Source organism: Streptomyces sp. PH9007, assembly GCF_059813725.1.
On record NZ_CM187440.1, the window covers coordinates 5,339,234 to 5,569,919 of the forward strand.

General features: G+C 72.8%; 186 protein-coding genes, 2 pseudogenes and 1 CRISPR repeat array (2 of these 189 cut by a window edge). Of the genes and pseudogenes, 97 read left to right on the forward strand and 91 right to left on the reverse strand.

Annotated features, from left to right (window positions below; genetic code table 11):
- Positions 1-795 carry the 3' portion of a hypothetical protein gene (locus ACTFAP_RS24620; RefSeq protein WP_500467412.1) on the forward strand. The gene continues 372 nt to the left of window position 1, outside the view, so 795 of the gene's 1,167 nt are visible here — the last part of the coding sequence; its start codon lies beyond the left edge, outside the window; its stop codon occupies positions 793-795.
- On the opposite strand, the gene ACTFAP_RS24625 is transcribed toward ACTFAP_RS24620, so the two are convergent.
- The 6 genes from ACTFAP_RS24625 to ACTFAP_RS24650 form a co-directional block, all read right to left on the reverse strand.
- Positions 786-2,003 (reverse strand): hypothetical protein, encoded by a 1,218-nt coding sequence (locus ACTFAP_RS24625; RefSeq protein WP_495682366.1) that lies wholly within the window; start codon positions 2,001-2,003, stop codon positions 786-788. The genes ACTFAP_RS24620 and ACTFAP_RS24625 overlap by 10 nt on opposite strands.
- A gap of 37 nt (positions 2,004-2,040) precedes the next feature.
- Positions 2,041-3,327, reverse strand: a complete 1,287-nt coding sequence (locus ACTFAP_RS24630) for a hypothetical protein (RefSeq protein WP_495682367.1) — start codon at positions 3,325-3,327, stop codon at positions 2,041-2,043.
- Positions 3,328-3,485: 158 nt separating this feature from the next.
- Entirely contained in the window at positions 3,486-5,282 is a 1,797-nt protein-coding gene (locus ACTFAP_RS24635; protein WP_495682368.1) for a gamma-glutamyltransferase, read from the reverse strand.
- Between the two features lie 56 nt (positions 5,283-5,338).
- On the reverse strand, positions 5,339-6,361 hold the full coding sequence (locus tag ACTFAP_RS24640) for a TIGR03842 family LLM class F420-dependent oxidoreductase (protein ID WP_500467414.1): 1,023 nt from the start codon (positions 6,359-6,361) through the stop codon (positions 5,339-5,341).
- Complete coding sequence (hydA, locus tag ACTFAP_RS24645) at positions 6,362-7,765, reverse strand: dihydropyrimidinase (RefSeq protein WP_495682370.1); 1,404 nt, start codon at positions 7,763-7,765, stop codon at positions 6,362-6,364.
- 218 nt (positions 7,766-7,983) lie between these two features.
- On the reverse strand, positions 7,984-8,958 hold the full coding sequence (locus ACTFAP_RS24650; RefSeq protein ID WP_495682371.1) for a glycoside hydrolase family 6 protein: 975 nt from the start codon (positions 8,956-8,958) through the stop codon (positions 7,984-7,986).
- 312 nt (positions 8,959-9,270) lie between these two features.
- On the opposite strand from ACTFAP_RS24650, the gene ACTFAP_RS24655 reads away from it, so the two are divergent.
- From ACTFAP_RS24655 to ACTFAP_RS24685, 7 genes are all read left to right on the forward strand, one after another.
- Entirely contained in the window at positions 9,271-10,281 is a 1,011-nt protein-coding gene (locus ACTFAP_RS24655) for a substrate-binding domain-containing protein (protein ID WP_495682372.1), read from the forward strand.
- A 350-nt stretch (positions 10,282-10,631) separates the two neighbouring features.
- On the forward strand, positions 10,632-11,939 hold the full coding sequence (locus tag ACTFAP_RS24660) for an aminotransferase-like domain-containing protein (RefSeq protein ID WP_500467415.1): 1,308 nt from the start codon (positions 10,632-10,634) through the stop codon (positions 11,937-11,939).
- A gap of 221 nt (positions 11,940-12,160) precedes the next feature.
- Positions 12,161-12,454 carry a Dabb family protein gene (locus ACTFAP_RS24665; RefSeq protein WP_495682374.1) on the forward strand — a complete coding sequence of 98 codons (294 nt, stop codon included), beginning with the start codon at positions 12,161-12,163 and terminating at the stop codon, positions 12,452-12,454.
- 3 nt (positions 12,455-12,457) lie between these two features.
- Positions 12,458-13,033: a type 2 periplasmic-binding domain-containing protein gene (locus tag ACTFAP_RS24670; RefSeq protein ID WP_500467417.1), complete on the forward strand. Its 576-nt coding sequence runs from the start codon at positions 12,458-12,460 to the stop codon at positions 13,031-13,033.
- Positions 13,034-13,266: 233 nt separating this feature from the next.
- Positions 13,267-13,479, forward strand: a complete 213-nt coding sequence (locus ACTFAP_RS24675) for a hypothetical protein (protein WP_500467418.1) — start codon at positions 13,267-13,269, stop codon at positions 13,477-13,479.
- Positions 13,476-15,731 carry a heavy metal translocating P-type ATPase gene (locus ACTFAP_RS24680; protein WP_500467419.1) on the forward strand — a complete coding sequence of 752 codons (2,256 nt, stop codon included), beginning with the start codon at positions 13,476-13,478 and terminating at the stop codon, positions 15,729-15,731. Before ACTFAP_RS24675 ends, ACTFAP_RS24680 begins: the two co-directional genes overlap by 4 nt.
- The gene (locus ACTFAP_RS24685; protein WP_500467420.1) at positions 15,728-16,264 is read left to right on the forward strand and encodes a copper chaperone PCu(A)C; all 537 of its coding nucleotides are present in this window, start codon (positions 15,728-15,730) and stop codon (positions 16,262-16,264) included. Before ACTFAP_RS24680 ends, ACTFAP_RS24685 begins: the two co-directional genes overlap by 4 nt.
- A gap of 67 nt (positions 16,265-16,331) precedes the next feature.
- Here ACTFAP_RS24685 and ACTFAP_RS24690 read toward each other — a convergent pair whose 3' ends face one another.
- From ACTFAP_RS24690 to ACTFAP_RS24715, 6 genes are all read right to left on the reverse strand, one after another.
- Entirely contained in the window at positions 16,332-16,988 is a 657-nt protein-coding gene (locus ACTFAP_RS24690) for a sigma-70 family RNA polymerase sigma factor (protein WP_500467421.1), read from the reverse strand.
- A 122-nt stretch (positions 16,989-17,110) separates the two neighbouring features.
- Entirely contained in the window at positions 17,111-17,854 is a 744-nt protein-coding gene (locus ACTFAP_RS24695) for a PE-PGRS family protein (protein ID WP_500467422.1), read from the reverse strand.
- Positions 17,855-18,118: 264 nt separating this feature from the next.
- The gene (locus ACTFAP_RS24700; RefSeq protein ID WP_500467423.1) at positions 18,119-19,804 is read right to left on the reverse strand and encodes a DUF885 domain-containing protein; all 1,686 of its coding nucleotides are present in this window, start codon (positions 19,802-19,804) and stop codon (positions 18,119-18,121) included.
- 185 nt (positions 19,805-19,989) lie between these two features.
- Positions 19,990-20,760, reverse strand: a complete 771-nt coding sequence (locus ACTFAP_RS24705; RefSeq protein WP_495682381.1) for an ATP-binding cassette domain-containing protein — start codon at positions 20,758-20,760, stop codon at positions 19,990-19,992.
- Positions 20,757-21,812 carry an iron chelate uptake ABC transporter family permease subunit gene (locus ACTFAP_RS24710; protein ID WP_495682382.1) on the reverse strand — a complete coding sequence of 352 codons (1,056 nt, stop codon included), beginning with the start codon at positions 21,810-21,812 and terminating at the stop codon, positions 20,757-20,759. Before ACTFAP_RS24710 ends, ACTFAP_RS24705 begins: the two co-directional genes overlap by 4 nt.
- Positions 21,790-22,866: an ABC transporter substrate-binding protein gene (locus tag ACTFAP_RS24715; protein ID WP_495682383.1), complete on the reverse strand. Its 1,077-nt coding sequence runs from the start codon at positions 22,864-22,866 to the stop codon at positions 21,790-21,792. The genes ACTFAP_RS24710 and ACTFAP_RS24715 overlap by 23 nt, the downstream gene beginning before the upstream one ends.
- Positions 22,867-23,016: 150 nt before the next feature.
- On the opposite strand from ACTFAP_RS24715, the gene ACTFAP_RS24720 reads away from it, so the two are divergent.
- The 20 genes from ACTFAP_RS24720 (at position 23,017) to ACTFAP_RS24815 (ending at position 62,351) form a co-directional block, all read left to right on the forward strand.
- The gene (locus tag ACTFAP_RS24720) at positions 23,017-24,222 is read left to right on the forward strand and encodes an NAD(P)/FAD-dependent oxidoreductase (RefSeq protein WP_500469559.1); all 1,206 of its coding nucleotides are present in this window, start codon (positions 23,017-23,019) and stop codon (positions 24,220-24,222) included.
- The gene (locus tag ACTFAP_RS24725; protein WP_390121819.1) at positions 24,219-24,476 is read left to right on the forward strand and encodes a (2Fe-2S)-binding protein; all 258 of its coding nucleotides are present in this window, start codon (positions 24,219-24,221) and stop codon (positions 24,474-24,476) included. Before ACTFAP_RS24720 ends, ACTFAP_RS24725 begins: the two co-directional genes overlap by 4 nt.
- Positions 24,469-25,887 carry an FAD/NAD(P)-dependent oxidoreductase gene (locus ACTFAP_RS24730; RefSeq protein ID WP_500467424.1) on the forward strand — a complete coding sequence of 473 codons (1,419 nt, stop codon included), beginning with the start codon at positions 24,469-24,471 and terminating at the stop codon, positions 25,885-25,887. Before ACTFAP_RS24725 ends, ACTFAP_RS24730 begins: the two co-directional genes overlap by 8 nt.
- Complete coding sequence (locus ACTFAP_RS24735; protein ID WP_500467425.1) at positions 25,884-26,813, forward strand: dihydrodipicolinate synthase family protein; 930 nt, start codon at positions 25,884-25,886, stop codon at positions 26,811-26,813. The genes ACTFAP_RS24730 and ACTFAP_RS24735 overlap by 4 nt, the downstream gene beginning before the upstream one ends.
- A gap of 1 nt (position 26,814) precedes the next feature.
- Positions 26,815-27,816, forward strand: a complete 1,002-nt coding sequence (locus ACTFAP_RS24740; RefSeq protein ID WP_500467427.1) for a proline racemase family protein — start codon at positions 26,815-26,817, stop codon at positions 27,814-27,816.
- Positions 27,817-28,053: 237 nt separating this feature from the next.
- A complete protein-coding gene (locus tag ACTFAP_RS24745) occupies positions 28,054-28,722 on the forward strand; it encodes a GntR family transcriptional regulator (RefSeq protein WP_390121823.1) in 669 nt (222 codons plus the stop codon).
- Between the two features lie 356 nt (positions 28,723-29,078).
- Positions 29,079-30,740: an ABC transporter substrate-binding protein gene (locus tag ACTFAP_RS24750; protein WP_500467429.1), complete on the forward strand. Its 1,662-nt coding sequence runs from the start codon at positions 29,079-29,081 to the stop codon at positions 30,738-30,740.
- 1 nt (position 30,741) lies between these two features.
- Positions 30,742-31,698 carry an ABC transporter permease gene (locus tag ACTFAP_RS24755; RefSeq protein WP_500467430.1) on the forward strand — a complete coding sequence of 319 codons (957 nt, stop codon included), beginning with the start codon at positions 30,742-30,744 and terminating at the stop codon, positions 31,696-31,698.
- Entirely contained in the window at positions 31,695-32,693 is a 999-nt protein-coding gene (locus ACTFAP_RS24760; protein ID WP_500467431.1) for an ABC transporter permease, read from the forward strand. The genes ACTFAP_RS24755 and ACTFAP_RS24760 overlap by 4 nt, the downstream gene beginning before the upstream one ends.
- On the forward strand, positions 32,690-33,505 hold the full coding sequence (locus tag ACTFAP_RS24765) for an ABC transporter ATP-binding protein (RefSeq protein WP_500467432.1): 816 nt from the start codon (positions 32,690-32,692) through the stop codon (positions 33,503-33,505). The genes ACTFAP_RS24760 and ACTFAP_RS24765 overlap by 4 nt, the downstream gene beginning before the upstream one ends.
- Positions 33,502-34,344, forward strand: coding sequence for an ATP-binding cassette domain-containing protein (locus ACTFAP_RS24770; RefSeq protein ID WP_390121830.1), 843 nt, complete (start codon positions 33,502-33,504; stop codon positions 34,342-34,344). The genes ACTFAP_RS24765 and ACTFAP_RS24770 overlap by 4 nt, the downstream gene beginning before the upstream one ends.
- Positions 34,341-35,633: an alpha/beta fold hydrolase gene (locus tag ACTFAP_RS24775; protein ID WP_500467433.1), complete on the forward strand. Its 1,293-nt coding sequence runs from the start codon at positions 34,341-34,343 to the stop codon at positions 35,631-35,633. The genes ACTFAP_RS24770 and ACTFAP_RS24775 overlap by 4 nt, the downstream gene beginning before the upstream one ends.
- The gene (locus ACTFAP_RS24780) at positions 35,630-36,991 is read left to right on the forward strand and encodes an aminopeptidase P family protein (protein WP_500467434.1); all 1,362 of its coding nucleotides are present in this window, start codon (positions 35,630-35,632) and stop codon (positions 36,989-36,991) included. The genes ACTFAP_RS24775 and ACTFAP_RS24780 overlap by 4 nt, the downstream gene beginning before the upstream one ends.
- Complete coding sequence (locus ACTFAP_RS24785; RefSeq protein ID WP_500467435.1) at positions 36,988-39,642, forward strand: beta-L-arabinofuranosidase domain-containing protein; 2,655 nt, start codon at positions 36,988-36,990, stop codon at positions 39,640-39,642. The genes ACTFAP_RS24780 and ACTFAP_RS24785 overlap by 4 nt, the downstream gene beginning before the upstream one ends.
- A 228-nt stretch (positions 39,643-39,870) precedes the next feature.
- Positions 39,871-40,989 (forward strand): aminotransferase class V-fold PLP-dependent enzyme, encoded by a 1,119-nt coding sequence (locus ACTFAP_RS24790; RefSeq protein ID WP_400008408.1) that lies wholly within the window; start codon positions 39,871-39,873, stop codon positions 40,987-40,989.
- Between the two features lie 587 nt (positions 40,990-41,576).
- On the forward strand, positions 41,577-42,278 hold the full coding sequence (locus ACTFAP_RS24795) for a thioesterase II family protein (protein ID WP_500467436.1): 702 nt from the start codon (positions 41,577-41,579) through the stop codon (positions 42,276-42,278).
- A 26-nt stretch (positions 42,279-42,304) separates the two neighbouring features.
- Positions 42,305-52,552, forward strand: a complete 10,248-nt coding sequence (locus ACTFAP_RS24800) for an amino acid adenylation domain-containing protein (RefSeq protein WP_500467437.1) — start codon at positions 42,305-42,307, stop codon at positions 52,550-52,552.
- Positions 52,553-52,576: 24 nt separating this feature from the next.
- The gene (locus ACTFAP_RS24805; RefSeq protein WP_500467438.1) at positions 52,577-60,547 is read left to right on the forward strand and encodes an amino acid adenylation domain-containing protein; all 7,971 of its coding nucleotides are present in this window, start codon (positions 52,577-52,579) and stop codon (positions 60,545-60,547) included.
- Positions 60,548-60,669: 122 nt separating this feature from the next.
- A complete protein-coding gene (locus ACTFAP_RS24810; RefSeq protein WP_495682398.1) occupies positions 60,670-61,545 on the forward strand; it encodes an ATP-binding cassette domain-containing protein in 876 nt (291 codons plus the stop codon).
- Positions 61,545-62,351 carry a hypothetical protein gene (locus ACTFAP_RS24815; protein ID WP_500467439.1) on the forward strand — a complete coding sequence of 269 codons (807 nt, stop codon included), beginning with the start codon at positions 61,545-61,547 and terminating at the stop codon, positions 62,349-62,351. Before ACTFAP_RS24810 ends, ACTFAP_RS24815 begins: the two co-directional genes overlap by 1 nt.
- A gap of 101 nt (positions 62,352-62,452) precedes the next feature.
- On the opposite strand, the gene ACTFAP_RS24820 is transcribed toward ACTFAP_RS24815, so the two are convergent.
- Entirely contained in the window at positions 62,453-63,358 is a 906-nt protein-coding gene (locus ACTFAP_RS24820; RefSeq protein WP_495682400.1) for a zinc-binding dehydrogenase, read from the reverse strand.
- Between the two features lie 370 nt (positions 63,359-63,728).
- Here ACTFAP_RS24820 and ACTFAP_RS24825 point away from each other — a divergent pair, with 370 nt between their 5' ends.
- Positions 63,729-64,103 (forward strand): hypothetical protein, encoded by a 375-nt coding sequence (locus tag ACTFAP_RS24825; protein WP_495682401.1) that lies wholly within the window; start codon positions 63,729-63,731, stop codon positions 64,101-64,103.
- 271 nt (positions 64,104-64,374) lie between these two features.
- On the forward strand, positions 64,375-64,758 hold the full coding sequence (locus ACTFAP_RS24830; RefSeq protein WP_390121843.1) for a hypothetical protein: 384 nt from the start codon (positions 64,375-64,377) through the stop codon (positions 64,756-64,758).
- Positions 64,759-64,830: 72 nt separating this feature from the next.
- On the opposite strand, the gene ACTFAP_RS24835 is transcribed toward ACTFAP_RS24830, so the two are convergent.
- The 3 genes from ACTFAP_RS24835 to ACTFAP_RS24845 form a co-directional block, all read right to left on the reverse strand.
- Positions 64,831-65,940: a Gfo/Idh/MocA family protein gene (locus tag ACTFAP_RS24835; RefSeq protein ID WP_500467441.1), complete on the reverse strand. Its 1,110-nt coding sequence runs from the start codon at positions 65,938-65,940 to the stop codon at positions 64,831-64,833.
- Complete coding sequence (locus ACTFAP_RS24840) at positions 65,925-66,584, reverse strand: ThuA domain-containing protein (RefSeq protein ID WP_500467442.1); 660 nt, start codon at positions 66,582-66,584, stop codon at positions 65,925-65,927. The genes ACTFAP_RS24835 and ACTFAP_RS24840 overlap by 16 nt, the downstream gene beginning before the upstream one ends.
- Before the next feature lie 324 nt (positions 66,585-66,908).
- Complete coding sequence (locus tag ACTFAP_RS24845; protein WP_495682404.1) at positions 66,909-68,399, reverse strand: carboxylesterase family protein; 1,491 nt, start codon at positions 68,397-68,399, stop codon at positions 66,909-66,911.
- A gap of 98 nt (positions 68,400-68,497) precedes the next feature.
- On the opposite strand from ACTFAP_RS24845, the gene ACTFAP_RS24850 reads away from it, so the two are divergent.
- Together ACTFAP_RS24850 and ACTFAP_RS24855 are read left to right on the forward strand one after the other, a co-directional pair.
- Positions 68,498-69,097 carry a TetR/AcrR family transcriptional regulator gene (locus ACTFAP_RS24850; RefSeq protein WP_500467444.1) on the forward strand — a complete coding sequence of 200 codons (600 nt, stop codon included), beginning with the start codon at positions 68,498-68,500 and terminating at the stop codon, positions 69,095-69,097.
- A gap of 79 nt (positions 69,098-69,176) precedes the next feature.
- On the forward strand, positions 69,177-69,362 hold the full coding sequence (locus tag ACTFAP_RS24855) for a non-reducing end alpha-L-arabinofuranosidase family hydrolase (RefSeq protein WP_500469561.1): 186 nt from the start codon (positions 69,177-69,179) through the stop codon (positions 69,360-69,362).
- 13 nt (positions 69,363-69,375) lie between these two features.
- On the opposite strand, the gene ACTFAP_RS24860 is transcribed toward ACTFAP_RS24855, so the two are convergent.
- The 14 genes from ACTFAP_RS24860 to ACTFAP_RS24925 all read right to left on the reverse strand — a co-directional run bounded on the left by ACTFAP_RS24860 (position 69,376) and on the right by ACTFAP_RS24925 (position 82,306).
- Positions 69,376-70,497, reverse strand: coding sequence for a discoidin domain-containing protein (locus tag ACTFAP_RS24860; protein ID WP_500467445.1), 1,122 nt, complete (start codon positions 70,495-70,497; stop codon positions 69,376-69,378).
- A gap of 118 nt (positions 70,498-70,615) precedes the next feature.
- Positions 70,616-70,774: a hypothetical protein gene (locus ACTFAP_RS24865; RefSeq protein ID WP_500467447.1), complete on the reverse strand. Its 159-nt coding sequence runs from the start codon at positions 70,772-70,774 to the stop codon at positions 70,616-70,618.
- A 715-nt stretch (positions 70,775-71,489) separates the two neighbouring features.
- Positions 71,490-72,062: a phage tail protein gene (locus ACTFAP_RS24870; RefSeq protein ID WP_500467448.1), complete on the reverse strand. Its 573-nt coding sequence runs from the start codon at positions 72,060-72,062 to the stop codon at positions 71,490-71,492.
- Position 72,063: 1 nt separating this feature from the next.
- Positions 72,064-74,058 (reverse strand): putative baseplate assembly protein, encoded by a 1,995-nt coding sequence (locus tag ACTFAP_RS24875; protein ID WP_500467449.1) that lies wholly within the window; start codon positions 74,056-74,058, stop codon positions 72,064-72,066.
- On the reverse strand, positions 74,055-74,462 hold the full coding sequence (locus ACTFAP_RS24880) for a GPW/gp25 family protein (RefSeq protein ID WP_400008428.1): 408 nt from the start codon (positions 74,460-74,462) through the stop codon (positions 74,055-74,057). Before ACTFAP_RS24880 ends, ACTFAP_RS24875 begins: the two co-directional genes overlap by 4 nt.
- A 9-nt stretch (positions 74,463-74,471) precedes the next feature.
- Positions 74,472-74,780 carry a PAAR domain-containing protein gene (locus tag ACTFAP_RS24885; protein ID WP_500467450.1) on the reverse strand — a complete coding sequence of 103 codons (309 nt, stop codon included), beginning with the start codon at positions 74,778-74,780 and terminating at the stop codon, positions 74,472-74,474.
- Positions 74,781-74,812: 32 nt separating this feature from the next.
- Positions 74,813-76,723, reverse strand: coding sequence for a VgrG-related protein (locus ACTFAP_RS24890; protein WP_500467451.1), 1,911 nt, complete (start codon positions 76,721-76,723; stop codon positions 74,813-74,815).
- A 9-nt stretch (positions 76,724-76,732) separates the two neighbouring features.
- Positions 76,733-77,494 carry a CIS tube protein gene (locus ACTFAP_RS24895; protein WP_390121855.1) on the reverse strand — a complete coding sequence of 254 codons (762 nt, stop codon included), beginning with the start codon at positions 77,492-77,494 and terminating at the stop codon, positions 76,733-76,735.
- Positions 77,495-77,502: 8 nt separating this feature from the next.
- Positions 77,503-77,937, reverse strand: a complete 435-nt coding sequence (locus ACTFAP_RS24900) for a phage tail protein (protein ID WP_200363306.1) — start codon at positions 77,935-77,937, stop codon at positions 77,503-77,505.
- An 85-nt stretch (positions 77,938-78,022) separates the two neighbouring features.
- Positions 78,023-79,321, reverse strand: coding sequence for a hypothetical protein (locus ACTFAP_RS24905; RefSeq protein WP_500467452.1), 1,299 nt, complete (start codon positions 79,319-79,321; stop codon positions 78,023-78,025).
- Positions 79,322-79,732: 411 nt separating this feature from the next.
- Entirely contained in the window at positions 79,733-79,876 is a 144-nt protein-coding gene (locus ACTFAP_RS24910; protein WP_200363303.1) for a DUF6760 family protein, read from the reverse strand.
- Positions 79,873-80,337, reverse strand: a complete 465-nt coding sequence (locus ACTFAP_RS24915) for a hypothetical protein (RefSeq protein WP_500467453.1) — start codon at positions 80,335-80,337, stop codon at positions 79,873-79,875. The genes ACTFAP_RS24910 and ACTFAP_RS24915 overlap by 4 nt, the downstream gene beginning before the upstream one ends.
- Positions 80,337-80,780, reverse strand: coding sequence for a phage tail protein (locus tag ACTFAP_RS24920; RefSeq protein WP_200363300.1), 444 nt, complete (start codon positions 80,778-80,780; stop codon positions 80,337-80,339). Before ACTFAP_RS24920 ends, ACTFAP_RS24915 begins: the two co-directional genes overlap by 1 nt.
- Positions 80,781-80,800: 20 nt before the next feature.
- Positions 80,801-82,306 carry a phage tail sheath family protein gene (locus ACTFAP_RS24925; RefSeq protein WP_500467454.1) on the reverse strand — a complete coding sequence of 502 codons (1,506 nt, stop codon included), beginning with the start codon at positions 82,304-82,306 and terminating at the stop codon, positions 80,801-80,803.
- A 168-nt stretch (positions 82,307-82,474) separates the two neighbouring features.
- On the opposite strand from ACTFAP_RS24925, the gene ACTFAP_RS24930 reads away from it, so the two are divergent.
- Both ACTFAP_RS24930 and ACTFAP_RS24935 read left to right on the forward strand, forming a co-directional pair.
- Positions 82,475-86,332: a phage tail protein gene (locus ACTFAP_RS24930; protein WP_500467455.1), complete on the forward strand. Its 3,858-nt coding sequence runs from the start codon at positions 82,475-82,477 to the stop codon at positions 86,330-86,332.
- Positions 86,333-86,382: 50 nt separating this feature from the next.
- A complete protein-coding gene (locus tag ACTFAP_RS24935; RefSeq protein ID WP_500467456.1) occupies positions 86,383-86,949 on the forward strand; it encodes a hypothetical protein in 567 nt (188 codons plus the stop codon).
- A gap of 131 nt (positions 86,950-87,080) precedes the next feature.
- Here the strand turns inward: ACTFAP_RS24935 and ACTFAP_RS24940 are convergent, their stop codons facing one another.
- The 4 genes from ACTFAP_RS24940 to ACTFAP_RS24955 all read right to left on the reverse strand — a co-directional run bounded on the left by ACTFAP_RS24940 (position 87,081) and on the right by ACTFAP_RS24955 (position 92,592).
- The gene (locus ACTFAP_RS24940) at positions 87,081-89,123 is read right to left on the reverse strand and encodes an ATP-binding protein (RefSeq protein ID WP_500467457.1); all 2,043 of its coding nucleotides are present in this window, start codon (positions 89,121-89,123) and stop codon (positions 87,081-87,083) included.
- A complete protein-coding gene (locus tag ACTFAP_RS24945; RefSeq protein ID WP_400008438.1) occupies positions 89,120-89,716 on the reverse strand; it encodes a Pvc16 family protein in 597 nt (198 codons plus the stop codon). Before ACTFAP_RS24945 ends, ACTFAP_RS24940 begins: the two co-directional genes overlap by 4 nt.
- Before the next feature lie 22 nt (positions 89,717-89,738).
- Positions 89,739-91,790 (reverse strand): HYR domain-containing protein, encoded by a 2,052-nt coding sequence (locus ACTFAP_RS24950; RefSeq protein ID WP_500467458.1) that lies wholly within the window; start codon positions 91,788-91,790, stop codon positions 89,739-89,741.
- A 190-nt stretch (positions 91,791-91,980) separates the two neighbouring features.
- Complete coding sequence (locus ACTFAP_RS24955) at positions 91,981-92,592, reverse strand: response regulator transcription factor (protein WP_390122367.1); 612 nt, start codon at positions 92,590-92,592, stop codon at positions 91,981-91,983.
- A 245-nt stretch (positions 92,593-92,837) separates the two neighbouring features.
- On the opposite strand from ACTFAP_RS24955, the gene ACTFAP_RS24960 reads away from it, so the two are divergent.
- Positions 92,838-94,241 (forward strand): COG1470 family protein, encoded by a 1,404-nt coding sequence (locus ACTFAP_RS24960; protein ID WP_500467459.1) that lies wholly within the window; start codon positions 92,838-92,840, stop codon positions 94,239-94,241.
- A gap of 179 nt (positions 94,242-94,420) precedes the next feature.
- On the opposite strand, the gene ACTFAP_RS24965 is transcribed toward ACTFAP_RS24960, so the two are convergent.
- The 4 genes from ACTFAP_RS24965 to ACTFAP_RS24980 all read right to left on the reverse strand — a co-directional run bounded on the left by ACTFAP_RS24965 (position 94,421) and on the right by ACTFAP_RS24980 (position 98,617).
- Positions 94,421-95,227 carry an eCIS core domain-containing protein gene (locus ACTFAP_RS24965; protein WP_390122114.1) on the reverse strand — a complete coding sequence of 269 codons (807 nt, stop codon included), beginning with the start codon at positions 95,225-95,227 and terminating at the stop codon, positions 94,421-94,423.
- 158 nt (positions 95,228-95,385) lie between these two features.
- The gene (locus tag ACTFAP_RS24970) at positions 95,386-96,408 is read right to left on the reverse strand and encodes an enoyl-CoA hydratase/isomerase family protein (protein WP_500467460.1); all 1,023 of its coding nucleotides are present in this window, start codon (positions 96,406-96,408) and stop codon (positions 95,386-95,388) included.
- A gap of 35 nt (positions 96,409-96,443) precedes the next feature.
- Positions 96,444-97,772 carry an aspartate aminotransferase family protein gene (locus tag ACTFAP_RS24975; RefSeq protein ID WP_500467461.1) on the reverse strand — a complete coding sequence of 443 codons (1,329 nt, stop codon included), beginning with the start codon at positions 97,770-97,772 and terminating at the stop codon, positions 96,444-96,446.
- Positions 97,769-98,617, reverse strand: coding sequence for a nitrilase-related carbon-nitrogen hydrolase (locus ACTFAP_RS24980; RefSeq protein WP_500467462.1), 849 nt, complete (start codon positions 98,615-98,617; stop codon positions 97,769-97,771). Before ACTFAP_RS24980 ends, ACTFAP_RS24975 begins: the two co-directional genes overlap by 4 nt.
- A gap of 206 nt (positions 98,618-98,823) precedes the next feature.
- Between ACTFAP_RS24980 and ACTFAP_RS24985 the strand changes: the two genes are divergently transcribed.
- Both ACTFAP_RS24985 and ACTFAP_RS24990 read left to right on the forward strand, forming a co-directional pair.
- Positions 98,824-99,567 (forward strand): hypothetical protein, encoded by a 744-nt coding sequence (locus ACTFAP_RS24985; protein WP_390122118.1) that lies wholly within the window; start codon positions 98,824-98,826, stop codon positions 99,565-99,567.
- Between the two features lie 52 nt (positions 99,568-99,619).
- Entirely contained in the window at positions 99,620-100,441 is an 822-nt protein-coding gene (locus ACTFAP_RS24990; protein ID WP_390122119.1) for a GntR family transcriptional regulator, read from the forward strand.
- Between the two features lie 80 nt (positions 100,442-100,521).
- Here the strand turns inward: ACTFAP_RS24990 and ACTFAP_RS24995 are convergent, their stop codons facing one another.
- From ACTFAP_RS24995 to ACTFAP_RS25030, 8 genes are all read right to left on the reverse strand, one after another.
- Entirely contained in the window at positions 100,522-100,983 is a 462-nt protein-coding gene (locus tag ACTFAP_RS24995; protein ID WP_500467463.1) for a DUF6278 family protein, read from the reverse strand.
- Between the two features lie 89 nt (positions 100,984-101,072).
- Positions 101,073-101,852, reverse strand: coding sequence for an exodeoxyribonuclease III (locus tag ACTFAP_RS25000; RefSeq protein WP_390122121.1), 780 nt, complete (start codon positions 101,850-101,852; stop codon positions 101,073-101,075).
- A 24-nt stretch (positions 101,853-101,876) separates the two neighbouring features.
- Positions 101,877-102,524 (reverse strand): MBL fold metallo-hydrolase, encoded by a 648-nt coding sequence (locus ACTFAP_RS25005; protein ID WP_500467465.1) that lies wholly within the window; start codon positions 102,522-102,524, stop codon positions 101,877-101,879.
- A gap of 156 nt (positions 102,525-102,680) precedes the next feature.
- On the reverse strand, positions 102,681-103,532 hold the full coding sequence (pssA, locus tag ACTFAP_RS25010) for a CDP-diacylglycerol--serine O-phosphatidyltransferase (protein WP_030730860.1): 852 nt from the start codon (positions 103,530-103,532) through the stop codon (positions 102,681-102,683).
- The gene (locus tag ACTFAP_RS25015; protein WP_030730863.1) at positions 103,519-104,151 is read right to left on the reverse strand and encodes a phosphatidylserine decarboxylase; all 633 of its coding nucleotides are present in this window, start codon (positions 104,149-104,151) and stop codon (positions 103,519-103,521) included. Before ACTFAP_RS25015 ends, pssA begins: the two co-directional genes overlap by 14 nt.
- Positions 104,152-104,524: 373 nt before the next feature.
- Positions 104,525-105,502, reverse strand: coding sequence for an HpcH/HpaI aldolase/citrate lyase family protein (locus ACTFAP_RS25020; RefSeq protein WP_436982227.1), 978 nt, complete (start codon positions 105,500-105,502; stop codon positions 104,525-104,527).
- 58 nt (positions 105,503-105,560) lie between these two features.
- Complete coding sequence (locus tag ACTFAP_RS25025) at positions 105,561-106,349, reverse strand: TetR family transcriptional regulator (RefSeq protein WP_390122124.1); 789 nt, start codon at positions 106,347-106,349, stop codon at positions 105,561-105,563.
- A 57-nt stretch (positions 106,350-106,406) separates the two neighbouring features.
- Positions 106,407-106,931 (reverse strand): GNAT family N-acetyltransferase, encoded by a 525-nt coding sequence (locus ACTFAP_RS25030; protein WP_500467467.1) that lies wholly within the window; start codon positions 106,929-106,931, stop codon positions 106,407-106,409.
- A 363-nt stretch (positions 106,932-107,294) separates the two neighbouring features.
- Here ACTFAP_RS25030 and ACTFAP_RS25035 point away from each other — a divergent pair, with 363 nt between their 5' ends.
- Positions 107,295-107,864, forward strand: a complete 570-nt coding sequence (locus ACTFAP_RS25035) for a GNAT family N-acetyltransferase (protein ID WP_495682425.1) — start codon at positions 107,295-107,297, stop codon at positions 107,862-107,864.
- Positions 107,865-108,098: 234 nt separating this feature from the next.
- On the opposite strand, the gene ACTFAP_RS25040 is transcribed toward ACTFAP_RS25035, so the two are convergent.
- Complete coding sequence (locus ACTFAP_RS25040; RefSeq protein WP_495682427.1) at positions 108,099-108,923, reverse strand: endonuclease/exonuclease/phosphatase family protein; 825 nt, start codon at positions 108,921-108,923, stop codon at positions 108,099-108,101.
- Positions 108,924-108,946: 23 nt separating this feature from the next.
- On the opposite strand from ACTFAP_RS25040, the gene ACTFAP_RS25045 reads away from it, so the two are divergent.
- Positions 108,947-109,657 carry an HAD family hydrolase gene (locus ACTFAP_RS25045; protein WP_500467469.1) on the forward strand — a complete coding sequence of 237 codons (711 nt, stop codon included), beginning with the start codon at positions 108,947-108,949 and terminating at the stop codon, positions 109,655-109,657.
- Positions 109,658-109,661: 4 nt separating this feature from the next.
- Here the strand turns inward: ACTFAP_RS25045 and ACTFAP_RS25050 are convergent, their stop codons facing one another.
- The gene (locus ACTFAP_RS25050; RefSeq protein WP_390122131.1) at positions 109,662-109,859 is read right to left on the reverse strand and encodes a hypothetical protein; all 198 of its coding nucleotides are present in this window, start codon (positions 109,857-109,859) and stop codon (positions 109,662-109,664) included.
- A 73-nt stretch (positions 109,860-109,932) separates the two neighbouring features.
- On the opposite strand from ACTFAP_RS25050, the gene ACTFAP_RS25055 reads away from it, so the two are divergent.
- Entirely contained in the window at positions 109,933-110,886 is a 954-nt protein-coding gene (locus ACTFAP_RS25055; protein ID WP_500467470.1) for a LysR family transcriptional regulator, read from the forward strand.
- Here the strand turns inward: ACTFAP_RS25055 and ACTFAP_RS25060 are convergent.
- Positions 110,870-111,556 carry a type II toxin-antitoxin system RelE/ParE family toxin gene (locus tag ACTFAP_RS25060; protein ID WP_324604816.1) on the reverse strand — a complete coding sequence of 229 codons (687 nt, stop codon included), beginning with the start codon at positions 111,554-111,556 and terminating at the stop codon, positions 110,870-110,872. The genes ACTFAP_RS25055 and ACTFAP_RS25060 overlap by 17 nt on opposite strands.
- Before the next feature lie 76 nt (positions 111,557-111,632).
- Positions 111,633-112,631 carry a GlxA family transcriptional regulator gene (locus ACTFAP_RS25065; protein WP_500467472.1) on the reverse strand — a complete coding sequence of 333 codons (999 nt, stop codon included), beginning with the start codon at positions 112,629-112,631 and terminating at the stop codon, positions 111,633-111,635.
- A gap of 175 nt (positions 112,632-112,806) precedes the next feature.
- Between ACTFAP_RS25065 and ACTFAP_RS25070 the strand changes: the two genes are divergently transcribed.
- Positions 112,807-113,238: a Rid family hydrolase gene (locus ACTFAP_RS25070; RefSeq protein WP_400008453.1), complete on the forward strand. Its 432-nt coding sequence runs from the start codon at positions 112,807-112,809 to the stop codon at positions 113,236-113,238.
- 63 nt (positions 113,239-113,301) lie between these two features.
- On the opposite strand, the gene ACTFAP_RS25075 is transcribed toward ACTFAP_RS25070, so the two are convergent.
- Positions 113,302-115,452 carry an alpha-galactosidase gene (locus ACTFAP_RS25075; protein WP_500469564.1) on the reverse strand — a complete coding sequence of 717 codons (2,151 nt, stop codon included), beginning with the start codon at positions 115,450-115,452 and terminating at the stop codon, positions 113,302-113,304.
- 65 nt (positions 115,453-115,517) lie between these two features.
- Between ACTFAP_RS25075 and ACTFAP_RS25080 the strand changes: the two genes are divergently transcribed.
- Together ACTFAP_RS25080 and ACTFAP_RS25085 are read left to right on the forward strand one after the other, a co-directional pair.
- Complete coding sequence (locus ACTFAP_RS25080) at positions 115,518-116,573, forward strand: substrate-binding domain-containing protein (RefSeq protein ID WP_495682432.1); 1,056 nt, start codon at positions 115,518-115,520, stop codon at positions 116,571-116,573.
- Positions 116,574-116,621: 48 nt separating this feature from the next.
- The gene (locus tag ACTFAP_RS25085; RefSeq protein ID WP_500467474.1) at positions 116,622-119,066 is read left to right on the forward strand and encodes a CBM35 domain-containing protein; all 2,445 of its coding nucleotides are present in this window, start codon (positions 116,622-116,624) and stop codon (positions 119,064-119,066) included.
- A gap of 4 nt (positions 119,067-119,070) precedes the next feature.
- Here the strand turns inward: ACTFAP_RS25085 and ACTFAP_RS25090 are convergent, their stop codons facing one another.
- Positions 119,071-120,120 (reverse strand): Rv2578c family radical SAM protein, encoded by a 1,050-nt coding sequence (locus ACTFAP_RS25090; protein ID WP_500467475.1) that lies wholly within the window; start codon positions 120,118-120,120, stop codon positions 119,071-119,073.
- A 108-nt stretch (positions 120,121-120,228) separates the two neighbouring features.
- Here ACTFAP_RS25090 and ACTFAP_RS25095 point away from each other — a divergent pair, with 108 nt between their 5' ends.
- Positions 120,229-120,684 (forward strand): SRPBCC family protein, encoded by a 456-nt coding sequence (locus ACTFAP_RS25095; protein WP_030730909.1) that lies wholly within the window; start codon positions 120,229-120,231, stop codon positions 120,682-120,684.
- Positions 120,685-120,766: 82 nt separating this feature from the next.
- Here the strand turns inward: ACTFAP_RS25095 and ACTFAP_RS25100 are convergent, their stop codons facing one another.
- Both ACTFAP_RS25100 and ACTFAP_RS25105 read right to left on the reverse strand, forming a co-directional pair.
- A complete protein-coding gene (locus tag ACTFAP_RS25100; RefSeq protein WP_400008459.1) occupies positions 120,767-121,012 on the reverse strand; it encodes a hypothetical protein in 246 nt (81 codons plus the stop codon).
- 79 nt (positions 121,013-121,091) lie between these two features.
- Positions 121,092-121,880, reverse strand: coding sequence for a VOC family protein (locus ACTFAP_RS25105; protein WP_390122143.1), 789 nt, complete (start codon positions 121,878-121,880; stop codon positions 121,092-121,094).
- A 262-nt stretch (positions 121,881-122,142) separates the two neighbouring features.
- On the opposite strand from ACTFAP_RS25105, the gene ACTFAP_RS25110 reads away from it, so the two are divergent.
- The 3 genes from ACTFAP_RS25110 (at position 122,143) to ACTFAP_RS25120 (ending at position 126,936) form a co-directional block, all read left to right on the forward strand.
- Positions 122,143-124,581, forward strand: a complete 2,439-nt coding sequence (locus ACTFAP_RS25110; protein ID WP_500467476.1) for an ATP-binding SpoIIE family protein phosphatase — start codon at positions 122,143-122,145, stop codon at positions 124,579-124,581.
- A 128-nt stretch (positions 124,582-124,709) separates the two neighbouring features.
- Entirely contained in the window at positions 124,710-125,543 is an 834-nt protein-coding gene (locus ACTFAP_RS25115; RefSeq protein WP_500467477.1) for a M55 family metallopeptidase, read from the forward strand.
- The gene (locus tag ACTFAP_RS25120; protein ID WP_500467478.1) at positions 125,536-126,936 is read left to right on the forward strand and encodes a M20/M25/M40 family metallo-hydrolase; all 1,401 of its coding nucleotides are present in this window, start codon (positions 125,536-125,538) and stop codon (positions 126,934-126,936) included. Before ACTFAP_RS25115 ends, ACTFAP_RS25120 begins: the two co-directional genes overlap by 8 nt.
- 77 nt (positions 126,937-127,013) lie before the next feature.
- Here the strand turns inward: ACTFAP_RS25120 and ACTFAP_RS25125 are convergent, their stop codons facing one another.
- Complete coding sequence (locus ACTFAP_RS25125; RefSeq protein ID WP_500467479.1) at positions 127,014-127,763, reverse strand: alpha/beta fold hydrolase; 750 nt, start codon at positions 127,761-127,763, stop codon at positions 127,014-127,016.
- Between the two features lie 96 nt (positions 127,764-127,859).
- Between ACTFAP_RS25125 and ACTFAP_RS25130 the strand changes: the two genes are divergently transcribed.
- From ACTFAP_RS25130 to ACTFAP_RS25140, 3 genes are all read left to right on the forward strand, one after another.
- Positions 127,860-128,408: a TetR family transcriptional regulator gene (locus ACTFAP_RS25130; RefSeq protein WP_495682439.1), complete on the forward strand. Its 549-nt coding sequence runs from the start codon at positions 127,860-127,862 to the stop codon at positions 128,406-128,408.
- A 163-nt stretch (positions 128,409-128,571) separates the two neighbouring features.
- Complete coding sequence (locus tag ACTFAP_RS25135; RefSeq protein ID WP_500467481.1) at positions 128,572-130,578, forward strand: S9 family peptidase; 2,007 nt, start codon at positions 128,572-128,574, stop codon at positions 130,576-130,578.
- On the forward strand, positions 130,575-131,510 hold the full coding sequence (locus ACTFAP_RS25140) for a S66 peptidase family protein (protein WP_500467482.1): 936 nt from the start codon (positions 130,575-130,577) through the stop codon (positions 131,508-131,510). The genes ACTFAP_RS25135 and ACTFAP_RS25140 overlap by 4 nt, the downstream gene beginning before the upstream one ends.
- Here ACTFAP_RS25140 and ACTFAP_RS25145 read toward each other — a convergent pair.
- From ACTFAP_RS25145 to ACTFAP_RS25155, 3 genes are all read right to left on the reverse strand, one after another.
- A complete protein-coding gene (locus ACTFAP_RS25145) occupies positions 131,500-132,066 on the reverse strand; it encodes an SMI1/KNR4 family protein (RefSeq protein ID WP_500467484.1) in 567 nt (188 codons plus the stop codon). The two genes, ACTFAP_RS25140 and ACTFAP_RS25145, sit on opposite strands and share 11 nt — an antisense overlap.
- A gap of 136 nt (positions 132,067-132,202) precedes the next feature.
- Positions 132,203-132,646 (reverse strand): HIT family protein, encoded by a 444-nt coding sequence (locus ACTFAP_RS25150; RefSeq protein ID WP_500467486.1) that lies wholly within the window; start codon positions 132,644-132,646, stop codon positions 132,203-132,205.
- Positions 132,647-132,681: 35 nt separating this feature from the next.
- Positions 132,682-133,101, reverse strand: coding sequence for a pyrophosphohydrolase domain-containing protein (locus ACTFAP_RS25155; RefSeq protein ID WP_495682444.1), 420 nt, complete (start codon positions 133,099-133,101; stop codon positions 132,682-132,684).
- A gap of 149 nt (positions 133,102-133,250) precedes the next feature.
- On the opposite strand from ACTFAP_RS25155, the gene ACTFAP_RS25160 reads away from it, so the two are divergent.
- The 12 genes and pseudogenes from ACTFAP_RS25160 to ACTFAP_RS25215 all read left to right on the forward strand — a co-directional run.
- Positions 133,251-133,787 carry a mycothiol transferase gene (locus ACTFAP_RS25160; protein ID WP_495682445.1) on the forward strand — a complete coding sequence of 179 codons (537 nt, stop codon included), beginning with the start codon at positions 133,251-133,253 and terminating at the stop codon, positions 133,785-133,787.
- A 110-nt stretch (positions 133,788-133,897) separates the two neighbouring features.
- Positions 133,898-134,320, forward strand: coding sequence for a CBS domain-containing protein (locus ACTFAP_RS25165; protein WP_453853304.1), 423 nt, complete (start codon positions 133,898-133,900; stop codon positions 134,318-134,320).
- An 84-nt stretch (positions 134,321-134,404) separates the two neighbouring features.
- Complete coding sequence (locus ACTFAP_RS25170; protein ID WP_030730947.1) at positions 134,405-134,650, forward strand: hypothetical protein; 246 nt, start codon at positions 134,405-134,407, stop codon at positions 134,648-134,650.
- A gap of 96 nt (positions 134,651-134,746) precedes the next feature.
- Positions 134,747-136,813: a DUF5107 domain-containing protein gene (locus tag ACTFAP_RS25175; RefSeq protein WP_500467487.1), complete on the forward strand. Its 2,067-nt coding sequence runs from the start codon at positions 134,747-134,749 to the stop codon at positions 136,811-136,813.
- Positions 136,814-137,079: 266 nt separating this feature from the next.
- Positions 137,080-137,841: a DeoR/GlpR family DNA-binding transcription regulator gene (locus ACTFAP_RS25180; RefSeq protein ID WP_030730950.1), complete on the forward strand. Its 762-nt coding sequence runs from the start codon at positions 137,080-137,082 to the stop codon at positions 137,839-137,841.
- A gap of 83 nt (positions 137,842-137,924) precedes the next feature.
- Complete coding sequence (locus tag ACTFAP_RS25185) at positions 137,925-139,289, forward strand: ABC transporter substrate-binding protein (RefSeq protein ID WP_030730952.1); 1,365 nt, start codon at positions 137,925-137,927, stop codon at positions 139,287-139,289.
- On the forward strand, positions 139,286-140,227 hold the full coding sequence (locus tag ACTFAP_RS25190) for a carbohydrate ABC transporter permease (protein ID WP_030730954.1): 942 nt from the start codon (positions 139,286-139,288) through the stop codon (positions 140,225-140,227). The genes ACTFAP_RS25185 and ACTFAP_RS25190 overlap by 4 nt, the downstream gene beginning before the upstream one ends.
- Positions 140,224-141,135 (forward strand): carbohydrate ABC transporter permease, encoded by a 912-nt coding sequence (locus tag ACTFAP_RS25195; protein WP_390122158.1) that lies wholly within the window; start codon positions 140,224-140,226, stop codon positions 141,133-141,135. The genes ACTFAP_RS25190 and ACTFAP_RS25195 overlap by 4 nt, the downstream gene beginning before the upstream one ends.
- Positions 141,132-142,121: a zinc-dependent alcohol dehydrogenase family protein gene (locus ACTFAP_RS25200; protein ID WP_400008473.1), complete on the forward strand. Its 990-nt coding sequence runs from the start codon at positions 141,132-141,134 to the stop codon at positions 142,119-142,121. The genes ACTFAP_RS25195 and ACTFAP_RS25200 overlap by 4 nt, the downstream gene beginning before the upstream one ends.
- Positions 142,122-142,197: 76 nt before the next feature.
- Positions 142,198-142,716 carry an anthrone oxygenase family protein gene (locus ACTFAP_RS25205; RefSeq protein ID WP_495682447.1) on the forward strand — a complete coding sequence of 173 codons (519 nt, stop codon included), beginning with the start codon at positions 142,198-142,200 and terminating at the stop codon, positions 142,714-142,716.
- A gap of 125 nt (positions 142,717-142,841) precedes the next feature.
- Positions 142,842-143,447: a GNAT family N-acetyltransferase gene (locus ACTFAP_RS25210; protein ID WP_200368465.1), complete on the forward strand. Its 606-nt coding sequence runs from the start codon at positions 142,842-142,844 to the stop codon at positions 143,445-143,447.
- 174 nt (positions 143,448-143,621) lie between these two features.
- Positions 143,622-143,838: pseudogene (locus ACTFAP_RS25215) on the forward strand (SARP family transcriptional regulator); the annotation flags it as partial.
- Positions 143,839-143,929: 91 nt separating this feature from the next.
- On the opposite strand, the gene ACTFAP_RS25220 reads toward ACTFAP_RS25215, so the two are convergent.
- Positions 143,930-144,394: a MarR family winged helix-turn-helix transcriptional regulator gene (locus tag ACTFAP_RS25220; protein WP_500467489.1), complete on the reverse strand. Its 465-nt coding sequence runs from the start codon at positions 144,392-144,394 to the stop codon at positions 143,930-143,932.
- Positions 144,395-144,444: 50 nt separating this feature from the next.
- Here ACTFAP_RS25220 and ACTFAP_RS25225 point away from each other — a divergent pair, with 50 nt between their 5' ends.
- Positions 144,445-144,918 (forward strand): MarR family transcriptional regulator, encoded by a 474-nt coding sequence (locus ACTFAP_RS25225; protein WP_495682449.1) that lies wholly within the window; start codon positions 144,445-144,447, stop codon positions 144,916-144,918.
- Positions 144,919-145,019: 101 nt separating this feature from the next.
- Positions 145,020-146,954 carry an AfsR/SARP family transcriptional regulator gene (locus ACTFAP_RS25230; protein ID WP_500467490.1) on the forward strand — a complete coding sequence of 645 codons (1,935 nt, stop codon included), beginning with the start codon at positions 145,020-145,022 and terminating at the stop codon, positions 146,952-146,954.
- Here ACTFAP_RS25230 and ACTFAP_RS25235 read toward each other — a convergent pair.
- Positions 146,945-147,304: a hypothetical protein gene (locus ACTFAP_RS25235; protein ID WP_495682451.1), complete on the reverse strand. Its 360-nt coding sequence runs from the start codon at positions 147,302-147,304 to the stop codon at positions 146,945-146,947. The genes ACTFAP_RS25230 and ACTFAP_RS25235 overlap by 10 nt on opposite strands.
- Positions 147,305-147,407: 103 nt before the next feature.
- On the reverse strand, positions 147,408-148,220 hold the full coding sequence (locus tag ACTFAP_RS25240) for a methyltransferase domain-containing protein (RefSeq protein WP_500467491.1): 813 nt from the start codon (positions 148,218-148,220) through the stop codon (positions 147,408-147,410).
- A gap of 148 nt (positions 148,221-148,368) precedes the next feature.
- On the opposite strand from ACTFAP_RS25240, the gene ACTFAP_RS25245 reads away from it, so the two are divergent.
- Positions 148,369-149,406 (forward strand): MBL fold metallo-hydrolase, encoded by a 1,038-nt coding sequence (locus ACTFAP_RS25245; protein WP_495682453.1) that lies wholly within the window; start codon positions 148,369-148,371, stop codon positions 149,404-149,406.
- Here ACTFAP_RS25245 and ACTFAP_RS25250 read toward each other — a convergent pair.
- Positions 149,403-150,284, reverse strand: coding sequence for an MmyB family transcriptional regulator (locus ACTFAP_RS25250; protein ID WP_495685014.1), 882 nt, complete (start codon positions 150,282-150,284; stop codon positions 149,403-149,405). The genes ACTFAP_RS25245 and ACTFAP_RS25250 overlap by 4 nt on opposite strands.
- A 107-nt stretch (positions 150,285-150,391) precedes the next feature.
- On the opposite strand from ACTFAP_RS25250, the gene ACTFAP_RS25255 reads away from it, so the two are divergent.
- Positions 150,392-151,351, forward strand: a complete 960-nt coding sequence (locus ACTFAP_RS25255) for an MBL fold metallo-hydrolase (protein ID WP_495682454.1) — start codon at positions 150,392-150,394, stop codon at positions 151,349-151,351.
- A gap of 176 nt (positions 151,352-151,527) precedes the next feature.
- On the opposite strand, the gene ACTFAP_RS25260 is transcribed toward ACTFAP_RS25255, so the two are convergent.
- The 3 genes from ACTFAP_RS25260 to ACTFAP_RS25270 form a co-directional block, all read right to left on the reverse strand.
- The gene (locus ACTFAP_RS25260) at positions 151,528-153,033 is read right to left on the reverse strand and encodes a hypothetical protein (RefSeq protein WP_500467492.1); all 1,506 of its coding nucleotides are present in this window, start codon (positions 153,031-153,033) and stop codon (positions 151,528-151,530) included.
- An 894-nt stretch (positions 153,034-153,927) separates the two neighbouring features.
- Positions 153,928-154,527 carry a VTT domain-containing protein gene (locus ACTFAP_RS25265; RefSeq protein ID WP_495685015.1) on the reverse strand — a complete coding sequence of 200 codons (600 nt, stop codon included), beginning with the start codon at positions 154,525-154,527 and terminating at the stop codon, positions 153,928-153,930.
- A gap of 68 nt (positions 154,528-154,595) precedes the next feature.
- The gene (locus ACTFAP_RS25270; protein ID WP_500467493.1) at positions 154,596-155,393 is read right to left on the reverse strand and encodes an MBL fold metallo-hydrolase; all 798 of its coding nucleotides are present in this window, start codon (positions 155,391-155,393) and stop codon (positions 154,596-154,598) included.
- Positions 155,394-155,637: 244 nt separating this feature from the next.
- Here ACTFAP_RS25270 and ACTFAP_RS25275 point away from each other — a divergent pair, with 244 nt between their 5' ends.
- Together ACTFAP_RS25275 and ACTFAP_RS25280 are read left to right on the forward strand one after the other, a co-directional pair.
- Complete coding sequence (locus ACTFAP_RS25275; protein ID WP_500469567.1) at positions 155,638-157,725, forward strand: alkaline phosphatase family protein; 2,088 nt, start codon at positions 155,638-155,640, stop codon at positions 157,723-157,725.
- Positions 157,726-157,889: 164 nt separating this feature from the next.
- Positions 157,890-158,195 carry a 4a-hydroxytetrahydrobiopterin dehydratase gene (locus ACTFAP_RS25280; protein WP_500467494.1) on the forward strand — a complete coding sequence of 102 codons (306 nt, stop codon included), beginning with the start codon at positions 157,890-157,892 and terminating at the stop codon, positions 158,193-158,195.
- A gap of 20 nt (positions 158,196-158,215) precedes the next feature.
- Here ACTFAP_RS25280 and ACTFAP_RS25285 read toward each other — a convergent pair whose 3' ends face one another.
- Both ACTFAP_RS25285 and ACTFAP_RS25290 read right to left on the reverse strand, forming a co-directional pair.
- On the reverse strand, positions 158,216-158,899 hold the full coding sequence (locus ACTFAP_RS25285; RefSeq protein WP_500467495.1) for a fasciclin domain-containing protein: 684 nt from the start codon (positions 158,897-158,899) through the stop codon (positions 158,216-158,218).
- Between the two features lie 83 nt (positions 158,900-158,982).
- A complete protein-coding gene (locus ACTFAP_RS25290; RefSeq protein WP_500467496.1) occupies positions 158,983-160,593 on the reverse strand; it encodes a molybdopterin-dependent oxidoreductase in 1,611 nt (536 codons plus the stop codon).
- Between the two features lie 188 nt (positions 160,594-160,781).
- Between ACTFAP_RS25290 and ACTFAP_RS25295 the strand changes: the two genes are divergently transcribed.
- From ACTFAP_RS25295 to ACTFAP_RS25315, 5 genes and pseudogenes are all read left to right on the forward strand, one after another.
- Positions 160,782-162,056, forward strand: a complete 1,275-nt coding sequence (locus ACTFAP_RS25295) for an FAD-dependent oxidoreductase (RefSeq protein WP_495682459.1) — start codon at positions 160,782-160,784, stop codon at positions 162,054-162,056.
- Positions 162,050-162,781: pseudogene (locus ACTFAP_RS25300) on the forward strand (DUF1365 domain-containing protein); the annotation flags it as partial. The gene ACTFAP_RS25295 and the pseudogene ACTFAP_RS25300, both read left to right, overlap by 7 nt.
- A gap of 140 nt (positions 162,782-162,921) precedes the next feature.
- Positions 162,922-164,175: a class I SAM-dependent methyltransferase gene (locus ACTFAP_RS25305; protein ID WP_500467497.1), complete on the forward strand. Its 1,254-nt coding sequence runs from the start codon at positions 162,922-162,924 to the stop codon at positions 164,173-164,175.
- Positions 164,172-165,461, forward strand: coding sequence for a class I SAM-dependent methyltransferase (locus ACTFAP_RS25310; RefSeq protein ID WP_500467498.1), 1,290 nt, complete (start codon positions 164,172-164,174; stop codon positions 165,459-165,461). The genes ACTFAP_RS25305 and ACTFAP_RS25310 overlap by 4 nt, the downstream gene beginning before the upstream one ends.
- A complete protein-coding gene (locus tag ACTFAP_RS25315) occupies positions 165,458-166,282 on the forward strand; it encodes a DUF1295 domain-containing protein (RefSeq protein ID WP_495682463.1) in 825 nt (274 codons plus the stop codon). The genes ACTFAP_RS25310 and ACTFAP_RS25315 overlap by 4 nt, the downstream gene beginning before the upstream one ends.
- An 89-nt stretch (positions 166,283-166,371) precedes the next feature.
- Here ACTFAP_RS25315 and ACTFAP_RS25320 read toward each other — a convergent pair whose 3' ends face one another.
- From ACTFAP_RS25320 to ACTFAP_RS25335, 4 genes are all read right to left on the reverse strand, one after another.
- Entirely contained in the window at positions 166,372-167,736 is a 1,365-nt protein-coding gene (locus tag ACTFAP_RS25320) for a cryptochrome/photolyase family protein (protein WP_500467499.1), read from the reverse strand.
- Positions 167,737-167,754: 18 nt separating this feature from the next.
- Positions 167,755-168,498 carry an anti-sigma factor gene (locus ACTFAP_RS25325; protein ID WP_495682465.1) on the reverse strand — a complete coding sequence of 248 codons (744 nt, stop codon included), beginning with the start codon at positions 168,496-168,498 and terminating at the stop codon, positions 167,755-167,757.
- Positions 168,495-169,082: a sigma-70 family RNA polymerase sigma factor gene (locus tag ACTFAP_RS25330; RefSeq protein WP_451747146.1), complete on the reverse strand. Its 588-nt coding sequence runs from the start codon at positions 169,080-169,082 to the stop codon at positions 168,495-168,497. The genes ACTFAP_RS25325 and ACTFAP_RS25330 overlap by 4 nt, the downstream gene beginning before the upstream one ends.
- Positions 169,083-169,183: 101 nt before the next feature.
- Complete coding sequence (locus ACTFAP_RS25335; RefSeq protein ID WP_400008497.1) at positions 169,184-170,017, reverse strand: aldo/keto reductase; 834 nt, start codon at positions 170,015-170,017, stop codon at positions 169,184-169,186.
- Positions 170,018-170,122: 105 nt separating this feature from the next.
- Between ACTFAP_RS25335 and ACTFAP_RS25340 the strand changes: the two genes are divergently transcribed.
- Entirely contained in the window at positions 170,123-171,121 is a 999-nt protein-coding gene (locus tag ACTFAP_RS25340) for a bile acid:sodium symporter family protein (RefSeq protein WP_500467500.1), read from the forward strand.
- On the opposite strand, the gene fdhD is transcribed toward ACTFAP_RS25340, so the two are convergent.
- Positions 171,034-171,918 carry a formate dehydrogenase accessory sulfurtransferase FdhD gene (gene fdhD, locus ACTFAP_RS25345; RefSeq protein WP_500467501.1) on the reverse strand — a complete coding sequence of 295 codons (885 nt, stop codon included), beginning with the start codon at positions 171,916-171,918 and terminating at the stop codon, positions 171,034-171,036. The genes ACTFAP_RS25340 and fdhD overlap by 88 nt on opposite strands.
- 194 nt (positions 171,919-172,112) lie before the next feature.
- On the opposite strand from fdhD, the gene ACTFAP_RS25350 reads away from it, so the two are divergent.
- Positions 172,113-173,951, forward strand: coding sequence for an acyl-CoA dehydrogenase family protein (locus ACTFAP_RS25350; RefSeq protein ID WP_500467502.1), 1,839 nt, complete (start codon positions 172,113-172,115; stop codon positions 173,949-173,951).
- Positions 173,952-174,064: 113 nt separating this feature from the next.
- A complete protein-coding gene (locus ACTFAP_RS25355) occupies positions 174,065-177,136 on the forward strand; it encodes a glycosyl hydrolase 115 family protein (protein ID WP_500467503.1) in 3,072 nt (1,023 codons plus the stop codon).
- Position 177,137: 1 nt separating this feature from the next.
- Here ACTFAP_RS25355 and ACTFAP_RS25360 read toward each other — a convergent pair whose 3' ends face one another.
- A complete protein-coding gene (locus tag ACTFAP_RS25360) occupies positions 177,138-177,557 on the reverse strand; it encodes an ATP-binding protein (protein WP_500467504.1) in 420 nt (139 codons plus the stop codon).
- Between the two features lie 320 nt (positions 177,558-177,877).
- Between ACTFAP_RS25360 and ACTFAP_RS25365 the strand changes: the two genes are divergently transcribed.
- The 3 genes from ACTFAP_RS25365 to ACTFAP_RS25375 all read left to right on the forward strand — a co-directional run bounded on the left by ACTFAP_RS25365 (position 177,878) and on the right by ACTFAP_RS25375 (position 179,405).
- Positions 177,878-178,729, forward strand: coding sequence for a Scr1 family TA system antitoxin-like transcriptional regulator (locus ACTFAP_RS25365; RefSeq protein ID WP_495682471.1), 852 nt, complete (start codon positions 177,878-177,880; stop codon positions 178,727-178,729).
- Positions 178,730-178,739: 10 nt separating this feature from the next.
- Positions 178,740-178,931 (forward strand): hypothetical protein, encoded by a 192-nt coding sequence (locus ACTFAP_RS25370; protein ID WP_495682472.1) that lies wholly within the window; start codon positions 178,740-178,742, stop codon positions 178,929-178,931.
- A gap of 114 nt (positions 178,932-179,045) precedes the next feature.
- Positions 179,046-179,405: a hypothetical protein gene (locus ACTFAP_RS25375; protein WP_500467505.1), complete on the forward strand. Its 360-nt coding sequence runs from the start codon at positions 179,046-179,048 to the stop codon at positions 179,403-179,405.
- Positions 179,406-179,483: 78 nt separating this feature from the next.
- Here the strand turns inward: ACTFAP_RS25375 and ACTFAP_RS25380 are convergent, their stop codons facing one another.
- On the reverse strand, positions 179,484-180,563 hold the full coding sequence (locus ACTFAP_RS25380; RefSeq protein WP_500467507.1) for a MerR family transcriptional regulator: 1,080 nt from the start codon (positions 180,561-180,563) through the stop codon (positions 179,484-179,486).
- Positions 180,564-180,861: 298 nt separating this feature from the next.
- Between ACTFAP_RS25380 and ACTFAP_RS25385 the strand changes: the two genes are divergently transcribed.
- The 5 genes from ACTFAP_RS25385 (at position 180,862) to ACTFAP_RS25405 (ending at position 185,939) form a co-directional block, all read left to right on the forward strand.
- A complete protein-coding gene (locus tag ACTFAP_RS25385; RefSeq protein ID WP_500467508.1) occupies positions 180,862-181,542 on the forward strand; it encodes a hypothetical protein in 681 nt (226 codons plus the stop codon).
- A 382-nt stretch (positions 181,543-181,924) separates the two neighbouring features.
- Positions 181,925-182,443, forward strand: coding sequence for a hypothetical protein (locus tag ACTFAP_RS25390; RefSeq protein ID WP_495682476.1), 519 nt, complete (start codon positions 181,925-181,927; stop codon positions 182,441-182,443).
- Positions 182,444-183,207: 764 nt separating this feature from the next.
- Positions 183,208-183,504 (forward strand): DUF6199 family natural product biosynthesis protein, encoded by a 297-nt coding sequence (locus ACTFAP_RS25395; RefSeq protein ID WP_495682477.1) that lies wholly within the window; start codon positions 183,208-183,210, stop codon positions 183,502-183,504.
- A 146-nt stretch (positions 183,505-183,650) separates the two neighbouring features.
- Positions 183,651-184,727, forward strand: a complete 1,077-nt coding sequence (locus tag ACTFAP_RS25400) for an LLM class flavin-dependent oxidoreductase (protein WP_500467509.1) — start codon at positions 183,651-183,653, stop codon at positions 184,725-184,727.
- A 369-nt stretch (positions 184,728-185,096) separates the two neighbouring features.
- Positions 185,097-185,939, forward strand: a complete 843-nt coding sequence (locus ACTFAP_RS25405) for a glutathione S-transferase C-terminal domain-containing protein (protein ID WP_500467510.1) — start codon at positions 185,097-185,099, stop codon at positions 185,937-185,939.
- On the opposite strand, the gene ACTFAP_RS25410 is transcribed toward ACTFAP_RS25405, so the two are convergent.
- Positions 185,896-187,755 (reverse strand): AMP-dependent synthetase/ligase, encoded by a 1,860-nt coding sequence (locus ACTFAP_RS25410; protein WP_500467511.1) that lies wholly within the window; start codon positions 187,753-187,755, stop codon positions 185,896-185,898. The genes ACTFAP_RS25405 and ACTFAP_RS25410 overlap by 44 nt on opposite strands.
- A 339-nt stretch (positions 187,756-188,094) precedes the next feature.
- Between ACTFAP_RS25410 and ACTFAP_RS25415 the strand changes: the two genes are divergently transcribed.
- Positions 188,095-188,919 carry a DUF3800 domain-containing protein gene (locus ACTFAP_RS25415; protein ID WP_495682482.1) on the forward strand — a complete coding sequence of 275 codons (825 nt, stop codon included), beginning with the start codon at positions 188,095-188,097 and terminating at the stop codon, positions 188,917-188,919.
- Between the two features lie 323 nt (positions 188,920-189,242).
- Here the strand turns inward: ACTFAP_RS25415 and ACTFAP_RS25420 are convergent, their stop codons facing one another.
- The gene (locus ACTFAP_RS25420; protein WP_495682483.1) at positions 189,243-189,398 is read right to left on the reverse strand and encodes a hypothetical protein; all 156 of its coding nucleotides are present in this window, start codon (positions 189,396-189,398) and stop codon (positions 189,243-189,245) included.
- Positions 189,399-189,665: 267 nt separating this feature from the next.
- Here ACTFAP_RS25420 and ACTFAP_RS25425 point away from each other — a divergent pair, with 267 nt between their 5' ends.
- Positions 189,666-189,875 carry a DUF6011 domain-containing protein gene (locus ACTFAP_RS25425; RefSeq protein ID WP_390122202.1) on the forward strand — a complete coding sequence of 70 codons (210 nt, stop codon included), beginning with the start codon at positions 189,666-189,668 and terminating at the stop codon, positions 189,873-189,875.
- Here the strand turns inward: ACTFAP_RS25425 and ACTFAP_RS25430 are convergent.
- Positions 189,851-190,759 carry an AraC family transcriptional regulator gene (locus ACTFAP_RS25430; protein WP_500467512.1) on the reverse strand — a complete coding sequence of 303 codons (909 nt, stop codon included), beginning with the start codon at positions 190,757-190,759 and terminating at the stop codon, positions 189,851-189,853. The two genes, ACTFAP_RS25425 and ACTFAP_RS25430, sit on opposite strands and share 25 nt — an antisense overlap.
- A 208-nt stretch (positions 190,760-190,967) precedes the next feature.
- Positions 190,968-191,606: a CRISPR direct-repeat array (repeat unit 29 nt; unit sequence GTGCTCCCCGCACGCGCGGGGATGGTCCC).
- Positions 191,607-191,660: 54 nt separating this feature from the next.
- Positions 191,661-192,047, reverse strand: coding sequence for a hypothetical protein (locus tag ACTFAP_RS25435; RefSeq protein WP_500467513.1), 387 nt, complete (start codon positions 192,045-192,047; stop codon positions 191,661-191,663).
- A 183-nt stretch (positions 192,048-192,230) separates the two neighbouring features.
- Between ACTFAP_RS25435 and ACTFAP_RS25440 the strand changes: the two genes are divergently transcribed.
- Both ACTFAP_RS25440 and ACTFAP_RS25445 read left to right on the forward strand, forming a co-directional pair.
- Positions 192,231-195,701, forward strand: coding sequence for a DNA polymerase III subunit alpha (locus ACTFAP_RS25440; protein WP_500467514.1), 3,471 nt, complete (start codon positions 192,231-192,233; stop codon positions 195,699-195,701).
- Entirely contained in the window at positions 195,698-197,218 is a 1,521-nt protein-coding gene (locus ACTFAP_RS25445) for a DNA polymerase Y family protein (protein WP_500467515.1), read from the forward strand. The genes ACTFAP_RS25440 and ACTFAP_RS25445 overlap by 4 nt, the downstream gene beginning before the upstream one ends.
- On the opposite strand, the gene ACTFAP_RS25450 is transcribed toward ACTFAP_RS25445, so the two are convergent.
- Positions 197,119-198,396 carry an FAD-binding protein gene (locus ACTFAP_RS25450; RefSeq protein ID WP_500467516.1) on the reverse strand — a complete coding sequence of 426 codons (1,278 nt, stop codon included), beginning with the start codon at positions 198,394-198,396 and terminating at the stop codon, positions 197,119-197,121. The genes ACTFAP_RS25445 and ACTFAP_RS25450 overlap by 100 nt on opposite strands.
- A gap of 114 nt (positions 198,397-198,510) precedes the next feature.
- Here ACTFAP_RS25450 and ACTFAP_RS25455 point away from each other — a divergent pair, with 114 nt between their 5' ends.
- The gene (locus tag ACTFAP_RS25455) at positions 198,511-199,770 is read left to right on the forward strand and encodes a right-handed parallel beta-helix repeat-containing protein (protein WP_500467517.1); all 1,260 of its coding nucleotides are present in this window, start codon (positions 198,511-198,513) and stop codon (positions 199,768-199,770) included.
- Between the two features lie 74 nt (positions 199,771-199,844).
- On the opposite strand, the gene ACTFAP_RS25460 is transcribed toward ACTFAP_RS25455, so the two are convergent.
- A complete protein-coding gene (locus ACTFAP_RS25460) occupies positions 199,845-200,573 on the reverse strand; it encodes an NAD(P)H-dependent oxidoreductase (RefSeq protein WP_495682490.1) in 729 nt (242 codons plus the stop codon).
- Positions 200,574-200,702: 129 nt separating this feature from the next.
- Between ACTFAP_RS25460 and ACTFAP_RS25465 the strand changes: the two genes are divergently transcribed.
- Positions 200,703-201,302, forward strand: a complete 600-nt coding sequence (locus tag ACTFAP_RS25465) for an HhH-GPD-type base excision DNA repair protein (protein ID WP_453853262.1) — start codon at positions 200,703-200,705, stop codon at positions 201,300-201,302.
- Positions 201,303-201,366: 64 nt separating this feature from the next.
- Here ACTFAP_RS25465 and ACTFAP_RS25470 read toward each other — a convergent pair whose 3' ends face one another.
- From ACTFAP_RS25470 to ACTFAP_RS25480, 3 genes are all read right to left on the reverse strand, one after another.
- Positions 201,367-202,656, reverse strand: a complete 1,290-nt coding sequence (locus tag ACTFAP_RS25470) for a GNAT family N-acetyltransferase (protein WP_500467518.1) — start codon at positions 202,654-202,656, stop codon at positions 201,367-201,369.
- Complete coding sequence (gene rsgA / locus ACTFAP_RS25475; protein ID WP_495682492.1) at positions 202,653-203,720, reverse strand: ribosome small subunit-dependent GTPase A; 1,068 nt, start codon at positions 203,718-203,720, stop codon at positions 202,653-202,655. Before rsgA ends, ACTFAP_RS25470 begins: the two co-directional genes overlap by 4 nt.
- A 279-nt stretch (positions 203,721-203,999) precedes the next feature.
- Positions 204,000-204,992, reverse strand: a complete 993-nt coding sequence (locus ACTFAP_RS25480; RefSeq protein WP_500469569.1) for a LacI family DNA-binding transcriptional regulator — start codon at positions 204,990-204,992, stop codon at positions 204,000-204,002.
- Between the two features lie 283 nt (positions 204,993-205,275).
- Between ACTFAP_RS25480 and ACTFAP_RS25485 the strand changes: the two genes are divergently transcribed.
- The 5 genes from ACTFAP_RS25485 (at position 205,276) to ACTFAP_RS25505 (ending at position 212,838) form a co-directional block, all read left to right on the forward strand.
- Entirely contained in the window at positions 205,276-206,217 is a 942-nt protein-coding gene (locus ACTFAP_RS25485; protein WP_030731123.1) for a carbohydrate ABC transporter permease, read from the forward strand.
- Positions 206,218-206,225: 8 nt separating this feature from the next.
- Positions 206,226-207,137, forward strand: a complete 912-nt coding sequence (locus tag ACTFAP_RS25490; RefSeq protein ID WP_030731125.1) for a carbohydrate ABC transporter permease — start codon at positions 206,226-206,228, stop codon at positions 207,135-207,137.
- Between the two features lie 84 nt (positions 207,138-207,221).
- Positions 207,222-208,583 carry an ABC transporter substrate-binding protein gene (locus ACTFAP_RS25495; RefSeq protein WP_400008541.1) on the forward strand — a complete coding sequence of 454 codons (1,362 nt, stop codon included), beginning with the start codon at positions 207,222-207,224 and terminating at the stop codon, positions 208,581-208,583.
- Between the two features lie 125 nt (positions 208,584-208,708).
- On the forward strand, positions 208,709-210,739 hold the full coding sequence (locus ACTFAP_RS25500) for a beta-galactosidase (protein WP_500467519.1): 2,031 nt from the start codon (positions 208,709-208,711) through the stop codon (positions 210,737-210,739).
- Positions 210,740-210,804: 65 nt separating this feature from the next.
- Complete coding sequence (locus ACTFAP_RS25505) at positions 210,805-212,838, forward strand: glycoside hydrolase (RefSeq protein WP_500467520.1); 2,034 nt, start codon at positions 210,805-210,807, stop codon at positions 212,836-212,838.
- A 106-nt stretch (positions 212,839-212,944) separates the two neighbouring features.
- Here ACTFAP_RS25505 and ACTFAP_RS25510 read toward each other — a convergent pair whose 3' ends face one another.
- The gene (locus ACTFAP_RS25510; RefSeq protein ID WP_500467521.1) at positions 212,945-213,589 is read right to left on the reverse strand and encodes a hypothetical protein; all 645 of its coding nucleotides are present in this window, start codon (positions 213,587-213,589) and stop codon (positions 212,945-212,947) included.
- A gap of 284 nt (positions 213,590-213,873) precedes the next feature.
- The gene (locus ACTFAP_RS25515) at positions 213,874-215,271 is read right to left on the reverse strand and encodes a flavin monoamine oxidase family protein (RefSeq protein WP_500467522.1); all 1,398 of its coding nucleotides are present in this window, start codon (positions 215,269-215,271) and stop codon (positions 213,874-213,876) included.
- A 338-nt stretch (positions 215,272-215,609) separates the two neighbouring features.
- Here ACTFAP_RS25515 and ACTFAP_RS25520 point away from each other — a divergent pair, with 338 nt between their 5' ends.
- Positions 215,610-218,045: a glycosyltransferase gene (locus ACTFAP_RS25520; protein WP_500467523.1), complete on the forward strand. Its 2,436-nt coding sequence runs from the start codon at positions 215,610-215,612 to the stop codon at positions 218,043-218,045.
- A 67-nt stretch (positions 218,046-218,112) separates the two neighbouring features.
- Here ACTFAP_RS25520 and ACTFAP_RS25525 read toward each other — a convergent pair whose 3' ends face one another.
- Genes ACTFAP_RS25525 through ACTFAP_RS25550 form a run of 6 tightly spaced genes read right to left on the reverse strand, consistent with a single transcriptional unit; the run spans position 218,113 to position 224,920 of the window.
- Entirely contained in the window at positions 218,113-218,592 is a 480-nt protein-coding gene (locus ACTFAP_RS25525; RefSeq protein WP_262832968.1) for a DUF4430 domain-containing protein, read from the reverse strand.
- Between the two features lie 59 nt (positions 218,593-218,651).
- On the reverse strand, positions 218,652-220,148 hold the full coding sequence (locus ACTFAP_RS25530; RefSeq protein ID WP_500467524.1) for a prenyltransferase/squalene oxidase repeat-containing protein: 1,497 nt from the start codon (positions 220,146-220,148) through the stop codon (positions 218,652-218,654).
- On the reverse strand, positions 220,145-220,996 hold the full coding sequence (locus ACTFAP_RS25535) for an ECF transporter S component (RefSeq protein ID WP_390122223.1): 852 nt from the start codon (positions 220,994-220,996) through the stop codon (positions 220,145-220,147). The genes ACTFAP_RS25530 and ACTFAP_RS25535 overlap by 4 nt, the downstream gene beginning before the upstream one ends.
- Positions 220,993-222,627, reverse strand: a complete 1,635-nt coding sequence (locus tag ACTFAP_RS25540; RefSeq protein WP_500467525.1) for an ABC transporter ATP-binding protein — start codon at positions 222,625-222,627, stop codon at positions 220,993-220,995. The genes ACTFAP_RS25535 and ACTFAP_RS25540 overlap by 4 nt, the downstream gene beginning before the upstream one ends.
- The gene (locus ACTFAP_RS25545) at positions 222,624-223,772 is read right to left on the reverse strand and encodes a CbiQ family ECF transporter T component (protein ID WP_500467526.1); all 1,149 of its coding nucleotides are present in this window, start codon (positions 223,770-223,772) and stop codon (positions 222,624-222,626) included. The genes ACTFAP_RS25540 and ACTFAP_RS25545 overlap by 4 nt, the downstream gene beginning before the upstream one ends.
- Positions 223,769-224,920 (reverse strand): SCO2322-related protein, encoded by a 1,152-nt coding sequence (locus tag ACTFAP_RS25550; RefSeq protein WP_500467527.1) that lies wholly within the window; start codon positions 224,918-224,920, stop codon positions 223,769-223,771. Before ACTFAP_RS25550 ends, ACTFAP_RS25545 begins: the two co-directional genes overlap by 4 nt.
- Positions 224,921-225,363: 443 nt before the next feature.
- On the opposite strand from ACTFAP_RS25550, the gene ACTFAP_RS25555 reads away from it, so the two are divergent.
- On the forward strand, positions 225,364-230,686 hold the start of the coding sequence (locus ACTFAP_RS25555; RefSeq protein ID WP_500467528.1) for an amino acid adenylation domain-containing protein. Its footprint extends 5,780 nt past the window's final position; the window shows 5,323 of its 11,103 coding nt (coding positions 1-5,323); its start codon is at positions 225,364-225,366; its stop codon lies beyond the right edge, outside the window.

Below are 230,686 nucleotides of genomic sequence, written 5' to 3' on the forward strand. Positions count from 1 at the left end.
GACGATGTGGAGTACGCCTTGCGCGAGGCGTTGCAGGATCCGACGCGCGAACGCTGGCTGCCGCTCCCCGACACGCTGCCCGGGGTACTCCTCGAAGGCTGGCGCCTCCGGCCGGCGATCGTCCTGCTGCTGCCCTGCCCGGACCTCGGCACCGATGCCGCCGGACGGTCGCGCAGTGCGCTGGTGAGGACCGAGTACACGGGGAGCGACGGGACCGACCTCCTCGGCACGCGCACCACCGACGACCTGCTCGCCGTCGCGCTCACGGCCACCCGTTCCACGGCGGAGCTGCTGGGCTGCGGAGCATCCCCCCTGCCGGAGCCCACCACCCGGATCGGGTGGAACGAGGGTGGCGTGCCCGTCGCGGCAGCCGCGACACCCTGTGCGGTGATCGTCCCGGAGCTCCCCGCAGCGGCAGCGCCGGAGGGCTGGCGCATCCGTGAGGCTTCGGCGGACGCCGGCCCCGCGAGCTTCTGCGAGGTGAGCGCGCCCGAGGGCGGCAGTCTCCTGGTGAACGGCTGGTTCGGGGGCTGGAGCGAGTCGCTGCGGGTGGCGCTGGGGCAGTGGTCCGGCGTTTACGACCTGCCCCCGGCTCAGCAACGGGAGCTGACGGCCGATGCTCGTCAGGCCACGGCGACCGCCACCTGTGACGGCGAACACGCCCTGTTCCAGGTGCGCGTGCACGACCGGGACGATCTCTTCACCGAGACCGAGATCCGCGAGGTCCTGACGGCCTTCGCCACCGACCAGGCGCAACGGCGCGGCTGCACCGGGGTGGAACTGCCTCAGAAGTAGGCATAGTCGGACCGGGCGTCGTGGACAGCGTTGAAGTATCCCTCTTCCAGCGCGGCGTTGAGGGCGAGGAGATCGGACTCGGAGAGGCCGTGCTCCTCGGCCCAGTGTGCCAGCACGCCGAGCAGATGCTGCCGGCCGTCGAGTATTCCGGTCTCGGCCACAGAGGAGTCGGGGGCTCGCCGGGCCACATCACCCGTGAGGGGCGGCTCCGGTGTGTCGGCCCCGGTCCCGGCCCTGGCCCCGGTCCTGAAGACTCCACGGGAGGAGTCCAGGACGGTCTCGTCAAAGGCGTCCACGTCCTCGATCCTGCCGTCCCGGACATGGAGGGCCCGCAACTGGGCGAGGACCGTCGTGCCGTAGGTGAGTTCGCGGAACCGGTTGTACGAGGTGAGGGCGGGAGCCCGGTCCTCGGGGTCCCGGAGCACGCCGTCCCCGTCCACCGTCAACCGGTCCAGATAATCCGCGTAGTGGGCGCGGAAGGCGTCGTGCAGCGTGGCATAGGCGACGGGATCGACCGTGATCCGGCCCAGGAGACGTTGGAGCGGCCGCCGGCTGTCGTTGTCGTAGTGGAACACCGGGCGCCACTCGCCCGTGTCGGGATGGGTGAGGGCCGGTCCCGCGTCGTCGGGCAGTTCTTGAAGGGCGTAGAAATCTCCCGCCCCGTCGTTCACGTCCCTCACATAGGCGGCCAGCATGGTCGCCAGATAGGGCTCCAGGCCCGGCGGCACCTGAGGCCCGGGGTCTCGCCAGGGGAGCAGGTTCGCGGCCCGTGGCCGCTCGGCGCCCAGCACCATCACCGTCTCGTGGACGACCACGGACATGGGGAGCGTGTGCGGTACGGCGGGCCCGGACCGTTCCGCCGCGGTCTGCCCGGTGGTGGCAGCCAGCAGGATGGAACCCAGCAGGTCGGGTCCCGCCGGCCCTTGGCAGGTGGTCCAGTGCTCCGGTGACAGAAGCTCGGCGACGCGGCTGCCCACGCCGGACGCGTCACCGGATCCGGAAGCGGGGTCGGCACCGGGAACGAGGTAGTCGACGGCGGCCTGTGGATCGTCGGCCAAGGCTTGGATCTCCGTCGGAACGTCCCAGCACTCCTCGCGCCAGGAGACCCACGCCACCGTCCCTGCCAGCGGGAGCAGCAGCGCGAGTGAGACCAGCGGTCCGAGCCATCGATCCAGCACGCGGCGGTTCGCCGCCCCCCAAGCAGCCATGATCACCAGCCTACTGGGGGGTCCGGGAGGGCCCGGGTCAGGCCAGGTTCGCGCGGCGCAGTTCGCTCGTGATCGCGTAGTGGTGGCGGGGGGAGAGTGCCTGAGCCGCCGTCACCAGCAGCGGGACCACCACCTCGGGGGCGGGTACGGTCGCCCCCACCGCCTCCTCCGCCGAGCGGGCCCCCACCAGCGCCGTCAGCAGGGTGACCGCCTCCTCGGAGCGGCCCGCCTGCCACAACTCCGCCGCGATCACCCCGGCCTCGGCCGCCGGGCGGGCCGCGGCCTGGCGCAGCAGTGCGGCGCAGTCGCGTTCGCGGCCAGCGCCGGCCAGCGCCTCCGCCACCGCCGCCAGCGGTCCCGGCGGCAGCGACGCCGCCTCCCACAGCAAGGTGGCCACGTCGGAGGCCAGGCCCATGCGTTCGAGCGCCTCCAGCATGACCGGCAGCCGTGCCGCCGGGCCCCCGACGGCCTCGCTCAGCACGATGTGCGCCGGACCGCTGGCCCTCGCCGCACGCAGCTCCGCCAGCCGGGCGGCCATCGCCAGCGCCGCCTGCCGGTCCTCCTCGGTCAGCCGCTGCCGCCGCTCCTGCCGGGACTCGTGCAGTGCCCCCGCGAACCGCGAGCCGCCCGGCGGCGCCGCCGGTGGCTCCACGGCGTCACCGGCGGCCGGCGGCGCGGGCACCACCACCTCGTCCTCCGCCTCGATCCCGGCGAACCGCGCCCCGCGCGGCGGGCGTTTCCGCGCCTTCACCACGGGTGCGCCGGACGTCCCGGGCTCGGGCGCCGCCGGGCGCGGGGCGGGCAGCGCCGCCAGCCGGGCGAGCAGTTCGGCCTCCCGGGCCCGCGCCCGGTGCTCGTCGTCCCTGGCCCACAGCCGCTGCGCGGCCAGCCGCTCCTCCTCGCCGTTCTGCCCCACCCGGCGGGCCAGGTGCAGGGCGTCGGACAGCTGCGCGGAGCGGCCGGCGGCGGCCCGCCGCGCCGTGTCCGCCGCCGCCAGCGCCTGTTCCAGCGCTGCCCGGCCGCCGGGCAGCGCGTCCAGGGCGCGCGCCGCGCTCTCGTACCGCGCCCGCAGCCGGCCGCCGGTGTGCTCGGCGGCGCCCGTGCCGCTGCGCACCGCCAGATCCTGGAGCAGATCGGCGACCACGTCCCACGGCGGCAGCTCCCGGCCCGCCAGCCAGCCGGCCAACTCCTCGGGACCGCGTCTGGAGAAGGCCGCGTACCATCCGGCTGCCGGGTCGAGCGCGGCGGTGATCCTCCGCAGCTCGCCGGTGAACGCGGCCAGTCCGGCCGCCGCTTCCCGCTGGGCCATGGGCGCATCTGCCATAGCCGCTACTGAATCCAACCGTGTTACGGATCGTGTTACCTGCGCGCTACGGGAGCTTTTCCGATCGCTCTCTGCGGTGCGCGCCGTGCCCGGAACGTCCCGGTCCGCGGGTGGCCCCGGCCGGGCCACCGGCGGCTCCCGGCCGGTGCCCGCCGGCCTCAGCGGCCCACGGCGTACCCCTGCGCACCGCGCGGATTCGCCGCCGCCAGCAGCACCCCGCGCTCCGGGTCGCGGCCCACCGCGCACAGCCGGCCCTCCGTCCAGGGCCCGCCCACCGTCACCTCGTGCCCGCGCCGCCGCAGTTCGGCGATCGTCTCCTCGCCGATCCGCGATTCGACGGTGACGCTGCCCGGCCGGGTGCCGCGTGGGTAGAAGGAGCTGGGGAAGCTGTCCTGATGCCAGTTGGGGGCGTCCATCGCGCCCTGCAGGTCCAGCCCGCCGCGCACCGCCGGGCGCAGCGCCGCCGCCAGGAAGAAGTGCAGCTGCCACTGGTCCTGCTGGTCCCCGCCCGGGGTGCCGAACGCCAGCACCGGCTCCCCGTCGCGCAGCGCCAGCGACGGGCTGAGCGTGGTACGGGGCCGGTGGCCGGGCGTCAGCGAGGCGGGCAGGCCCTCCTCCAGCCACGTCATCTGGAGCCGGGTGCCCAGCGGAAAGCCGAGTTCCCCGATCACCGGGCTCGACTGGAGCCAGCCGCCGCTCGGCGTGGCGCTGATCATGTTGCCCCAGCGGTCCACGACATCGACGTGGCAGGTGTCGCCCCGGGTCTCCCCGCTGCGGTCCACGGTCGGCTCGCCGGAGCCGGCCACCGGCGCGCCGCCGGAGCGCTCCGCGCCGGCCAGCGCCGCCGCCGCGATCCGCGGCCCGCGGCCACCGGGCGACCCCGGCCGCAGCTCGAACGAGGCGCGCTCGCCGATCAGCTCGCGCCGCCGCGCGTTGTACTCCGCGGACAGCAGCGACTCCAGCGGTACGTCACCGCTGTCCCCGTACCACGCCTCGCGGTCGGCCATCGCGAGCTTGCCGCCCTCGATCAGCGTGTGGACGTACTCCGGGGTGCCGTACGCCGCCGCGTCGAGCCCGGGGTCCAGCAGCGCCAACTGCTGGAGCAGCACCGGGCCCTGGGTCCACGGCCCGGCCTTGCACACCGTCCAGCCCTGCCAGTCGTAGCTGACCGGCTCCTCGTACCCGGCCGACCAGCCGGTCAGATCGTCGCCCGTCAGGACGCCGGCGTGCCGTTCTCCGGAGGAGTCCATCGCGGGCCGGGCGGCGTGCGCGGCGATCGCCTCGCCGATGAAGCCCTCGCGCCAGATCCGCCGCGCCGCCTCGATCTCCGCCTCCCGGCCGCGCCCCGGGCCCGCCGCCTCCTTCAGCAGCCGGCGCCAGGTGGCGGCCAGCGCCGGGTTGCGCAGCATGCCGCCCGCCTTCGGCGCGGCGCCGCCGGGCAGGTACACCTGCGCCGAGGACGTCCACTCCTTCTCGAACAGTTCCCGCACCGACTCCACGGTGAGACCGATCCGGTCCACCGCCGGGTGGCCGTCCTCCGCGTAGCCGATGGCGTACTTCAGTACCTGGGCCAGGCTTTTGGTGCCGTGGTCGCGCAGCAGCGTCAGCCAGGCGTCCACCGCGCCGGGCACGACGGCGGCCAGCGGCCCGGTGCCGGGCACCAGGTCCAGGCCGAGCGCGTCCCGGTAGTGGCCGATGGTGGCACCGGCGGGCGCCGGACCCTGCCCGCACAGCACCTGTATCCGGCCACCGGCCGGCGCCAGGATGATGGGGACGTCCCCGGCGGGGCCGTTGAGATGCGGCTCGACGACGTGCAGCACGAAGCCGGCCGCCACGGCGGCGTCGAAGGCGTTGCCGCCGTCTTCCAGGACCGCCATGGCGCACGAGGAGGCCAGCCAGTGGGTGCTGGAGACCATGCCGAAGGTGCCTTGCAGGGTGGGGCGTGTGGTGACCATGCGGCGAAGCGTACGCGCAGCGCCGCGCGGCACCGGCCGGGCCGGCGGAGCGCGGTTCAGACCAGGACGGGGATCACCGCCTGGCCGTAGGCGTCGATGACCTCCTTGCGGGCGTCGTGCATGGCGTACACCGCGAACTGGTCCACGCCCAGATCGCGCAGCCGTCGCAGCTTCGCCACCTGCGCCTCCGGCGGCCCGATCAGGCAGAAGCGGTCCACGATCTCGTCGGGGACGAACGCGGTGTCCGGGTTCCCCGAACGGCCGTGGTGCGCGTAGTCGTAGCCCTGCCGCTCCCTGATGTACGCGGTCAGCTCCCCGGGCACCATCCCGGAGTGCTCCCCGTAGCGCGCCACCAGGTCGGCGACGTGGTTGCCGACCATGCCGCCGAACCACCGGCACTGCTCGCGGGCGTACTCCAGCGCGGCACGGGAGTCGTCGGTGGTGACGTACGCGGGGGCCGCCACACAGATCGTCACCGCGTCCGGATCACGCCTGGCCTCCGCCGCCGCCGACTTCACGGCCTTGATCATCCACTCGGCCAGAAACGGGTCGGCGAGCTGGAGAATGAACCCGTCGGCCCGTTCACCGGCCAGCTTCAGGGCCTTGGGCCCGTAGGCGGCCATCCACACCGGCAGCCGCGCGGCCGGGCCGCCCCGTACCCACGGCAGCCGCAGTGGGACGCCGTCCACCGCCGCCTCCCGGCCCTCGGCGAGATCGCGGATCACCGTCATCGCCTCGCCCAGCCGGGCGAGGGTGTTGGGGCTGCGGCCCGCCACCCGCATCGCCGAGTCGCCGCGCCCGATGCCGCACACGGTGCGCGGCCCGTACATCTCGTTCAGCGTGGCGAAGGTGGAGGCGGTGACCTCCCAGGTACGGGTGCCCGGGTTGGTGACCATCGGGCCGACGATCAGCCGCTCGGTCTCGGCCAGGATCCGGCTGTGGATGACGAACGGCTCCTGCCACAGGACGGCGGAGTCGAAGGTCCAGCCGTAGCGGAAGCCGTGCTGCTCGGCGCGCCGCATCAGGGTGACGGTCTCGGTGGCGGGCGGGTCGGTCTGCAGGACGAGTCCGAAGTCCATTCAGTGCTCCGTGTACTGGCTCAGGCCGCGCGGCTGGAACCGGCCGTGCCCGGCCCGTCCCGTGAAGCGGCGTTGGTCCACGACGACCGATCCCCGGCAGAGCACGGTCTCGGCCCGGCCGGTGACCCGGTGGCCCTCGTACGCGGAGTAGTCGACGTTCATGTGGTGGGTGGCGGCCGACAGCGTCTGGACGGCGGCGGGGTCATAGACGACGAGGTCGGCGTCGGCGCCGGGGGCGAGGGTGCCCTTGCGTCCGTACAGCCCGAACATCCGGGCCGGCGCGGCGCAGGCGAGATCGATCCAGCGGCGCCGGGTGAGGTGCCCGTCGAGGACGGCCTGGTGGAGCAGGTCCATGCGGTTCTCCACGCCGGGCAGGCCGTTGGGGATCTTCGAGAAGTCGCCGCGGCCGAGGTCCTTCTGGCCGCTGAAGCAGAACGGGCAGTGGTCCGTGGACACCACCTGGAGGTCGTCGGTGCGCAGCGCGCGCCACAGCGCCGCCTGGTGCTCGCGGGGGCGCAGCGGGGTGCTGCACACGTACTTGGCGCCCTCGAAGCCGGGTTCGGCGAGCTGATCGGTGCTCAGGAACAGGTACTGCGGGCAGGTCTCGCCGAAGACCGGCAGCCCCAGGTCGCGGGCGCGGGCCAGTTCGGCGACGGCCTCCCGGGCGGAGACGTGCACGACGTACAGCGGGGCGCCGGCGACCCGGGCCAGCGCGATGGCACGGTGGGTGGCCTCGGCCTCCAGCAGGGCCGCGCGCACCTCACCGTGGTGCCGGGGGTCGGTGCGGCCGGCGGCGAGGGCCTGGGCGACGAGGACATCGATGGCGATGCCGTTCTCGGCGTGCGTCATGATCAGCGCGCCGTTGCCGGCGGCCTGCTGCATGGCGCGCAGGATCTGGCCGTCGTCGCTGTAGAAGACCCCCGGGTAGGCCATGAAGAGCTTGAACGAGGTGATGCCCTCGGCGACCAGACGGTCCATCTCCCGGAGGGAGGCGTCGTTCACGTCGGAGAGGATCATGTGGAAGGCGTAGTCGACGGCGCACTGCCCCTCGGCCTTGGCGAACCAGGTGTCCAGCCCCTCGCGCAGCGCCTGCCCCCGCCCCTGGACGGCGAAGTCGACGATGGTGGTGGTTCCGCCCCAGGCGGCGGCGACGGTGCCGGTCGCGAAGGTGTCGGAGGCCGCCGTGCCGCCGAAGGGCAGCTCCATGTGGGTGTGCACGTCGACGCCGCCCGGGATGACGTACTTGCCGGTGGCGTCGATGACGCGCTCGGCGCTCCAGCTCTCGCCCGCCGCGCTGTCCCGGGTGGCGAGGGCGGCGATCTTCTCGTCCTCGATGAGGACGTCGGCCTCGATCTCGTCGGCGGCGGTGACCACCAGCCCGCCGCGGACGATCGTCCGTGCCACGTGCCTCACCTTTCCCTCACCGCTGTCGGCATGGAAGGGGACGACCGTAGACCGATGTCACCGAATGTGGCAACGATGTCACGTTCCATGAGGGGTGGGCGTGTTGCCGCCGATGGCGGCGTTCAGGGAGGGGCCGACGGTGGCCGCAGGCTCCGGGCCCCCACGGCCGGCCCCGGCCCCGGCGGGGCGTGCCGGAGCCGGGTCGCTGACGTGCGGGGTCAGTAGCCGTAGACCATCCGGTAGGCGACCTCCGGCAGGAACTGCCCGGCGGTGGAGCCCGACCCGACGCCGCAGTTGCCGTCGGACTCACCCGGTGTCTTGATCCACAGGAGCATCTCGGCGCCGCCGCCACCCTGCTGAGTGGGCGTGCCGATCCTGCGGCCGGCCGGGTTGCACCACTCGCCGTTGGAGCCGTTGCCGTTGCGGCTGGTGTCCACGACGAACGCCCTGGAGTAGCCGTAGCGCTGGCTCAGGGTCTGGTTGACGCGGCCGGCGTAGGACGCGGCCTCGTCGGTGCGGTAGAAGTTCGAGACGTTGAGGGAGAAGCCCCTCGCCAGGCTCAGCCCGGAGGAGTTGAGCCGCTCGGCCATCGTCGAGGCGTCGATCCAGCCCGGGTTGCCCCCGTCGAGATAGACCCAGGCGTTCGGCGCGGCGGAGCGGAACTGGGAGAGGGCGTTGATGAGCATGTTCTGCCGCTCGACGATCTGGCCCTGGGACATGCAGCTGTAGTCGCCGAGGGCATCGGGCTCCAGCACGACGACGGCCGGACGGTTGCCTATCCCGCCGGCGAAGGCGGAGATCCAGCTCGCGTACGCGGACGGGGACGCGGCGCCGCCACCCGAGTGCCCGCCGCAGGCGTCCCGGCCGTACATGTTGTAGGCGACGAGGATCGGCAGCTTGTCGGCCGACTGGGCCGCCGACGTGTAGGAGTTGACGGCGGAACGGATGTCGCCGCTCCAGGAGCCGAACCAGCGGGCCATGGGGGTGCGCGCGATGGAGTCCCGGATCGCGGAGGCCCGTCCGTCACCGGGGTTGGCGGCTGCCCAGGCGGCGGGGCTGGAGTTGGGGTCGACGTAGAAGCCGCTGGTCATCGCGAGCGGATCGGCCGCCGGTGCCGCCTGCGCGGGCGACGACGTCAGGAAGAGTGGCAGGGCGAAGAGGGCTGCCACGGCCCCGCGGAGAAGCTTGCGCACGGATGTACCTCACTTCGTGGAGGGCGGGAAGCGCCACGCGGCTCTCGTCCTGAGCGCGTGATGGCGCCGGGGCTGCGGCATCCGTACCCGAGCTGGCGCGCCGGGACGTGCCGCTGGTTCTGGGAGCGCTCCCAGTTCGAAGGGCGCCCCGAGGTAGCTCCCTCGGTATGGTGTGTGCGCTGTTGGAGACTGTCAAGGGCTGTCGCGGGGCTACCCTCGGCGGGGCTCCGGTGGGAGACTTGGGGCCGATAACTGGAAGCGCTCCCAGTTTTCCGGGGTGCTTCGCGACGGAGAGGGAAGGTCCCGCGATCCATGACAGCCGCGCCGCGCCGCAGGCCCACCCTCGACGAGGTGGCCGAGCGCGCCGGCGTCTCCCGCTCGGCGGCCTCCCGGGCGCTCAACAACGCGCCCCACGTCAGGCGCGACAAGCGCGAGGCCGTCCAGCGTGCCATCAGGGAACTCGACTACGTACCGGACACCACCGCCCGGGCGCTGGCGACCAGCCGGCGGAACGTGGCGGCTCTCGTGATCTCGGGGGAGACCCCGTCGATCTTCGCGGACCCGTTCTTCGCCCGGGTGATCGTCGGTGCGTCCGCCGCCCTGGAGGAGGCCGGTCTGCATCTGATGCTGTGTCTCGCGGCCGGCGATCGCAGCCGACGGCGCCTGGAGGAACTGCTCCGTGCCCGAGGCGTTGACGGCGTCATGCTGATGGCGGTGCGGGAGAACGACCCCGTGCTGCGCATCGTCGGCGAGACGGAGCTGCCGGTGGTCTTCGGCGGGCGCCCGGTGGGGTTCGAGGCGCCGTGGTACGTGGACGTCGACAACGTCGGTGGTGCGCGCCAGGCCGTGGAACACCTGATCGCCCGCGGTCGGAGGCGGGTGGTCATGATCTGCGGTCCCCTGGACACCCAGGTGAGCCGAGCGCGGTACCGCGGCTACCGGGAGGCCATGATCCTCGCCGGCCTCGACCCTCTCCCGCCGGAGTGCGGCGACTTCACCCGGTCCAGCGGCGCCGTCGCCATGGCCGAACTCCTGAACCGGCACCCGGACCTCGACGGGGTCTTCGCCGCGAACGACAACATGGCGTCCGACGCCCTGCGTTCGCTGCGCGAGACCGGCCGGTCGGTCCCCGGTGACGTCGCCATCGTGGGCTTCGACGACCTGGACATCGCGAAGATCACCGAACCGTCGCTGACGACGGTCCACCAGCCCATCCAGGCTCTGGGGCGCGAGATGGCGGCCCTGCTCGTGCGGCTCGTCGCGGGCGAGGAGCCCAGCTCCCTGATCCTGCCGACCGAACTGGTCACGCGCTCCAGCTCCTGACCGGCACGGGCCGGCCGGAGGGCGGCATCCGTGGAGGGGAGCGGCGACCCCACCGGGCGTCCTCCGCCGATCCGCCGGCTGCTGATGACGGCCGCGTGAGTCCGCTTCTCCCTCGCACGGCCGGTGATCAACGGTCGGGGAACCGTCGCGCCGCCACCCCCCCTGCTTTGGTTGACGAATCAACTGCTCGGCGTAGTATGGATGATGAGTCAACTACTTGAAGCGACGCAGCCGATGCTCAGTGACATGGCCCGGCCTCAGGAGCCGTTGCGCGGAAGCGTACGGCCCTGTCGACGGCGACCCGCCCGAGCACGCTGTGCGCACGCTAGAGGAAAAGGGAACTCACCGACGTGGCCGAATTAGCTCTGACACACCTGCACCCCTCACTGGACGATCCCGTCCTGCTCTCGATGAACCTGCTGAACGACATCGCTTCGGATCACCCGCGGGCGGTGTCCTTCGCCGCCGGCCGGCCGTACGAGAACTTTTTCCGGGTCGAGCAGCTCCACGACTATCTGGGCACCTTCGTCGCACACCTCACCGACGTGGTGGGCCTGACGGCTGAGCAGGCCCGCAGAACCGTCTTCCAGTACGGGCGGACGAAGGGCATCATCCACGACCTGGTCGCCCGCTACCTCGAGATCGACGAGGGCATCGCCGTCGACCCCGACACGATCGTGGTGACCGTCGGCAGCCAGGAGGCACTGTTCCTGACGCTGCGGTCCCTGCGCGCCTCCCCGCAGGACGTCGTCCTCGCCGTCGCGCCCACGTATTTCGGGCTGACCGGCGCCGCGCGCCTGCTGGACATGCCCGTGCTCGACGTCGGGGACGCCGAGGGCGGCCTCGACCTCGGCGACTTGGAGCGCCGGGTGACAGCGGCGCGCGCCCGGGGACACCGACCGCGCGCCCTGTACCTCGTTCCGGACTTCTCCAACCCCACCGGAGTGAGCCTGGACCTGGCCACCCGGGTCGCCCTGCTCGACCTCGCGGCCGACCTCGATCTCCTGATCATCGAGGACAACCCGTACGGCGTCTTCCAGGCCGACCCCGGCAGCAGGCCACCGAATCTCAAGGCGCTCGACACACGCCACCAGGTCGTCCACGTCGGCTCCTTCGCCAAGACCGGACTGCCCGGCGCCCGCGTCGGATTCGTCGTGGCCGACCAGCCCGTCGTCAGGGGCGGCCGACCTGCCGGTACCCTCGCGGACCAGTTGTCGCTGATCAAGAGCAACGTCACGCTGAACACCTCACCCGTCGCCCAGGCCGTCATCGGAGGCAAACTTCTGCGCCACGGATGCAGCATGGTCGCCGCGAACAAGCGCGAGATCGAGGTGTACCGCGCCAACCTGCGGCGCGTGCTGGCCGGCCTCACCGCCCGTTTCGGGGCCAGTGGTCCGGTGACGTGGAACACCCCCTCCGGCGGGTTCTTCGTCGTCCTCACCGTGCCGTTCACCGTGGACGACGACGCGCTGCGCAGATCGGCGCGCGAGCACGGCGTCCTGTGGACGCCCATGCACCACTTCCACCACGGCATGACCTCCTCACGCCAGATCCGGCTGTCCTTCAGTCTGCTCGACGACGCGTCCATCGACGAAGGACTCGACCGGTTGGCCTCCTTCGTGACGGCCGGGTCCCGGGCTGTCGGTTCCGCCGCCTGACAGCCGGCCTCCGCTCCGGCCGGAAAGCCGATCCGGCGACCCGTCGTCCGGGTGGAACACGCGAGCACGCTCGACAGCCGACCCGAGGGAGACGTGGGCCGGTACGGAATCCCCCTCGCCTCCGCGGGGAAAGCACGCCGCCGCGGCGGCGCGTTCTCCCCGGACCGCCCGCGCGCCGTCCCACGGTGACGCGCTGCCCCTGCGCCCCGAGAAGGATGCCGATGATCAGACACATCGTGCTGTTCAAATTCAAGCCGGGCGTCGACTGGCGGGACCCCGCCGCCCTCGCCGCCGAGCGATCCTCGCAGCTCGTCGGCGAACGCGTGCCCGGCCTTCTCCACTGGCAGGTGGGCCGCAACACCGCCGACCGTCCGATCGCCCACGACTTCGCCGCGATCGGCCTGCTGCCCGACCAGGAGACCCTGCGCCGCTATCTGGACCATCCCTTCCACCAGGAATCCGCCGCCCTGTGGAGCGCCATCAGCACCTGGGTCGTCGCCGATATCGAGGAGTGAGACATGACCGTCGAGTTGGGCTGGATCGACGTCCGGCCCGCACCGGCAGGGTCGCCCGCCATCGGAACGCTCGGCCCCGAGGGCACGAGCAGCGAGCAGGCCGCGCGGCTGCTGCGGACCCGCTTGGCCGGCAGACCGCCGATCGTGCTCAGAAGGACCTACGAACAGGCCCTGGCGGACGTGACGGCCGGCACGGTCAGCCATGTGGTCGTCGCCAACGCCTACCGGGACATCCACCCCTTCTACATGGCCGACGACATCGCGCTGGCCAGTGTCTTCGTCATGGACACCCCGCTGTACGGCCTCGCCCGGCGCGCCGAAGGCGCTCCGCTGCCCGACCGCCCGAGCGTGGTGACCCACCCCTCGCCGCGCCCCTTGCTGGACCAACTGCTGCCCGCCGCCTACCAGCTGTCCGAGGTCGCCACTGCGGACTCCACCAGCCAGGCCGCCCAGGCCGTGGCCGAGCACCGCCACGACCTCGCGCTCACCACCGAACCGGCCGCCGCCCGGCACGGACTGCGCTTCATCTCCCGGCTGCGGCCGATCCGCATGGTCTGGTCGGTCTTCGTCCGCACCTGAGCCCGTGGCCCCGGCTCACGCCGGGCGTGATCGGGGGCGTGGCATCCGGAGGGCGGTCACGGGCGGCGTGCCGTCCGGCAGCCGGTGCGGGTGGCGGGGAGAACTGCCGGGAACCGGGCCGGGGCCCGGTCCGACCCACGTAACGCCACGCCGCTGGGGCGCCGGACGGGCTGTCCCGCAGGCCGTCCGGCCCCAGGGCAGGCGACCCCTGACCTCGTTCCGAGAGACCGCTCATGAACCTGCTGACCACCCGCCGCCCGGCCTCCCGCGTCACGGCGCAGCGCGCCCCGGCCGCCGGATTCCTCGTGCTGCTCCTCGCTCTCTTCGCCGGGGCGTACGCCACCGGTACCCAACTGGGCCCCGTCGCTCCGGGGATGCACCCCGGCGCCGGACAGCCCGCCACCGTGGGCGAGGAAAGCGGACACGGTCACGGGGCGGGCCGGTGAGCACCCGGACCACGGTGACGACCGACCTGACCGTGACCGGCATGACCTGCGCCGCCTGTGTGGGCCGGGTCGAGAAACGGCTGGCGGGACTGGACGGCGTGCACGCGACGGTGAACCTGGCTACCGGAATCGCCCGGGTCACGCACCCGGAGGAGATCGTCGCGGACGATCTCGTACGGCAGATCGAGAGCGCCGGATACACGGCGACACCGGTCGACGGGGAACCCGCGCCGTCCGCCACGGCGCCCGACGCGAACGGCGAACTGCGCCGCCTCGCCGTTACCTCGGCGCTGTCCCTCCCGGTGATCGTGCTGTCGATGGTGCCGGCGTGGCAGTTCACCCACTGGCAGTGGCTGTGCTTCGTGCTGGCCGCACCGGTCGTGGTGTGGAGCGCCCACCCGTTCCACGCGGCGACGGTACGGGGGTTGCGGCACTCCTCCGCCTCGATGGACACCCTCGTCTCCCTCGGAGTGACAGCGTCCTTCCTGTGGTCGGCCTACGCGCTCTTCTTCGGCGGGGCCGGAGAGCCTGGCATGCGGATGCCGTTCAGCTTTCTGCCGTCCGCCTCCGACGGTGTCGCCCACATCTACCTGGAGGCGGCGGTCGCGGTGCCGCTGTTCGTGCTGCTGGGGCGCGCCCTTGAAAGCCGGGCGAAGGCCGGGACCGGCGCCGCGCTGCGGGCGCTGGCCGATGTCGCTCCCACCGAGGTGACGATCCGGGCGGCGGACGGCGGCGAGCGGACCGTGGCGCCCGCCCAACTCGCCGTGGACGACGTGTTCGTGGTGCGGCCGGGCGAGCGCGTCGCCGCCGACGGGGTCGTCGTGCACGGCCGGTCGGCGGTGGACGCCTCGTTGATGACCGGCGAGAGCAAACCGGTCGAGGTGGCCCCCGGTTCGGCGGTGCTCGGCGGTTCGGTGAACAGCGGTGGCCTGGTGCGGGTGCGGGCGACCGCTGTCGGCAGCGAGACGCAACTGGCCCGCATCGCGCGTCTGGTCGCCGACGCGCAGGCCGGCAAGGCGCGGGCCCAGCGGGTGGCCGACCGGGTGGCGGGCGGTTTCGTGCCCGCCGTCCTGGCTGTCGCGGTCACCGTGCTCGGCTTCTGGGCCGGTGCCGGAGCCGACCCGCAGGCCGCGCTCACCGCCGCCGTCGCCGTGCTGGTCGTGGCGTGCCCGTGCGCCCTGGGCCTGGCCACCCCCACCGCGTTGCTGGCGGCCACCGGGCGCGGCGCACAGCTGGGCGTGCTGATCTCGGGGCCCCAGTCCCTGGAGGCGCTGCGGCAGGTGGACACCGTCGTCCTCGACAAGACGGGGACGCTGACCACCGGCCGGATGACGGTGGCGCGGTGCGTGGGGCGCGAGGGAGGTACGGCGCCGACGGAGGTGCTGCGGCTGGCCGCCGCCGCGGAAGGACCCTCGGAACATCCGCTCGGCAGGGCCCTGGTCGCCCACGTCACGGACCTGCACGAAACGCTGCCCGAGGCGGAGGAGTTCACCGCCGTTCCGGGCCACGGTGTCGTCGCACGCGTGGCAGGGCGCCGCGTGGAGGTGTGTGCCGCTGCCGCCGTGACCGGTCTGCCGCCGGAACTGGAGAAGGCGGTGTCGCGGGCGGAGGCCGAGGCGTTGACCCCCGTCCTGATCCGGCTGGACGGTGTGCCGGAGGCGGTGGTCGGCATCGGCGATGTCGTCCGCAGCGGGGCCTACCGCGCGGTGGACCGGCTCCGGCGGCTGGGGATCCGTCCGGTCCTGGCGACGGGGGACGTACCGGGGACCGCCAGAGCCGTGGCCGCCGAACTCCGTATCGAGGAGGTGCACGCGCGGTGCACCCCGCAGGACAAGGCGCGTCTGGTGGCCGATCTGCGCCGGCAGGGCCGGCGGGTGGCGGTGGTCGGCGACGGCGTGAACGACACCGTCGCGCTCGCCTCGGCCGATCTGGGGATCGCCATGGGCAGCGGCACGGACGCCGCGATCGGCGCCGCCGACATCACCCTGGTACGCCGCGACCTGGCCGCGCTCGCCGACGCCGCCGCGCTGGCCCGCCGGACCCTGTCCACCATCCGGGCCAACCTCGTCTGGGCGTTCGCCTACAACGCCCTGATGCTGCCGCCGGCCGCCACCGGCTGGCTCAATCCGATGGTCGCCGCGGCGGCGATGTCCGTCAGCTCGCTGCTCGTCGTCCTCAACAGTCTGCGGCTGCGGGCCTGGAGTCCGACTCCGCAGCGCAATCACCGCCCCGCAGCGAGGAGTCTCGGATGAGCGCCGGACACAACGACGGGCCGACGGTGGCCCCGGGCAGGCCGGGCCCCGCGCTTCTCTCCCGCTGGACGGGCCGGTTGCGGCCGGCTCTCGCCCCGCTGGCGGCGGGGTTGCTGACGCTGGTCTGCCTGAGCCTGTGGACCGCGAGCGGCAGGGCGGGGAGCCCGGCCGAGATCGGGGTCGGCGAGGGCCGGATCTTCCTGCCCATCCTCGACACCCAGGACACCACCGGAGCCTTTTTCGACATCGCGAACACGGGCGGTTCCGAGGACCAGCTCCTGGAGGTCCGCACGGAGATCGGACGGGCGATGTTCTCCGACCGGCAACTCACCACGGGCGCCGGCCGGATGATCATGATTCCCCGGATCGCGGTACCCGCCGGCACCACCTTGGAGATGAGCCCGTTCACGCCCAACGTGATGCTGTCCCCGGACCGCCCGCTCGTCGAGGGGGAACAGGTGGAGTTCGTACTGCGTTTCCGCCAGGCCGGTGATGTCCCGGTCTCCGCCGTGGTCGTACGGCCCGGCAGTTGAGGCACGACCCCGGGGCCCGGGCACCCGCGACGGCGGATGCCCGGGCCCGTGGTGACTTTTCGGAGCCTCAGACCTTCTCGGCGGCGCGCAGCGTCCGCGCCAGATCGGCCCGGGCCCGGGAGACCCGGGAACGGACGGTTCCCACCGCGCAACCGCTCAGCGAGGCGCAGTGTTCGTAGGACATGCCCCACACCTGCGTGGCGACGAAGGCCAGCCGCTGTTCCTCGGTGAGCGTGCCGAGCAGACCCCGCAGCGCCACGGCCTCGTCGAGCCCCTGAACGCCGTCGGCCTGACGGCATTCGGCTTCCCGCTCCCAGCCCTCGCCGTCGCTGAGCCGGGGCCGGACCGCGGCGCGGCGGACGCTGTCCACCACGGTGCGGCGGGCGATGGACAACAGCCAGGTGCGGGCCGAGGACCGGCCCTCGAACCGTTTCAGCGCCACGATCGCGCGCAGCATCGTCTCCTGCACCAAGTCCTCCACGCCGTCCGTGTCGGGGCGCAGGAACGCGATGTAGCGGGCCACGTCCGGGGCGAAGGCCGCCACGAACCGGGCGGTGTCCTCCGGATCCCCGGAACGGGCGGCGGTCAGTGCCAGCCGGGTTCTGTGGTCGTCCACCGGGCCGGGGGACGGCGCGGCGCTCGCGTCGGCGGAGCGGTCCGCGTGCAGCCGTGGGCCCCGAAGGGGTGGTCCCGGGTCATGGCTGCTCAGGGCAGGGGTGATCATGAAATGACCTCGTCACAGGTGAGAGAGGAGGACGGCCGGTGGCCGGCTCGTCCCGGTGTTCGCCTGACCGCCGTGCGGCCCGGCCCCGCGACGCGGCAGCGCGTCGCGGTTCCCCGCTGTCGTCAGCCGACAGCCCGGTGACGGGGTGGCCCCCGCGAGATCATCGTGTGCAGCAACAGGCGGGCCCGGAGCACCGGGACCTCCGCCGCGGGCAGGCACGCGGGCCCGGGAAGGCACGGCACGGGCGCCGACCACAGGCGGACCAGCCACAGCGGCGCGACCAGCCACAGGCCGAGCAGCCCCAGCACCGTGCAGGTGGCCCGCTCGCCCCACGCCAGCCACAGCCCCGACAGCACAGCGGCGCCGAGGTGGGCGAGGAGCATGCCGGCGGAGTGGTGCTCCCCGGCGCCGTGGGCGGCGTGCGCGCCCGCCTGCGCCGCGTGGTGACCCAGACCCCCGTGACCGTCCCCCGGCACGGCGAGGCCGGCGGCCGTGATCACCTCGTGCGCCCGGTCGCGGGACAGCGGTGTCCACGGACCGTCACCGCACAGCAGAGCGCGCGCGAGGTCCTGCACGGCGGAGGAGCCGGGCGCCGCCCCCGCCGCCACGGTGGTCTGCTGCCCGGCGGAGAAGGCCAGATGGAGCCCGGTCTGGACCCCGATGGCCGCCAGGGTGACGGTGACCGGCCGGCGGTCGGCGCCGGCGCAGCACCAGGCGCCGAGGGCGACGGCCGAGAAGGCCACGAGAGCGACGGGTGCCGGCACGGGCGCGCCGGACGCCTGGACGTGGCCGAACAGGGCGAGCACCACGCAGACACCGGCGAACACCGCCGCCCTGATGCCGCGCACCGCTCCGTCCAATCGCATGGTGCGCTCATGCTCTCACCGGCCCCGGCGGGCGGGCCCACCGGCCGGGGCGCGCTCCGTACGTGAGCCGTGCCGTGGCCCGGGCCGGGAACCACCCGGCGGGCACCTTCGGAGTGACGCACCCGGGGACCGCACCGGCAAACCAGGCGAGCCACCGGATCCCGGCGAGTTCCTCCGCCCGCCGGCACCGCCCACCCAGCCGGTCACCCCGCCCCAGCGGACCCGCACCGGGTCCCCTTGGGCAGGGGAACAGTCATCGCGTCGTCACAGCGCGGCGAGTTCGTCCGTCAGGTCGTCCAGGCCGAGCGAGCCGAGCGACAGGGCCGCCATGTGCCACGCCTTCAGGTCGAAGGACTCGCCCCGCGCCGCGCGGGCCGCGTCCCGGCCCGCCAGCCAGGCACGCTCGCCGAGCTTGTAGCTGATGGCCTGCCCGGGCTGGCCCAGGTAGCGGGTCAGCTCCGAGCGCGTGTACTCCGGGTCCGTCCCGGTATGGGTCATGAGGAACCCGCCGGCCAGCTCCGGCGTCCACACCTCGCCCGGGTGGTAGCTCTCACCCGCCGGGACCTTCAGCCCCAGATGCATGCCGATGTCGATGATCACCCGCACCGCGCGCAGCATCTGGGCCGACAGATAGCCAAGACGGTGCGCCGGGTCCGCCAGATACCCCAGCTCATCCATCGGCCGCTCGGCGTACAACCCCCAGCCCTCGGTCGCCGCGCTCACCGATCCCACGCTCACCTGGTAGCGCGAGAGCCGTTCCTGCACCAGCACCCACTGCGCCAGCTGGAGATGGTGCCCGGGAACGCCCTCGTGGTACCAGGTGGAGACCAGGTTCCACACCGGGAAACGGGTCGCGCCCAGCGTCGGCAGCCAGGTCTGGCCCGGGCGCGTGAAGTCCAGCGAGGGGCGGCTGTAGTACGGGCCCGCCGCGCTGCCGGGCGGGGCGATCCGGGCCTCCACCCGCTTGACCGGGTCGGCGAGGTCGAAGTGCGTACCGTCCAGATCGCGGATCGCCCGCTCCATCAGCTCCTGGAGCCAGACCCGGATCTCCTCCTCGCCGTCGATCGCCCGGCCCTTCTTCTCCAGGTGGTGCATCGCGGCCAACGTCGACTCGCCCGGCAGGATCTCGGCGGCCACCGCGCGCATCTCGCGCTCCAGCCGGTGGAACTCCTCCCAGCCGTAGGCGTACGCGTCCTCCAGATCCAGGTCCGAACCGGTCCAGAGGCGCGCCGACCGCAGATAGCGCTCACGGCCCACCGCGTCCGGGGTACCGGCGACGGCGGGCAGGTAGTCGTCGCTCAGATAGGCGCGCAGCTCCGCGAGACCGGCGGTCGCCGCGTCGGCCGAGGCGGCCAGCTCCGTACGCTGCGCCTCGGGGCCGCCGGCCACGAAGGTGCGGTACCAGTCGGACTCCAGCCAGGCGTCCAGCTGCTCGACGACGGTCTCCGCCTGGCGCGGGGCGGCGTTGAGACCGCGTGCCGTGCCGGCCCGCAGTGAGTCCGCGTAACCGCGCAGTGCGGCGGGGACGTTACGGAGGCGGCGGCCGACCACCGCCCAGTCCTCGTCGGTGGCGGTGGGCATCAGCTGGAAGACGGCACGCTGCTGCTGCACCGGGCAGAAGATGTTGCTGACCTCCCGCAGATTCTCGCCCGCCTCCTCCAGGGCGAGCGAGGCGCCCAGCCGTTCCCGCAGCAGCCGGGCCGCGCGCCGCTCGTGCACGTCGCCGGGGTCGCCCACCGCGTCCAGCCGGGCCAGGGTGGCGCGTTCGAGGGCGGCGAGGGCGGCGTGGCCGTCCGGCGAGTAGTCGGGAAAACCGTCCGCACCGGGGCTGACACCGAACAGGGTGCCGATCACGGGGTTGAGCTCGGCGAGTTGGTCGACGTAGGTGTCGGCGATCCGGCGCGGCGTGCTGGGGGAGGTGCTGGAGGGGGAGGAGTCACGATGCTGCATCGCGCCATCCTCTGTGACCTGCGGAGCGGAGGGAAGGCATCCCCGTCGATGACGGGGGTCGCCCGCCCGGGCGCGGTCCTTGGCGTCGCACGCCGGTGCCGGCCCGCCCGAGCAGGGCGAGGACGCCGACTGCTGACCGCTGGGCAAGGAGTGGGAGGGCGGCGGGTGTTGGCCCGCCGCCGTCCTCAGGGGGCAGCGGGCGCGGTCACCAGGTGTGGTCTGCCGGTCAGCGGGTGCGGGACGATGGCGCTGCGGACGCCGAACACCTCGGCCACCGTCCGCGCGGTCAGCACCTCCTCGGGCGTACCGGCGGCTCGCAGCCGACCCTCATGCAGGAGGACCAACTGGTCGCAGTACGCCACCGCGTGGCCCAAGTCGTGGATCGCGACCACGACGGTGAGGTCCAGCGCCCGTACGAGTTCCAGCAGTTCCAGCTGGGAGCCGATGTCCAGGTGGTTGGTCGGCTCGTCCAGCAGCAGCACCGGTGTCCGCTGCGTCAGCGCACGGGCGAGCAGGACGCGTTGCCGCTCGCCGCCGGACAGCCCGGCGAACACCCGCCCGGCAGCCCACTCCATGCCGACCCTGGCCAGTGAGGCGCGGACGGTGTCGTGGTCCGAGGCGCTGTCACGTTCCAGGAACCGCTTGTGGGGCAGCCGCCCCATGGCCACGATCTCCTCCACCGAGAAGCTGTTGTCCAGGTCGTGCTCCTGGGTGACCACCGCCGTACGCTGCCCCGCGACCCGGGAGGACAGCTTCCATACCTCGTCGTCGTCAATCAGGACCCGCCCGCCGGTGGGGCGCAGGGCGCGGTAGACGCAGCGCAGCAGCGTGCTCTTGCCCGAGCCGTTGGGCCCGATCAGGCCGGTGACGGTGCCGGGTTCGGCGGTCAGGGACACGTCGCCGAGGAGCGCGCGGTCCTCGATCCGCACGGTCAGGCCGTGGATGTCGACTCTCATCGCAGTACCCGCTTTCGGCTGCGGAGCAGCGCCAGGAAGAAGGGGGCCCCGAGGAGGGCGGTGACGATGCCGATGGGGATCTCGTTCGGCCGGTCCAGGGTGCGGGTGAGCAGGTCCACGAGCACCAGGAAGACGGCTCCGAGCAGCAGCGAGACGGGGATGACCTTGCGGTGGTCGGGGCCGACGAGGAGCCGTACGGCGTGCGGCACGACCAGGCCGACGAAGCCGATCCCGCCGGCGACGCTGACGATGACGGCGGTCAGCAGCGAGGAGGCGATCAGCAGCAGGAAGCGCAACCGGTGCACGCCGACGCCGAGTCCGGCGGCGGTGTCGTCCCCGGTGGCCAGGGCGTTCATGGGGCGCGCCTGGGCCAGCAGGACGACGGTGCACACGGCGGCGGCCACCGCCGGGATGAGGAGGTCCTGCCAGGAGGCGCCCGCCACGGAGCCCAGGAGCCAGAACATCACGGCGCGCAGTTCGGAGGGGTTGGCCTGGAGCTGGAGGTAGCCGGTGACGGCGTTGCCGAGGTAGGCGATCGCCACGCCCGCCAGGATGAGGCTGGAGCCCAGCAGCTGCCCGCTGTGCTGGGCCAGCGCGAACACCACGAGCAGGCTCAGCAGCGAACCCGCGAAGGCGGCCCCCGTCACGCCGAGTCCGGCCATGGCGGTGACGCCCGTGGTCATGGCGAGGACCGCGCCGAGCGAGGCTCCGGCGGACACCCCGAACACGTACGGGTCTGCGAGGGGGTTGCGCACCAGCGCCTGGAGGCACACCCCGGCCAGGCTGAGCCCGGCCCCGGCGAGCGCCGCCAGCAGCACGCGCGGCGTGCGGAAGTCCCAGACGATCTGCTGGGTGAGCGGGTCCAGTTCCCGGCCGCCGCCGGTCAGGTTCGCGATGAGTACGTCGAGGACCTGACCGACCGGGACGTGCACGGTGCCCACCGAGATCGCCACCGCGATGGAGAGCAGCAGCGCACCCGCCAGTGCGGCGACTGCCGGCGGATAGCGGCGGCCCGATATCAGGTGGGGGCTACGGGAGGTCGTGCGCGGCATCGGCGATCCTGGCGACGGCGAGGGCGTTCAGCGGGCCGAGGTAGAAGCTGTCGGAGACGGTCGTGTACGTCCCGGTCCGCGAGGCGTCCCAGGCGGGGAACCCCTCGAACAGGTCCCGGGCGTACGCGTCGCCGTCCTCGTCCGCCTCGAAGAGGCCGATGACCAGGACATCGACGTCGGCGGTGGCCAGCGCCTCGATGTTGATGTCGGCCAGCTCCGGGCCGGTACTGCCCGCGAACACGTTGACCGCCCCGGCGCGTTCGACGATGTCGTCGAAGAGACCGCCGGCGAAGACGGCCGGCAGCCCGTTGTTGTTCATCATCGCCATGCCCGGATAGACGACCAGGACGTTGACCGGCTCCGCTCCCTCCACCGCCTCGGCGATGTCCTTCAGGTCGGCGCGGGCCTGCTCCACATGGTCGGCCGCGCGGTCGGACACGTCGAAGATCTCCCCGAGGGTGTACAGCAGCTCGAAGGAGGACTCCACCGACTGCGTGTCGTAGCGCTGTTGGTCCTCGGGCCGCGCCGAGGGGTCGCCGTAGGCGCAGTTGGCCGGGGTGACGAGGCTGTTGATGCCGGCCGTGGCGAGCTGGTCGCGGGTGGCCGACCCGGTCGCGGCGTCGAAGCCGCCGGCCCAGGTGGAGATGACGAGATCGGGCGCCAGGTCCAGGACTTGCTCGCGGGGCACCTCGAAGTTCTCGTTCAGGCTCAGGTCCCCGGTGGGCAGGGCGTCGATCCGTTCCACCATGTCCGGGTCGTCGGACACCCCGTACGACTGGCTGTTGGCGAGGATCCGGTCCTCGAGACCGAGCGCGATGAAGGACTCGACCTCGGCGACGGAGGTGCCGTTGAGCAGCAGCACGCGGCTCGGCGGCTCCTCGAAGGTGATCTCGCGGCCACAGTTGTCGATCGTCAGGGGGTAGGCCGTGCGGGACGCGGGGCCCTGGGCCGTGGGCGTCGCGGTGGTGTCCGGATCGGTGGTGCCGTTCGAGCACGCTGCGGTCAGCCCCAGCAGGCACAGGGCAGCGGTCGACGGGATGGTGCGGAAGCTCATGGGGGAATCGTCGGGGGCACCGGCGGCGAAGTTCCGATGATGTGCGGGGAACTTGTGGCGGGCTCGCTGCGACAGGCGCGGGTGCGGGACAGCCGGCCCGGGATCGATGGATCAAGGGTCTCCCGCTCCTGAGCAACATGTGACATAGTACTGCGCGTGTCCACTGCTCTGAGAGTCGTCGTCGTGGGCGCCGGCATCGTCGGCGCGGCGGTCGCCCGTGTCCTCGCCCGGGCCGGCTGCGAGGTGACCGTGGTCGACCGTGGCGCCACCGCCGGGGGCACGTCCGCCGGCGGCGAGGGCAATCTGCTCGTGTCCGACAAGGAGCCGGGCCCCGAACTGCGGCTGGCGCAGCGTTCGCTCGCCGCCTGGGCGCGCATCGGGGACGAACTGCGTGAGGAGCTCCCCGCCGGGTTCCCCGGCCTCGAACTGGAGCGTAAGGGCGGCCTGGTGGTCGCCACGACCGAGGCGGGCGCGCGGAACCTGCTGGCCTTCGCCGACACCCAGCGCGCCGCCGGGGTGCGGGCCGAGACCGTGGACGGGGGCCGGGCCCGTGAGCTGGAACCCGACCTGACGCCCCGTCACACCGCCGCCGTGTACTACCCGGAGGACCTTCAGGTGCAGCCGGTGGCCGCCACCGAGGCGCTGCTGGCGGCGGCCCGCCGGCACGGGGCACGTGTACGGCAGGGCGTCGAGGTCACCGGGCCCGTGCTGTCCTCGGGCCGGCTGGCGGGCGTCCGGGCCGGCTCCACCACCCTGCCCGCCGACGCCGTCGTGCTGGCCGCAGGCCCCTGGTCCGGCCTGGTCGCCGAGCGGCTCGGCGTCGTTCTCCCGGTGCGCCCCCGGCGCGGCACGGTGCTGGTCACCTCGCGGATGCCGGCGCGCGTCCGGCACAAGGTGTACGACGCGGACTACGTGGGCGCGGTCGGCTCCGGCTCCGCCGACCTGCAGGTCTCCAGCGTGGTCGAGTCCACCGCCGCCGGGACCATGCTGATCGGTTCCTCCCGCGAGCGCCGCGGCTTCGACGAGCGGATCGAGGCCCGGGTGCTCGCCGCGCTGGCCGCCAAGGCGCTGCTGCTGTTCCCCTTCCTCGCCGACGTGCAGGCGATGCGGGCGTACGGCGGGTTCCGCCCGTTCGTCCCCGACCATCTGCCGGTGATCGGTGCCGACCCGAGGCTGCCGGGGCTGTGGCACGCGACCGGGCACGAGGGGGCCGGGATCGGCCTGAGCCTGGCCACCGCGGACCTGCTGCGCGACCAACTGCTCGGCGGCGCCGCCGATGAACCCGACCCGGCGGCCGCCGAGTTCCGCCTGGACCGTCCCACCCTGCTGCCGCATCTCGAAGGGAGCGCCCCATGACACGGATACGGATCGAGGTCGACGGCGACCCGGTCCCCGGCGTGGCCGGGCAGACCATCGCCGCGGTGCTGCTCGCGGACGGGCGGGCGGCCTGGCGCCGCACCCGCGCCGGCCGCCCCCGCGGGGTCTTCTGCGGGATCGGCGCCTGCTTCGACTGCCTGGTGACGGTCAACGGGCTGCGCGATGTGCGGGCCTGCCAGCGGCGCGCCGTGGACGGCGACAAGGTCGACCTGCAGGAGGACGATCGTGACTGAGGTACTCGTCGTGGGCGGCGGGCCCGCCGGGATGGCCGCGGCGCTGGCCGCCCGCCGCCACGGCGCCCGTGTCGTCCTCCTCGAAGCGGGCGACGACGTCGGCGGCCAGTACTGGCGGCATCTGCCGGACGGGCGTGCCGACGCCGGCGAGCGGCACTGGCACCACGGCTGGGACCGTTTCCTCGCGATGCGCGAGGCGCTGCGGGGCGACGCGGACTGCGAGATCGTCACCGGCGCCCATGTCTGGTCGGTCGACCGGCGCGACGGAGCCCCGCCGCTGGTGCACGTGGTCGTCGGCGAGCCGGACGGGCAGGGGCGCGAACCGCGCACCTACGACCCGGCGGCCCTCGTACTGGCGACCGGGGCGTACGAGCGCACCCTGCCGTTCCCCGGCTGGGACCTGCCGGGCGTCTTCACCGCCGGGGCGGCGCAGGCGCTGGCCAAGGGCGAGCGGGTGGCCGTGGGCCGCCGGGTCCTGGTGGCCGGCGCGGGGCCGTTCCTGCTGCCCGTCGTCTCCAGTCTGCTGCGGATCGGCGCCGAGGTCGCGGGAGTGGTCGAGGCGGCCCGCCCCGCGCAGCTCGCCGCGGGCTGGGCGACCCGGCCGTGGGAGTTGCTCGCCGCCCGGCGCAAGGCCGGTGAGCTGGCCGGCTACGCACGCGAGTTGGCCGCCCGCCGGGTTCCGTACCGGACGGGGGCGGCCGTCGTCGCGGCGCACGGTACCGATCGGGTGGAGGCGGTGACCGTGGCACGCCTGACCCGGGACTGGAGGCCGGTCCCCGGCACCGAACGGCGCATCGAGGTCGACGCCGTCTGCGTGAGCCACGGCTTCCTCCCGCGCACCGAGCTGGCCACCGCGGCCGGCTGCGCGGTGGACGCGGACGGCGCCGTCACCGTTGACGCACGGCAGCTCACCTCCGTACCCCGGGTCCTGACGGCCGGTGAACTGACCGGCATCGGCGGGGTCGACCTGGCCCTGGTCGAGGGCGAGATCGCCGGAGCCGTCGCCGCCGGCGGCACGCCCGCACCGGGCGCGGTCCGCGAGCGGGCGGTCTTCCGTAAGTTCGCCGCGCGGCTCGCCGCCGCGCACGGCATCCGCCCCGGCTGGCAGGCCTGGGTGGACGACGAGACCGTGGTGTGCCGCTGCGAGGACGTCACCGCCGGGGCCCTGCGCCGGACCGCCGAGCTGACCGGATCCCGCGGGCTGCGCTCGCTCAAACTGACCACCCGGGCCGGCCTGGGCCTGTGCCAGGGCCGTACCTGTGGCCGCACGGTCGAGGACCTGCTCACCGGCGCGAACGGGGTGCGGCTGCTCGACCCGGGCCGCACCGCCCACCGGCCGATCGCCATCCCCGTACGCCTGGGTGAACTCTCCGATTCGACCAGGACCTGCAACCGAGAGGACGTCCCATGAGTACCGCACCGACCGATCTGCGCGGCGTGATCGTCGCCACCGCGCTGCCCTTCAAGGAGAACCCCTCGGCCCCCGCCGGCCTCGAAGTCGACTACGACCGGTACGCGGAGCACTGCGACTGGCTCATCGCGTCCGGCTGCCGCGGCGTGGGCCCCAACGGTTCGCTCGGCGAGTACTCCGCGCTGACCGACGCGGAGCGCCGCAAGGTCGTCCAGGTGGCCGTCGAGACGGTCGGCGGGCGCGGCGTCGTGGTCGCCGGGGTGCACGGGCCCGGGTGGCACCAGGCCAAGCACTGGGCCGAACTGGCCGCCGAGGACGGCGCGGACGCCGTGCTCGCGCTGCCGCCCACGATGTACCGGGCCAACCGTGCACAGGTCGTCGAGCACTTCGCGAAGATCGACGAGGTGGGCCTGCCCATCATGATCTACAACAACCCGATCGACACCAAGGTCGATCTCGTCCCCGATCTGGTGGCCGAGATCGCCCGGCTGCCCCACGTCTCCGCCATCAAGGAGTTCAGCGGGGACGTGCGGCGGCTGTTCGAGATCACCGAGCGGTGCGACATCGACGTGGTGGCCGGGGCCGACGACGTGCTCTTCGAGCTGATGGCCGACGGGGCGGTCGGCTGGTTCGCGGGCTTCCCCAACACCTTCCCCGCCGAATCGGTGGAGATCTACGACCACATGGTGGCCGGCCGCTTCGAGGAGGCCCGCGAGCTGTACAAGCAGCTCGTCGCGGTGTTCCGCTGGGACTCGCGCACCGAGTTCGTGCAGGCCATCAAGCTCGGCATGGACATGGTCGGCCGGTACGGCGGCCCGTGCCGTCCCCCGCGCGGCCCGCTGACCGCCGAGCACGACGCCCAGGTGCGCGCCGACATGCGGCGGGCCGTCTCCGCTCTGGAGGCGCGCCGCGCGGTGGCGGCCTGAGATGCGCACGTCACGGTTGTTCTCCGCCGTCGACTCGCACACCGAGGGCATGCCGACGCGGGTGGTGACCGGTGGCATCGGGGTGATCCCCGGCGCCACTATGAACGAGCGGCGGCTGTACTTCGTCGAGCACCTGGACCACGTCCGCAGGCTGCTGGTGAACGAGCCGCGCGGCCACTCCGCGATGAGCGGCGCGATTCTGCAGCCGCCGACCCGCCCCGACGCGGACTTCGGTGTGCTGTACATCGAGGTCTCCGGGTGCCTGCCGATGTGCGGGCACGGCACCATCGGGGTGGCCACGGTGCTGGTGGAGACCGGGATGGTGGAGGTCCTCGAACCGGTGACCACGATCCGGCTGGACACCCCGGCCGGTCTTGTGGTGGCGCGGGTGGCGGTCAGCGACGGGCACGCCGAGAGCGTCACGCTGGAGAACGTGCCCGCCTACTGCGAGCGGCTCGACGCGAGCGTCGAGGTGCCCGGCCTCGGCGAGATCGGGTACAGCCTGGCGTTCGGCGGGAACTTCTACGCGATGGTGGACCTCGACGCGGTGCGGCTGCCGTTCGACCGGGCGCGCAAGGACGAGATCCTGAGCGCCGGGCTTGCCATCATGCGGGCGATCAACGCCTCGGCGCCGCCCGAACACCCGGAGATCGAGGGTGTCGGGCACTGCCACCACGTGGAGTTCATCGCGCCCGGCTCGGACGCCGCGCACTCGCGGCACGCCATGGCCATCCACCCCGGATGGTTCGACCGGTCGCCGTGCGGCACCGGCACGTCCGCCCGGATGGCCGAACTGCACGCCAGGGGCGAGCTGGGGCTGCACCAGGATTTCGTCAACGAGTCGTTCATCGGCAGCCGGTTCACCGGCCGTCTGGTGGGGGAGACCACGGTCGCCGGCCGGCCCGCGGTGCTGCCGACCATCACCGGCCGGGCCTGGGTGACCGGGATCGGCCAGTACATGCTGGATCCGACCGATCCCTACCCGGCCGGTTTCGAGTTCTGAGGGCGATGACGGACGTCGCGCGGCTCTCGGCCGCCGGGTTACGCTGGGCGCAGGTCGTTCCGATCGGCACCGCCACGCACTGTTACGCGTGCCTCCAGCAGCCGGTGACACGGCAGTGGACACCACTGTCGATGTCTCCCGCACGTGCGACGACCGTCGAATGCGATACTTCAGCACCGCATCGGCCGACGAGGACCGGTGGGGTGTGACATTCCAGTCGTGGGAGGGCGGCGCACGGTGAGTTCATTCATCATCGGCCCGGTGTCGGTGGGGGCCAGCCTGCGCGGCACGGTGGAGGACGCGGTGGCCGCGGCCATCGTCTCGGGCGAACTCCCCCCGGGGACCCTGGTCACCGCGCCGACGCTGGCCACCCGGTTCGGCATCTCCGCCACGCCGGTCCGCGAGGCCCTGCTCAATCTGCAGGAGCGCGGCTTCGTCGACGTGGTGCGCAACAAGGGTTTCCGGGTCACCGAGGTCAGCGAGCAGGACCTGTGGGAGATCGTGCGGCTGCGCCAGATGCTGGAGGCGCCGCCGATGCGCGAGATCGCGCGGGTGCTGCAACCGGAGGCCGTCGCCGACCTGCGGGGCCGGGCCCAGACCATCGTCGACGCGGCGGCGGCGGCCGACCTGGCGGCCTACCTCGCCGCCGACATGGCCTTCCACCTGCGGCTGCTCGAACTGCACGGCAACCGCCGGCTGGTCGCCATGGTGAAGGACCTGCGGCAGCAGACGCGCATGGTCGGCCTGGCCGACATGATCGGCACCGCCGAGCTGGCCCGTTCGGCCGCCGAACACCACAGCCTGGTCGACCTGTTGGAGGCGCGTGACGGACGGGGCGCGGAAACGCTGCTCACCGCTCACATCGGTCACGTGCTCGGCTGGTGGAACGGCCGCTCGGAGGACTGACCCACCGCGGTGAACGAGCCCGCCCGGCTGAGCCGGGCGGGCTTCGTGCTGCCCGGGGCCGGAATGTCGGCGCGGTAAATTCTCGCGCAAACTCTTCTCCAGAGAGGTGTCACATACTACTGTCCCTCTCGTGGTCGGGATCGCAGCGATCTTGACCGCTCCGTGGTCCCGGTCGTGGCCGCTCCGCCCGCCGGCCCACCGGACCCGCAGTGCATCTGCTCACCGCTTCCCCTCATCGTCGCTGGCCCGCCGGCCCGTTCCCCCGTCCCCTTCCCGGACGGCGGGGCTGCCCGCACCCGACCGGAAGGTAGGACCCCATGAAGAGAACCTCGTCTTCAGCGGCACTCGCTGGGCTGGTGGCCGGCGCACTCACGCTCACGGCCTGTTCCGGGGGCGGCACCTCGCCCGCCGGCTCCGGTACCGGCACCGGCGACGGGAGCCCGGTCAGGGGCGGGACCGTCCAGGTCCTGCAGTCGACCGACTTCTCCTATCTCGACCCCTCCCGCGGCTGGGACGGCGGCGTCAACGCGCTGTACCGCCTGCTGTACCGCCAGTTGGTCACCAAGGCCCCCAACGACGCCGAGGACCCCAACGCGATGGTCCCCGACCTCGCCGAGAGCCTCGGCGAGGTCTCCGACGACGGCCTCACCTGGACCTACCGGCTCAAGGAGGGCATCGCGTTCGACACCGGCGCCCCGATCACCGCCCAGGACGTCAAGTTCGGCATCAGCCGCAGCTGGGACCCGGAGATAGGCATCGGCTCGCCGTACATGAAGCAGCTCATCGACGCCCCGGACGACTACGAGGGGCCCTACCGGTCAGGCGATCTGCCGACCATCGAGACCCCGGACGACCGCACCATCGTCTTCCATCTCAAGGCCCCCTTCCCCGAGTTCGACGCCGCGCTCTCCCAGCCGAGCGGCACCCCGTTCCCGGTCGGCACCGGCGCGGGCGACGAGTTCATCAACGACGTCGTCTCCTCCGGCCCCTACGACCTGGAGGAGTTCACCCCGGGCAGCCTCATCCAGCTCACCCGCAACCCGCACTGGGACGCCGGGACCGACGCGGTCCGCGAGGCCTACCCCGACGCGTGGCGCTTCAGCATCGGCATCGAGGGCGCCACCATCGACGAGCGGCTCATCGCCGGCCAGGGCGCCGACATCAACGCGATCGCCGGCAGCGTGCAGCCGGCCACCATCGCCCGCCTGCAGACACCGCAGCTCCAGGAGCGGATCCTCAAGGCGCCCTCGACCTGCCTCACCTACATGGGGCTCAACACGACGAAGGCACCGCTGGACGACGTCCGGGTGCGCCAGGCCATCAACTACGCGGTGGACAAGGGCTCGGTGCTCAACGCCACCGGCGGCAGCCAGTTCACGACGATCTCCCACAGCATCCTGCCGCACACGGTCTCCGGGCACACCGACTACAACCCCTACCCCAGCGAGGACGACGCCGGTGACGTCGCCGAGGCCAAGCGGCTGCTCACCGAGGCCGGTCACCCCGACGGGTTCACGATGACCGTGGACGTCCGCGCGCGCGACGTCGAGCAGCGCAAGGGCGAGGCGATCCAGCAGGCGCTCGGGCGGGCCGGCATCACGGTCGAGCTGAACGTGATCGACGCCGCGACCTACTACGAGACGATCGGCACCCCCTCGCAGCAGCACGACGCGGCGATCACCGGCTGGTGCCCGGACTGGGCGTCCAGCGCCTCCACCTTCCTGCCGCCCCTGTTCGACGGCCGGGACATCACTGACAAGGGCAACCAGAACCTCGCCCAGCTCGACGACGACGCCATCAACGCCGAGATCGACCGGATCGGCGCGATGACCGACCTGACCGAGGCCAACGCGGCCTGGGGCGAACTCGACAAGACGATCATGACCCTGGCCCCCATCGTCCCGCTGAACGTCGACAACCGCATCTACCTGCCGGGCACCAACGTGGCCGGCGCCGTCGCGCCCAGCGGCGACCTCGACTACGGGATCATCGGTCTCAAGGACCCGGCGAAGGGCTGACATGACGATCCCGTCAACCGGCCCCCGGCCGACGGCGGTGTCCCCACCGGGCACCGCCGAGGCCGCCCCCGCCCCCCGCCGCGGCGTGACCCGCACCCTGCTGCGCGACCCGGTCGCCGTGGCCTGCCTCGGCTACATCGCCCTGATCGTCCTGATGGCGGTGTGCGCACCGCTCATCGTCCGGATCAGCGGATGGAACCCCTACGAGTTCGACCAGACCGCCATCGACTCCGACCTCGGCGGCATCCCCGCCGGGTCCTGGGGCGGCATCTCCGGATCGCACTGGCTCGGTGTCGAACCCGGCAGCGGCCGGGACGTGTTCGCCCGGATCGTGTACGGCGCCCGCTCCTCCCTGGTCATCGCCCTCGGCGCGACCGTGCTCACCACGACGCTCGGTGTCGTGTTCGGCCTGCTGGCCGGCTACTTCGGCGGCCGGACCGACATGCTGATCTCGCGGGTCATGGAGTTCCTGATGGCGTTCCCCGCGCTCATCTTCATGATCGCCGTGTTGTCCGCACTGCCCGCCGAGGACCGGCAGTACCTGCTGATCGTGGTCATCTCCGTCTTCGGCTGGCCCTATCTGGCCCGGATCGTGCGCGGCCAGACCATGTCGCTCAAGGAACGCGAGTTCGTCGAGGCGGCCCGCGCCTCCGGCGCCTCCCGCACCACCATCGTGTTCACCGAGATCCTGCCCAACCTGCGCTCGACGATCCTGGTCATGGTGACCCTGGCGATCCCCGGGTACATCGGCACCGAGGCCGGCCTGTCCTTCCTCGGCGTCGGGCTGGCACCGCCCACCCCGTCCTGGGGCCAGATGATCGCGAGTTCGGTGAACTGGTACGCGGTGGTCCCCACGTACTTCCTGGTGCCGGGCGCCTTCCTGGCGTTGCTGGTGCTCTCCTTCATGGTCCTCGGCGACCGCGTCAGGACCGCCGTCGAGCCGGGGGGCCGCTCATGACCCGCTACGTCGTGCACCGCCTCCTGTGCATGGTGCTGGTGCTGTTCCTGGTCTGCCTGTTCACCTACATCATCTTCTTCGCCCTCTCGCCCGACCCGGCCGTACAGATCTGCGGCAAGAACTGCACCCCCGAGCGCATCGACCAGATCCGCGAGAACCTCGGCCTGACCGACCCGTTCCTGACCCAGTTCTGGCACTTCCTGCAAGGACTGTTCGTGGGCCGGGAGTACGGCAGCGGACCGGCCACCGTTTTCTGCGAAGCGCCGTGCCTCGGCTACTCGTTCCAGACCTCGCAGTTCGTCACCGACATGATCGTGCAGCGGCTGCCGGTGACCGTCGTGGTCGCTTTCGGCGCGGCCGTGCTCTGGCTGCTCATGGGGGTCATCGGCGGCCTGCTCAGCGCGGTGCGCGAGGGCCGGTTCACCGACCGGTTCATCACCGGGCTCACCCTGGGCGGCATGGCGGTCCCCAACTACGTGCTCGCCCTGGCGATGCAGTACGTGCTGGTGGTGTGGCTCCAGTGGCTGCCGTTCCCGCAGACCGTACGGTTCGCCGACGACCCGGGCCAGTGGTTCCTCAACTTCATCATGCCCTGGACGGTCCTGGCGATCGGCTACGCCTCCTCGTACACCCGCCTCACCCGCGCCAACGTGATCGAGACCCTGGACGAGAACTTCGTCCGCACCGCGCGGGCCAAGGGCCTGCGTCCGAGCCTGGTGTGGCGCCGGCACGCGCTGCGCCCGGCGCTCACCCCGGTCGTCGCGATCGCGGGCATGGACTTCGCCGGCCTGCTCGGCGGCGCGCTGATCACCGAATCGGTCTTCGGGATCAACGGCGTCGGCAAACTCGCGGCGGACTCCATCACCAAGAACGACCAGCCGGTGATCCTGGCGGTGACGCTGCTCGCGGCGTTCTTCGTCGTCGTCGGCAACATGCTGGTGGACCTGGTCTATTCGGCGATCGACCCGCGGGTCAGAGTGGGAGTGGCCGCATGAACGACCTGCTGCGCGTGCGCGGCCTGACCGTCGCCTTCGACGGCGTGCCCGTGGTCGACGCCATCGACTTCGCCGTGCCGCGCGGCGGCGCCCTCGGCATCGTCGGCGAGTCCGGCTCGGGCAAGTCGATGACCAGCCTGGCGATCATGGGGCTGCTGCCCAAGGGCGCCACCCGCGACGGCAGCGTCACCTTCGACGGCGACGAACTCACCGCCCTGACCGAACGCGGGATGCGCTCCGTACGCGGCGACCGGATCGCGATGGTCTTCCAGGACCCGCTCTCCTCGCTCAACCCCTACTACACGGTGGGCGCCCAGATCACCGAGGCCTACCGCGCGCACCGCTCGGGCGTCAGCCGCAAGGCGGCCCGCAGGGCGGCGATCGAGGCGATGGAACGCGTCCACATCCGCGACGCCGCCCGCCGCGTCGACGAGTACCCGCACCAGTTCTCCGGCGGCATGCGCCAGCGCGTCATGATCGCGATGGCGCTCAGCACCGAGCCCGACCTGATCATCGCCGACGAGCCGACCACCGCACTGGATGTCACCGTCCAGGCCCAGATCCTCGGTCTGCTCGCCGAGGTACGCCGCGACACCGGGGCCGCCCTCATCCTCATCACCCACGACCTCGCCGTGGTCAGCGAGGTCGCCGACAGCCTCATCGTCATGCGGCACGGCAAGGTGGCCGAGTCCGGCACCGCCGAGCAGATCTTCTCCGACCCGCGACACCCGTACACCCGGGCGCTGCTCGACGCGGTCCCGCGGATCGACGACGAGATCGGCGCGCTCCAGACCCTGGGAGAGGACACATGAGCCCCGAACCACTGCTGCGGGCCCGGGACCTGGTCAAGGAATTCCCCGTCGCCGGCACGGCCGGGCTGCTGCGCCCCGCGCGCCGGTTCACCGCGGTGGACTCCGTCTCCTTCGACCTGCACGCGGGCCGCACCCTCGCCCTGGTGGGGGAGTCCGGTTCCGGCAAGTCGACCACCGCGCGGCTCGCCGCCCGCCTCATCGACGTCACCTCGGGCACCGTCCACCTCGACGGCCGCGACATCACCGCCCTGCGCGGGCCCGGGCTGCGCGAGGTACGCCGCCAGGTCCAGGTCGTCTTCCAGGACCCGTTCTCCTCGCTCAACCCCCGGCACACCGTCGAACGGATCGTCACCGCGCCCCTGCGCTACCAGAAACGCCCGATCCCCGGCGGCACCCGGACGGTCGCCCGCGCGCTCATGGAACGGGTGGGGCTCGACCCCGACCACATCGACCGCTACCCCGCGCAGTTCTCCGGCGGGCAGGCGCAGCGCATCGGCATCGCCCGCGCGCTCGCCGTGGGCCCGCGCGTGCTGGTCTGCGACGAGGCGGTCTCGGCGCTCGACGTCTCGGTCCAGGCGCAGATCATCAATCTGCTGCGCGAACTCCAGCGCGAGGAGGGCTTCGGGTGCCTGTTCATCGCCCATGACCTCGCCGTGGTGCGGCAGATCGCCACCAGCGTCGCGGTGATGACGGCCGGGCGCGTGGTGGAGGCGGGCGAGCGGGACGCCGTGTTCGAGAATCCGCAGCACGAGTACACCCGCACCCTGCTGGCCGCCGTGCCGCGGATCCGTCCCGAGTGGGAGGCGCGCCGGCGCAGGGCGAAAGGAGCACGCGCATGAACCCGGTCGAGTACCCGCTGCCCGGAGCCTGGGTGCGGGAGTTCACCGTCACCGTGCCACTGGACTGGTGGTCCGCTCCCGGCGGCGAGAGCATCGAGCTGTTCGTCCGGGAGTTCAGCGACCCCGAACGCCGCCACGAGGACCTGCCGCTGCTGACCTACCTCCAGGGCGGCCCGGGCGGCGCCAACCCGCGGCCCGCCCCGGTCGGCGGCTGGCTGGCCGAGGCCCTGCGGCGCTACCGGGTCGTCATGGTCGACCAGCGCGGCACCGGCCGCAGCACCCCGCTCGACGGAATCGCCATCGCGGCCTTCCCCGACGCCCGTGCGGCGGCCGACCACCTGCTGCGCTTCCGCGCCGACTCCCTCGTGCGCGACCTCGAACACGTCAGGACCCACTGCTACGACGGCAGGCGATGGGCCACCCTCGGGCAGAGCTTCGGCGGCTGGATCACCCTCACCTATCTGTCGCACGCCCCCGAGGCGCTGACGGCCTGTTACGTGTGCGGCGGCATCCCCGGCACCCCGCCCGATCCCGAGGAGGTCTACCGGCGCACGTTCGACCGGGTGGCCGGCAAGACCGCCGACTTCTACCGGCGCTACCCCCAGGACGTCGCCGCGGTGGCCGCGATCGCCGACCGGCTCGCCACCGGCGGGGTGACGCTGCCCGACGGCTCGCCGCTGTCGGTGCGCCGGTTCCAGACCCTGGGCGGGGACCTCGGCTTCGGAGCCGGCCACCAGCGCCTGCACTGGCTGGTCGGCGAGGCGATCCGCCCGGACGGCAGGCTCTCCGACGCGTTCCTGGAGACGGCGCTGGTGCGGACGTCGAACGCGGGGAACCCGCTGTTCTGGACGCTTCAGGAGTCGATCTACGGCGACGGCGCCAACGGCCCCTTCCGCTGGGCCGCCCAGCGCGAACGGGAGAGGCGCCCGCGGTTCGCCGAGGACCGCCGGCCGCTGCTGTTCACCTCCGAGATGACGTTCCCGTGGATGTTCGAGGAGATCCGCGCCCTGCGGCCGTTCGCGCCCGCCATGGCCGAACTCGCCGAACAGCGGGTGTGGAGCCCGCTCTACGATCCGGCCCGGCTCGCGGCCAACGATGTCCCGCTGGCCGCCGCCGTGTACGCCGACGACGTGTTCGTCGACGCCGGGCTGCAGCGCGACACCCTGACCCGGGTCGGCAACACGCACACCTGGGTGACCAACGAGTACGAACACGACGGCATCACCGACGGCCGGGTCTTCCGCCGGCTGCGGGAGATGGTCCGCGACCAAGGAGGCGAAAGGCGTTGACCGAGCCGACCAGAGCGCCGTACGCGGGGACCAGGCCGCCGCGGCTGGCCGACCAGAGCCCCGGCTTCCTGGCCCGCATCGGGCAGGGCTGGGCCGAGCGCGACATCCCGGCGCCGGTGACGCGGGCCGCCGCGCGGGCGGCGGCCGATCACCGGGCCCGGCTGAGCGACCGGCTGCCGGACCGTACCGTGGTCCTGGCCGCCGGCCGGGCCCCGCGCCGCAACGGCGACGCGGAGTACGCGTTCCGGGCGGACAGCGACTTCCTGTGGGCCACCTCGTGCCAGGTCGAGGGCGCCGTCCTGGTGATGACGCCCCGTCCGGGCGGTCACGACGCGGTGCTGTACCTGCCCGCCCCGGCCCGGCCCGGCGAACGCGACTTCCACGCCAGCGCGACGCACGGCGAACTGTGGGTCGGCCCCTCGGCGGGCCTCGCGGCGTGGTCGGCGGCGCTGGACCTGCCGGTGCGTCCGATCGGCGACCTCGCCGACCCGCACGACGGCCCGCCCGACGACCTCCGCGCGGTCCTCTCCGACCTGCGCATGATCAAGGACGACTGGGAGATCGGGCAGCTGCGCGAGGCCGTGGACCACACGGTCACCGGATTCGCCGCCGTCGCCGACGAGATCCCGCGCGCCGTCGCCGAAGGACTCGGGGAACGCTGGCTCCAGGGCACCTTCGACCGGCATGCCCGTACCTTCGGCAACGGCCCCGGCTACAGCACCATCGTCGGCTCCGGCGAGCACGCGCCGATCCTGCACTGGGTCCGCTGCGACGGCCCGGTGCTGCCCGGCGAGACGCTGCTGCTGGACATGGGCGTCGAGGCAAACTCGCTGTACACCGCGGACGTGACCCGCACGATCCCGGTCGGCGGCACCTTCACCCCCGCCCAGCGCCAGGTGCACGACCTCGTCGAGGCCGCGCACCGCGCCGGCATGGAGCGGGTACGCCCCGGAGTCACCTACACCGACTTCCACTTCGCCGCCATGGAGGTGCTCGCCCGCGGCCTGCACGACTGGGGGCTGCTGCCGCTCTCCGTCGACGAGGCGCTCGCCCCCGAGGGCCAGCAGCACCGCCGGTACCTCGTCTGCGGGATCGGCCACCACCTCGGCCTGGACGTCCACGACTGCGGCTCGTCCTCGTACGAGCGGTACCAGGGCGCCCCGCTGCGGCCCGGCATGGTGCTCACCGTCGAACCCGGCCTCTACTTCCACGCCCACGACGCGACCCTGCCCCCCGAACTGCGCGGTATCGGCGTACGCCTGGAGGACGACCTGCTGGTCACCGACACGGGACACGAGGTGCTGTCGGGCGCGCTGCCGATCGACGCCACCGGACTCGAGAAATGGGCCGCCCGATGACCCGCGCACACCCCTTCCCGCTGCGCGACGTGGACCTCCTGGAAGGGGTGCACTCCCGGCCCCGGGACCAGATGCTGCACCTGGCACGGGAGTTCCCGGTGGACCGGCTTCTCGCGGTCTTCCGCGCCAACGCCGGACTCGACACCCGCGGCGCCCTGCCGCCCGGCACCTGGGAGGACTTCGGCCACCCCGACGAGCGCGCCTGGTCCGGGGACGACTACCCCGGGCCTGGCGTGGCACCCACCGCGAGCCTGCTGCGCGGACACTACGCGGGGCACTTCCTGTCGATGCTGTCGCTGGCCCACGCCTCGACCGGCGAGGAGGCCCTGCGGAAGAAGACGGACGAGATGGTCGCCGGCCTGGCCGAGGTCCGCGACGCGCTGGCGGCCACCGGGCGCTACAGCCACCCCGGATTCCTGGCGGCGTACGGTGAGTGGCAGTTCGCCCGCCTGGAGGACCTGGCCCCGTACGGCGAGATCTGGGCGCCGTACTACACCTGCCACAAGATCATGGCCGGGCTGCTGGACGCCTACGAGCTGACCGGCTCCGGGCCGGCGCTGGACCTCGTCACCGGCATGGGCCACTGGGTGGCCGGACGCGTGCTGCGGCTGGAGCGCGCGCACCTGCAGCGCATGTGGTCGCTCTACATCGCCGGCGAGTTCGGCGGCATGAACGAGACCATGGCGGCCCTGCACCGGATCACCGGCGACCCCTCGTTCCTGCGCGCCGCCGGGGCCTTCGAACTCGACAGCCTGCTGGACGCCGCCGTCGCGGGCCGTGACGTGCTCGACGGGATGCACGCTAACCAGCACCTCCCCATGCTCGTCGGCCACCTGCACCAGTACGAGGCCACGGGCGAACGCCGCTACCTCGACGCCGTCCTCGCCCTGTGGGACCAGATCGTGCCCGGCCGGACCTTCGCGCACGGCGGCACCGGCGAGGGCGAACTGTGGGGCCCCGCCGACACCGTGGCGGGCTTCGTCAAACGGCGCAATGCCGAGACCTGCGCCACCTACAACCTCCTGAAGATCGCCCGTTCGCTGTTCGGGCACACCCAAGACGCCCGGTACGCCGACTACGCCGAGCGCGCCTCGCTCAACCACATCGTCGGCTCCCGCGCGGACGTCTCCTCGGACACCAGCCCCGAGGTCCTGTACATGTACCCGGTGGACCCGGGCGCGGTCCGCGAGTACGACAACGTCGGCACCTGCTGCGGCGGCACGGGTCTGGAGAGCCACGTCAAGCACCAGGAATCGGTGTGGTTCCACGCGCCCGGGCAGCTGTACGTGACGCAGTACGTGCCCTCCCGGCTGCGCCTCGCCGGCGGGGAGGTGACGCTGCGGACCCGCTGGCCGCGCGACGGGAAGGTGGCGGTCGAGTTCGGCACGGCCTTCTCGGGTGAACTGTGCCTGCGTATACCACCCTGGGCCGCCGGTGCCCGGGTCGACGGCGTGGCCGTGCCGGTGCCGGAGTCCGGATTCGTGACCCTGCGGCGCGACTTCCGCCCGGGCGACGCCGTCGCACTCGAACTGCCGCTGCCACTGCGGCTGGTGCCCACCCCCGACGACCCCACCCTGGTGAGCGTGGAACTCGGCCCCACGGTGCTGCTGGCCCGCGACGACGCCACCACCACGCTGCCGGTCGCGGCGGCCGCCCACCGGCGTCTGGACGGCACCATCGCCGGCCACACCGCCGAGGGCGACCTGGTCTCGGTGTTCGGCCGGACCTTCGAACCCGCCTGGTCCGGCGGCGACCACCGGCACCACATGTATCTGCGGCTGACCGAGCCGGAGATCGCCTTCCTGGGCAGCGCGCCCGGGGTCCCGGACCGCAAGGACGCCGAGGGCTGGTCCTTCCTCACCGGCCTGTGGGCGGACGGCGGTTACGCCGACGCCGACGCGTTCTTCACCGCCGTGCACCGGGGAGTGGTGCGGGCGGCCCGCTCCGGGCTGCTGAGCCGGGAGGAAGCGGTGGCTGTGCTCATGGCGGCGGCCTCCAGCACCCTCGACAACCCCACCGTGCCGCGCCGCGGTGAGCTCGGACCGGACTCGGCGGACGCGCCGCGCGTGACCCGGCCGGCCTCCGCGGCCGGGCAGCCGGTGGAGGACATCGTCCACTGGTCGCTGCCGGCGGACATCGGGCGCGGGGATCCGCTGCCGGTGGTCCGGGTGGAGGTGACCGGCGACCGGGCCCCGTCCGGGTGGTACACCCGCGAGCCGCGCTGCGCCGTCACCTCGGTCGCGTCCGCCACCGTGGAGGTCGCGGTGGGCGAGGGCCCGTGGCAGCCCGCGACGGGCGCGAGCACCCCCGTCCGGGAGGGGCGGCAGGTGATCCGGGCCCGGGCCACCGACTCCGCCGGCCGCACCGTCCACGCCACCCGCGAGGTCGCCGTGGACACCCGGCCCCCGTCGGTACGGGCCGAGGTCCGTCCGCTGGGGCCGAGCAACGTCGAGGTGACCCTCTACGCCGACGACGATGTCTCCGGCGTGGACCGGGTGCGGTGGCGCACCCCGGAGACGTTCTGGGGCGTCTATCAGGAGCCGTTCACCAGGGCGCTGCGCGAGGAGCCGCAGACCCTGGAGTTCACCGCCACCGACCGGGCCGGGAACACCACGGAGGTCCAGCGGGTAGTGCTGCCGCCGCTGCGGTGAGCGTCCGGCCGGTGTTCCGTACCCCCCCCCGCGGGGCACCGGCCGCACCGCGAACCCGCCGGTCACCCGCCGGGTGTTGGCCGGCCCCGGCGGGTGAGGGGGCGGCACGTAGCATCGGCGCGTGCCCGGATATCACCCTGCTGACGATCGCCGGCGGCGGCCGGCCGGACCCGTGTGCACGGGTGCCCCGGCCGCCACCGCGGCACCGATGACGCGGAAGGTACCTTCATGACGGCGGAGTTCGACGCTTATCTCGCCTCCTTCTCCGAGCCGGCCGGCTATCTGAACTTCGGCAGCTACGGGCCGCCCTCGCGCGCCGTCGTGGACACCATGGGCCGGCTCGCGGCGGACGCCGCCGCCGGTGTCCCCTCGGCGGGACTGCACGCGGAGGACGAGAACGCCCTCGCGGCGCTCGCGCGGCTGACCGGCTTCGACCGCGACGGACTGGTGCTGACGCCCAGCACCTCGTTCGGCCTGCTGCAGATCGCCTTCGGCCTGCCGCGCGGCGCGGTGCTGGTCAGCACCGCGGAGTTCCCCTCGAACCTCTACGCGTGGTGGCGGGCCCAGGACGCGGGGCTCACCACCGTGCGCGCCCTGCCCGCCGTGCCCGGCGACGCGTTGGCCCCGGTGACCCCGGACCGGGTGGCGGCCTCGCTCACCCCGGACACCGTCGCGGTGGCGGTCAGCGCGGTCGACTTCCGCACCGGGTTCCGTGCCGATCTGGCCGGCATCCGTGCGGTGATCGGCGACCGGCTCCTCGTGGTGGACGGCATCCAGGGGTTCGGTGTCCTCGACACCGACTGGACCGTGGCCGACGCCCTGGTGGTCGGCGGTCAGAAGTGGCTGCGGGCCGGGTGGGGCACGGGCTTCGTGGCGCTGTCCGCCCGGGGCACGGAGCGTCTGCGGCCCGTTCTCGGTGGCTGGACCGGTGTCGAGAACCCCTCCCGGTACGACGGTGTGCTCCACGCACCGCTTCCCGGCGCCCAGGGTCTGTCGGTCACCAACGGATCGCCGTTCGCCTCCGGGGCGCTCGCGACGGCGCTCGCCCAGCTGGAGTCGGTCGGGGTCGCCGCCGTGCGGCGCCGTATCGAGGACACCGTGACCGTGTTCATCGACCGGCTCCGCGCCGCGGGGGTGCCGGTCCTGTCGCCCGTCGCGCCCCGGGAGCGCGCGGGCCTGGTGGTGGCCGGGATCGCGCACGGCGACGCCCCCGCGGTCGATGAGCGGCTGCGGGCGGCGGGGGTGACGGTGACCGTGCACGGGGCGGACCGCATCCGCTTCAGCGTGCACGCCACCACCACGCCGGCCGCGCTCGACGCGGCACTGGCGGTAATGACGGAACGCTGAACGCCCACCGCGGGCCGGGCCGGCCGGGGCCGGTGCGGAAGGAGTGGGGAACGGCGGGAACCGGTCGCGGGCGATCACGCGTGTGTGAGGGCAGAGATGCCGGGCGGTCAGCCGGCGGGCCCGAGCGGCGTGTTGCCGCGGGACCCGCGCTGCCCGCCGGGCGCCGTGACCGTGCTCCCGCAGCCGGTCGTGGCGCCGGGCATGGCAAGCGACCCCTCGTCCGAATAAGACACTCGTTCGTGCATTGCGACGCGCATTGCTTTTCTTTCGCGCGGCTATTGGTTACTCGCTGGTAAAGAATGCGTCCGGAGTTCTTCCGTGCAGGTGAGCGGCGGTACCGGGGGTGCGGAAAACTGATGCTGGCGCTCCGAAGCGGGGCTCTGTTAGTATCCGTCACGGCGCAAGCGGAACGCGGTGGTTGGAATTGTCGCGGTCCTCTCCATGGGGTTTCCTGTGAGCCGCATCCAGCGGGATGCGGGGCTTCGCAGGACTCTGCGGTGCTGTTTGGTAAATGGGGCGTTCGCGCCCTTCGGGGGTGCAAAGACTGCTGTACGCCGGCGGCGTGCGGCAACGGGGGTCTTTCGTTCATGAACGTGAAATTGCTGTGCCTGCCCCACGCCGGGGGCAGCGCGAGTCGGTACCACCGCTGGCGTGCCCTGCTTCCGGCACACCTCGACGTCGTGCCGCTGGAGCTGAACGGACGCGGTGACCGCGTCTCCGAGCCCCTGTACGCCTCGTTCGCCGAGGCGCTGGACGATCTCACCCACCGCACCCTGCCGTTGCTCGCCACCGGACACCCCTTCGTCCTGTTCGGGCACAGCATGGGCGCCTACCTCGCGCTGGAGCTGGAACGGCGCCTGGAGTCCCTGGGACTGCAGGCCCGGCACCTCTACCTCTCCGGGCGCGGTTCACCGCGGTACCGCGACGTGCTCGGCGCGCCCGTGAGCGCGCTGGACGACGCGCGTCTGCTGTCGGAGCTGGCGGCCTTCGGCGGCCTGCCGGCCCCCCTCGCGGAGCACGACCTCATGTCCACGCTGTTCCTGCCCGTCATCCGCGCCGATTTCCGGCTTCTGGAGGACGGCGCGGCGACGGCCGACGAAACCGTTCCGGTTCGCAGCCCCCTCACCGTTCTCAACGGCGAGGACGACGACACCGCCAACGCGGTGTGTCACGCCGACTGGATCAGGATCTCCTCATCCGTCGTTGACTTCCGCATGTATTCCGGCGGTCATTTCTTCATCGACGAGAATCTCCACGGCATCACTCAACTGATAGCGGCGAGAACGTAAAACAAGTTCGGGGGAACAAAAGAAAGATGGCTGATCACCTCAGCGTCGCCGGGATTTCACATGTCTCGGGCGGCGAGATTCTTCATGCGCCGAATTGGACCCATGTCTTCGCCGCACTGCAGGACGCGGCCCACCGGGCGCCGGACACCACGATTCATTTCTACGACGCCGAGGGCGCGTACCGCAGTACGACCTACGCGGGTCTGCGCGACGAGGCACTGCGGCTGTCCCGGTGGCTGACCGGCGCGGCCGGCCTGCGGCCGGGTGACCATCTGGTCCTCCAGATACCCGACGGCCACGAATACCTGCCCCTGTTCTGGGCGGCGATGCACGCCGGCGTCGTCGCCGTGCCGATGAGCGTCCCCCCGGTCCTGCGGCGCGAGACTCTCGAAGGGGTCTCCCGGGTCCTGGAGACGCTCGGCACCGGCCGCATCCTGGTGGGAACGGCCATCGCCGAGGAGTACCCCCCGGTCCTGGCGCTCCTGGGGCACGACCCCGGGTCGGTGCTGACCTTCCCTCAGACCGCCGAGCTGCCCGCAGCGCCCGACCCGGAGAGCGCGCCCGCCACCGCGTCCGAGGACGCCGCGGTCATCTTCTTCACCTCCGGCAGCACCGGGACACCGAAGGGCGCGGTGCAGACGCACCGCTCGATGCTCGCGCGGGAGGCCGCCGTCCTGCAGGACGACGGCCCGGGAACCGACATCCAGCTCAACTGGATGCCGCTGGAGCACGCCGCGGGCATCCTCATGTCCCATCTGCGGGGCGTGTTCCGGCTGGGCGAACAGGTACAGGTCGCTCCCGGGCACATCCTGGCCGACCCGCTCACGCTGCTCGACCTCGTCGACCGGCACCGCGTCACCTACACCTGGGCGCCGCAGTTCGCCTACTCGCTCCTCAACAATCTGGTGCGGGCCCGCGAACACGCCGACTGGGACCTGTCGTGCCTGCGCCAGGTCATCAACGCCGGTGAGATGGTGAACGCCCGGCTGACCGGCCTGCTGTGCGAGGCGCTGGCCGGCCACGGTCTGCGGCCCGATGTCTTCGTCCCGGTCTGGGGCATGGCCGAGACCTGCTCCGGAGTGCTCTACAACCGGACCTTCCGCCCGCTCGCCGCCGCCGCGCCCGCTGCGGAAGGCGAACACGGCGCACGCCCCGCGCAGTTCGTCTCCCTGGGGCGCCCCATTCCCGGACTTGAGGTTGCCGTCCTCGACGCGGCCGGTGACATCCTCCCCGAGGGCGAGGTGGGCCACCTGGTGGTCAGGGGCGCGTGCGTGACCCCCGCGTACTTCCGCAACCCCGAGGTCAACCAGGAGGCGTTCACCGCCGAGGGGTGGTTCCGCACCGGCGACCTCGCCCGGATCCTGGACGGCGAGGTCACCATGACCGGCCGCGCCAAGCAGATCCTCGTCGTCAACGGCCTCAACGTCGACCTGTCCGAGGTCGAGGCCGCGATCGAGGAACTGCCCGGCGTGGAGACCAGCTTCACCGCCGCCTGGGCGCACACCGACCCCGCCTCGGGCGAGGACCGGGCGATCGTCTTCTTCGTGCCGCGCGACGAGCGCATGGAGGACCTGCCCGTCGAGGAGATCCGCGCCCAGGTGCTGCGCAGGATCGGCGTACGGCTGCACGCGGTCGTCCCCGTACGGCGCCGCGACATCCCCAAGACCAACCTCGGCAAGATCCAGCGCGCCAAGCTCGGCGCGCGGTTCCGGGACGGCGAGTTCGCCGACCGCGCGGTGGGCGAGTCCGGCGGCGGCCGGGCGCGCGCCGGTGAGGCGCTGGCCTCCCTGGTCGGCCCCGGACGCTATCTGACGGCCTCCCCGCAGGAGGCGGAGGCGGCCCGCGCCGTACCCCCGGGACCCGCGCCCGTACCCGTGCTGGGCGGACTTGGCAGCGAGTGGACCCGCGACGAGGCGGTCGAGGCCGCCGTCCGCGGTCTGCCCGGTGTGGTGGACGTACGCGTGTGGACCTCCGAGGTGCTGCTGCCCGGGACACGCGGCGCGCTGGCCGCCGTGGAGACCCGGCTAGACCACCCCGACTACCGCGAGGCGGTCCGCGAACGCCTCGCCCGCCGGCTCAGACGCTCGGGCGTGACCGTCCACGAGATGGCCTTCGGGAGCGGTCTGGCGGACCACCCGGACGGCGATCTGCTCACCGCGCTCACCACACCCGGCGCCCCGGGCCCGCTCGTCGGCGCGGTCCCCGCGCCGATCGGCGCCTACCGCGACATCCTGGTGCCGTCCGGCCCGCCCGAGCAGGCGGCGCCCGACGAGGCGACAACGCTGCTCGTACTGACCGATGACCCCACCGTGGTGGGGCGGTTCGCCGCCGCCCCGGCCCGCCTCGTGGTCTGGGCACACACCCCGGAGGCACCCGGGGCGGACTCCGCCGTCGTGCCGCCCAGCGTCCTGGTGACCGAGGTCGACCCCCGCGACGAGGAGGCGTACCGCTCGCTCGCCTCGACGCTGCGCGCGGCCGGCGCCGACACCGTCGCCGTGGCGCACCTGTGGGCCATGGACACCAGCGGGGACGACGGGCACCGTGACGTGCTCGACGCGCAGGAGCGGGGCGTCTTCAGCCTGCAGAACCTGTGGCGGCTGCTGCCCGAGGCCGGTATCACCCTCACCCGTACCACCGTGGTCACCCGCGCCGCGCTGGGCCCCCTGGATGCCAACCCGGGCTACCGGGCCGCCGCGGTCTCCGCGTTCGTGCGCAGCGCCGTCGCCGAGGGGCACAGCGCCCTGCACCTCGACCTGTCCGGAACGGGCGGCGATGTGGTGGAGATCGTCCGCCGCGAGGAGACCACCGCCGCCGACGGCACGTCGGTGGCGTACGTGGACGGTGTCCGCCACCTCCAGGGTCTGGAGGCGCTGCCACTGCCCGAGGGGCCCTCACCGCTGGCGCTGCGGGACGGCTTCGTCGTGGTGACCGGTGGTCTGGGCGGCATCGGCCGGCTGCTGACCGCGTTCCTGCTGCGGCACTTCAAACGGGACGTCCTGGTGCTGGGGCGGCGCGACCCGGAACGGGCGGAGCGGGAGATCGCCGAACTGCGGGCGCTCGCACGGGAGCACGGCGGAGCGTTCAGCTACCGCCGGTGCGACCTGGGCGACGCGAGCGCGCTGCGGGCGGCGGTCGAGGGACACGCCGCGTCCTCGGGCCTGCCCCTTCAGGGGGTGTTCCACCTCGCGGGCGTGATCCACGAGGCCCTGATCGCCGAGCAGTCGGTCGCCGATCTGCGGGCGGTGTACGCACCGAAGGTGCGCGCCCTGCACCTGCTCGGCGACCTGTTGCTGGAGCGGCACCCGGACGCGTTCCTGGTCGCCTTCGCCAGTGCCCGGAGCCTGGCCCCGGGCACCACCGTCTCCGGCTACGTCTCCGGCTCGGACTTCGCGGCCCACCACGCGGCCTGGCTGCGTTCGCGCGGGCTGGCGGCCACCTCCGTGGCGTGGGGCGTGTGGGACGAGACCGGCATGAGCCGCAACCTGCGCGTCAACCGGTCGCTGAGCCGCCGCGGCATCGCGACGATGGACCCGCTGCGGGCCCTGCTCGCGCTGTCCCGTGCCGTCGGCACCGACGCGTCCGGCGTCCATCTGGGGGTGGACGGGGCCCGGTTGCCGTCCGCGCTGCCGGTGCGGGAGGACCGTCCCGACCTGGACGACGTGTGCGTGGTCACCGACTTCGCCACCTTCGAGGAGGTGTTCGCCCCCCGCGCGGCGGAGATCGCCGACGTGCTGCGGCCGGAGCACGGCGACCGGCCCCCGCGGTACGCGCTCCTCGACGAGGTGCCGCTGGACCGCAACGGCGCCGTCGACCGCTCCGCCGTGCTCAGCCGGCTGGACGTGCTGCGCGGCGAGGTGACCGTCGAGGGGCCGCGCGGCCCCCTGGAGGAGCGCATCCGCGACATCTGCCGCGCGGTTTTCCGGGTGGATACCATCGGCGTGACCGAGAACCTCTTCGATGTCGGCGCCGACTCCATCGCCACCATCCAGCTGTTGGCGCGGCTGCGTGACGAGAACGTCGTCCAGGTCTCCCACCAGGCGTTCTACGCGGAGCCGACGATCCGGCACCTGGCGGAGCAGGCGGCGGCGGCCGGTGCGGAGCACACCGCGCCCGAGCGGGCCGCCGAGCCGGCACCGCCGCACACCGGGGCGGACGGCGACAGCCCGCTGACCCCGCAGCAGCGCCGCCTGTGGTTCCTGTTCGAGGCCGACCCGCAGAGCCCGTACTACAACAACACCGTGTCCATCACGGTGACCGGGGAGGTCGCGGCGCCGCTGCTGAAGGTCGCGGTGATGCAGCTGATCGACCGGCACGAGGCGCTGCGGGTACGGTTCGGCGCCGGCGAGGACGGCGAGATCGTCCAGCGGCTCGTCCCGGTGGAGGAACTGGGCCTGGAACTCACCGAGCACGACCTGCGCGCGGTGCCGCAGGAGGAGCGCGCGGCGCGGGTGGAGCGGATCATCGCGGACTCCGCCGCGATCCCCTTCGACCTGCCTGCCGAGGCGCCGGTGCGGGCCGCCGTCGTCCGGGAGAGCGAGGACCGGGCGACCATCGTCCTGACGATCCATCACATCGTGTCCGACGGCTGGTCGATGGGCGTCATCCTGTCCGACCTGGCCGCGATCCACCGCGACCTGCTGGACCACGGCGTGGTGCGGCTGGACCCGATCCGTGGCCTCTACCCCCGGTACGTGACGGAGGTGACCGCGTACGAGGGGACCCCGGCCCACCGCCGGCAACTCGACTACTGGACGGAGCAGCTCGGGGACGTCACCGTCCCGGCGGAGCTGCCCGGCCGGGTGACCGGCGCCGAGCCGGCCGGCTCGGCGGGCGACCACATCACCACGGTCGTGGACCCCGAGGTCCTGGCGGGCCTGCGCCGGCTGGCGCGCGAACACGGCGTCTCGCTCTATGTGCTGCTGCTGGCCGCCTACGCGGTGCTGCACCAGCGGCTGACCCTGAGCGACCACGTCCGGCTCGGCACGCTCGTCGCCAACCGGGGGCTCGGCGACACCGCCGGAATGGTCGGGTTCCTGGCCAACACGCTGCCGCTGGACGTCCGGGTCGATGACACGGAGCCCTTCTCGGCGCTGCTGGACCAGGTCAAGGCCAAGGTGATCGGCCTCCACGACAACCAGGACGTGCAGTTCGACTCCCTGGTGCAGGTGCTGCAACCGGAGCGGGCGCACAACAAGAACCCGCTCTTCCAGGTGCTGTTCGCGCTGCAGAACGCCCAGATCGAGCAGGTGACCACCCCCGAGGCGTCGTGGCGGCTGCGGATCTGGGAGAGCGAGACCGCCAAGTTCGACCTGTCGGTCCAGACGTTCGAGCGGGAGGGGCGTCTCGACCTGGTCTTCGAGTACCGCCGCGACCTGTTCGCCCGCCGCGACGTCGAGCGCTGGAGCGAGGCCTATCTGACGGTGCTCGGCGACCTCCCCGGTCTGCGGGACCCGCGGGTCGGCGCCATCGAGATCGCCGGCCCCGCCGAGCGGCGGCGCGTCCTGTCGGTCAACGGCCCGCTCGACGGCCCGCTGCCCGCGTCCATTCCGGCCCGGCTGGCCGAGGTGGTACGGGAACGGCCGGACGCGACGGCACTGGTGATGGGCGCGGAGCGGTTCACCTTCGCGGAGCTGTGGGACCGCTCGGGCGCCTGCGCCGAGCGGCTGCGCGCCCGGGGCGTGCGGGCCGGCAGCCGGGTGGCGGTCATGGCCCGCCGCTCGCCGCACGTGATCATCGCCATGGTCGCCGCGCTGCGCCTGGGCGCCGCCTACGTACCGCTGCGGCCCTCGGACCCGCCGGAGCGCCGTGACCTGGTGCTGGCGGACTCCGAGGCGGTGCTCCTGCTCGACGAGATCGAGCACCCGGACACCGCCGTGCCGCAGCTGACGCTGGGCGTCCACGACGTGCCGCCGGGCGACGGCGCCGCCGCGCGGCCCGACCACGCCGGCGACCCGGCCACCACGGCCGCCTACGTCATGTACACCTCCGGCAGCACCGGCCGTCCCAAGGGCGTGGTGGTCTCCGCCGAGAACATCCTGCGCCTGGTGCACGCACCCACCTTCGTCACCCTCGACGCGCGGGACGTGGTCCTCCAGACGGGATCGCTCACCTTCGACGCCTCCACCCTGGAAGTGTGGGGAGCGCTGCTCAACGGGGCGCAACTGCACCTGGTGGACGAGCACGTGCTGCTGGACGCGGCCTCCCTGCGGGCCGCCGTCCAGGACGCGGGCGCCACCGTGATGTGGGCGAGCGCCCCGCTGTTCAACCAGATCGTGGACGCCGACCCGGCCGCCTTCACCGGGCTGCGGCAACTGCTGGTCGGCGGCGACGTGCTGTCACCGCGGCACATCCGCGCCGTCCTGGACGCCGACCCCGGCGTGCGCGTCATCAACGGCTACGGCCCGACCGAGAACACCACCTTCTCCACCACACACCCGATCCCGGCCGACCACCCCGATGACCGGCCCGTCCCCATCGGGCGCCCCATCGGCGGATCCTCGGCGTACGTGCTCAGCGGCGCGGGCCGGCTCCAGCCGGTCGGCGTCCCCGGCGAACTGTACGTGGGCGGCCGGGGGGTGGCGCTGGGCTATCTGAACCGCCCCGACCTCACCGCCGCCGCGTTCTCCCGGGACCCCTTCACCGCGAACGGGCGCATGTACCGCACCGGTGACCTGGTGCGGCTCAACGAGAACCTCGACATCGAGTTCATCGGACGGGTCGACCACCAGGTCAAGATCCGCGGCTTCCGGGTCGAACTGCCGGAGATCGAACGCGTCGCACGCTCCCTGGCGTACGTGCGGGAGATCGTCGTCGAGGCCCGGAAGGGAGCGAGCGGCGGACTGCGGCTGGTCGGGTTCTGGTCCGGCGAGAGCGACCGCGACATCCGCGCCGACCTGGAACGGCTGCTGCCCGACTACATGGTCCCCTCCGTCCTGGTGCCGCTGGAGCGGCTGCCGCTGGACCGCAACGGCAAGGTCGACCGCCGTGCGCTGGCCGGCGTCGAGATCACTCCCGCCCGGCCCGAGAGCGCCACGGGCGACCGTTCCGCCGTGGACGAACTCGGCCCCGAGGCCGCCGAACTGCGCCGGGTGTGGGCCGAACTCCTCGGAACGGAGGCATTCGGCGCCGACGACACCTTCTTCAGCCTCGGCGGGGACTCCATCCAGGTCATCCAGATGACCAACCGGCTGCGCGGCTCCGGCTACCACGTCTCCGCCAAGGACGTCTTCGAGAACCAGACGATCCGCAAGTTGGCCCGCGTCCTGCGCCCGGGCCGGACGGCGGCGGCCGTCGTCGAACGGCAGGACACGGCACAACTGGCGCCGATGCACGCCTGGATCCTCGACGCCCTGGGCGAGGAGGAGTGGCTGGACCACTGGAACCTGCCGCTGGTGCTGGACCTCGACGAGGACCACCCCCCGCAGCGGATCGCCGCGGCCCTGCGCGCGGTGGCCGCCCACCATCCCGCGCTGCGCTCCCGGCTGCGCCGGGTGGACGGCGTCTGGCACTACGAGGAGGACCTGCCCGCCGCCGGGATCCCCGTCCGGGCCTGGGCGGTGACCGATCTCGCGGAGATCACCGCGGAACTGACCGAACTCCAGCGGACGCTGGACCCGGCGCGCGGGCGGATGCTCCAGGCGGCCAAGGTGACCGTGGGGGAGGAGCACAAGCTCGTCCTGGCGGTGCACCACCTGGTCAGTGACGGCGTCTCCCTGCGGATCCTGGCCCGTGACCTGCGCACGGCCCTGCGGGAGGAGACCGGCGCGCTGCCCGCCACCACCGGCACCGCCACCTACTCCTCGTGGATCGCCGCCACCCACCTGCGCGCCGACTCCGCGCCGCGACGGGACCAGGTGGCCTACTGGTCGGATGTCACCGACCGGGTACGCAGCCCGTTCCCGCACGTGGTGCTCACCGAAGAGGCCACCGTGGACCGGGAGTTCCGTCTCCCGGAGCGGGCCACCGAGACCCTCTCGCGCATCGGGCGCGGCTTCCCAGGCGCCGAACTCCAGCACGCGCTGCTGGCGACGCTGGCCTCCGCGTACGGCGAGGCGTTCGGCACGCGGGAATTGCCGGTGCTGCTGGAGGGCCACGGCCGGGCCGATGTCGTGGACGACCTCGACCTGTCCGGCACCGTCGGCTGGTTCACCAGCATCTACCCCACGGTGCTGCCCAGCGACCCCCGGCAGGACCCGATCGCCGCCGTCCTGGCCTGCCGCGCCCATCTGGACGGCATCCCGGCCGGTGGCCGCGACTACGGGGCCCTCGCCTTCCTCACCGGCGCGGTCCGCCACCCCGCCGCCGCGATCCCCGTCGCGTTCAACTACCTGGGCGCCATGCCGGCCGGCATGGTCCTGGCGGACGCCGCCTACGGCCTCTTCCGCGCCCCCGACTCGCGGCGCGAGTGCGCCATCGAGGTCAACATCTTCCGCTACGGCGACGAACTCAAGGTCTCCGTACGGGTGGACCGGCGCTTCGCGGACCGGCCGGAGGTGGCCCGGCTGCTGGCCGGCTACGAGCAGGGCCTGCTCGACCTCGCCCGGCTGCTGGAGGCGGCCCCCACCGGGGCGGACTCCGGGCAGGCCCCCGGGGAGCCGGCCCTCGGCGACGCCGAACGGGAGCTGCTGCGCGAACGGTACGGCGACCGCGCCGAGCACGTGCTGCCGCTGACCACCACCCAGGAAGGGCTGCTCTACCACGAGCTGATGAACCCCGGCGGCAGCGACTACTTCGGACAGATCGTCACCACCCTCAGCGGCGACCTGCGCCGGGAGCGGTTCGAGGCCGCGTGGCGCACGGTCGTCGCCGAGAACGAGATGCTGCGGACCGTCTACAGCTGGGAGAACCTCCCCCACCCCGTCCAGGTCGTCCTGCGCGACCCGCACCTCGAGATCACCCACCGCGACCTGACGGCCCACGGCGGCCCCGACGGGACGCGTGCGGCGCTCGACCGGGCCCTGGCCGAGGACATCGCGCGCGGCTTCGACCTCGCGAACGGACCGCTGCTGCGCATCGCCCTGCTGCGGACCGGCGCCCAGGAGCACGCGTTCGTGCTGAGCTTCCCCCATCTGTCCCTGGACGGCTGGAGCGTCTTCCGGATGCTCAGCCGGGCGATGGAGCTCTACGACGCGGACACCGCCGAGGCCGTCCCCGCCCCGGCACCCGGCTTCCGGGACTTCGTCCGCTGGCAGCACGGCGTGGACCTGAGCGCGGCACGCGCCTACTGGGCGGAGCACCTGAACGGCGCCAAGGCCTCGGCCCTGCCGCCGGAAGCCGCCCCGCAGGGCGGGGGAGAGGACCGCTTCAGCCAGCTGAACCTGGTCCTCGGATCCGAGGAGACCACCGCCGTCCGCGCCTTCGCCGCCGCCTCCAGCTGCACGCTGGGCACGGTGCTCCAGGCCGCGCTGGCGCTGTCCCTGCGCATCGTCTCCGGCGCCGACGAGGTGCTCTTCGGGACCACCGTCTCCGGACGCACCCCCGAGGTGCCGGACGTGGAACGCATCGTGGGCCTGCTGATCAACACCCTGCCGGTCCGGGTGGAGACCACCGGCGACGAGAAGGTCGGCGAACTGCTCCACCGGCTCCAGCGCGACGGCTTCGCCGCGATGGAACACGGTGACCTGGCCACCACCCACATCCTGGAGAGCGCCGGCGTCGGCGCCGGACGCTCCCTGTTCGACGTGCTCTTCATCCTGGAGAACTACCCGCTGGGCCCCGAGCACCTCAGCTCGCGGCGCCTGGGCATCGGGGAGTTCGCCAGCCATGAGCGCACCAACTACCGGCTCACCGTCGTCGCGGTGCCCGGCGACGAACTCACCGTCCGGTTCTCCTCGACGACCGGAGCCGTCGACCCCGAGTGGGTCGCCGTGTTCGCCCGCGTCTTCCGCTCCTGCCTGTCGCAGATCGCGGAGGGACGGGCCACCGTGGCCGACATCGACGGCAGCGACCCCGGCGAGGTGGCCGAACTGCTGCGCCGCTCGGAGAACGCGCCGACGGTGATCGCCGCACACGAGGACCAGCGGGAGTTCTTCGCCCGCTTCACCGGCCCGGTCTACGTGCTGGACCCGCAGGGGCGCCCGTGCCCGGCCGGTGTCCGGGGCGAGATCTACGTCGGAGCCGACTCCCCGGCCGCGCTGCCGGCCGACGGGGAGTGGGCGCAGTGGATGGCCGAGGGCGTCATCGCACCCGGCTTCCCCTCACCGAGCCCGTTCCTCTACCCCACCGGAGACGGTGGCATGTGGGTGGACGGCACCACCATCAAGCTGGACGACTGATCACCAGGAATCGGGGGATTCACCATGACCACGCGTCATGCCAAGAGAGCGTCCGAACTGATCCGCCACCGGGGGCGCCGCTACCCGGTCGCCACCGTGGAGGCCGCCGCCCTGCGGGCCGCGGACGTCGCCGAGTGCGCCGCCGTCCAGTGCCGCACGGCGGACGGCTCCCCGCGGGCCGTCGCCTTCGTCCGCACCTCCTCCGGCCGTGCCGTCACGGCCGATGACCTGCCCGGCGTACCCGTGGACGAGGTCATCACCCTCACGAGTCTGCCGCTGGACCGGCACGGGCGGGTCGACTACGCGCTGCTGCGCGAGGCCGCCGTCCTGGACCGCGAGCCGCTGCGCGAACACGAGGCCGGCTGGCGGGAAACGCACGGGCTGCGGGAGAGCGTCCTGCTCCACCGCGAGGTCTACGACCACGGCTCCCCGGTGACGCCGTCCGCCCCGGCGACCGGCGACGGCACCACGGGCGGTACGGCCCCGCAGCCGAGCCCGCGCCCGGCCGTCCCCGCCTACGTCCAGGGCCCGCCCCTGCTGGAGGTGCCCGGCGACGCCCGGACCCTGCCCGCCACGCTGCACCGCGCGGCGCGCGGCGGCGAGGACACCGGCTGCCACTTCGTGGACGCCGCCGGCGACACCGTCTTCGTCTCCTACGCCCGCCTGCTGGCGCGGGCCGAGCGGGTCGCCGCCCGGCTCCAGTCGGGCGGGGTGGCCGCCGGTGACCTCGTGCTGCTGCTGGCCGGCAGCCAGGAGGAGTTCACCGTCGCCCTGTGGGGGACGCTGCTGTGCGGCGCGACCGCCGTACCGGTGACCCCCTCCGCCGACTACCGGGAGCGGCGCACCGAGGCCGAGGCCCTGCGCCGCATCTGGACCACCGCGCACCGGCCCCGGGTGCTGGCCACCCCGGGCCTGCTCCCGGAGGCGGAGCGGCTGCTGGAGGGCGCGACGCTGCTGTCCCTGGCCGAGGCCGAGGCGTACGACGGGGCGACGCTGCCGGTCGACATCGTGCCGGAGTCCCCCGCGCTGATCCTGTTCACCTCGGGAAGCACCGGCACCCCCAAGGGGGTGGTGCAGTCGCACGCGAACCTCCTGAACAAGCAGCGGGCCGCCGTGCAGCACAGCGGCTACGCGGCCGACGACGTCTTCCTCAACTGGCTCGCGATCGAGCACGTGGTGGGGCTGGTCCACGCCCATCTGCTGCCCGTCTACCTGGGCGCCGCCCAGGTGCACGCCGCGACCGCGTACGTGCTGGGCGAGCCCACCCGGTGGGCCGACCTGGCCAGCGCCCACCGGGCCACGAACACCTGGGGCCCCAACTCCATGCTCGCGCTGCTCGCCGACGCGGTGGCGGACGGCGGCGAGCGGCGGTGGGACCTGTCGGCCGTGCGCCGCTGGATCAACGCCGGCGAGCAGGTGCACTACGGCACCTGCCAGCGGCTGCTGACGCTGCTGGAACCCCACGGTCTGCCGGCGGGCGCCATCAAGCCCGAGTGGGGCATGTCGGAGACCTGCAATATGGTGATCGTCTCCGACACCCTGGAGCGGGGCCGGACCACCGGCGTGCAGGACGTGCGCCGCATCCATCCGGACGGCGCCCTGGACTTCGCCGACCGCCCCGGCGGAACCGCCGGCCGGTTCGTCGAGTGCGGACGCGTGTACCCCGGCGTGGAGGCCCGGGTGGTCGACGAGGAGGGTGCCCTCGTACCGGAGGGCCGCATCGGCACCTTCCAGGTCCGTGGCGCCACCCGGCTGCTGGAGTACTTCAACAACCCGGAGGCCAACGCCCGGTTCTTCCGCGAGGACGGCTGGTTCGACACCGGTGACCTGGCGTTCGTCCGCGACCGGAAGATCACCTTCACCGGACGCGGCGCCGACCGGATCATCGTCAACGGGCTCAACTACCAGAACGTCGACCTGGAGGCGCTGGTCGAAACGGTCCCCGGGGTGGTCCCCACCTTCGCCGCGGCCTGCTCGGTGCGCGACGAGGACGATGTGACCGACCATCTGGCCGTCTTCTACGTCCCCCAGGAGACCGGCCCCGCCGGTGCCGCCGACCAGATCAAGGAGATCCAGTCCGTCCTGCGGCGCGAGTTCGGTCTTTCCGCGCGCTACGTCGTGCCGCTGCGCACCGAGCAGGTGCCCAAGACGAGCATCGGGAAGATCCAGCGCGGCAAGCTCGTCTCCCGGCTCGCGGCCGGCGAGTACGACGAGGAGCTGCGGGCGACCGGCCAGCTGCGCGGTGCCCGGCAGCGCGTGATCCCGCCGTGGTTCTTCACCGAGACCACGCACCCACGCGTCCTGCCGGCCCCCGCGGGCCGGCCGGTGCACCTGACCCTGGCCGGCGGCTCACCGGCCGACCGGGAAGCGGTCGGCCGCGCCCTGGCGCAGACCCTGACCGTGGTCTCGGGGCCGGCCGCCGAACACCCCGCCGAGACCCTCGACGCCGTGGTCGACCTGACGCTGACCCGGGACGGCTGGGACGCCTCGGACGTGCTGCGGCTGATCACCGCCACCGCCACCGCCGAGCGGCCGGCCGGCGAACCGGCGGGCCGGGCACGGAAGATCCTGCTGGTGAGCGTCGGTGACCGGGGCCGCGACGCCGCCGCCCGCGCCCACCTCGGCGCCCTCCAGGGCTATGTGCGCAGCGTGAACGGCGACGCCCACGACCCGGCGGTCATCTGGTGCGATCTCGACACCCTCGACGCTGCGAACGCGGCGGCGCTGGCCGCCGAACTGACCGCCCCCTCGGGCGCGGCGGTGGTCGCCCACCGCGCCGGTGTCCGCTCCGAGCGCGTCCTGGCCCCCGCGCCCGCCGCCGCCCCCGGCACGCCCGGGGCCGCCGCCCCGGTCCTCAAGACCGGCGGCACGTACCTGGTCAGCGGCGGTCTGGGCGGGGTGGGCCGCGAGGTGAGCCGCTTCCTCGCCGACCGCCACCAGGCCCGGCTGATCCTGGTGGGCAGCACCCCGCTGGAGCGTCTCGACACCGAACGCCGCCGGGAGCTGGAGGCGTTGGCGGCCAGGACCGAGGTGCGTTACCTCGCCGTGGACCTGGCCGCGCCCGACGCCGCCGCGCGGCTGCGGGAGGCGGCGGGACCCGGGGCCGTCGACGGGGCGTTCCACCTCGCCGGTCTCGGCACCTTCGGCACACAGGCGCTGGAGGACCTCGACGGGCAGCGGACGGTCGACGCCGAACGCCTGGCCCGGTACACGGCGGTGAAGGTGGGCGGCCTGTTCGCCCTCGCCGAGGTGGCGGGACCGGCCGCCCCGCTGATCGCCTTCAGCTCCGTCAACGCCTACTTCGGCGGCGTCGGGCACGCCGAGTACTCCGCCTCCAACAGCGCGCTCAACGAGGCGGTGCGCGTCCTGCGCGCCCAGGGCCACCGTGCGGCCGTCTCGCTCGGCTGGAGTGCGTGGACGGGCCTGGGCATGTCGCGGGGCAACACCGTGCCGATCGAACGGCGCGGCTTCCTGTCCCTGGACCCGGACCTGGCCCTGGAGTCCCTGCTGCTCGCGCTCGGCCACGACCGCGCGGTCACCTATGTCGGCCTGGACGGCGCCCACACCGACGTCGCCGCGCAGGTACGGCACAAGCCCGGCTGGCGGCTGGTCCCCACGTACTACTACGTGGCCGACGGCGAGATACCCGCCGCCGCGATCGCCGCCCTCGCGGCCGGGGCCGAGAGCGCGCTCGTGCCGCAGATCCCCCGGCGGCGCGACGGGCAGGTGGACACCGTCCGGCTGCTCCAGTCGGCCGGCACCCGCGCCACCGGCGCCCGCCCCGAGACGGAGACCGAACGCCGGCTCGCGGCCGTGTGGGAACGCATCCTGGGCACCGAGGAACTGGCGCGGGACGACGACTTCTTCTCCCTCGGCGGGCACTCGCTGATGGCGGCCCGGCTCGGGAACGACATCCGCGCCGAGTTCGGCGTCACCCTCGCCCTGCACGAGGTGTTCGACGACCCGACCCTGGCGGCCATCGCCCGGGTGATCGACGAGAAGTCGGCGCGCCCCGCACCGGCCCCCGGCTCCGCCACTGCGCCCGGCGCGGAGCCCGAGGACGGACCGTCTGCAGCCCAGCGCCGGATCTTCTTCGCGGAGAACGTCGAACCCGGCCTGGCCCTGTACAACATCGTGGCCGCCTGGGAGCTGACCGGCGGCATCGACGCCGGCCTGCTGGAGAAGGCCCTGACCTTTGTCACCCGCCGGCACGAGGCGCTGCGGACGGTCTTCGACACGGTCGGCGGCACTCCCGTCACCCGCGTCGTGGACCGGCCCGACGTCACGCTGCACCGGGTCCCGCTGGAGGCGCTGGACGAGGAGGAGGCCCGGGCACGGCTGTCGGAGGTCCTCGACGCGGAACTGCGGCACAAGTACGACCTCGCCGCCGCGCCGCTGGCCCGCTGCACCCTCGCCCAACTGCCGGGCGAACGGTCGGTGCTGATCGTCTCGCACCACCATCTGGCCTCCGACGGCTGGTCGCTCGGGGTCTTCATGCGCGACCTCGTCCTGGTCCACAACGCGCTGGCGGCGCAGGACATGCCGGACCTGCCGGCGGTCCCGGCGGACGTCCCGGCTGCGGTGCGCCGCCAGGACGCGGCCGGCGCCGCCTCCGTAAGCGCCGCGAACCACTGGCGCGAGCTGCTGGAACGGGACATCGCCCCGCTGGAACTGCCCCTGGACCGCCCCCGGCCGCAGATGCAGTCCTACGCGGGGGACACCCTCTTCCTGCGGCTCGATCCGCAGGAGGTGCGGCGGATCACCGCCGCGGCGGCCGGCGTCGGCGTCTCCACGGCGGTCTGGCTGGCCACCGCGTTCGGAGTGCTGCTGTCCCGGCTCACCGGACGGCAGGACTTCTTCCTCGGCATGCCCGCGATGCGCCGCGACGACCCCGGACTGGCCGAGGCCGTCGGCATGTTCGTCAACACCCTGCCGTACCCGATGTCGGTGCCCGCCGACCGGACGGTGCAGGAGCAGTGCGCGGCGGTCCGGCAGGGCATGACGGAGCTGCTGCGGCACCAGGACTACCCCTTCGACCACATGGTGGCGAACTTCGCCCCCGAACGGGACACCTCCCGCCCGCCGCTGGCCCAGACCATGTTCAACTACGTGCCCACGGAGGACTTCCCGCAGTTCGCCGGCACCACCCGGTCCCCGCTGGAACTGCGGCACCGCATCGCCCGCTTCGATCTGTCGCTGCACGCCTACGAGCGGGAGGACGGGCTGGTCCTCGCCTTCGAGTACGCCACCGCGCTCTTCCGGGAGGAGACCGTACTCGGCTGGCAGCGGGCGTTCCGCGCCCTGCTGGAGGCCATGGCAGAGGACCCGCGGCGGGCGGTGTCCCGGCTGACCGCCGTCCCCACCGGGGAACGGGAAGCCGCCCTGCGGCTGGGCCGCAACACCCGCGAGACACCCGAACAGGGCTCGGTGGCCGACGCGTTCGCCTCCACGGCGCGCGCCTTCGCCGACCGCACCGCACTGGTCCACGGCGAACAGGCGCTCACCTACCGCGAGCTGGACGCCCACAGCGCCGGCGTCGCGGCGCACCTCGCCGCGCGGGGCGTGGCGGCCGGCGACCGGGTGGCGCTCGACGCGGCCAAGCGGGTCGAGACGGTCGTGGGGATGCTGGGCATCCTGCGCCTGGGCGCCTCCTACGTACCGGTCGACCCCGACCAGCCGGCGTCGGTGACCTCGGCCGTCCTGCGGGCCGGCGGAATCCGCGGCCACCTCACCACCACCGGCTGGGTCGCCGTCGACACGGCGGGGGAGCCCGCAGGAGAGGTGCGGGAGATCCCGTTCCGCTCCACCACGGACACCTGGCCGGACCGCGACATCCCCGGGTCCTGCGAGGCGTACGTGATGTTCACCTCCGGCACCACCGGGGTGCCCAAGGGCGTCGCCATCGCCAACTCCAGCATCGTGGGCCTGGTACGCGATCCGGACTGGATCACCTTCGACGAGGGAACACGGGTCCTGCAGACCGGGTCGCTGTCCTTCGACGCGGCCACCCTGGAGGTGTGGGCGCCGCTGCTCAACGGCGGCACCCTGGTCCTGACGGACAAGGAGAACATCCTCGATGTCACCCGGCTCCGCGCGGAGATCGAGCGCTCGCGTCCCACCCTCATGTGGGTGAGCGCCCCGCTGTTCCACCAGCTGACCGACGCCGACGCCGCGCTGTTCGCCGGGGTGGCGGACCTGCTGGTGGGCGGGGACGTGGTCTCGCCCGAGCACGTCAACCGGGTGCTGGAGCGGTGCCCGGGAACGCGGATCACCAACGGCTACGGGCCCACGGAGAACACCACGTTCACCACCACGCACACCATGACCGCCCCCGTGCACGGCGCCGTGCCGATCGGCCGGCCGATCCGGGGCCGTACCGCCCTCGTCGTCGACGACCACGGCGAGGTGGTGCCGTTCGGCGTCCAGGGCGAACTGTACGTCGGCGGGGAGGGACTGGCCCTGGGCTACGTCGGCAACGCGGCGGAGACCGCCCGGCGGTTCACCGAGATCCCGGCCCTTCCGGGGGAACGCCTGTACCGCACCGGTGACTTCGCGACCCTCGACGCCGACGGCGTGGTCCACTACCGGGGCCGCCGCGACGGGCAGGTCAAGGTCCGCGGCCACCGGGTCGAACTGGACGCGGTGCGGGCCGCGCTGTGCTCCCTGCCGGGGGTCCGCGACGCGTTCGTCCTCAGCGTCGCCGAGGCCGGCGGCGCGCTCACCGCGCACGTCGCCGCCGACGGGACGGACCCCGCCGAACTGCGGACCAGGGTGCGCGGGCTGCTCCCCCCGTACGCGGTGCCCTCCGTGATCCAGGTCTACGACACGCTGCCGCTCAAGAGCAGCGGCAAGGTGGACGTGTCGCTGCTGCGCACCGCCGCCGACACCCCGGCGGACGAGCCGGTGGCTGCCTCCACCGAACCCCTCTCGCCGCGCGCGGAGCGCCTGCTGGCCGCGTACGCGTCGGTGCTGAACCTCCCGAGGGTCGGCCCGGACGACTCCTTCTTCGAACTGGGCGGCGACTCGCTGCTCACCATCAAGCTGGTGGCGCTGCTCCGGGAGGAAGACGTCCTGGTCGATCCCAAGCAGGTGTTCCTCTACCCGGACGTGCGCACCCTCGCCGCGGCCCTGGAGGACCACGAGCAGCAGGTCACCGCCCGTGGCGGCCGGCCGGCCGCCAAGCTGGTGCGGCTGCGGCCCACCCCCGGGGACGGGCCGGACGTCGTCTTCGCCCCGCCGGCCGGCGGAACGGTGCTCGGCTACATCGAACTCGCCCGCCATCTGCGGGGGTTCGGCGCGGTCCACGGCGTGGAGGCACCCGGTCTCGCCGCCGGCGAGTCCCTGGTCCTGCCGAGCTTCGAGGAAGCCGTCGACTTCTGCTTCGAGGCGGCGGAGGATGTGCTCGGTGACGGCGGATACGTCGGGGGGCACTCGCTGGGCGGCCACATCGCCTTCCACCTGGCCGCCACGCTCATCGACAAGGGCGTGAAGCCCAAGGGGCTGATCATCCTCGACACCCCGCCGAACCTGGGGGACATCCCGGTCGCGGACGCCGACCTGACGGAGGAGGAGACCCGCGTCTTCATCCTCGCGATGGGCATCGGCGGCATGCTCGACCAGGACCGCGACCTCCTGCAGAAGCTTCCGTACGAGGAGGCCAAGCGGGTTCTGCTCGACCGGGCACGCAAGGACCCCCGGGTCGCGGCGTTCCTGAGCGCGGAGTACCTGGACCGGTTCCTGCGGCTGCAGATGCACCAGTTGATGTACTCGCGCGACGTGGCCCTGCCGGACCGCAAGCTGGACATCCCGGTCTTCGTCTTCCGCACCGGACAGCACGCGAGCGACGTCGCGGGGCTGTTCTCCGACTGGACCCGGTACACCACCCAGGAGGTCACCTTCGTCGACATCCCCGGCGACCACGCCTCGATGCTGCGCTCGCCGCACGTCACCGAGGTCGCCGCTCTCCTCGACGAACACTGCGGCGCCCCACGGTGACGCGCCGGGCCGGCGAGCCGCACACCGCGCTCGCCGGCCCGGGCCCGGCCCGGCGAGGGCAGCCGTACACCGTCCGGGTGCCCTCGCCGGCAGCCGGACACGACAGCAGGAAAGGAGACACGATGATCAAGGTCGAAGGGCTGACCAAGCGCTTCACACCCTTCCAGGGCGTGTTCGAGGTCAACCTTGAGGTGGGACGGGGGGAGGTGCTGGGATTCATCGGCCCGAACGGAGCCGGCAAGTCCACCACCATCCGCCATCTGATGGGGTACCTCCAACAGGACGCAGGCCGGGCCGAGATCGACGGCCACGACTGCTGGCACGAGCCGGTGGCCGCCAAGGCACGCCTGGGCTACCTCCCGGGTGAGATCGGCTTCCCCCAGGGCGTCTCGGCCCGGACCTTTCTGCGGATGCAGGGGGAGTTGCGGGGGCACACGGACACCCGGCGGCGGGACGAACTCGTCGACCGGCTCCGGCTGCGCCTGGACACACCGATCGGCAAGATGTCCAAGGGCATGAAGCAGAAGCTCGCCATCATCGCGACCTTCATGACCGACCCCGAGGTGGTCATCCTCGACGAACCCGCCAGCGGTCTCGACCCGCTCATGCAGGACGAGCTGATCGCGCTGCTCGTCGAGGCGAAGCGGGCGGGCACCACGATCCTGCTCTCCTCCCACATCTTCGAGGAGGTGGAGGCGGTCGCGGACCGCATCAGCATCATCCGGGACGGGCGCATCGTCTCCACCCAGACGATGGAGTCGGTCCGTACCGCCCTGCGGACCGCCCTGAAGGTGACCTTCACGGAGAACGTGACCGCGGCGTCCTTCGCGGGCTTCGCGGTGGAGCAGGCGGGCCCGCGCACCCTGGTCTTCCAGCCCCGCGGCGACACCGGCGAGATCGTCAGAGCCCTGGCGCCGCACCCCGTTGCCGACGTGGAGACCGAACGCCAGTCCTTCCGCGACTACTTCCGTGAGGCGTACCGAGGAGAGGTGGCGTGATGAACCGGACCGTTCTGAGGTACTCGTTCCTCACCAACGCGCCGCTGCTGGCCGCCGCCGCGGTGGTGATCGGCTCGATGGTGCTGTCGCTGGCGTGGCTCTTCCCGCTGCTGTCCGCCGACGCCACCTACACGGAGATGCTGGACACGATCCCCGAGCAGCTGCGGCAGGCGCTGGGGGTATCGGGGGACCAGACCCAGTATTTCGGATTTCTGACGGCCAACTACTACAACTCGCTCCATCTTTACTTCATGATGGCGCTCGTCCTGCTGCTTGGACACCGGCTGGTGTCCAAGCCGATCGACGACACCTCCTTGAACTATTTCCTCAACGGGGCGCTGCCCAGGGCCTCCTACCTGATCGCGCGTCTGGTGTTCTTCCTGCTCGCCTCGGTGGGGATCGCCGTGGTCTCGCTGGTCTCCATGGTGCTGGGCCAGTTGGTGTTCGACTGGGGGTCCCCCATCGAATGGCGGGGCATGGTCGTGCTCAACGTCAATCTGCTGGTGTTGTTCCTCTTCCTCGGCTCGGTCGTCTTCCTGATCCGGATGCTGACGAACACCGGTGTCGAGGCGCTCGCGGGCTCCACCGGTCTGGTCATATTCCAGTACTTCCTGAGCATGGTGGAGCCGCTGAGCCCGAACCTGTCCTTCCTGCAGTACTTCACCGTCTTCTCCCTGTTCGACGTCGACCGGCACGTCGGCAACACCGGGGTCTTCGTGGCCGTGGTGCTGGGCCTGACCGCCGCCTCCGTGGCGGTCTCGGCCGTCTCGGTCCACCTGTTCCGGCGCAAGGACCTGTTCCTCTGAGTCACCGGCGCCCGCCCGGCGCCGAACCCCACCGGCGGCCCCGGCTCCCCCGAGCCGGGGCCGCCACCGGTGACCGCCCGCGCGGAGGGGAGCGGGCCGCCTCAGACGCGGATCACGATCTTCCCCCGGGTGTGTCCGAGCTCGGCGTACGCGTGTGCTTCCGCGACCTGATCGAGGGAATAGCTCCGTTCGACGCGCGGTGTGTAGCGGCCTTCCCGGCCGAGTTCGCCCGCCTCGGCGAGGAACGAGGAGTTGTTCTCCGCGTTGGCCACACGCACACCCAGACGCTCCGCGTTCGCGTGGTCGGCGACCGTCGACACGCGAGCCGGGTCGCCCACGATCGCGACGAGATCGGCAAGGGACCCGGAGGCCGCGGTATCGAGGGCGACATCGACACCGCCGGGGGCCAAGACGGCGAGGCGTTCGGCGAGGCCGGTGCCGTAGGTGGTCGCGACGGCTCCCAGAGAGGTGAGAAACGCGTGGTTGCGCTCGCCTGCCGTCCCGATCACGGTGGCGCCCCGAGCCACGGCGATCTCGACGGCGGCGCTGCCCACACCTCCGGCAGCGCCCTCGATGAGCAGGGTGCGCCCTCGCAGGGCGCCCAGCGCGTTCAGTCCGCCGATCGCGGTCACGGACGCCAGACCGGCACCGGCGGCCTCCTCGTCGGTCCACGTGGTGGGGGCGTGGGCCCAGGCCGAGAGCACGGCCAGCTCCGCCGTCGCGCCGGTGACGCCGCCCAGCCCGAAGACGCGGTCGCCGACGTTCACCCCTCGCACCCCCGCACCGGTCTCGTCGACCACACCGACGGCGTCCCGCCCGGGAATCGCGGGCAGGTCCACAGGAATCAGCTCGCGCGCCGCGCCGGAACGTACCTTCCAGTCGATCGGGTTGACACTGGCCGCCGTGACGCGGATGCGGATCTCGCCGGGGCCCGGATGGGGGTCCGGCACGTGCTCGACCACGAGGGTCTGCACACCGCCGTACTCGTGATAGCGGACTGCACGCATGACGTCCTGCCTCTCCGCGCGGCCGGGACCGGCCGTTTCGCAAGGTCAAAGGGGGTGAGATGGCCGGTGGGCGCCGACACCGATCACCCTAGAACCTGACGTCGACGTCAGGGGCAAATCCGGCGTGTCCGGGCGGAGGGAGGCCGGCGCGAGGTGGTGGGGTACCGCCGTACCGCTCGCCGGCCGTCGCACCGTACCGAGGGGTCGGGGATCACGGCGGTGACGCCGCAGGGGGACTCCCACACGGTTTGCACACCTCGTGTTCAGGTGGGCTTCAGAACCGGTGCATATCCTGTCCAGGCACATTCCGGAGGACTCGGGAAGTCCTGCTGCCGGCGGCAGCGGAACCGGATCGAAAAGACGGGCAGCCATGAAGGCGAACGCGCGCGGAGCACGCACGCTGTGCGGGGGCGTGGCCGCGCTCTTCATGTTCGCCGTCTTCCTGTTCGGCGGGATGAGCTCGACGCTTCAGCCGGGCGAGTCCGCGACGTCCTTCCCGGCCAGTTCCTCCCCCCGGCACGCCGACCTGGATCTGCTCCAGTCGCAGAGCACCGACAAGGACGGCGCGGCACACCGCAGGTACCGCGAGACGAGCGACGACAACGCCGCTTCGATCGAGGACCAGGGCGCCGCCGAACCCTCCGGCACGTCCCTGCATGCCGCCTTCCCGGCACAGGCCCGGCCGGCGCCTTCTTCGCCGCCCGAGCGGCCGTCCCTCGCCGGGACCCGGGTCATGCGCTGCTGAACCCGCCCGGCCGCAGGAGGGCCCCCGGGGATTCCGGGCGGCTCCGTCCCGCTCTCCCGCCCCGCCCGTCACGTCGTGGACCGTGACGGGGACCGGGTCGCCCCGGGTATCCCGTTCACGAACTCCCGTGTCGTGAACGCCGCTTCCCCGGCCCGCCACACCACTCCGCACCACTCCGCACCACTCCCCACAGCGGCAGCGGCGATCCTTCCGTCATGCTGCCGCCATCGTGATCACACCTGACCGGATCGAGGTATCCATGGTGAAGCGAATGACCCGTCCCGTTGCTCTGACGTTCGCGGCCGGCGCCGCGCTCGTCGCTGCCCTCACCACCACCGGCTGTGCCGCCGTCGACAAGGCCATGGACTGTGTCCGGGCCGCCGACACCATCGCGGGGCAGGTGGACGACCTCCAGCGCAGCGTCGAGCAGGTGTCGGACGATCCCACCCAGCTCGACACCTCGCTCACCGAGATCGACGGGACCCTCACCGACCTCGGCGACAAGACGAGTGACGCCGATGTGTCCCAGGCGGTCGAGAACCTGAAGGAGGCCGTGGGCAACATGCAGACCGCGGTCGCCGAGGGGGACACCTCGCCCGACATGACGCCCCTGCGGGACGCGGTGGGCGAGCTGACCAACGTCTGCACCCCCTGAGCGACCCGGCCGCCGGCGGGTGCGTTCCCCGGGGCGCACCCGCCGGCACGCCGAGAAACAGTGCCGCGCCGCTCAGTTCACCGGCCGGAAGGTGGTCACCGGCCCCGGGACGGCGTCCGGGCGGCCGGTGGCGCGGGTGACGGGCAGGGTCCCGCCGTGCCGCGCGGCGTCCAGAAGCGTGAGCATCACATCCAGTACGTGGGCGGCGAGTTCGGCCGAGGCGAGGTGGGGGCGGCCGGTCCCCAGCGCGTCGGCCAGGTCCGCGAGACCGATTCCGCGCGCCCCGGGCCGGTATCCGGCGGAGTCGGGCAGCGGCTCCCACTCCCCGGTGCCCCGGCTGAGGGAGGTGACCCCGTCGAAGGTGTTCGGATCCGGGACGGACAGCGAGCCCTTCGTCCCGTAGACCTCGACGCGGGGCAGCCGCGCGGCGTGGATGTCGAAGCTCATGACGAGCGTGGTCACGGCGCCGCCCACGTGATGCAGCAGGCCGGTCACATGGGTGTCGACCTCGACGGGGAAGCGGGTTCCGGCGCGCGGGCCGCTGCCGATGAGGCGCTCCGCCCGGGACCGTGACGCGGCGCCGGCGACCCGGGCGACCGGGCCCAGCAGATGAACGAGGGCGGAGAGGTAGTACGGGCCCATGTCCAGCAGCGGGCCGCCCCCGGGCCGGTAGTAGAACTCCGGGTCCGGGTGCCATCTCTCGTGCCCGGCCGTGGTCATGAACGCCGTGGCCGCCACGGGCGTGCCGATCTCCCCGTCGTCCACCGCCCGGCGGGCCGTCTGGATGCCGGTGCCGAGCACCGTGTCCGGTGCGCACCCCACCCGCAGCCCGCGCGAACGGGACTCCGCCAGCAGGATGTCGGCCTCTTCCCGGTCGGCGGCCAGGGGCTTCTCGCTGTAGACGTGCTTGCCGGCCCGCAGCGCGGCCAGGCTCACCGTCGCGTGGACGGCGGGGAGGGTGAGATTGAGGACGGCGTCCACATCGTCACGGTCCAGCAGGGCGTCGGCCGTGTCGGCGACGGCCACCTCTCCGGGGAGTGTGCCGGCCAGCCGCTCGGCCCGTGCCCGGTCGAGATCGGTGACGGCCGTCACGCGCAGGCTGTCCAGGTCCTTCAGGGTCGCGGCGTAGGCGCCGCTGATCGCTCCGGCCCCGATGACGCCGATGTTCAGCGGCTTGCCCACAGCAGGCCCCTCTCGGTGAGGGTGCGGACCTGCGGGACGTCGAAGTCGTCCGGCTTGTGGCCGATGGTGGAGACGAACACCCGGCCCTCGCCCCACGTCCTGGTCCACACGGCGGGGACGACGGCGGCGCGCGGCCGGTTGGCGTCCGCGTCGAAGGTGACGGTGGCCAGCACGTCGTTCAGCGGGTCGGTGGCCACCCAGTACTTCTCGGTGTGGACCTCGAAGGCGTCGAGGCCGGATATCACCGGGTGGTCGGCGCGGCCGGCGACCGGGCTGACGCGGTGGCCGGTGAAGCCGGGCGGGTGCATGAGGAACTGGCCGCCGGTCAGCAGCGCGTACTCCGGGGTGCCCCGGAAGGCGTCGACGATGCCGCCGTGCCAGCCCGCCAGGCCGGTCCCGGCGCGCACGGCGGCGGCCAGGCCCGCGCACTGCTCCTGGCTGATCTCGCCCATGGTCCAGCACTGGACGATCAGGTCGGTGGCGGCCAGCTGTTCGGCGTCCTCGTAGACGTCGAGGGAGTGCGCGGTCCGTACCCGGAAGCCGTGCTGCCGCAGAAACGGGAGGAAGAGGTCCGTGGTCTCCACGGGCCGGTGGCCGTCCCAACCACCGCGCACCACCAGTGCTGTTCGGGTTTCGGAGGTCAAGTCAACGCCTTTCACGAGGGGTTGGTCGGTGTGCCCCGGGTGGAGAAGGGCCGGGCGTGGCGGTGGGGCAGGGCGTGCACGTACGGCGCAGGGTGTTAAACGTTTCATTCCGCCGGAGCGGCGCGGGGAAACGTGCGCCCGGAACGTCCGCGGCACCCCGGACCGCGCCGCGTTCGCGCGCGGCCGGTGATTCTCGGGACCGGTCGGCGGAGGGGGACGCGGACACACGGGGGGCTGGATGTCGCCCGGCTGTACGCCCATGCGTGCTGTCCCCGATGGGCAGGTGAGAGGCGGCGTCGCAGTCGTAGGCGGCGCCCCGGACCCTTACGCGTGATCGAAGGGGGCGGGGGAATGGCCTTCCCAGATCCGGCGGGAGGCCTGTTCGGGGTAGGGCAGAGTCTTCGACTCGGCGTCCAGGACACGGGTGAGGTGCCCGCCGGGCCGGTGGGCGGACCAGCCCGCGTCGCCGGTGGTGACGAAGCGGACCCATGCCTCCTGGAGCTCGCGGGAGAGCGCGACTGCCTCGGGAGGAGGCTCCTCGCCGATGAGCTGGGTGCCGACGGGGCTGTCCAGCGTGCCGAACGCCAGGGGCACGTCGAGGCTGTGGCAGGCGCCCAGGATGCCGCCGAGGGCCGGGGCAGCCCAGCACAGTTCGAACAGGTACGAGGTGCCGCCGGCTGCGGCGTTCGCCTCGGCCAGCTGCTGTGACGGTATGCGGAAGAGGGCGTCGGAGTACACCGTCTCCACCAGCTCCTCCGGGCCTGCCTGCGGGAACGCGGCACGGTAGGCCCGCGCGCCGTCCGGTTGCGGGGCGTGCAGTTCCAGGGCCGCGTGGGCGTCCTCCTCGGTGAAGGTGCCGTACCGTCCGCTCATGACGCTGAAGTACCGGAATTCGTCCCGGGTGTGGCCGACGAGCAGCTCGGTTCCCCTTGCGCGCGCGCCGGTCAGCGCGGGCCAGGGCGTTTCCGGGAGGACCTCGCCGTCGACGACGGGGCACAGCGCGGTGCCGGTCTCCGTGAGGCGTCCCCAGCTCTCCCGGTGCGCGTGGAGGCCGGCGTTGAAGGAGGTGAGCTCGGCGGCCAGGTGCCATGGGTCGGTGTCGCGCAGGGCCTCGGCGGTGGGGGCCGCCGCACCGAGCCGGTCCGCGAACGCGGCGGTGACCTGCCGGGCCAGCGCGGGGGTGCTGTGCAGCCCCGGCACCGAATGGGCGATGGCCCGCCGGAACAGGCCGCGCGCGGACTTCATCGTCAGCAGGGCGGCGACCGAGCCCGCCCCGGCGGACACCCCGCCCACGGTGACCCGGCCGGGGTCGCCTCCGAAGGCGGCGATGTTGCGCTGCACCCACTCCAGCGCCGCGATCTGGTCGAGGAATCCGCGGTTGGGCGGCACGTCGTCGAGGAACGCGAAGCCCTCCGCGCCCACGCGGCAGTTGATGGTCACCACGACGACTCCCGCCTCGGCCAGCGCCGCCGGGTCGAACATCGGGTCGCTCGACGCCGCCGAGAGGTAGCCGCCCACGGGGATCCACACCAGCACCGGCAGTCCCGCCGCGCCGGGATCCGGAGTGCCGACGTTGAGCGTCAGCCAGTCGGTGCCCTGCGGGGGCACGTCGATCGGCAGGGACAGCGGCACCACGGGGCCGAACTCGACCGCCTGCCTCGTCCCCTCCCAGCGGTGCGGCGGCGCGGGCGCGGCGAAGCGGAGCGCTCCGACCGGGGGCTGGGCGTAGGGGATGCCGCGGAACACCGTGTGCCCCTGCCGCCGGAGCCCCTGCACCACGCCTTCCGTGGTCCGTACCTTTGGCTGTTCGGACATGACGCATTCCTTCCGTCGAGGGGACTCCAGGTTATGGGTCAGGTGTATTATGTCGAGTGTATTGGAATGGTCCCGGGGGCGCGAGGGAGGAGCCGGCGATGCCGAAACAGGTGGATCACCGCGGACGCCGCGAAGCGATCGCCCGCGCACTGTGGCGGGTGGTGGAGCGGCGCGGTGTCACACAGCTGACGATGCGCGTGGTGGCGCAGGAAGCGGGCATGTCACTCGGGCAGCTGCAGCACTACTTCGCCTCCCGGACCGCCATGCTCTCCTTCGCCATGGACTTCGCGTCCGAGCAGACCGCGGTGCGCGTACACCGGGGGATCGAAAAGCTCGGTGACCGTCCGCACCCCCGTGACGTGCTGCGACTGACGCTCGCGGAAATGCTCCCCCTGCATGCCGACGCCCGCGCGACCAGCCGGATGAGCGCCGCCTACGTCCTGGAGGCGCTGCACGACCAGACCGTCCACGAGCAGGCGCGCCGCGGCCTCGTCCAGGGGCGGTCCCTCGTCGAGCAGTTGGTCCGCCAGGCGATCGCCGACGGACACATCGACTCCGGCCGCGACCCGGCGACCGAGACCAACCTGCTCCTCGCCCTCACCGGCTTCACCTCCCTGATCGAACTCGACGTGATCGACCCCCAGGACGCGCTCGCCGCGATCGACGTGCATCTGGACCGGCTGTTCAGCAGTACGTGACCCGCCCCCGGACAGGGGGGCAGGTGGGGACAAGATCATCTCCAGTGCCGGCCTCCCTTACCTGGACGCCAACCCCGACATCGGCAACAGGCACCGGGTCGACTTCCGGGTCATCCGCGACGCCACCATGTGCTACCTGTACTCCTCCGACGACAACGGCCGCCTCTACCGGGCCGGGACCACCATCGGTGAGTTCCCGAAGGGCTTCCGCAGCACGCAACGCGGGCGCACCGCTGTCCGCCGCCCCGCCGTGGCGCGGGGGTGAGAGCGGGCAAGGATCAGCGGCGGCCGAAGAGTTCCACCTCCGCGATGGCGAGCCGGGTGTCATCACGCGCCCCGTGGGCGGATTCCGTGGTCAGGCGGAGGGCGACGACATCCGAGCCGGTCACCTCGAAGCTCTGACCGCCGGGCTCGTCGCGCAGGTCGATCGTCTGCTCGTGGGTCGTACCGTCCGTGCCGGTGAGGGTGACGGTGATGCTCTCGGGTCTGCCCTGGGCGAGGAACTCGTCCTGGTGGGTGGAGGCGCCGGGAGTGATCAGCACATGGGTGAGCCGGACCGGATCCCCGAAATCGACCTCCAGGTACTCCCCTTCGCCCGCACCCGTCGCGGCGGGCGACCAGTGACGGTTGCTGAACCCGTCGAAGGCGTCGGTCGCGGGGTGGGCGGGGGCCTCACTGGAGGCCCGCACGGCGGCGGGGTGCAGGGCTTCCGGCTCCCCGGTACGGTCGCGGGCCGAGTCGAACAGTTCGGCGATCTGGTCGCGCCCGAACCAGGCCAGCAGAGCCAGCAGGACGATCAGGACCGGGATCAGCAGCCGGGGCCGCCGCCTGCGACGTCCGGCGGGGCGGGTACCGGCGTCCATCGGCGCGCGCGGCCCGCGCCGGAAGATCCGCCGCCACCAGGGCAGCGGCGCCGCGACAGCCTCGGGTGGCGCCTCGGTCAGCAGGGCTCCGCACCGCTCGCACAGCCGGCGCCCGGCCTCGTTCCGCGCCGAACAGCTCGGGCAGTCCCGGGGTGGGGCGGCGACCTGCTCGGGGGCCGCCCCGGCCGGATCCTCGGGTTCGGGGGCGTCGGCGCCCCGGTCGGCGGGCCGTTCCTCCCGCTCGCCCGGCCGCCGCGGGGCGGCCTTCGCCGCCTCGCCGTCGTCCGCCCGCGCCCACGACGGCCCCGGCCGCCGCGGCTCGCCCGCGCGGCCGGACGCTGAACTCTCCGGACTCTCCCCCCGCGCCGACCACGGTGGGTGGGCGGGGCGTTGGGGCGAGGACGTGTCGCGGGGGGCGTCCGGGTCCCCGGGCGAGCGTGCCGTTCCGGGGGCGCCGGGCGGCCACGATGCCGCGCCGGCGGCCGGCCCGGGCCGGGCCGGGGGCGGCGGCCACGGTGGTGGGACGGGCCCGCCCACCGGCGGAGGCGGCGCGGCGGGCTGCCCAGCGGGCGGCGGCTGCGCGGCCGTGGGGGCCGGCCCGGTCGGTGAAAGACCGTGCCCTTCGGCTGGGGTTGCCGGTTGTCCGCCTCCGGCGTCACCCGGCACCGCGCCGGGTGCCCCGCTCCACGGCGACGCGGCAGCCGGCCCGGTGGCCGCTGTCGGCGGTGGGCCGTGCTGCCCGGCCGACGCGGGCGGCTCCGGCGGCCCGGTGCCGGTGGCCGCTCCCGGCCCGCCCGGGGGCGGTGGTGACCACGCCGCCGGCCGCGTACCAGCCGGTTGTCCCGGCGTTCCCGCCGGTCCGGGGGGCGGGTCGTGCGCTCCCGGTGCGTGTTGTCCCGCGCCCGGGGCGGGCCCCGGGGCGGGTGCGGACGGTGGACGGGTGGGGGTGGTTGGTCCGAGTGGGGCGTACTGGCCCCCGGGCGGCACCGGTTGCCCTGCACCCGGCGCGGGCCCGGAGCGGGGAGCCGTGGGGGCAGCCTGGCCGGATGGCCCCGACGGCGGGGGCGATGCGTAGGGGGCTCCCGGCGGCGAGGAGGGCGGTTGTCCCGGCCCGGCGGCCCCGCCCGCCCCGTGCCCGGGGGGCGGCGGCCACAGCGGCCCCCCGCCGTCGGCCGGTTGTCCGGGTGTTCCCGCAGGTCCCGGCGGTACGTCGTGCCCTGCCGGCGGTATCGGTCGCCCCGCGCCGGGAGCCGCCCCCGGTGCCGCCCCGGAGGGGGAACGGGCCGGGGCGGTAGCGCCGGGCGGTGCGTACGGACCGCCCGGCGCCGCCGGTTCTCCCGTCCCCCGGGCCGCGCCCGCCCCGGCGCCGTCCGGTTGCGGGTGGCGGCCCGTGGACGCCGCCCGGTCACCGCCCCCGCCGTCCGCCGCCCCCGTCGTGTGCGTGTCGTTCTCCCAGTCCAGGAAGACATGGCACGCGGCGCAGAACCGCGCCCCCTCCGCGTTGCGGTGTCCGCACTCCGGGCAGGTGGTCACGTGCGCCCACCGCCCTCCTGCGCCCGCCCCGCCACGGGCAGGACCTCCAGCCGGAACGGCACATGCGCCGGGACCTCCTGCGCGATCAGCTTCTCCAGCCCCACCCGGTCGAACCCGTCCGGGTCCGGCACCCGCAGCCGCACCGTCACCGTCGCCCGTTCCGCCCCCGGCACCGGGCCGCCCGGGTACGGGGACCAGCCCGCCGACCCGCTCTCCTCGATCTCCGGTTCCGCCCCGGTCTCGATCCGTACCGCCGCCGCGAGCCCCGCCCGCGTACCGCGCCGGCCGTGCCGGGACACGGCGCCCGCCACCACCGCCCGGCGCTGGTTGACGGGGCGTTCCTCGTCCACCTCGACCGCCACCCACCCCGCGAGCCAGCGCAGGAAGTCCTCCGGCGCGGTGCGCGGATGCAGATGGGCGGGCAGGTTGTCGAGCGACAGCAGCACCGGCGCCAGCACCTCGTCCAGGGCACCGGTGAACCGCCGTACGAAGTCCTGGTCCTGGTAGACGGCCGGCAGCAGTTCCACCAGCGGATGCGGCGTCGGCAGCCGCGGGTACGCGCCGCGCATCTCAGCCGCCCTCCCGGACCCGCAGCTGATGCTCGTAGCTGAACACCAGGGCGTGGGCGTCGAGTTCGATCCGTGACACCGGCTCGGCCCGTTCGCCGGTCAGCGGGTCGGCCGGGAAGAGCCGGATGTCCTCCACCAGGTCCACCCCGGCCACCCGTTGCAGCACCGCGAACACCTCGCCGGACTGCACCGGCCGCCCGAACGGCCAGCCCTGCCCCTCCGGGCCGCCGATCAGCGGGTTGAAGTACGTGTACAGCGCGGTCAGCGCCGTCTCCCGCAGCCGCTCCAGCGCCGCGCCCCGTACCGACTGGAGCGAGGCGACGATCGTCAGCCCCTGGTACAGCGGCGGCTGCACCAGCAGCCTGGTGCCCACCGGCCGCCGCTCGTCCAGGTGATCACGGATCGCCGTCAGCGTCTCCTGTCCTGGCGTCAGCTGGTCGAACCCCACCCGCCCCTGTTCGTCGCTGTGCCCGCCCGGCACCACCAGCAGCCGCAGCGCCTCGCTCTCCTGCTCCCCGGCCCGTACGCAGTGCACCCGCGCCGCCTCCGGAGCCACTTCGCGCGCCAGCTGCTCGTAGTCCCGGGGCACCACCGCACGGTGCAGCGTGCGCAGCGTGAGCGGGCCACGCACCCGGGCGTTCTCCACGCTCTCGCCGTCCACCCCGCCGACCGCCGGCGCGCGGTTGGTCACCCGCGCCACGTACGGCAGCGAGCTGCGCAGCACCCGCAGCGCGCCGCGCGCCACATTGCCGCGCCGGCCGCCGCCGGTGCGGTACGCACGCACCCGGATCCCGCCGCCCTTCGGCGGGATCGCGCCGAACAGCCGCAGCCCGCCCGTGGCCTCGCGCACCGCCGGGCCGAAGTCGACACGGCCGGCGTTGCGGTCCAGGGTGACGTGCCGGTCGTACACCGTGGAGTGCGCGAAGCTCTCCACCAGCCGCCACTGGCGCCACTCGGTGCCCTCCGACACCTCCACCACGAACGGTTCCTCGCCGGGCACCACCGGCGGCCTGGCCACCTGGAAGCTCTGCCCGGGCAGCCCGTCCGAGACGCCGAGCAGTTCCTCGCCGACGGTCTCCGCGTGCACGGCCTCCACCCGCCCGCCGATGGTGAACGCCTTGGCGCCGCGCACGGTCGGCGAGGCCCGGTACGCCGGCTGGTTCTCCGCCGCCTCGATCAGCCGGCAACGCAGCCAGCCGCCCTCGTGCCGCGCCACCCGTGAGCGCGCGTGCACGTCCGGCAGGTGCAGGATGATGTCGCCCGCCTTGTTGAACCCTCCCGTCCCGTCCCGTTCCACCTCGCACTCCGCCCACGCCGAGCCGTCCCACGCCTCCCAGCGCAGCGGCGGCCGGCGCGGATCGACGCCGACCCCGTCCACCCGGCAGTCCAGGCGCAGCACCACCACGCCGCCCGGCACCGGCCCCGACAGCCCCAGATACAGGCAGTCGCCGGGCGTCGGCGCCACCCCGGTGGCCCCGCCGCCGCTTCCGCCCGCCGTCACCGAGCCGCTGAAACAGGGCACATCGCGCTCCAGCGCCAGCTCCCCGGTGCGATCGACCGCCTCCCCTCCGGCCTGCCAGGTCACCAGGTGTTCCAGGGTGCACGGTGGCACCGACAATTCCCGGACGGTCGTGAAGACGACCGCCTCCTCGGTCTCCCCACGCACGGTCGCCACCTCCGTGCCCGCCCGGATCCGTACCGGTTCGGGCTGCGGCGCCGACAGCGTGAAGGTCACCGGGACGCGTGCCGCCGTCGGCGGATACAGCCGCACCCCGATCAGGTCGAGGAACGTCAGATAGTTCTTGTCGGGGACGCGGTTGAGCCGGTAGACGAGCTGGTCGACCATCGTCGCGAACGCCTCGATCAGCGTCACCCCCGGATCGGAGACGTTGTGGTCGCTCCACTCCGGGCAGCGCTGCTGCACCAGGCGCTTCGCCTCGTCCACCAGCCCCTGGAACCGCCGGTCGTCGAGGTTCGGGCTCGGCAACGACGTCATGCGCTCTCCTCGTGCTGCGGGATGACATAGAAGGGGAAGACGAGGTTGCGCGGGTCGTTCGCGTCCCGCACCGAGTAGCTGATGTCGATGTACAGCACCCCGTCATTCACCCGGTCGAAGCGCACCGCCACGTCCGTCACCGTGACGCGCGGTTCCCAGCGTTCGAGGGCCAGCCGCACCTCGTACGCCAGTTGCCCGGCCGTGCCCGCGTCCGCCGGGGCGAAGACGTAGTCGTTCAGCGCGCAGCCGAACTCCGGGCGCATCGGCCGTTCGCCGGGCGAGGTGGCCAGGATCAGCCGGATCGACTCCTCGATCTCCTGCGCCCCGCTGACCAGGGCGATGCTGCCGGTGGCATCGGTGCGCGGCGGGAACGCCCAGCCGGAGCCGACGAATTGCTGTCCCATGACGTGCCCTCACCCGCCGATCAGTACGGTCGCGCAGCCGGTGGTGATCGTGGCGCCGCAGCCCGCCCGGTCACCGGTGCGGGCGGCGGGACGGCCGCCGATCAGGACGCTGCGGCTGCCCGGCCCGGTGATCACCGATGCCGGATGCGCGGCGGGGGAGGCGCACTGGTGGGCGGTGCCGACGGTGGCGGCCGGGCGGCCCCCGATGAGGACCGTGCCGTGCCCCGGCGGCCCGACGGCCCCCGGGTGGCTGGTCGGATCGCCGACGCGTGCGGCCTGCGCGGCGTGCGCCGCGCCCCCGCCACCTGCTGCGGACATGATGAACCCTCCCTGGATAACGCCTCGTCGCCCTAGTTGATCCGCACCATCGGGGACTGCACGGTCAGCGACCCGTCGCTGCGTACCTCGGTGCGCTGGGAGCCCTTGACCTCCACCCGCCCGCCCCGTACCTCCACCGCGCCGCCGGCGGCCAGCCGCAGACTGCCCTCGCCGCCGTCCACCTCCACGCCGTCCCGGTGGGCCGTCAGCCGGACACCCGCGCCGCTGAGTTCGAGCACACCGTCGCCGGCGTCGATGCTGGCGCCGCTGCCCGCGGTGACGGTGACCTGCTGCCCGGCCTTGATCTCGACGTTGCCCTCGCTGTCGATGACGATCGTCGTGCCCTTCTTGTCGAGATCGATCAGCAACTTGCCGTCCCCGGTCAGCAGCCGCACGCCCTGCGGGCCGTTCGCCGCGTCCCGCAGCTCCAGCTTGTTGCCGCCCTTCGACCCGAAGGAACGCTTGGTGACCGCGCCGCTCGCCTCGTCGATCGCACCCGAGTCCCCGTCACCGCTCACGCCGCCGGCACCGTCACCCGCGCCGCCCCCCGAGGGACGGTCCTGCCCGTTGTACAGCGCGCCCAGCACGTACGGACGGTCCAGCCGCCCCTGTTCGAACCCCACCAGGACCTCGTCCCCCACCTCCGGGATGAAGCCGTCCCCGCCCCCCGTGCCGCCCGTCTGCGCGGTGCGCGCCCAGTCGCTCGCGTACTCCTGCGACAGCCACGGGAAACACACCTTCACCCGGCCGAGTCCCTCCGGGTCCTTGGTGTCCGTCACCGTCCCGCTGACCAGGCCCCCGGCGCTCCCACCGCCCGGAACGCCGTCCCCTCCCGCCCCACCGCCGGTGAGCCCGAACAGCGACCGCTCCTGCTGCCCCGACACGGTCAGCCACGTCTCGTACCCGCGCAGCGGATCGAAGACATGCCGCGACGTCGTCACCGTGTACCGGCCCTCGAACGGCGCCCCGACCCCCGTCAGCGTCACCGCGCTCCCCGCCCGTACCTCCGGATTCCCGCGGATCACCGCCTCCAGCTCCGCGAACGACCCCGCGATCGTCGCCGCCAGCGCCTTCGCCACCTGATCCACCTGCGCCTGCGTCCCGTACGAGGCCCCCGCCACCACGAACTCCGCCGCCCCGAACGGCTCGCTCACCTGCCCCGCCGTCACCCCCAGGTCCAGCGTCGCCGCCGTGCCCGCCTCCGCCCGCGCCACCAGTGGCTGCTTGGTGCGCACGTCCCAGCCCCGTACCTCCACCGCCGACACCTGCTCGGCGGCCGAGATCCCCGCCCGGCAGCGCAGCAGGTTGTCCCCGGCCTCCAGCACCAGCGGACTCTGCCGCGCCCGCGCCGAGGGGTCCGGCGCCCCGCCGGCCTCCACGGGCCGCAGCACGTGCAGCTTGCCGTCCGCCACGTACACCTGCGCCCCGGCATCGGCGGCCAGCGCGCGCAGGAACTCCCAGTCGGTGCAGTTGGGCTGCGCCACATGCTCCAGCACCGGTCCGGCGACATCGACGGTCCCCGGCGTGAGACCAGCCCGCCGCGCGACCTGCGCGCAGATGTCGGCCAGCGTCATGTTCTGGTAGCTCGCCACCCGCCGCCCGCGCAGCAGCCGGTGCGACTCGTCCAGGCCGCGCACCACCGTGAACGTCCCCGTGTCGTCGATCTCGATCTCCAGCGCGGTGACACTCCCGGTCAGCAGCGGCCGCGCCGCCACCGAGCCGCCGTCCCCGGCCGAAGCCAGCAGCCGTACGGGTGTCCCCACCGTCAGCCCCGTCTGCTCCAGCAGCACCCGCGAGGGGTCACGGAAACGCAGCACGAACAGATCCGGCAGCGTACGGCTGTCGTCCACGTACCCGTCGACCAGCGTGTTGGTGAGCGCCGCCGACAGCGGCGCGCCCCCGAACTCCACCACCAGCGCCTTCGCCACACTCTGACCCGCCATCGGACCTCCTCACCGCCCCGCTTCGTCGCGCGCGGGCAGCAGCAGCTCCCGCCCGAGCGTCAGCCGCAGCGGATCGTCGATGCCATTCGCCTCCGCGATCAGCCGCCAGGCCGCCGGGTCCCCGTACTCCTGCCAGGCCAGCGACTGGAGCGTGTCGCCGGACAGCACCCGGTGCACGCGGCGCGGACGCAGCGAGCCGGAGGTGGGGTTCTGCCCCGGCGTCTCGCCGCTGATCTCCTCGACCGTCACCTGGCAGGTGGCGCGGATCGGCACCCCGGAGGTGGTGAACAGGGTGTACTTCACCTGCACCTGGCCGACGTACCCGGGGAAGCCCGTGAGCCCGCCCCAGTGGAAGACCACCCACGGCGGCGAGGCGCGCTGCGCCTGCCGGGTCTCGCTGGTGGGCACGCAGCACGCGAACAGCTGCTCCACGGCGGTCACCACGCTCGTGTCCTGAGTGGCGCTGGCGTCGAAGAACATCTCGACCGTGAGCTTGCTGGGCTGCGGGCCCTGGTACTCGGGCGGGCCCGCGCTCTTGGCGCCCTTGGCCGGGGTGCGTTTCCAGGCGGCGGCCTTGGTGAGGCTGAGTTCCTTCGGGTTGAACTGGAAATCGATCCGGCCGCACGGCGCGCCCGGGGTGAGGCTGCCGCCGGGCGGCGGGGTGCGCAACTCCAGGTACGCGTGCTCCAGCTTGGGCCGTACGCCGCCGCCGGCCCCGCCGGTGCTCCCGGTCCCGGTGCCTGCCGCACTGAACGCGATGGGTGAACTCATGGCCCCGATCAGTCCCCCAGCACATAGCCGTGATGGGCGATCTCGATCGTCTCGATGGCGACCTTGGGCGACTCGGGGCTGAAGGAGGGGCCGGTCCAGCGCACCGGGACGACCTCCAGCAGGCCCCACTGGGCGACGGTGCGGCCGTCGGGGCTGCGGGCCTCGATGTGCGCGGTCTTACGGGTGAAGCCGGTGGTCATGCTCGCGAACCAGCGGGCGACCTTCTCCGTCTCCCGGGTGAGCGGGCGCGAGAGCTTGACGTTGGAGTACTTGAGACGGGTCGGCAGCTGCCACAGGTGGCCGTTGTTGCCGCCCTCCTCGCGCTGTTCGAGGACGACCTCGCAGCCGAGTCCGTCGCAGGTGTTGAACGAGCCCAGCTCGATCCCGTCGATGGTGACGACGAAACAGACACTGACCGCCGGATCCTCGTCGCTCGCGGCCATGGCGGGACCTCTCTTTCTCACATGTCGCTTCGTCGGTTCGGTCGTTCGGTCGTTCGTTCCTTCGGGGGCTCGGTCTCCCGGTGCGTCAGTGCCGGGTGTTGATGAGACGACCGGAGCGCTCCCGTTCCAGCCGCAGCTCGGCGCGCAGCAGGCGGCTCAGCGGGGCGAACAGGGCACGGACCAGCTCGTCGGTGACCTTGGGCGACGCGTCGTCGCCGGCGCCGTCGCCCGGGGGAGCGGGCGGCCCGGTGCCGGACGCGGTGGTGGTCTCGGGGATGGGATCGGCTACGGGCTCGGGCTGCTCGGCGGTGTCGAAGCTGGGGGTGAACTCCGCCTCGGGCACCGGTGGTTCTGCGGTGTCGGCATCCCGCTGGACGGCCGGTCCCGGCGACGCGGGCGGGGGCGCCGGCACGGCGGAGGCGCCCGGGGACGGACTCGGGGGCGGGGAGGACCGGAACACCACGGAGCCGTCCGCCATTCGCTGCGCGATCCCGGCGGCGACCGCCACGGACCCGGCATCGGCCGGGGCCGGCGGGGGAGGGGCCGGGGCGGAGAAGGACCGCTGGACGGCGGGGGCGGGGTCCGCCCTGCGGGCCGCGCTCTCCACGGTCGGCGTACGCTCCGCGCGCTCTCCTTCCTCCGACCACCGCACGGGTACGGAGGGCGGGGAGGGGGAGGGCTCGGCGGCGGGATGCTCCCAGGATGGCAGCACGGTGACGGAGCGCTGGGCGACCAACGGCAGCACGGCGGGCGTGTGTTCCGGTGTGGCGTCGTCGACGGCCAGCCGTTGCAGGGGAACGGGGGAGAAAGAAGACACACCACCGGCCGAGCCGGAAAGACCGGCGGGCCCGGAAGCACCCCCGGACGCGGTCGAGCCGAACGCGGCGGACGGCCCAGCCGAACGGGAGACACCGAGCGATCCGGACACTCCGGCATCAAGCCCTTCCACCCCACCGGCGCCGCCCTCGCCCGCCTGCGGCGCCTCCGCCCCGCCGCCCTCCCACCCATACCCCTGAACGGAGAGGGAGGGGGCATCCCCGAGCAGCGGAGCGGTGGTCTCCCCAGCCTGTCCGTCAGCGACCACCCCGGCATCGGGCTCGGAGTCGGCGGGGGAATCGACAGCGGCGCCGGGCGCGGCGCTCCGGGCGACCACATCCCGCTGGGCGGTGGGCGGCAGAGCGGTGAGCGGCTCACCCAGCCCGAGCCCGCTCCGCGCGACCGTGGGCGGCAGCCCCGGATCACGGGGCGCCACGGGCGGATCGGGCTGGACCACGGCCAGCCGCCGTACGACCGGCAGCGGCACCTCCACCGCCGACGCCGAGGTGTCGGCGAGCCGCTGCACGGGAACGGGCGGAGCACCGGAACCGGCATCGGCATCCACCACGGACCCGGCCTCATCACCCGGAGCGGGACCGAACCCCGGAGTCGCCGTCGCCCCCGAGCCGTCGTCGCCCCCGCCCGCCTGGACCGGAACGTGCGAAGCCCGGGGAGTGAACGTCTGCACGGACGGAGTGGCGAGAGCGTGCCCCACCCCGCCCGGGGCCGCCTCGTCGACGTGATGCCCCAGCTCCCCGGTCAGTGAGACGTTCTGCCAGGTGCTCAACGAGCCCCGGAACCCAACGGGATCAGTCACCAGCGGCATGCCCGCGCCCGTCATCCGCTGCACGGGCGGCACCTCGCGCCACCCCGGGCCGGAAGCAGCCGCCGGCGACGCCTCACCCGCCTCGGGTGCCCGGCCCTTCTCCCGGCCCCGGCCCCACCCCAGCCACGACAACAGCCCCACGACGACCCCGCCTCACTTCCCGCCCAGCCGGGCGACCTGCGCGACATACCTCAACCGGTCGGCGTGCTCCAGATCGAGGATCTGGTCCAGCGGCCAGTGGAAGTGGTAAGCGAGGTACGCGACCTCCTCGTGGAGACGGTCCGCCGCGTACGTCACGATTCCCCCAGGCGACCACCGCCGCCGCCGGCCAGGTCCACGGCGAAGCTCTCCTGGCAGGACGGGCACGTCACGGACGCCCGGGTGTGCCCCTCGGAGTTGATCCGCCGGTAGAAGTCCTGGAGGAACGCCAGATCCGAGGCGAACAGGTCCTCCACCACCCCCGGATGGATGTCCTCGATGGACCCGAGCCGCGTGATCACCCGGGAGATGAGCACCACCGACAGGTAGGCGGAGTTCTCCCGCACCCGGTCGTCCCGCAGCGGCACCAGCTCGTCGCGGGCCGTCGCCAGCCGCATCACACCGGACCGGTGCACGGTCCCGGACCCGTCCACGTACCCCCGGGGCAGCTCGAACGCGAACTCCGTCCGCAACAGGCCCTCGTCCCGATCCCGCTCCCGTTCCCGCACCGCCGTGGGGGAGGACGCGCCGCCCGACACGGCGGGAATGCCGCGCCGCATCACTCGACGTCCAGGCTCTCGTAGGTGATGGAGAGTTTCTCGGTCAGCACCGAGGTGTCCCCGGCCTTCAGGGCGCTGATCTCCAGCGACTTCGGCCAGGCGTTGACCAGCTTGTACCGCTTGATCGGAATGCCCTCGTAGTCGTACACGATGATCGAGCCGTTGCGCCGGGCGCTGCTCATCTGCCCGAAGCGCGAGTCCTTCACCCACCGTTCGAAACTGTTGTCCTCCGTCAGGCCCCGGGTCACGGTGACCTCCCCGGCCTTGGGGCGGCCGGGCAGCTTCTTGATGGCGTACTTGCCGTCGGCGGTGTTCTGCTTCAGCTCGATGACGTCCTGCTCCATCTTCAGACCACTCACCTCGGTGATCTGCCGGATCAGCACACTGTCGAACTCCAGGCCGAACGAATGCCCCACGGAACTGTCAAGATCGGGCAGCGGCATAACGGTCTCCTCCCCTCACATCACTCGTCCACGGCGCCGGAACCACCCGACAACTGCGCGAGCCGGAACACCACGAACTCGGCGGGTTTCACCGGGGCCACCCCGACCTCACAGATGACCTGACCGGCGTCGATGCTCTCCGGCGGATTGGTCTCGCGGTCACACTTCACATAGAACGCGTCGTCCGGCGTCAGCCCGAACAGGGCACCCTTGCGCCACTCGTTCGTCAAGAACGCCTGGATCGTGCGCCGCACCCGCGCCCACAGCGCGTCGTCGTTCGGCTCGAACACCACCCACTGGGTGCCCGCGAGAATCGACTCCTCCAGGTAGTTGAACAGCCGGCGCACATTCAGATAACGCCAGGCCGGGTCGCTGGAGAGCGTCCGCGCGCCCCACACCCGGATGCCCCGACCGGCGAAGAACCGCACGCAGTTCACGCCGATGGGGTTCAGCAGATCCTGCTCGCCCTTGGTGAGCTGCGTCTGCAGGGCCACGGCGCCCCGGATCACCTCGTTGGCCGGCGCCTTGTGCACCCCGCGCGAGTCGTCGTTGCGGGCCCACACCCCGGCGATGTGCCCGCTCGGCGGCACGAAGACGTTCCGTCCCTGCCCCAGGTCGAGCACCTTGATCCAGGGGTAGTACAGCGCGGCGTACTTGGAGTCGAAGCCGGTGGTCTCCGTCCGCCACGCCTTGACCTGCTGCGGGCTCAGCCCCGGCAGCGCGTCGAGGATCGCGACCCGGTCGCCCATGGCCTCGCAGTGGGCGATGAGGCCCTGCTGAACGGCGACCACCGACTCCACATCCAGTACGCCCCGCTGGTAGGCGCTCATCAGATCTGGAACGGCCACCATGGTGACCTCCTCCACGGCCTCCAGGCCGCCGAAGCCGGTGCGGGTGTCGGGGTCGCCGACATAGGAGTCGGCGGACAGCTCCTGCGGAGGATCCGCCGACGCGACCGGCAGCGTCACGGACTGCGCCTCGGGACGTACGGCCACGGCCCCGCGCTGGGCGATCTCCAGCCGGATCAGCGCGGATCGGGCCTTGACCTGGGTGGCGACGTTGTCCTTGTTCCGCTTCGTGCTGACCCCGGGATAGGTCTCGGCGGCCTCGCCGTCCTTCTTCACCACCAGCGTGAACAGGCCGTCATCGGTGTCCTCGTCCTCGGGATGGACGACCTCGACACCGATCTCCCCGGTCACCCCCGGCAGCACCCGCACGGTGTAGGGGCCGAGTTGGGCCTGCGCCGGCTCCGCGCTCTCACCGCCCTGCCCGATGCGCACCACATACGCCACACCGCCACCGTTGGCGAAGTAGCCGTACACGGAGGACGCGAGATAGGTGCCCTCAACGAAATCACCGAAGACGCTGACGAACTGACTCCAGTTGGAGATCAGCGTGGGCTCGTTGAACGGCCCCTTCTGGGCGAACCCGATAAAGGCGGCGACAGCCGTCCCGACCCCTTCGATCGGCCGGCTCCCTGACTCCACCTCTTCGACGTACACACCCGGGGACAGGTACGACGGCATACCACTCTCCTTGGCCGGGGAAACAGCACCGATTTTTCGCCGTCCGAGGGATCTTGCGGAACGTCCAAAGGGCCGCCCAAGCGCGCACAGGAGGCTGCCCCATGGTGAAAGAAACGCGTCACCGAGCCGGTCTGTCGCTCCCCGCCCCCGAGCGGCACGGTGGAGGACATGGCGCGGACGGAGAGCGGGAAACAGCCCCTCCCGGAACAGCAGCACACCAAAACCCCAGCCGCCACATCCGCACCGCTTCCCGCCGCGGCCCTGCACCAACTGCAACGCAGCGCGGGCAACGCGGCGGTGGCGCGGCTGGTGGCGCAGCGCTACACGCCTCCCGTGAAGCCCCCGCCGGCTCAGGCGCCCGGACTGCGCCGGGTGAACGCGGACATCGGGGCGAAGCGGCAGAAGCTCTCCGCCCATCCCGCCCCCACGGCGGAGTCCCGCGCGGCCCAGGACGCGGCCGTCGCCCCGCCGGACGACAAACAGGCGCAGGCCAAGACCCAGCAGGCCGAGAAGATGAACGCCGCCGAGCCGGGCGACTTCGACAAGGCGGCCTTCATCACGGCGGTGAACCAGGCGGTCGAGGCACAGGCGCCCAAGAACCTCGACGAGGCGGACAACTTCTCCGACTCCGGCAACGCCGACCGGATCAAGGACGAGGTCGACGGCCAGGTCACGGACGGGGCCGAGTCCTCGGCGGAGGACATCGCGACCACGACGGGGGAGACCCCGGACACCTCCACCGCCACGGACAAAGAGGTCACCCCCCTCAGCGCCGACCAGCCACCCGGGAATCCGGGAGCTCCGAACGCCTCGGACGCGGTTCCCGAGCGTCAGCCCGAGGAGGTCACCGACTTCTCGGAGGGGCAACGCGACACCGAGCAGCAGATGGCCGACGCCGACGTCACCGAGGAGCAGCTGGCCAGGGGCAACGAACCGGACTTCGACAACGCCCTGTCGGAGAAGAAGCAGGGCGAGGAAGAGACCGCGGCGGCCCCCGGCCAGGCGAGAGCGGCCGAGAACGCCGAGATCCAGACCGCGAAGTCGGGTGCGGCGGCGGCCGGCGCCCAGGCCATGGCCGGCCTGACCGCCACCCGCCAGGAGACGGGCGCGCAGGTCGACTCGGGCAAGACCGAGACCAAGTCGGCGGACGAGAAGAAACGCGAACAGGTCACGGCCAAGCTCCAGAAGGTCTTCGACGACACGAAGACCGACGTGGAGAAGACGCTGGACGGCCTCGACGGCAAGGTCGACACCCAGTTCACGAACGGCGAGAAGCGCGCCAGGGACGCCTTCACGGCGGATCACGAACGCCGGATGAAGGCGTACAAGGACAAGCGCTACTCAGGTCTGCGGGGCAAGGCCCGCTGGGTGAAGGACAAGTTCGCGGGCCTGCCTGATGAGGCCAACGACCTCTACCAGGAGTCGAGGAAGCTCTACGTCAACCGGATGCAGGGCGTCATCTCCGACATCGCCGACACGATCGGCCGCGAACTGGGCCGCGCCAAGACCCGCATCGAGCGCGGGCGCACGGAGCTTCAGGCGGAGGTGGAGAAGCTCCCGGCGGACCTGCGCCGGTTCGGTGAGGAGGCGGCTGCCGACTTCTCGGGCCAGTTCGACGACCTGGAGACGACGGTCGACGAGAAGTCCGAGCAACTCGTCCAGGACCTGGCCCAGAAGTACACCGAGGCGCTGGATTCGATCGATGAGGAGATCAAGGCGCTCCAGGAGGCGAACAAGGGCCTGTGGGACCGGATCAAGGACGCGGTGGTCGGGGTCATCCAGACCATCATCGAGCTGACCAACGCCCTGATGGGCATCCTGGCCAAGGCGGCCTCCGCCGTCTCCAAGATCATCAAGGACCCCATCGGCTTCCTCGGCAACGTGGTCCGCTTCGTCGGCGACGGCCTGAACCTCTTCACCGCGAACATCGAGCAGCACCTCAAGACCGGCCTGGTCTCCTGGCTGCTCGGTACGGCCGTCAAGACCGGCCTGGAGATCCCGGCGAAGTTCGACGCGAAGGGCATCGTCCAGCTCCTGGCCTCCCTCCTCGGCCTCACCTGGGACACCATCCGCGCCAAGATCGTCCGCAAGGGCGTCCCGGACAAGGCCATGGCGACGGTCGAGAAAACCATCCCGGAAGCCCAGGCCCTGCAACGCGAGGGCCCCGCCGGCCTCACCAAGGACATCACCGGCGAATCGGGCGACCTGAAGAAGACCATCCTGGACGACCTGAAGTCCTACCTGATCCCCACGGTCATCGTGGCCGGCATCGCCTGGATCGTCTCCCTCCTGACGCCCGCCTCGGCCTTCGTGCGAGCGGTCAAGGGAATCATCGACATCGTCACGTTCATCGTGACCCAGGCCGCCCAGATCACGGACTTCATGAACGCGATCCTCGACGCGGTCATCGCGATCGCCGACGGCGCGGCAGCGGGCGTCCCCAAACTCATCGAATCCGCCCTCTCCACGAGCATCCCCGTCCTCCTCGGCTTCCTGGCCGCCCTCCTTGGCATCGGCAGCCTGGCCAACAAGGTCCGCAGCGTCTTCCAAAAGGTCTCCCGCCCGGTCGGCCGCGCGATCGACAAAATCATCGACCGCATCGCCAAAAGGGCAATGAGAATTCGGAGAAAATCCAGAACAAATGCAGCGAGCGAGCATCTTGGTCAAACAGATGAAAATTCAAAAAGAACTGTACTGGAGCGTCGCCTCGATCGAATATCTGGGAAACTTGCACGCGAGATTCATTCAACTGTAAAGAGTGGAGTTGATCTGCACTCATTTGATGGAGGATTGAGGAGATGGATTTCCAGGTACAAGCTCTCCAGCTTGTACCTGGAAAGCGATGGAAGAATCAAAGCGGTAATCAATCCAAGCATATACCTGCCTTCCATAAAGATGGAGAGAATATCTCCACGAGAATTCGGGGCGATGCTGGTGGGGGCACTTGAGCAGGCGGAGAAGCGATATTGGGATTACTTGATAGCTACGTCGCGCGGGAAAGTTATTCGCCAGTCAATTCTCGATTATCGCCATGCCCGTCCGTTATGTTTGGAGCCATTAAGCTCGTTCGAGCGCGCTATGATACTCAGAACAATACCATCTCCATCAAATGTTGCCACTGCTGACAGTCGTCCCTATCTCAAGGATTTCCAAGTTACAGGCGAGCTTACAATAACGGCAATGAACAGCATGTTTGGCGCATGGCAGCCAAGTGAATACTTCTCATCGCCATTGTCTAGAGCTAGCGGGTCAATACAGCCTGTTGATCGCGTGAGGGGTCTACCAGGAAGGCATTCGCCGGCTCCATACGAGACAATGGACAGACGTATCCCGGGAGAGAAGGCACGTGTGGGAACAACTCGTCATGCGCTTGGATTGGTCAAGATACCTAGCGGTAAGCACAAGTATGCCAAGATGGCTGCTGAGTTGAGGGATAGGGCCAGGGATGCGGATGTGGATGAGGCATCTGCTGTGCAGGATGTCGGTGCGCTGGCTGGCCCCGGTGGCCCTGCTGAGAATTCGTCCGCTCCCGAGAATTCTGCGCTTGCCAAATATAGGGAGCTTTCTGGTCCGATCCGTGCGTTGAGTACTGAGTTCGAAACCGCTCGGGCGGGTGGAATGTACGCGGCAATTGCCGTTAGAAGTGACTTATTGGCTGGCGCGAAGGGCTTCAAGATCAGTGACACGATTGATCCTCGTGGCCAGTTGGGTCCGATGACACCTCAACATGTTGCTCGAGTGAGGGAGTCGCCTAAATCAAGAAATGCCGAGGATGAGAAGCTTGCCCGAATAGGTATGATTTTTCGTGCTATTCACCATCAGGCGCAAACGTACATGGAGCAGAATGCTATCGTTGCGCCGATCAACGGACGTGACTATGGGCCGCTCATTCGCGCTGTTCAGCAGCTTGTGGAGGTTGAGACCGAGTCCGCCTCTGCTGTTGGGAGGGCGGAGGTGGCAAAGGCGAGGCTTGTGGAGAGGCTGACGGCGCTTATGGCCGAGCAGGACGGGCATATGTACAGATAGCAACGCTACTCGTCATGTCTCGAGGGGGCACTGTGAGGCTTTTGCCGAAGATGCGAATCGAGCCCGACGAATTTGCGCGATACTGTGAATCCTTTGGCTGGATATTTCATGGTGGCTCAAACGGATCCCAAGATCAGACGATCTTTTATTCGTGGATCACAATGGATGGATCGGTACTCGTATCATATGTCTACGATCCAGTATTGAACCTTCCGTATATTATGGTGGAATCCTCGGGGCTGGCGGATTCTTCGGATTCAATTGAGCAAACTGCGCACTCGCTGAGTGATGCCATTGATATGCTATCGCCTGGGCAGGCGATAGAAATATTCAACGCATCTGCAGGTGATCCAGAGGGGCAGGTAAAGGCGGTTCATTTAATTGCAGCCAGCGCCCCGATGGCATTTCAACAAGATTTTTTTGCGAAGTTTTGCCTGATTCTTTCCCATGAGTGTGAAGATGTTCGCAAGATTTCTCTGATTGCTACTCTGTATATGCCGTGGGCGCAAATTGTTTCGGCGGTTCAGTCCATTTCTAAAAATGATGCCTCTCGCGAGGTTAGAGACCTTGCTATCCAGATACTTGAAGACCATCCAATGGCGGGTCGGGCGGACTGAAGTTATTGGAGTGCTCAAGGGAATGAAATCTAGAAGTGCGCCTAAATTGATAGGGGTAATCGAATCGAATAGATGCTAAAGTCTGCGCTCCTATGGCTGGGGAGCGTGGTAAATTTTGAGCTATTTTTGTTTCAGGATAAGAGTGAGTGATGGATGCCGAACTCTGAGGCCAGGGTCAGGCGGCCCAGTTTCTGGTATTCGCGTTGGGTGGCGCGGATCAGCAGGGGCATCGTTATCTCGGTGCCAGCTGTCGCGGCCAGGTAGGCCGCGGTGATGGCGATCGAGCGGATGTTGCCGCCGGCCAGTTCGAAGGATTCCGCGCAGAAGTCCAGGTCCAGGTCGGGGGAGAGGGGGACCTGGGTGCCCAGGGACTTGGCCCACAGGCGTCTGCGGTCCTCGGCGTCCGGGAGCGGGAAGTCGATGACCAGGTCCAGGCGCCGGGTGAAGGCGTCGTCCAGGTTGGCCCGGAGGTTGGTCGACAGGATGGCCAGGCCGTCGAAGGATTCCATGCGTTGCAGCAGGTAGGCGCTCTCCACGTTCGCGTAGCGGTCGTGGGCGTCCTTGACCTCCGAGCGTTTGCCGAAGATGGCGTCCGCCTCGTCGAAGAGCAGGACGCCGTTGATGCCGGCCGCCTCCGTGAAGATGCGTTCCAGGTTCTTCTCCGTCTCGCCGACGTACTTGTCGATCACCGTGGCGAGATCCACCGTGTAGAGGTCCAGGCCGAGATCGGCCGCGATGACCTCCGCGGACATCGTCTTGCCCGTCCCCGAGTCGCCCGCGAACAGCGCCGACACCCCGCGGCCCCGGCCGCCGCCCGGGCGCATGGACCAGGTGCCCAGGACCTGGTCGCGGTGCCGGGCGCGGGCCGCCAGTTCGTGGAGCTGGGTCAGGGCGTCCGCCGGCAGCACCAGGTCGTCCCAGGTGACGGATGGTTCGATGCGCCGGGCGAGCCGGTCCAGGCCGGCCGCGTTCTGGGCCCGGGCGCCCGCGCTGATGTGATCCGGTCGCAGTACGCCGTCCGTCAGGAGCGCCGACTGTGCCGCGGTGCGGGCCGCCCCCGCCAGTTGGGACGGGGTGAGGAGGAACGGGGACAGCAGGTCCGTCAGGTTCAGGTCCGCCGGGATCGGACCTCCGTGCGCCGCCGTCCAGATGTCGGCGCGCTGGGACGGTTCGACCCGGGGGGCGGCGAGGTGCAGTGGCTGGTCGCTCGACCAGTCCGCGTCCCACGGGATCGATCCCGTCAGGATCAGGGGCGGCTCGCTCTGCGTGAGCAGCCGCAGCGTGGGGACGTGCTGGGGGACCAGGGCTTCCAGGGGTGAGCAGATCAGGCCCGCGTCCGTCAGCCGCGCCTCCCGGATCAGCGTGCGGACGGCCTGGGACGGTGCCGGGTCCTCCGCCAGTCGGTGCAGGTTGACCGTGAGGGTTCGTCTGCCCGTCGCCGTCAGCGCCTGTGCGGCCATGGAGTGGGCGGCTCCGCCCAGGGGCGACTTCAGGTGGACCAGGCGCACGCCCCGGGTCAGGGCCGTCGTCAGCGCGTCCGCCGCGCTGCCGGGAAAGGGCGTGTCCTCCCACGTCAGCAGGTGCGCGATGCGCGGGTCCGGGGTGTCGCTGCCCAGCAGGTGGGACGTCACCCGGTCCGGGACCCGCAGCGCCCGGGTCAGGAACGGGCGGTCCGCGTCCTCCGTCAGTAGCAAGCCGCCGTCGATCAGCGGGGATCCGGAGGCGAAATGGTCACGTGCCGTCGCGTCCGCAGGTGAGGCGCCGCACAGGCCCAGCGCCAGGCCGATCGACGGGCGGCGGCGCGTCACGTCGTCGTTCAGATAGCCGTAGAACGCCTCGAAGCGGTCGTCCAGGTCGGGCAGGAGCGCGATCAGCAGGATGTCCACCTCCCGGTGGGAGAGGCGGAAGGTCCGGCGCAGCGCGTTCAGCCGGGAGGGTTCGGCGGGCTCGTTGTACTCGTCCTTGTACTCGTCCTTGTCCTCGTCGATGTCGCCGAGCGCGGATCCGCCCGCCGGGCGGCCCTCGTCCAGCAGCCACTGGATCCGGTCCTCGCTCAGATACAGGCCCCGGAACGCGTCGTCCGGGTCCGGATCGGTCCGCCTGCGCTCCGCCACCGCCTCCCGGATGCGCTGCTCCACCCGGCGGGCCCGGCCCAGCAGATGAACGGCCGTCATGCCCCGCCGCCGGCTTCCGCCGTGTTCGTCATCCCGACGCTGACCCCGCCGTCCGTGACCGGCGGGCCCGCCGGGTACACCGGGGACTCGGTCACCGGCACGCTGATCACCAGGTCCAGGGACGGCTTCAACTCGCCGCCCAGCGCGCTCCACACATCCGCGAACGACCGGTCCTCCGGCGGCGGCAGCGCGATCGTCATCGGGATCGCGATGCCCAACTCCGCCAGCGCTCCCGTCAGGTGGACAGCCGGCAGCGCGTCCTGGCGCAGCAGCGAGATGAGCAGCGAGGACAGCAGCCGGTGTTCGTCCTCCGGGCGCTTGGTCCAGGCGGTGATCAGGTACGAGAGCTTGAAGTAGCGCGGCGGCCGGCGGCGGGCCACGACGATGCCCGCCTCGTTGTACTCGTTGTGCAGCCCGCGTTCCCGCCGCCGCATGTCCTCGCGGATGTCGTACAGGTACAGGTTCACCGTCGGGGCGTTGACCTTCGCCGCCCACTCCCGGGTCGGCGCCTCGAAGACGATCGCGATCTGCGCGCCCGCGATCACATCCGTCCGCAGCATTCCGCGCAGCGCCTCGTCCACTTCATGGATCATCGTCTGCTCCGCCCGTCCGCCGTCAGCTGCGCCCGATGAAGTCCGGTGGCCGCAGCGTTCGCTGCACCACCAGGAAGTCCTCCTCGAACGGTTCGAACTCCGCCGTCTCCGCCCGCAGGACGCGCGCCCCCAGCTGGTCCTTGCGGAGCACCGGCATCTGCGTTTCGAACGTGCCGTCGGCCGCCGCCCGTACGGGTGCCTGAGCCGCCGTGATGCCGGGCGCCCAGCTCAGGGTCACCCGGGTGCCAGGCGGGAAGTTCTCGCCGCGCACGATCGCCACCGAGCCGGGGGTGCCGACCTCGGGGGTGATGGTCAGTTCCGGCTGGACGATGTCGATCCGCGCGGTCGTCGTGTTGTCGGCGCCCGCCGGGTCGGCGGTCGTCCCGCTGACGGTGGCCCGCAGTTCGCCGCTGAGCGGCAGTCCGTACGTCGCTGTCTGGGTCACTGTCAGGCGTTCGCCCGGCTCCACCGTGCAGGGGGCGGACGCCGTGCAGGCGGACTGGGTCTCCACCGTGCGGTCGGCCGGATCCGGGCGGCGTGGCCAGGCCGTCGCCAGCACCACGCCCTCGGCCGTGTCGGGGCCGGCGTTGGTGAGGGTGAACTCGGTGGTGACGGGCAGACCGGTGTAGCCCGGTACGGGATCCACCGCAGCCGTCACCGCGACATCGGCCGAGGGCGGCGGGGGCGGTGCCGGCGGGTCGGGCAGGACCGGCAGGACCGTGAACGTCGCCGTACCGGTGCCCGTGTTGCCCGCCGAGTCGGTGGCCGTGCACACCACCTCCGTGGTGCCGACCGGGAACACCGCGCCGGACGGCGGCTCGCACTCCACCGGCAGTGCGCCGTCCACGGCGTCCTCCGCTGTGGCGGTGTACTCGATCCGGACCCCGTCCTCCTCGGTGGCCCGCACCGTGCGGTCGTCGATGGTCACGATGGGCGCGCCGAGGTCGTTGACGGTGATCGTGATGGTCTGGCGGTAGTCCGGGTCGGTCTCCTCGTCGTCCTCCGGGGCCGCCGGGGGCGGGGCGTCCGGGTCGAGGAGCTCCGGTGGAATGCCGTTCGGCGCCCGGCCGTCGAGCAGGAACTGGACGACGCAGGTCAGGGTGGTGCCCTGCGGGGCGTCCTCGGCGACGGTGATGGTCTCGGCGAACGCCGCCGATCCGCCGCTCGTCACCGTCCGGGTCTCGGGCGTCAGGACCACGGTCAGCGCCGGGTCGCAGACGAGCGTCTGATGGGTGACGGTGGTGGAGAGGTTGGTGAGCCCCTGCACGATGGCCTCACTCACCCGTTCCGCGTCGATGCCCTCGATGAGTTGCCCGTCCGTCGCCGCCACGAGGGCGTCGGCCTGGCCCGGCGGGTGCGGTGGGTCGGTTCCCCAGTCGGGGTGGGTGCCGTCGCCGTTGAGACCGTCGCCGTCGGGTGTGTCGATGTCCACGGCCACGGTGCGCGCGCCGATGTTCCGCAGAAGGGTGATCACATCGCTGAGGTGGTGGCCCATGCTCGGGTCGTGGCTGGACGCGTCGCCGATCAGGACGATGATGGGGCTCGCGCCGTCCCGGAACTCGGTGGCCCCGTCTGCGCCGGTGCCGATCTGCCACAGGGCGTTGATCCAGTCTTCGGCCGGTCCGCCGCTCCACCCTCCCCGGTCGGCCTCGATGCCGTCGACACCGTCCTGGACGGCCGTCAGGTCGTACGTCAGCGGGGTGTGCACCTCGAAGGTCCGGCTGCCGTCCGTCTCGTCGTTGTCGTCGCCGAAGCTGATGACCGCGAACCGGGAGTCGGGCTGTTCCTGCCGTACCCGGTCGGTGACCACCGTCAGGGTCTCGCGCAGCCGGTCGATGGTCGGCTGCATGCTTCCCGTGCCGTCGACCAGCAGCACCACCTCGGGCCGCGGGGGCACCACCGGGGTACGGATCTCCTTGTCGGCCTCGATCGTCCCGCCGGGGTCGGCCTCGCGCGTCACGCCGCCCGGGGTCGTGCCCGGGCCGGGGTCCACCGCGGCGGCGTACGCCGCGCCGCCCGCCGCCGAACCGGAGATCGATGCCGCCAGCAGCATCAGGACCGTACTCAGCGCCATCCGCCACCGGCCGTCCGCTCCCCCCGGCCGCCCCGCTGCCCGCCGCCCCAGTGCCAGCCCCCGCACGGTCCACCTCACTCGTGATCGCTCGGATCCCCACCGTCTCCCGCGCGCGGGGGCGGCGCAGCGAGAGCGGAGCCAGCCTTTCGGGAAGGGGCTCCTTCCCGAAAGGCCGTTGGCGCCTCCGGTCTCAGATCAGGCCCTGGCGCAGCGCGTACGCCACCGCGTGGGAGCGGTTGCGCAGATTGAGCCGGGTCATGACCGCGTGCAGCACGTTCTTGATCGTCCGTTCGGAATAGGCCAGGCGTACGGCGATGTCGGCCGTGTCGAACCCTTCCGCGACCAGCCGCAGCACCTCGATCTCGCGCGCCGCGAGTCCGGTGAAGTTCAGTCCGCGCGGGGCGAGTACCTGGCCCTGTACGCGGCCCACCTGCGTCAGCAGGCCGCCCAGCAGGTCCGGCGGCACGTACCCCTCGCCCTTGGCCACCGCGCCGATCACCGCGATCAGCCGTTCGGGGGTGGCCTCCGTGCGGCGTACCACCCCCACGAAGCCGCACTCGGCGGCGCTCACCAGTTGCTGTTCGTCGATCTGGGTGACCACCAGCACCCCGCGCGGGGAGCCGGTCCGTTGTGCCTGTCGCAGGATCCGCAGGGCGCCGTCGTCGATGAGGTCCACCACGACGACCACCACCTGCGCCGTGTCGCAGGATCCGTCCCGGTCGACGATGCGTACCTCCGGCCGGGTCCTGAGGTGGCTGGCGATGCCTGCCTGTGAGATCGGATCCTGGGCCCGCAGGTCCACGGTGATGCGGTCCGTGACTGTTTGTTGCACGTCGCGTCGTCCTCCCCCTGTTGAATTAAGTCATGTCATGATCGCGTCATATGCCAATCGGGAGATTGCCCCACCCACCCCCATAAGAGGTGCTTCCGGGCCAGGAGGGGTAATCACCGGCGCAGCCACGATGGCTTGGAGAGAACCACATCTTGCCCAAAAGTGTTCCTGTACGGCCGCTCCCCGCCCGTTCACCGCCCCCTACCGTGCCCGTTATGACCGTGTCAGCGAGCTTGGACGAGTCGCCCCTCTCCGTGTCACCCGGAGACGAGGCCGGCCTCCCCGTACGGGTGCTGAACTCCGGCACCATCGTCGAAGAGGTCCGATTCGAGGTGGTCGGGCCGTGTGCCGCCTGGACCACGGTCGAACCGGAAACCCTCTCCCTGTACCCGGGGTCCACGGGCACCGCCGTGCTCCGCCTGCGCCCGCCCCGCGAATCCGGCGTCACCCCCGGCACCGTCCCGCTCGGCCTGCGGGTCACCCACACCAGCGACGACGGCAAGCCGCAGGTGCCCGAACGCACCGTCACCGTCGAGCCGTACGCCGAGGTCACGGCCGAACTGCTGCCGCGCGGTTCGCAGGGCAGGCTGCGCGGCCGGCACCGGATCGCCGTCGACAACCGGGGCAACACCCCCAGCACCCTCGACCTCACCGCGCAGCAGTCCACCGACCGGGTGCGCCCCGTCTTCGAACCAGCGACCCTGCGGATCCCGCCCGGCCAGGCGCAGTTCGCCACGCTGAAGGTCAAGCCCGCCAAGCGCGTGTGGCGCGGCGCCGCCGTCACCCACCCCTTCCAGGCGGTCGTCAGCACCGCCCCGGCCGCCGCCGGGGAGGCCGCGGCGGCCGGGAGCACGGACCCGCCACCCGCCGGCGCCGAACCCGTCGTCCTGGACGGGGTGTACGAGCAGCAGGCCATCATCCCGCAGTGGCTGCCCCGTGCCCTGATCGCCGCGGTACTCATCGGCGCGCTGCTCACCGGGCTGTGGTTCACCGTGCTGCGGCCCACCGTGCAGTCCGCCGCGCGGGACGCGGTGCCCGACGCCGTCCAGGAAGCCGTGGAGGAGATCGACGCCTCCCGCGACGGCGGACTGACCCAGGGTCAGGACGGCGGTCCCGACGCGGGGGCGGGCGGCGCGGGTGGCGGCGGCGGCGGTGACCCGGCCGGTCAGGGCGCGGGCGGCGCGGACGGCGGCGCCGACGGAGCGGGCGGGGGCGGCGGTTCACCCGCCGCAGGCGAGCCGGGCGGCCCCGGCCTGCCCACCAGCGCCCGCGTGGAGGTACGGGACGGCCCGGGCGGTGGCGCCACCACCCGCAGCGCGTACGAGGTGCCGTCCGGCATGACGTTCCAGCTGACCGACATCGTGGTGCAGAACCCGCAGGGCGACGCCGGTGACCTGACCATCTCCAGCCAGGGCGCGCCGCTGCTCACCCTGGCCCTGGAGAACTTCCGTGACACCGACTACCACTTCGTCACCCCGATTGCGGTGCCGGCGGGCGAGGAGATCACCATCACGCTCAACTGCCGCGAGGTGGGGCGGCCGGTGGCCAGCAGCGCGCCCTCCGAGTGCTCCGAGGCGCTGTTCCTGTCGGGCACGCTCACCGCGCCGCCGGAGGGCTGAGCCGACGGGGGCCGGCCGGGGCGCGCCGGGCGGGAGCGGGACAACCGGGCGCGCCGACCGGGCGCGCCGGGCCGAACGTGCGGGGGCGTACGCGCCGGGCCGAGGTGACCTCAACCGGCCCGGCCGGCCCAACCCCGGCCCACCCGGCCGCCCCGCCCCGCCCCGCCCCGGTCCGGAGGCTACGGGGCGTCCCCGGTCGCCTCCTCCTCTTCCTCCTCCTCGGCGGCCCGCTGGACGAAGGCCCCCTGGACGTCCGCCGGTTCCTCGTCCTCGCCCTCGTCCTCCTCCGTCCGCTGCACGGCCGCGGCCGTCGCCGGAGCCGGCGCGGACACCGGTGCGGCGGCCTCCGCCCCGGCGGGGGAGGAGGGCGCCGGTTCCGCCATCGCCCGCTCGGCGTTGGCGACCGCCTCCCGCTCGTACCGGTCCGAGGGATCGCTCACCCGGATCCCGCCGGGCGCCTCCGTCCCCTCCACCGGACCGCTGCGCTGCTGGATCACATGGGTCAGCTCGTGCGCCAGCATGGTGCGGCCCTCGTCCGAGCCGGGGGCGTAGGCGTCGCGCTGGAACACCACGTCGTTGCCGACCGTGTACGCGTGCGCGCCCACCTCCTTCGCCGAGTCGTGCGCCCGGGAGTCGGTGTGCACCCGGACGTCGGAGAAGTCGGCTCCCAGCCGCGCCTCCATGTCCGAGCGGGTATCCGTGTCCAGCGCCTGGCCACCGCCCGAACCCACCACGTCGTGCACCGAGGACCGGCCGCCGCTCTCCTCCTCGCCCGAGCGGTCCGCCTCCCGTTGCAGCATCGCGCCCACCGCGTGGTTGCCCACGGCGCGCTGCAGGGCGCCCATGCCGCCCGTACCGACCACGTCCGGGCGCCCGGCGGCCGCCGCCCCGTACAGCTTCGGCAGCGCCTCCTGGTGCCACGGCGTCTCCCGCCGGGCCTCCGCCGCCCCGTCGTCGAACTCGTTCCCCTGCTCATGCGCGCGCATTGCCAGCTCCTCGGCCCTCGTCGGCCCCTCGACATCCCCTCCAGCGTCGGCGCACCGGCCGCCGCCGTCCAGGGACACCGCACCCCGGCCGGCGCGGGGCGGGGGCACGGTCCGCTGCACGAACGGGCAAGCCCCACCGCCCGCGCCCGCCCGCCGCGCTACCCGGGAACGCCCGCCGTCCACCCCGTCACATCGACCTCATCCAGCCGCTCCGGCCGCCAGCGCGGACGCTGATCCTTGTCGACCAGCAGCGCCCGTACCCCCTCCGCGAAGTCCGCGCCGCGCGCCACCCGGGACGCGAGCAGCAACTCCCGCTCCAGACACACCGCCAGGTCCTCGCTCGCCGCGCCCCGCTCCAGCAGCTCGCAGGTCAGCCACAGACTGGTGGGGGAGAACCCGGCCAGCTCCCGCCGGACCTCCCGCGCCCACGCACCGGGCTCGGCGGCCAGCCGCTCCAGGATCCGCCGCGGGTCGGCGTCCGCGAAGCACCGCTCGATCAGCTCGCGCTGCTCCGCCCACTGCGTTCCGGCCGGCGGCGCCGGCCGGGAGAACCGCTCCACCGTCGCCACCACCCCCTCGGTAGGCGCGCGCAACGCCTCCTCAAGACCCGGGAGTTCCTCCTGCGGAACGAAGTGCGTGGCCAGGCCGCACTCCAGCGCCCGCGCCGCGTCCAGCCGGGCCCCGGTCAGCCCCAGATACCGGCCCAGCGGCAGCCCCAGCCGGGGCAGGAACCAGCTCGCCCCGACATCGGGGAAGAACCCGATCCTGGTCTCCGGCATCGCGAACACCGCCCGCTCGGTCACCACCCGCACCGAGCCGTGGACCGAGATCCCCAGCCCGCCGCCCATCACCAGGCCGTCGATCAGCGACACGTACGGCTTGGGAAACCGCGCGATGCGGCCGTTGAGCGCGTACTCGGCGGCGTAGAAGGCGTCCGCCGCCTCCGGCGTCCCCGCCAGCACCGCCTCGCGCGCCGCCCGCACATCACCCCCCGCGCAGAACGCCCGGGGCGAGGCGCTGCGCAGCAGCACCCCGCCGACCTCCGGATCGTCCTCCCAGCGCGCCAGCGCCCCCGCCATCGCCGCCACCATCTCCGCCGTCAGCGCGTTCAGCGCGGCCGGCCGGTTCAGCGTCAGCCGCCCCAGGCCGCCGGAGACTTCCTGTTCCACCAACTGATCCATGGGCGCTCACCCTACGGCGGCGCCCCCCCTGCCTCCTACCCGTCCCGCCCGGCCAGTTCCGCGTCCGCCCCGGCCAGGGCGGCCACCAGCAGTTCCGCGCCCTCGCGCGCCTCCTCCCCGGTCAGGCTCAGCGGCGGCGCGATCCGCAGGACGCTCCCGCCGGGCCCGCCGCCCTTGCCGATCAGCAGCCCCGCCGCCCGGGCCCGCTCCAGCACCAGCGCCGCCACCGCCGGATCCGGCTCACCGGTCCCCGGCCGCACCACCTCGACGGCGATCATCAGACCGCGCCCGCGTACCTCCCGTACCAGCGCGAGGTGTTCCGTTCCCGCCACCAGGCGTTCGCGGAGTTCCGCCCCCACCCGGCGGGCGTTCGACTGGAGGTCGTGCTCCAGCAGATACCCCAGGTTCGCCAGCCCGGCCGCCATCGTCACCGGGCTGCCGCCGAACGTCGAGATGGAGTTGGCGTCCAGCGCGTCCATGATCTCCGCGCGCCCCACCACACCCCCGATCGACATCCCGTTGCCGATGCCCTTCGCGAACGTCAGCAGATCGGGCGGCCCGGCCGCCCCGTGCGCCTGCCAGCCCCAGAAGTGGTCACCGGTACGGCCCCACCCCGTCTGCACCTCGTCGCTGATCCACACGATCCCCTCCCGCGCCAGCACCTCACGGAAGGCCGCGAACAGCCCGTCGGGCCCGGAGGTGAAACCGCCCACCCCCTGCACCGGTTCGGCGATCAGCGCCGCCACCCCGGCCGGGCGGGTGTGCGCCAGCATGTCCTCCAGGTCGGCCACCGCCGCCGCGATGAACTCCCCGTCCGGCAACGCGGCGTACGGGCCACGCGTCCGCACACCGCCGTGCACGTACAGGGTCTGCAACGGCGAGAGGGTGGTCGGCGACCAGGCCGCGTTGCCGGTGATCCCCACCGTGGAGAAGGACCGCCCGTGGTAGCTGTTGCGCATCGCCAGCACCTGGTTGGCGCCCCCGCGGTACGCCGAGGCCAGCAGCAGCGCCGTGTCGTTCGCCTCGGTGCCCGAGGTCGTGAAGAACACCCGGGCGTCCTCGATACCCGACAGATCCGCGATCCGCTCCGCCAGTTCGACCATCGGGCGGTTCAGATACAGCGTCGAGGAGTGCACCAGGCGCTGCGCCTGCTCGCTGACCGCCTTCGCCACCTCCGGCAGCGCGTGCGCCGTCATCGTCGTCAGGATGCCGCCGAAGAAGTCCAGGTAGCGGTTGCCGTCCGCGTCCCACACGTGCCGGCCCGCGCCGTGCGTGAGTTCCAGCGGCCGCTCGTAGTAGAGCGTGAGCCACCGCGGCAGGACGGCCAGGTGCCGCTCGTGCAGGGAGCCGGTCCGCGCGCTCATGGCCGCACCAGCCCCTCGTACGCGTCCGGCCGCCGGTCCCGGTAGAACGCCCACTGCCGCCGCACCTCCCCGATCGCCGCGAAGTCCAGATCCCGCACCAGCAGTTCCTCCTCCTTGTCGCTCGCCACCTCGCCCACGAACCGCCCGCGCGGATCCACGAAGTAGCTGGTGCCGTAGAAGTCGTTGTCGCCGTACTCCTCCGTCCCCACCCGGTTGATCGCCGCCACGAAGTAGCCGTTGGCCACGGCCGCCGCCGGCTGCTCCAGCTGCCACAGGTGCGCCGACAGACCGCGCGAGGTGGCCGACGGGTTGTACACCAGCTGGGCCCCGGCCAGCCCCAGCGCCCGCCAGCCCTCGGGGAAGTGCCGGTCGTAGCAGATGGAGACACCGATCCGGCCCGCCGCCGTGTCGAACACCGGCCATCCCAGATTCCCGGGGCGGAAGTAGAACTTCTCCCAGAAGCCGGGCAGCTGCGGGATGTGGTGCTTGCGGTACCTGCCGAGCACCGTGCCGTCGGCGTCGATCACCGCCGCCGTGTTGTAGTAGTGCCCGGCGTCCTCCACCTCGAAGACCGGCGCCACGATCACCAGGCCCGTCTCGCGGGCCAGCGACCGCAGCCGTTCGACGGTCGGCCCGTGCGGCACCGGTTCGGCCCACCGGTAGTGCTCGGCCTCCTGCACCTGACAGAAGTACGGGGCGTTGAACACCTCCTGGAAACCGATCACCCGGGCCCCGGACCGGGCCGCCTGCCTCGCGTACTCCTCATGCTTGGTGATCATCGATTCGGTGTCGCCGGTCCAGGCGGCCTGCACCAACGCGGCGCGCACGACATCAGCATCAGCCATCAGCTGCTCCTGTGGATGGGGCGATGGACACGCGGAGCGGATCCGTTGCGACGTTAGGATCCGTCACGCACCGTGGCAAGGGCATCAGCGTTACGTCGCCGAATCCACCGCGATTGCCACCCCACCGCGATTCCCGCCCCACCGGGAGCGGACCGCATCGCCCAGGGGGTCGAGGACGTCACACCCCGCCGGTAGAGTCCCCGCCCATGACCGAAGACGCCCGTACCCTCGCGATCGCGATCGCCGTGACCGCCCTCGCCGCTCTCGCCCTGGGCTGGTTCGTTCGCAGCCGCCTCAGCACGCTCGCCCACCGCCGCCGCCAGGAGTTCTTCGGCCTGCCGGACAACTCCGAGTGCATGCTGGTGGTCAGCCGCGACACCGGCACGGACGGCGCCGTGGCCCGCAACGACGTCATGGCGCTGCTGGAACTCTCCGCCGTCATACGCAACTGCGGGGCCCGCGCCCAGCTGATATCCGGGGAGACCGCCCGGCAGGGCTTCGGCGAGCGCACCGAGTTCTGCCTCGGCTCGCCGGTGGCCAACCGCCGCTCCGCCGCGCACCTCCACAGCCTGCTGCCGGGGGTCTCCGTCAACACGGACGCCGATCCTGGACCCGACCGGGGGGCGTTCGTCATCGGCAGCGAGCGCTTCCGGCTGGAGAACGGCTCCGTCGAACACGTCCTGCTCGCCCGCCTCACCGCCGGGCAGGAGGGCCGCCCCGTCTTCCTCGCCTGCGGCCAGCGCTCCATCACCCACCAGGCCGCCGCCCGTTACCTCGCCCGCCACAACGCCCGCCTCAGCCGCAAGTACGGCTCGGGCGGCACCTTCGTCCTGCTGCTGAAGGTGGTCAACTCCCAGGCGTACGGTCCCGACGTCGTCGAACTGGTCAAGGACGTCACCCGGGTGGCGACCGTGCCCCAGCCCAAGCTCACCAGGAGTAAGGACCTCTGACCGCGCGTGACATAGTGACGTAGCCTGGACGTCGGCGGAAAGGATGATGAGGATGGGCGACGCCCGGCCGGTATACCAGCGCATCGCGGACGATCTGCGGCAGCAGATCGACGAGGGCACGCTTGCGGTGGGCGCGCGTATCCCCTCCCGCGCCGAGCTCAAACGCACCTACACCGCCAGCGACCAGACGGTGGACCGCGCCGTACGGGTGCTGAAGGCCGCCGGATACGCCACCGGCCAGTTCGGGCGCGGCGTCTTCGTCAGCGACCGCGAGCCGCTCGGCGTCCTGCTCCGCTCCACCGGGGCCGTCGACAGCCCGCTCGCCGCCCGCATCCAGATCCTGTCCGGCGGGCGTGAGCACGCCCACGGTCACGGTCACGGCCCGGGGGAGGGGCACCAGGAGGGCCCGGCCGGCGAACAGCCCGACCTGATCTGGGAGGCCACCTCCACGGCCGTCGCCGCACCGCCCGAGATCGCCGTCCGGCTCGGCGTCGGCGTCGGCGAACCACTGATGTGCACCCAGTACGAGTACCTGGCGGACCGCCGCCCGCTGCAACTCGCCACCAGCTGGGAGCCGCTGGCCCTCACCAAGGGCACCGACGTCCTGCACCCCGAACGCGGCCCCTACGCCCGGCGCGGTGTCCGCGGCCGGTTCGCGGCGATCGGTATCCGGATCGTCCGCGCCACCGAGACCGTCGCCTCCCGGCCCGCCACCGGGGCGGAGGCCGACGCGCTGGGCTGTTCGCCCGGTCAGTGCCTCACCGCCGTGCAGCGCACCCACTACGACGAACACGACCGCGCCGTGGAGACCTCCGACACCGTGCTGCGGGGCGATCGCTGGCGCCTGGAGTACGCCATCGGCTTCGGCGGCTGAGCCTCGGCGGCCAAGTCTCGTCGCGGCTGAGCTTCGGCGGCCGGGAAGCGGCCGAGGGGGCCGCCGGTGCGCGCACCGGCTCAGAACCCGGCGCTCTCCGCGTACACCTGGGACAGCTCGGGCACCCCGGTGTCCGCCCAGTCATGACCGGCCGTCAGCACATCCACCCGCAGCCCCGGGCCCACCGCCACCACGGGCCCGCCGTGCGCCCCCGGCACCCACCGGGCCCCCGGCACCGTCCGCACCAGCACCGTGCCCAGATACAGGCCCGCGTCCGTGCCCAGACCTGCCATCTCCTCCGGGTCGTCCCGCCACCGGGGCAGCAACTGGTCCAGCGCCTCCAGCGATTCGGGCGTGTCCCCGAGCACCACCCCGGCGGCCAGCGCCCTGGCCCGCAGCAGCTCGCACTCCGACAGCAGTTGCGCCACGCCCTCGGTATCGGCCCAGGCGCCCTGCGCGCCGTCCCCCGCCCGCTGACCCGGAGGGGGCCCCAGCCGCGGATCGGCCCGCTTGCGCCAGTTGTCCAGGAAAGGGATGTTCATGCGCTTCAGCGTCCCACCCCGGGCCCGCGGGGGGCCACAGGGCCACACCCGTCATCTTGTTCGTGGCGGAATTTCGTCCCCCGGGTGCCCTACACCTCCAGGTCGACCACGACCGGCGCGTGGTCGGAGGCGCCCTTGCCCTTGCGCTCCTCGCGGTCCACATAGGCGTCCTTGACGCCGCCCGCGAACGCCGCGTTGCCCAGCACCAGATCGATGCGCATGCCCCGGTTCTTCGGGAAGCCCAGCTGCCGGTAGTCCCAGTACGTGAACGGGTGGTCGTACTTCAGCGGGCGCGGCCGCACATCGCTCAGCCCGGCGCCGCGCAGCGAGGCCAGCGCCTCCCGTTCCGCCGCCGTCACATGCGTGGCCCCCTCGAACGCCGAGATGTCCCACACGTCCTCGTCCGCCGGCGCGATGTTGAAGTCGCCGAGCACCGCGAACGGCCGCCCCGCCGCCGCGTCCGCGCGTACCGCCTCGCGCAGCGCCGCCAGCCAGCGCAGCTTGTAGGCGTAGTGCGGGTGTCCGACCTCGCGCCCGTTGGGCACGTACACCGACCACACCCGCACCCCGTCACAGGTGGCGGCGACCGCGCGCGGCTCGTTGAGCCCGTCGTAGTCGGGGCCGCCCGGCAGCCCGGTCACCGGCTCGGAGATCCCGATCCGGGAGACCACCGCGACCCCGTTCCAGCGGCCGTCCGCGTGCACGGCCGCCTCGTACCCCAGCGCCCGCAGCTGCTCGGTGGGGAACGCCTCGGCGGCGCACTTCAGCTCCTGGAGGCACAGCACGTCGGTGCCGCTGCTCTCCAGCCAGGCGAGCAGCCTCGGCAGGCGCGCCGTGATCGAGTTGATGTTCCAGGTGGCGATGCGCATCGGCTCGGGATCTCTCTCAGACTCTTAGACGGTGGTGGAATCGCCGGGGGTCATCCGGGTGTAGGCGGTGCCGCCGATGCCCGGACCCTGCGGCCCCAGATTGCGGCCGTAGACGCCCAGGCCGGTGTCGCTCAGCAGCCCGTCGTGGATCGCCAGCGCCCGCTGCGCGCCGACCTCGCGGGCGTAGTCCACGATCTCCGAGAACTTGTTCCACGGAGCGTGGACGGGCAGCAGCAGCGTGTGCACGGGACGGTCCGGCACGGTCAGCGCGTCGCCGGGGTGGAAGACCTCGCCGTCCACCAGGAAGCCGATGTTGGTGACCCGCGGCATGTCGGGGTGGATCACCGCGTGCAGCTCCCCGTGCACCTCCACCCCGAAGCCGGCCGCGGTGAAGCTGTCGCCGTGCCCCACGGTGCGCACCCGGCCGGGGAAGGCCGCGCTCAGCTGCTCGGCGACGCTGCGCAGCGTCCACACCTCGGCGGCGGGGTTCGCCTCCAGCGCCGTGCGCAGCCGCTCCTCGTCGAAGTGGTCCGGGTGCTCGTGGGTGACCAGGACGGCGTCGGCGCCCAGCGCCGCGTCCTCCTCGCTGAACCGCCCGGGATCGATGACGAGAACCCGTCCGTCGTCCCGGGTGAGCCGTACGCAGGAGTGGCCCTTCTTGGTGAGCTGCATGCCCGCCATTGTGCTACGGCCCACTGACAGCGGCAGCCGCGACGCTCCCCGGGCCCCGCGCCCCCGCGCCGCCCCCGTACCGGAAACGCCGGAGGCCCGGGTGACCGTACGGTCACCCGGGCCCCCGGACCCGCTCTCCGCGCCGCCGGCCGTCCGCTAGGACTGGGCCTCGGCCCGTGCCTCGCGCCGCAGATCGCGGAAGTTGTACACCCGCCGCACCATGGCGAACAGCGGGATCACCGCGCCCAGCACCAGCTGGAGCGAGCAGCCGGTCTGGAGCATCAGCTCACCGCCCGGCGCGTCGAAGGCCCACGCGGTCAGCAGCGCCATGCTCAGCACGATCCAGGCGAGCATCGCCCCCGCCAGCGGCCCGCGCGGCTTGGGGTACTCGACCCGGCTCACCATCAGCCAGGCCACCCCGACGATCGCCAGCAGCGTCGGCCAGAACGGCAGCTCCAGCAGCACGATGGAGACCACCGTCAGCGCCCCGAAGGGGCTGGGCATGCCCTGGAAGACCCCGTCGGGCATGGTCACGCAGGAGAACCGCGCGAGCCGCAGCACCACCGCCAGCAGTACGGTGATCGCCGCCAGCGCCGCGACCGGCTCGTGGGCGTCGCCCACCACCATGCCCCAGACGAGAACGAAGTAGGCGGGGGCGAGACCGAAGCTGATCAGGTCCGACAGATTGTCCAGTTCCGCACCCATCGGCGAGCTGCGCAGCTTGCGCGCCACCAGGCCGTCGAACAGGTCGAAGACCGAGGCCAGCAGCATCAGCAGGACGGCGGTGGCCGCGTTGTTGCGTACCACCCCGACGTCGCCGCTGCCCGTCAGGTGCGGGATCAGGACGCCGGTGGTGGTGAAGTAGACCGCGAGGAACCCACAGATGGCGTTCGACAGGGTCAGGGTGTCCGCTATTGACAGTCGCATCGACAGCGGAAGCTCATCCGCTTCGTCCTCGTCCGCCTCCGGTACCCAAGCGCTCTGCGCGCCGCGGTCAATCACGGTCAAGACGTGTCACCCCCGCTGTGGTCTTCTCGCCGACCTCGACCGCCGGCTCGATGCCCTCGGGAAGATAGACATCCACCCGCGAGCCGAACCGGATCAGCCCGATGCGCTCACCCTGCTCCACCTTGCAGCCCTGCGGCACGTACGGCACGATCCGCCGCGCGACGGCGCCGGCGATCTGCACCATCTCGATGTCGCCCAGCTCGCTGTCGAAGCGCCACACGACGCGCTCGTTGAACTCGCTCTCCTTGTCGAACGCCGGAACGTAACCGCCCGGGACGTGCTCCACGGAGGCCACGGTGCCGGCGACCGGCGCGCGGTTCACGTGGACGTTCAGCGGGCTCATGAAGATCGCGACCCGGGTGCGCCCGTCCTCCCACGGCACGATGCTCTGCACCACGCCGTCCGCCGGACAGATCACCCGGCCCTGACCGATCTCCCGCTCCGGGTCACGGAAGAACCACAGCATGCCCGCCGCCAGCGCGGTGGCCGGGACGGCGGCCGCCGCCCAGCGTCCGGAGTGGCGGGCCTTGGCGAGCGAAACGGCGGCCGTGGCGACCGTCGGCAGCAGCCACGGCGAGGCGCCGCGGGCGAGGCGTACGGAGGAGGAGCGGAGCGGCATGGGAGACCTTCGTAGCGGGGAAAGCCGCGCATCCCGAAGCGGCGCGACTAAGCCGATGCTAGCGGCTTCGGACGGTAACTCGGCAAGCCAGCAGGCCGAGTACGGCCATAAGTCCTGTTCTGGCGTCGATCTGCGTGTCTCAATAATGCCCAGATAGAGGACATTCAGCCCTGGCCACCATACGGGAGAACTCGCCGGAACGGGAGAGGGGAATGTGGATCGCCCGGCGAATTCCGAGATGTACCACGGCACAGCGTGAGTTTCCACACGCGCAACGTGATGCGCGGCCGACGCGGGCCCGGCCCGCCATCATTTGGCAAAACCTCGGCCGGCACCGGCGGGCCGTCGTCACCCGCCGTCGCCGGCCGCGTGCTCAGGGGGAGGGCGGGGTGAAGGCCGAGGTACGGGCCAGCCCGGCGGCCCGGCCCTTGCCCGCGAGGACCAGCGCCATCTTCCGGCTCGCCTCGTCGATCATCTCCTCGCCCAGCATCGCCGCGCCCCGCGCCCCGCCGGCCGCCGAGGTCCAGTAGTCGTACGCGTCCAGAATCAGCTCGGCGTGGTCGTAATCCTCCTGGGAGGGCGAGTAGATCTCGTTCGCCGCCGCGATCTGGTCCGGATGCAGCACCCACTTCCCGTCGAAGCCCAGCGCCGCCGACCGCCCGGCCACCTCACGGAACCCGTCGGGATTGCGGATCTGGAGATAGGGGCCGTCGATCGCCTGGAGTCCGTGCGCGCGGGCCGCCATCAGAATCCGCATCAGGATGTAGTGATAGGCGTCCGCCGGATAGCCGGGCGGCTGTTCGCCGACCACCAGTGACTTCATATTGATGGATGCCATGAAGTCGGCGGGGCCGAACACCAGGCTCTCCAGCCGGGGTGAGGCCGCCGCGATCGTGTCCGCGTTCACCAGCCCGCCGGCGTCCTCGATCTGCGCCTCGATGCCGATCCGCCCCACCTCCAGGCCGGCCGTCCGCTCGACCTGGGTGAGCAGCAGGTCCAGCGCCTTCACCTGGTCGGCGTTCTGCGTCTTCGGCAGCAGCAGCGCGTCCAGCCGGGCGCCCGCCCCCTCGACCACCGTGATCACGTCCCGGTATGTCCACGGCGTGGTCCAGTCGTTCACCCGCACCACGCGCGTTCTGCCGCCCCAGTCGCCCTCGTTGAGCGCCTCGACGACGGCGTCCCGCGCCCGCTCCTTGGCCAGCGGCGCCACCGCGTCCTCCAGGTCGAGGAAGACCGCGTCGGCCGGCAGACCCTGCGCCTTCTCCAGGAAGCGCGGGTTGCTGCCCGGTACGGCCAGCACGGAGCGGCGGGAGCGCGAGGGGCGCTGCCCCGGGGAGCCGGGGACGGTCATACGGGCCTCCAGAGCGGGGGACGGGACGGGGACGTACGGCAGGGTGGAAAGGGAGGGGTCAGCGGCGGCAGTCGCGCAGGGCCTGCTCGATGGTGCGCATGACCTCGTTCAGCGGGGCGTCGGTACGGGCCACCGTGACCAGCACCTCGCCGCCGCCCCCGCCCGCCGGCGTTACCTCGGCCGCCGCCACCGGGGACGCGGGCGCGGCCGTGGCACCGCCGGCGAACACCGGCAGCGCGCCGAAGGTGCTGCGCACGATCGTGAAGGCGTGCTCCAGCTCCGCCTCCACATCGCCCTGCCCGCCCCGGCGCAGCCAGCGCCGCAGCACGTGGTTGTGCGCCGTCACCACGGAGGAGGCGGCCACCTCGGCGAGCAGCGGTTCGTCGCCGTTGTGCGAGTTCTCGTCGAACCGGGCCAGCAGATAGCGGGTGAACAGCCGCTCGTACCGGGCGACCGAGGCGATCTCGCGTTCGCGCAGCGCCGGGACCTCCCGGGTCAGCTTGTAGCGCTCGACCGACAGCGCGGGGGAGGCCGCGTACATCTTCATGACCTCTTTGATGCCCCGGCAGATCGTGTCGATCGGGTTCTCCCGCTCGGGGGCCGCCTCCAGGACCTCCTCGGCGCGCACCAGCGTGTCGTCGTGGTCCGGGAAGATGGCCTCTTCCTTGGAACGGAAGTGCCGGAAGAAGGTTCTGCGGGCCACTCCGGCGGTCGCGGCGATCTCGTCGACGGTGGTGGCCGCGTACCCTTTCGTCGCGAACAGCTCCATGGCGGCGGCGGCCAGCGCCCGGCGCACCTTCAGGCGCTGGGAGATCTGCGGACGGTCGGACTTCACGGGCTGAACCATGCAAGCGAACGTACTCCATCCCCCCGCCCCCCGCTGACCATTGCCGATGCGGTGCCGTCAGCCCCGCCGGTACCGCAGTTCGCCGACGGCGACCCCCTGGATGTCCTCGGACTGTTCGGCGCCGTCGGGGGTGAAACCGGCGCGTTCGTAGAAGCGGAGCGCTCGGGTGTTGCCGCGCACCACCCACAGCCGGACGCGGGGCAGCCCGTCGGCGGACAGCCGGGCCGTGGCGGCCTCCAGCAGGGCCCGGCCGACGCCCGTACCGATGAACTCGGGGTGGACGTACAGGGCGCGTACCTCGCCCCAGCCGGCCTCGTACGGCCGGTAGGGGCCCTGGCAGGCCCAGCCGATGATCCGGCCGGGCTCCCCGGGCTCCCCGGGCCGTGGCGCCACCAGATGGCCGGTGCGCGCCGTGGGCCCGGCGAGGCCCCGCCGCAGCCCCGCCGCGAACGGCAGCGGGTCCAGGGCGTCGAGGTACGGCCGCGGCATGATGCCCCGGTAGGCGTGCCGCCAGCCCAGCACCCGGAGCCGGGCCACCTCGTCGGTGTCGGCCTCGGTCATCTCCCGTATCGGTATGGTCATCTGGCCATTCTTGGGGTGCGGGCGGGGGCGGCGCCGGACATTTTCCGGGTGCGCTCCGGATCGATCGCCCGGGATCCCGTTGCCGTCGAACGCGCCCAGCAGCGGGGTCGGTTCTCCGGTGCCCCGTTCCGTGAGTCAGTCGTGGCAGCCGCGAGCGCACCACGTGGGTGTGGAAGGGCCGGGTCGTCGGCGCTTCAGTGGTGGCCGAGCCTGGGGGCGAAGTGGTTCGTCCGCGCGCCGAACCAACACCGTGCCGCCACATGGCTTGCCGACCGGTCCACGGGGCCGTCAGAATCCGTGCTGTGATCTCTGGACTCCGCAGCCGCCGCCCACACACCGCCACGCCTGCAGAGGACCACAACCTTGAGCTACACCATCCGCGCGTTCACCCCCGCTGACGAGACCGGCTGGCTCCGCTGCCGGGTACTTGCCTTCCTCCAGACCGCGTACTTCGACGACGTCTCACGCTCCAAGCCCGCCACAGCGGCCCCCGGCCTGGACCTGGTGGCTGTCGACGCGGGCGGCCGCGTCGTCGGAATCATGGACACCGGCATCGAGGGCGACGTGGCGACGATCGACACCGTCGCCATTCACCCGGACCACCAGCGCCGCGGCCTGGCCCGCGAACTGCTGGAACGGACCAGCAACCGAGCCCGCAAGCTCGGCGCGGCAACCCTGGACGCCTGGAGCCGGGACGACCCGGACACCTTGAACTGGTATCGAGCGATGGGCTTCACCGAAAGCGATCACTACCTGCACGTCTACGCCAACCACTACCGTGACTCCTCGGAGCCCGGCCGAGCCATCGCCGAGGCGCGGCCCGGTCTGCGACCTCTCATGGTGTTCGCACACGCTCAGCTCGCGGATGAAGAACGGCTCCGAGGAGAGTTCACCCGCGTCCACGTCTGCCGCCGTTTCGCCATGCCGCTCTGATGTGATGCGGCCGGCATCCGCAGTGCGCCCGCCCCACCCTCGGCCCGCACCGCGAGCCCCGGGCACACGCCGCCATGGCGCTCGCCGAACGCGCCCGCGCCGACGGCGCCGTGCGGCCACTCTCGTGGCGGACACCGGTCTTCCTGTCCGCACCCGGCGACCGCTGTTCGCCGAGGGGGTCGGGGTGGCACCCAAGCGGGACGTCACCGCCACCGTGGGCGTCTCCCCGGCCGCCTACGCCTCCAGCTCGGCCACCACCGCGAGATGATCCGAGGGCCACACCCCGTCCACCGGCCCGTCCCCCGCCCGGCGTACCGAGCGCACCCGCCCGGTGCCGTCCGCGGCCGGCAGCCCGGTGTGGATGTAGTCGACGCGGATGTTCAGCCCCAGGCCGCCCGCCAGATAGGGGTTGGCCGTGTCCCAGGTGGCCGACGGCTGGCCCGGCTCGGCGTACCGCCAGGCGTCGAGCAGCATCTGCCCCGGCACGGCGGGGTCCGTCAGCCGCCCGCCGAACAGCCGGATCTCGTCCGAGTCCGGCTCCGCGTTGAAGTCCCCGGTGATGACCGGCGGGAACGCCCCGGCGCCGCGCCGGTCCGCCACCATCCGGGCCAGCGCCCGTACCTGCGCGCACCGCACCCCGGAACCGGCAGGGCCCGAGTGCAGATGGGTGGTGAAGAACGGCACCGGGCCGCCGGGCGCGGCGATCCGCGCGTACAGCACTACCCGCCCCTCGTCGGGGCCGTCCCCGCGCGGCAGTGGCAGCACCGCCGACTCCTCGATCGGCCACCGGCTGAGCACGGCGAGCCCCACCCCCAAGCCGGGCGGCGCGGACGCCGGGATCCGCTCGGCCCAGTGCGGCGGCAGCGCCGCCGGGGCCCAGGCCAGATGCAGGCCCAGCTCGGCCGCGAGCTGTTCCGCGAGATGCCCCTCCGCGGTGCTCCACACCTCCTGGAGCCCGCACACATCGGGTTGTTCGGCGCGCAGTACGGCCGTGATCGCCGCCTGCCGCCGCTCCCAGGGACCGAATCTCCACCACAGATTCCACGTCAGGAAACGCACGAGCCGATGGTACGGTCCCGGGCATGCTGACAGGTGCGGGCATCCGGGCCGTCGTGTGGGACATCGACGACACGATCTTCGACTACACCAGCGCCAACGAGGCGGGCGCGCTCGCCCATTTCGCGGCCGAGGGGCTGCCCGCCACCGCGGCCGAGGTGGCGCGCTGGACGGCGCTGATGCGCGAGCACTACGACCGCTATCTGGCGGGCGAACTAGCCTTCGCCGAGCAGCGCCGGGAGCGGGTGCGCGCGTTCCTGCGCGACCCCGGCCTTCCGGACGGGGCGGCGCAGGAGTGGTTCGACCGGTTCAGCGTCCATATGCGGGCCGCCTGGCGGCTGTACCCCGACGTGCTGCCGGCACTGGAGGCGCTCACCCCGGGCTACCGGCACGGGCTGCTGTCCAACTCCAACCTCGCCCACCAGGACGACAAGCTGCGCCGGCTGGGCGTCAGGGACCGGTTCGAGATGCTGCTGTGTTCGGAGGAGCTGGGCCACGCCAAGCCGGCGCCGGAGGCGTTCGCGGCGGCCTGCGAGGCGCTGGGCCTGCCCGCGGGGGAGGTGGCGTACGTCGGGGACCAGCGGATCACGGACGCGCAGGCCGCGACGGCGGCCGGGATGTGCGGGATCTGGCTGGACCGCGCGGAGTCCGGCACGGCCGCCGAGGTGCCCCCGCACCGGATCACCACCCTGACCGCCCTGCCCGGGCTGCTGGCGAGGCTGACGGCTGACGGCTGACGGCTCAGCGGAGCCGGCCGCCGTCGCGTGCGGTGCCGCCGGCGATGGTGGTGCGGGGGCGGGCGCCGGGGGAGTGCGGGTAGAGCGTCATGCGGGGGCGGCCCTCGGTGTCGCGGGTCCACACGACGGTGCCCTCGCTGGTCAGGTGGCGGGAGATCACGGTCTCTTCGGCCTGCGCCGAGCGGTTCACTGAGGTTGTCATGGCACCAGTGTTGGACCGGCCGACCGTTCGCGTCCATTGAATGTTTCCCCAGGTGTATGTGCACAATCGCTGCATGATTGATCTGCGACGGGTCCAGGTACTCAGGGCGGTCCACCAGCACGGCACGGTCACCGCCGCCGCGGCGGCCCTCCATCTGACCCCCTCGGCCGTCTCGCACCATCTGCGCGAACTCTCCCGCGAGCTGAAGGTCCGGCTCATCGAGCCGCAGGGCCGCCGGATCCGGCTCACCGGGGCGGCGCACGTGGTCATCGAGCACGGCGACGCCATGGTGGCCCGCTGGGAGCGGGCGGAAGCCGCGCTGGAGTCCTACCGCTCGGGGACCTCGGGACTGCTGCGGATGTGCGGCTTCCCCAGCGCCGTCGCCGCGCTCATCGCCCCAGCCGCCGCCCTGCTGCGCGCCTCGAACCCCGAGCTGACGATCGAGATCAATGAGTGCGAGACCCCTACCGGTTTCGATCTGCTGCTGGCCACCGACGCCGACATCGCCGTACTCGCCCCCTCCGAGGACTTCCCGCACCCCGGCGACTCCCGCTTCGACCAGCGCCCCCTGCTGGACGAGCCGCTCGACCTGCTCGTCCCCGCCGGCCACCCGCTGGTGGGGCGCACCCGGGGCGGGGCCCAGGGCGTACGGCTGGAGGACACCGCGCGCGAGGAGTGGATCCTGGCGGCGCCGGGCAGCTGCGACCACCATCAGCGGGTGGTGGTCTTCTGCGCGGTGGCCGGCTTCACCCCCAAGGTCGCGCACTACGTCCGGGACTGGATGGCGATCTCGGCGATGGTCGGCGCCGGTCTCGGCGTCTCCCTGGTGCCCAGGATGGCCCCGACCCCGCCCGAGCACGCGGTGGTCCGGCTGCCCCTGGCCGGCGAACCGGCCCTCACCCGGCGCATCCTCACCTGCGTCCGCGAGGGCAGCCGGGAACACCCGCTGATCCAGCACGGTCTGAAGGCGCTGGCGGAGGCCGCCGCCGCCATCCCGGGCCGGGTGGGCATCACACCGCCCGGGTGATGAACTCCACCGTCGTCATGTCGGAGACGATGCGCAGATCCAGCCGGGCGTCCAGGGCCGTCGTCAAGGTGCGCAGGGAGGACACGGCCGGGGCGATCGCGCCGCCCTCGATGCACTCGATGTCCGCCTCCGACAGACCCGCCCGGACCGCCAGCTCGGCCGGGCTCAGACCCAGCTGCGTACGGCGGTCGTACACGGCCTGCCCCAGCGCGACCGCCGCCCCGGCCTCCACATAGGCGGGATCGGCGCGGTGCTCATCGGGGATGCGCCAGCTCCCGTGGTACCCGCGGCCCCCGCCGGCGTCGGTGCGCGTCCACGCGATGACCGAACGCCGTGAACGCGGATGCTCGGTGCCGCACTCCTTCTGCTTCTGCCGGGCGCGCCGGATCTGGTCCTCCTCGCGCAGCCTGGCCCTGCGGAAGACCGTCAGGAAGACGATGCGGCGGCCCGGGGCGAGCCAGTAGGTCAGCCGCACCGGCTCGTTGCCCAGAACGAACCGCAACTCGCGCAGAGAGCCGCCCAGATGCCGGGTGTACGGGTCCCCCAGCGCGGTCGGGGCGTCGGCGAGACGATCGGCCTGCCGCTCGACCACGCGATGCTGCGAGGGAGGGAGGGCGTGCACCCACTCCAGCACTTCCGGTTCGAGTTCGAAGTCCCAGCGCTTGGCCATACCCCCGAGCCTAGTGATCGCGCGCACGCCGAACATGCCATTCCCGGCGTGGTTCACCTGCACGGGATCCCTCGCGTCAACGGGTTGACCTGCCGGGGGTGTCGGACACCTGCCGGCCGCCGTGTGCCGCGCGGTACGCGCTCGGGGTCATGCCCAGCTCCCGGCGGAAGGCCGTGCGGAAGTTCGCCGCCGAGCCGAACCCCGTCTCCCCGGCGATCCTCTCCACGGTCCAGCCGGAGGTCTCCAGCAGCCGGCGCGCCCGCAGTATCCGCTGCACGGCGACCCAGTGCATCGGCGGCATCCCGGTCTCGCGCGCGAACCGCCGGATGAAGGTCCTGCGGGACAGCAGGCTGCGCTCCGCCAACCCCTGCACGGTGAGCGGCGATCCGAGATGCGCCAGCGCCCACTCCCGGGTCGCCCGCAGATCCTCGCGGGAGGCGGCGGGCCCGTCCACGTACTGCGGCTCCCGCGCCCCACGGGCCGCCGGGAGCACCACCTCCTTCGTCACGCCGTCCGCGACCGCCGCGCCGAAGTCACCGCGTACGACGTGGAGGCAGGCGTCGATGCCCGCGCCCGCGCCGGCCGAGGTGAGGAACGGGCCGTCCTCGACGAACAGCCGGTTCTCGACCACGCCGACCTCCGGGTAATTCTCCCGCAGTTCGGCGGTGTGCCGCCAATGCGTCGTCGCGGACCTTCCGTTCAGCGCTCCGATGTCCGCCAGGGCGAACACTCCGGTGCAGATCGCGAGAACGCGCGCTCCCTTTTCCGTCGCGATGCGCAGTGTTCTCAGACAGGCGGAGGGAAGGGAAAGAAGGGGATCGGCATAGCCCGGCACGACGACGACATCGGCGCTTTCCGCCGCGGAGAGCGGGTGGGCGGGGCCGAGGCCGGTGGCGGTGCCGGCGGGTGGTGTGCCGGGGTCGGTGTCCTCGGTCTCCTTGCCGTCCTCGGCGCACACCAGGACCCGGTAACCCGGGTGCCGGCCGAAGACATGCGTGGCGATGCCGATGTCCAGCGTGTACGCGCGCGGCACCGCGAGGATCGCCACGCTCCGCGCCTCGTCCGTGGTCCCCAACGATCCTCCCTGGTCAGCCCGCCTCCCGGCCCAGCGTACGGGGCAGGGACGACAGCCCCGGAGCGTGGCACGATCCTTGCGCCCCGTGGCACGGCCGCCTCTGGTGGGCGCCGACCCGGCGCTCCTACGGTTTCCGTACAGCCCGACGGAATTCCGTCCGCACGATCGGAGCCCCATGCCCCTCGCACGCCGCACCGAAATCCACCACGTCCCCTGGGAGGAGAGTTACGGATATGTCCAGGCGGTCCGGCACGGTGACACGATTTACCTTTCCGGACAGGTCGCGCACGACGGACCGGAACTCGTCGCCCCCGCCCCGGTCGACGCCACCGGAAAGGTCACCGATGTCACCAACACCGGCGCCCAATTGCGCCAGTGCTACGCCAACGCGGCCCAATTGCTGGAGCGTTTCGGCGCATCGCTGGACGATGTCGTGGACGAGGTCATCTACGCCGTCGACGTGCCCGCCGCCGACGCCGCGGCGGGACCGGTGCGCAAGGAGGCGTACGGCCGCCCCGACCCCCAGGTGGCCAGCACCATGATCGGCACCCCCCGCCTGGCCTTCCCCGAACTGCTGGTCGAGCTGAAACTCACCGCCCGCCTTTGACGGCCAGTTCCCGGGCGAGGGTGGTCTTGCCCGCGCCCGGGAGGCCGTTGACCAGGACCGTGGTCATCGCGCCCGCAGGCGCAGCAGCAGCGCGGCCGGGGGGCGGGGGAGGGTGACGGTCAGTTCGCCCTCCGGTGCCGACCAGGCGACCGTGCCCGCGGTGCCGGCCGGGTACAGGATCTCGGGCTCGACCGGGCGGCCCCGCCACGCGGGGAGCGGCAGGGTCCGCACCGGGCCGCCGCCGCGGCGCCACACCGTCAGGTACGTGGTGCCGTCGGCCGCGCGCAGGCCGAGCGCGGGCCAGGGCTCCTCCCAGTCCGGCAGGCCCAGCGGCCAGAACGGCACCGCCCCGGGCAGGTCGGCGCGCAGCCCCTGGTAGACCCGTACCGCCTCCCGCACCAGGGCGAGTTGACCGGACGTCATGCGGTTCAGGTGGCCGGACAGATGGATCCGGCCCAGCAGCGCCCCGGCCAGCGTGAAGGCGATCTCGTCGTCCGTGAACTCCGGCTGCGGATAGGCCCACACCGCGCCCTGTTCCGGCGGCACGGCCGTGGGGGCGCTCGCCGCGATCGGCGGGTAGCGCAGGAAGTCCTGCTGGTCGCTGGTGGATTGCAGCTGTGTCAGCGCGAGCGAGGAGCCGTCCATCCGCATGCCGCCGGAGGCGCAGTTCTCGATCACCAAACGCGGATGGCGCTCCAGTACGGCGCGCAACCAGTCCTGGTACGCCCGGGCGTGCGCCAGCAGACCGGCCCCCGGGCTGCTGGTGCCGCCGGTGTCGGTGCCGGGCGGGACGGAGATGTTGTAGTCCAGCTTGAGGTACCCCACTCCCCACGCGCCGGCGATCCGGTCCACCGTCGCGTCCAGGTGGCGGCGCGTCGCCGGGTGGCGCAGGTCGAGCTGGAAGCGGCCGTTCTCCCGTACCCGTACGCCGTCCCGCGCGAAGAACGCGGCGTCCGGCAGGGTCGGGGCGATGGGACTGCGCACGCCGATCACCTCGGGTTCCAGCCACAGCCCGGGCACCATGCCGTGGGCGCGGATACGGTCCAGCACCTCGTGGATGCCGCGTTCCCCGGGGAACCGGGCGGCGGCCGGCTGCCAGGCGCCCACCGTGTCCCACCAGCCCCCGGCGTCGCCGTCGTACCAGCCGGCGTCGATGACGAAGTACTCGGCGCCCGCCGTGGCCGCCGCGTCCACGAGCGGCAGCAGCTTCGCGGTCGTCGGATCGCCGTTCAGCGTGTTCATGTAGTCGTTGAAGACGACGGGCAGCGCCGCGTGGTCCGGGTGCGGCCGGCGCAGCACGCGCCGGTACGCGGTCAGTTCGGCCAGCGCGCCCTCGAACCCGGCGCGCGAGAGGGCGAGCGCGGCCGGCACCGTCGTGAACGAGGCTCCGGGGGCGAGCCGTTCACTCCACTGGTGCTCCGTGTCGCTGGGCCCCCACAGGGCCAGATAGCCGGCGGCGCCGCGTTCGCCGCTCTCCCAGGTCCAGCCGGTGGGCGACTCGACCTGCCACAGCCACGCCGCCCCGGCGGCGTCCGGCCCCGCGTCCGGCCTCCCGGTCAGCGCGCCCATTGGCAGATGACCGTCGGTCGGCCAGCTGCCCCGGCTGCTGTACGCGACCCGGCCGCGCGCGTCCTGCCGGTGCAGGGCGTGGTGGAGGTCCGGGACCCGGCGGCGCAGCGGTTCGCTGCGCCAGCGGCACTCGGCCAGCCAGTCGTTCTCCGCCCAGTGCAGGTCCAGGCCGGCCGGGTCCGGCAGCCCGCCCAGGGTGAGGGAGGAGACCGCGTACAGCGTGCGGACCCCGTCCGCCTCATTGGTCACGGTGACCGAGCCGCGCACCACCGCAGTCCCCTCGGGGGACTCCAGCAGCAGCGCGGCGGCCAGCCCGGTGACCTCGTCCACGAGGTCAAGACGCAGCCGGTGCCAGCGCCCCGCGACCTCGGCCCGGTGCGAGCGCAGCCGCAGCCGCCGGCCCACCGCGGTGTCGATGCCGCGCTGTCCCGCCCACTCGGTGCCCGTGCCCGCCGCCAGCAGCTCCACCACCGGCAGCGCGGTGCCGAGCGGGACGGCCGGCACGTCACCCGGCGGCCCCAGCCGTACCGTCCGCAGCACCCCGTCCGGCCCGGCCGCGAACTCCGCCGTCAGCGCCGAGTGGCCCCACACGATGGTGATGTCGTCGGGGCCGGCGGCGCCCTGTTCCTGGCTCGACACAGCGATCCCCCTGGTGAGTTCGCGGCTTCCCGCTCCTTGACGGCCCCCGTGTGACCGGTCACAATCCTGGCATGCCTGTGACCGGTCACACAAGAAGCGGGCGGCGCCCCGCCAGCATCCGCGACGTCGCCGACGCCGCCGGGGTCTCGTACCAGACCGTCTCCCGGGTCATCAACGGACACCCCAGCGTGCGCCCCGCCACCCGCGCACGCGTCGAAGCCGCCGTCGCCGCACTCGGCTTCCGGCGCAGCGCCACCGCGCACGCCCTCGCCAGCGGCCGCACCAGGGCCCTGACCGTCCTCACCTCCGACACCACCCACTACGGCTACGCCGCCGCCCTCCGCGGCATCGAGGAGGCGGCCCGTGCCGCGTCCTTCGCCGTGGGCATCGCCGTTCTGGAATCGGAGGAGGACGAGGTGGTGCGCGACGCCGTGCGACGCGCCACCGACACCGGTGGCGGACTCATCGTCATCGCCTACGACCGCCCCGGCGTCCGCGCCCTGCAACTCCTGCCCGACGACGCCCCGGTGGTGGCCGCCGTGGAGACCCCCGCCACCGCCCCGCCGCCCGGCAGCCCCTGGGTGTGGACCGACGACCGCGCCGCCGCCCACCGCATGACGCGCCACCTGCTCGACCTGGGCCACCGCACCGTCCACCACCTCGCCATCCCCTCCACCACCGGCACCGGCGGCGGTTCCCAGCGCGTCGCCGGCTGGCGCGACGCGCTGCGCGAGGCCGGACGGCCCGTCCCCGAACCACTGACCGCCGGCTGGGAACCCGCCGACGGTTACGCCGCCGGGCAACGCCTGGCCCGCGACCCGGAGGTCACCGCCGTGCTGTGCGGCAACGACGACCTGGCGCTTGGCGTGCTGCGCGCCCTGCACGAGGCCGGAGGCCACGTCCCGCGCGACATCAGCGTGGCCGGCTTCGACGACGGCCCGCACTCCGCGTACCTGACCCCCGCGCTCACCACCGTCCGCCTCGACTTCACCGGCCTGGGCCGCGCCACCTTCGCGCTGCTGCACGGCCTGCTGGAGGAGGGCGAGCCCGTCACCCCGCACCCCGTCGCCCCGCCCGAGCTGATCATCCGCGAGAGCACCGGGCCCGCCCCGCGCCCCTCCCGCTGACGCCCCCGCGCCGCCCGCCCGGTGCCACCGCCCCCAGGAGAGCCCACGATGACGAGGAACCCCGCCGCCCCCGCCCTCACCGTCGACCTCGGCGATGCCGAGGGCCCGCTGCTGTACGGGGCCAACGGCGCGCTGTACGGCCTGAGCGACGACGGCGTCCCCGCCGACGCGGCCCTCGCCCCGCTCAGGATCACCACGCTCACGCAGAAACCGGAGGGCGGGGCCCAACACCCCAATGGCGACGCCCTCACCGTCGCTGACGCTTTCTTCCGCAACGGCGGTGGCGACCTCTACGTGATGATGCAGGACTGCTACGCCCAGTGGCCGTACGAGGACCGCGGCCTGGACGACTACCTCCCCCGGGTCGACGACATCGTCGGGCGGATCGCCGCCCACCCGCGCGCCGACCGCTTCGTCGTCGTCCCCTTCAACGAACCCGACCAGATCTGGTACCGGCTGGACACCGACGACACCGACCGGTACGAGCGCGACCGCGACCGGTTCCTCGCCGACTGGTCCACCGTTCACGCCCGCATCCGTGCCATCAGCCCCACGCTGCGCATCGCCGGGCCCAACGAGGCGCGCTACGACCGCCGCTTCCTGCCCGACTTCTACCGCTACGCCTACGACCATGGCGTGCTTCCCGACATCACCACCTGGCACGAGCTGTCGCCCGCCTCGCTGAGCGACTTCCAGGGCCACCACGACCACTACCGCGCCCTGGAACGGGAGATCGGCTTCGGCCCGCTGCCCGTCAACATCGACGAGTACGGCAACCGCCGCGATCTGTCGGTGCCCGGCCAGCTCGTGCAGTGGGTCGGCATGTTCGAGCGCAACAAGGTCTTCGCCCAGCAGGCGTACTGGGACATCGCCGGGAACCTCGACGGCAATGTCGTGCGCGACAGCGTCCCCAACGGCGGCTGGTGGTTCTTCCGCTGGTACGCGGCGCTGAGCGGCGAGACGGTCCGCGTCACCCCGCCGCGCGCCGACACCGTCGACACCCTGCAGGGGCTCGCCTGCCTCGACACCGCCAGGCGACGGGCCCAGGCCCTGGTGGGCGGCGCCGACGGCCCCGCCGACGTCGTCTTCCGGCGGATCGACCCGACCGTCTTCGGGGACCGCGTCGCGGTCACCGTCGCCGAGGCGCGCTGGTCGGGCTACGAGGGCGCGCACCCCGCGCCCCGGGTGATCCTGCGCACCACGGCGCCGGTCGGCGCGGACGGCACGGTCACGGTGCCGCTGACGACGCTGGAGCGGATGTCGGCGTACCGCGTGGTGCTCACCCCCGCCGGATCCGGCGTCCCGGACGCGGCGCCGGTGCCGTGGCGCGGCGTGTACGAGGCGGAGGACGCCCGCATCACGGGCGGGCGGATCCGCACCCACGGCACCGTCGCGGACGCCAACGGCTACGCCGCCTCGGGCACCCGCGACGTCGGCGCGCTGGACCGCGAGGACAGCCGGGTGGAGTTCACCGTGGAGGTGCCGGAGGCCGGCGCGTACGACCTCACCGTCTTCCACGGCAACCAGGGCGACGCCCCGGCCACCCAGTCGCTGACGGTGGACGGCGGCGCGGCCACCACCGTGACGTACCCGGCCACCCTGAACCCGGCCTGGCGCGGCACCGTGACCGTGCCGGTGACGCTGACCACCGGACGCCACACGCTCGCCCTGGCCAGGGGCACCGGCGAGGCCACCCTGGACAAGATCGAGCTGACCCCGGCCGCTGAGCCGTTCACCGCCTACGAGGCGACGCTCGCCGACACCACCGGCCACCCGGGGTACGACTACGGCGCGACGACGGCCACCGGCACCGGGGCCCTGATCCTGGACGGGGCGGCCGACGGCGCGGTCTTCGACGTGTACGCGCCGCGCGACGGCTACTACCGGCTCACCCCGCGCTGCGCGGGCGGGGGCACGCTGACCCTGGCGGCCCACGGCGAGCGTCTGACCGCCGCGGCCGGTCAGGAGTGCCGGGTGCTGCTGGCGGCCGGCAACAACCGGATCACCGCCACCGCGCAGGGCCGTGCGGCGCTGGTCTCCCTGGAGGTGGCCGGGGCCGGGGACCGCACGGGGCTGGCCACGTACGGGGCGGCCGACGCCCGGCTCAGCGGCGCTGCCGCGCGCGAGCGCAGCCCGCACGCCAGTGAGGGAACGTATCTGCGCGGGCTCGGCGGCGGGGCGGACAACACCGCGTCCTTCACCGTGGCGGTCCGGCACGGCGGCCCGCACCTGCTGATCGTGCACTACGCCCACGACACGCGCGCCGACACCGGCCACGCCTACAACGCGGACATCGCCTCCCGCACCCTGGACATCCACGTGGACGGCGTCACCACCTCGGCGACGTTCCGCAACACCTACGGGCGGCAGAACTTCTGGGGCAAGGCCGTCGCGATCGACCTGGCCCCCGGTACCCACACCCTCACGCTGTCCAGCATCACCGGCCCCGCCCCCGACATCGACCGCCTCGAACTGGCGCCGGTGCGCGGCTGAGCGCTCACAGCAGCGTCAGCTGGGTGGCCACCGGCGCGGCGCCGTCCGCCGCCGCCTCCCCGGGTACGGGATCGGGCTCGGGCGTAATGGCGCGTGCGGCGCCGCGCCGGGCGGGGCCGATGCCGTACTCGGCGGCCAGTTCGTGTACCTGCCGGGTGATCCGCCGCTGGTACCAGGTGGGGGCGTACGCGCCGCCCTCGTAGAGCACCTCGTAGCGCCGTACGAGGCCCGGGTGGTGCCGCGCCAGCCAGCTCATGAACCACTCGCGCGCGCCGGGGCGCAGATGCAGCGCCAACGGGGTCACCGAGGTGGCTCCGGCGGCGGCGATCGCCCGTACGGTGGCGCGCAGCTGCTCGGGGGAGTCGGCCAGGTAGGGGATGACCGGGGCCATCAGCACCGAGCAGCCGATGCCGTGGTCGGCGAGCGCGCGCACCACGTCCAGACGGCGCTGCGGCGCCGGGGTGCCCGGCTCCACGGTGCGCCACAGCTCGGGGTCGGTGAAGCCGACCGAGACCGAGACGCCGACCTCGGTGACGGCGGCGGCCTCCCGCAGCAGGGGGAGATCGCGCAGAATCAGTGTGCCCTTGGTGAGGATCGAGAAGGGGTTGGCGTAGTCGCGCAGCGCCGAGATGATCCCGGGCATCAACCGGTACCGTCCCTCCGCACGCTGATAACAATCGACGTTGGTGCCCATGGCGACGTGTTCGCCCTGCCAGCGCCGTCCGCCCAGTTCCTTGCGCAGCAGCTGCGGGGCGTTCACCTTGACCACGATCTGTGAGTCGAAACCGATGCCGGTGTCCAGGTCGAGGTAGCTGTGGGTCTTGCGGGCGAAGCAGTAGACGCAGGCATGTGAGCAGCCCCGATAGGGGTTCACCGTCCATTCGAACGGCATCCGGGAGGCGCCCGGCACCCGGTTGAGGATCGAACGCGCCCGCACCTCGTGGAAGGTGATCCCCCGGAACTCCGGGGTGTCGAACGTCCTGGTGACGACTTCGGAGCCGAAGAGGGCAGGGCTGGCGGCCCGGCCGTCCTCGCTCAGGTTGTTCCAGCGCATGCAAATAGAACACCGGTTCGATTCTGGTCTGTCAAGCGCGGATTTTGGGGGAGGGCCGCCCAGATGGTTGGCTTGCCGCCAAGTCAGTGGATCGCCAGGAGGATTGCAGTGGCGCAGGTTGAAGTGGTTACTCAGCGTGAGATCAATGCGGAGCCGGACGATGTGCTGGACGCGATCGCGGACTACCGGGAGGTCCACCCCCGTCTGCTTCCCGAGCAGTTCACCGACTACGAGGTCCGGGAGGGGGGCGACGGCGAGGGGACGGTGGTCTTCTTCCGGCTGCACGCCACGGCCAAACGGGTCCGTGAGTGCCTGATGGAGGTCACCGAGCCGGACGACAACACCGTCGTGGAGACCGACCGCAACTCCACCCTGGTCACCACCTTCACCGCCGTTCCCGGTTCGGTGAAGAACACCTCCAGCGTGACGATCCGCAGCACCTGGGACGGGGCGCCCGGCATCGGCGGGATCTTCGAGCGGATCTTCGCGCCGCGTGGCCTGAACGGCTTCTACGAGCAGATCCTGGCCAATCTCGCCAAGGAAGTGGAGACCGGCGGCAAGTAGCCAGTGGTCGCCGCCGCGCGACCGCGCCGCCCGCCGGCCAGGCGGGCGGCGACCGTGTGCGGGCCGCGCGCTGCGCCCGCGCCTACGCGGCGCCCGGGTGCCAGGCCGGCCACTCCTGGGGGCGGTCGGCCCAGTGCACCTGCTCCGGGTCCTCCAGGTCGATGTCCGGGAAGACCTGCCGGATGCGCGGCTCGAACTCCTCCTCGGACAACGGCTCCCAGCCGATCCCGCGCAGCCAGACCAGCCGGTAGCGGTGGTCGTCGCCGAAGGAGCCCACGTACACCGGGTAGTCCGGCTCCGGCGGGCGTGGACGTTTCGCTCTGGTCATCCCACCACCGCCTTTCCGCTGGTCCGTTCCGCCGCCCGTGCGGCCGGGCGTGCGCGTGCCGTACCGATACCGGCCCGGCTCACATCGCGGGCTTCTCGCCCTTCGTGGTCGACATGTCGATCACCGTGAACCGCGCGCCGTTGTCGTCCGCGCACTCGGCCCACCGGCCGAACGGGCTGTCCTGCGGCTCGCTGACGATCTGGCCGCCGAGCTTCTCCGCCGTGGCCGCCGCGTCGTCGCAGTGGTCGACGCCGAAGTACAGCCGCGCGTACGTCTCGCTCCCGGCCGGCGTGCCGCTGGGCATGGGCATCCGCCCCGCCACCGACTCGCCCGCCGCCCGCACGGTCTTGTAGTCGAAGGACGCGGGGTCGCCCACCGCGTGCATCTCCACCGGGAAGACCGCGCTGAAGAACGCGTCGAACGCCGCCGCGTCGCGGGTCACCACCTCGCTCCAGCACACCGAGCCCTCCTGGCCCATCAGGCCGAAGCCCTCGTGGGTGCCGGGCTGCCAGCAGCCGAAGGTGAGCCCGTCCGGGCTCGTGGCGATCAGCATCCGGCCGAACTCGCCGACGCTCATCGGCTCCATCAGCAGCGTGCCGCCGTTCTCCCGGATCCGCCCGGCGGTCGCCTGCACATCGGTGGTGGCGAAGTACAGCGTCCAGGTCGGGGTCAGCTCCTGGCCCGGCATCGGGGGCATGAGTGCGGCCACCGGCTTCCCGTCCAGGGTGGCCATCGTGTATCCGCCGTAATCCGGACCCGCGCTCATGAAGTCCCAGCCGAACATCTCCCGGTAAAAGGTCTTTCCCGCGCCGAGATCGGCCACCACACAATCGGCCCAGATCGGTGCTCCTTCGGGGAATTCCGCCATCGGTATCGCCTCCACAAGGAAGTATGGGCGTGCAAAATCGAGATATTCCTCTTCTTCCACGCTAACCACCGGCAGGGCATCGTGCGCGGTGAATGGCCGCATCGTCGAACGTGCGTGCGCATCCACCCGCCGGGCGCCGAGCGCAGGGGGCGCACACGCCCCGCGTGCGTACGCTCCGGCGCACCACCAGCTTGGCCATTGCCTCCCGCCACAGCCCCGCCCGGGGATACCGTGGAAGCGCTCCCCTCCCCGGGAAGGAGAGATGGTGGCCACAGAGCCGGAAATCCCTCAGCAGCGTGATCCCGCGCCTCCCGACACCCGTACGGTGTCCGGCCGGATCCCGCTCGCCGTGGCCGTCGTCGACCCCTCGGGCCGGATATCCCACTGGAGCAGCGGCGCCGGGAAACTGTTCGGGGTCGGCAGGGACGAGGCCCTGGGCCGGTTCGCCGCCGAGATCGTCCCCGTCACCGGCGTCCTGGACGCCCCCGGCTACCCCACCGCGGGCCGCTTCCGCACCCACGGCCAGGACGGCGGCGGCGAGCGGCGCGGCAGCGGCGACATCCTGTGGTGGACCTACCCCTTACCCGGGCCCGGCGCCGTCCTCGTCCTCGCCACCGACGCCACCCCGCTGCGCGCCGTCGAGGGCACCGCCGACGAGCCGGGCGAGAAGGTCGGCGCCGGATTCGCCCGGCACACCGACTTCGACCGCGCCGAGGACCTCGCCCGCGGCCTGCCGGAGATCATGCCCGGCATGAGCCCGCAGGAGAGCGGCGTCATCGTCGAACGCGTGCTGGAGCTGGGGTACCCCGTCCTGGAGCTGAGCCGGCACGCCCGGGTCCCCGTCACGCCCGACTGGGGCGTCCCGCGCCGCACCACGCGCCGCGCGCGGCTGCTGCGCGCCGTCACCGAGGCGGGCGCGGCACGCGACGAGCGGGCCCTGGCCGCCGCCGAGGCGGATCTCGCCTCCGACCTGGAGTACGCGGCCGTCCGCGAGCGCCTGGAGTTCCTCAACGAGGTCAGCTCCCGCATCGGCTCCTCCCTCGACCTGGGCCGCACCATCGAGGAGGTCGGCCGGGCCGTCGTCCCGCGCTTCACCGATGTCGCCGGCACCTATCTGCGCGAGCAGGTCATCGCGGGCGAGGGCTTTCCCGATGGGCCGCCCGACACCTCCACGATGTGGCACCGGGTCGCCGTCGAGCACACCGACGAGCCGGGCCGCTGGGACGACGTGGTGCCGGTCGGCGAGTCCATGACCTTCCCCGCGCACACCCCGTTCTTCCAGTGCATGACCTCCGGCGAACCCGTCCTGGTGCCGCGCGTCACCGAGGAGATGGGACACGCGATCGCCGCGCAGTTCGAGAAGCGCGACATCCGTCCCCTGATCACCCACCGCTCCATGCTGGTCGTCCCGCTCAAGGCCCGGCAGGTGGTGCTCGGCTTCATGATCCTGCTGCGGCACCGCGAGCGGCCCGAGTTCCACGACATGGACCGGGTCACCGGGGCCGAGCTCGCCGCCCGCGCCGGCCTCGTCCTGGACAACGCCCGCATGTACACGTACCAGGAGAACGTCGCCGACACCCTCCAGGACAGCATGCTGCCGCGCGTCGAACCGCGTACGCCGGGCTGCGACACCGCCACCCGCTACCTCCCCGGCACCCGCCTGGGCCGCGTGGGCGGCGACTGGTTCGACACCATCAGGCTGCCCGGCTGCCGCACCGCCCTGGTCGTCGGCGACGTGATGGGCCACGGCCTGCACTCCGCCGCCATGATGGGCCAGTTGCGCACCGCCGTGCAGACCATGGCGGCGATGGACACCGAGCCGGCGCGGCTGCTGCGCTCCCTGGACGACCTCGCCCACCGCCTGGGCGACCACTATCTGGCCACCTGCCTGTACGCGGTGTACGACCCGGTCCGCGGTGAACTGCGGATCGCCAACGCCGGGCACATCCCGCCGGTGCTGGTGCGCGCCGAGGACGGCCGCAGCGAGCTGCTGGAGCTGCCTTCCGGCGCGCCGATCGGCGTGGGCCGGGTCGCGTTCGCGTCGGTCACGGTGCCGGTGAGCCCGGGCGACCGGCTCGTCATGTGCACGGACGGGCTGATCGAGGTGCGCGGCCAGGACATCGGTGCCGGGCTCGCCGCGCTGTGCGAGTCCGCCGCGCATCCGGCGGCCTCCATGGACGCCGCCTGCGACACCATCATCCGCACCCTGGCCGCCGCCACCACCCCCGAGGACCGCAGGGACGACGTCGCGCTGCTGATGGCCCGGCTCAACGGCGTCGCCGCCGAGGACACCGCGCTGTGGCGGCTGGCCGCCGCGCCCGAGGAGGCCGGACGGGCCCGGCGTCTGGTCCGTGACCAGCTGCGCCGCTGGGGCCTGGCCGCCCTCGTGGACACCTCCGAGCTGCTGGTCAGCGAGGTGGTCACCAACGCCGTACGGCACGCGCGGACCGGGCCCGTGCGGCTGCGTCTGGTGCGCTGCGACGCGCTGCTGTGCGAGGTCGCCGACGACGGGCACGAGCTGCCCGTGCTGCTGAACGCCCGCGAGAGTGACGAGGCGGGACGCGGACTGTCGGTGGTCAGCCGGCTGGCGACCGGCTGGGGAACCAGCCGTACGGACCGGGGCAAGACGGTGTGGTTCGAGCTGCCGTTGCCGGCCGGGGGCCGCGGTGGCGCGCGGGGGAGGGCGGCGGGGGTGGGGTGAAAGGCGCCGGGGGCCCGCGGCTTTCTCTCTCCCCCCGAACCCGCTCCTGCGCCGGTCGGGCGCCATCGCGGGCCCGTCGCGCGAAAGTGCCTTCCCCCGGGCAGGGCGACCGCGTAGCCTGACGCGGCATGAAGATCTTGATCTCCGCCGACATGGAGGGGGCCACCGGCGTCACCTGGCCCGCCGACTGTCTGCCCGGGCGGCCCGAGTGGCAGCGGTTCCGGCCGGTCTTCACCTCCGATGTGAACGCGGCCGTCGCCGGGTTCTTCGACGGCGGCGCCGACGAGGTCATCGTCAACGAGGCGCACATGACCATGCGCAACCTCCTGGTCGAACAGCTCGATGACCGCGCCGTCCTGCTCACCGGCCGCCACAAGGAACTGGGCATGGTCGAGGGCGTCCAGCGCGGCGACATCGACGGCATCGCGTTCGTCGGCTACCACTGCGCCGCCGGCGCCGAGGGCGTACTCGCCCACACCTACCTCGGCAGCTGCATCACCGGCGTCTTCGTCGACGGAGTGCGCGCCAGCGAGGGCCTGCTCAACTCCCTGATCGTCGCCGAGTACGGCACCCCCGTGGTGCTGGTCACCGGCGACGACCTCACCTGTGTCGACGCCCAGGGGTACGCCCCGCGGGCGCCCGCCGTCGCCGTCAAGGACCACGTCTCGCGGTACGCCGCGATCTGCCGCACCCCCGCCCGTACCGCCGCCGACATCCGGACGGCCGCCGCGCGCGGCGCCGTGCTGGCGCACCGGCACGAACCCGCCCCGCCCAGGGACCGGACGATCGAGGTGGAGTTCGACGCCGAACAGCTGGCCGGGGCCGCCACCTTCATCCCCGGCGTGGAGCGGATCGGGCCGCGCCGCGTCGGGTACACCGCCCCGACCATGTACGAGGGCATCCGCTGCTTCAAGGCGCTGACCACGCTGGTATCCAACGCAGTTGAGGAATGGTATGGCTGAGCACCACCCACAGGCACCGCACGCACCGCACGCACCACGCGCCCCCCGTGCCCCGCACGACCCCGGCGCCTCGCACCACATCGACCAGATCGCGCTGGAGGAGGCCGTCACCTTCACCAGCGACCTCATCAGGATCGACACCACCAACCGGGGCCAGGGCGAGGGCCATGAGCGTCCGGCGGCCGAGTACGTCGCCGAGCGGCTGACCGAGGCGGGGCTCGACCCGATACTGCTGGAGAAGGCCCCGGGGCGCACCAATGTGGTGGCCCGCATCGAGGGCACCGACCCGTCCGCCGACGCGGTCCTGGTCCACGGTCACCTGGACGTGGTGCCCGCCGACCCCTCCGAGTGGTCCGTCCACCCCTTCTCCGGGGAGATCAGGGACGGCGTGGTGTGGGGGCGCGGCGCCGTCGACATGAAGGACGCCGACGCCATGGTGCTGGCCACCGTACGGGCCTGGGCCCGCGCGGGCGTCCGTCCGCGCCGCGACGTCGTGCTCGCCTTCACCGCCGACGAGGAGGACTCGGCCGACGTCGGCTCCGGCTTCCTCGCCGACCACCGCCCCGAACTCTTCGACGGCTGCACCATCGGCATCAGTGAGTCCGGCGCGTACACCTTCCACCCGGGCGACGGCCGCCGCATCTACCCGGTCGCGGCCGGCGAGCGCGGCACCGGCTGGCTGCGGCTCACCGCCGCCGGCCGGGCCGGGCACGGCTCGCGCATCAACCACGAGAACGCCGTCTCCCGGCTCACCGCCGCCGTCACCCGCATCGGCGAGCACCGCTGGCCGCTGCGCCTGAGCGCGACCGTGCGCGCCGCGCTCGCCGAACTCGCGGCGCTGTACGGGCTGCCGCTGCCCGACCTCGACGACGACGCCGCCGTCGAACGCCTGGTCGCCGAGCTGGGCCGGGCCGGCACGCTGGTGGCCGGCGCGCTGCGGAACAGCACCAACCCCACCATGCTGGACGCCGGTTACAAGGTGAACGTGATCCCCGGATCGGCCACCGCCCACATCGACGGGCGGCTGCTGCCGGGCACCGAGGAGGAGTTCGGGGCCACCCTCGACAAGCTGACAGGACCCGACGTGGACTGGGACTTCTACCACCACGAGCCGCCCCTGGAAGCCCCGGTGGACACGCCCGCGTTCGCCGTCATGCGTGACGCGCTCCAGCACTTCGACCCCGGCGCGCACGTCATCCCGTACTGCATGTACGGGGGCACCGACGCCAAGCAGTTCGCCCGGCTGGGTATCCAGGGCTACGGCTTCATGCCGCTGCGGCTGCCCGAGGGCTTCGACTACCAGGCGATGTTCCACGGCGTGGACGAGCGGGTCCCCGTGGACGCGCTGCACTTCGGCACCCGCGTTCTGGACCGTACGCTGCTGGCCCTGTAGACGCGGGCGGGCCGGCGCGCGTTCCCGGTCTCCCTCCTCCCGTCGTGCCCGCCCCACGGCGGGGGAGGGGCGGCGGGTCAGCCGCCGAGACCGTCCCAGAACTCCCGCAGCACGCGGGCGCCGCGCCCGGGGTCCTGGAGCATCCAGTAGTGGGTCAGGCCGTCCAGTTCGACCACCCGGGCCCCCAGGGGCCGTGCCACCTCGGCGTCCATGGCCGGCCGGGCCATGGGGTCCCCGGTCGGTACCAGGACCATGCCGGGCGCGGCGGCGGGACGGTCGAAGTCCGTGCCCCAGTCGGCGGCGAAGTTGGGCCACGCCGAGCGGTAGAGGTCCAGGACGGCCGCGCTCATCTCCTCGTCGTGGATCGCGTCGACCTCCTTGCCCAGCTCCGGCGTCATGCCCCGGGGCCGGAGCAGGTCGCCGAAGGTGTGCCCGCTGCCGGAGGCCGACTCCCGCAGTCCGGCCAGTGACTCCTCGCCCTCCGGGCTGCGCTGCCACAGCGTGCCCGCCTCGTGCCACCGGTAGTCGGGGTGCCAGCCGTGCGCGACGTCCGCGACCCAGCTGCGCACCGGCACGTCGTGGGCCGAGACGACCCGCATGGTCAGGTGCGCTCCCCAGTCGTGGCCCACCAGATCGATGGGGCCGCCGATGGCCCGCAGTTCGTCGGCCAGCCAGGACGCGTACGCCTCCTTGCCCCGTGGCCCGGCCGGGCGCGGGCTGCCGAAGCCGGGCAGGCGCAGGGCCGTGCTGGGCCGGTCGAGGTGGTCGCGGAGGGCGTTCCACAGGGCGGGTGTCTCGGGCACTCCGTGCACGAACACAACGGTCATGGCAGCTCCATGAGGTGAAGTGGATAGGCTATCCATTTCACCGTAGCAGCTGAATTGATAACCTATCCACCTGCTGCGGCGAGGGGAGACAGACACATGCGGGCCGACGCGGCGCGGAACAGAGAGCGGATCTTCGACGAGGCGCACCGGGCGATCGCCGCCGGGGAGACCGAGCTGACCCTGAACGAGCTGGCCCGCCGCTCCGGGGTCGGCGTCGGGACGGTCTACCGGCTCTTCCCCACCCAGCGGGCGATGCTCGAAGCCGTCCTGGAGGTCTCCGCCCGCGACCTCATCCGGCTCGCCGAGGAGGCCGGGGCGGAAACCGACCCGCACCGGGCGCTGGAGGAGTTCCTGCGCTCCGCGCTGGCCGCCGCGCTCGCCCGCCCTGGCCTGTTCAACGTCCTGATCACCCTCACCGACGAAACGGACTCGCTGCGCGAGGCCAAGGGCGAACTGGCCGCCAGGGCAACACAGTTGCTCGGACGGATCGACCCGGCCCCGGCGCTGACCGGCGAGAACCTGCTGAAACTGTTCTGCGGGCTGATCCACGCCATCAGCGAGCACCCCGAGGAGCGCCGCCCGGCGGCCACCGACGCCTACCTCCAGCTGCTGCGGGCCGGCCTCGCCGCGGGCCCCCGAGCCTGACCTGCCGGTCCCGGCCCCAACTCGCCTCCACCGCACGCCTGTCGCCCCGCGCCCACCCCGGGCGAAACACACCCGGCCGGCGGCTGGAGCACCGGCCGAGGTCGTGGAACGATCCCCGGGTGAGCTGGTGAAGACCCCACCGACACCGCCCTGGAGGCAGCTGATGGCGCACGACCGTTACGGAACCTGGCCCTCGCCGATCGACGCCGCCCTGGTCGCCGCCCACGACGGCAAGCCCGAGTTCCTGGGCGCGGTCGGCGAGGAACTGTGGTGGACGGCGCCGCGCCCCGCCGAGGGCGGCCGCCGCGCGCTGGTGCGGCTGCGCCCGGACGGGAGCGGCGTCGCCGAAACGGTCCTGCCCGCGCCGTGGAACGTCCGCAACCGCGTCATCGAGTACGGCGGCCACCCCTGGGCGGGCATCGCCCGCCCGGCCGGCGGCCCGCTGGTGGTCTTCACCGACCAGGGCGACCAGCGGATCCACGCCGTCGAACCCGACGCCCCCGGCGGCCCGGCGCCGCGCGCGCTCACCCCGCCCTCCACCGCCGACCGCGAGCTGCGCTGGTGCGACCTGCACCCGCGCCCCGGGCACGGCGAGGTGTGGGCCGTCCTGGAGGAGCACCGGGCGGGCACCGTACGGCGCGTCGCCGTCGCCGTACCGCTGGACGGATCCGCCGCCCAGGACCCGGGCGCGCTGCGCGAACTCACCCCCGCCGCCCACCGGTTCGTCACCACCCCCCGGCCGTCCCCGGACGGGCGCCGCGCCGTGTGGCTCGCCTGGGACCACCCCCGGATGCCCTGGGAGGGCACCGAACTGCTGATCGCCGACCTGGGCGAGGACGGCCGCCTGACCGGGGCGCGCACCCTGGCCGGCGGCCCCGACGAGGCCATCGCCCAGGCCGACTGGGCCCCGGACGGCACCCTGCTGGCCACCACCGACCGCACCGGCTGGTGGAACCCGCACCGCGTCGACCCCGACACCGGCACCGCCGTTCCGCTGTGCGCGCGCGAGGAGGAGTTCGCCGAGGGGCTGTGGCGCATCGGCTGGCGCTGGTTCGCACCGCTGGACGGCGGGCTCATCGCCGTCCTGCACGGGCGCGGCGGTCTGCGCCTGGGCATCCTGGACCCCGCGAGCGGTGAACTCGCCGACGCCCCCGGCAGCCACGGCGAATGGGCACCCGGACTGGCCGTGCAGGGCAGCCGGGTCACCGGCATCGCCGCCGGAGCGCACACCGGCTGGGAGATCGTGCAACTGGACACCGCCACCGGACGCACCAGGGTGCTCGCCGAACGCCACCACGACCCCGTCGACCCCGCCTATTACCCGCACCCGGCCGCCCGTACCTTCACCGGCCCGGACGGGCGGGAGATCCACGCCACCGTCTACCCGCCCACCCATCCGCTGGCCGCCGTCCCGCAGTCGCGGGACGAGCTGCCGCCGTACGTCATCTGGGCACACGGCGGCCCCACCTCCCGCGCCCCCGTCGTCCTCGACCTGGAGATCGCCTACTTCACCTCGCGCGGCATCGGCGTGGCCGAAGTCAACTACGGCGGCTCCACCGGCTTCGGCCGCGCCTACCGCGAACGGCTGCGCGAACAGTGGGGCGTGGTCGACGTCGAGGACTGCGCCGCCGTCGCCCGCGGACTCGCCGCCGAGGGCACCGCCGACCCGCACCGGCTCGCGATCCGGGGCGGCAGCGCCGGCGGCTGGACCGCCGCCGCCTCCCTCACCGACCCCGGCACTGCCGGTCTTTACCGCTGCGGCACCATCAGCTACCCGATCCTCGATCTGGCGAGCTGGACGGGGGCGGGCACCCACGACTTCGAATCCCGCTACCTCGACTCACTGATCGGCCCGTACGACGAGGTCCCCGAGCGCTACCACGAACGCTCGCCGGTGCACCACGCCGAGCGGATCACCGTACCGTTCCTGCTGCTGCAGGGGCTGAACGACGTGATCTGCCCGCCGGAACAGGCCGACCGGCTGCTGGCGGCGCTCGCCGAGCGCCCCGGGCCCGCCGTGCCGCACGCCTACCTCACCTTCGAGGGCGAGGGCCACGGCTTCCGCCGTGCCGACACCATCGTGACCGCCATCGAATCCGAACTGGCCCTGTACCTGGACGCCTTCGGCATCACCCGGCCGGACGCGCCGCTGCTTGAGCTGCGCCGGTGATCCCCGCGCTGCGCCCCGGTGACGTGGTCACGGTGGTGGCCCCGGCGGGCCCGGTGGAACGGGACGTACTCACGGCGGGCACCGAGATCCTGCGCGGCTGGGGACTGACGGTCCGTATCGCCCCCTCCGCCGTGGACGGCGGCCCGGCCCCGCTGCCCCATCTGTCCGCCGCCGACGCCCACCGGGCCCGTGACCTCCAGCGGGCCTGGTGCGACCCGGACAACGCGGCGGTGATCTGCGCCAGGGGCGGCTACGGCACCCAGCGGTTGCTTCCGCTGCTCGACTGGGACGCGCTGGCCGCCGCGGTGCCGAAGATCCTGCTCGGCTACAGCGACATCACCGCACTGCACGAGGCGTTCGCGCGCCGCCTGGGCGTACCCGGCTGGCACGGCCCGATGCCGGGCACCGCGGCCTTCACCCACGACGCGGTGGCCCGGGAACGTCTGCGCCGCGCCCTGTTCACCCCGCACGACCTCGGTCCGATCGGCTCCCCGGCGGCCCGTGCCCTGGCCCCCGGGACGGCGCGCGGGATCACGCTGGGAGGCTGCGCGAGCCTGCTGGCGTCCGGGATCGGCACCCCGTACGTCAGACCCTCGGCGGCCGGCGGCATCCTGCTGCTGGAGGACACCGGCGAGGAGCCCTACCGGCTGGACCGGGCGCTGACCCAACTCCTGAACGCCGGCTGGCTGGACGGGGTGGCCGGCATCGCCCTCGGCTCCTGGCGGGAGTGCGGCCCGTACGAGGAGGTCCGCGCCGTCCTGGCGGACCGCCTCGTGCCACTCGGTGTGCCGATCGTGGAAGAACTGGGCTTCGGACACGGCCCCCATCCCTGGACGGTCCCCCTCGGCGTCCCGGCCACCCTGGACGCCGACCGGGGGACCCTGACCCCGGACCCGCCCGCCGACCCGGTGACGCGGGCGGCTAGTCGATGAGGTCCTGGAGTTCCTCCCGGCCCAGAGTGAGCAGTTCGCTGAAGCTGTCGCAGGGGTCCGAGAGTTCGCCGTACTTCACCGCGAGAAGGTAGGCCCGGTACTCGCCGTTCTCCAGGACATCGCTGGTGTCCAGCAGGAAGACATCCTCACCACGGGCGATGCTGAGGCCGTACCGGAAGACGTCGTCCTCCTCGCCGCCGTCCTCGCTCGCCCAGCCCGTGTGTTCGTCGCGGAACCACGCGAACTCGGCGCACGGACGCAGCGAGTCGACCCATTCCGCCACGCGTCCCCAGCCGTCGCTGGTGAGCAGGAAGGCTCGCAGACTCGGCGGCAGGGCCACCCCGAGGCGCTCCTCCGACGCGGCGATCGCCCGCTCGTCCGCCGGGTCGTGCCCGAGCCAGCGCGCGTCGCACTGCTCCTGCGTCACGTCGCCCAGCTCGTCCTCGTCGAGGCTGCTCAGATACCACTCGCTGTACTCGGCCAGATAGGCCCGCCACTCCTGGGGGGTGCCCGGGCACGGGGCGGGTGGCACGCTGCTCTCGGCGTCGTCCGTCATGGATCTGCTGTCCTTCCCGCGGGCTCGCGAGCCTCGTCGATGACATCAACTGCCGCTACAGGGCGGCCTGTTGGAAGTTCTATCAGCAGTGGTCCCACGACCGGTCCGGCACCCTGGCGGGGCCTCCGCCCCCCGGCTAGGAGTTGAGCGCGGCGCGCAGGCGTTCGGCGTAGGCGTGGCGGCGGGCGGCGGGGAGCCAGTCGGGCTGTGGGGCGGTGGCGTTCAGGTCGTCGCCGGGGTAGCGGGGGAAGAGGTGCTGGTGGAAGTGCCAGACGTGCTGGTCGCCGGCGGGTTCGTTGTGCTGGCGGGTGGAGACCCCGGCGCAGTCGTAGGCGGTGCGCAGGGCGCGGGCCAGCGCGCGGGTGGCGTCGAAGACGGCGTGGCCGTCGGCGGTGGGGAGGTCGTAGATGTTCTCGTGGTGGGCGACGGGGATGATCAGCAGATGGCCCGCGTTCCTCGGCCACCAGCGGGGGCAGATCAGCGCGAAGACCCGCTCGTCGCGGTAGACCACGTCGGCTTCCCGGTCAGGGGTCAGGTGGCAGAACGGGCAGTGGTAGCCGGCGGGTTCGTGGTGGTGCACGGAGTGCCTCCCTGGCCGGGCGCGGAGTGGGACGGTCAGGAGCCGGCCGGCGGCCACGCGACGAGGCCCTCCAGGACCGGCGGTTGGTAGCCGGGACCCTTGAGTACCTTCCCGTCCGCCCGGCGCAGGACACGGCCGTCCGCGTCGAGCTTGCTCATGTTGGACCGGTGGACCTCGGTGAAGACGGCCGGCAGGTCGATGCCCAGCGCGTCCGCGGTGCCGTAGGTGACGTAGAGGACATCGGCCAGTTCCTTGGCCACGGCCCGGTACGCGCCGAGCGGGTCCTCGCCCGTGCGCAGGACCTCCGCGAGGGAGGTGAGGGCCTCGGCGGCCTCGTGCGCTTCCTCGGCCAGCAACGTCCGCCGGTGCTCGGCCGTTTCGGGGCGCCCGCTCACGGCCTGACCGTCGAACGTCTCGCGGAACTCGGCAACGCGTCGCATCGGCTCGTGATCCATGCCCCGACCCTAGGGGGTGTCCGCGCGGGCGGGGGACGGGTGGTCCGTATGCTCGGCGGCGGTGGGGTGTGGACGATCCGTGCGGCTCCGGCCGGTGTGCCGTACCCCCGAGAGGCCCGCTCCGGGGCTTCCGGCGAAGGAGAGAAACGATGAGCGAGAATCCGACGGTGCCGAGCGAGCCCGGGAAGCACATCGCCGACCCGCGTCAGCTGCTGCTCGACTACCTCGACTACTACCGGGAGGTGGTGCTGTCGAAGCTGGCCGGGCTCTCGGAGGAGGAGCTGCGCAGCTCCCGGCTGCCGTCCGGGTGGGCCCCGGTGGAGCTGATCTGGCATCTGGCCCATGTGGAGCGCCGCTGGCTGCGCTGGGGCTTTCTGGGCGAGGAGGTCGACGAGCCGTGGGCCGACTGGTTCCACGGGCCCTCGGGCCGGGAGCGCTGGGCGGTGCCCGACGGGGTGAGCACCGCCGAGGTGCTGGAGACCTTCCACCGGTATGTCGAGGACTCCCGGGCGATCACCGCGGATGTCGCTCTGGAGGCGCGGGCCGAGGGGGGCGGCCGGTTCGGCCAGGTCGGCCAGGCTCCGGCGCTGAGCTGGATCCTCTTCCACCTGCTCCAGGAGTACGCCCGGCACGCCGGTCACCTGGATGTCGTACGCGAGCTGGCGGACGGTGTCATGGGGGAGTAGGTAGCGAACCGGGGCAAGCCGGACTACGGTGGAGGGAACGCCGCGATGGGCTCCCTTTTCGCGCGGCCCGCGTGGCGACATCGCGAACGCGAACGCAAAGGAGTCCCACCATGACCACCGCTGCGGACATCATGAGCCGAGGCGCCCAGTGCGTCCCGATGAACGAGACCCTGGACCGCGCCGCCCAGTTGATGCGTGAACAGAACGTGGGCGCGCTGCCGGTCTGCGACGAGAACGAGCGCATGCAGGGCATCGTCACCGACCGCGACATCGTCGTGAAGTGTGTGGCCGCCGGCCACGACCCCTCCAAGGTCCGGGCCGGGGATCTGTGCGAGGGCACTCCGCGCTGGATATCCGCCGACGCCAGCGCGGAGGACGCGCTCGCCGAGATGGAGACGCACCAGATCCGGCGGCTGCCGGTCGTCGACGGCGACAAGCAGCTGGTCGGCATGATCAGTGAGGCCGACGTGGCCAGGACGCTCACCGACGACCAGGTGGCCACCTTCGTCGAACGTGTCTACGCCACGTCCTGAGCCTCCCCCCCGGCAGACCCCCGGGACGCACCTCGCCGCGCCGCTCGCCGGGCGGGCGGCGGCGGGGGCGGCCATGCTGGGAGCATGGCATCCAACCCCAGACCCCGGAAGGCCAGCGGCAGCACCCCGCTGGGGGACTTCTTCACCCCCGGCCGGATCGTCGCCCTGGTGGTCGCCGTTCTCGTCCTGATCTTCGTCTTCCAGAACACCGGGCGCACCAAAATCCGCGTCCTCATCCCCGAGGTCATCATGCCGCTGTGGCTGGCGCTGCTGGCCACCGCCCTGATCGGCCTGTTCCTCGGCATGTATCTGACACACCGCAGAAGATAAACCCCCAGGGCCCTCTTTCACCCGGGTGGGTGACCGTGTTCCATGGTCATCACAGCGTCGGTCACCCGGCCGGGGGTGAGGGGAGCGAGGGGTTTCATGACAGGAACCGGAAGCACGGCCGGCGCCGCCGCAGGACCCGGGACGACCGTCCGCCGCGGCACGCTCACGCTCCCCGCCGCGCCGCTGGGCCCGCCCAACCCGCTGCCCGCGCTCCTCCCGCTGGACGAGGCCCACCGGCTCGACCCGGCGGAGTTGGCGGTGCTGCCGCCCGACGCCGCCCGGCAGGCCGCGTACGCGCCGCTGACCTCCGTGCTGCCCGCCCCGGTGTACGACGGCTACGGCCGCGCCCGCGCCGCAACCGAGATCCCCACCCTCGTCATCGAGAACGACCGGCTGCGCGCCACCGTGCTGCCCGGCTGGGGCGGGCGCGTCCACTCGCTGTTCCACAAGGCCACCGGGCGCGAACTCCTGTACCGCAACCCGGTGCTGCAACCGGCCAACTTCGCCCTCAATGGCGCCTGGTTCTCCGGCGGCATCGAATGGAACATCGGCGCCACCGGCCACACCGCCCTGTCCTGCGCCCCGCTGCACGCCGCCGCTGTACCCGCCCCCGACGGCGGACAGATGCTGCGGCTGTGGGAGTGGGAACGGCTGCGCGACACCCCCTTCCAGGTCGACCTGTGGCTCCCGCGGGAATCCGACTTCCTCTACGTCGGCGTTCGCATCCGCAACCCCCAGGACAACGCCACACCGGTCTACTGGTGGTCCAACACCGCCGTCCCCGAACACCCCGGCACCCGGGTCCTGGTCCCCGCCGAGGAAGCCTGGCACTTCGGCTACCGGCGCGCGCTGCGCACGGTCCCCGTCCCCGGCGACCCGGGCGGGCCCGACCGCTCCCGCCCCGCCCACGGCGATCACCACCCGGCCGACTACTTCTACGACGTGCCCGCCGCCGCCCGGAAGTGGATCGCCGCCCTGCGGGAGGACGGCCACGGCCTCGTCCAGACCTCCACCGCCGCCCTCCCGGGCCGCAAGCTGTTCGTGTGGGGCACCGGACCCGGCGGACGCCGCTGGCAGCGCTGGCTCACCGAACCCGGCACCCCCGGATACGCCGAGATCCAGGCCGGCCTCGCCCGTACCCAGCTCGAACACCTCCCGCTCCCCGCGGGCGAGGAACTCAGCTGGCTGGAGGCGTACGGCCCGCTGCACGCCGACCCGGCCCGCACCCACGGGCCCGACTGGGCGGACGCCCGCGCCCACACCGAACGGGCCCTGGACGCCGCGCTGCCCGCCGCCGCCCTCGACGCCGCCCACGCCGCCTGGCTCCCGCACGCCGACCTGGCCCCCGCGGACCTGCTGCACACCGGCAGCGGCTGGGGCGCCCTGGAAGTCGCCCGCGGCGGCTACGAACTGCCCGGCACCCCCTTCGGCCCCGACGCGCTCGGCCCCGAGCAGTGCCCCTGGCTGGAACTCCTGGAGAGCGGCCGGCTCCCCGGTCACGCCCTGCCCGCCACCCCGCCCGGACCCACCCTGGTCTCCCGCGCCTGGCGCGAGAAGCTCGAATGCGCCACCCCCGGCGGACCGCTGACCGACTACCACCTGGGCATCGCCCAATGGCACGCCGGCGACCTGGCCCAGGCCGCCCGCAGCTGGGAACGGGCCCTGGCCGAAGGCCCCAGCCCCTGGCCGCTGCGTGCCCTGGCCATTGCCGATGCCCGCTCCGGGCAGCACGACCGCGCCGCCGAACGGGCCCTGACCGCCGCCGAACTCGCCCTGGCCGCGCCCGCCGACAACGCGCCCGCCGGCCCCACCACCGACAACGCCGCCGACAGCCCCGCCGGGCGCGCCGTGACCGCCCTCGTCACCGAAGCGGTCACCGCCCTGCTGACCGCCGGACGCCCGGACGCGGCCCGCGCCCTGCTGGAGCGGCTGCCCGAACCCGTACGCGCCCGCGGCCGGCAGCGGCTGCTGGCCGCCCGCACCGCGCTGGCCCTCGGCGAGCGCGACACCGCCCGCGCCCTCCTCGCCGAGGACTTCGAGATCCCGGATCTGCGCGAGGGCGAGGAGTCCCTGCACACCACCTGGGCCGCCCTCACCGAGGACCCGCTGCCCGTTCACCACGACTTCCGGATGCGCCCCGAAGGGAGCCCGGAACCCGCCTGAACGACCGTACGGGCACGTCCCGCCGAACCGAACGGGCCCGAAACGGGCATCCCCCCGTGCCCGTACGGGCGCCCGTACGGCACATGGAAAGCGCTGTCCGCGAACGGCCCGAAGCGACCACCCACGCGACCGAACGGGCACAATCGGGCAGGAAAACCCGAACAGCTGCTCTGTTCCGCGCCCCATTCCCAACGGTAGAACTCTCCGTGCGGCCCGAACGGGCAGCGACAGCAACGCAGCTGTGCGGGTAAGGAGCGTGGACGTCAATGACCGCTGAGGAACGCCAGCGCGCCATCGTCGGCGCGGCACGGCGGGCCGGCTCCGTCGAAGTGGGCGCCCTCGCCGAGGAACTCGGCGTCGCCAAGGAGACCGTACGCCGCGACCTGCGCGCCCTGGAGGCCCACGGACTGCTGCGCCGCACCCACGGTGGCGCCTACCCGGTCGAGAGCGCGGGCTTCGAGACCACGCTCGCCTTCCGCTCCACCATGCACGTCCCCGAGAAGCGGCGCATCGCCGCCGCCGCCGCCGAACTCACCGGCGAGGCCGAGACGATCTTCATCGACGAGGGCTACACCCCCCAGCTCATCGCCGAATCCCTTCCCAGGGACCGCACCCTGACCATCGTCACCGCCTCCCTGGCGATCGCCGGCACCCTCGCCACCGTGCCCGGCTTCAACGTCCTGCTGCTGGGCGGCAGGGTGCGCGGCGGGACCCTGGCCACCGTCGACCACTGGACCACCCGGATGCTGTCCGGCTTCGTCATCGACCTGGCGTTCATCGGCGCCAACGGCATCTCCCGCGAACACGGCCTCACCACCCCCGATCCGGCCGTCAGCGAAGTCAAGCAGCAGGCCGTACGCGCCTCCCGGCGCCGGGTGTTCGCCGGCGTGCACACCAAGTTCGGTGCCGCCAGCTTCTGCCGCTTCGCCTCCGTCACCGACCTGGATGTGATCGTCACCAGCAACAGCCTCTCCACCGCCGAGGCCCACCGCTACACGCTCCAGGGCCCGCAGGTCATCCGCGTCTGAACCACGAGAACCCCGCTCTCTTCTCCGCACACCCCCGCGGGCGGTGCAACGCCGCACGCCCGGAATCACCAGGAGTACCGACCATGCGCCGCAGTCAGAGCCGACGCGCCATCCGTACCGCCGCCGCCGTCACGGTGGCCGGGGCCCTCCTCGCCTCCTGCGCCGGAGCCGGAGGAGGCTCCGGCTCGGGCGACGGCGACAGCATCAACGTCCTGATGGTCAACAACCCGCAGATGACCCAGCTGCAACGCCTCACCGCGGACCACTTCACCAAGGACACCGGGATCAAGGTGAACTTCACCGTCCTCCCGGAGAACGAGGTCCGCGACAAGATCAGCCAGGACTTCGCCAACCAGGCCGGCCAGTACGACGTCGCCACCATCAGCAACTACGAGACCTCGATCTACGCCCGCAACGGCTGGCTCCACGAGCTGGACCCGTACCTGCGCGACGACGAGGCCTACGACGTCCAGGACATCCTCACCCCCATCCAGCTGTCGCTGACCGGTGAGGACGGCAAGCTCTACGCCCAGCCGTTCTACGGTGAGTCCTCCTTCCTGATGTACCGCACCGACGTCTTCGAGGAGCACGGGCTGACCATGCCCGAGCAGCCCACCTGGACCGAGGTCGCCGAACTCGCCGCCGAGGTGGACGCGGCCGAGTCCGGCATGAAGGGCATCTGCCTGCGCGGCCTGCCCGGTTGGGGCGAGGTCATCGCCCCGCTCACCTCCGTCGTCAACACCTTCGGCGGCACCTGGTTCACCGAGGACTGGGAAGCCCAGCTGGACTCGCCCGAGTTCACCGAGGCCACCCAGTTCTACGTCGACCTGGTGCGCGAGCACGGCCAGTCCGGCGCCGCCCAGGCAGGCTACGCCGAGTGCCTGAACAACATGGTCCAGGGCAACACCGCCATGTGGTACGACGCCACCGCCGGCGCCGGCTCCCTGGAGGCGGACGACTCCCCGGTGGCCGGCAACATCGGCTACGTGCCCGCCCCCGTCGAGCAGACCGACTCCTCCGGCTGGCTCTACACCTGGGCCTGGGGCGTCCAGGCGGCCTCCCAGAAGGCCGACACCGCCTGGGAGTTCATCTCCTGGGCGTCCAGCAAGGAGTACGAGGAGCTGGTCGGTGAGACCCTCGGCTGGTCCAACGTCCCGGCCGGCAAGCGCGCCTCCACCTACGAGAACGCGGACTACCAGGAGCACGCCGCCGCCTTCTACCAGGTGACCCACGACGCCATCGCCGCGGCCGACCCGATCAACCCCGGTGTCCAGCCCCGCCCGGTGCCCGGCATCCAGTTCGTGACCATCCCCGAGTTCGCCGACCTGGGCACCAAGGTTTCCCAGGAGATCAGCTCCGCGATCGCCGGCCGGCAGACCGTTGAGCAGGCCCTCGCCAAGTCCCAGACCCTGGCCGACGCAGTGGCCGAGGAGTACCGCAACCGATGACCACGCCGACCGCTACGGCGGCGACGCCTTCGCCCGGGGCTTCCTCCCGGGCGAAGGCGTGGGCCCTCCGCGCCCCGCTGCTGCCCGCCCTCATCTTCATGATCGTGGTCACCCAGCTGCCCTTCGTGGCGACCCTGGTGATCTCGCTCTTCGACTGGAACGCCCTCTACCCCGACGACCGTTCCTTCAACGGCTTCGGCAACTTCTCCACCGTGCTGTCCGACGACGCGCTGCGGTCCTCGGTCGTCACCACGGCCGTGCTCACCGCGTCTGTCGTGCTCATCAGCCTCGTGCTCGGCCTCGCCATCGCCCTGCTGCTGGACCGCAAGTTCCGCGGCCGGGGCCTGGTGCGCACCATGATGATCACCCCCTTCCTGCTGGTGCCGGTGGCCGCCGCCCTGATGTGGAAGCACGTCCTGTACAACCCGGAGTACGGCCTGCTCAACGGCATGCTGGTGTGGCTCGGCGACCTGCTGGGCTTCACCCCGCCGCAGCCCGACTGGATCTCCGAGATGCCGCTGCCGGCGGTCGCGGTGTCGCTGATCTGGCAGTGGACCCCGTTCATGACGCTGATCCTGCTGGCCGGCCTGCAGAGCCGCCCGCTGGAGCAGTACGAGGCGGCCCGGCTCGACGGCGCGGACAACTGGCAGATCTTCCGCCACCTGACGCTGCCGCACCTGCGGCGCTACCTGGAACTGGGAGCGCTGCTCGGCTCCATCTACATCGTGCAGAACTTCGACGCGGTGTACACCATCACCCGGGGCGGCCTGGACACGGCCAACCTGCCGTTCGCGATCTACCAGGAGTTCTACCAGGCGCAGGAGTACGGGGTGGCCTCGGCGGCCGGTGTGCTGGTGGTCATCGGCTCCCTGATCATCGCCATGTTCGCCCTGCGCGTGGTGTCCTCGCTCTTCCGCGAGGAGGGAAGCCGAGCATGAGCACGACCACAACCCCGACCGCAGCCACTCCGCCGGCCAAGACGCCCCCGCCGGCCCGCAAGCCGGCCACCGGCACCCCGCGCCGCCCCCGGCGGGTGCTGTCGGCGATCCCGGCGTTCCTCGCCTGGTTCGCCGGGCTGGTCTTCTTCCTCCCCGTGGCCTGGATGGTGCTCACCTCCTTCCACGCGGAGTCGGACGCCGCCAGCAACCCGCCGGCCCTGACCGCGCCGCTGACCCTGGACAGCTACCGGGAGTTCTTCAGCTCGGACGGCGCCAGCCCGTGGCCGCCGCTGATCAACTCGCTCACCGCGTCGCTCTCCTCCACGCTGCTGGTGCTGCTGCTGGCGCTGCCCGCCGCGTACGCGCTGTCCATCCGCCCCGTGAAGGGGTGGCGGGACGCGATGTTCTTCTTCCTGTCCACGAAGATGCTGCCGGCCATCGCGGGTCTGCTGCCGCTGTACCTGTTCGCCAAGAACACCGGTCTGCTGGACAACATCTGGCTGCTCGTCCTGCTGTACACCTCGATGAACCTGCCGATCGCGGTGTGGATGCTCCAGTCCTTCCTGGCCGAGGTGCCGCCCTCGCTCATCGAGGCCGCGCAGATCGACGGCGCGAAGCTGCCGGTCATCCTCTTCCGGGTGGTGGGGCCCGTCGTGGCGCCCGGCATCGCCGCCACCTCGCTGATCTGCTTCATCTTCAGCTGGAACGAGATGCTGTTCGCCAAGGTGCTCACCGGTGTCATGGCCGAGACCGCGCCGGTGTTCCTGACCAGCTTCATCACGAGCCAGGGCCTGTTCCTGGCCCAGGTGTCGGCCGCGTCCCTCGCCATCTCCCTGCCGGTGCTCGCCGCCGGCTTCGCCGCCCAGGACAAGCTGGTCCAGGGCCTGTCGCTAGGAGCAGTCAAGTGAAAGCCGCACTCATCGAGTCCGTGGGCAAGGTCTCCCTGACCACCGTTCCCGACCCCACCCCGGGGCCGCGCGATGTGGTGGTGGAGGTCGCGGCCTGCGGGCTGTGCGGCACCGATCTGCACATCCTCCAGGGCGAGTTCGCCCCGACCCTGCCCATCATCCCGGGCCACGAGTTCGCGGGCGAGGTCGTCGGCATCGGCAAGGACGTCACCGAGGTCGCCATCGGCGACCGGGTGGCGGTCGATCCGTCGCTGTACTGCTACGAGTGCCGCTTCTGCCGCAACGGCCACGCCAACATGTGCGAGCGCTGGGGCGCCATCGGCGTGTCCGTGCCGGGCGGGGCCGCCGAGTACGCGGTCGCGCCGGTCGCCAACTGCGTCAAGCTGCCCGAGCACGTCAGCACCCAGGACGCGGCGCTCATCGAGCCGCTGTCCTGCGCGGTGCGCGGCTACGACGTGATGAACTCCGTGCTAGGCGCGCGGGTGCTCATCTACGGCTCGGGCACCATGGGCCTGATGATGCTGGAGCTGGCCAAGCGCACCGGCGCCAGCGGCGTGGACATCGTGGACATCAACCCCGAGCGCCTGGCCACCGCCCGCACCCTGGGCGTCAGCGCGGCGGCCGGCTCGGCGGACGAGCTGGACCGGCCGCAGGGCTGGGAGATCGTCATCGACGCCACCGGCAACGCCGCCGCCATCCAGGACGGTCTGGGCCGGGTCGCGAAGGCCGGCACGTTCCTCCAGTTCGGCGTCGCCGACTACGCGACCACGGCCACCATCGAGCCGTACAAGATCTACAACCAGGAGATCACCATCACCGGCTCCATGGCGGTGCTGCACAGCTACGAGCGGGCCGCCGACCTGTTCGCCGGCGGCATCCTGGACCCGCAGATCTTCATCAGCGACCGCCTCCCGCTGGACCAGTACCCGCAGGCGCTGGACCAGTTCGCGAAGGGCGTCGGCCGCAAGATCGTGGTCACCCCGTAACGCGCTGGACGCTCACGCATGGAGCCGCGCCTCTCGACGATGGAGAGGCGCGGCTCCGCGCGTTTGACTGGCGGGCATGGCAATCCTGGCGGCGGCCCTGCTGGCCGCGACCCTGTTGACGGCTGCCTGCGTGGCGGGCGTGTTCTTCGCGTTCTCGGTGGCGGTGATGCCCGGCCTGAACGCCGTGGACCCCACGCACTCGGTCACGGCGATGCAGAGCGTCAACGAACGCATCCTCAACCCGCTCTTCCTCGGGGCCTTCGTCGGCGTGCCGCTGCTGGCGGTGGGTGGCGGCGTCGTGCTGCTGCTCCTGGGGGAACGCGGCGCCGCGTGCGCGCTGTTCGCGGCGGCGGGGACGTACGTGCTGGGCGCGTTCGCCCCCACCGCGATCGTCAACGTCCCGCTGAACGACGTGCTGGCGGCGGCCGGCGCGCCCGAGTCCGCCGGGCACGCGGCCCGGTTGTGGGCCGATTACGCGCCGCGCTGGACGGCCTGGAACACGGTGCGCGCCTCCTTCGGCGCGCTCACCGTTCTGCTGACGGCGCTCGCCCTGTACCTGTGGGCGCGCGGCCCCGCCGCCGGGCGCGCGGGATGAGCGGCGCGCGCCGGACAGCGCCGCGAGCCCGGCCGGGCCCGGCCCGGACACCCGGACCCGGGCCTGCGGCACGGCCGGCAAAAACGGTTGCCGCCACGACGAGGCATGGTGAGGATGGTCCGGTGATCAGCTCGCCCGACCCCCGCTCCGCCTCCGTACGCCCCCTCACGGACGCCGACGTCCCCACCGCCGTCGACACCCTCGCCCGAGCCTTCGCCGACTACCCGTTCACGCGGCACGTCATCGCCGCGGACGGCCACGAGGACCGGGTCCGGCGCTTCCAGGAGCTGTGTCTGACCCGTATCGGCAGGGAGTACGGCCGCGTGTGGGCCGCCGACGGCGGCCGTGCCGTGGCCGTCTGGGCGGTGCCCGGCCAGGACCCGTCACCCGCCTTCGAGGCACTCGCACCCGTCTTCGCCGAACTCAGCGGCGACCGGGCCGCCGCCTACGCCTCGGCGGAAGAGGCCCTCGCACCCCACCGGCCGCAGGAACCGGGCTGGTTCCTGGAGACGGTGGCCACCGCCCCCGAGGCGCAGGGCCGGGGCCTGGGCAGCGCGGTGCTGCTCCCAGGGCTCCGGGAAGCCGGACAGGCGGGAGTGCCGGTGTTCCTGGAAACATCGAGCGAGCGCAACGTCACCTTCTACGAGCGGCTCGGTTTCCGGGTCACGGCCGACGTCCGCCTGCCCGACGACGGACCCCGCACCTGGTGCATGCGCAAGGACCCGCGCTGAGACACGCCGCGGGCCCGGCGGGCCGGCCGAGCCCCTCCATCGCGTCCATCGGGCCAGCAGCTCCCGCAGCCGGGCCGCCACCCCGGCCGGCGCCTCCTCGGCCATGAAGTGACCCCAGCCGACCCCTGCGACCCTCCACGGCGCGAACGAGCAGCCGATGAGTACGGTGAACGGGTGCGGGTCGACTTCGAAGTGCTGGGGCCGGTCACGGCGCGGGACGCCGCCGGGCGCCCGATCCCCCTCAAGGGGCCGCGCCACCGCGCCGTCCTCGCCCGGCTGCTCGTCTCCCGCCGCCGCGTTGTCCCCGTCCCCCGGCTGGTCGCCGACCTGCGGGACGAGCCGCCCCGCCGGCGCAGTACCGGCCCTGCGCACCGCTGAGGGCAGCCTGCGTGGCGGGCGTGTTCTTCGCCTTCTCGGTGGCGGTGATGCCCGGCGGAGGGCCGTTGGCAGGCCCGAGCGGCGAGAGGGATGTGCGATGACGGCTACCGTCCGGGCGTTTCGACCGCCAGGGCGTCGAGATGGGTGGCGACCCTCTGGAGCAGTTCCATCAACACCGTGTACTGCTCGGGCGAGAGACTTTCCATCATCCGAACTCTCAGCACCCCGGTCTGCTCGGAGATCCGCTGGTGCGCCCGTCGGCCCTCGCCGGTCAGCGTCACAGCCCCGTTGTCAGCCGTGGACGTCCAGCCACGCTCGGCAAGCCGGTCGACGCACGGGCGCGTGGTCGGCTCGTCGGGAGAAAGGAACACGGCCATCGTGTCGTCGAGTTCGGCGACGGTGATCGGGCCGTACGCGAGGGTGTTCAGTACCTGCCACCCCCGCCGGTTCAGACCGTCCCTGGCGAACAGCCGGCTCATGTGCTCCTCGATCGCCCTGTCGATGTGCTTCAGCCAGTAGCCGAACGGCCGCTGCTCGCGGACGTTGGGCTGCTGGGGCAGGCCGGTCATGACCATCCCCCCTATGCATGTCCTTTGACAACTGTTGTAATCTAGCATGCATGTCGAAGAGGGAACAGGACAAGGCGGTCGCCGCCGTCGAACGGGCCATGGTGGCGATCCGCCGCAGCCAGACCCGCCGGTCACTGGGGCGGCTGGCACCACGCGATGGCGGCAAGCCGATCGACCCCACGCTGTTCAGCGTGCTGGATGTCATCGAGGACCGTGACACACCGTGCTCTGTCACGGACGTCGCCACCGCGCTCGGCGTCGACCAGCCGAGGGCGAGCCGGCTGGTGCTCCGTGCCGCCGGGGAAGGATTGCTGGAGCGCAGGACCGACCCGTCCGATGCCCGGCGCACGCTGATCACCCTGACCGGCTCCGGGCAGGAACAACTCGACCGCACACACCGGTTCCGGCAGGAGGTCTTCGCGCGGGTTATGGCGGACTGGCCCGACACCGACCGGTCCGAGTTCGCCCGGCTCATCACCACATTCGTCACCTCCTTCGCCCAGATGACCCCCGACGCCGACTGAGTCCCCGGCGCGCGGCGGGTGGAGCCGAGCGCGCGGCTCGGAAGGGCCCGTGCCATCACCCTTCGGGGCGCGGACGCGCGGCCGATGAGTACCGTGAGGGGGTGCGGGTGGAGTTCGAGGTACTGGGGCCGGTCACGGCACGGGACGCGGACAGCGGGCGTCCGATCGCCCTCAAGGGGCCACGGCACCGGGCCGTCCTCGCCCGGCTGCTCGTCGCCCGCCGCCGCGTCGTCCCCGTTCCCCGACTGGTCGCGGACCTGTGGGACGAGCCGCCGGCCGGTGCCGTACCGGCCCTGCGCACCTTCGTCGCCGCGCTGCGCCGCGCCCTGGAACCGGACCGGCCGCCCCGCACCCCCGCCCGGCTGCTGATCACCGAGGGCCCCGGGTACGCGCTGCGCGCCGACCCGGAGACGGTGGACGCCGAGCGGTTCTCCTCGGCGGTCGCCGCCGCCACCACCCCCGACGGACTGACCGAGGCCCTGGACCTGTGGCGCGGACCGGCCTACGCGGACGTCGCCGACGCCCCCTGGGCCCGTACCGAACGCTCCCGCCTGGGCGAACTGCGGCTGCAGGCCGTGGAGCGCCGAGCCCGGCTGCTGCTGGACCGGGGCCGTGCGGCCGAGGCCGTCCCCGACCTGGACGCGCACGCCGCCGAGCACCCCTGGCGCGAGGACGGCTGGCGGCTGCTGGCCCTGGCCCTCTACCGCACCGGCCGCCAGGGCGACGCGCTGGCCGTGCTGCGCCGTGCCCGCGCGCTGCTGGTCGAGCAGCTGGGGGTGGACCCCGGGCCCGCGCTGCGCCGCCTGGAGGCGGACATTCTGTCCCAGGCCGGGCACCTGGAGGGCGCGGCGGGCGGGGTGGAGCAGGTGTGGGAACGCACGGCCGCCGCCTACGACCGCGCGGTGGGCGGCGGGTCCCGGGTCCGGCTGGAGTCGACGGTGGGGCTGCTGCGCGAACTGGCGGTCACCGGGGGCGGCGGCCTGGAGGCCGCCCGCGACCAGCGGACGGCCGCCGTCGCGGCGGCGGAGGAACTGGGCGACCCCGAACTGACGGCGCGGGTGATCGGCGCGTACGACGTCCCCGCGATCTGGACCCGCGTCGATGACCCGGAGCACGCCGCGCAGGTGGTGGCCTCCGCCGAGCGCACCCTGGCCGCCCTGCCGCCGGACGCGCACCCGGCGGCGCGCGCCCGGCTGCTGGCCACCGTCGCCGTCGAGTCGCGCGGGACACGGTCGGCGCGGGGCCCGCGGGCCGCGGGCGAAGCGGTGGAACTGGCGCGCGAGCTGGGTGACGCGCCGCTGCTGGCGTTCGCGCTGAACGGCCTGTTCATGCAGAGCTGCCGGGGGTCGGGGCTCGCCGGCCGGCGGGAGGAGATCGGCGCCGAGCTGGTGACGCTCTGCGAACGCCACGCGTTGCCCAGCTACGGGATCCTCGGCCGGCTGATCCGCCTCCAGGCGCGGTGCGCCCGGGGCGATTTCGCCGGGGCGGACGCCCAGGCGGCGGCGGCCGAACGGCTCGCCGAACGCTACGACCGGCCGCTGGTCGGGGTGTTCACGCAGTGGTACGGGGCGCTGAAGCTCGCCGAGACCGGCCCCGTACCCCAGGCGGAGGCGGCGTACCGGGCGGCGGCGGACCGGCTGCCCGACGCCGGAATGCCGGGCCTGGCGGCGGGCCTGCTGCCGCTGGCCCTGCTCGGCCTGCGGCTACGGCACGGCTTGCCCCTGGAGCCCGAGGCGGCGGGCGGCGCGCCGTACCGGGCGGCGGACTGGGGCCCGTACGCGCCGTGGACCCGTCCGCTGCTCCTGCTGGCCCGCGACCGCCGCGCCGAGGCCGCCGCCGCGCTGCGTACCCTCCCACCACCGCCCTACGACCTGCTGTACGAGGCGATGTGGTGCCTGACGGCGAGGGCCGCCGCACTGTTGGGGGACCGGGAGACGCTGCGCCGGGCCCGGGCCGAACTCGCCCCCGCCGCCGGCGAACTGGCCGGCGCGGGCAGCGGTCTGCTGACTCTGGGGCCGGTCGCCGACTACCTCTGAGCGGCCCGGACGTCCAGGGCCTGAACGCCCCCGGGCCGGACGTCCCCGTCCCCGTCCCCGGCCTGCGCCCGCCGGGTGCCCGTGAACGCGACCAGCACCCCGGCCAGCAGCAGCACGCTGCCGGACAGGGTGCCCCACTGGCGGGTGGCGATGTCGTCGACTGCGAGCAGGAAGACCGCCTGCCAGCACAGCGCGAGGGCGAGGAGCAGCTGGCCCCAGCCGTAGCGGCGGGGGCTGCGGACCGCGCGGCGGCTCGTCGGCAGCACCCGGCCCCCGGTGAGCGCGGCCACCCCGGCGGCGGACAGGAGCACGGCCGGCAGCACGAGGAGCGCCCCGATGAACAGCTTCATGACGTCTCCATGTGCGACGGGCGATACGTCCATCAGAGTATCGGCGGTGGACTCCGGTGCTGACCGCCGCCGTGTGCGGTGTCCGCGCGGCCCCTCCGGCCGGTCAGCCCCTGCACAGCGCCTCACTGTTGAGGACCGCGAACCAGCCGTCCGCCGCCCGGCCCCACTCCCGCCAGGACTCGGCGATCCGCTCCAGCTCGGCGCGGGTGGCGTACCCGCCCTCCACCGCGCGGTCGGCGTAGGCGGAGGCGACGGTACGTTCCGCCCACAGGCCGCTCCACCAGGAGCGTTCGTCCTCGGTGGCGAAGGTCCACACCGTGGCGGAGGACCGCACGTCCGTGAAACCGGCCCGGCGCGCCCAGGACAGCAGGCGGCGTCCGGCGTCCGGTTCGCCGCCGTTGGCCCGGGCCACCCTCCGGTACAGCGCCAGCCACTCCTCCAGACCCGGCACCCGCGGATACCAGGTCATGGCGGCGTAGTCGGCGTCCCGCACCGCCACCACCCCGCCCGGGCGGGTCACGCGGCGCATCTCGCGCAGGGCCGTGACCGGGTCGGCGAGGTGTTGCAGCACCTGGTGAGCGTGCACGACATCGAAACCGTCGTCGGGGAACTCCAGGGCCAGCGCGTCGCCGGTGGCGAAGCGGATGTTGGCGGTGCCGCGCTGCTCGGCCGCGGCCCTCGCCCGGTCCAGTACACCGGGTTCCGCGTCCATCGCCACCACCTCGCCGCCGTCCCCGGCGACCCGGTCCGCCAGGTCGGCGGTGATGGTGCCCGGGCCGCAGCCCACATCGAGCAGCCGCTGGCCGGGCCGCAGCTCGGGCAGCAGATAGCCGGCGGAGTTCTCGGCGGTGCGCCAGCGGTGCGAGCGCAGGACGGAGTCGTGGTGGCCATGGGTGTACGTCGCGTCGTTCGCCATGCCGGCCAGTCTGCTCGCTGTCTCGGATACTGGGCCATATCCGTCCGGAATATGGACGCCCTGTCGGTGGGGTCACCGTGACGGCCCACCGGAATTGCCGTCCGGGGCGACCTCGCCCTGTATGGAGACAGCACCCGGGAGGCCCCGTATGACCGAACCGCATGCTCCCGCCCAGCAGGCCCCGCGCCCGCTGGGCGAACGCCGCACCTGGCCGCGCAGCTTCATGGACCGGCTCACCAGCCCCCGCCCCGGGCTCACCGCCCTGCTGCGCGCCGCCCGGCAGAACGGCGGGCTGCGGCCGGGCCAGGACACCCTGCGGCAGACCGCCGAGCTGCCGTTCGCCCCGGCGCCGCTGCCGGAGGCGGAGACAGGGGCGCTCGCCGTCACCTGGGTCGGCCACGCCAGCTGGGTGATCCGTGTCGGCGGCCTCACCGTGCTCACCGACCCCGTGTGGTCCCGCAAGATCCTCGGCACCCCGGCCCGGGTCACCCCGCCCGGGGTGGCCTGGGAGGACCTGCCGCCCGTCGACGCCGTCGTCATCTCCCACAACCACTACGACCACCTCGACGCCCCGACCCTCAAACGGCTGCCGCGCGCCACCCCGCTGTTCGTCCCGGCCGGTCTCGCCCCCTGGTGCCGGCGCCGCGGCTTCATCCGCGTCACCGAGCTGGACTGGTGGGAGGCCGCCGAACTGCCCGCACCGGACGGCCGTACCGCCGCCGTACGGTTCGACTTCGTGCCCGCCCACCACTGGTCGCGGCGCGGCCTGGCCGACACCTGCCGCACGCTGTGGGGCGGCTGGGTGCTCACCGCCCGCTCCGGGCGGCGCGTGTACTTCGCCGGGGACACCGGCTACGGCCACTGGTTCACCGAGATCGGCGCCCGCTACCCGGGGATCGATCTGGCGCTGCTGCCGATCGGGGCGTACGCGCCCCGCCGGCTCCAGCAGCAGGTGCACACCGACCCCGAGGAGGCCGTCGCCGCCTGCCAGGACGTCGGCGCGACCCGGATGGCCCCGATGCACTGGAGCACGTTCCTGCTGTCCACCGAGCCTCCGCTGGAACCCCTGGACCGGGTGCGCGCGGCCTGGGAGACGGCCGGGCGGCCCCGCCAGGATCTGTGGGACCTGCCGATCGGCGCCTCCCGGGTCCTGGAGGACGGCGCCCGCGAGGCGCGCGGCTTCTAGCCACGGGCACCGGTTCCCGGCGGGGCGCAGTGGGGCAGCAGGCGCAGCGCCGCGTGCGAGGGCGAGCCGGGTTCGGTGACCGCCAGTACCAGCGACTGCTCCTCCTCCTGCGGGATCGCCAGGCTCTGCTGGGTGACGGTGAGCGGCCCGATCAGCGGGTGCCGCAACGCGTACCGGGCCGGCTCGCACGGGCCGACGCCGTGGTCGTTCCACATCGCCGAGAACGCGGGGCTCCCGACGGTGAGTTCACCGACGAGAGAGGCGAGCACCGGGTCATCGGGGTGCCGCCCCGCGACCATCCGCAGATTCCGGGCCACGTCCCTGGCCCTGGCGGGCCAGTCCGCGTACAGCGCCCGGGTGTGCGGGTCGGTGAACACCAGCCGGGCGACATTGGGCCGCGCGGCCGGGTCCCGCGGGGCGTCGGGGTCCAGATGGCCGGCGAACAGGGCGTGGCCCGGCCCGTTCCAGGCCAGTACGTCCGCGCGCCGTCCAGTGACCAGCGCCGGGACCTCCTCCAGGGCGGCGAGCAGCGCCAGAGTGGCGGGGCCGGCGTGCTCGGGCGGTGGACGGCGCCCGGCCCGGCCCCCGCCGCCGCGCCGTGCCGCCTCGGCGAGATCGTGCAGATGGCGCCGTTCCGCGGCGCTCAGCCGCAGCGCACCGGCCAGCGCGTCCAGCACCCCGGGGGACGCGCCCACCGACTGGCCCTGCTCAAGACGGGTGTAGTACGAGGCGCTCACCCCGGCCAGCAGGGCGAGTTCCTCGCGGCGCAACCCGGTCACCCGCCGCCGGTCCCCGTAGTCCCGCAGGCCGACATCGGCCGGGCGCAGCCGGGAGCGCCGGATACGGAGGAAGTCACCGAGCCGGCCGTGTCCGCGCACACTCATGCCCCCAGTGTGCCCGGGCGGGTCAGTGGCAGCCTGACCCTGCCGGGGGTAGGCACGGCAGGGAGTGGCCCGCCCCGGCGCGCCCGTTGAGGGTGGTCGGCATGAACTCCCCCGACCCTGACCCCCGCCCCGGTCTCGCCGATCGCCCCGCCCGCGCCCACCGGACGGACCACCTGGAACTGGGGGGCGTCGGCATCACCCGCGTAACGGAGTACGCCGGCCCCCTCGGCATGACGCCCGCCGCCTTCTTCCCCACCGCCCCCGAGGAGACCTGGCGCGCCCACTCCTCCTGGCTCGCCCCCGACTTCCTCGACCCGGACACCGGCTTCATCAACGCGGTCGTCCAGACCTGGGTGGTGCGCAGCGAGGGCAGGACCATCCTCGTCGACACCGGCGCCGGCAACGACAAGGAACGCCCGTACTCCCCGATCTGGGGACACCTGCGCACCGACTTCCTGGACCGCCTGGCGCGGGCCGGCGTCACGCCCGAGGACGTCGACCTGGTCGTCAACACCCATCTGCACATGGACCACGTCGGCTGGAACACCCGCCTGCACGACCGGGAATGGATCCCCACGTTCCCCAACGCCACCTATCTGATCGCCAAGGACGACTTCGACTTCTGGAACCCGGAGAACAACCACCGCCCGGTGCTGGGACGCGGCAACCAGAACGTCTTCGAGGACAGCGTCGCCCCCGTGCACCGCGCCGGACAGGTGAAGCTGTGGGAGGGCAGCCACCGCATCGACAGCCGGCTGCGACTGGACCTCGCGCCGGGACACACACCCGGCTCCAGCGTCCTCACCCTGGAGAGCGGCACGGACCGGGCGGTGTTCGTCGGCGACCTGCTGCACAGCCCCGTACAGATCCTGGAACCCGACCACAACAGCTGCTCCTGCGAGGACCCGGCCGCGTCGCGGGCCACCCGGCGCCGCATCCTGGGCTGGGCGGCCGACCGGCGCGCACTCGTCATCCCCGCGCACCTGGGCGGCCACGGGGCGGCGCACGTCGAACGGAACGGCCCCGGATTCGCCATCCGGCAATGGGCGCCGCTCGTATGACCGTCACCGCACCCTCCACCTCCGTCCCCTCCTCCACCCGAACCCTGCGCACCGACCGGGGAGCGGTCACCGGCATCCGGTACGAGGACGGCACGGCCGTCTTCCACGGCATCCCGCAGGCGGCCGCCCCCGGCCGTCACTGGGCTGACGCCCAACTCGCCGAACCAAGTGAGGTCCTAATCCCTGACCTTGAGGAAGCGCATCCGGGTCGCGCCATTGCTGTCGGTGCCGCCGGCCTCGGCGTTGGAGATGTTGCCGCCGGTGAGGACGAACATCAGGTGCAGGCGAACCGTCCGGGGGCCGGAGGCGACCGTGTACTCGGTCATGATGTGGGTGGTTCCGCCTTGCTGCTCCTGCCTCGCCGCGTTGATCGCCGCGATCTGGGTGAAGCTCGTCAGGAGGGTGTCGGTGGTCTCGTCCCTGAGCCAGCCGATGATGTAGCCGCTGCCGCCGGTGGCGGAACCGAGCGCGTACCGTACATCGCTGTCGATGTGGTACACGCCGGCTTCCGGGAGCACGATGTCGGACTCGGGAATCGGCACGTCGGTACCGGCCCGGGCCAGGAGGTCCGCGTGCTGCCTCTCGGCGTTGAGGAATGCGCTCACCGGCGTGAGGCGGGCGCCGATCTCCCACCTGTCGGGGCAGCCGGGCGTCCCGGTGACGTCGATGTCCACCGACCGTTCGCCGCCGCTGTTGCCGCCGGGAGCGATGCCCGTCAGGTCGGTGCGCGGCACGAGGAGCCCACCGGTCGTGTTCCGTGCGGCATTGCACGGGGACGGGTCCAGAGCAGGCGTGTCGGGCGCGTACAGACATCCGTCGCTGCCCCGGCTGATGGCGTTGCCCCGGTCGGTGGAGAGGCACGGAGGGCGGGCTGGGGTGCATCCGTCCTGGCAGGAGGCGACCGGGATGACCGGTGGGACCGCGGTGTAGGGGGTCGAGCCGTCGAGGGTGTCGGTCGTGCAGGTGACCGTGCCGTCGCAGTCGCGGCAGGTCGTACGGAGGAACGGCCTGCCGCAGCCCGGGGCGGACGCCTGGACGGTGAGGACGAAGCTGTCGACGGTCCACTGCTTCGGTCCGACCCGGCAGGCGTCGTCGTTGCCCGTTTCCAGGTTGAGCTCGATGACGATCTTTCCCGCGAGAACGTCCGCGAGGGACACGGTGGTCGGTGGGATGACACCGTTGTCGTCACCGCCCGCCGGCAGATCGGGTGGGCCCAGGAGATCGGTGCGGATCGGGGTCGTGCCGTTCCACAGGGCGAAGCGGCCGTAGAGCCGGCAGGCCGTGCTCCCGCCGTCGTTGTGGACATGGACCGAGGCGCTGATCGTGACGTCGGTGGGGTTGCCGCGCAGTGACGCGGGGTCGATGTGTACGACGCCGGCGAGCCAGGTGTGCTGGCCGTTGTGCGACCCGTCGTCGGCCGGGAACGTGCCTGTGCCGCTGTCGAGGATGGTCTGGGCGACGGCAGGGTCCAGTGCGGCATGGGTGTTGGCGATGGTGTAGTACGGCGTCGGGTCGGTGCTGCTCGCGGTCGCCGCGACCCGGTACGGCGCGGAGTCGCGCAGTGGGGTCGTCTCGCAGTGCTCGCGTGGCTTGGAGCCGGGGCAGGCAACGGGCGGACAGGCCGGCTTGGAGGGCTGACAGCCGCTGATGGTGAGGGGGGGGCTGCCCGCAGCCGCATCCACTCATGGGTCAACTCCTCTTGTGAAGTGGGGTGGTGGCAGTGGCAGTGGCGGTGTGCGCCGTGGCGCTTCTGCGCGGTGGTGACGCGAGGGAGTGGTGCGTCGGCGCGTCCGCCGAGAAGGAGGAAAGCTGAGCTGGGCGGGCGCGTTGAGGGGTACCGGCGGACTTGAGGCCGGCCGTGCGATCGGAGAGCGGAAGAAGACCGTCTGGCGGGCCGCACGCCGGGCCGTGGCCGACATGACGTCGATCGTCATCCGGCTGCCTGTTCCCGCAGCCGGTCATGTCCGTGGGGGTGGGAAACAGAAGCGGCCGTGTCGGCCCCTTTTCGCGATGCTGCTGCTGGTACTGGACAACCGTGTTGAGCGCTCGGACAGAGGAATGTCTGAAGCGCAGTCACGTGCTCTCGTCGCTGCCATCTCTACTGTACTATCCGGTGATCTGTCAGGCATTAACTCGTTAGAGTGGCTGATTGGCCGTCAAGGTGGCTTGGCGCACCGGACACCGGTTTGCCGACCGCACCCGGGCCGAGCACACCACCGCCCGCGCGCTGCCGACCGTCGGCCCTAGCAGACGTGCGATGCGGGGAAAAGGGAAAGCGGACGGCAGCGACCGTCCGCACCCGGTGCGCAATCCCGTTGATCAGCCGCCGGTGATCCCGCCGCCGTCCACAACGACCGTTGCCGACCGCAGGAGCCGCCGCGACCGTTTCCACTCGGCGTCACAGCTCACAGCGTCACGGCATCGCGCATCACCCGGATCAGATCACCCCGCTCCATGTCCTCCACGGTGACCCGAGACGGAGCGGTCACATGATCGGCCGGACCAGCCCCGGGGGCGCCTCCCGGCGTCGGCCGGGGGAGACGCGGCCCGAGCCGGGAAGATCCGAAAGAGACGGATCAGGGGCGGGGCCCCGTCGCGCGGCGCCACAGGGGTGGGGTGACCGCGAAGAGCAGGGCCAGTACCACCGCCGCCAGCACTCCCTGCCAGGCGTGCGGGAACAGGGCCCCGCCCAGTGTTCCGATCAGCTGGTACGTCGCCGTCCACGCCAGTGCCGCCGGGAGGCAGCCGCGCATGTACGCCGCCAGCGGCATCCGTGCCAGCAGCGCCGCCAGCATCACCGGGATGCGGCCCGCCGGCACCAGCCGGGACACCACCAGCACCACCGTGCCGCGCTCCGCCAGCTGCCGCTGGGCGCGGCGCACCGCGCCCGGCGCCGCCTGTTCCCGCAGGCGCCCCAGCCAGCGTGAGCCGCCCCGGCCCAGCGCGTACAGCAGCACGTCCCCGCTGAACGCCGCCAGGGACGCCGCGGCGAACACCAGCGCGGAGAAGACCACCGGGTCGCTGTGGTGGAACGCCACCGCGGCGGCCGAACTGACCAGCGCGCCCGTCGGCACGACCGGTATGAGCGACCCCACCAGCACCAGCAGGAACAGCGAGGGCAGCCCGATCGCCTGCTCCGTGCCCTCCTGCGCCACCACCCCCGGCGTCGCCGCCAGCGGAACCAGCGGGGACCACGACGTGAGGGAGGACAGCGGCGTCAGCGAGGGCAGCGCGGCGGCGTGGCTCACTCGGCGACCGCCGGCCCGACCGGCCCCGCCGACAGCCGTACCCGCTCCCCGTGCCCCAGCCGGTGCACCCGCACCTCCGGCGCCAGTCGCGCCGCGTGCCGGACGAACTCGTCCCCCGGCGCGTGGAACTCATGCGGCCGCACCGCCGAGAGCCCCAGCGGCCAGAACGTCCCGTAGTGCACCGGCACCGCGTCCCGCGGCCGCAGCCGGGCCAGCGCCAGCGCGGCCCGCTCGGCGTTCAGATGTCCGTGGCCAAGGCCGGGGCCCCAGCCCCCCACCGGCAGCAGCGCGGTGTCCACCGGACCCGTCTCCCGTGCCATCCCGTCGAACAGTCCGGTGTCACCGGCGTAGTACGTACGCGACGCGCCCTCCACCACGTAGCCGAGCGCCGAGACCCGGCGCGGCCCCACCGGCAGCCGCCGCCCGTCGTGCGCCGCCGGCACCGCCCGGATCGTGACCGGGCCGAACGGCAGCGACTCGCCGGGCGTCATCTCGTACACCGGCAGCCGCGCCGCCAGCCGCCGCAGCCCCGGCACCGCCCGCACCGCGCCGCGCGGCAGCACCAGCGGGGTGCCGTACGGCAGCCGCGCCAGCGACCGCAGATGCAGATGATCCGCGTGCAGGTGGGAGATCAGCACCACATCGGCCGCCAGCGCCCCGGCCGCCGGCAGTGCCCCGCGGCGCCGCCACAGATGGGCGCAGCGCCGGGTCACCAGCGGATCGGTCAGCACCGCGACGCCGGAGTCCCGGATGGTGGCGGTGGCGTGGCCCCACCAGATGATGTCCACCGGCACCAGGAACTCCTCTCACCCGTCCGGACGTAGTTCCGTTACCGGAAGCCTACGTGTGTTTGCCCGGTGACGTCCGCCCGGTGCGCCCGCACCGGGCGGGCAGGATGGACGGGACGAAAGCGGCGTGAGCGACATCCGAGCAGGCAGCGACACCAGTGACAGGGAGGGCCGGACGGTGGCAGGGGTGAGAAGCGGGGGTGCGGCGCTGCTGCGCGTGCTCGTGGTGTGGGGCGTCAGCGCCGCCACCATGGTGGTGCTCGCCGTGATCCTGCCCGACTTCCGGCTCCAGTCCCCGGACGGCGACAGCCTCACCCGGGTCGCCGCCACCGCCCTGCTCGGCGCCGGTGCCTTCGGGATCCTGTCCGCCTTGGTGTGGCCCTGGCTGGTGCGCACCCTGCTGCTGGTGCCCGCGCTGGCCCTGGCCTGCCTGGTCTTCCTGCTCAACGGCTCCCTGCTGCTGTTCGCCCTCAGCCTCATCCCGTACGGGCGCGGCGAGGCCAGCCCGCAGACCGCCGTGATCGTGGCCGCCGCCATGTCGCTGACCTCCTCCGCCACCAGCACCTGGCTCGCGGTCCGCGACCAGGGCGCGCAGCGCCGCCGGCTGCACCGGATGGCCCCGTGGGGGCACCCGGCCGGCGGCTGGGGCAGGGGGCGCGACGCCGGCGGCCACGACGCCGAGGGGGTGCCGCGGCCCGCCGGCACCGTCTTCCTCCAGCTCGACGGCATCGGGCACGCGCTGCTGCGCGAGGCGATCGCCGGTGACCGCCCACTCATGCCGTCGGTGGCCGCGCTGTGCGGCACCAGCCACCGGCTCACCCGCTGGCGCACCGACTGGTCCAGCCAGACCGGCGCCTCCCAGCTGGCCATCCTGCACGGCAGCAACGAGGACGTGCCGGCCTTCCGCTGGTACGAGAAGGAGCGCGGCGAGGTCATCGTCAGCAACCGGCCCTCCAGCGCGGCCGAGCTCCAGCGGCGTGCCGCCGCCCGCGCGGGACACCCCGGGCTGCTCGCGGCGGACGGGGCCAGCCGCGGCAATCTGTTCACCGGCGGCGCCGGGCAGGCCGCGCTGGTGGTGTCGATCGCCGTCCGCCGCGGCAAGGGCGAGCGTTCGCGCGCCGGGTACTTCGCGTACTTCTCCGACCCGGCGCACGCCGCCCGCACCGTGCTGTCCTTCGCCGCCGAACTGGTCCGGGAGATCTGCCAGTCGGTACGCGCCCGGCTGCGCGGGGTCACCCCCCGGGTGGGGCGGGGCGGGCTGTACCCGATGATCCGGGCGTTCGCCACCGTCGTCGAGCGGGATGTGGTCACCGCCTCCGTCGTCGGCGACATCCTGACCGGCCGCACCGCCGTCTACGCCGATCTCGTGGCCTACGACGAGGTGGCCCACCACTCCGGGCCGCGCTCGCCCGACGTACGGCAGGTGCTGCGTCGGCTGGACGACTGCGTGGCCACGATCGGGCAGGCCATCGCGTACGCCCCGCGCCCGTACCATCTGGTGCTGCTCTCCGACCACGGGCAGAGTCAGGGCGAGCCGTTCGAGGCCGCGTACGGCCACTCGCTGGAGGAACTGGTACGGATCGGCTGCGGCCGGCCGCTGGCGGGGGAGCCGCGGCGGGCGCGGCACAAGCGACGCGAGCGGCGGGCGGAGAGCGGTGCCGAGGCGCGGGCGGTGGCGCGGTCCGCGCTGCACCGTCCCGAGGAGCCACCAGAGCCCCCGGAGCCGGTTCCCGGTGCGGCGGCCGGTCCCGAGGAGGAGCGGCGGCGGGCGCCGGTGGTGCTGGGTTCCGGCAATCTGGGTCTGGTGTCCTTCCCGGAGATCCCCGGGCGGGCGACGCGGGCCGAGATCGCGTCCCGCTATCCGGCGCTGCTGTCGACCCTGGCCGAGCATCCCGGGATCGGCTTCGTGCTGGTGCGCGACCAGCGGCACGGGGCGGTGGTGCTGGGCGGGGGCGGCGGCGAACACCGGCTGGTCAGCGGGGAGATCATCGGGCCCGACCCGCTGGCACCGTTCGGGGCGGGCGCGGCGGAGGCGGTGCTGCGGACCGACCGGTTCCCGCACGCCGCCGATCTGATGATCAACTCCTCGGTGGACCCGGTCTCCGGCGCCATCCACGCCTTCGAGGACCAGGTCGGGTCGCACGGCGGCCTCGGCGGCGAGCAGAGCCACGCGTTCCTGCTCTCCCCGCACGCCCTGTCCGACCCGCTGCCCGGGGACGGGGAGGGTGCGGCCGGCGGTGAGCTGGTCGGTGCCGAGTCGGTGCACCGGGTGCTGCGCCGCTGGCTGGCGGAGTCGGCGCGGCTGTCCGGGCGGACCGACGCGCCGTCACCCGCGTGACGGGCGGGCGTACGGGACGGGCGCGCGCGGAGCGCCGTGCCCGGCCCCGCCCGCACTCGCCGGCCAACGCGGCCCACACCCGGCCGTTCCCCCAATCGGACCGGGCCGCGCACTAGGCTGGCCATCGCCGTGAACGAACCGCACCGGGTGAAGGGAGCGCGCCGATGGCGCCGCAGCCGCTGACCGAGCTGGAGATCGCCGAGACGCTGAGCGGACTGCCCGGCTGGCGGGTGGAGAACGACCACCTGGTGCGCTCGTACACGCTGCCGGGCCACCCGGCGGCGGTCGCCCTGCTGGTCCACATCTCGGTGGCCCAGGAGGAGCTGAACCACCACGCCGAGCTGACGCTGGTCTACAACCGCCTCGGCGTGGCGCTCAACACGCACAGCGTCGGCGGCAAGGTCACCGAGCTGGACGCGCAACTGGCCCGCCGGATCGAGGAGATCGCGGCGGGCCACGCTGCGGACTGAGGCCCCGTGGGCCCGCTCCGTTACGGCATCAGCACGGTGTCGATCAGGTAGACCGTGGCGTTGGCCGTCTGCACATTGCCGCAGACCACGGCCGCCTCGTCATTGACGGTGAAGGACTCGCCCGAGCCGGTGGTGGTGACCGTGCCGCCCTGGAGCGTCTCGAAGGAGCCGTCCTCCAGCTGCTCGGGCGACAGCCGCTCGCCCACCACGTGGTACGTCAGGATCCCGGTCAGCATGTCCTGGTCGGCCAGCACCGCGTTCAGGTCCTCCTCGGGGATCGCGTCGAAGGCGTCGTTGACCGGCGCGAAGACGGTGATGCCGTCCGCGTCGTTCAGGGTGTCCACCAACCCTGCCGCGTCCACCGCGCTCACCAGGGTGGTCAGCGCCTCGTTGTTGCTGGCCGCCGTGGCCACCGGGTCCAGCGCCATGCCGTCGAAGCTGCCGGGGCCGTCCGCAGGAGTGGCGGCACACGCCGCGCCGAACGTCTGCGCGGCGGCACCGGTCTCCTCCTGCGCCGAGTCGTCGGCGCCGGAACCGGCGTTGTCCTGATCGTCCATGCCGCCACCCGTGGTGCCCTCGGTGCTCTCCGAGGAGCCCTGGTCGCCGGAGTCGCTGTCGTCGGAGGAACAGGCCGCCAGGCTCAGCGGCAGTACGGCGGCGGCGGTGACGGCGATGGCGGCGCGGCGGATTCGGTTGATACGCATGGGAAACGCTCCTTGAGAGATGTCGGGGTGACAGAAGTCCGGGAAAGGGGGCGGGACGGGGTCGTCCGCCCGGGTGCCGCGGGTCAGTTCACGTTGACCACCACCGCGTGCCGTCCGGTCGCGCCGTCGGGAACCGTGCCGACCCGGTCGGCGGTCTGGGTGGATCCGGACCGGTCGGTGGCCCGTACCTCCAGGGAGTGCCGGCCCGGGGTGGCATCCCACCTCCACACCCACTGCCGCCAGGTGTCCACGCTGTCCTCCTGGGCGAGTTCGGCCTCCGCCCAGGAGCCCCCGTCCACCCGCACCTCCACCCGGTCGATGCCGGTGTGCTGGGCCCAGGCGACACCCGCCACCGCGACCTGTCCGGCGGGCAGGGTGTCCAGGCCGCGCGGGGTGTCGATGCGGGACATGGTCTTGATGGGCGCTTCGCGGGCCCAGCCCCGCTGCACCCAGTAGGGGTCGTACTCCTCGAAGGTGGTCAGCTCCAGCTCCGTCAGCCACTTGCAGGCGGAGACGTAGCCGTACAGTCCTGGCACCACCATGCGCACCGGGAAGCCGTTGACGAACGGCAGCGGTTCGCCGTTCATGCCGACGGCCAGCAGCGCGTCCCGGCCGTCCATCACCGCCTCCACCGGGGAGCCCAGCGTCATGCCCTCCACCGACCGGGCGATCAGCTGATTGGCCGGGCCGCCCCGGGACGGCGGACGCACCCCCGCCTCGGCGAGCAACTCGGCCAGCCGTACCCCGATCCAGGAGGCGTTGCCGGTGTACCGGCCGCCCACCGGATTGGAGACGCAGGTGAGCGTGATGCGGCGCTCGACCAGTTCCCGTTCCAACAGATCGGCGAAGCCCAGCTCCAGCGGCCGGGTGACGCCCTTGCCGTGCACCGTCAGCCGCCAGCTCTCCGCGTCCACCCGGGGCACGGTCAGGGCCGTGTCGATCCGGTAGAAGTCGCGGTTGGGGGTGATCAGCGGGCCCAGCCCCGGCACCGGCAGTTCGGCGCCCGCCGGGACGGTGCCCGCCCGGGAGGCGGGAGCGGGCAGGCTCAGCGCCGTACGGGAGGCCGCGGCCCGGGCGCGCCGCGCCGCGTTCAGCCGCCGCCCCAGCAGGCCGGCTCCGGCGGACGCCGCGGCCACCGTGGTCGCCGCCACGACGAACCGCCGTCGTTCGAAGCCGGCCAGCACCCGTACCGGCGCCTCGCCTTCCTGCTCCGCCCGTCCCGGTGGGCCCGGCACCATCCGCAGGCTCGGGCCCACCAGGACGTACAGCACCGAGGCCCCCGCGACGGCCCCCGCCAGCGAGGGGAGCGCGTCGGGCCCGGCGCCCTCGGGCCGGCCGGCCGCCACGACGGCGCCGAACAGCCCGAAGCCCAGCACGGCGAGCGCCCCGGCGCGGCGGAACCGCAGCGCCAGGACGCCCACCGTCATCGCGAACAGCCCGAGCAGGAGAAGGATCCCGAGCTGCAGCACCAGTTTGTCGTGGGTGCCGAAGTTCTCGATTGCCCAGTCCTTGACGGGGGCCGGGGTGCGGTCGATGACCGCCCCGCCCACCGCGTTGACCGGCTGCGCCTCCTCACGGACCGCGGCGGCGGTCAGTTCCGCCACCGCCAGCGACGTGCCGGCGGCCAGCAGCCCGGACAGGGCTCCGGCCCCGGCCGGCGGAAGGATCTCCCGCAGCCGGGCCAGGCCCCTCATCCCGCTCACTGTCCGTTCGTTGCTCACATCCCCCATTCGGTGCGACCGGGCGGACGGATGGGTCGCGAGCGCGAAAAAGAAAAGTCCCACCCCGCAGAGTGAAGACCGGAGACCGCGACCCATCCGCGGGCCGAGCGGCTCCGAATGTCACGCGACAAGTGCGCCGAACGCGGGTCAGGAGGAGCGAGATGACGGGCACGGCACGCCGTACCGCGGTGGTGGGAGCGGGGGTCTCCGGACTCACCGCCGCCCATGTGCTCAGCAAACGGGACGAGGTGACGCTCTTCGAGGCGGACGGCAGGCTCGGCGGCCACGCCCACACCCACGACGTGGCGGGCCCAGGACGCATGCACGCGGTGGACTCCGGATTCATCGTCCACAACGACCGCACCTACCCGCATCTGCTGCGGCTCTTCCGCGAACTGGGCGTGCGCACACAGGAGTCGGAGATGAGCATGTCGGTGCGGTGCGAGGGCTGCGGCCTGGAGTACGCGGGGGCCCGCGGACCGCGCGGCCTGTTCGCCCGGCCCGGTACGGCACTGCGCCCCGCCGCGCTGCGGATGTTCGCCGAGGTGCCGCGCTTCCACCGCCGGGCCCGCGCCGTGCTGCGCTCCACCGCCGGTGACACCGTCACCCTGGGGGAGTTCCTGAGCGCCGGCGGCTTCTCCGGTTACTTCACCGGACACTTCATGACCCCGCTGGTGTCCGCCGTGTGGTCCTGCTCCCCGGAGACCGCGCTGCGCTACCCGGCGCGGTACCTCTTCCAGTTCCTGGACCACCACGGCCTGCTGTCCATCACCGGCTCACCGGTGTGGCGGACCGTCACCGGCGGCTCGCGCAGCTACGTGGAGCGCGCCGCCAAACGGATCAACGCCGTCCGTACCGCCACCCCGGTGCGCACCGTGCGCCGCACCGGCGGGGGCGTGGAGATCACCACCGCCGACGGCGCCGCGCACTCCTTCGACTCCGTCGTCATCGCCACCCACGCCGACCAGGCGCTGCGCCTGCTGGCCGACCCGACCGACGCCGAACGCGAGGTGCTGGGCGCCTTCCCCTACTCCCGCAACGCCACGGTGCTGCACACCGACACCTCGGTCCTGCCGCGCAGCAGGGCGGCGTCGGCCTCCTGGAACTATCTGCTGCCCGGCTGCCGGGCCCGCCCGGAGCGGGTGACGGTCAGCTACGACATGACCCGGTTGCAGCGCCTGCCGCAGCAGCCGGGCGAGGAACGCTACGTCGTCTCGCTGAACGCCGAGGACCGGGTCGACCCCGGCCGGATCCTCGCCGGCATGGTGTACGAACACCCCGTCTACACCCCGGAGTCGGTCTCCGCGCAGCTGCGGCTGCCCGCGCTGAGCGGGCCGGTGACCGCCTACGCCGGCGCTTACCACGGCTGGGGCTTCCACGAGGACGGCTGCCGGTCGGGCGTCATGGCCGCCGCCGCGCAGGGGGTGCCCTGGTGACCGGGGACCCGGCACGTGAGGCGCCGCCGGTACCCGCCCTGTACCGGTGCGAGATCCGCCATGCCCGGCGCTCCCCGCTGCGGCACACCCTGCGGCACCGCACCTATCTGTGGCTGATCGACCCGGCGGCCGTGCCGGTCCCGCCCCGCGGGCTGCGTGCTCTGGCGCGCTTCGACCCGCGGGACCACTTCGACGGGACGGCCCCCAGCATCGCCGCCGGCCTTGAGCGCTTTCTGACGGACCACGGGGAGCCGCTGCCCGGCGGCCCCACCCTGATGCTCGCCCACGCCAGGGTGTTCGGCTACGTGTTCAACCCGCTGACGCTCTACTGGTGCCATCACCGCGACGGCTCCCTGGCCTGCGTGGTCGCCGAGGTCCACAACACCTACGGGAAGCGGCACGCCTACCTGCTGCACCCCGACGGCGCCGGGCGGGCGGTGACGGACAAGAGGCTCGCCGTCTCGCCGTTCTTCACGGTCGCCGGACGGTACCGGATGCGGCTGCCGGTGCCCGGCGCGAGGCTGCGGCTGACCGTCACCCTCGACCAGCCGGGCGAGAAGCCGTTCACCGCCGCCGTCACCGGAGTCCGGCGGCCCGCCGGTGCCCGGGGGCTGCTGCGTGCCGCCGCCCGGCACCCGTGGTCCACGCTCGCCGTCTCGGCCGCCATCCGCGCCCACGGCATCACCCTGTACCTGCGCGGGCTCCGGGTACGCCGGCACGACCCCGTCCCGGAGCGATCGCCCGCGCCCGGCCCGCCGCCCGGCCCGCCGTACGGCCCCGCCCCCGGCGGTACCACGGCCGGGCACCGCGCCGGCCCGCCCCACTCCCACCACCCCGACCCCCGCCGTCCCCAGCGAGGCAGTACATGAACCGGCTCACCCCCTCCGTCGATCCCGCCACCTGGCCGGACGTCGCCGCCGTGCCCGCCGCCTCCCGGCCGCGCGTCGCGGTCACCGCACGACTGGTACGGCGCGCCGTCTCCCGGCTGCCGCTGCGCGTCGTCACCCCGGACGGCCCGCTGCCGGGCCCCGGCGGCCCGCGCATCGAGATCCACGACCCCGCCGCGTTCCACCGGCGCCTGGGCACGGGCGGCACCATCGGCTTCGGCGAGTCCTACCTCGCCGGCGAGTGGGACGCCCCCGACCTCGTCGCCGCGCTCACCGTGGTGGCCGGCCACGCCGGCGCCCTGATCCCGGCGCCGCTCCAGCGGCTGCGCGGCTGGTGGGCCCCGCCGCAACCGGCCTCGCAGCACAACGCCCCCGACGACGCGCGCGAGAACATCCGCCGTCACTACGACCTGTCCAACGACCTCTTCGCCCTCTTCCTCGACCCCACCCTCACCTACTCCTCGGCCGTCTTCCGTACCCTGCCCGCCCGCTGGGACCAGCTGGAGCAGGCCCAGCACCGCAAGATCGACCGGCTGCTGGACCTGGCCGGGGCCGGACCGGGGACCCGGCTGCTGGAGATCGGCACCGGCTGGGGAGAACTGGCCGTGCGCGCCGCCCTGCGCGGCGCGCGCGTCGACACCATCACGCTCTCCGCCGCCCAGCGCGATCTCGCGCTGCGCAAGGTCGCCGAGGCCGGTGTCGCCGACCGGGTGGAGATCCGGCTCCAGGACTACCGCGACCTGTCCACCGATCCCGGCGCGGGCTACGACGCGGTCGTCAGCGTCGAGATGATCGAGGCAGTCGGCGTACGCGGCTGGCCCGGCTACTTCCGGGCCCTGGACCGGGTGCTGGCCCCCGGCGGCCGGATCGCCCTGCAGGCCATCACCATGCCGCACGACCGGATGGTGGCCTCCCACACCACCCACACCTGGATCCAGAAGTACATCTTTCCCGGCGGGCAACTGCCCTCCACCGAGGCCATCACGGACGGCGCCGCCCGGCACGCGGGGCTGACCGTCGCCCGCCGCGAGCGCTACGGCCCGCACTACGCCGAGACCCTGCGGCTGTGGCGTGAACGCTTCGCCGAACAGGCCCCGGCCGTCGAGCGGCTGGGGTTCGACGACACCTTCCGCCGCATGTGGACCTTCTATCTCGCCTACTGCGAGGCCGGGTTCCGCTCCGGCTACCTCGACGTCCAGCAGTTCCAGCTCCTCAAGGGAGGACCCCGATGACCGTTGCGGCCCGCCTCGCCCCGCTGCTGCACCAGCTCTTCGCAGGTCGGCCGCCCGTCCGGCTGCGCGCCTGGGATGGTTCGGAGACCGGCCCCGCGCACGCCCCATTGGTGGTCCTGCGCAATCGCCGGGCGCTGCGCAGACTGCTGTGGCAGCCGGGTGAACTCGGGCTCGCCGACGCCTACATCTGCGGTGACCTGGACGTGGAGGGCGACCTCGGCGTCTCCCTGCGCACCGTGTGGACGGCCGCCCGCGAGGAACGGCTGGCACCACCGCGGCTGACGGTGGCCGACCGGGCGAGGATGGTGAGCACCCTCGCCGCCCTGGGCGCGCTGGGCCCCCGGCCGCCCGCCCCCGCCGGTGGGGCCCGGCTGCGCGGCATCCCGCACAGCCGCTCGCGCGACCGCGAGGCGATCGCCCACCACTACGACCTGTCCAACGACTTCTACGCCCGGCTGCTCGACGCGTCCATGGCCTACTCGTGCGGCTACTGGCGCGGCCACCCCGAGGACCGGGCGTACGGCCTCGCCGACGCCCAGCGCGACAAGCTCGAACTGATCTGCCGCAAGCTGGCGTTGCGCCCCGGGATGCGGCTGCTGGACATCGGCTGCGGCTGGGGCTCCCTGAGCCTGTACGCCGCGCAGGAGTACAAGGCCCAGGTCACCGCCGTCACGCTCTCCGCCGAACAGGCCCGGCACGTACGGGCGGAGGTGGAGCGCCGCGGGCTCACCGAGTGGGTGGACGTCCAGCTGTGCCACTACCGCGACATCCGCGGCGGCTGGTACGAGGCGGTCACCTCGATCGAGATGGGCGAACACGTCGGCGACGCGGAGTACCCGCGGTTCGCCTCCCTGCTGCACGGCATGCTGCGGCCCCACGGGCGGCTGCTGCTCCAGCAGATGTCCCGGGGGTCGCACGTGCCGGCCGGCGGACCGTTCATCGAGACCTACATCGCGCCCGACATGCACATGCGGCCGGTGGGGCAGACCGTGGGGATGCTGGAGTCCGCCGGTCTCGAGGTGCGCTCGGTGGAGGCGCTGCGCGAGCACTACGTACGCACGGTGGCCGCCTGGCTCGGCACCCTGGAGCGCGAGTGGGCCGACTTCGCCGCCCTGGTGGGTGAGCGCACCTGCCGGGTCTGGCGGCTGTATCTCACCGGCGCAGCGCTGGCGTTCGAACAGCGGCGGATGGGTGTGGACCAGATCCTCGCGGTGCGCCCCGGGGACGCCGGCGGCAGCGGCATGGAGCCGACGCCCGCCGACTGGTACCGGGCGGGCGAGCGGTGAGCGGCCTCCCCTGGGCGGACCTTGCCCGCAACGCGGCGCTGTCGGCCGTCGTCCTGCTGCTCCTCATGGCGGCGACCTTCGCGGTGGCCATGGCGAAGGGCGGGCTGCACCGGGTGGTGGACAGCGCCTGGGGCCTGGGTTTCGCCGCGCTGGCCGTGGCGGGCTGGATCGCCTCCACCGGCCAGGGGGAGGACGCCCACCGGCTGCTGGTGGCCGTGCTCACGGCGGTGTGGGGCCTGCGGCTGGCGGCGCACATCGCCCGGCGCGGCCGGGGGCACGGGGAGGACCCGCGCTACGCCCGGATGCTGGACAAGGCGCCCGGCAACCGGCACGTGTACGCGCTGCGCAAGGTGTACCTGCTCCAGGGGGTGCTGATCCTGCTGGTGTCGGCGCCGGTGCAGATCGCGCTGTACGCGGGGGCACCGCCGCTGCCGCTCACCGTGGCGGCCATCGCCGTGTGGGCGCTGGGGATGTTCTTCGAGGCGGTCGGGGACCGGCAGCTGGCGCGGTTCCGGGCCGATCCGGCGAACCGGGGCCGGCTGATGGACCGGGGGCTGTGGAGCTGGACCCGGCACCCCAACTACTTCGGCGACTTCGCCGTGTGGTGGGGGCTGTACCTGCTCGCCTGCTCCAGCTGGACGGCGGCGCTGGTGGCGCTGCCCGCCCCGCTGGTGATGAGCGCGCTGCTGATCTTCGGCAGCGGCAAGGCCCTGCTGGAGCGCCGGATGGCGGACCGCCCCGGCTGGGCCGCGTACGCCGCCCGCACCAGCGGCTTCTTCCCCCGCCCGCCGCGCCGCCCGCGTGAGCCGGCGGACGGGTGACTGGGTGACCGGCTGAGCGGCTGAACCCGGTGGCCCGGTACGGCGAAAGGAGATCCACCTCCTCCCGCCGTACCGGGCCACCGGCGGTGTCACCCCTTGTTCCGCGCCGTCAGGAAACGGTCCCGGGAGACGGCCAGGTCCACCAGCGGCGCGGGATAGCCGCTGTCGCGCAGCTCCGCGGCGTCCAGCTTCCACGGCTCGTGCACCGCGGAGCCGCTCACCCCCGCCAGCTCCGGCACCCAGCGCCGCACATACGCGCCGTCCGGGTCGTAACGCCGGGCCTGCGTCACCGGGTTGAGCACCCGGTTGGGCCGGGTGTCCGTCCCGGTGCCCGCCACCCACTGCCAGTTCAGCTGGTTGTTCGCCATGTCGCCGTCCACCAGCAGCCACAGGAAGTGCCGGGCGCCCTCGCGCCAGTCCGCGTACAGCGTCTTGGTGAGGAAGCTGCCCACCAGCAGCCGCCCCCGGTTGTGCATCCATCCCTCGTGCGCGAGCTGCCGCATCGCGGCGTCCACGATCGGGTAGCCGGTGCGGCCCTCGCGCCAGGCGGTCAGCTCCCGCTCGTCGTGCCGCCACCGGTCGCCCCGGGGCCGGTAGTCGGCCCACGACGCGTCCGGCCGGGCCGCCAGCACCTGGTGGTGGAAGTCCCGCCAGGCCAGCTGCCGTACGAACGCCTCCGCACCCGTCCCGCCGTGCCGCAGCGCCCGGTGGGTCAGTTCGGACGCCGACAGGCAGCCGAAGTGCAGGTACGGCGAGAGCCGCGAGGTGGCGTCGCCCGCCAGGTCGTCGTGCCGCTCCTCGTACGCGTCGACGTCCGAGCGCAGCCAGGCCGTCATCCGCCGGCGGCCCTCCTGTTCACCGCCGCGCGGCACGCCGGGGGAGACCCCGGTGACCCCGCCGCGTTCCGGCGGCCCCTGGCCCTTGGCCGTGTCCGGCACCCGGATCCGGCGCGGCGCGGCGAGCGGGGCGTCCCGTACGCTCTCCCGCCAGCGGCGGTGGTACGGCGTGAACACCGCGAAGTGGTCCCGGCCGGCCGGGGTGACCGCGCCCGGCGGCACCACCGTCACCGCGCCGTCGTGCACCCGCAGCGGGCAGCGCAGTTCCTCCAGCGCGGCCCGCAGCCGCTCCTCGCGGCGCCGCGCGTACGCGCTCACCCCGGCGGACAGGTGCACCTCGCCCGCGCCGGTCTCCCGCACCACCGCGCACACCTCCTCGACCACGTCCCCCTCACGGACCACGAGCCGGCCGCCGCGCTCGCGCAGCCCGGCGTCCAGGTCGGTGAGCGCGTCGGCCAGGAACGCGAGCCGGTTGGGCGTGGCGAAGCCGGCTCCGTCCACGCCCCGGTCACGGACGAACAGCGGCACCACCGCGTCGGCGGCGCGCTGGGCCGCGTGCAGCGCGGGATGGTCGCGCAGTCGCAGATCACTGGTGAACACCACCACGGCGACATTCATCGTCCGGTTCGCTCCTCGCTAGGCGGTCGGAAATTCCATGACGGCCAGCGGATCGGAGGTCGGCTGCGGGGAGCCACCGGCGGGTTCGACCGTGATGCCCATGCCGGTGGCGCCCTCCAGCGCCCCCTCCATCAGCACGGTCTCGTCCGGTGACCCGGGGTCCATCAGCCCGGCGGGCCGCATCGCACCGTGGTCGTCGAACCACAACTGGTACACCATGCCGTCCGGCGGGCTCGGCATTCCCGACGCCACGAACGCGGCGCGGTCGGCCTCCGCGGACACCACGACGGTGCCGGTGCCGCCGCCCGGCAGCTCCCCGGCGGCGATCCGGGCGTCCGGTGCCGAGAGCACCTGGGCGAGCAGGGCCGACTGCTGCTGGGCGTGACGGCTCTGCTCGCGGGCGTCCTGGGCCTGCTGCCACTGCCACACGGTGGTGCCGCCCAGGACGGCGGCGGCCAGCGCGGCGGCGAGCGCGAAGCCGGGCAGCACGCGCCGGGTCCGCCGTCGCAGCGCGCGCAGGGCGCCGGGCGGCGGGTCCTGCCGTACGGTGGCGATCCGCCGCATGACGTTCTCGCGCAGCCGGGGCGGCGGGGGCACGGCCACCGCCCGGGCCAGCCGGGCAGCGGTCTCCGACAGCTCCCTCACCTCCCGGGCGCAGGGTTCGCAGCGGTCCAGATGGCGGGTGAACTCCTCGCGCTCCACGGGGGGCAGCGCGTCCAGCGCGTAGGCCCCGCTGAGGGTGTGCACGTCCTCGACACTCATGCCGTCACTCCCAGGCAGTCGCGCAGCCGGATCAGTCCGTCGCGCAGCCGGGTCTTCACCGTGCCCAGCGGCAGCGACAGCACTTCGGCCACCTCGCGGTAGGTCAGGCCCCGGTAGTAGGCGAGGGTCACCGACTGCCGTTGCCGTTCGGTGAGCCCGCCCATGCAGCGGCGCACCTGTTCGCGCTCCAGGCTGGCCTCGACCTGTTCGGTCACCTCGTCGTAGGCGGGGGTGTGGTCCAGCAGCGCCGCGCGGTGCTCGCGGTCGCTGGCGGCCTGCGCGGAGCGCACCCGGTCCACGGCCCTGCGGTGCGCGAGGGTCATGATCCAGGCCATCGCGGAACCGCGCTCGGGGGCGTAGGACGCGGCCCGGCGCCAGACCTCGACCAGGACCTCCTGGGTCACCTCCTCGGACTGCGCCGGGTCGCGCAGCACGCTGCGCACCAGCCCGTGGACCGGGCCGGCGACCCGGTCGTAGACGGCGCCGAAGGCGTCCTGGTCGCCCGCCGCGACCTGGGTGAGCAGCTCTCCCAGGTCGGGGGCGGGCCCGCCCGGAGCGGACAGGGGGGTGGGCACTGGCTCCATACGTGGTCTCCGGTGACAGACGGACAGAACGGGTGGCACCCGCGCCGCACGCGGGTGCCACCCGTCATTCGGAGCCGGAGGCGGCCCGGATGGGTCCGGGTTTACCGGAAGGCGGCGGTCTCCGGGTCGGCGCCGACCCGGGTGTTGGTGTCCAGCGCCGCGATGGCCGCGATGTCATCGGCGTCCAGCTCGAAGCCGAAGACGTCGATGTTCTCCTTGATCCGCGCCGGGGTCACGGACTTGGGGATGACGACATTGCCGAGCTGGAGGTGCCAGCGCAGCACGACCTGGGCGGGGGTCCTGCCGTGCTTGGCGCCGATCTCGGCCAGCTTGGGGTCGTCCAGCAGCCCCTTGCCCGAGCCCAGCGGGGAGTACGCCTCGGTGGCGATGCCCAGCTCGGCGTGCACGCCGCGCGACTCGGCCTGCGAGAAGTTCGGGTGCAGCTCGATCTGGTTGATCGCCGGCACGATGGTGCCCTCGTCGATGACCCGGCGCAGGTGCGCGGGGCGGAAGTTGGAGACACCGATGGCCTTGGCCTTGCCGTCGGCGTAGATCTGCTCCATGGCCTTCCACGCCTCGACGTACTGGTCGTACATCGGGGTCGGCCAGTGGATCAGGTAGAGGTCGACGTACTCCAGGCCCAGCTTCTCCAGCGAGACGTCGATGGCGCGCAGGGCGTCGTCGTAACCGTGGTCGGAGTTCCACAGCTTGGTGGTGACGAACAGCTCCTCACGCGGCAGCCCCGAGGCGGCCAGCGCCTTGCCGGTGCCGGCCTCGTTGCGGTAGATCGCCGCGGTGTCGATGTGGCGGTAGCCCGCCTCCAGGGCGCTGCTCACGGCGTCGGTCGCCTGGTCGTCGGGGACCTGCCACACGCCGAAGCCCAGCTGGGGGATCTCTTCGCCGTTGTTCAGAGTGACATGGGGGACGCTGCTCACGTACGAATCATTCCTTCTTCTGATCGGGAACCGATCACTTGGTAGTCGTTTGCCTATCGTCCATGATCCGGCCCGGCGGCGCAGCCCCCAGTGGCGGAGGGCACAATGACGCGAGTGCGTGCATTGACCCGGTTCATCGACCCCTTCATCCTGCTGCTGATGGCAACCGTCGGCCTGGCCGCCCTGTTCCCGGTCGGCGGCTCCGCCGCGGAAGCCGTGGACGGGGCGACCAAGATCTTCATCGGGCTGCTGTTCTTCCTCTACGGAGCCCGGCTGTCCACCCAGGAGGCCATGGACGGCGTACGCCACTGGCGACTCCATGCGACCATCCTGGCCTGCACGTTCCTGATCTTCCCGCTGCTCGGTCTCGCCGCCCGCGGCCTCACCCCCTGGCTGATCACCGACGACCTGTACACCGGGCTGCTGTTCCTGTGCCTGGTCCCCTCCACCGTGCAGTCCTCGATCGCCTTCACCTCCATCGCGCGCGGCAACGTGGCCGGAGCCATCGCCGCCGGGTCCTTCTCCTCGATGGCCGGCATCGTCATCACCCCGCTGCTGGCCGCCGCGTTCATCGGCGCCAGCTCGGGCTTCAGCGCCGACGCGCTGCTGTCGATCGGCGCCCAGCTGCTCCTGCCGTTCCTCGCCGGGCAACTGCTGCGCCGCTGGATCGGCGGCTTCATCGCCCGCCACCGGGTACTGGTGAAGATCGTCGACCGCGGCTCGATCCTGGTGGTCGTCTACGCCGCGTTCAGTGAGGGCATGAACGAGGGCATCTGGTCCCAGGCCAGCTGGGGGCGGCTGCTGGCGCTGCTCGCGGTCGAGGGGGTGCTGCTGACGATCATGCTGCTGCTGACCACCCACGGCGCCGGCCGTCTCGGCTTCGGACGGGCCGACCGGATCGCCATCACCTTCGCCGGATCCAAGAAGTCACTGGCGGCCGGCCTGCCGATGGCCGGAGTGATCTTCCCCGAACAGACGGCGCTGGCCGTGCTCCCGCTGATGCTCTTCCACCAGCTTCAGCTACTGGTGTGCGCGTTCCTGGCCCGCCGCTGGTCGGAGGAGGACGAGTCGCCGGGGAGCACCAGCCGTTCACTCCCCGAGTAAACGTTCATCGAGGTGCCGCGCAGAAAGCCGACCAGCGTCAGCCCGGCCTCCTCCGCCAGCTCCACGGCGAGGGCGGACGGCGCGGACACCGCGGCCAGCGCCGGGATGCCGGCCATCACGGCCTTCTGCACCAGCTCGAAGGAGGCCCGCCCCGACACCAGCAGCACGGTGTCCGCCAACGGCAGCCGCCCGGCGGTCAGCGCCCGCCCCACCACCTTGTCGACGGCGTTGTGCCGCCCCACGTCCTCCCGTACGTCCAGCAGCTCACCCGCGCCGTCGAACAGCGCGGCGGCGTGCAGCCCGCCGGTCCGCTCGAAGACCCGCTGGTGCTCGCGCAGCCGCTCGGGCAGCGCCGACAGCAGCGCCGGGGTGAGCACCGGGCCGCCGGCCAGCGGCAGCGGCCAGCGGGCCGTGGTGCGCACCGCGTCCAGCGACGCCTTGCCGCACAGCCCGCAGGAGGAGGTGGTGTACACCTTCCGCTCCAGGGACGCGTCCGGCGGCGCGACACCGTCGGCCAGCCGGACGTCCACGACGTTGTACGTGTTCGAACCGTCCGCGGTGGCCCCGGCGCAGTAGGCGACGCGCGCGACCTCGTCGGCCGCCGCCACCACGCCCTCGCTCACGAGAAAGCCGGTGGCCAGGGCGAAGTCGTCGCCCGGGGTGCGCATGGTGATGGCCAGCGGACGCCCGTTGACCCGGATCTCCAGTGGCTCCTCGCCCACCAGAGTGTCAGGACGCTCACTGACCGCCCCGTCCCGGATCCGCACCACCCGCCGCCGCTCCGTGACCCGTCCCATACGGCCATCATGCCCCATGGGGCCCCACCCCGACGATGCGCCGGCCGCACCCCGCCGCATGCCGCGGTTCCCGCCGCGGCCGCCCCCGGCGGAAGCGCCCGACTCCCCTTCCACCAGGGCGTGTTGGGGGCACAGGGATCACGGCCTTAACCTGACGCAAGCAACCCACTGCTCTGCGTGAAATGGAACTGCCCATGACCGGCGCCACCACGGGCCCGCTCCGCACCGTCGTCCCCGCTCCGTATCGCGCACCCACCGCACCCGGCAGCGCAACCGGGCTGCCCGACCCCCGGGCGCTGACCGCTCTGCTGCTGCGGGACGGCCCGGGGGACCCCCACACGTTCTGGCGCGGCCTGCTGCGCGACGAGCGCCTGCACCACCACCCGGAACTGCGGCGGGAGGAACGCCACCGCGAGACCTACGACCGGCTGCGCCTGGTCAACGAGCGCCACGGGGACGCCCTCGCACTCGCCCGGGACCCCCGCGCGCTGGCCGCCGCCCACGAGTGGCTGGCCGTGGCGGACGGCGCCCTGGCGACCGTGGCCGGCATCCACTACAACCTGTTCCTCGGCAGCCTGCTGGACGATGACCGCTCCGAGCCCCGGGACCTGCGGGACATCACCGCCATGGACCGCGTCGGAACGTTTCTGTGCACCGAGTACGACCACGGGAACGACGCCGCCGCGCTGCGCACCACCGCCCGCCACGACCCGGAGTCGCGCGGCTTCGTGCTGCACACCCCGGACCGGGGCGCGCGCAAGTACATGCCCAACACCGGCCCCGCGGGCGGCCCCAAGAGCGCCGTGGTCGCCGCACGGCTGCTGGCCGCCGGTGAGGACCACGGTGTCTTCCTCTTCCTCACCCCGCTCTCGGACGCCGACGGCCCGCTGCCGGGCATCCGGATCGAGGAACTCCCCGACCGCGTCGGCAGCCCGGTCGACCACTGCGCCACCACCTTCGACGGCGTGCGGCTGCCGTACGCCGCGCTGCTCCAGGGCGCCCACGGCACGCTCACCCCTGAGGGCCGGTTCGACAGCGCCGTACGCAGCCCGCGCCGGCGCTTCCTGTCGGCCATCGGCCGGGTGACCACCGGAAAGCTGTGCATGAGCGCCGCCACCCTCGGCGGCGCGCGGGCGGCGCTCGCCATCGCCATCCGGCACGCCCACCAGCGCCACATCTCCGCGCCGGCCGCCGGCCGCCGGGTTCCCCTGGCGGCGCACCGCAGCCACACCGGGCGGCTGCTGGAGGCGGTGGCGCACGCCTGCGCCATGACGTTCCTGCACCGCCGGACGACCGCCGCCGCGATCGACGCGTCCGCCGCGGAACGGGCCGAGGCGGAGCGGGAGGCGGCCATCGCCAAGGGTTGGATCACCTGGCAGGCACGGCAGATCATCACCGAGGCCCGCGAACGCTGCGGCGCCCGGGGGCTGTTCCCCGTGAACGGACTGGCCGAGCAGGCGGCCAACACCGAGGGGGCGATCACCGCCGAGGGCGACAATCTGGCGATCTGGTGCAAGGCCGGGGCCGAGCTGCTGTTCGCGCCCACCCCCTCCGTCAACCCGGCCGCCCCGCCCGGTACAAGGGACGTGGCGGACCCGGACGTGCTGCGGGCGCTGCTCGCGGCGGCGGAGACGTGCTGGCACGAGCGGGCCCGCGCCGATCTGCGGTCGGGGCCGCGCGGCGATTCACTGGCCCGCTGGAACGGCGCCTCCGGGGCCGTCCTCGAACTCGTCGCGCTGCACGCCGCCGGCCGCGCGGCGGACGCCTTCGCCGCGGCGGAGGCCACCGTCGGACACGGCCCGACCCGGTCCGTACTGAACGATCTGCGCCGCCTGTTCCTGCTGCGGACCCTCGCGGGCCGCACGGGGGAGCTGCTGGCGGACGGCCATCTGACGGCCGACCAGGTACGGCACGTCCCGGCCGCCGTGGAGCGGACGATCGCCCGGCTCACCCCTCATCTGGCGTGTCTGGGAGACGCGTTCGGGCTTCCGGAGGAGTACCTGGCCTCGCTCCCGATGCTGTCGGAGCACTGACCCGCACCGCCGACGTGTCCCCGCCGCCCCCGTCCTCCCGGGGGCGGCGTCGGAAAACTTTCAGGGCTCCCACCCCCTTACCTTCCGGAAGAATCCCGGAAATTATCGCGTACATGACGAGCCGCCGTGCGTTTCTGAGCCTGCTTCCGCTGACCGCAGCGACAGCCGCCGCCGTGCCCGCCGCCACCCCCGCCCACACCAGCGGGCGCCGGAGCGCCACCTTCATCGCCTCGACCTGGCAGCCGGGCTCCCTCACCCTGGCCGCGAGCGGCAAAGCAGCCCCGCTGGTGGTGAGTTCCGCCGACCACCCCGGCGTGCTGCGCGTCACCGGCGACCTGCGGGACGACATCGAACGGGTCACCGGCGCCGTGCCCGCCGTCCACCACCACGACGGCCTCCCCGCCACGGCCGCCCGCGAGATCGTCATCATCGGCACCATCGGCCGCAGCCCCCTCGTCGACCGGCTGATCGCCGGCGGCCGGCTCGACGTGAGCGGCATCGAGGGCCGCTGGGAGACCAGCCTCCAGCAGATCGTCGACAACCCGGCCCCCGGCGTGGACCGCGCCCTGGTCATCGCGGGCAGCGACCAGCGCGGCACCATCTACGGCGTGTACGAGACCTCCCGCCAGCTCGGCGTCTCCCCCTGGTACTGGTGGAACGACGTCCCCGCCCGGCGCCGCGAGCGCGCGTACATTCTCCCCGGCCGGCACACCCAGGGCACCCCGGCCGTGAAGTACCGGGGCTTCTTCATCAACGACGAGAACCCGGCCCTGGGCACCTGGGCACCCCGGCACTTCGGCCCGGGACACGCGCCCGGCCACACGGGCGGCTTCACCAGCGCCTTCTACGCCCGCGTCTTCGAAGTCATGCTGCGCCTGAAGGCCAACTACCTGTGGCCGGCCGTGTGGGGCCGGGCCTTCGCCGAGGACGACCCGGCCAACCACGCCACCGCCAAGGAGTACGGCATCGTCATGGGCACCTCCCACGAGGGACCGATGATGCGCGGCATTGAGGAGTGGAACCGGCACGCCGGCGGCGGCACCGACCCGTACGGCGGCAACGGGGAGTGGAGCTACCGCCTCAACCGCGAAGCGGTCGAACGCTACTGGGCGGACGGCATCCGCCGCATGAAGGAGGAGGACTTCGAGGGCGTGGTCACCCTCGGCATGCGCGGCAACGGCGACGTCAGCCTGCCGGACGGCGACGGCATCGAGCTGATGGAATCCATCCTGGCCGCGCAGCGCGCCATCCTGAAGGACGCCGGCCACCTGGACGTCCCGCAGGTCCAGACCCTGTACAAGGAGGTGCAGCGCTACTGGGACCAGGGCCTGCGCCCGCCGGACGACGTGACCGTCATCTTCTGCGACGACAACTGGGGCAACCTGCGCAAGCTCCCCGACCAGAGCCTCCCCGAACGCTCCGGCGGCTACGGCCTGTACTACCACTTCGACTACGTCGGCGTCGGCCGCAACTACAAGTGGGTCGACACCGTCAACCTCGCCGCCACCTGGGAACAACTGCACCTGGCCCACCAGTACGGCGTCGACCGGCTGTGGGTGGTCAACTGCGGCGACATGAAGGCGGAGGAACTCCCGCTGCAATTCTTCCTGGACTACGCCTGGGACCCCGGCCGCTGGACCCTGGACCGGCTGGGGGAGTGGGAACGCGCCTACGCGGAGACGAACTTCGGCCCGCGCCACGCGACGGAGATCGCCGAGGTCCTGCACACCTACGGGGTCCTCCAGTCCCGCCGCAAGCCGGAACTGCTGAACCGGCGCATCACCGTGGACCCGCACACGGGGGAGGTGCTCCACGACGACGCGGCCACCCCCTTCTCCCTGGAGAACTACCGCGAACTGGAACGCGTCACGGCCGAGTGGGAACACCTGGACGACCGGGCGGAACGCATCGCGCACACCCTCCCGGCCGAACAGCGTGACGCCTACTACCAGCTGGTCCAGTACCAGGTGGAGGCCACGGCGAACCTGTACGCCCTGCGCGCCGCCCAGTTCACCGGCCTGCTCTACGCCCGACAGGGCCGGGCCGCCACCAACGCGCTGGCGGACGCGGCCGAGGCCCGGTTCGCGGACGACCGCGCGATGTCGGACTACTACAACACCACGCTGGCCGACGGGAAGTGGAGCGGATTCCAGACCCAGCCGAAGATCGGCTACGGGGACGTGGAGCGGTACGGCCCCGACGCCGGCTGGCAGCAGCCCCAGACCCCCGACCACCAGGTGCTCCCGGACGCCATCCACCCCGCGCCGCGCCGCATCGACGTGCCGGAACGGGAGGAGCTGGGGGTGGCGGTGGACGGCTCGACCGCGTGGTGGCCGGACGCGACGGAACCGCTGGTCCTCCCGGAGTTCTCCCCGTACCAGACCGCCCCCGAGCAGTACATCGAGATCTTCAACCGGGGGCAGCGGCCCTTCTCCTGCACGGTGACGCCGTCCGAGAAGTGGCTGAAGGTCTCCCACTCCGGCGGACCGGTGGGCGACCAGCTGCGGGTCACGGTGACGGTCGACTGGGCGAAGGCGCCCCGGGGCCGGACGCGGGCCTCGATCACGGTGCGGGGCCCGAACGGCGCGACGGCCCGCGTCCTGGCCCCTGTCCACCGGCCGGAGGTCAACCGCCACGAGCTGAAGGGCTTCATCGAAGCGGGCGGCTACGTGGCCATGGAGGCCGACCACCACACCCGCGCGGTGGGCGCGGGCGGCGTCCGCTGGCACCGCCTGCCGGACGCGGGCCGCACCGGCGCCGCGATGACCCCCTTCCCGGTGACCGCCGCCCGCTTCGCGCCGGGCGCCGGGCCGTGCCTGGAGTACGACCTGACGCTGTTCAGCACGGGGCGGCTGCGGCTGTGGGTGTACGCCTCCCCGAGGAACAACGTCCTGCCGACGGACGGCCTGACGTACGCGGTCTCCTTCGACGACCAGCCGCCGCAGTCGGTGAACATCACGGCTGCCACGGGCGCCGACGACACGGCGATGAACAAGCAGTGGGCGCGCAACACCTCCGACAACATCAACCTGACGGCGACGGACCACACCCTCACGACCGCCGGCCGCCACACGCTGAAGCTGTGGATGGTGGACCCCACGATGGTCGTCCAGAAACTGGTGGCGGACACCGGCGGCCTCCGCCCCAGCTACCTCGGCCCGCCCGAGAGCCTGCGCCTGCGCTGACTCAGGCGGCCCAGCGTCGCGGGACGTCGGTGAGTGTCGCCCAGGTCCGCGTCCCGGCTCCCGACTCCAGCCCCCAGTCCCCGTCATGACGGCGCACGACGGACAGGGCCGCCTGGAGCCCGTCCGGCCGCCTGGTGGGGCAGGAGTGGCAGACGTGCGGGTCGTACACGGCCAGGCTGAGCACCCTGTCCCGGTGCCGCAGGGAAAGGTGCACCTCCTGGCCGTCGCCACTGAACCGGCAGGCATAGGTGACGAGTTCCCGCACCAGCTCCAGCGCGGGATCGGCCAGCGCATAGACCCGGTGCACGTCGAGGATGACCTCGGTGGCCTCATGTGCGATCGTCGGGGCGGCGGCGGAGGCCGGGAAGGTGAACCCGTAGGCCAACTCCCCTTCCCTGGGCTCCACCTGATCGGCCCCCACGACGGGACACCTGACACTCACCGGCACGAGCCCGCCGGGTGGAACGGCGACCAGACCATGGGTCTGAGATTCGGACATGGCAACTCCGCTTGCTGGATGGCTGGTGGAAAGCGTGAGTCACTGCAACACCCGGCGGATCATCGATCGTTTCCCCATACGCAGGGGGCGCAGGTGACGCTTGCGGAGTGCGAGCGTCACGCCACTCAAGGTAGGGCATCAAGTGCATCAATTTCCAGAAGTCGGGTGGAAAAGTACCCAACATTCACCCTGTACAGTGATGTACCGGCAGCCTGAGCACCAGGTTCACGGGAAGGATGTCCATGCCTCCACGGACGATGCCCAGTCAGCGACAGAAGCGACTCGGCGCCGAAGTCCGCAAGCTGCGCACGAACGCGGGTATGTCCGCCGAGTACGCCGCAGGGCTGCTCGGCACGGACCGGGCCAAGATTTCCAACATCGAGTCCGGGATCCGCAACATCAGTCCCGAGCGGGTGCGCACTCTGGCCACCCACTGCGACTGCACTGATGACGCGTTCGTGTCCGCCCTGACGGAACTCACGCAGTTGCCACGCAAGAACTGGTGGGACGAGTACCGGGGCAAGCTCTCGCCCGGCTTGTTGGACATCGCCGAGCTGGAGTGGCATTCGGTCGGTATCCAGACCGTTCAGACGGTGCACGTCCCTGGGCTGCTGCAGACCGAGGAGTACGCCCGCAACGTCTTCGCGTCGGGCCTCCCCGAACTGTCGCGCCTTGACATCGAACTCCGTGTCGCCCACCGCATGGCGCGGCGACAGGTCCTGACGCGTGAGCATCCCGTCACGTATGTGAGCTTCATACACGAGGCGGCCCTGCGCATGCTTTTCGGTGGCCGTGAAACGACCCGTGACCAACTCGATGCCTTGCTCAAAGACAGTGAGAGGGACACCATCTCTATCCGGGTCATCCCTGTGGAGCGTGGCAACTTCCCGGGTGCCGGACACGCGCTGCTCTACTCGGAGGCTCCCGTCCCGCAGTTGGACACAGCTCAGCTCGACTCAGCGCATGGGCCGGAGTTTCTGCACTCGGACCCGCATCTGTCCAAGTATCGAGAGCACCTGGAATGGATGGACCGGGAGACGCTCTCCGAGAGCGCCTCGCGCGACTTCATCCACGCCGTCGTCCGCGAACTCTAGAAGGGGCCTCATGAGTGAGATCGCATGGGAAGAAGCGTTCTGCGCGGAAGGCAACAACTGTTTCCGGCTCGGTACCGACGGCGAGGGCAACGCCTACATAGCGGTCGCCGGGCAGGAGCACCTGTCCATCTCGGACTCCCGCGAGGCCCTCGCCACGATGATCCGGGAGATCAAGGCCGGCAAGGCCGACCACCTGCTGTGAGCGGTGCGGGGCCGAGGGGGCGAGGCTGGCGTTCGGGGGCCGGGCACAGGAGAATGGGTCTTCATGTCCGACCAGCAGCCAGCCCCGCGCCCAGCCCCAGTGACCCCTGCGCCCATGGCGTACGTGGCACCGCAGGACCGGGGCGTCAGCGACGCCTACCGGCGGTGGGCGGGCATCCTCCTCGGCCTCGCCATCGCCCTCGGCGCCCTGATGGTGGTCGCGTTCCTGGCGAGCGTCGTCCTGCTCGTGGTGGCGGACCGGGACACCGGGAACGCCGCCTACGGGTACCTCGCCCTCATTCTCTGGGTCGCGATAGCCGCCGCGATGCCGCTCCTGATCGCGCTTGCCGTCCCGGGGGCCGTCATGACGCAGCGGGTGCGGCAGCAGCGGCGCGCGCCGCACACGGGCGAGCCGGACGCCCGGACCGAGGGTGCCCACCCGGACGGAACCCTCACAACAGAACACACACCCTGAGCCCTCAAGGCCAGGACGGCCGAGCACGGGCGTGCGTCTCGGCCCCTTGCCGGATGTGTGGTCGCCGCCCGCTCACTCCTACCGCTGCTGCTCCACGACATCGGCGACCACGCAGCTGATGTTGTCGGGGCCGCCGGAGGCGTTGGCGAGGGCGATGAGTTCGCGTACGGCTTGTTCGGGTTCGCCGATCCCGGTGAGCACCTGGCGGATGCCCTGGGCCGGCACGACGGTCGACAGACCGTCGGAGCAGAGCAGATACCGGTCGTCCCGCTGCGCGTCGTGAAGGCGCATGTCGGGGGTGGTATCGGCGCCTTGACCCAGGGCCCGGACCAGCAGCGACCGCTGCGGATGGGAAGCGGCTTCCTCCGGACTCAGACGTCCTTCGTCGACCATCGACTGGACCAGGGTGTGGTCGTGGGTGATCTGGAACAGTTCTCCCTCACGCAGGAGGTAGACGCGGGAGTCGCCGATGTGGACGAGGACCAGCTGCGACCCCGTCCAGAGCATCGCGGTGAGGGTCGTGCCGGTGCCTTCGGCCGCAGATCCGCTCCCGGCGACATTGTGGACGGCCTGCCTGGCCTGTTCGACGACGTCTTCGAGAACGTTGAGGAGATTGCCCGCCGGGAGGCTGCCGGTCTCCAGGTGCTTGAGCGCGCCGATGGCGGCCGCGCCGGCCGGGCCTCCCCGGCTGCCGCAGCCGTCGGCGACGGCGAGCAGCCGGGGACCGGCGTAGGCGGTGTCCTGGTTGCTCTCGCGGACGAGGCCGGTGTCGGACAGTGCGGCGTAACGGATGGCCAGAGACTTGGCGTTCGGGGGCATGGCGGGGTCCTTCCGGGACAAGTGGTCGATGAGGAAGGTGGCCAGGTCCCGCCGTGCGGCGGTGTCGGCCTCGACCTGGGCCCAGAACGCGCGGACCTCTTGGCCCGCCGGGCCCGCGTCCAGCGAGCAGACATGCTGAATGCGGGCCAGGGGCATGCCCAGGCGCCGGAGCCAGGCGACCAGTCGGGCCTGTTCCAACTGTTCCGGTGCGTAGAGGCGGTAGCCGGTCACCGGGTCGACACGGGCGGGGGTCAGCAGACCGAGCTCGTCGTAGAGACGCAGCGCCTTCGGTGACAGCCGGGACGCCTTCGCGAACGCCCCGATGGTCAGCAACCCCATGCTCGTTCCTCCTCATGCCGAGCGCGTCGCCCGGCCACACCGATGCTGCGGGCTGCCCCAAGGTGAAGGTCAACCACGGATTCCACCCCCGTCGGTCTCCGTACGGAGACCGACGGATCTCATCCGCGCGTCGTGCCACCTTCTGACGGGTCCTCACCCGTTCCGGCCGCTTCAGGGCGGGATCCGGCTCGGCGGATCCTTCGGCTTTCCGCACCACACCGCAACTACGGCCCTCACAAACGGCGTCGAGTGGGTGGGGCCGGATCCAGCAGCCGGCCGACCACGGAGGACGCCCCGCATGAGCAACGTACTGACCCTGAAGATCTCCCCGTACCTGGACAGCGGCGACCCGTCCGCGCCCGTCAAGAACGTGGTCGAGCTCACCGGCGCATCCGGACCGGCCCAGGTCGTCGCCTACGTGGAGCGCGAACTGCCGCCGGGCGGCGTACCCGCGTACCTCGCGGCGCACCGCAGCGGCACTCGCTCGTTCGTCCTGTGGGCGGACGAGCACCGTCGGGAACGTGTGGCCACGCTGGTCACCCGGTCCGCCGCCGGTGGCGTCGCGACGTTCCAGGTGCTCGGCGCGGGCGGCGAGCACCTCGGTATGTTCAAGCGGGAGAAGGCGCTGCGCGGCAGGGGACTTCGTACCCGCTGGACGGTGACGCCCGCCGGCGGCCCCGAGGCGGTCGGCTTCAAGGGCCGGATCCTGTGGTGGTGCCTGTGGTGGCTGCTGCTGCCGCTGCAAGTCATGATCCTGCTGATGACCATCTTCGACAGCGTCGCCGGCAACGAGGGCGGCGTCGCTCGCGGCCCCCGCAGGATCAGGTGGCGTGCGGGCGGGCGGATGCCGCTGGAGTTCCGGACCCGTGGCGACAAGCTGCATCTGCACACCCCGGAGGTGGACTGGCGGCTGGGCGCCGCGCTCATCGTCCTGCTGCGCACCTTCGGCGCCAACCCCTGGGACACCAGGAAGAAGTAACCGGACGCGAGCGCCGCTCACCGGTCGACGCTCTGAATCGCCAACTGCGGCGGCTGCTGAGGCCGTCCGCGCTTTCGGGTGACGAAAGCGGGCCGGGCGAGTCCGGTCGCGGCACGGCCGGCCGACTCGCCCGGGCCGGGCGCCGCCGACCCATTGGGGGCGCGGGCCAATACCACCGGCCGATGGCCGGCAAACGCCCCCGGGGCCATTGCCCGCATGGCTGCCCGGGGTGGCACCGCCAGACTGCCCGGGCTGGCATAGCGAATGCCCGGAGCTCTCGGGCAGCATGACCGGGCACCACCTGCACGCCAATTGGCCACATGGCCATCTGACGCATACGCGCCCATTTCGGGCGCTCCCCACAGCAGGAGGTTTCCCACTCATGCGTATCCGATCGGTTATTGCGGCCCTGGCGCTCAGCGGTACCGCTCTCGTCGCCGCCCCGGCCACGGCCGGGGCGGCCACCGACTCCGAGGTGACGGTGCACCCGGACAAGATTTCGCACGAGCGCGCCGTCGAGATGTTCGAGGAGGTGGGCATCACCTGGTCGTCCGTCGGCAACTGTTCCGACCGTGAAGACCAGGCGTGTACGTCCTTCGAGGAGCTCAACTGGGATACGGCCCGGGCGGCGCAAGTCCTCAAGCTCCGCAGCGGCTGCGACATCAATATCGTCGGCGGCACGGAACGCGGCCACCCGTCCGAGCCCTACAGCCACGAGGAGGGCTTCCGGCTGGACTACTCGTTCAACAACTGCCTCGAAGACTTTGTGGTGGACAACTACAGGTTCATAGAGAATCGCCCCGACGACGACGTGCCCCGGTACTGGACGGGCATGGGCAACTACTTCACGCAGATGAGCGACCACTGGGAGGGGCTGTACTTCACCTGCGAAAGCTGCTGAGCCCGGCCGACGTCGTTTCCGGCCGCCGAAAGGTCGCTGAGTCTAGGCCCGTTGCACCACGTCAGCGGCGTTGCCAGTGGGCTGTACCACTAAGAGATCCCGAACTCCCTTTAGGCATGACGGGTTGGTGTGCGTGACTGCTGGCGCGCTCACATCAAGACACGGTGAGCGCACAACACCCCCCATGTTTCACGCGCCACGACCATGACGAGACGGCGGCCCGGCCTGCCCTGACCCGGTTCCGGCCGGGCCCCGTACTCTTCCCGTCACCCTGACACCCCCACATTTCATGTGCCAGGAGGTAGTTCATGCCATCCGACGCTCCCGCCCCACCGCGTCCCGCCGGAGCCGGCTGACACTCGACGGAGGCGGTGTCCCCGGTGGTGGTGTCGTCCGGCGCCCCGGCCGGTGGGGAGCCGGGATCCGGATCCCCACCGGCCGGGGCGGACCGGACCACCCCCGCCTGCGCGGGGAGAACACTTCCTGACCTGCGGCGTTAGAGGGGCTTTGCAAGTACTTGACCATCTGGATTCGGCAGCACGGCCCATGATGTCAGAGGTGTGTGATGAAGTACCGCCTGCCAAGGATGACCCGAGGAGGCGATGCTGTGGGACGCCGCACCCGGAAGAGGAGTTCGGCGCCCGGGTGGTCCGTCGGTGTGGATCACGGCCGATGCGTGACCACCGCCAACAGCAGCCCGGTCCAGCTCGTGGGCCGGCGGGTAATCTGAGCGCGTCGTAAGGACCATGGGGGCGGGGGAGAGAGTGCAGACCGGGGACGGCTTCATTTTTGTCGGGTTCGTGGTGCTCGTTGTCGCGGCGATCGGGCCCCGGCGGGTGTGGAAGATGTACGGCCCCATGAAGTACCGCAACCCCGAGTATCACGAGCGCACGGACACGTACTTCTTCATTCAGCGCTGCCTGTGGATTGCCGCCGGTCTCGCCGTGCTGCTCTTCGGCTGTCAGGCCCGGGACGAGGCGGCGAAGGAGCTCTCCCAGCGGCCGGCACCGGCCGTGGAGTGGTTGACGGACGGCGAAGGCGCTGGTGAACTGAAGGGATGAGGCCCCAGCGGCGGTTGGTGATCCGCGGACATATCGACTTCGGTCGGGTGTGGTCCGCGGCCTGTTGATGGCGTGGTCGGACCCCGGCACACAGCCCACCTGCACCTCACCGTTGTCTTCTCCCTCCCCCGAGAGGCCTCTTCACCATGCCCGTGGAATTCCTTGGCATCGCCGCGACCCATGACGGCTCCGAGACGTCCCCGCGTTCCGGCGGCGCGTTCGACCCCGAGTACACGATCAGACTCGCCCGCGCCCACGAGGATCACGGGTGGGACCGGGTGCTGTTCGCCTACGGCTCCGGCTCACCCGACCCCGCCACCGGGGCCGCGCTGCTCGCGAGCAGGCTCGACCGGCTCCAGATCCTGCTGGCCCACCGGCCGAACATCTCCTACCCCACCTACGCCGCCCGCGTGTTCGCCACCCTCGACCAGCTCAGCGGCGGCCGGCTCACCGTCCACTTCATCACCGGCGGCAACGACCACGAGCAGCAGCGCGAGGGCGACACCCTCACCAAGGACGAACGCTACGCCCGCACCCGCGAGTACATCCGGATCGTCAAGAAGATCTGGACCAGCCGCGAACCCTTCGACCACGAAGGGGACTTCTACCGCTTCCGGGACTACGTGAGCGATGTGTTCCCGGCGCGGCAGCCGCGCCCGGACATCTCCTTCGGCGGATCGTCGCCCGCCGCGTACGCCGCCGGTGGCGCCGAGGCCGACATCTACTGCCTGTGGGGCGAGCCGCTCGCCGAGACCGCCCAGCAGATCGAGTCCGTACGGCAGGCCGCTGCCGCCGCCGGGCGCAAGGAAGTGCCCCGCATCCAGGTCGCGTTCCGGCCGATCATCGCCCCGACCGAGGAACTGGCCTGGGAGAAGGCACACCGTACGGTCGGCGCCATCCGCGCCCACCGCGCGCCGCGCCAGGCGCCCGAGAACACCGGCTCACAGCGGCTGATCGCCCTCGCCGAGCGCGGCGAACGCTTCGACCGCGCGCTGTGGACGCCGACCGCCGCCGCCACCGGCGGGGCCGGCAACTCCAATGCCCTCGTCGGCACCCCGGAGACAGTTGCCCAGGCCCTGCTGGATTATTACGACCTCGGAGTGGACATCATCTCGGCGCGGGGTTACGACCTGCTCGGTGACGCCATCGACTTCGGCCGCCACGTCATCCCGATCGTCCGGGAGGAAGTGGCCAAGCGCGATGCGCAGCTCGCCGTGAACTGAGGTCATGGTCCTGTGCCGGGCTGGTCCCGGCGCAGGACGCACACCGGCGGAACGAGCGGGACGGGCGGGGTTGTTCATGAACGGTGGTGGTCCGGAGGCCGGCTGTGCCACGCGCCCGGCCACGACCGGCGTCGCCACCTGCGCGAGCACTCCCCGCACGACCGCTACCTGCACGACCATTCCCTGCACGAGCACTCTCTGCGCGGCCACCGCCATCGTCGCCATCCGGCGTCCGCCGCTCACTTCCCGCCGGCACATCGATCTGCTGCGCACCTCCAGCGCCGCGTAACCCCTCCCCGCGAGCGGCCCCTCCTGTGAGTGGGCCGCTTCTTCGCATGCCCGCATGCCCGCGCGCCCCCGAGGAGAGCCATGTCCCACACGCCGCCGGAGTTCCGGGGCCGGATCTTTTCCGACGCCCGCAGCGGCTTCCACGCCGCACCTCACCGCTACCACCTCTACCTTTCACTCGCCTGTCCCAGCTGTCTGCGCATCGCCATCACCCACGCACTGCTGGGGCTGACGGACACCGTCGCGCTCACCACCCTCCCCGCCGTCCCCGACGGGACCGGCGGCGGGTACACGGCGCTGCACGGTGCGTACACCGCCACCCGGCACGGCCACACCGGCCCGGCCGCCGCGCCCGTGCTGCGCGACCGCTGGACGGGGCGGATCGTCAGCAACCACGCGCCGCACATCCTGCGTGATCTCGCCACCCGCTTCCGGGACGGCGACGCTCCCGAGCTGTACCCGTCCGCCGCCGAGGCGGAGATCGCGGAGCTGGACGAACTGTTCGAGGAGGGCATCAACGGGGCCGCCCAGCGGGCCGGGGAGCGGGAGGCCGGCACGGGCGCCGTCGAGGTGCTGCTGGCCGCGCTCGACAGGGTGGAGGAGCGGCTGGCCGAGCCGGGCGGCCCGTATCTGCTGGGGGAGTCGATCACCGCCGCCGATGTCCAGCTGTGGGTGACGCTGGTGCAGTTGGACACGGTGCACCGCTGGCACCTGGGGGCGGACACCGTGCAGCGGATCGCCGGTCACCCGTGGCTGTGGGCGTACGCGCGCCGGTTGCTGGCGCTGCCCGCCTTCCGTGATCAGCTGCGGCTGGAGGAGATCCACCAGCGGCACCACTCCCGGTGCCGCGGTCTTGAGGCGGCGGGGGCGGCCGTACAGATCATCGACTGGACGGCGGTCGAACCGGCGGGGAGTTACGTGTAGCGGGCACGGCCGGAAGCTCCGTGTAGAGGCGGGCGATGTCGCGCGCGTACGCCCTCGCGACGGCCGGGCGGCGGATCCGCAGCGACGGGGTCAGCAGGCCGTTCTCCTCGGTGAAGGTGCCCTCGATGATGGTGAAGGCGCGGATCGAACCGGCGTGGGAGACGGCGGCGTTGGCGGCGTCGACGGCGCGCTGGACGTGGGCCCGCACGGCGGGGTCCTCGCGCAGGGTGGCGAAGGGGGTGTCGGGCGGGTACGGGGGCCGCCGCGTGTGCAGCCAGTGCGCGAGCGCGTCGGGGTCCAGGGTGATCAGCGCCGCGACGAAGGGGCGCCGGTCGCCGATGACCAGGCAGGGGCCGAGCGGCGGATGGGCGCGCAGCCGGTTCTCCAGGAGGGCGGGGGAAACGGTTGTGCCGCCGCTGGTGACGATCAGGTCCTTCTTGCGTCCGGTGACCGTGAGATAGCCGTCGGCGTCGAGTGCGCCGAGGTCACCGGTCGCCAGCCAGCCGTCCGTGCCGACGGTGGGGCCCTTGACCTCGATCTCGCCGTCGGCGGCGATCCGTACGGCGGTGCCGGGCAGCGGCTGCCCGACCGTGCCCGGGCGCGGTGCGAGCGGGGGCACCAGGGTGACCGCCGCGCCGGTCTCGGTCGGCCCGTACCCCTCGTCGAGGGCGATACCGGCGCCCAGGAAGAAGTGCTGGAGGCGGGCGTCGAGCGGCGCGCCGCAGCTCAGCGCGTACCGCAGCCGGCCCCCCAGCGCGGCGCGGACGCGGCGGTGGACGAGCAGGTCGTGGACGGCGTGGGCCGGCCGCAGACCGTACCGCAGGGATTGCTGCCGGTACGCGACGGCCGGCCGTTCGGCGCGGGCGAAGGAGGGGGCGCGGCGCGGGCGTTCGGCAGTGGCGCGGGCGGTGGCGTGGATGTTCTCGAAGAGGTGGGGCGCGCCGACGAGGAAGGTGGGGCGGAAGGCGGCGAGTTCGGCGCGCAGGTCGGCCGGAGGCGCGCCGGGCGCGTGGCCGATGACGATCCGCGCGGACAGGCAGGCAAGCTGGAGTGTCCGGCCCAGGAGGTGGGCGAGGGGGAGGACGATGAGGATGGTGGGGCGTCGGCGGCCGGCCATGTCGAGGGCGGGGCTCAGGACTCCGGTGAGGTTGCCGGCCTCGGTGAGCAGCTGGCCGTGGCTGAGGGCCTGGAGTTGGGGGCGTCCGGTGGTGCCGGGGGTACCCGGGGTGTGGACGACGGTGGCGGTGGATTCCGGGGTGAGCGCGGTGCGCCGCCGGTGCACCTCCTCGTCGCCGACGTCGGCGCCCAGACGTACCAGCTCGTCGAGGCGGCCGGCGTCGAGATCGTCGTCGGTGAGCAGGAGTTCGGCGCCGCTGTCGTGCAGGATCCGGGCTGTCTGCCCGTCGGACGTGGCGGGGTGGAGGGGAAGGCTCTGGGCACCGGCCGCCCAGAGGGCGAAGTCGAGGACGGCCCACTCGTACCGGGTGCGCGCCTTGAGCGCGACGCGGTCCCCGGGCCGGACGCCGGTGGCGATCAGCCCCTTGGCGACGGCCAGCACCTCGGCGGCGAAGGCGGCGGCGGTGACATCCGTCCAGCGTCCGTCCGTCTTGCGCCGGATCACCGTGGCGGCGGGCGCCTGTTCGGCGTTGGCGAACGGGATGTCGGCGACGCTGCCCCACGCGGCACTCACGACGAGCGGCGCGCCACGCACCTCGTACACCCGCCCCGTACCCTCCTCGCGCACCACCTCGACCGCCGACCCCGGGCCACCCTGCGCCCGTGCTCGCGCCCGCCTGAGCGCCCGCCCCTGCCTCATGTGTGCTTCCCCCGTCCCCTTGGTCCCTTCACGCCACCGCGCACACCATGTGAGGTATAGACGAACTCCATGTAATGGGTGGGCAGTTCACCTGGGATGATAGACACACCACGGCAGTGACCATGCCCAGTGCATATGAAATAACCGACAAGCCCGCAGCTGGGTGTAACGTGCTGTGTCCGGACGCGAACGGGGGGTGTGAGCAGCCGGACCACGACGAAGTGTGCCCTGGGGTAGAGCCCGAGGGCTGGATCGAAGGGCTGACTCTCCCGTGGCGTCTCCCGTGGTGTGCATATTCCCAGAGGTGTTGTGCGGTCCGGCCGGCCGAGGCAGGTTGGCATGAGCCGACGATCCGCCCTTCCGGGTTCCGCTTCCGGCCCGCGTGGCCTCAACGTTTATATCGATGAGACCGGCGACCGGGGGCTGTCGGCCAAGTCCTCGCCGTTCTTCGCCATGACGGGGTTATTGGTGCCCTTCGAGGACAACTGGAGCGTCATCGCCACTGCCGCCGGTCTCCGCGCGGCCATTCACGCCTCGCACCCTGGAGCCACGGCCCCTCTCCACTGGGTGGATCACTTCAAGAAGAAGCATCCGCAACGCCGCTCCATGGCTGCCATCGAGCTTGCGAGTATGCCCTCGGCCAAGGTCATCCATGTCATCGTTCCCAAGGACGCCATACGTTCCTATCCCGGTCTCGCCGATGGTGGCCGTTTCTACAACTACACCACCCGCTACCTGCTGGAGCGGGTCGCGTGGGCGGCGGAACAGTGGGAAGGCGGACCTCGGCGTGCGGTAGTGCGGCTCGGTGCGGTGAAGGGCATGGACCACACCGAGACCGTGAACTATCTCGATCTGGTGCGTCAGGGGCGTCACGACAAGTGGAGACCGCCCCCGTGGGAAAGAATCACCTGGCCGCCGGTCTGGTCGGGTACTGACTGGAACGGCATCCAGCTTGCCGACCTGCACGCCGGTCTGCTGAACGCCGCGTTGAGCGGCGCCTACGAGGACGAGGCATGTGCGGCGAACCTGCTGTTGGTCAAACATCAGCTGTACCGCTCACCCCAGGGGCGCCTTCATGGCTACGGGGTGAAGGTCATGGGGTCGACAGGCGCGGACTCTTTTGTGACCGACCGCTGCTGGTGGAAGAAATGGGAGGTCGCCTGACACGGATGAAGCCCATTGGAGGGCTCCGGGGGCCACTGCCACCTCTGGGGTGGAGGATCCAGTTGCCTGGTTCCGGCCGGTTCCCGGCAGCCCACCGAAGGGCTCCATTAAGGACTGTACCCCGTGGAGAGTGTCCAGAACCCACTGGGGATCGCAACGGATTGCAAATCACCCTTCAGGGGTGTGGGCGCGCACGTGTTCTTACGTTCTCGATCGCCCTTTGTCCGAGCAGTGCGAGAAGCTGGCTGCGCAGGTGCCCCGGCCCCGCCGGGCGGGAGTGGACCAGGGCACGCTGCCGGGCGTCCAGCCCGCTGCTTCCGGCGTCAGCCCACCACCGCCAGCAGCAGGATGACCACCGCCACCAGCATGAGAACCGGCCCCAGAGAAGAGCCTGACCGCTGCCGGGGGTTCTGAGTGACCCAGTGTCCACGCACGCGCGTGCCGTCTTTGCGCTGGTAGGGCTTCCTCCAGTACGCCATCGTCCTCACCTTCGTGCCGCTTGTCTTGCCATGCCCACGATCGGCGGGCGTGCGGAGGTGAGGAAAGGGCGTGCGGTCGTGCTCCGTCGTCCGGTCAGCAGGCACGCCCGTGGCCCGGCCGCCCGGCGTGCTGTGCCACCGGCTCATCCGTGCCCGCGCGTGAGGGCCGGGCCGTCCGCCGGGCGCGCGGCGAGCCGTTGCGCCGGGGGAGAGACGCGGGACGTGGGGGACAAGGCTGGCACGGAGCCGGAGTGATAGACCTGTCGCATGTCTCCCAGTGATGAACCGCTGCTGCCGGGCGTGGACCCCCGTGCGGAACGGGCCCCCGTCTTCTGCCGGCTCTGCGGCCGGCCGCTGACCGGCCGCGAGGCCCGTACGTGGGGGCTGGGGCCGGAGTGCCGCGAGAAGCTGAGGCTTCGCGGAGCACCCCGGCCCCGGGTGACCGAGGTCGATCAGGACACGTTGCCCGGCGTCTGACCGGTGCCCGTGTCGGCGCCGCCGGTGTGTTCCACGGGGATCCACAGCTCGGCGTCGGCCGTGGTGCCGTCCGGGGAGAGCCGGGTCCGCAGAATCTCGGGCCCCGGCGCGCTCCGGTACGGGTTGGACGGGAACCACTGGGTGTAGATGTCCCGCCACATGACCTGGAGAGCGGCCGGGAACGCCCCCGAACTCTCGAACACCGCCCAGGTACCGGCCGGGACGGCGAGCACATCGAGATCCGGCGGGGCCGCCGCGCCGGTCACCACCGCGTGGTAGTAATCCAGCTCCGTGCCCTCCGGCCCGGTACGGTCCTCGAAATTGGCCGTCACGCCGACAATTCCGGCCGGATCCTGATCGGACAGTTCCTCCAGCCGCTCGATGGTGTCCGCACCGATGCTCTTGATGAACGTCGCGATCGCCGGATTGACGCCCTCGTACACCAGCGGAACCCGGGCCTTCCGGCCGACCACCGTGAACGCGTCCTTCTCGGCCAGGCGATAGCGCATGCTGCTGCTCCCTTCGACAATGAGGCGGAAGGACATCCGGGACTGTGAGCGCAGCGCGGCCCCCGTACGGCGGGCCTCGCCCGGCCCGACCCCGTGCAGGGCACGGAACGCGCGGGCGAACGCCTCACCCGAGCCGTAGCCGTAACGGACGGCGATGTCGAGCAGGGTCCGCTCCCCGGCCAGCACCTCGGCACCGGCGAGCGTGAGCCGCCGGCGCCGTACGTACTCGGACAACGGCATCCCGGCGAGCGCGGAGAACATCCGCCGGAAGTGGTACTCCGACGTCAGCGCGATCCGCGCCAGCTCGGGCATCTCGATCCGCTGATCGAGATGCCCCTCGACGTACTCCATCGCCTGATTCAACCGCTCCAGCACCCCGGATTCCTTCCTTCGTGTCGACCACGCTAGGAAAGAACCACTGTGCCGGACCCGACATCCTGTGCCCGGAAGGATCGGGTGCTGTGCGGTGGGTACAGTGCTCGCAGGAGGGCGAGAACTGATGGGCGAGAGACGGCTTTTGTCCGAGTCGGCGAAGGTGCACGAATTCAGGGCCAGGCCAGCCTAAAGCGGCAGGTCACGAAGGGTGCTCCCCGCACGCGCGGGGATGGTCCCGGGCAGCCGATGCAGGCGGACTTCGGGGTGGAGTGCTCCCCGCACGCGCGGGGATGGTCCCGCGCAGCCCCAGGCGATCAGCCGGTAGTGCCAGTGCTCCCCGCACGCGCGGGGATGGTCCCGCCGGACACCGAACGAAGGTGCGCGAGCTGGAGTGCTCCCCGCACGCGCGGGGATGGTCCCAGTTCCTTGAACTCCTCCCAGTCCTCCCGGGGGTGCTCCCCGCACGCGCGGGGATGGTCCCGACCTCGGCGACCAGCGCGCGCTCATCGCCGTGTGCTCCCCGCACGCGCGGGGATGGTCCCTGAGTCGAGGCACGAAATCCGGGGGCCGTCTTGTGCTCCCCGCACGCGCGGGGATGGTCCCCCGCCACACCGCCCACGCGCCGCCCTGCGGAGGTGCTCCCCGCACGCGCGGGGATGGTCCCAGATTGGTGGTCATCCCGTTGGGGTGCCATCCGTGCTCCCCGCACGCGCGGGGATGGTCCCGCGGTGGACGCCGGCACCGGGGACAACACGGTGTGCTCCCCGCACGCGCGGGGATGGTCCCGCGGTGGACGCCGGCACCGGGGACAACACGGTGTGCTCCCCGCACGCGCGGGGATGGTCCCGGCGAGGAGATGCGGCACCTCGCCAGCCTCGGGTGCTCCCCGCCCCTCGCGGGGCTACCGGACCACCAGCCAGCCCAGCAGGGCCAGCAGTGCCGCCAGGAAGAGGACCAGGCCGATCGCCACCGGGGCGCCGCTTCCGCCGCGGCGGCTCGTCCGGCGCGCGGCGCGGGCGTAGTCGCGGTCGCGGTCGATGTCGCGGCGGGTGGCACGGTCCAGGCGGCGTTCGCGTTCGTCCTCCCGGCGGCGGTCGCGGTCCAGCTCGCGGTCCAGGGAGCGGTCCGCGCGGCGTTCCTGGTCGCGGTCCCACTCGCGCCCGCGGTCCATGTCGCGGCGCTGTTCGCGGTCCCGCCGCTGGTCGCGTTCGCGTTCGCGCCGCTCCCGGGCCGCCCGCCCTCCGCGGTCATCGTCGTTACGGCGGTAGTTTCCGCGCCCCCGCGCCATGCGATGGCCTCCCTCTTCTGGTGTCGCCTCCACCGTCGCCGGACGGCTCACCCCGCCGCAAGAGGTGTTTTCGGACACGGGCCCGCTCCCGCGCAGCCCCCGTGAGCTGCCGCTTCACGATAATCGGACGTTTGTTCGATGTCTGGTTTATGGTGGACCGGACGGGCAGGCAGGAGGTGCGGAATGGCGACGAACGGCAGCGGCTTCACACAGCTGCGCGTCGTGTCCGGGTTCTCCGCCCGGTACGGGGCCTCCCACCCCGAGCGGCTCGCCGAACGCGCCGCCGAACGCGGCATGGACGCCCTCGCCCTCACCGACCGGGACACCCTGGCCGGCGCCGTACGGTTCTCCAAGGCCTGCGGCCGGGCCGGGGTGCGGGCGCTGTACGGGGTCGACCTGGCCGTTCACCTGCACCCGGACGGCGCGCAGGACCGCGCGCCGGCCGCCGCCCGCCGCCGTACCCCCGTCCGGGGCGGTGCCTTCACCGACGAATCCGCGCCCCGTGCCCTCTTCCTCGCCCGCAACGGTGCCGCCGGCTGGGCCCAGCTGTGCCGGCTGGTCACCGCCGCCCACGCCCGGGACGGCAAGCGGCCCTTCCTGCTGCGGGAGGACCTGACCGCCACGGCGGCGGACGCGTCGGCCGACGGCGCGATCCTCGCCCTCCTCGGCGGCGACTCCGAGGTCGCCCGCGCCCTCGCCGCCGGCCGCCCCGACCGCGCCGCCCGCCTCCTGGCCCCCTGGCGGGACCGGTTCGGGCCCGGACTCCGGCTCGAAGTCGACGCCTCGGCCACCACGCGCGACGCCGCCAGGACGCTCGGGTTCGCCCTCGAACAGGGCGTCGTCCCCGTGCTGACCAACGCCGTCCGCTACGCCGACCCCGGCCAGGGCACGGTCGCCGACGTCCTGGACTCCGCCCGCCGCCTGGTTCCCATCGACCCGCGCGGCGCCGGCCGCGACAACGGCGAACACTGGCTCAAGGACCCCGGCGCCATGGCGGACGCCGCCCTCCGCGTCGCCGAGGCCGCCGGCCTGCGCCGCGACGCCGCCCACCGCCTCCTCCGGCAGACCGCCGACACCGCCGCCGAGTGCCGCGTCGACCCCGAGGACGACCTCGGCATCGGCAGCGTCCACTTCCCCGAGCCCCACCTGGTCGGCGCCCACGCCCGCACCGCCGACCGCGTGCTGCGTTCCCGCTGCGCCGCCGGCATGGTCACCCGCCGCTACGACCGGGACCGTACCCGCTGGGAACGCCTCGACCAGGAGCTGGACACCATCGGCCGGCTCGGTTTCGCCTCCTACTTCCTCACTGTCGCCCAGGTCGTCGACGATGTCCGCGACCTCGGTATCCGCGTCACCGCCCGGGGCTCGGGCGCGGGCTCCCTCGTCAACCACCTCCTGGGCATCTCCCTCGCCGACCCCGTCGAGCACGGCCTGCTCATGGAGCGCTTCCTCTCCACCCGCCGCGCCGTCCTGCCCGACATCGACATCGACGTCGAATCCGCCCGCCGCCTCGACGCCTACCGCGCCATCTTCGAGCGCTTCGGCGAGGAGCGGGTGGCGACCGTCGCCATGCCCGAGACCTATCGCGTACGGCACGCCATCCGCGATGTCGGCCTGGCCCTGGGCATCGACCCGGCCGAGACCGACCGCCTCGCCAAGGCGTTTCCGCACATCCGCGCCCGCGACGCCCGTTCCGCCCTCGCCGAACTGCCGGAGCTGCGCGGCATCGCCGCCGAGGAGCACGACCCGCGGCTGTGGGAGCTGGTGGAGTCCCTGGACGCCCTGCCGCGCGGCGTCGCCATGCACCCCTGCGGCGTGCTGCTCTCCGACCGCTCGCTGCGCGCCCGGACCCCCGTCGTCCCCACCAGCGGCGAGGGTTTCGCCATGTCGCAGTTCGACAAGGAGGACGTCGAGGACATGGGGCTGCTCAAGCTCGATGTGCTGGGGGTGCGGATGCAGTCCGCCATGGCGTACGCGCTGACCGAGATCGAACGCGCCACCGGTGAGCACGTCGACCTCGACGGCGCCGTGACCCAGGGCCCGCCGGACCCGGCCACCTACGAGCTGATCCGCTCCTCCGAGACGCTCGGCTGCTTCCAGATCGAATCACCCGGCCAGCGCGATCTCGTCGGCCGGCTGCAGCCGCGCACCTTCCACGATCTGGTGGTGGACATCTCCCTCTTCCGGCCGGGCCCGGTCGCCGCCGACATGGTGCGGCCCTTCATCGCCGCGCGGCACGGGAAGCAGCCGGCCCGCTACCCGCACCGCGACCTGGAGCCGGTGCTGCGCGAGACGTACGGGGTGGTGGTCTTCCACGAGCAGATCATCGGCGTGCTGAGCGTGATGACCGGTTGCGATCCCGGACTGGCGGACGAGGGGCGGCGCGCGCTGTCCGATCCGCGGCGGCAGGGGCGGGTGCGGGCGTGGTTCGCGGAGGAGGCCGGCAAACGGGGGTACGCGCCCGAGGTGATCGCCCGTACCTGGGAGATCGTGGAGGCGTTCGGCAGCTACGGCTTCTGCAAGGCGCACGCGGTGGCCTTCGCGGTGCCCACGTACCAGTCGGCGTGGCTGAAGACGCACCATCCGGCGGCTTTCTACGCGGGGCTGCTGGAACACGATCCCGGGATGTACCCGAAGCGGCTGCTGCTGGCGGACGCGCGGCGGCGCGGGGTGCCGATCCTGCCGCTGGACGTGAACCACTCGGACGCGAACTATCGTATCGAACTGGAGTGCGAATCAGGGATGTTGGGCGTACGGCTCGCGCTGAGCGAGGTGCAGGGGATCACCGAGGCGGAAGCGGAACGGATCGCGGCCGGGCGGCCGTACGCCTCACTCAGCGACCTGTACGCGCGGGCCCGCCCCGCCCGGCCCACCGCCGAACGGCTCGCCCGCACCGGAGCGCTCGACGCCTTCGGCGCGGGACGCCGTGACCTGCTGCTGCACATCGCCGAACTCCACCGGCAGCAGAGCCGCCAGACGCGCGGCGCGCGGCAACTGCCGCTGGCGGACGCGGCGCGCACCGCCCCGGCCGGCCTGCCCGACCTGGACGCGGAGGAACGCACGGAGGCCGAACTCGGTGTGCTGGGCATGGACGCCTCGGGACACCTGATGACCGCGCACCAGGACTTCCTGCGGGAGCTGGGAGTGGTACCGGCCCGCGCGCTGCGCGACGCCGAACACGGCACCACGGTGCTGGTCGCCGGCGCCAAGGCCGCCACCCAGACGCCGCCGATCCGGTCCGGCAAGCGGGTCATCTTCGCCACGCTGGACGATCTGACGGGCCTGGTGGACCTGGCCTTCTTCGACGACAGCCACGAGGCGTGCGCGCACACGGTCTTCCACTCGTGGCTGCTGCTGGTGCGCGGGACGGTCCAGCGGCGCGGGCCGCGCAGCCTGAGCGTGGTCGGCGAAGCCGCCTGGGACCTCGCCGAACTGGCCGGACTGCGCCGCACCGGAGGGCTCGAGGCGGTGGCCGGGCGCCTCGCGCCGCGTCCGGAGCGGGACGGGGAGGGCGAGCGGTCTCCCCGTGGCGGGGGACGGACGATCGAGCTGGAGAACGGATACGCGCTGCACCCGTGGGCCGACCTGCGCCCGGCCGGCGACGCCGCCGGCCCGCGCAAGCTGTGGCACGCCAGCCCGGGGAGCGCCGGATGACCACGACGGAACGCCGCCACCGCCGCCCGGGCCACCGCGCGGGCCGTGGCCCCACCCATGCCCACGCCCACACCAACGTCCCCCACGGCCACGGAAACGAGCACGAGCACGGACACGAGTACGGCAACGAGTACGGCAACGAGCACGAACAGTCCGCCCCGGACCGTACGTCCGGTCCCGCCCCGGACCGTACGTCCCGTCCCGCCCCGGACGGGACGGGTGGCGCCCCGGCGGCCCCCGCCGTGGCGCCCGGCCCGGCCCTCGCGGGCACCGGAGCGGACCCGGCGGAGCGGGACGCACCCTCCCGGCACGCCCGTCCGGCGCCCCCGGACACCGACGCGGACGGCTCCGCCGACCAGGGCACGCCACCGGCGGGCGAGAGCCCGGACGCCACCGCGCCCGGCTCCGTCCCCTTGGCGCCCGGCGGAAGCGCCCCCGGCACCGGCCACCGCCCCGGAACCCGGGAGCGGGCCGTGCTGTATGTCCGTTTCCACGGTGCCGCCGAGGAGGCGTACCCGGGGCTGCTCGATCTGCTGCACGGCATCAGCCCGGTCGTCCAGGCGCTGCCGCCCGACGCCGCGCTCGTCGATGTCTCCGGGGCCCGCCGGTACTTCGGGCGGGAAGCCGTCTCGCTGGCCGAGCTGATCCGGGTGCGCGCGCTCGCGCTGCACGGGGTCGACGTCACCATCGGGGTCGCCCGCAACCCGCTGCTCGCCCGGATGGCCGGACAGCAGGGCGGGGGCCGCGGGGTGCATGAGGTGACGGACGCCGGCGCGTTCCTCGATCCGCTGCCGCCCACCGCCCTGCACGGCATCGGCGCCGCCACCGCCCGGGCCCTCGACGGGTACGGCCTGGACACCATCGGCCGGGTCAACGCCGCCCCCGCCGCCACCCTCCAGCGCATTCTCGGCGCGGCGCCCGCCCGCCGGCTGCGCGAACTGGCCCGCGGCGTCGATCCGACCTCCGTCACCCCGGCCGCCCCGCCCCGTTCACTGCGCGCCGATCACCGCTTCCCGCACGACGAACTCGACCCGGCCCGCCGCCACGGCGCCCTGCTCGCGCTCGCCGACGACCTCGGCTACCGGCTGCGCGGCAGCGGGCAGACCGCCCGCACGCTCACCCTCACCGTCCGCTACGCCGACCGTTCCACGACCACCCGCAGCCGTACCCTCCCCGAACCGACCGCCCACACCCCCGTGCTGGCGGCCGCCGCCCACGCCCTCCACGACGTGCTGGGTCTCCAGCGGGCCCGGGTGCGTACGGTCTCCCTGCGCGCCGACGATCTCGCCGACGCCGACCGCGCGCACCAGCAGCTGACGCTCGATCCGCGCGACGAACGCCGCCGGGCGGCCGAGGCGGCGGCCGACCGGGCGCGGCGGAAGTTCGGGGCGGCGGCGGTCGGCCCGGCGGGCGCGGCTCAGTCCGTACCGAGCAGGGCGGCCACGAACGGGTTGCGGAAGACCCCGGCCGGGTCCCGGGAGAGCGCCAGCCGCCGGAAGTCCGCGAAGCGCGGGTAGCTCGCGGTGATGGTCTCCGGCGGCATCGTGGTGAGCTTGCCCCAGTGCGGGCGGGCGCCCAGCGGGAGCAGCCGGGCCTCCATCTCGCCCAGCACCGGGAGTACGCGCTCGGCCTCCAGCGTCCAGGTGAAGTGGAACGCCACCGTCTCGCGTCCGGAGGACGGCGAGAGCCACAGTTCGTCGGCGGCGATGGTGCGGACCTCGGAGACCTGGAGCACCGGCGCCATCCGCGCGCCCAGCTCCCGCAGGACGGCGAACGCGGCGGGCGCGGCGGAGCGCGGCAGGAAGAGTTCGGACTGGAGCTCCTCGCCGTGGCTGGGGGAGTAGTCGGGCCGGAAGTGCGGCAGCCGCTCGTGCCACGGGCCGGGTACGCCCAGTTGCTGGGTGGAGTGTTCGGTCGGGGCGCCGGGGATCGGGTGCCAGGGGGCGGTGGCCAGGGTGCCGTCCTGCCAGCCCTCGCCGGGGTGGGCGCCGCTCTCGCGGTCCAGGCGCCGCTTGAGGACGACCGTGCCGCGTCCGTCGTCCCAGCGGGTGAAGGTGGACACGCTGTACGCGGCGCCGGTGATCTCGTCGAACCGTGCCGTGTCGATGCCATCGAGCGGGACGTTCTCGTAGACCCACTGGGCGGCGCGGAAGGCGGGTTCGATCTCCAGTTCCATGGCGGTGATCACGCCCAGCGCGCCGAGCGAGACGACCGCGCCGGGGAAGACGCCGGGGTCGGCGTCGCGTTCCAGGCGGGCGATCTCTCCGTCGGGGCCGATCAGTTCGACGGCGGTGACGGCATTGGCCAGGCCCGGCTGGGAGTTGCCCGAGCCGTGGGTGCCGGTGGTGCAGGAGCCGGCGATCGAGATGTGCGGCAGGGAGGCGAGGTTGGCGAGTGCGAAGCCCGCCGCGTGCAGGGCGGCGGTGACCTCCGCGTACCGCATCCCGGCGCTGATGGTGACCCGGTGGCGTTCGGCGTCGATCTCGGTGCGGGGCGGCAGTCCGTCCACCCGGACCAGATCGCCGGGAGTGTCGGCGATGAGGTTGAAGGAGTGGCCGCTGCCCAGGACGCGCAGCTGCGGCGAGCCGGCGACGATGCGCCGCAGTTCCCCGACGGTGGCCGGGCGGTGGGTCCGCCGGGCGCCGAAGGTCACATTGCCTGCCCAGTTGCGCGTGGGCGTGTTGATCGTCACCATGCGCTGACCGTAATACGAAATGACCACGAAAGGGCAGGTGGCCGGGCAACCTTCTTCCGGCGGGCGGCGACACAGAGGTGATCACGCGAACCTCCCGCTCCGGAAGGACACCAGATGAAGCTCGGTACGACGGTGGGCGCGCTGCTCGGTGCGGCGGCCCTGGTGGTCACGGCACAGACCGTGCACGCCGCCCCCGACCCGGCCCCGGCCACCGCACCCGGCGCCACCTCCGCCCCCGCGCCGGCCGCCGCCCGGGCCGCGCTCGCCGACCCGACCATCGTCGTCGCCACCGACGGCGACGACGCGGCGGCCGGTACGGTCGCCGCCCCGCTCCGTACCCTTCAGGCCGCCGTGGGCCGCGCCCAGCCGGGCGACGTCATCGCGGTGCGCGGCGGAACGTACGCCCTGACCACCAACATCCAGATCCTCACCTCCGGCACCTCCGCCGCCCCCATCACCCTGGGCCCGTACCAGGACGAGCGGGTGATCATCGACGGCGATCTGCTGCCCGCCAGCCACACCCCGATCGGCGGCAGCATCCCGCGCCCGCAGCGCGGCGCCATCCACCAGGAGGCGTCGTGGTGGCGCATCCACGGCCTCGAACTCACCAAGGGCCCGTACGGCGTCTACTGCGACGGCTGCAACGACAACGCGTTCACGAACCTGACCACCCGCGACAACTACGAGACCGGCTTCCAGCTCCAGGGCGACTCCAGCCGCAACCTGATCGAGAACCTCGACAGTTACGACAACCACGATCCGCGCAAGAACGGGGAGAGCGCCGACGGCCTGGGCATCAAGGAGGGCCGCGGCGAGGGCAACCGGGTGGTCGGGGCCCGGCTGTGGCGCAACGCGGACGACGGGTTCGACGCCTGGCTGTTCGAGTCGGCGATCACCATCGAGAACTCCCTCGCCTGGGGCAACGGCTTCAACCACTGGGACTTCCCCGACTTCGAGGGCGACGGCAACGGCTTCAAGATGGGCGGCGGCAGCCCGGGCCCGGCCGCCGCGCACACCCTCACCCACTCCATCGCCTTCGACAACGCGGAGGACGGCATCACCGACAACGGCAACCCGGGGGCGCTGACGATCTCCCGCACCACCACGTTCCGCAACGGCGACACCGGCTACCAGGTCAACCGCTCCGGCTCCACCCTGACCGCGAACCTGTCCATCGCGGATGCCCGCGCGGTCAACCTCGGCAACTCCACCGCCATCGGCAACTCCTGGAACATCGGCGGCGACTGGGGCACCGGTTCGGTCCTGTCCACCGACACCGCCCTGGTGACCGGTCCCAGGGCGGCGGACGGCTCGATCCCCGCCACCGACTTCCTGGTACCGCGCGACGGACAGGAGATCGGCGCCCGGTTCTGACCCCGGGCCGCGGTGGCCTTTCCTCCGTGCCCCTCACCGGGCCCGTCGGGGGAGAGGCCACCGCCCCGGCCCGCTCAGCGGTGTTCGGGGGAGGCCGCCCCCGGGCGGCAGCCCGCCTCCCACTCGGCGCGCATGTTGCCCCGCGCCGGGACCCCGCCCGCGCGCTTGAGCAGCGCGGCCAGATGCATCAGATTCCACGCCATGAACGAGGTGTTGCGGTTGGTGAAGTCGTTCTCCGGCCCGCCGGAGCCCGGGTCCAGGTACGAGGGTCCGGGCCCCGCCTCCCCGACCCACCCGGCGTCCGCCTGCGGCGGGATCGTGTACCCCAGGTGCTGAAGGCTGTAGAGGATGTTCATGGCGCAGTGCTTCACGCCGTCCTCGTTGCCGGTGATCAGCGCGCCGCCGACCCGCCCGTAATAGGCGTACTGGCCCCGGTCGTTCAGCAGCGCCGAGCAGGAGTACAGCCGCTCGATCACCTGCTTCATCACCGAACTGTTGTCGCCGAGCCAGATCGGCCCGGCCAGCACCAGGATGTCGGCGGCCAGCACCTTCTCGTACAGCGCGGGCCAGGCGTCCCGCTCCCAGCCCTGTTCGGTCATGTCCGGCCACACCCCGGTGGCGATCTCGTGGTCGATCGCCCGCACCACCTCGGTCCGCACCCCCTGGGAGTCCAGGACGGCCCGGCTGATGTCGATCAGCCCGCCGGTGTTGCTCGTCTCGGGCGACCGTTTGAGCGTGCAGTTCAGATACAGCGCGCGCAGGTTGTCATATCGCAGAGGGGTCTCATCGCTCACGCCCTCCATGGGACGGGAGAACGGGCGTACGGGCCGGGCGGCATACCGGCCCCCGGCCCGCGATTCACCCGTACGCGACGGGTGGTGACGCGGCGGATGTACCGGGCGGGGAGCGGGCCGCGCCGTAGAGTGCCCCCCATGAGCGACGTCACGATCCGTCTCGCACAGGAGCCGGCGGCCGACGCGCTGCTGGGCCGCAGCCCGCTCGCCGCCCTGGTGGGGATGCTCCTGGACCAGCAGGTCCCGATGGAGTGGGCCTTCGCCGGCCCCTACACGATCGCCACCCGCATGGGCGGGGACGATCTGGACGCGCGGGAGATCGCCGCGTACGACCCGGAGGAGTTCGCCGCGCTGCTCTCCACCAAGCCCGCGGTGCACCGCTACCCGGGTTCGATGGCCGGGCGCGTCCAGCAGCTGTGCCGGTTCCTGGTGCAGCGGTACGACGGGGACGCCGAGGGCGTGTGGCGGGACGCGGCCACCGGCGCGGAACTGCTCAAGCGGCTCACCGAACTGCCCGGTTTCGGCAAGCAGAAGTCCCAGATCTTCCTGGCGCTGCTCGGCAAGCAGTTCGGGGTACGGCCGCAGGGCTGGCGGGAGGCGGCCGGGGACTACGGGGCGGACGGCGCCTACCGTTCGGTCGCCGACATCACCGGGCCCGAGTCCCTGGACAAGGTCCGTTCCCACAAGCAGGAGATGAAGCAGGCCGCCAAGGCCGCCCGGGCGGCGGCCAAGAAGTAGTGGCGGGGGCACGGCGGCCCGTTCCGCCCCGCGCGTACGCACGGGAGGGAACGGGCCGCGCACCTCACACGCCGAATGCCTCCGGATAGCGGATCGTTCCGGCCGGCACCGGCCGCTCCGGGTCCAGGGCGAGCGCCATGATGGCCTCGTCCGGCACCTCGAAACCGACCCGGATACCGAACTCCGAGGCCGGGGTGAAGCCGAACCTCGGGTAGTACTCGGGGTGTCCGAGCACCGTCACCAGGTTCTCCCCGTCCCGGGCGCCGGCCGCCGCCAGCACCGCCCGGATCGCCGCCGCTCCCGCGCCCTGCCGCTGGAACTCCGGCCGTACGGCACACGGGGCGAGCGTGAGCACCGGCTCACCGTCCACCCAGCCACGGGTGACCAGCGCATAGCCGGCGATCGTGCCGTCCGGCGCCTGCGCCACCACCGAGAGTTCCGGCAGCCACACGGTCTCGTCCGCTCGCAGTGCCTCCACCAGGTCCGCCTCCAGCGGTGTCGGAAACGCCCCCAGCAGCACGTCGCGGATCGCCGCACGGTCCGCCGTACCGGCATCCCCGGGGTGTTCGGCTCGGGTGGTCCACATGGTCTTCTCCTCGGGGGCGGCCGGGGTCAGGACGTAGCCCCGGTAGCGGTAGTCGGCGCCGTGCTCGCGGCGCAGTGTGATTTCGGCCCGGGTACCGGCGAGGGCCTCCGCCATGCCGGGCAGCGCCGGATCGGCGGCGTCGGCACGCCGGGCGAGCGGGTCGTAGTACTCCTCGAACCAGTCGCTGTCAGGGAGTTCGTAGGTACCCAGCACCCGGTAGCCGGCGGCCTCGGCGGCGGCCGTGTTCTCGTCCCCGGTACGCAGCGGGGCCGCCTGCGCCCAGAAGGCCGTGGCCTGTGGTCCAGGGGTGCCCGTGGCCCACTCGCACTCGGTGACCACCAGTACTCCGCCGGGGGCCAGCAGCCGTCGCCAGTCGCGCAGCGCCACCTCGAACCCGAGGTTGTACACCGAGCCCTCGGCCCAGATCAGGTCGAAGGAGCCGTCCGGGTGGGGGAGTTCCGACATGGAGCGGCGTTCGGTGCGGATCAGGCCGCCGAGCCCGCGCGCGGCTGCCCGCTCCGTCAGCTCGTCCAGGAACGGCTGATGGAGATCGACGGCGGTCACCCGCGCCCCGGCCTCCGCCGCCAGCAGCAGCGCCGAACGCCCCGGGCCGCAGCCCAGATCGAGCGTCCGGGGCTGTTCCGGGAGCGGCCCGGCCAGTTCGAGCAGCCGGCGGGTGGTGGCGTCGGAGCCGGGGCCCTGCCGGGGCAGACCGTGGTGCAGGGCGAAGAACGCCTCCCGCACGGTGGTGTTCAGGTCCTCGCTCACTTCTGCCGCCCTCCGTCCCGGCCGTAGACCGCGCGCAGATGGCGGCTGATGTCCTTCTGCCGGTTGATGGTCTCCTTGTGCAGCACCGCGCGCAGCCGGTCGTCGTGCCGGGCCGCCGCACGGCGGCCCTCGCGTTCCAGTTTGCGGTAGCTGGCCAGCCTTCGCTCGGGCAGTTCGCCGTCCTCGATGGCCCGCTGGATGGCGCACCCGGGCTCGCGGTCGTGCGCGCAGTCGGTGAACCGGCACGCACGTGCCAGTTCCTCGATCTCCGCGAACGCCTGCTGGAGCCCGGCGCCGGCCTCGTGCAGGCCCACGCCGCGCAGCCCCGGGGTGTCGATGAGCGTCCCGCCGCCCGGCCCGGGCAGCGGCACCAGCTCGCGGCTGACGGTGGTGTGCCGGCCCTTGCCGTGCTGCGCGGTGCTCACCGTTCCGGTACGCAGCACCGCCGAGCCCAGCAGCGCGTTGCCCAGGGTGGACTTGCCGGCACCCGAGGTGCCCAGCAGGGCGACGGTGCCGCCGAGCGCGGCGCGCAGCGCGTCCATGCCCTCGCCGGTGGGCGCGGCGACGAGGAGCACCTCCACGCCCGGTGCCAGCGATTCCGCCTCCGCCCGGTCGGCCTCCGGGTCCGGGCTGAGATCGGCCTTGGTGAGGGCGATCACCGGCCGGGCGCCGCTCTCCCAGGCCACGGCGAGCAGCCGTTCCAGCCGGTCGGAGGAGATGGCGTCGGCCAGCGGCACGGTGATGACGATGGTGTCGACATTGGCGGCCAGCACCTGGCCGCGTGAGGTCCGTGCGGCCTCGGCGCGGACGATGGCGGTACGGCGCGGCAGCAGCGCCTCGATGCGGTCGCCGCGCAGCGCCGCCCAGTCGCCCGTACAGGGGGCGGTGACGGCCCGGGAGTCGGCGTGCAGCGCTCCTTCGCCGGTGATGACCTCGCAGCGGCCGCGGTCCACGCGGACGATACGGGCCGGGGTCAGACCTTCGGTGCGGTAGGGGGTGAAATCCTCTTCGAGTGACGCGTTCCAGCCATAGCCGGAGAGCACGTCGGGAAAAACGTCAGACAACGGTGGTAACCCTTGCGGACAAGGGGCCCCTGTGGTGTGAAAACGCGGAGAATCGTGGAATCAGACCGGGGCCCGGGATGTGAGGGTGGTCATGGTCCGGGCGTTGCGCACGGCAACGGTCTCGTTCGCAGCCATCAACCTCACCTCCCTCAGCTCATCCGGTGCGCGACCCACATGTCGCGGCCCAGCCACTTTAGCACCGGGCGGCCCGGCGCCGCCAGCGGGTTCGGGCTGCCCGGTGCCACGGCCCCGCGTTCCCCCGTTCGCTCCCGTCGCGGCTCAGCCGCGCGGCGGCGGGGCGGTGCTCTCCCGGATCACCATGTGCGTGGGCACCAGCGTCGTGCCGCGCTCGGGCGCGTGCTCCTCGCGCATCTTGCGCAGCACCCCGGCCACGCACCGCCGCCCCACCTCGGCGAAGTCCTGGTGGACGGTGGTCAGCGGGGGCGGGAAGGACCCGGCCTCGGGTATGTCGTCGAAGCCGACGACGCTCACATCGCCCGGCACGGACCTGCCCGCCTCGTGCAGGGCGCGCAGCAGGCCGAGCGCCATCTGGTCGTTGGCGGCGAAGACGGCGGTGCACTCGGGGTTGCGGGCCAGCAGCAGTCCGGCACGGTATCCGGACTCGGCGCTCCAGTCGCCGGCCGCCATCGGGGGCACCTCGCGGCCGGCCTCCTCCAGGGTGGTGCGCCAGGCGCGCACCCGCCGCTGGGCGGCGAAGGACTCGGGCGGCCCGGAGATGTGCCACACGGTGCGGTGGCCGAGGTCCAGCAGGTGCCGGACGGCTTCACGGGTGCCGCCGGCCTGGTCGGTGTCCACGACGCTGTAACGGTCGCCGGCGTTGGAGTCGGCGACCACGACCTGGACGTGCGGGGGCAGCGGCAGGACCTCGACATCGGTCAGGCTGACTTCCATGATCACGATGGCGGCGTCGACGGCGAGTTCGCCGAGCCGGGTGAAGGCGCCGCGCACCCCGTCCTGGGTCGGGGCGCTGACCGGGATCAGCGTGATCGCGTACCCCTCGCTCGCGGCCGAGGCGGCGATCGCCTCCAGGGTGCGGACGTTGCCGGTGGTGGCGAGGGTGAACAGGATGACGCCGATGGTCCGGAACTCCCCGCGCTTGAGGGCGCGGGCCGCGCTGTTGGGGCGGTAGCCGAGCTGCTTCATGGCGGTGAGCACCTGCGACCTGGTCTCCTCGCCCACGCCCGGGTGGCCGTTGGAGACCCGGGAGACGGTCTGCGAGGAGACCCCGGCGAGCCGGGCGACATGGGCCATCGACACCCGCTGGGTACGCCGCGGTGCCGGTACGGCGGCTGCCCCGGGCGCCGGTGCGGCGGCCAGCTCCGTCGCCGGCTCTGGCTGATCCTTGGCCACCTGAGCGATCACGTTCCCCTCGTGCCTCGTCCGCGCTGCTGCACTGCCTACGCGGCTGTGACGTCATACATCAACTCTTGACGGCGATCAGGGAGCAGTGTAAGCATCCAGCCATTGATGTTTACGTAAACATAATCCAACATGTTTACGTAAACATTCCGCACGACGGAACAAGGATTCGGCCATGACAACGTTGTCACCGCCCCGGGGAGCGGGACGAGCGGGAAGCTCCAGCCCGGCCCGTTCGCCCCGGCGGCAGCGCGACCGGCGCTCCTGGACCGGCTGGGGCTTCATCGGGCCGTTCATGGCCGTCTTCGCCCTGGTGTTCCTGGCACCCATCGGTTACTCGATCTACCTCAGTCTCTTCCGCGACCAACTGGTCGGCGGCACCACCTTCGTGGGCTTCGAGAACTACCAGCGGGCCTTCGAGGACCCGCAGTTCTGGTCCGCGCTCGGCCGGGTCAGCCTCTTCCTGGCCGTCCAGGTGCCGATCATGCTCTTCCTGGCGCTGCTGGTGGCCCTCGCCCTGGACAGCGGCCGGCTGTACGGCACCAACTTCTTCCGGATATCGATCTTCCTGCCGTACGCGGTGCCCGCCGTCGTCGCCACCATCATGTGGAGCTTCATGTACGGCTCCCGCTTCGGACTGATCGGCAACATCAACGACGCGTTTGGGGTCTCGATACCCGACCCGCTCTCCCCGGAGCTGATCCTCGCCGCCATCGGCAACATCGTCACCTGGGAGTTCATCGGCTACAACATGCTGATCTTCTACTCGGCGCTGCGGGTCATCCCGCACTCCCTCTACGAGGCCGCCGAGATCGACGGCGCCGGCCAGCTGAGGGTCATCACCGCCATCAAACTCCCCGCCATCCGCGGCGCGCTGGTCATCGCCACCATCTTCTCGATCATCGGCTCCTTCCAGCTGTTCAACGAGCCGTCCATCCTCCAGAAGCTGGCCCCCAACGCGATCACCACGTACTTCACGCCCAACCTCTACACCTACTCGCTGTCCTTCTCCGGCCAGCAGCACAACTACGCCGCCACGGTCGCGATCATCATGGGCGTCTTCACCATGATCATCGCCTACGCCGTGCAGCTGCGCGGCATGCGAAAGGAAGCGTGAGCCACCCGATGGGAACCCCGGCTTCCGCCGTACGGCTGCGCACCCCGCGCCGCCCGCGCCCGCCCCACAGCGTCAACCGGCCGCGCCGCAGCCTCACCCTGACCCTGCTCACCGGCCTGGTCCTGGTGTACACCCTGGTCCCCCTGGTGTGGCTGTTCATCAACGCCACCAAGACCCAGGGGTCCCTGTTCGACTCCTTCGGCCTGTGGTTCAGCGGCGACTTCGCGCTGTGGGACAACATCGGCAAGACCCTCAGCTACAACGACGGCGCCTTCGTGCGCTGGCTGCTCAACACCCTGCTGTACGTGGTGGCGGGGGCCGGCGGCGCCACCCTGCTGGCCGTGCTCGGCGGTTACGCGCTCGCCAAGTTCACCTTCCCGGGCAAGCGCGGGGTGTTCGCCGTCATCATCGGGGCGGTCGCCGTCCCCGGCACCGCGCTGGCGATCCCCACCTTCCTGATGTTCAGCCAGATGGGGCTCACCAACACCCCCTGGGCCGTCATCATCCCCTCGCTCATCTCGCCGTTCGGCCTCTACCTGATGTGGGTCTTCGCCTCCGAGGCGATCCCCACCGAACTGCTGGAGGCCGCCCGCATCGACGGGTCCAGCGAGATCGGCACCTTCTTCCGGGTCAGCCTGCCGCTGCTGGCGCCCGGCATCGTCACCGTCCTGCTGTTCACCATGGTCGCGACCTGGAACAACTACTTCCTGCCGCTGATCATGATCAAGGACCCGGACTGGTACCCGCTGACCGTCGGCCTCAACTCCTGGAAGGACCAGGCCGCCACCGCCGGCGGCGAGGCCATCTTCAACCTGGTGATCACCGGCTCCCTGCTGACGATCATCCCGCTGGTCATCGCCTTCCTGCTGCTCCAGCGCTACTGGCAGTCGGGCCTGTCCGCCGGAAGCGTCAAGGAGTAACGGCGCCCGGCACCCGCTGCCTTCCCGCACGACCCCCTCGTCCCCCCGTTCTGTGAAATCTGACAAAGAAGTGAGATGGACACCATGAGCAACACCACTGTGCGCCGTCTGGTGCGGACCACCGCTGTGGTCGGCGCCCTGGCCCTGGGCGTCACCGCCTGCGGCTCCTCCGACGACGGCGACGGAGCGGGCGGCGGGGGCGGCGCGTCCTCCGGCCTCACCCCGGCCGATGTCGAGGCGGCCCTGGAAGAGGGCGGCTCCCTCACCGTGTGGTCCTGGGAGGCCACCCTGCCCGCCGCCGCCCAGGCCTTCATGGACGAACACCCCAACGTCAAGGTGAACGTCGTCAACGCCGGCACCAACAAGGACCAGTACACGGCCCTCCAGAACGCCATATCGGCCGGCTCCGGTGTCCCCGACGTGGCCCAGATCGAGTACTACGCGCTCGGCCAGTTCACCCTCTCCGGGGCGCTGACCGAACTCGGCTCGCTCGGCGCCGACCAGCTGGACGGCACCTTCTCGCCCGGCCCCTGGAGCGCCGTGCAGTCCGGCGACGGCATCTACGCGCTGCCCACCGACTCCGGCCCGATGGCGCTGTTCTACAACAAGACCGTCTTCGACGAGCACGGCATCGAGGTCCCCACCACGTGGGAGGGGTACCTGGAGGCCGCCCGCGCCCTGCACGAGGCCGACCCGGACATCTACATCACCAACGACACCGGTGAGGGCGGCGCCGCCACCAGCATGATCTGGCAGGCCGGCGGGCGCCCCTACACCGTCGACGGCACCGACGTCACCATCGACTTCTCCGACGCGGGCACCACCGCCTACACCGACCTGTGGCAGCAGCTGCTGGACGAGGACCTGCTGGCCCCCATCACCAGCTGGACCGACGAGTGGTACCAGGGCCTGGGCGACGGCAGCCTCGCCACCCTCGCCACCGGCGCCTGGATGCCGCCCAACTTCGAGTCCGGTGTGCCCAACGCCGCCGGCGACTGGCGCGCCGCCCCGCTCCCGCAGTGGGAGGAGGGTGCCAACGCGAGCGCCGAGAACGGCGGCAGCTCCATGGCCATCCCCAGCGCCGGCAAGAATCAGGCGCTCGCCTACGCCTTCGTCGAGTACCTCAACGTCGGTGACGGCGTGAAGGTCCGCACCGACGCCGGCGCCTTCCCCGCGACCACCGCCGACCTCAACTCCGAGGAATTCCTCAACACCGAATTCCCCTACTTCGGCGGCCAGAAGGCCAATGAGATCTTCGCCGAGTCCGCCGCCAACGTCGGCACCGGCTGGTCGTACCTGCCGTACCAGGTCTACGCCAACTCCATCTTCAACGACACCGCCGGCCAGGCGTACATCTCCGGCACCACCCTCGCCGACGGCCTCAAGGCATGGCAGGACGCCTCCATCGCCTACGGCAAGGAGCAGGGCTTCTCGGTCAACGACTGACCACCGCCCGCCGACACCAGCGCCGACACCACCCCAGCCGCTTACGGGCGCGGGCCGCACCGCCCGCCCGCGCCCGTACCGGCCCCTGCCTCGTCCCACCGCATCACCGCGTACCAAGGAGCACGATGACCCGCGCCCCCGCACCCGCCGCCCACCGCTGGCCGCGCCTGCCCGGCATCGGCTACGGCGCCGACTACAACCCCGACCAGTGGCCCCGTGAGGTCTGGGACGAGGACATCGCGCTGATGCGCGAGGCCGGCGTCAACGTCGTCTCCCTGGCGATCTTCTCCTGGGCCCGCATCCAGCCCACCGAGGACAGCTGGGACTTCGGCTGGCTCGACGAGATCATGGACCTGCTGCACGCCGGCGGCATCACCGTCGACCTGGCCACCGCCACCGCCTCCCCGCCGCCGTGGCTCACCGCCAAGCACCCCGAGATCCTCCCCGTCACCCGCACCGGCGAGACGCTGTCACCCGGCGCCCGCCAGCACTGGCGCCCCACCTCGCCCGTCTTCCGCGAGCACGCGCTGCGCCTGGTGGACGCCATGGCCAAGCGGTACGCCGACCACCCCGCCCTCGTCGCCTGGCACATCTCCAACGAACTGGGCTGCCACAACCTCTACGACTACTCCGACGACGCCGCCCGCGCCTTCCGCGCCTGGCTGCGCGGCCGTTACCAGAGCCTGGACGCCCTCAACCACGCCTGGGGAACCGCCTTCTGGTCCCAGCGCTACAGCGACTGGGAGCAGATCCTGCCGCCCCGGCTCGCCGCCTCGCATCCCAACCCCACCCAACAACTGGACTTCAAGCGCTTCTCCTCCGACGCGCTCAAGGACTACCTGCGCGCCGAACGCGAACTGCTGCGCGGCATCACCCCGGACATCCCCATCACCACCAACTTCATGGTCATGGGCGAGACCAAGGGCATGAACTACGCGGACTGGGCCGCCGAGGTCGACTTCGTCTCCAACGACCACTACATCCTGCCCTCCCCGCAGGCCCAGGACGAACTGTCCTTCTCCGCCAACCTCACCGGCAACATCGCCGGCGGCCGGCCCTGGTTCCTGATGGAACACTCCACCAGCGCCGTCAACTGGCAGCCCGTCAACCGCGCCAAGGGCGCCGGCGAACTGGCCCGCGACGCGCTGCTGCACGTTGCCCACGGCGCCGACGCCGTGTGCTACTTCCAGTGGCGGCAGTCCGCCGCCGGCGCCGAGAAGTACCACTCCGGCATGGTCCCGCACGCCGGACGCGACAGCGAGGTCTTCCGCTCCGTCACCACCCTCGGGCAGCGCCTGAAGGACCTCGCCCCGCTGGCCGGCGCCGACCGCGCCCCCGCCCGCGCCGCGATTCTCTTCGACTGGGAGTCGTGGTGGGCCAGCGAGCAGGACTCGCACCCCAGCGAGCTGCTGCGCTACCGGGCCGAGGCCCTCGACTGGTACTCGGCGTTCCTGGCGCTGGGCGTACGCGCCGACGTGGTGCCCACCGGCACCGCACTGGCCGGGTACGACCTGGTCGTGGCGCCCGTGCTGCACGTCGTACCGGCCCCGCTCGCCAAGGAGCTGACCGACTACGTCGCGGGCGGCGGGCACCTGGTCACCACCTACTTCTCCGGCATCGTCGACGAGAACGACCACGCCCACCTGGGCGGCTACCCGGGGCCGCTGCGCGACCTGCTCGGCATCCGCATCGAGGAGTTCGCACCGCTGCTGCCCGGCGAGAGCGTCGCGCTGGACGACGGCACCACCGGCACCCTGTGGAGCGACCGCGTCGAGATCACCGACGAGGCATCCGTGGAGGTCCTGGCCTCCTACCGCTCCGGCGAGCTGGCCGGCCGCCCCGCCCTCACCCGCCGCACCCCGGCCACCGGCAACGGCTCGGCCGCGTACGTCTCCACCCGGCTCGGCCACGAGCAGCTGCCCGGCGTGCTGGCCCGGCTGCTGGAGGCCGCCGGCATCGAGGGCGAACTGCCCGCGCCGGCCCGCGGCAAGGTCGAACTGACCGTACGGGCCCACGAGGGGCACGCGTACTGGTTCCTGATCAACCGCACCGAGGAGCCGGTCGACCTCAGCGGCATCGAGGGCGAACTCCTCACCGGGGAGACCGCCCCGCTGCCCGCCCGCGGCGTCGCCGTCCTGCGCCGCGACCTTCCCTGAACCATCACCGCAGTTCCGCTTTTCCCCATCGCGACGAAGCGAGCAGAGAAGAGGTTCACACCGGAATGAACAGCCCACTCCGCACGAGGAAGCTGGCCGCCGCACTGGGTGTGGTGAGTCTGGCCACCGGCACGCTGGTCGCCGCGGGCCCGGCCACCGCGACCGCCGCCGACTACACCATCACCCCCGATCCCTCCTACCAGGGACAGGAGTTCGAGGGCTGGGGCACCAGCCTGGTGTGGTTCGCCAACGCCACGGGTGACTACCCCGACGAGATCCGCGAGCGCCTCGCCGAGCTGCTGTTCGGCGACGAAGGGCTGGCGCTCAACATCGCCCGCTACAACATCGGCGGCGGCAACGCCCCCGACGTCACAGACTACCTGCGGGCCGGCGGCGCCGTCGAGGGCTGGTGGCAGGCACCGGAGGGCACCACCCGCGAGGACACCGACTGGTGGCAGGCCGACAACCCCGACCACTGGAACGAGGACGCGGACGCCACCCAGCGCTGGTGGGTGGAGCGCATCAAGGACGACATCGACCACTGGGAGGCGTTCAGCAACTCCCCGCCCTGGTTCCAGACCGTCAGCGGCTACGTGTCGGGCGGCTTCAACGCCACCGACGAACAGCTGCGCCCCGACCGGGTGGACGACTTCGCCGCCTACCTGGTGGGGGCGGTGGACCGCCTGGAGGCCGCGCACGGCATCGAGTTCGCCACCATCGACCCGTTCAACGAGCCCAACACCAACTACTGGAGCACCCGGCTCGGCCCCGACGGCGAGCCGGTCGGCGGACGCCAGGAAGGCGCCCACATCGGGCCCCAGGCACAGCAGGACGTCATCCGGGCACTGGCCACCCGGCTCGCTCAGCAGGGCACCGGCACCGACGCGGTGATCTCCGCCATGGACGAGACCAACCCGACCACGTTCGCCCGCAACTGGGAGAGCTACCCGGCCGAGGTGCGCGCGCTGGTCGAGCAGCTGAACGTGCACACCTACGGCACGGGCGGCCGTACCACGGTGCGGGACATCGCCAAGGGCGAGGACAAGCCGCTGTGGATGAGCGAGGTCGAGGGCGACTGGGGCAACGGCCAGGACTTCGAGTCGATGGCCCCGGGTCTCGGCCTGGCCGAGCGGATCACCAGCGACCTGCGGGAACTGGAGCCCACCGCCTGGGTGTTCTGGCAGCCGGTGGAGGACTACGACAACATGAAGCCGGGCGGTGAGTCCGAGCTCGGCGGCAACTGGGGCAGCATCCAGCTGCCGTTCGACTGCGCGGCGGGCGACACGCTGGAGAGCTGCCCGATCTACACCAACCAGAAGTTCAACACCGCCCGGAACTTCACGCACTACATCAAGCCCGGCGACCGCCTGATCGGGACCTCCGACACGGGGAGCGTCGCGGCGCTCTCCGGCGACGGCGACGCCGCCACCGTGGTGCACACCAACCAGAGCGCGCAGGAGCGCACCGTCACCCTGGACCTGTCGAAGTTCAAGAAGACCACCCGCGACGCCACCGTCACCCCGGTGGTGACCAGCGCGGACGGCGCACTGGTGACCGGGGACGCGGTACGGGTACGGGACGGCCGCGCCGTGTTGACCGTGCCCGCCGAGTCGGTGACCACCTTCCTGATCGACGGGGTCTCGGGCGTCGCCAAGGACGCCGCGCTGGTCCAGCCGGGCCACACGTACCAGCTCACCGGGGTGCAGAGTGGCCGGGCGCTGACCGTGGCGGACGACGGCACCGGGGCCGTGATCAGCACGGCCGTGGCCGGTGACCGGGACCAGATCTGGACCCTGAGCCCGTACACCAAGGGCCACGACAACCGGCAGCAGTACACGCTCGGCACCCGCTCGGGCAACCAGAGGCTGGCGGTACGCGACGGGGCCGCGGTGCTGGAGAAGGACCGGGGCCGCCCCGACGAGGCGGCCCGCTGGATCCTGTCGACGACCGGCGACGGCACGTACACCCTGGTGAACGCGGCCACCGGCCGGCTGCTGGAGGTGGGCGGCCAGGCCACCCACGAGGGCGCGCCGGTCACGGTGTGGACACCCAACTCGGGTGCCAACCAGCGCTGGACGATCACCGACCTCAAGCGCTGACCGACCGCACGCGGTCAGAGAACCCCCGCCGTGGCGCCACGACCTTGTGGCGCCACGGCGGCGCCGGTTCGGGGCGCGCCCGGGCGGCGCTTCCGCCGGCGTGTGCTCAGTCGGCCGGTGCCGCGTGCCAGCGCCATTCGGTGCGGCGGGGGCGGCCGGGCAGGGTGCCGCGGCCGGTGGCCCACAGCAGGGTCGGCCAGGGGTCGGTGTCGCGCGGCGCGTCGGGGAACAGCCGGTGCAGCGTGCGCGCGCAGACCCCGGCCGGCGGCTGCCAGTCCAGGCCGAGCCCCGTGGCGAGATCGTGGGTGTGCGCCAGCGCCTCCACGAGGCCCATCGCGGCCCAGCCCTCCGGGTCGGCCACGCCCATCGGGTGGTACGCGCGCAGCCCCGGGTCGGCGGTGCGCACCATGGCGACCAGCAGCGCTCCGGACGCCTCCAGGACCTGGAGCAGCCCGGCGGGCCCGGCCGCGCGGTCGGCGTAGATGCTCTGGTGGGGGGCGCCGGGGCGGGTCTGCCGGGCGGCGAAGGGCACGTAGTGGTGCTGTGGCGGGGCGGCCGGGCCGAGTTGGACGGCGTAGGCGAAGAAGTCGTCGGCGAGATGCTCGGCGGTCTCCCAGCAGTCCCAGTCCAGATCTCCCGCCGGGCGCCCCCACGCGTCGTCCGGCGCCTCGCCGAGGGTGCGGATCGCGAGCCGGACGGTCAGTTCCAGGTCGTCGGCCGTGACGGGTGAGGTGGGGGATACGCTCGTCATGGCATCACCCTATGGGGCGCGTACGTCCGGTAATGCGCTGGGGAGCGCCGCCTTCCGCAGAGTGTGGCGGGGCGTCACCATGGTGGTGGCAACGCGTACAAACTGGGGGCAATACATGGGAAAGCATGCGAAGCCAGAGCCAGAGCTCGGCACGGGGAAGCCGGCGAACGGGACCCAGGGGGAGCAGATACCTCCTCCGCCGCCGACCGGGAAGCACCGGAAGAAGTGAGCTGAGGACCGACCGGGGAGGGTGAGGGGGGAAGACGGAGCCGATGGGGGCCGGATCACGGTGTCCGCGCCGGCTCCGTCCGTTCCCGCCGTACCTCGGCCGCCGCGCGTTCGCCCGAGCGGACCGCGCCCTCCATGAAACCCGACCAGCGATCCGCCGTCTCCGTACCGGCCCAGTGCAGGGGGCCCACCGGGCGGGCCAGCCACGGCCCGTACGCGCTCCAGGCGCCGGGCGGTACGGCGGCGGTGGGTCCGCCGCCACTGAACCGCTCACCGCCCCAGGAGTGATCGGCGTACGCGAGCGGCCGGGCGGCGCGTGGACCGAACAGCGCGCCGAAGGAGGCCAGGGCGGCTCGCCGCCGGTCTGCGGCGGGCAGTGCGTCGAAGGCCCGGGCGTAGTCGCCGCCGATGAAGCCGAGCAGCACCCCGGGCCCCTGCGGCGCGGGGCTCACGTCGAAGGTGATGAACACCGGGCCGGTGTCCGACAGTGCCTGCCCGGAGCGGCCGGCGTCCCGCCAGAACGGCCTCTCGTACACCGCGTACGCCTTGCCGAGCACGCCCTGCGGCCAGCGCTGGGCGAGTTGCGCGTACGGCGACGGCAACCGGGGGGTGAAGGTGATGGCGTGCCGCAGGGCCGGCGGGACGGCGACGATCACCCGGCGGGCGCGGAGCGTGCCACGGCCGTCCGCCAGGCGCAGCACCGCGCCGTCCCCGCTTCTCTCCCAGGCCACTTCGGTGACCGGCGCGTCCAGCAGCAGCCGGTCGCCCAGGGTGTCCGCCAGCCGCTCGGCGAGGGTGTGCGCGCCGGTGGTGAAGTGTTCTTGCTGGGCGCCGCCGGCCACATCCAGCATCGGCCGCAGGCCGCCGCAGCCGCGCACGTAGTGCAGGGCGTGCAGCAGGGAGACCTCGCCCGGCTCGCAGCCCCAGGTGGTACGGGCCACCAGGGCGAGCATCGCGCGGGTGGTCGCGCTCGCGCGCACGGCCCGCAGCCAGGAGCCGAGGGTGTGCGCGTCCAGCCGGTCCGCGCGCGGCGCGCGCCACGGCTCGCCGGGCGGCACGGTGCGCGCCAGCCGCTCGAAGTGCCGCATGAACCGGTCGAGATCGAGCAGCGCGAGGGGCGGCAGCCGGGGGATGGTGCCGGTGTAGGAGCGCAGGTGCCCGCGCCGCAGCAGCACATGACGGCCGCTGTCGTACGTGGGCGTGGTGCTGACGCCCAGTCGCCGGGCGAGGGCGGTCACCCGCTGTTGGGAGGGGCCGATGAAGGTGCCGCCCAGTTCGACGTTCACCCCGCCAAGACGCAGTCCGGCGAGCCGGCCGCCGACCCGGGGCCTGGCCTCGGCGACCACGACCGCGTGGCCGGCCGCCGTCAGTTCGGTGGCGGCCACCAGACCGGCGAGGCCGGCCCCGATGACGGCCACGTCGGTGTCCGTGGTCCCTCGCTCTTCCCGCTTCATGCGGTGTCTATCCCGCCACCGGGCCAGGCTGTCAAGGGCAGCCACATGAGGGACCGTTGGTACCCGCGTCGTGCCCTGATGCACACGTGACGTGCACGAGGTGAGCACGGAGAAGGCACTAAAGATACGCAGTATGCTGACTATCTGTTAATGTTTGTTCCAGGAACGCATGGCCCGCCGGCCCCACCGAACAGCGGCGAAGCCCGCCGCCCGCCCCAGGCCGGAGCCGGGGACCGGGGCCGTGGTCCGGCTTCGGCCGTGCACCCGCGAACACCCCATCTCTCCTCCAGCCCGGGTCAGTTGTTCACCCACGACTTCCCGGTCGGGAGGAAGCCGCGATGCTCCACGCGATACAGAAGAAGACCGATGCGGAAAAACCGTCGACCTCACCCGTGGTGACGGTGGTGATGGCCGTCTACAACGGCATGCCGTATCTCACCGAGGCGCTGGAATCCCTGGAACGGCAGACCATCGGCGCGCACCGGATGGAGATCATCGCCGTCGACGACGGCTCCACCGACGACAGCGGCGCCGAACTCGACCGCTGGACCAGCCGCCTTCCCTGCCTGCGTGTCATCCACCAGGAGAACTCCGGCGGCCCCAGCGGTCCGCGCAACCTCGCCATCGACGAGGCCCGGGGCCGCTACGTCTTCATCGCCGACGCCGACGACGTGCTCGGTGACGAGGCACTGGAACGCATGGTGGGCATGGCCGAGGAGAACAGCAGCGATGTGGTGCTCGGCCGGATGGCCGGCCTGGGCGGGCGCGAGGTGTCCGTCCTCGCCTTCAAACACGCCGCCCGCGCCGACCTCTACACGTCCAACGTCTACCGCTCCCTCAACCCGCAGAAACTCTTCCGGCGCAGCCTCCTCAACGATCACGGAATCCGCTTCCCGGTCGACCTGTGGCTGGGCGAGGACCAGATGTTCTGCACCGAGGCCATGCTCGCCGCCCACGTCATATCCGTGGTCGGCGACTACGACTGCTACTACGCGCGGCGCCGCGAGGACGGCCAGCATCTGACCCTGCGCGACAGAAGCGCCTGGCAATCGGTGGAGCCCGTCAAGCGGGTGATGGACCTGATCGCCGAGCGCGTCACCGACACGGACAACCGCCGCCAGCTGCTCGCCCGGCACTTCCGGCAGATCATGGGCAAGGTCCTGCTGCCCGTAGCGGCCTCGGAGAAATTCGCCGGTGCCTTCCGCGACGACACCTACCGCTACGTGCGCGAGGTGTGCGACACCTACTGGGAACCGGAGATGATCCCGCATCTCCCCGCCCTCACCTGGCTGCGGCTGTACTGCTTCCTCGAAGGCCGCTACGCGCAGCTCGAAGTCCTCGCCCGGTTCGAGGAGCACAGCCAGGACCCCGAGATCGTCGAGGACGGCCGGGTCTTCCGCCCCTACCCCTTCTTCCGCGACCCGGCCGCCGGTCTCCCCGACGAACTGTTCGAGATGACCCACCGCCTCAAGGCCCGGCACGCCGTCACCGGCGCGCGCTGGGACGGCGACACCCTGACGGTCAGCGGTCACGCCCGCATCGACGCCGTCTCCACCCGCGACGTCCGCACCCGGCTCCAGCTGCGCAGCCGCGACGGCCGGCGCGCGTACGACCTCCCCACCCGGCACACCGCCACCCCGCAGCTCACCGAGGAGCACGGCAAGCAGGGCCGCTACGACTTCGGGCTCGCCGGCTGGGAGGCCGCACTCGACCCGGGGACGGCGGCCGACGGTAGACCGCCCGAGCACGGCGTGTGGGACCTGTGGGCCGTCGTCGACATCCAGGGCATCCGCCGCGAGGTACGGCTCGGCGCACCGGCCGGCCACCCCGGCCGGTGGGCGATGCCCGCCGGCCGCCTCCGCGCCGCCGGGGGCGACTCCGTCGTCCCGTACCGCACCAAGGGCGGCAAGTTCGCCCTCGACATCGGCGGCGGCGTGCGCGGCCTCGCCGCGCAGGGCATGATCACGGACCAGCGCTGGGACGGGGAGGCCCTGCGCTGGACCGGAGCCGGCTGGATCGACAGCGTGCCGGGCGAGGACGCGGAGCCGCAGCTCATCCTGCGCTCACGCCAGTCCAAGCTGCACGTGCTGGTGCCCACCCGGCGGGCCCACGTACCGCGGACCGATCTGGACGCCGCGCCCGCGCATGGCGTCCCCGCCGAGGCCGGCTTCACGGCGGAGGTGGACCCGCTGACCGCCGACGGCGGCAGCCCGCTGCCGCCCGGCGTGTGGGACCTGCATCTGCGGCTGACCGCCCCCGGCATCACCCGGGAGACCCGGCTGCGGGCCGTCACCGGGCTGACCACCGAACAGCTGTGGCGGGTACGGCCCCTGAGCGACGGGGACGGGCAGCTGCGGCTGGTCACCCCGTACATGACCAAGAGCGGCCATCTCGCCATCGACTCCGGCGGGATCTACTTCACCCCGGAGAGCCAGCTGTTGCTGGCCGAGGGCGCCCGGGACCCGGAGTCCCGCCGGGAGTTCGTGGTCCGCGGGCGGGTCGGGGTCTACGGGGTACGCCCCGACGAGCTGCGGCTGCGGGTCACGGTCGGGGACGGCCCGCCGCGCACGATGCCCGTCGAACTGGCACCGCCGCGCCCCGGGGACCCGGCGCCCCGGGCGGTCGGCCCGGAGCGGAACGCGGACCAGTGGCCGGCGTTCACCGTGCGGATCCCGGCCGGCGGCGGTCCTTTCCGCCGTCCGGCGGTCACTGCCCGGCTGGAACTGGCCACCGGCGGGCAGCTGTTCGCCTCGCGCCCGCACACGGCGCGCTGAGCGCGGGCCGGCGGGAGGGCGCCGGGGCCCGGTGGCGGTACTGCCGGGCCCCGGCGGTGGCTCCGGATCAGTCGATCTCGGTCCAGGTGAACGCGACCTCGTCGCCGTCCGACACCAGGAACTGGCAGCCGCCGACCGGGGTCGCGGTGCCGTTCACCGAGATCAGCCAGAACTCGTCGGCGGTCTGCGTGATGCCGTCGATCTGGGTGACCAGGTAGTCGTCGAACGAGGCGTACCACACGCCGTCCCAGCCGAAGCCGTTCTGCTGGGCGGCGTCGTCCAGCGCGGCGGTCGGGGTGGCGCCCGGCTCCGGGTTGGCGCCCAGGTTGGTGCCGTCGCACAGGTGCGCCCCGCCGGTCAGCGGGGTGACGGTGTGACCGGTGGTGGTCACCTCGTCGGAGAAGACGGTGCCGGCCGGGCCGGTGACGGTCAGCTGCACGGTCACCGGATCGGCGGCGGCGACCGTGCCGGTGGCTGGGGCCGGAGCGGCACCCACCAGGGCCAGTACGGCGGCCGCGGTCGCGGTGACGGTGGCGGTACGGAACATGGTTCTCCCTCGAACTCGAACGGAACGTACGGAACGAATAGAACGGACAGAAGAAGGCATCAGGGGCGGAGCGCGCCGCGCCGCCGCTGCCGGGCGAGGAGATACACGCCCGATCCGGCGGCCAGCAGCATGGCGGCGGCAGCCACCAGCGGCACCGGGTTCGCACCGGTGTTCGCCAGCCCGCCGTCCGGGGTCAGCCCGCCGGTCGCCCCGCCGGTGGCGGTGGCGCTGCCGGCGGCGGAGGTGGCGCTGCCCGAGGCGTCGGAACCGTCGGTGTCGCCCGGGCCGCCGCTGGCGCCCTGGTCACCGGTGTCGCCGTCCGAAGCGCCGCCCGTCGCGTCGTCGCCCGAACCGCCGGTGTCCGTACCGGAGTCGGCACCGCCCTCGGAGCCACCGTCCTGGCCGCCGTCCGCACCGCCGTCAGCGCCGCCCGCGGTCACATCCGCGCCGCCGGCGTCCGCACCACCGTCCGCCGCGCCGCCCGCGCCGCCGACCGTGCTGTCGCCGCCACCGTCACCGCCCTCACCGGGGCCGCAGGCGACGGGCGCCGTCTCCGCCGCGCCGCCCGCGCCGTCGATGTCACCCAGCGCCACCCCCGCCAGCGCCGGAATCACCTGGGCGGTCGCACGCAGCGCCATGCCGTCGGCCACCGGCTCCATGTAGCCGACCGCGCCCCGGTCGGCCGCGACGGCCGAGCAACCCACCTGCACACCGCGCAGCCAGGCCGTGCCGCGCTCGGCGGCGGCGTCCCGGCCGCCGCCCGCCAGCGCCTGGACGGCGAGCGCGGTGGAGTTGGAGTTGGCGGCGCTGGCCGCGTTGTAGCCCCAGCCGCCGTTCTCCTGCTGCTGCGCCTCCAGCCAGTCCAGGCCCGGCGCGGCGTCCGCCGTACGGTCCACCGCCAGCAGCGCCTGCACCGCCATGCCGGTGCTGTCGGTGTCCGCGGTGCAGCGGTCCGGGTTGCGGCGCAGCGACAGCGGATAGCCGCCGTCCGCGCAGCGCGTGGACGCCAGGAACTCCACGGTGCTCTCGGGGGCGCCCTCGGCCGTGCGGGCCAGCGCCAGCACGCCCAGGGACTGGGTGAACTGGTTGGACATGTCACCGGCGGGCCCGGCGTCCGAGAACCGGCCGGTGTCCTGCACCCGGTCCAGCAGCAGCCCCGTCAGGTCGTGGCCGCCGAAGTCGGACAGGTCGCGGTGCTCGATCGCCGCGACCAGCGCCAGCTTGGCGGTGCCGCCCGCGTTGACGGCGTCCGGGTTGCCCCGGTGGATGTAGTCGCCGGCGTTCGCCGCCAGCCAGTCGGTGGCCCGCTCGGCGGTGGCGCCGGCGGTGCCGGTGGCGGCCAGGCCCATCACGATGTCGGCGGTCAGCCCGTGGTCGGCGGACGCGTGGGTGCCCTCGGTGAGCTTGCCGACCGCCCAGGTGGCGGCGGCCTCGGCCGGGGACAGCAGCTGCTGCGGCGTCTCGTCGGCGCGGGCGGTGGCGCCCGGCAGCGCCAGTGCGGTCGCTATCAGCGCGGCGGGCAGCACGGCTGCCGCGCGTCTGCGCAGGGTCGTCATCGGGTCATGGCTCCTTGATCGGTCGAAGAGGCGAAGGTGACGGGAACGTCGAAGGCGGCGCGGCGCGCGGCGCGGCGCAGGGTGGCCAGGACGGCGGGACCCAGCACGCTCAGCGCGATCGCGTTGGTCACCGCCCGGCCGGTGTCCCAGCCGAAGGTGGAGGTGGCCAGGGTGTAGAGGAAGAAGGTGTGCAGGTTCTCCAGCGGGCCGGCCTCCGGGTCGAAAGACAGCTGGGTGCCGTCGCCCAGCGCGAACGGCCAGAACCACAGGTTCATCAGGAAGCCGAAGACGTACGCCGCCACCACCCCGTACCCGGCCAGCAGCGCGATCTCCGCCCGCCCGGTGAGCCGGCGCGGCAGCAGCCCGGCGCCCAGGCCCACCCAGCCGGCGGCCATCATCTGGAACGGCAGCCACGGGCCCACCCCGGCAGTCAGCAGCGCGGAGGCGAACAGCGAGATGGTGCCCAGCGCGTAGCCGAAGCCGGGGCCGAAGACCCGCCCGGCGAGGATCAGCAGGAAGAACACCGTCTCGATCCCGGCGGTGCCGGCGCCCAGCGGGCGCAGCGCGGCGTTGACGGCGGCCAGCACCCCCAGCAGCGCGAGCGTCTTGGGGTCGATGCCGCCCTCGGAGATCTCCGCGAGGACGACGGCCAGGATCACCGGCAGCAGCAGCACGAACATGAGCGGGGCCTGCCCGGCGTGCGCCACCGCCTGGGGCTGCGGCGGCATCAGCAGCGGCCAGCAGAACATGCCGAGCCCGATCACCGAGGCCAGCGCGAGAACGACGGCGGCCCTGGGGCCGACCCGCAGGGCGGTGGCACGCGTGACCGTACGGGGGGCCCCGCTCATCGGGTGGCCTCCCCGCTCGGGACCGGCGCGAGCGCCTGCGCCACCTGGTCGGGCGTCAGCCACGGCTGCGGCTTGAGGATCTTCGCCACCTGGGGCGCGAACGACGGGGAGGAACAGATCACGTCGGCCGTCGGGCCGTCCGCGACGATCTCGCCCTCCGCCATCACGGTCACCCGGTCCGCCGTGGCGGCCACGAACTCCACGTCATGGGTGGCGATCATCACCGCCCGGCCCTGTGCGGCCAGCTCCCGCACCACCTGCCCGAAGTGCCGCTTGGCGTGGTAGTCCAGGCCCCGGGTCGGCTCGTCCAGCAGCACCACGTCCGGCGCCGCCGTCAACTGCACCGCCAGCACCAGCGCGAGCCGCTGCCCCTCGGACAGGTCCCGTGGGTGCCGCTCCCCGGGAATGCCGGGCGTCAGCAGGTCGAGCAGCGCGCGGCAGGTGCCCGGCTCCGCCTCCGACTCGGCGTCGGCCTGCGAGCACTCGCCGTCCACCGTCTGCAGGTACAGCAGATCGGCCGCCGTCTGCGGCACCAGGCCCACCAGCGCCCGCGCCTCCCGTGCCGACACCTCACCCGGGTCCGTGCCCTTCGCCGCCACCGCGACCTCGCCGGAACGGCGCGGGCCCGAGCCCTGCAACGCCCACAGCAGCGAGGACTTGCCGGAGCCGTTGCGGCCCATCAGCGCGATGATCTCCCCGCCCCGTACCTCCAGGTCCACCTCGCGCACCGCGATGTGCTCCCCGTAGGTCACGGTGACCTTCCGCGCCGTCAGCGCGACCGCGCCGCCGCCCACCGCGCGCGGCTGCGGCGGCTGGAGCCCCGCGAGGCGTTCGCGCAGCCCGGCGGCGTGCCGGCGGGCGTCGCGCACCGACAGCGGCAGCGGGTCCCAGCCGGCGATCCGGCCCAGATGAACGATCGGCGGGGCGATGTCGGACTCCGCGATCAGCTCGGCGGGCGTCCCGGACCGCACGCCGCCGTCCCCCGGCAGGTACAGCAGCCGGTCCGCGTACTGGAGCACGCGTTCCATGCGGTGCTCGGCGATCACCACCGTGGTGCCCAGATCGTGCACCAGCCGCAGGATCGCCGACAGCACGTCCTCGGCCGCGGTCGGGTCCAGCGCGGAGGTCGGCTCGTCCAACACCAGGACGGAGGGGTGCGCGGTGAGTACCGCGCCGATCGCCACCCGCTGCTGCTGGCCGCCGGAGAGGGTACGCAGCGGGCGGTGCCGCAGCTCCGCGATGCCCAGCAGGTCCAGGGTCTCCTCGACCCGCTTGCGCATCGTGTCCGGGCCGATCGCCAACTGCTCCATGCCGTAGGCGAGTTCCTCCTCGACGGTGTCGGTGACGAACCCGGCCAGCGGGTCCTGGCCCACCACGCCCACCAGATGCGCGAACTCCTGCGGCGGCCGGTCCTGCGTGCTCTGCCCGGCGACCGTCACCCGAGGGCGCAGTTCACCGCCGGTGAACCGGGGGACCAGACCGTTGACGGCGCCCAGCAGGGTGGACTTGCCCGAGCCGGTACGCCCGGCGATCAGGCACAGCTCGCCCTCCTCGACGCGCAGATCGACCCCGGCCAGGGTGGGACGGGCGGCGCCGTCGTAGCGGAAACTCACCGAGTCGAACGTGATCATGCGCGGGTCTTCTCCTCACGGGCCGCCGCGTCCTGCGGTGCGGCGGTCTGCTGCGGGGGTGTGGACGGGGTCGGGAGCGGGGGCGGGGGCGTGAGGAAGGCGGGCAGCAGCCCCACCAGGACGGCGACGGCCGGCAGCGCGGCCACCTCGGGCCAGCTCAGCGGGGAGAGCGAGGGGTAGAGGTTGGCCGGGTCCACCCGGGTGCTCACGTACATGAGCGCACCGGCGGTGAGTCCGGAGCCGGCGGCCAGGAGTTCGCCGGTGCGCCACTGGTCGGGCCGGTAGCTGCTGCGCCGCACCCGGCGTCCGCCGAGGAGGAAACCGGTCACGGCCAGCGCGAGGCCGCCCAGCAGCAGTGGCAGCCCCAGCAGCCGGGAGGCGGAGGGGTCGAGCGTCCCGTACAGGCCGGCGCACACGCCCAGCAGACCGCCGATGACCAGCAGTCCGGTGAGCAGCCTGGCCCGGGGCGCGGTGGCGCCCAGCCGCCCGTACCCCCGGGAAGCCATGGCGGCGGCGAGGGCGAGGGAGCGGCTCAGGGCGTCTTCGAGGACCGGGATGAGGATGCCGCGCAGGGCACCGCGCCCCTTGCCGGAGGCGCCGCGCAGCCGGCGGGCGCGGCGCACCCGCTGCACGCTCTCGATCAGCTGCGGGGCGACGGTGAGGGCGACCACGACGGAGGTGCCGATCTCGTACAGCGCGCCGGGCAGGGACTTGAGCAGCCGTTTGGGGTTGGCGAGGGCGTTGGCGGCGCCGACGCAGATCACCATGGCGGCGAGCTGGAGGCCGTCGTACACCCCGCCCAGGAGTTGTTCGGCGGCGACCGGCCCCAGCAGCCTGATGCCGGCCGCGGCCTCGGGGAGCGGGATCTCGGGGAGCGTGAACAGGATGGTGGAGCCCTGGCCGCCGCCGAAGACGATGCGGAACAGTACCCGCATCACGACGATGAACGCGCCGAACAGCAGGTACATCCGGAAGGACAGCGCCCAGGGCGCGTCGGTGCGGCGGCTGACGACGACGTAGCCGGCGACGGCGATGACCAGCAGGAGCAGCACCGGGTTGGTGGTGCGGCTGGCGGCGACGGCGAGGCCGAGCGCCCACAGCCACCAGGCGCCGGGGTGCAGGGCGCGGGGGAGGGGGGTGATCACTGGTCGGTGGCCGTATCCGTGGTGCCGGTGGGGGTGGTGGAACCGGTGGGGGCGTTCGCGGCCACGCGGCGGCGCCAGGCGGTGAGTCCCGCGCCGGCGGCCAGGGCGGTGGCCAGGCCGATGGCGGCGAGGGTGCCGGCGGACGGGCCGCCTGAGCCGGCGGTGGCGGAGGGGTCGTGGGCGTCGTCCTGGCCGCTCCACTCGGCCGCCTCGGTGGGGGCGGGAGCGGGGGCGGTCTCCTCGCCGGCGGGGTCTTCCCCGGCCGCTTCGTCCCCGTCCGGGTCCGCGTCCGTGTCCTCGTCCTCCCGCTCGGCCTCGTCCGGGGCGTCGGGGCCCTCGGCGTCCGGCGCGTCGCCATCGGGTGCGTCCTGCGGGGGCTCACCGCCGGGGGCGCCGGCGGCGGTGCCGTCCTGGCCGCCGGTGGCCGAGCCGCCGGAGGCGGCGTCGCCCCCGGACCCGCCGTCGTGCGAGCCGCCCGAACCGCCGGGCGTCCCGGAGCCGCCGCCGCCGGAGGGGCTGCCGCCCGAGGCGGCGCCTCCGCCGCCCCCGCCGGGGGTGCCACTGCCGCCGCCGTCACCGCCGCCGCCGTTGTCGGCCGGGCGCTGCGGGGCGACGCCGGGCGGCGACGCCATCTCGTCCTCGTCATCGGTCAGCGCGAACGACCAGCCCTCGATGCTGCCCTCGGGCGGGGTGCGGTAGGTGGCGCCGCGCTGGCTGTACGTCCACGAACCGCCGTTGGGCGCGTGCCAGTACGACCAGTACGCGGTGGCGGGCGGGGTGTCCACGCAGCTCTCGCTGTCGGCGCCCGGCCGGCCGTTGATGCGGCAGATGAACGCGTCGCCCCAGCGGGTGGTGCCGCCGACCTCGAAGCCGGCGTTGCGCAGCGCCGCGAGACCGTCCGCCTGGGGCCCGGGGGCACAGCGCACGATCCGGCCGCCGCCCAGCCCCTGGAAGTCGACCACCACGGTGACGCCGCTGCTGTCCGGGCAGAACCCGGGGGTGCCGGCGAGCGCGACCCGGCCGGCCGGGGCCGCTGCCGCCGCCGTACCGGCGGGCCCGCCCAGCGCGGCCAGCAGGCCGAACAGCAGGCAGGCGGCCATGACACGTGCTCGGGCGCGGGCGTGGCCCCGGACGCGGGCGACGGGCATCGGATGCCTTTCCATCGGACCGGCGCGGTGCGTGGCGGGGCCCGGCATCCGCCCACACGAGAAGACCCCTGGCGCGCGTTTCGGTGACGAAAGCGGCAGGGGCCTACCAGCCGGGACGGGCTGAGGGCTCCACGCTGCGGACCGTGACAGTGAGAAGCGGGTGTTCACGCCGGCGAGCCGAGTGATCCGACTCGCGACGCGGAACGTCGCACACGGTTGCAGGTCAGTGCCGGATTTGCACCGGCTTCCCTCGGTCGTCAACGCATGAAGTTATGGATCCCCCGAAAGACGGAATCTCCGCCAGAATAGGCCGCCCACCACGGATTTGACCAGACCTTTATCTGCGCTCCGATGTGCTGGATCATGCAGGAACAACCACGCGCCGATCACGGACCGGCCGACGCGGCCGGGGTGTGTGGTGATCCAGGAACGTAAGGACGCACATGAACGTCGCACGACGGGACGCCCAATACCTGGGCCCCGAACTGGAGTTCACCGAGGACGACGCACCGGACCTGGTGCGGGCGCTACAGCGCGCGGCCCGGCGGGCCCCCGACGCCGGTGTCATCACCCTGACCCCGGACGGGACGAGCAGCACCTTCCAGACCTATCCCGAATTGTTATTGCGAGCCCGGCGACTGCTGAGCGGACTGCGCGCGCACGGAGTGCGCCCCGGCGACCCGGTCGTGCTGTGCGGACTGCCGCTCGACGCGTTCTTCCCGGCGTTCTGGGCCTGTGTGCTCGGCGGCGCCCGGCCGGTGGCGATCGCCGACCGCGCCGAGGACGGAGCCCCGGCCCTGAACCGGCTGCGCCAGGTCTGTGACCTGCTGGACGCTCCGCTGGTGCTCACCGACCGGAGCGGAGCGGCCGGTCTGAGCCGTACGGACCCCGCCCTGCGGGCCGTGGCCGCCGAGGACTGCGCCACGGGACCCGAAGCCCCCGGCCCCGACGCCGACCCCGATGCCGGCATTGTCGTGCCGGACGGCGCGGACATCGCCGTGCTGATGCTCTCCTCGGGCAGCACCGGAGCCCCCAAGGCGGCACAGCTCACCCACCACGGCCTGGCCCTGTTCGCCGCGAGCAGCCGCCGGATCCTGGACCTCGGCCCCGACGACACCACCGTCAACTGGCTCCCCGTGGACCACAGCGGCGCCTTCCTCCTCTACCACGTGCTCGCCGTCTTCACCGGGGCGACCAATGTGCACGCGCCAACGGATCTGGTGCTGGCAGATCCGCTGCGCTGGCTCGATCTCCTCGAAACCCACCGGGCCACCCACAGTTGGGCCCCCGCCTTCGGCTTCTCCCTGGTCACCGAGGCGCTGGCGGCGCCCGGCGGGGCACGCGCGCGGGACCTGAGCCGGGTGCGCTCCCTGCTCAGCGGCGGCGAACGGATCGCCGAACCCGTCATGCGCCGCTTCCTCACCGCGACCGGCCCCTTCGGGCTGCGCGCCGAACACATCACGGCCGCCTGGGGCATGGCCGAGACGACCACCGCCATCACCTTCGGGCGGCTGGACCGGCCCGGCACCGTGCAGCGCGTCCTGCGCGGCAGCCTGACCGGCGAGGTCACCCCCGCGCCGCAGGACGCCCCCGAGAGCGAGGTCCTGACCTTCGTGGCCTGCGGCGCCCCGGCGCACAGGTCGGCGATCCGGGTGGTGGACGACGCGGGCCGGGTCCTGCCCGAGCGGTGGATCGGCCGGCTCCAGGTCTCCTCGCCACGGGTCATCCCCGGCTACGCCAACGCCCCGGAGGCGGACGCCATCGCCTTCCCGGACGGCTCGCGCTGGCTGGAGACCGGCGACCTCGCCTATCTGGCGGACGGCCAGCTCGTGATGACCGGCCGCCGCAAGGACGTGATCATCCTCAACGGGCTGAACGTGCTCTCCCAGGAGGTCGAGGAGGCCGCCGCCTCCGCCGACGGAGTACGCACCGGCGATGTCGCCGCCTGCGGAGTGCCGGGGGAGGGCGACCGGGGGGAGAGCCTGGCGGTGTTCTTCGTCGGCGGCCCTGACCCGGCCACGGACGCCACGACCGCCCAGAAGATCAGGGCCGCACTGTTCGGGCGGCTGCGGCTCACGGCGGACCGGGTGATCCCGGTGCCGGCCGCCGACTTCCCACGCACCCCGGCCGGCAAGATCCGGCGGGCGGAACTGCTGGAACGCCTGCTGGCCGGGGCCTTCGACGGCCCGGAGATACCCGGCGGGGCCCCCGACGGCGGCCCCGGGACCTCCACGGGGCCTGCCCACCAGGGCCCCGACGTGCGCACCGTGGTCGCCGACGAGGTCGCGGCCGTCCTGGGGCGGCCCGTCACGGGCGCGCAGGACACCCCGTTCTACGAACTCGGCCTGGACTCCATCCGCATGGTGCGCCTGCGGGCCCGGCTGGAGGAGGCCCTGGGACGGCCGGTGCCGCAGACCGCCCTGTTCGAACACCCCACGGTGACGGCGCTGGGCGCCCGGCTGGCCGAGGACTCCGGCCCGGTGCCGGCCCCGACCGCCCCCGAAGCGGTGCGCACCGAGGCCCCCGACCGGCGGATCGCCGTCATCGGCATGGCCGCCCGCTTCCCCGGCGCCGCCGACACCGACGCCTACTGGCGCAACCTGTACGACGGCGTCGACAGCGTCCACACCTTCGCCGGGCGGGACGGCGACCGGATCCCCGTCATCGGCGCGCTCGACGGCATCGACGACTTCGACGCCGAATCCTTCGGCATCGCCCCGCGCGAGGCCGGCGCCACCCACCCCGCCCACCGGCTGTTCCTGGAGGTCTGCCGCCGGGCGCTGGAACACAGCGGCCACGCCGGGGACGAGGGCGACCAGCGGATCGGGGTGTTCGCCGGCAGCGGGATGCAGCTGTACGGCCACCAGGAGAGCGGCCCCGGGAGCGGAGCCGCCGCCGGTGACCCGGTGGAGGCGATGCAGTGGGCGATGGGCACCCAGCCCGACTTCCTCGCCACCCGCGTCGCCTACCGGCTCGGGCTCACCGGACCGGCCATCGGCGTCCAGACCGCCTGCTCCTCCTCCCTGGTCGCCGTGCACCTCGCCGCGCAGTCGCTGCTCAGCGGCGATGCCGACATGGCACTGGCGGGAGCCGCCGCCGTTCACACCGCCCAGGACGCCGGCTACCGCTCGCACCCCGGATCGATCCTGTCGCCCAGCGGCCGGTGCCGCCCCTTCGACGCCGCGGCGGACGGCACGGTGGGCGGCAACGGCGTCGCCGCCGTGGTGCTCAAGCGCCTCGACCGGGCGCTGGCCGACGGCGACACCGTGCACGCCGTGATCCTCGGCTCGGCCGTCAACAACGACGGAGCGGGCAAGGTCGGATTCAGCGCCCCCGGAGTGGCGGGCCAGGTGGCGGTGGTCCGCGACGCCCTGCGGGCGGCCGGCATCACCGGCGACACCGTCTCCTACGTCGAGGCCCACGGCACCGGTACGGCGCTGGGCGACCCGGTGGAGTTCGAGGCCCTCTCCCGCGCCCTGGGCGAGGGGACGGACCGCACCGGCTTCTGCGCCGTCGGCTCGGTGAAGTCGAGCATCGGCCATCTCGACACCTGCGCCGGCATGGCGGGGCTGATCAAGACTGTCCTGATGCTGCGTCACCGCACCCTGCTGCCGACGCTGCACCTGCGCACCCCGCACCCGGCGCTGCCGCTGACGGACGGCCCGCTCACCCTGGCCACCGCACGCGGGGCCTGGCAGCCCCGGCCCGGCATCCCGCGCCGGGCCGGCGTGAGCGCGCTGGGCGTGGGCGGCACCAACGCCCACGTGATCCTGGAGGAGGCGCCGCCGGTGCCGGCGCGCGCGGAAGCGGCGGCACGCCCCGTCCTGCTGCCCCTGTCGGCACGGGACACCGCCGCCCTGTCCGAACTCGCCGCGGAACTCGCCGCCCACCTGCGGCACCACCCCGGTCTCGACCCGGCGGACGTGGCCACGACCCTGACCCTGGGCCGGACACACCACACCGGCGCCCGCGCGGCCGTCATCGGCGAGAGCGTCGACGAACTCGTCGCCGCCCTGGAGAGCCTGGAGCCGGGCCACTCGCCCGCCCCCGCTCCCGGCCGGCTGGCCTTCGCCTTCTCCGGCCAGGGCGCGCCGGCGGGCACCCTGGAGGCCCTGGCGGCCGACTTGTCCGTCACCCAGGACGCCCCGCAGCCCCTCCTGTTCGCCACGCAGATGGCCCTGGTGGAACGGTGGGCGTCGCTCGGCGTGCGACCGGACGTGGTGCTGGCCCACAGCCTCGGCGAGTACGCGGCCCTGTGCGCGGCCGGCGGGCTGAGCGCGGCCGACGCGCTGTACCTCACGACGGAACGCGGCCGCCTGATGCACCGGCTGGCCCCGCCCGGAGGGGCGGTGGCGCTGCGCGCCGACCTGGCCACCGCCGAACGGATCGCCCGGGCCGGCGGCGTGGAGGTGGCGGCCGTCAACGGCCCGCGCTCCCTCGTGCTGTCCGGGGCGGAGTCCGCGATCGCCAGGACACGGGAACTGCTGGACGCCGAGGGCATCCGCTGGCAGGCCCTCCCGGTGGAACGGGCGTTCCACTCGGCGACGCTGGACGCGGCACTGGACGCGTTCCGCGAGCGGGCCGAGACGATCACGTTCACGCCGCTGCGGGTACCGCTGATCAGCGGCCTGGACGGCGAGGTGCGGCCGGTGGGCTGGGTGCCCGACGCGGACCACCTCATCCGGCATGCCCGCCGCCCGGTCCGCTTCGACCTGGCCATGGCCACGGCCGCCCGCGAGGGGTACCGGGACTTCCTGGAGATCGGCCCCGGCGCCACCCTGGCGGGCCTGGGCCGCCACTGTGTCCCGGACAGCCGCTGGCTGTCCGGACTGCTGCCGGCCCTGGCCGAGCTGTACCGCAGGGGCCACCCCCTGAACTGGCGGGCCCTGCCCGCCGAAGGCACCCGCGTCCCCCTCCCCGGACCCCCGCGCCGCCCCCGGACCTTCCCGGCATGGCGGCCCGAAGGACCGGGCGACACCCCACCGGTGCGGACCCAGGCCCCGGCCCCGGCCGAGGAGGCCATGACCCACGGTGGCCCGGCATCTTCGGCCCCGACACCGGGCGATGCCGCCGGCCGGGCGCCGTCCCCGGACAACCTGAGTGAGGAGCGTGCACCGGTGCCCGAGGTGTCGGTCGACGGTCCGGGATCGCCCGGACCGGCAGGAGCGGCGCAGACCGGCTCCGCCCGGGCGGACGGACCCGTCGCGCCCCGAGGGAACGGGCCCTCCCCGCACGGAGCGCAGCCGCCCGCGCCCACACCCGGGGCCGGGCCGTCCACCGAAGCCGATGTCCTGGCGGTGGTCGCCGAGCTGACGGCGCGCAAACTCGGCGTGGAAGCCGAGGACGTCCGCCCGGACTCCTCCTTCTTCACCCTGGGCGCCGACTCGCTCGCGCTCATGGGCATGACGGCCGAACTGTCGCAGCGGTACGGCGTACGCATCCCCGTACGCGATCTGTTCTCGGACGCGGACACCCCGCAACGCCTCGCCGCCCTGATCACGGCCCGGGGCGGCACCGCACCACAGCCCGCGTCCTCAGCGCCGTCCACGCCGTCGAGCGGCATGGACACCGCCCCTGCGGCGGACACGCCGTCCGCGGCGATATCCGCCGACGGGGCCGGCGCACCGGACCGGCCGAGCGGGTCACACCGCCCGCCGGCCGCCGCCCCCGCCGGTGAGGCGCCTGCGGCCCCCGCACCGCGAGGCGAGGTCGCACCGGCGGTGTCGCCGCAGGTGACCGGCGCGACGGCGGCCACCGATGTGGTCG

Bases quoted from the DNA above. Each gene is read 5' to 3' on its own strand.
- ACTFAP_RS24690 (WP_500467421.1), bottom strand. From the start codon at position 16,988: ATGATCACCCCTGCCCTGAGCAGCCATGACCCGGGACCACCCCTTCGG.
- ACTFAP_RS24980 (WP_500467462.1), bottom strand. From the start codon at position 98,617: ATGGCTGATGCTGATGTCGTGCGCGCCGCGTTGGTGCAGGCCGCCTGG.
- ACTFAP_RS25425 (WP_390122202.1), top strand. From the start codon at position 189,666: ATGTCTCCCAGTGATGAACCGCTGCTGCCGGGCGTGGACCCCCGTGCG.
- ACTFAP_RS25100 (WP_400008459.1), bottom strand. From the start codon at position 121,012: ATGACCAGAGCGAAACGTCCACGCCCGCCGGAGCCGGACTACCCGGTG.
- ACTFAP_RS24775 (WP_500467433.1), top strand. From the start codon at position 34,341: ATGAACCCGGTCGAGTACCCGCTGCCCGGAGCCTGGGTGCGGGAGTTC.
- ACTFAP_RS25465 (WP_453853262.1), top strand. From the start codon at position 200,703: ATGAGCGACGTCACGATCCGTCTCGCACAGGAGCCGGCGGCCGACGCG.
- ACTFAP_RS25365 (WP_495682471.1), top strand. From the start codon at position 177,878: ATGCCTCCACGGACGATGCCCAGTCAGCGACAGAAGCGACTCGGCGCC.
- ACTFAP_RS25455 (WP_500467517.1), top strand. From the start codon at position 198,511: ATGAAGCTCGGTACGACGGTGGGCGCGCTGCTCGGTGCGGCGGCCCTG.
- ACTFAP_RS25110 (WP_500467476.1), top strand. From the start codon at position 122,143: ATGGTGGCCACAGAGCCGGAAATCCCTCAGCAGCGTGATCCCGCGCCT.
- ACTFAP_RS25135 (WP_500467481.1), top strand. From the start codon at position 128,572: ATGGCGCACGACCGTTACGGAACCTGGCCCTCGCCGATCGACGCCGCC.
- ACTFAP_RS24900 (WP_200363306.1), bottom strand. From the start codon at position 77,937: ATGGCCGCGAGCGACGAGGATCCGGCGGTCAGTGTCTGTTTCGTCGTC.
- ACTFAP_RS25355 (WP_500467503.1), top strand. From the start codon at position 174,065: ATGACGAGCCGCCGTGCGTTTCTGAGCCTGCTTCCGCTGACCGCAGCG.
- ACTFAP_RS25080 (WP_495682432.1), top strand. From the start codon at position 115,518: ATGCCTGTGACCGGTCACACAAGAAGCGGGCGGCGCCCCGCCAGCATC.
- ACTFAP_RS25410 (WP_500467511.1), bottom strand. From the start codon at position 187,755: ATGAGGCAGGGGCGGGCGCTCAGGCGGGCGCGAGCACGGGCGCAGGGT.
- ACTFAP_RS24920 (WP_200363300.1), bottom strand. From the start codon at position 80,780: ATGCCGCTGCCCGATCTTGACAGTTCCGTGGGGCATTCGTTCGGCCTG.
- ACTFAP_RS25415 (WP_495682482.1), top strand. From the start codon at position 188,095: ATGAGCCGACGATCCGCCCTTCCGGGTTCCGCTTCCGGCCCGCGTGGC.
- ACTFAP_RS25245 (WP_495682453.1), top strand. From the start codon at position 148,369: ATGACCGAACCGCATGCTCCCGCCCAGCAGGCCCCGCGCCCGCTGGGC.
- ACTFAP_RS25435 (WP_500467513.1), bottom strand. From the start codon at position 192,047: ATGGCGCGGGGGCGCGGAAACTACCGCCGTAACGACGATGACCGCGGA.
- ACTFAP_RS25115 (WP_500467477.1), top strand. From the start codon at position 124,710: ATGAAGATCTTGATCTCCGCCGACATGGAGGGGGCCACCGGCGTCACC.
- ACTFAP_RS24915 (WP_500467453.1), bottom strand. From the start codon at position 80,337: ATGCGGCGCGGCATTCCCGCCGTGTCGGGCGGCGCGTCCTCCCCCACG.
- ACTFAP_RS25320 (WP_500467499.1), bottom strand. From the start codon at position 167,736: ATGAATGTCGCCGTGGTGGTGTTCACCAGTGATCTGCGACTGCGCGAC.
- ACTFAP_RS25045 (WP_500467469.1), top strand. From the start codon at position 108,947: ATGCTGACAGGTGCGGGCATCCGGGCCGTCGTGTGGGACATCGACGAC.
- ACTFAP_RS24815 (WP_500467439.1), top strand. From the start codon at position 61,545: ATGAACCGGACCGTTCTGAGGTACTCGTTCCTCACCAACGCGCCGCTG.
- ACTFAP_RS24755 (WP_500467430.1), top strand. From the start codon at position 30,742: ATGACGATCCCGTCAACCGGCCCCCGGCCGACGGCGGTGTCCCCACCG.
- ACTFAP_RS25490 (WP_030731125.1), top strand. From the start codon at position 206,226: ATGGGAACCCCGGCTTCCGCCGTACGGCTGCGCACCCCGCGCCGCCCG.
- ACTFAP_RS25195 (WP_390122158.1), top strand. From the start codon at position 140,224: ATGAGCACGACCACAACCCCGACCGCAGCCACTCCGCCGGCCAAGACG.
- ACTFAP_RS25510 (WP_500467521.1), bottom strand. From the start codon at position 213,589: ATGACGAGCGTATCCCCCACCTCACCCGTCACGGCCGACGACCTGGAA.
- ACTFAP_RS25180 (WP_030730950.1), top strand. From the start codon at position 137,080: ATGACCGCTGAGGAACGCCAGCGCGCCATCGTCGGCGCGGCACGGCGG.
- ACTFAP_RS25350 (WP_500467502.1), top strand. From the start codon at position 172,113: ATGACCGGCGCCACCACGGGCCCGCTCCGCACCGTCGTCCCCGCTCCG.
- ACTFAP_RS24990 (WP_390122119.1), top strand. From the start codon at position 99,620: ATGGGCGACGCCCGGCCGGTATACCAGCGCATCGCGGACGATCTGCGG.
- ACTFAP_RS25530 (WP_500467524.1), bottom strand. From the start codon at position 220,148: ATGACGACCCTGCGCAGACGCGCGGCAGCCGTGCTGCCCGCCGCGCTG.
- ACTFAP_RS24785 (WP_500467435.1), top strand. From the start codon at position 36,988: ATGACCCGCGCACACCCCTTCCCGCTGCGCGACGTGGACCTCCTGGAA.
- ACTFAP_RS24890 (WP_500467451.1), bottom strand. From the start codon at position 76,723: ATGGCGGGTCAGAGTGTGGCGAAGGCGCTGGTGGTGGAGTTCGGGGGC.
- ACTFAP_RS24725 (WP_390121819.1), top strand. From the start codon at position 24,219: ATGACACGGATACGGATCGAGGTCGACGGCGACCCGGTCCCCGGCGTG.
- ACTFAP_RS25105 (WP_390122143.1), bottom strand. From the start codon at position 121,880: ATGGCGGAATTCCCCGAAGGAGCACCGATCTGGGCCGATTGTGTGGTG.
- ACTFAP_RS25050 (WP_390122131.1), bottom strand. From the start codon at position 109,859: ATGACAACCTCAGTGAACCGCTCGGCGCAGGCCGAAGAGACCGTGATC.
- ACTFAP_RS24805 (WP_500467438.1), top strand. From the start codon at position 52,577: ATGACCACGCGTCATGCCAAGAGAGCGTCCGAACTGATCCGCCACCGG.
- ACTFAP_RS24925 (WP_500467454.1), bottom strand. From the start codon at position 82,306: ATGCCGTCGTACCTGTCCCCGGGTGTGTACGTCGAAGAGGTGGAGTCA.
- ACTFAP_RS25090 (WP_500467475.1), bottom strand. From the start codon at position 120,120: ATGCGCTGGAACAACCTGAGCGAGGACGGCCGGGCCGCCAGCCCTGCC.
- ACTFAP_RS25000 (WP_390122121.1), bottom strand. From the start codon at position 101,852: ATGCGCATCGCCACCTGGAACATCAACTCGATCACGGCGCGCCTGCCG.
- ACTFAP_RS25160 (WP_495682445.1), top strand. From the start codon at position 133,251: ATGAGCGAGAATCCGACGGTGCCGAGCGAGCCCGGGAAGCACATCGCC.
- ACTFAP_RS25280 (WP_500467494.1), top strand. From the start codon at position 157,890: ATGGCGCCGCAGCCGCTGACCGAGCTGGAGATCGCCGAGACGCTGAGC.
- ACTFAP_RS25330 (WP_451747146.1), bottom strand. From the start codon at position 169,082: ATGGAGCCAGTGCCCACCCCCCTGTCCGCTCCGGGCGGGCCCGCCCCC.
- ACTFAP_RS25525 (WP_262832968.1), bottom strand. From the start codon at position 218,592: ATGTTCCGTACCGCCACCGTCACCGCGACCGCGGCCGCCGTACTGGCC.
- ACTFAP_RS25515 (WP_500467522.1), bottom strand. From the start codon at position 215,271: ATGAAGCGGGAAGAGCGAGGGACCACGGACACCGACGTGGCCGTCATC.
- ACTFAP_RS24800 (WP_500467437.1), top strand. From the start codon at position 42,305: ATGGCTGATCACCTCAGCGTCGCCGGGATTTCACATGTCTCGGGCGGC.
- ACTFAP_RS24790 (WP_400008408.1), top strand. From the start codon at position 39,871: ATGACGGCGGAGTTCGACGCTTATCTCGCCTCCTTCTCCGAGCCGGCC.
- ACTFAP_RS24695 (WP_500467422.1), bottom strand. From the start codon at position 17,854: ATGCGATTGGACGGAGCGGTGCGCGGCATCAGGGCGGCGGTGTTCGCC.
- ACTFAP_RS25375 (WP_500467505.1), top strand. From the start codon at position 179,046: ATGGCGTACGTGGCACCGCAGGACCGGGGCGTCAGCGACGCCTACCGG.
- ACTFAP_RS25025 (WP_390122124.1), bottom strand. From the start codon at position 106,349: ATGGTTCAGCCCGTGAAGTCCGACCGTCCGCAGATCTCCCAGCGCCTG.
- ACTFAP_RS24760 (WP_500467431.1), top strand. From the start codon at position 31,695: ATGACCCGCTACGTCGTGCACCGCCTCCTGTGCATGGTGCTGGTGCTG.
- ACTFAP_RS25240 (WP_500467491.1), bottom strand. From the start codon at position 148,220: ATGGCGAACGACGCGACGTACACCCATGGCCACCACGACTCCGTCCTG.
- ACTFAP_RS25290 (WP_500467496.1), bottom strand. From the start codon at position 160,593: ATGAGGGGCCTGGCCCGGCTGCGGGAGATCCTTCCGCCGGCCGGGGCC.
- ACTFAP_RS24875 (WP_500467449.1), bottom strand. From the start codon at position 74,058: ATGACGTCGTTGCCGAGCCCGAACCTCGACGACCGGCGGTTCCAGGGG.
- ACTFAP_RS24830 (WP_390121843.1), top strand. From the start codon at position 64,375: ATGACCCGTCCCGTTGCTCTGACGTTCGCGGCCGGCGCCGCGCTCGTC.
- ACTFAP_RS25295 (WP_495682459.1), top strand. From the start codon at position 160,782: ATGACGGGCACGGCACGCCGTACCGCGGTGGTGGGAGCGGGGGTCTCC.
- ACTFAP_RS25145 (WP_500467484.1), bottom strand. From the start codon at position 132,066: ATGACGGACGACGCCGAGAGCAGCGTGCCACCCGCCCCGTGCCCGGGC.
- ACTFAP_RS24930 (WP_500467455.1), top strand. From the start codon at position 82,475: ATGGCGCGGACGGAGAGCGGGAAACAGCCCCTCCCGGAACAGCAGCAC.
- ACTFAP_RS25220 (WP_500467489.1), bottom strand. From the start codon at position 144,394: ATGACCGGCCTGCCCCAGCAGCCCAACGTCCGCGAGCAGCGGCCGTTC.
- ACTFAP_RS25070 (WP_400008453.1), top strand. From the start codon at position 112,807: ATGCCCCTCGCACGCCGCACCGAAATCCACCACGTCCCCTGGGAGGAG.
- ACTFAP_RS25550 (WP_500467527.1), bottom strand. From the start codon at position 224,920: ATGCCCGTCGCCCGCGTCCGGGGCCACGCCCGCGCCCGAGCACGTGTC.
- ACTFAP_RS24985 (WP_390122118.1), top strand. From the start codon at position 98,824: ATGACCGAAGACGCCCGTACCCTCGCGATCGCGATCGCCGTGACCGCC.
- ACTFAP_RS25055 (WP_500467470.1), top strand. From the start codon at position 109,933: ATGATTGATCTGCGACGGGTCCAGGTACTCAGGGCGGTCCACCAGCAC.
- ACTFAP_RS24655 (WP_495682372.1), top strand. From the start codon at position 9,271: ATGACAGCCGCGCCGCGCCGCAGGCCCACCCTCGACGAGGTGGCCGAG.
- ACTFAP_RS25325 (WP_495682465.1), bottom strand. From the start codon at position 168,498: ATGAGTGTCGAGGACGTGCACACCCTCAGCGGGGCCTACGCGCTGGAC.
- fdhD (WP_500467501.1), bottom strand. From the start codon at position 171,918: ATGGGACGGGTCACGGAGCGGCGGCGGGTGGTGCGGATCCGGGACGGG.
- ACTFAP_RS24950 (WP_500467458.1), bottom strand. From the start codon at position 91,790: ATGGCGCTGAGTACGGTCCTGATGCTGCTGGCGGCATCGATCTCCGGT.
- ACTFAP_RS25190 (WP_030730954.1), top strand. From the start codon at position 139,286: ATGACCACGCCGACCGCTACGGCGGCGACGCCTTCGCCCGGGGCTTCC.
- ACTFAP_RS25060 (WP_324604816.1), bottom strand. From the start codon at position 111,556: ATGGCCAAGCGCTGGGACTTCGAACTCGAACCGGAAGTGCTGGAGTGG.
- ACTFAP_RS25225 (WP_495682449.1), top strand. From the start codon at position 144,445: ATGTCGAAGAGGGAACAGGACAAGGCGGTCGCCGCCGTCGAACGGGCC.
- ACTFAP_RS25185 (WP_030730952.1), top strand. From the start codon at position 137,925: ATGCGCCGCAGTCAGAGCCGACGCGCCATCCGTACCGCCGCCGCCGTC.
- ACTFAP_RS24825 (WP_495682401.1), top strand. From the start codon at position 63,729: ATGAAGGCGAACGCGCGCGGAGCACGCACGCTGTGCGGGGGCGTGGCC.
- ACTFAP_RS25370 (WP_495682472.1), top strand. From the start codon at position 178,740: ATGAGTGAGATCGCATGGGAAGAAGCGTTCTGCGCGGAAGGCAACAAC.
- ACTFAP_RS25445 (WP_500467515.1), top strand. From the start codon at position 195,698: ATGACCACGACGGAACGCCGCCACCGCCGCCCGGGCCACCGCGCGGGC.
- ACTFAP_RS24675 (WP_500467418.1), top strand. From the start codon at position 13,267: ATGAACCTGCTGACCACCCGCCGCCCGGCCTCCCGCGTCACGGCGCAG.
- ACTFAP_RS24710 (WP_495682382.1), bottom strand. From the start codon at position 21,812: ATGCCGCGCACGACCTCCCGTAGCCCCCACCTGATATCGGGCCGCCGC.
- ACTFAP_RS25385 (WP_500467508.1), top strand. From the start codon at position 180,862: ATGAGCAACGTACTGACCCTGAAGATCTCCCCGTACCTGGACAGCGGC.
- ACTFAP_RS24940 (WP_500467457.1), bottom strand. From the start codon at position 89,123: ATGACGGCCGTTCATCTGCTGGGCCGGGCCCGCCGGGTGGAGCAGCGC.
- ACTFAP_RS25380 (WP_500467507.1), bottom strand. From the start codon at position 180,563: ATGGGGTTGCTGACCATCGGGGCGTTCGCGAAGGCGTCCCGGCTGTCA.
- ACTFAP_RS25495 (WP_400008541.1), top strand. From the start codon at position 207,222: ATGAGCAACACCACTGTGCGCCGTCTGGTGCGGACCACCGCTGTGGTC.
- ACTFAP_RS25460 (WP_495682490.1), bottom strand. From the start codon at position 200,573: ATGGAGGGCGTGAGCGATGAGACCCCTCTGCGATATGACAACCTGCGC.
- ACTFAP_RS24880 (WP_400008428.1), bottom strand. From the start codon at position 74,462: ATGGGACAGCAATTCGTCGGCTCCGGCTGGGCGTTCCCGCCGCGCACC.
- ACTFAP_RS25500 (WP_500467519.1), top strand. From the start codon at position 208,709: ATGACCCGCGCCCCCGCACCCGCCGCCCACCGCTGGCCGCGCCTGCCC.
- ACTFAP_RS25340 (WP_500467500.1), top strand. From the start codon at position 170,123: ATGACGCGAGTGCGTGCATTGACCCGGTTCATCGACCCCTTCATCCTG.
- ACTFAP_RS25130 (WP_495682439.1), top strand. From the start codon at position 127,860: ATGCGGGCCGACGCGGCGCGGAACAGAGAGCGGATCTTCGACGAGGCG.
- ACTFAP_RS24685 (WP_500467420.1), top strand. From the start codon at position 15,728: ATGAGCGCCGGACACAACGACGGGCCGACGGTGGCCCCGGGCAGGCCG.
- ACTFAP_RS24895 (WP_390121855.1), bottom strand. From the start codon at position 77,494: ATGAGTTCACCCATCGCGTTCAGTGCGGCAGGCACCGGGACCGGGAGC.
- ACTFAP_RS25420 (WP_495682483.1), bottom strand. From the start codon at position 189,398: ATGGCGTACTGGAGGAAGCCCTACCAGCGCAAAGACGGCACGCGCGTG.
- ACTFAP_RS24735 (WP_500467425.1), top strand. From the start codon at position 25,884: ATGAGTACCGCACCGACCGATCTGCGCGGCGTGATCGTCGCCACCGCG.
- ACTFAP_RS25255 (WP_495682454.1), top strand. From the start codon at position 150,392: ATGAACTCCCCCGACCCTGACCCCCGCCCCGGTCTCGCCGATCGCCCC.
- ACTFAP_RS25125 (WP_500467479.1), bottom strand. From the start codon at position 127,763: ATGACCGTTGTGTTCGTGCACGGAGTGCCCGAGACACCCGCCCTGTGG.
- ACTFAP_RS24700 (WP_500467423.1), bottom strand. From the start codon at position 19,804: ATGCAGCATCGTGACTCCTCCCCCTCCAGCACCTCCCCCAGCACGCCG.
- ACTFAP_RS25285 (WP_500467495.1), bottom strand. From the start codon at position 158,899: ATGCGTATCAACCGAATCCGCCGCGCCGCCATCGCCGTCACCGCCGCC.
- ACTFAP_RS25440 (WP_500467514.1), top strand. From the start codon at position 192,231: ATGGCGACGAACGGCAGCGGCTTCACACAGCTGCGCGTCGTGTCCGGG.
- ACTFAP_RS25405 (WP_500467510.1), top strand. From the start codon at position 185,097: ATGTCCCACACGCCGCCGGAGTTCCGGGGCCGGATCTTTTCCGACGCC.
- ACTFAP_RS24970 (WP_500467460.1), bottom strand. From the start codon at position 96,408: ATGGATCAGTTGGTGGAACAGGAAGTCTCCGGCGGCCTGGGGCGGCTG.
- ACTFAP_RS25390 (WP_495682476.1), top strand. From the start codon at position 181,925: ATGCGTATCCGATCGGTTATTGCGGCCCTGGCGCTCAGCGGTACCGCT.
- ACTFAP_RS24635 (WP_495682368.1), bottom strand. From the start codon at position 5,282: ATGGTCACCACACGCCCCACCCTGCAAGGCACCTTCGGCATGGTCTCC.
- ACTFAP_RS25155 (WP_495682444.1), bottom strand. From the start codon at position 133,101: ATGGATCACGAGCCGATGCGACGCGTTGCCGAGTTCCGCGAGACGTTC.
- ACTFAP_RS24625 (WP_495682366.1), bottom strand. From the start codon at position 2,003: ATGGCTGCTTGGGGGGCGGCGAACCGCCGCGTGCTGGATCGATGGCTC.
- ACTFAP_RS25480 (WP_500469569.1), bottom strand. From the start codon at position 204,992: ATGGCCCATGTCGCCCGGCTCGCCGGGGTCTCCTCGCAGACCGTCTCC.
- ACTFAP_RS24885 (WP_500467450.1), bottom strand. From the start codon at position 74,780: ATGTCCGCAGCAGGTGGCGGGGGCGCGGCGCACGCCGCGCAGGCCGCA.
- ACTFAP_RS24770 (WP_390121830.1), top strand. From the start codon at position 33,502: ATGAGCCCCGAACCACTGCTGCGGGCCCGGGACCTGGTCAAGGAATTC.
- ACTFAP_RS24870 (WP_500467448.1), bottom strand. From the start codon at position 72,062: ATGCGCGGCGCGTACCCGCGGCTGCCGACGCCGCATCCGCTGGTGGAA.
- ACTFAP_RS25030 (WP_500467467.1), bottom strand. From the start codon at position 106,931: ATGACCATACCGATACGGGAGATGACCGAGGCCGACACCGACGAGGTG.
- ACTFAP_RS25540 (WP_500467525.1), bottom strand. From the start codon at position 222,627: ATGATCACGTTCGACTCGGTGAGTTTCCGCTACGACGGCGCCGCCCGT.
- ACTFAP_RS24960 (WP_500467459.1), top strand. From the start codon at position 92,838: ATGACCGTGTCAGCGAGCTTGGACGAGTCGCCCCTCTCCGTGTCACCC.
- ACTFAP_RS25275 (WP_500469567.1), top strand. From the start codon at position 155,638: ATGGTGGTGCTCGCCGTGATCCTGCCCGACTTCCGGCTCCAGTCCCCG.
- ACTFAP_RS24665 (WP_495682374.1), top strand. From the start codon at position 12,161: ATGATCAGACACATCGTGCTGTTCAAATTCAAGCCGGGCGTCGACTGG.
- ACTFAP_RS25535 (WP_390122223.1), bottom strand. From the start codon at position 220,996: ATGAGCGGGGCCCCCCGTACGGTCACGCGTGCCACCGCCCTGCGGGTC.
- ACTFAP_RS24640 (WP_500467414.1), bottom strand. From the start codon at position 6,361: ATGGACTTCGGACTCGTCCTGCAGACCGACCCGCCCGCCACCGAGACC.
- ACTFAP_RS25170 (WP_030730947.1), top strand. From the start codon at position 134,405: ATGGCATCCAACCCCAGACCCCGGAAGGCCAGCGGCAGCACCCCGCTG.
- ACTFAP_RS25005 (WP_500467465.1), bottom strand. From the start codon at position 102,524: ATGCAGCTCACCAAGAAGGGCCACTCCTGCGTACGGCTCACCCGGGAC.
- ACTFAP_RS24845 (WP_495682404.1), bottom strand. From the start codon at position 68,399: ATGTCCGAACAGCCAAAGGTACGGACCACGGAAGGCGTGGTGCAGGGG.
- ACTFAP_RS25305 (WP_500467497.1), top strand. From the start codon at position 162,922: ATGAACCGGCTCACCCCCTCCGTCGATCCCGCCACCTGGCCGGACGTC.
- ACTFAP_RS25520 (WP_500467523.1), top strand. From the start codon at position 215,610: ATGCTCCACGCGATACAGAAGAAGACCGATGCGGAAAAACCGTCGACC.
- ACTFAP_RS24765 (WP_500467432.1), top strand. From the start codon at position 32,690: ATGAACGACCTGCTGCGCGTGCGCGGCCTGACCGTCGCCTTCGACGGC.
- ACTFAP_RS24975 (WP_500467461.1), bottom strand. From the start codon at position 97,772: ATGAGCGCGCGGACCGGCTCCCTGCACGAGCGGCACCTGGCCGTCCTG.
- ACTFAP_RS24850 (WP_500467444.1), top strand. From the start codon at position 68,498: ATGCCGAAACAGGTGGATCACCGCGGACGCCGCGAAGCGATCGCCCGC.
- ACTFAP_RS25400 (WP_500467509.1), top strand. From the start codon at position 183,651: ATGCCCGTGGAATTCCTTGGCATCGCCGCGACCCATGACGGCTCCGAG.
- ACTFAP_RS25450 (WP_500467516.1), bottom strand. From the start codon at position 198,396: ATGGTGACGATCAACACGCCCACGCGCAACTGGGCAGGCAATGTGACC.
- ACTFAP_RS24965 (WP_390122114.1), bottom strand. From the start codon at position 95,227: ATGCGCGCGCATGAGCAGGGGAACGAGTTCGACGACGGGGCGGCGGAG.
- ACTFAP_RS24935 (WP_500467456.1), top strand. From the start codon at position 86,383: ATGCGAATCGAGCCCGACGAATTTGCGCGATACTGTGAATCCTTTGGC.
- ACTFAP_RS25310 (WP_500467498.1), top strand. From the start codon at position 164,172: ATGACCGTTGCGGCCCGCCTCGCCCCGCTGCTGCACCAGCTCTTCGCA.
- ACTFAP_RS25120 (WP_500467478.1), top strand. From the start codon at position 125,536: ATGGCTGAGCACCACCCACAGGCACCGCACGCACCGCACGCACCACGC.
- ACTFAP_RS24945 (WP_400008438.1), bottom strand. From the start codon at position 89,716: ATGATCCATGAAGTGGACGAGGCGCTGCGCGGAATGCTGCGGACGGAT.
- ACTFAP_RS25235 (WP_495682451.1), bottom strand. From the start codon at position 147,304: ATGAAGCTGTTCATCGGGGCGCTCCTCGTGCTGCCGGCCGTGCTCCTG.
- ACTFAP_RS24820 (WP_495682400.1), bottom strand. From the start codon at position 63,358: ATGCGTGCAGTCCGCTATCACGAGTACGGCGGTGTGCAGACCCTCGTG.
- ACTFAP_RS24705 (WP_495682381.1), bottom strand. From the start codon at position 20,760: ATGAGAGTCGACATCCACGGCCTGACCGTGCGGATCGAGGACCGCGCG.
- ACTFAP_RS25085 (WP_500467474.1), top strand. From the start codon at position 116,622: ATGACGAGGAACCCCGCCGCCCCCGCCCTCACCGTCGACCTCGGCGAT.
- ACTFAP_RS24630 (WP_495682367.1), bottom strand. From the start codon at position 3,327: ATGGCAGATGCGCCCATGGCCCAGCGGGAAGCGGCGGCCGGACTGGCC.
- ACTFAP_RS24810 (WP_495682398.1), top strand. From the start codon at position 60,670: ATGATCAAGGTCGAAGGGCTGACCAAGCGCTTCACACCCTTCCAGGGC.
- ACTFAP_RS25505 (WP_500467520.1), top strand. From the start codon at position 210,805: ATGAACAGCCCACTCCGCACGAGGAAGCTGGCCGCCGCACTGGGTGTG.
- ACTFAP_RS25165 (WP_453853304.1), top strand. From the start codon at position 133,898: ATGACCACCGCTGCGGACATCATGAGCCGAGGCGCCCAGTGCGTCCCG.
- ACTFAP_RS24670 (WP_500467417.1), top strand. From the start codon at position 12,458: ATGACCGTCGAGTTGGGCTGGATCGACGTCCGGCCCGCACCGGCAGGG.
- ACTFAP_RS25485 (WP_030731123.1), top strand. From the start codon at position 205,276: ATGACAACGTTGTCACCGCCCCGGGGAGCGGGACGAGCGGGAAGCTCC.
- ACTFAP_RS24715 (WP_495682383.1), bottom strand. From the start codon at position 22,866: ATGAGCTTCCGCACCATCCCGTCGACCGCTGCCCTGTGCCTGCTGGGG.
- ACTFAP_RS24795 (WP_500467436.1), top strand. From the start codon at position 41,577: ATGAACGTGAAATTGCTGTGCCTGCCCCACGCCGGGGGCAGCGCGAGT.
- ACTFAP_RS24740 (WP_500467427.1), top strand. From the start codon at position 26,815: ATGCGCACGTCACGGTTGTTCTCCGCCGTCGACTCGCACACCGAGGGC.
- ACTFAP_RS25020 (WP_436982227.1), bottom strand. From the start codon at position 105,502: ATGACCGTCCCCGGCTCCCCGGGGCAGCGCCCCTCGCGCTCCCGCCGC.
- ACTFAP_RS25205 (WP_495682447.1), top strand. From the start codon at position 142,198: ATGGCAATCCTGGCGGCGGCCCTGCTGGCCGCGACCCTGTTGACGGCT.
- ACTFAP_RS25015 (WP_030730863.1), bottom strand. From the start codon at position 104,151: ATGCCGCTCCGCTCCTCCTCCGTACGCCTCGCCCGCGGCGCCTCGCCG.
- ACTFAP_RS25175 (WP_500467487.1), top strand. From the start codon at position 134,747: ATGACAGGAACCGGAAGCACGGCCGGCGCCGCCGCAGGACCCGGGACG.
- ACTFAP_RS24995 (WP_500467463.1), bottom strand. From the start codon at position 100,983: ATGAACATCCCTTTCCTGGACAACTGGCGCAAGCGGGCCGATCCGCGG.